We start from the raw sequence: 221,904 nt of genomic DNA, 5'->3' as shown, positions 1-221,904 counted from the left end.
ATCAACATCCGCGGGCTCGGCTCGAACGTAGCGCTGACCACCGACGGGCTCGAGAACGGGGTCGGCGTCTATATCGACAACGTCTATTACGGCCGGGTCGGGCAATCCCAGTTCGACCTCGTCGATCTCGACCGCGTCGAGGTGCTGCGCGGGCCGCAGGGCACGCTGTTCGGCAAGAACACGACCGCGGGCGCCATCAACATCTCGAGCAAGCTGCCCAAGTTCGACTGGGGCGCCGACGGTCAGGTGGATGTAGGCAGCTACGACTACCGCCAGGTCCGCGGATCGGTGACCGGTCCGCTGATCGACGACCTGGCCGCGATCCGCGTCAGTGGCGCATATACCGAGCGCAGCGGCTTCCTCTACGACACCACCACCGACCGCGACGTGCACGATTACCGCAACTTCACGCTGCGCGGCCAGCTGCTGCTCACCCCGGCGCCAGGCCTGACCGCGCGGATCATCGGCGATTGGGGACAACAGGACCAGAACTGCTGCATCAACGTGCTGGTCGGGGCCTTCAGCGCCTATGATAACGGCACCGCGATCGCGAACAACTTCCTCGCGCGCACCGCGCGGCTCGGCTACACGCCGACCTTCGATCCGTTCGCGCGGAGAACCGACGCGAACTCCCACTTCCAGGCGAACATGAACACCTGGGGCGTCTCGGGCCAGGTCGATTACGACCTCGGCAGTGCGGCGGTGACCTCGATCACCGCCTACCGTGCGTGGAACTGGTTCCCCGCCAACGACCAGGACTATACCTCGCTGTCGATCAACCTGCAGGGGTATCTGCAGAACAATCAGCGTCAGTTCAGCCAGGAGCTGCGTCTCGCCTCCACCGGCAAGAACACAGTCGACTGGCTGGTCGGCGCCTATTACTTCTGGCAGGTCGTCCGTGGCACCGGACAGTCGGAGTTCGGCCCCGACGCCGCGCTGGCGCTCTATCCGGCCGACCAGGGGATCGTCGCCGGGGGTCAGACCGTCGCGTCGATCGCCGCCAACGGCTTGCTGTCGACGCAGCGGTCGGACCCGCACACCAGAAGCTACGCCACCTTCGCCCAGGCAACCTGGCACATCACCCCCGCGCTCGATTTCACCGGGGGCGTACGCTACACGCATGAGCGCAAGTTCGGCAGCTACAGCAACACCCGCGTGTTCGCGCAGCCGATCCCCGCCGGCGCGACCGACGCTCAGGTCGCGCGGATCAACGCCATCCGCAGCGCGCTGTCGCCGACCCAGGCGTTTTCGGTCGACACCGATGACGACAGCGTCTCCGGGCTCGCGACGCTGGGCTGGAAGCCGGCGCAGGACGTCCTGATCTACGCCACCTATTCGCGCGGAGCGAAGTCGCAGGGGCTGAACCTCACCAACCTTCCGCAGGCCAATGGAGTCATTCTCGCCGATCCGGTCGTCGATCCGGAGTCCGTCAACAATTACGAGGTTGGGCTGAAGTCGCAGTTCTTCGACCGGCAGGTCACGCTCAACCTCGCCGCCTATCGCGCCGACGTCAGCAACTATCAGACGACGATCCTCCAGCAGGTCCCGGGCCAGGTCATCTACGTCAACTACATCGCCAATATCCCAAGCGTCCGCTCGCAAGGGTTCGAGGGGGATCTGGCGTGGCGCGCGGCGGACTGGCTGAGCTTCACGGGATCGGTCGCCTATACCGATGCCAAGTACCGGGACTATCCCAACGGCCCGACCCCGGTCGAAACGCTGAACCCGACCGCCGCCAATCCGGCGGGAACCCCCTCGAGCGACTTCAAGGGCAAGCCGCTCGCCGGGGTGCCGAAATGGGCCGCCTCGATCGGCGGCGACGTGTCGCGGCCGCTGAACGATGCCGGCGCGGAGGTGTATCTCCACGGCGACTGGTCGTACCGCTCGTCCTATTACACGGTGGCGAGCGACAGCCGCTACGGCCGGGTCCCCGGCTACGGCATCGTCAACGCGCGGCTGGGCCTGCGGCTCGGGCAGGAGGGCCGCTACGATCTCTCGGTCTTCGCGCGCAACCTGTTCGACAAGGATTATTACCAGACCCTGGGCGTCCAGGCCTACGGCCTGATCACCGCCACGCTGGGCGATCCGGGAACCTACGGCGCGACGTTCAAGGTGCGGTTCTGATGCGCCCGGTCGCGTTCGCGCCGCGGCGGCGGCAGTCCCGCCTCGGCCTCGTGCTGACCGTGGCCGCGGCCGGGGTGCTTCCCGCCGCCCTGCTGCCGGCGCAGCCGTCGCCGGCGAGAGCGCCCGCCCCGTTCCAGGCCGACGCCGAGGAGTTCTACCTCTACACGCTGCCGCTGATGGAGGTGATGCGTCGGCGCGACGCCTTCCTGCAGGCCCATCCCGCGAACAGCTTCGTCCACGCACGCACGCTCGCGGACGAGACGTCGCGCGAGGTGACGACGCCCAACAACGACACGATCTACTCCAACGCCTTCATCGACCTGCGAGGCGGGCCGGTGACGATCGCGGTGCCGGCGACAGGCGCGCGCTATTTTTCGCTCGCGCTGATGGATGCCTGGTCGAACAATTTCGCCTATTTCGGCACCCGCGCGACCGGCGGGGTGGCGTTGACGGTGACGTTGGTCGGCCCCGGCGCGCCGCCGCCGGCCGGGGCGGCGCACGTCGTCCGCTCGCCGACGCCGTGGGTCTGGGCGCTCGGGCGGACGCTGGTGAACGGACCCGACGACGTGCCGGCGGCGCGCAAGGTGCAAGACGCGCTGGTCATCTCCGGCGGAGCGGCGGGTCCGATCCCCGCCGCGGTCCCGCCGCGCACGGCGTCCGCGCCGGAGCTCCAGGCCGCGGCGCTCCGGCTCATGACGGAGAACCGGCCGTTGCCGGCCGATGCCGCGGAGATCGCGCGATTCACGCGAGCGGGTCTGGACAGGCCGATCGGCGCTGGGCCGCGCGCGGCGGCGCTGGAACAAGGGTTCGGCGCCGCCCGCCAGGCGACCCAGACGGCAAAGCGCGACGGCCGGATCGTGAACGGCTGGAGCTACCCCAAGCGCAACCTGGGCGAGTTCGGGACCGATTACCGCTACCGCGCGCAGGTCGCGGTCGGCGGACTGGCGGCGCTCGGCCGCGCCGAGGCGATGTACCTGCGTGCGGTCGCGCCGACCCCGCTCGGCCTCTACGACGGCACCAGGCAGTACCGTATCCACTTCGCCAAGGGCGGCGAGCCGCCGGTCGGCTCGTTCTGGTCGCTGACCATGTACGAGCGCAGCGCGGACGGGCGCTTCTACCTCGTCGCGAACCCGATCCGTCGCTTTTCGATCGGCGACCGGACGCAGGGGCTGACGCGCAACCCGGACGGCTCGCTCGACCTGTGGATCGGCCATGCCGATCCGGGGGCGGACAAGCGGGCGAACTGGCTGCCGGCACCCGCCGCGCCGTTCATGCTGAGCCTGCGGACCTACCTCCCGAAGCCCGAACTGGTCGAGGAGCGCTGGCGAGCGCCCGCAGTCGAGGAAGTCGCGCCGTGAAGCGGATCGGAGCCCTGGTCGCGCTCGCCGCGACGCCGGCGCTGGCACAGGTCGATCCGCCCAGCGCGGCGACGATCGCGCATAACAGGCAGGCGGCGGCCGACGCGCCCTTCTCCGACACCCGCGATCTCGCCTTTGCGCAGCGCGGCTTTCTGGGCACCCGCAAGGACCCGGTGATCCGCGTCGCCGACGGCCGGGTCGTGCTCGACCTGCGCGCGACCGACTATCTGCGCGGCCCCGCGCCGGCGACCGTCAACCCAAGCCTGTGGCGCGAGGCCGGGCTGATCGCGCGGCATGGCCTGTTCCGGGTCACCGATCGCATCTACCAGGTCCGCGGCTTCGACGTCGCCAACATCACCTTCGTCCGCGGCGATGCGGGCTGGATCATCGTCGACACCGGCACGACGGCAGAAGCGGCGCGCGCCGCCTACGACCTGGTCACCGAAAAGCTCGGACGTCGGCCGATCGAGGCGATCCTCTACACCCACTCGCATTCGGATCATTACGGCGGCTCCGAGGGGCTGCGCGATCTGCTGGTGCCGAACGCGCCGGTGATCGCGCCGGTCGGCTTCCTCAAGGCCGCGATCAGCGAGAACGTGATCGCCGGCCCGGCCATGTCCCGCCGTGCGGCCTATCAATTCGGATTACCGCTGGATCGCAGCGCGACCGGCACGGTGGGCTCGGCGATCGGTGGCGCCTTCCCCAACGGCACCCGCGGCATGATCGCGCCCACCCGCGAGATCGACCGGACCGCCACCGACCTGACGATCGACGGCGTGCGGATGCGCTTCCAGCTGACGCTCGGCACGGAAGCTCCCGCCGAGATGAACGTCGGCTTCCCCGACTGGCGCGTCGTCGACATGGCCGAGAACGCCAATGTCACGCTCCACAACATCCTCACGCCGCGCGGCGCGGTGATCCGGAGCGCCAAGGCCTGGGCGGACGGCCTGACCGAGGCGCTGGAGATGTTCGCGGGATCGGAGATCCTCATCACCAGCCACGGCTGGCCGCGGTTCGGTGCGGCCGAGGTCGCCGACTATCTGGGCAAGCACCGCGACCTGTACGCCTATCTGCACGACCAGACCGTGCGGATGATGAACCAGGGGCTGACCGGCGACGAGATCGGCGCACGGCTGACCCTCCCCACCGCGCTGCGCAAGGAGTGGTACGATCGCCCCTATTACGGCTCGCTGAGCTTCAATGCGCGCGCCGTCTATCAATATTACATGGGCTGGTACGACGCGAACCCGGTCCACCTCGCGCCGCTGCCGCCCGAGGAAGGGGGCCGGCGCTATGTCGCCGCGATGGGCGGCGCCGCCCACGTCCGCGAGATGGCGCAAATGGCCTATGACGGCGGCGACTATGCCTGGGGGGCGGAGCTCCTCAATCGCGCGGTGTTCGCCGACCCGGCGGACACCGCGGCGAAGGCGCTGCTCGCGCGCTGCTACGACCAGCTCGCCTGGCAGAGCGAGAATGCCGTGTGGCGCAACATCTATCGCACCGGCGCGACCGAGCTGCGGTCGGGCCCGGCCGCCGCGCCGCGCTCCGGCGACGCCGGGTTCCTCGCGGTGCTGCCGACGTCGGATATCTTCGATCTGTTCGCCACCCGGCTCGATCCCGCGAAGGTGGGCGACGCGCATGCCGTGATCGCCTTCGTCTTTCCCGACAGGGGCGAGCAGGTGACCGTCACCGTCGCCAACGGCGTGCTGACCCACCGTGCGGGCACGTCCGGTCGCGCCGATGCGAGGGTGACGCTGAAGCGGTCCGATCTACTCGCCGCGCTGACCGGAGGCGCGCCGCTCGCGTCCAAGATGGCGGCGGGCGAGGTGCGGGTCGACGGCGACGCCAGCGTCCTGTCCCGCTTCGCCGGCTGGTTCGATCGTCCCGACCCGAGCTTTGCGATCGTGACGCCGTGACGGCGCCCGCCTAATCCAGGAAGCGGATCGCTGCGTGCCCGTCGTCGCGGACGACGCGGACGCCGACGTCGTAGAGCGAGGACAGGGCCGCGTCGGTGAAGACCGCCGCGGCCGGCCCTCGCGCGGCGACCCGTCCATCCTTGAGCGCGACGACATCGTCGGCGATCCGCAGCGCGAGCGCGAGATCGTGGAGCGCGACGATCACGGTGCAACCCGCATCCGCCAGCGCGCGCAGTCGCGCGCCGGCGTCGATGGCGTGGCGCGGGTCGAGCCCGGCGGTGGGCTCGTCGACGATCAGCATCTCGGGCTGCCCCACCGTGGCGCGCGCCAGCATCACGCGGGCGAGTTCGCCGCCCGAAAGCTGGGTCGCCGGGCGGTCCTTCAGCGCGACGAGATCGTGGCGCACCAGCGCGGCGTCGATCCTGGCCCGCCAAGCGGCCGGGAGCCCGCCGAAGGCGGGAAGATGCGCGGTCAGCCCCAGCGCGACCACGCGCTCGACGCTGATCGCCCAGTCGACTGCGGGATTCTGCGGCAGATAGGCCCGGCGCATCGCCAGATCGCGCCGCCCGATCCCGGCGAGCGGCGCGCCGTCGAGCCGGACCGCTCCCGTCGTCGGGGTCAGCAAGCCGGCGGCGACCTCGAGCAGCGTCGACTTGCCGGCTCCGTTCGGGCCGATGATCGCGGTCAAGCGCCCGGCGACGAAGGTCACGTCGATCGCGCCCAGCACCGTCCGCCGCCCGCGCTCGACGCCGACGCCTTCAAGCACGAGCGCGCTCATGCCCCCGCCTTCCGGACGTGGAGCACGAGCCAGAGGAAGAAGGGCGCGCCGACGACCGCGATGAACACGCCCAGCTTGATGTCGGGCCCGATCCTGAGCAGCCGGGTGGCGATGTCCGCGGCGAGCACGATGATCGCTCCCGCCAGCGCCGCCGGCGCAAGCGTCGCGCTGGGCCGATGCCCGACCAGCGGCCGGACGAGATGGGGAGCGATCAGCCCGACGAAGCCGATCGCCCCCGTCACCGCCGTCGCCGCGCCGACTCCCAGCGCGACGCCGAGCAGCGCCAGCAGCCGGGTCCGCCGCAGGTCGATCCCCAGGCTCTCCGCCTGCCGTTCGCCCAGCGTTAGCGCATCGAGCGCCCGCCCCGTCGTCAGCAGCAGCCCCGCCCCCAGGACGATGAAGGGCGCGGCGAGCAGCACGTGATCCCAGCTGCGGTCGGCGAGCGAGCCCATCAGCCAGCTCATGATCTCATAGGCGGCGAACGGGCTGGGGGCGAGATTGAGCGCCAGGCTCACTCCGGCGCCCGCGATCGTCTGCACCGCGACGCCGGCGAGGATCAGCGACAGCGTTCCGCCGCGCCGCGACAGCGCCAGCGCGACGCCGATCGTCACCGTCGCGCCCGCCAGCGCGAACACCGGCGTCGCCAGCGCGGAAACGCTCGCAAAGCCGTAATAGAGCGCGATCACCGCGCCGAGCGAGGCTCCGCCGGAAACGCCGAGCAGCCCCGGCTCGGCGAGCGGATTGCGCAGCAATCCCTGCAGCACCGCCCCCGACAGGCCGAGGATACTGCCGACCAGCAGCGCCAGCACCAGCCGCGGCAGCCGCACCTCGGTGACGATCAGCCGGGCGAGGTCCGGACGCGGGTCGAACAGCGCCGTCGCCGCCTGCGCGGGGGTAAGCCACACTTCCCCCGCCAGCAGCGAGGCGGCGGCGAGCAGCGCGAGGGCGGCAAGCAGGGCGAGGACCAGCCAACGCCTCACGGCCGCGTCCTCGCCTGCGCCGCGCCGAGATCCCGGCGCAGCGCGACGGCCGCCGCGGCGATCATCGGGGTGCCGCACGCATAAGCGGCCTGGCGCACGGCGACGCTGCGGCCATTCCAGAGACGCCGCACGAGCGGGTGGCGGTCGATGTCGTCGCCCAGGCTCGGCCCGGAGTCATGCGATCCCCGGACCAGCACCGCCGGCCGCAGCCGAACCAAGGTCTCGACGCCCGGATGGCGGGCTCCCGCGACGAGCGGATCGCGCCCCAGGTTGCGCGCGCCTGCCGCCGCCAGGATCGCGTCGTAGAGCGACCCCCGGCTCGCCCCGAAGCCGGAGCGATCCCATGCGACGACGGAGATTGGCGGCGCCGGCGCGCGCGCCAGGTCGGCGAGCGTCCGATCCATCGCCGCGATCAGCGCCTCGCCGCGCCCGCGCGCGTCGACCGCGGCGGCGATCTGGCGAGTGACGCGGCGGATGTCGTCGATCGACGACGGCTCGTCGACCTCCAGCATCGGATAGCCCACCCGTCTCAGCGCGCCGCGCAGCGCCGGCGTGCTGAAGCTGCCGGCGATCACCAGATCGGGTCGCTGGGCGAGCACCTCCTCGGCGAAGCCGTGATTGACCGCGACGCGCCGGGCGGCGCGTGCCATCAGCGACCCGGCGGGGTCACGCGACAACCAGCTGACCGAGGCGATCCGATCGGGCGGAAGCAGCGCCAGGACGAGTTGGTCGGTGCATTGGTTGACGCTCATCACCTTGAGCGGATGCGCGGCCGGTGCCGGCCGCCCCGCGCCGCAGCCGCCGAGCGCGAATGCGAGGACGAGGACGACCGGCAGGCGCATCAGAACCTCGCCCGAACCCCCCCGTACCCCGCACGGCCCGACGTGGCGAAGCTGAACACCTCCTCATACCCCTCACCCCCCAAATTCTCGATACGCCCGAACACCGAGAGGCGGTCGGTGATCCGATATTCGGCGTTGAGGTTGACCAGCACATACTCCCGCAAGGACTCGGTCACCGGGACGAAGCTCGGATCGATATAGGCGAGATCGGTCTGGCGGCCGTTGTAGCGGACCGTCAGCGTTCCCGAGAAGCGCTGGTCGCGGCTGAAGATCGTCGTGTTGAGGCTGGCGACATGCGGCGGACGACGCACCTCCTGGACCCCGTTCTCCCGGGCATGGAGATAGGTATAGGCGAGATCGAACTTGATCTGCGGGATCGGCCGCGCGGAGACGAACACCTCCACCCCGTGCTGGCGCGACAGCGTGTCGCGATTGGCCGGCGTCGCGACGAAATCGGGAGCAGGATAGATCGTGGTGATCTCGTCTTCGAGGATGCTGTCGAAATAGGTTGCGCCGATCGTCGCGCGTCCGCCCGCCAGATCATAGTCCACGCCCGCTTCCCAACCCTTCGACTTTTCGGGCTTGAGGTCCGGATTGCCGATGTAGCGGCCGTCCTCGTAGCCGAACAGCTCGTAATAGCCCGGGTTCTTGACCCCCGTGCCGTAGGCGCCGCGCACCCGCAGGCCGAACGGCAGCCGGTAACCGGCCTGGGCGCGCCAGGTGGTCGCGTCGGCGAAGCGGTCGTTCGCGTCGTGGCGGATGCTCGCCCCGGCCGAGAAGGCGTCATCGACGGTCAGCTCGTACTGTGCGACGAACCCCCAATTCTCGGTCGAGCGCGTGCCGGTGAAGGCAAAGCCGCCCGGCGTCGTGTTCTCGAAACTCTCGTGCTCGAAGTCGACCGCGCCGGTCACGCGGTTGATGACGCGGTCACTGCCGAAGCGGTAGCTCGTCTCGAGCGAGCCCTTGTAGCGGCGACCGTGGTCGCCCGAAGTGACGCCGAACGCCGAATAGCCGGTGCGGTCAATATCGGCGATCTGCCCGCTGAGCGCGGTGTTCCACTTGCCGTCGGCGAGCGCGAGGTCGCCGCGGACGAGGCCGTAGATCGAGTCGGTGCGCGCATGCGAGCCGGGCGTGTCGACGATATAGCCGAACAGCGGACTGGCGGTGTCGAACTCGCTGTCGTTGGTCAGCGCGTCGGCATAGGTGTAGCGGCCGACGCCGGTCAGCTTGAAGATCGGCGAAGGTGTCCAGCTCACCTTGGCGGTCGCGTTGGCGGTGGTGAAGCCGACATCGCGCGTGCCGTTCCGCGCGGTCGGCGTGCCTTCGGTCCGATAAGCCGATCCGGAGACCGCATAATCGAGGCTGTCTGAATAGCCCGCGACCCGCACCCCGCCGGCGGCGGTGCCGAACGATCCGCCTTCCGCTCGGACCGAGATGCCGGGTGCTTCGCGCCCGGTCAGCGTGATGTACTGGATCACGCCGCCGATCGCGTCCGACCCGTAGAGCGACGATTGCTGCCCGCGCAGCACCTCGATCTTGGCCGCCTCGTCGGCGAGCAGCGAGGAGAAGTCGAACTGGCCCTGGAACGGATCCGACGCCTCGATGCCGTCGATCAGCACCAGCACGTGGTTGGCCTCCGAGCCGCGGATGCGGACGTCGGTCAGCCCGGCACCGGCGCGCGACACCGCAAGACCGGGCACATCGCGGAGCACGTCGGCGACGAGCCGGGTCTGGCGTTCGTTCAGGTCGGCGCCGCTCAACACCGTCACCGACGCGGGCAGGTCGCGGACCTCGACGCCCTCGCCGGAGCGGGAGGCGGTGACGACCACGTCGTGGCCGGCGAGGTCGGTGGTCGGGATGGTCGGGTCGCTCTGCGCGAGTGCCGGCGTAGCGGCGGCGAGCGCCAGAATCGAAGCGAACGTCTTGGTCATGGATCTTCCCCCGCGCCGGCTCGACAGGCGCGGCATGGGGCGATCCGGCGCGCTGGAACGCGACGGACGCGGACCAGGCGGACACCCGCAGCGGACGCAGATCCGCGAGGCCCGACCGAAACCGCTCGCGGCCCCGGCCGCACGGCGTGTCGCTCTCGACGGAAGGTCTTCCGTGCCCCGGCCATCCCCTGGACCAAAGCGTAGCGACTCGCGTCGGCAGGTCTCCTGGCTCGCGGGTCAAAGCTTGGAAGCGCGCCTTCCCAGGTCACCCCAGTGGCTGCGGTGTCTCCACCGCCTGCGCCTCTCGCTCGCCGCTCACAGTTGCAGGGACAGCCGCGGATTGGGAAGGCGAACCTTCCGCACCGCATTCCCGTTTTCAGCCTCTCGCGAGGCACCGGCGCGATCTTCGGCGCCGGGCAAGCCCGGATCCGAAGCCGCGCTCTAGCCGATCGGCGCGAGATCGCAACCCGCGATGTGGCGCGGCCGTATGGGGTGCGGGCGGCAGGACGATGATCAGCCCTTCTTGAGTTCCTCGGGCTTGTGGATCGCCTCCTTGCCCGATTTGTCGCTCTTCACCTTGTACTGCGGCTCGTCCTTGCTCGCCTTGGCGGTGTGGCCGCCCGCCTTGGCAGTGCCGGTCACCTTCTTCACGATCTTGCCGTGGGTCTCGCCCTGGGGCGTGTCCCACTTTACCGTATCGCCGGCCTTGAGGCTCTTGGTCATGCGTCGTCTCCTTGAGGAACGGGGGCGTCGGGGTGGAGTACGCCCGCTTGGCGCAGGTCTTCCCAGAAGTCGGGCGGAATCCTGGCGCGGAGGGCGGCGTGGTCGTGGAGGAGGTGATCGGGCTTGGCCGTGCCGACGATCAGCGCCGCCGCGACATCGGGCGCGAGGCTGAACTGGAGCGCGGCGGCGACCGGATCGACGCCGTGCCGCCCGGCGACCGCACGCAGTGTCGCCAGCCGCTCGCGCTTGTCGGCGGGGATCAGCGTGTTGTCCGCGCCGTAATTGTACCGACCCGCGCCGCCGACGAAACCCGCGTTCAGCGCCGAGCCGACGACGAACGACACGCCCGCCTGCCGCGCGGCGGGAAAGACCTGTTCCACGGCATTGGCATGGTCGATCAGCGAATATTGGCTCGCAAGCAGGTGGATGTCGCTGTCGGCGACCTCCAGGCACCTGAGGATCGGCTGCGGGCAGTTCACGCCCATCCCCCAGGCGTCGATCGTCCCCTCCTCGCGCAGCCGGGTCAGCGCGGGGAAGGCGCCCTTCTCCGCCACCGGCCACAGCGTCTCCCAATCCTCGGGCAGATACGCATTGTCGGGCGACAGATCGTGGACGAAGACGATGTCGAGCCGGTCGAGGCCCATCCGCTGGAGGCTGTCCTCAATCGAGCGCTGCACGCCGTCGGCGGTATAGTCGAAGCGAGGCGTGTTCGGCGACGGACTGAACGGGAAGTACTTGCGGCCATCGTGGCCGCGCGAGGCGCGGAGCAGCTTGCCGACCTTCGACGAGATCACGAACTCGTCGCGCGGCTTGCGCGCCAGGAACCGCCCGAACCGCCGCTCGGCGAGCCCGAGCCCGTACCAGGGCGACACGTCGAAATAGCGCACCCCCGCGTCCCACGCCGCCGAGAGAGTCGCCTCCGCCTGCTCGTCGGTCGCGAAGGCGAACTCGTTGCCGATCGCGACGCCGCCGAGACCGAAGCTGTGCGGGAGGTGGTAGCGGGGCATGGCGGCCTTCCAGTGGATTGCCCGGAAAAACCCCGAACACGCGCAAAGGATGCCACGCCCCTCGCGCCGCGGGGCAGAGCGAGCCGAGGCGAGGGCAGGTCCCACACGGCCGGGGCCGTGGACAGCGCACCGCGCGGGTTATACGTTCGCGGAGCGCCGTTTCCGGCGTAGGGGGGATCATCAATGGCAGCCAAATACGATGTGTCGACGCTTGCTCCGGCCGGGATACTGAGCGCGACCTTCAGCCCGGACGGAACACATCTCTTCGCGTCGACAAGCACGGGCAAGATTTACGAATACAACGTCGCTACCGGTGAGCGGATCGCTACGTGGAACGCCCATGCCACGGTCGGCGCGATTTCGATCAGCGACGACGGCCACTACCTGCTCGCCGCCGGCCACTCGGGTGACCGGGCGGTCGTCGTCCGAATCGACACCACCACCGGCGAGCGGCAGCGGTTTGCTGGAACCGACGGCAACTATCTGGACGTCCAAGTAACCAACGACCATCAGGCGATCCTGAGTGGGGGCGACGGAGACACGCTGGCCGCACTCGATTTCACAACCGGCGAGTTCTCGGCGGTCGATGGCGGCGTCTATTACTCGAGCTATTCGGATCTGACACGCACCGGCCGTTATTCACTGGTTGCCGAGAAAGGCATATCGAACGGCCCGCTTGCGATCTACGATGGCAAAACCGAAGTAATCGTGGCGACCGGAGACGACTACCAGCTCGGCAGCGGCTTCAATTATGGGATTCAGGCTATCAGCGTGAAGGCGGGGCTGGTCGCTCAATTCATCTACTACAATTCCATCTACCTCTACGACCTCGAGCTGCACGGGCTGCGGACCGTGACGGTGAGCGGTACGTTGGGCGGCATGGTCTTCGATAATTCAGGTCGAAATCTATACGTCTACGACATCAACGCCGGAGAAATCGAGAAGTACGACGTAAAGACTTGGAATGTTACTAAGAGCTACGCCGTCGACCCGACCGAATGGAACAACGCAGAAAGCTACGGTGACCAGCTCCACCTGAGTGCGGACGGGCGCTACCTGTCGCTGCTCGACACCAATTCGGGCAAGCTCCAGCTCATCGACCTGCAGCCGGGCAAGTCTGACGCGGCGCCGCTGGCCGATCACGCCTTCGGTCACGACACGGTCGCCCCGGTGTCGCACCTCGGTTCGAATGACCACTGGCCGACGCATCTAGCGCTCGCCTAAACGGGCACGAGGGCGGCGGGTGCGAACCCGTCGCCTTCGCGGTCAACCCAGGCGTCGAGGCGACGGATAGCGCCCTTAGGGCCAATTGCGCGGCCGGGAAGCCCCCCGCGGCTTCCCGAGTCCTCCTTCAGGGTCGCTTGCGCGACCGAGTGACGAGGCCGCGACAAGCCCCTGGCTTATCGCGAGTCTTCTTAGGGCACCTTGCGGTGCCGAGTGATCCGGCCGGGAAGGCGCCCCGCGCCTTCCCGAGTCCGGATCACTCCCACTCGATCGTCCCCGGCGGCTTGCTCGTATAATCGTACGTCACCCGGTTGACCCCGCGCACCTCGTTGATGATCCGGGTCGCGACGCGCTTGAGGAAGCCGCCGGGGAACTCGAACGCCTCGGCCGTCATGCCGTCGACCGAAGTGACCGCGCGCAGCGCCAGGACGCTGTCGTAGGTGCGGCCGTCGCCCATCACGCCGACGCTGCGCACCGGCAGCAACACCGCGAACGCCTGCCAGATCGCGTCATACAGCCCGGCGCTGCGAATCTCCTCCAGGTAGATCGCGTCGGCCTTGCGCAGGATGTCGCAACGCTCCTTGGTCACCTCGCCGGGGATACGGATCGCGAGGCCGGGCCCGGGGAACGGATGCCGGCCGACGAACGCTTGCGGAAGCCCCAGTTCGCGGCCGAGCGCCCTCACCTCGTCCTTGAACAGCTCGCGCAAGGGCTCGACGAGCTTCATGTCCATCCGCTCGGGGAGGCCGCCGACATTGTGGTGGCTCTTGATCGTCACCGACGGCCCGCCGGTGAACGACACGCTTTCGATCACGTCCGGATAGAGGGTGCCCTGCGCCAGGAACTCGGCCCCGCCGATCCGCCTCGCCTCCGCCTCGAACACGTCGATGAAGGTCTTGCCGATGAACTTGCGCTTGGCCTCGGGATCGGTGACGCCGGCGAGGCCCGACAAGAACAGCTCCTCGACGTTCACGTGGACGAGCGGGATGTTGTAGTGATTTCGGAACAGCGCGACGACCTGCTCCGCCTCGCCGCTGCGCATCAGCCCGTGATCGACGAAGACGCAAGTCAGCTGCTCGCCGATCGCCTCGTGGATCAGCACCGCCGCGACCGCCGAATCGACGCCGCCGGAAAGCCCGCAGATCACCCTCCCCCTGCCCACCTGCGCGCGGATCTCGGCGATCTTGGTCCCGCGGAACTCCGCCATCGTCCAGTCGCCGGCAAGCCCGCAGACGTGACGCGCGAAATTGGCGATCAGCTTTCCGCCGTCGGGGGTGTGGACCACCTCCGGGTGGAACTGGACGCCGTAGAAGCGCCGCGCTTCGTCCGCGACCATCGCATAGGGCGCGCCCTCGCTGACGGCGACGGGGACGAAGCCGGGCGGGATCGCGTCGACCTTGTCGCCGTGGCTCATCCAGACCTGGTGCCGCTCGCCCGTCTGCCACAGCCCGTCCGTCAGCGCACAAGGCTGCGTCACCTCGATGAGCGCATGGCCGAACTCGCCGCCGTCGCCCGACATCACCACCGTGCCGCCCAGTTGCGCGCTCATGAGCTGCTGGCCGTAGCAGATGCCGAGCACCGGCACGCCCGCCTCGAAGAAGGCCTGGGGCGCGCGGGGAGACGTCGCCTCGGTGACGCTCGCCGGCCCGCCGGAGAGGATGATCCCCTTGGGCCGCATCCGCGCGAACGCCGCCTCGGCCGACTGGAAGGGCGCGACTTCGCTATAGACGCCCGCCTCGCGAACGCGGCGGGCGATGAGCTGGGTGACCTGGCTGCCGAAATCGACGATGAGGATGCTGTCGGGGTGCTGCATGGCGAGCCTGTAGCGATGGGATCGCGTTCCGAGAAGCCCGGGAACGGAGCGCCCACACGGCTCGTTGCGTCGCTGCAACAAGGAGGATGGTGATGGGTCGCGGATGTCTGCTCTGGGCGGTGGGTGTGCCGCTGCCGGTCGTGCTGATCCTCTATTTTCTGTTCTTCCGGCACTGACGCACGAAAAGGGCCGCCCCGACGCCCGGAGCGGCCCTTCTCATGTTCGCGAGGCGGCTGGTTCAGGCGTCCTCATACTCTTCGTTCGCCACGGGCCCCGAATCCTGCCCCTTGGCGCTGACGTCTCGGTCGACGAACTCGATGATCGCCATCGGCGAAGCATCCGAGGCGCGAATGCCTGCCTTGATGACGCGGGTATAGCCGCCGTTGCGATCGGCGTAGCGGGGCGCGAGGACGTCGAACAGCTTCTGGAGCTGCGCGTCGTCGAGCAGCCGCGCATGGGCGAGACGGCGGTTCGAGAGGCCACCCTTCTTGCCGAGCGTGATCAGCTTTTCGATGTACGGACGGAGCTCCTTCGCCTTGGCGACGGTCGTCGTGATCTGCTCGTGCTTGATGAGGGCGGCGCTCATGTTGCGGAACAGGGCGAGGCGGTGGGCCGAGGTCCGCTGAAGCTTCCGGCCGCCGTAACCGTGACGCATGATATCATCCTTCGTTCGTCAGGGGGCCGTATGAGGTACCCCGCGCCTGGTGACGCTTGAGGCCGTCACCTTCACCTTTCCGCCCCAAGCTCGCTTGGGGAGGGGGACCGCCCGGCGTAGCCGGGTGGTGGAGGGGCGACGCGGCGAAGCCGCGACGTCGGTCCTCGCTCACGCGACGCCGGCCGGGCTGATCGCCAAGCCGGCGGATAGCTTCACTATCCGCCTGCGATCAGCCCATGATTTCCTGCTCGAGCTTCTTCGCCATCTCTTCGATGTTCTCCGGCGGCCAGCCCGGGATTTCCATTCCCAACCGAAGACCCATCGTGTTGAGCACTTCCTTGATCTCGTTCAACGACTTGCGACCGAAGTTCGGGGTGCGCAGCATCTCGGCCTCAGTCTTGCCGACCAGATCGCCGATGTAGATGATGTTGTCGTTCTTGAGGCAATTGGCCGAACGGACCGACAGTTCGAGCTCGTCGACCTTCTTGAGCAGGTAACGGTTGATCTGCTGGGTGTCGCCGATGACTTCGCCCGACGACGGCGCCGGTGCGGCCATGCCGATCGGGGCCGAGCGCGTGACGACCGAATCGTCGAAGTGGACGAACAGCGCCAGCTGGTCCTGGAGGATGCGGCCGGCGTAGCTAACCGCGTCCTCCGGTGTGACGGTGCCGTCGGTCTCGATCGTGAGCGTCAGCTTGTCGTAATCGAGGTCCTGCCCGACGCGGGTCGGATCGACCTTGTACGACACCTGACGCACCGGCGAGTAGAGCGCGTCGACCGGGATCAGCCCGATCGGCGCGTCGGCCGGGCGATTGGCGACCGCGGGGACATAGCCCTTCCCGATATCGGCGGTGAGCTCCATGTTGAGCGTCGCACCCTCGTCGAGGTGGCAGATCACCAGCTCGGGGTTCATCACCTCGATATCGCCCGAGACGGCGATGTCGCCGGCCTTCACTTCGGCGGGGCCGGTGGCTGAGAGCTGGAGCCGCTTCGGCCCCTCGCCCTGCATCCGGATCGCGATCTGCTTCACGTTGAGGACGATGTCGGTCACGTCCTCGCGAACGCCCGCCAACGAGCTGAATTCGTGGAGCACGTTCTCGATCTTGATCGAGGTCACCGCCGCGCCCTGGAGCGACGACAGCAGCACCCGGCGCAGCGCGTTGCCGAGCGTCAGGCCGAAGCCGCGCTCGAGCGGTTCGGCGGTGAAGGTCGCCTTGCGCTTGCCGTCACCGCTCTTCTTCTCGAGCGCGCTCGGCTTCTTGAGTTCCTGCCAGTTCTTTGCGTTGACGGACAAAGCTCACGTCCCCTGGTTGGGCCGGCCAAAACCCCAAGGGGGAGGGGCGCGCCGGCCGAGTCGAAAGCGCGACCGCTCGTCAGCGGTCGCGAAGAAAGATCAGACGCGGCGACGCTTCGACGGCCGCACGCCATTGTGCGGGATCGAGGTCACGTCGCGGATCGAGGTGATCTGGAACCCGACCGCCTGGAGCGCCCGGAGCGCCGATTCACGGCCCGAGCCGGGGCCCTTGACCTCGACCTCGAGCGTGCGGACGCCGTGCTCGGCGGCCTTCTTGCCCGCGTCCTCCGCCGCGACCTGCGCGGCATAGGGCGTCGACTTGCGCGAGCCCTTGAACCCCATCATCCCCGCGGACGACCAGCTGATGGCGTTGCCCTGCGCGTCGGTGATAGTGATCATGGTGTTGTTGAAGCTGGCGTTCACATGCGCCACGCCGGCGGTGATGTTCTTGCGCTCGCGACGGCGAATGCGCTGGGGTGCCTGAGCCATTGATGACGTCCTGAACCTGAAGTGCGGTGGCGATCGAGCCGGTAAAATCGCAAAAGTCACACCTCCTTCACACGTGCGCGCGAGGAGGCGGAGCCCTTACTTCTTCTTGCCCGCGATCGGCTTGGCCTTGCCCTTGCGGGTGCGCGCATTGGTGTGCGTGCGCTGGCCGCGGACCGGCAGGCCCTTGCGATGGCGCAGGCCGCGGTAGCAGGCGAGGTCCATCAACCGCTTGATGTTCATCGCGGTCTCGCGCCGCAGATCGCCCTCGACCTTGTGGTCGGCGTCGATCGCTTCGCGGATCTGGAGCACCTCCTGATCGGTCAGGTCCTGGACGCGGCGCTCGGCGGCGATCTCCAGCTTGTCAGTGATCTGCTTGGCCTTGGTCGGGCCGATGCCGTGGATATATTGGAGCGCGATGATCACGCGCTTGTTGGTCGGGATGTTGACACCCGCGATACGTGCCATGAAACTCAGTCTCCTCGTGCTCCACGGGGCGCGGCATGGTTTCGCACGCCCCATCTCAACGCAGTGATCGTCCGAAACGCAGGAAAGCCGGCAGGCGCTGGACAGCGCCACCGGGACCCGGTGCTGCGGAGTGATGGTCAGGTAAGCGCGCGCCAACGCCCTGTCAAGCGACGGGTTCCCTCAGCTGCCGAAGCTTCCACCATCGCCTGAGCGCGACCACGAACCAGATCAGCTCGACCGCGCCGAACGGCCATGCGCCCTGGAGGAAGCCATAAGCCGATCCCATCAGGCAGCCAAGCGCGAACAGTAACGTCCAGAACGGCGCGCGGTCCTCCAGCACGTAGCAGACGAGCATGAAGGTGACTGCGAACAGGCCGAAGGCGGTGAGCACGTCCCTGGGCGTTGGCCGAGTCGGGCCTCAGAGCGAGGCGTCGACGACGAGGTCGGGAATGGCGGCGGAGGCGACGGGAGAGCCGAACGCAAACTCATTCCGTTCCGCATATCCGCCTTGGACAGGATGGAACATGCGGATCACCCTGCGATCGTTCACGTCGATCACCCAATATTCCGGGACCGCAAAGCGCGCGTAAAGCTCCGCCTTCTTCACCAGGTCGTAGCGGAGCGTGCTCGAAGAGACCTCGAATGCGGTGCGGATTGACTCCCGAGCTAAGAGTCCGTCGCCGCCATCGTCTACGGCCACCGTAAGGTCAGACTCCGGCAGATTGTGATCGTCGAGTCGGGTCGAGACCGGGCTGAAAGCGATTAGTCCGACGTCCGCCTTCCGCACGGCGACGACCAACTCGTGCATCATCGCGGCGAGGGTGCGAGCGTGCGGTCGATACGTCGGGCTCACGCCGACTATTTCACCGTCGATCAACTCCATGTGTTTGCTGTCGAACACCCCCGCCTCGTCGAGGATCAGGAACTCCTCGACGGCCAGCTTGTGGCGGATCGGACCCTCGACGTCCGCATCGGCGATCGGCTGTTCGTGTCCCATCGCGCCAGTCTACCAGCCGGCCGCCGGCCTCACAACGGTATTAGGATGCGCGCGACCAGACCCGGCCGCGCGTCGTCGAGCTCGAACCGGCCGCCGTGGAGCCGCGCCACCGCGTCGACCAGCGCCATCCCCAGCCCCGCCCCCGGCGTCGAGCGCGCCGCATCCAGCCGGCCGAACCGGCGCAGCGCGACCGCGCGATCCCCGGGCGCGATGCCGGGGCCGCGATCGACGACCTCGATCGCGACCATCCCGAAGCTGTCGCGGAGCCGCAGGATCACCGTCCCGCCCGCCGCGCCGTGCTTCAATGCGTTGTCCACGAGGTTGGTCACCGCCTGGCTCAGCAGCTCGCGGTGGATCGGCAGCCGGACGGGCGCGGTGTCGTTCTCGACCGCGAAGGCGAAGCCGGCATCCTCCGCCAGAGGCTCGTAGAGGTCGGCGATCTCCTCGATCAGATCGGCGGGATCGGCACGGACGAAGCGGTCGGCGGAGACCTGCTCGGCGCGGCTGATCTCGATGAGCGTGGTCAGCATCCGCATGACCAGGTCGCATTCGGCGAGCAGCCCGCCCAGTGCCGCCTCACGCGACGCGCCTTCCGGCTGAAGCACCGCCTGCTCGGTCTTGGCGCGCAGCCGGGCGAGCGGCGACCGCAGGTCGTGGGCGAGACCGTCCGTCACCACCCGCAGCTCCCCCATCAGCGCCTCGACCTTGTCGAGCGTGCGGTTGAGCCGGTCCGACAGACGATCGAAGGCGTCGCCGCCGCGTGCTTCGAGCGGGACGCGCCGGGTCAGATCCCCCTCCCCCACCGCCTCGATCACCCCCGAGATCCGGAGCAGCCGCCGCGCGACATACCGCGAGACGATCCATCCGCCGAGCGCGCCGAACACGACCGCGACGATCATGCCGATCGCGAGCGCGCGTTCGAGCGCGCGCTGCTGATCGTCGAGCGTCGACAGCTGACGCGCCACCAGCAGGTAGGCTTCGCCGCCGACCGGCCGGACGACGTAGCCCGCGTCGGTGCGCCAGCCGTCCGCATCCCCGATCCGCCCGATCCGAAACCCGGTGGCATCCAGCGAGACGCGCGGCCGCTGCGGGCCGGTGCCGAGAATCCGCGCGCCGGTCGGGCCGAGCAGCGCGGTCGCCCCGGTCTGGTCGCCAGGATCGGCGGCGTCGCCCACCGCCTGCCGCACCGCGGCGGGGCCGCCGCGTGCCGAGGCGGCGAGCGCCTCGGCCTGCTCGACGGTTCCTCGCTTGAGCTGCTCGAACGCCGCCGCGCGGGCCTGGTGGCGGACGAAGACGAGGACGGCGAGGTTCGACGCCAGCGCCAGCGCGATCGTCAGCAGCGCGATCCGCGCGGTGACCGACAGCCGCATCAACCTTCCGGAGAAAGGCGGTAACCCGCACCGCGGACGGTGTGAAGGATCGGCGCGGCGAATCCGTCCTCCAGCTTGCGGCGGAGCCGGCCGATGTGGACGTCGACGACGTTCGAGCCCGGATCGAAGTGGTAGTTCCAGATCTTCTCGAGCATCATCGTCCGGGTCACGACCTGGCCGGCATTGCGCGCGAGATATTCAAGGAGTGTGAACTCGCGTGCGCCCAGCGGAATGGCGCGGCCGGCGCGGGTGACCTGGCGCGCGAGCAGGTCGATCTCGAGATCGCCGACCTCGATCCTGGTCTTCTGCGGCTCGGCCGAACCGCGCGCCGAGCGGCGGAGCAGCGATTCGACGCGCGCGGTCAGTTCGGCGAACGAATAGGGCTTGCACAGATAGTCGTCGGCGCCGGCCCTGAGCCCGTCGACCCGGTGGTCGACGCTGGCGAGCGCGGAGAGGATCAGGATCGGGGTCTCGATCCCGGCCGCACGGATCGCGGCGGTCATCGCCGCGCCGTCGAGCCCGGGCAGCATCCTGTCGGCGACGATCAGATCGAACACGCCCTCGCTCGCCAGAAACAATCCGTCGCGGCCGTTGCCGCACGATTCGACCGTGAACCCGGCCTCGGCCAACCCCTTGGCCAAATAGGACGCGGCGGCGGCGTCATCCTCGACGATCAGGATCTTGCGGCTCATGTCGCTTGCGACCTTACGAAAAAAGCCGGCGGGACGCGAGCGTCCCGCCGGCCTCGGCACCCCCGGGAGTTCGGGCACCGATCTCGTGACGTGACGTCACCCCTTGTGCTTGCCTCCGGCCTTGTGGCCGTGCGCGCGGGAGTGACCCGCCTTGGATTGCCCGCCTCCGTGCTTGCCGTGCGCCAGCGCGGGAGACGCAACGAGCGCGAGCGCAGCGGCAGAAACAAGGAAGCGGACCATCGTGATCTCCGTTGGGCCGGCGACGGGGAGACGCCGGCCACGGGACTGGAGATACCCGCCCGCACCCGTCGCCGCGGTGACGGGGGAATGAAAAGAGTGTCATGTCGACGTGCCCTCTCCCGGTCGCGGGAGAGGAAAAGGATCAGCGTCCGTCGAGGATCGCGGCGATCGCCTCGGTCACATGCGCGATGTCGGCCATGCCGTCGACACGGCGGACCAGCCCGCGCGCCTCGTACCCAGGAAGGATCGGCGCGGTCTTGGCCCGATATTCGGCCATGCGCGTGCGCACGGTCTGTTCGTTGTCGTCGGGACGGCGCTTAAACTCGCGATGCCCGCAGACGTCGCAGATGCCTTCGACCTGGGGCAGCTTGAACGAATCGTGATAGCCGGCGCCGCAATTGGCGCAGGTGAACCGGCCGACGATCCTCTCGACGAGCGCGTCTTCGTCGACCGCAAGCTCGATCACGTGATCGAGCGTCTGACCGCGCTCCTCGAGCAGAAAATCGAGTGCGTCGGCCTGGGGCTCGGTGCGCGGATAGCCGTCGAAGATCGCGCCCGTGCCGATGCCGCGGTCCATCCGCTCGCCGATCAGCGCGGAGACGATCGCGTCCGACACGAGCTCGCCCGCTTCCATCACCGCCTTGGCCCTGAGCCCGACCGGCGTGCCCGCCTTCACTGCCGCGCGCAGCATGTCGCCGGTCGACAGCTGGACCATGCCGCGATCGGCCTCGAGCCGATGCGCCTGGGTCCCCTTGCCCGCTCCGGGCGGCCCGAGAAGAATGATGTTCACGCGCGAACGGACTCCCATACGTTCGGAATTAACGCAAGCGGCTTAGCCGCCGCGGGCTCAGCGCAGCCGACCGCCCTTGAGCTTCGCCTTCTTGATCAGGTCGCCGTACTGATGTGCGAGCAGGTGCGACTGGATCTGCGTCACCGTGTCCATCGTCACGTTGACGACGATCAGCAGCGACGTGCCGCCAAGGTAGAAGGGGATCGACAGCGCCGAAACCAGGTATTCGGGCACGACGCAGATGAAGGTCAGATAGGCCGCGCCGATCACGGTGATGCGGGTCAGCACGTAGTCGAAATAGACCTCGGTGTTCTTGCCCGGCCGGATGCCGGGGACGAACCCGCCGTAGCGCTTCAGGTTCTCCGCCGTCTCCTCGGGGTTGAAGACCACCGCGGTGTAGAAGAACGAGAAGAAGATGATCCCGGCGGCGTACAGGATCATGTACGCCGGGGCGCCGTGCTGGAGGTACTGATTCAGCGAGATGATGATGTCGCCCCAGCGGCTCTCGCCCTGGACGGCCTTGCCCGCGAACTGCGAGATCGTCAGCGGCATGAGCAGCAGCGACGAGGCGAAGATCGGCGGGATCACGCCCGCGGTGTTGAGCTTGAGCGGCAGGTGGCTGCGATCGGCCTGGACCCCCCGCTGGGTCTGCCGCTTGGGATATTGGATCAGGATGCGGCGCTGAGCGCGCTCCATGAAGCAGATCAGCAGGATCAGCCCCGCGACCGCCAGGATGATCGCGATGAGCGTCACCGGGTTCATCGAGCCGGTCCGCCCGCCCTCCAGCAGGTTCTTCAGCGTCGTCGGCAGATGGGCGACGATCCCGGCCATGATGATCAGCGACACGCCGTTGCCGATGCCGCGACTGGTGATCTGCTCGCCCAGCCACATCAGGAACATGGTGCCGCCGATCAGCGAGATGACGGCGTTGATGCGGAACAGCAGTCCGGGCTCGACCACCGCCTGCACACCCTGGCTCGCGCCGAGCGCCTCGAGCCCGACGGCGATGAAATAGCCCTGGATCGCGGTCAGCGCGACGGTGCCGTAGCGGGTGTATTGGTTCAGCCGCTTGCGGCCGCTCTCGCCCTCCTTCTTGATCGCGGCGAGCTGCGGCGACAGCGAGGTCGCGAGCTGCACGACGATCGACGCGGTGATGTACGGCATCACCCCGAGCGCGATCAGCGACATGCGGCTGAGCGACCCGCCCGAGAAGGTGTTGAAGAAATCGAGCACGCCGCCCTTCGTCTGGTCGGCGAGGAGCCCCAACGCGGTCGGATCGATGCCCGGCAGCGGCACGTAGCTGAGCATCCGGAACACGATCAGCGCGCCGATGGTGAACCACAGCCGCTTCTTGAGGTCGGTCGCCTTGGCGAATTTCGCCAGGCTGATGCTTTGCGCCATCTGGTCGGCTGCGGATGCCATCGTGATCGAATGCCCTGAAACGGAAAGCGGCGGGATGCGTTGTGACCCGCCCCGCCGCCCATATAGGCGGCCGGGCCGCCTTGTCACCTGCTCCCCTCCCGCGCACGGGAAGGGAGAGGAGGTTACGCCTTGAACGAGGCTTTGTGCGCCTGGCGCTCCTTGTACTTCACGCCCTTCTTGGCGGCAGCCTTGTCGGCCGCGGAGACGACCTCGATCACGGTGACCGTGCCGCCCGCCTTCTCGATCGCCGCACGCGCGCCGGCGGAGACGCCCGCGACCGTAAGGGTCAGCGCCGTCGAGAGATCACCCTTGCCGAGCACGCGGACGCCGTCCTTGCCCCCGCGGGCGAGCCCCGCCGCCTGGAGGGCAGCATGGTCGAGCGAGGCGCCCGCCGCGATCTTGCCGGCGTCGACCGCCATCTGGATCGCACCGAGGTTCACCTCGGCGTAATCCTTGGCGAAGATGTTGTTGAAGCCGCGCTTCGGCAGCCGCATGTGGAGCGGCATCTGGCCGCCTTCGAAGCCGGCGATCGAGACACCTTCACGGCTCTTCTGACCCTTCTGGCCGCGCCCGCCGGTCTTGCCCTTGCCGGAGCCGATGCCGCGGCCGACCCGCATGCGACGGTGGCGCGCACCTTCGTTGTCGCGCAGTTCGTTCAGTTTCATGGATGCACTCGCTTTCGCTTGTCACGCGCAGACGGGAAGAGGCCCGCCACCCACCCCGTCTCCCGGCGGGCGCCGGGACGACGGGTCGAGGTCAGCCCTCCTGAACCTCGATCATGTGATGCACCTTGCGGATCATGCCCCTGACCTCGGGGGTGTCCTCGAGCTCCGAGACGCGGTGCATCTTGTTGAGGCCGAGGCCGATCAGCGTCGCGCGCTGCTCCTTGCCACGGCGGATCGGCGAACCGGTCTGCTTGATCTTGATGGTCGCCATGTCGATTACTCCACGAGCGCCGCGGCGTCCGCCTCGGCCACTTCGGCGGTCGCGCCGTGGCCGCGGCCGAGCAGGTCGGCGATCTTCTTGCCACGCCGCTGCGCCACCGACTTCGGCGAAGTCTGGTCGCCCAGCGCCTCGAAGGTGGCGCGGATCATGTTGTACGGGTTGGACGTGCCGACCGACTTGGTCACCACATCGGCGACGCCGAGCGATTCGAAGATCGCGCGCATCGGACCGCCCGCGATGATCCCGGTCCCCTGCGGGGCCGAGCGCAAGGTCACCCGACCCGCGCCGAAATGACCGTTGCCGTCGTGGTGGAGCGTGCGGCCCTCCTTCAGCGGGATGCGGACCATGCCCTTCTTGGCGGCCGCGGTCGCCTTCGAGATCGCCTCCGGCACTTCGCGCGCCTTGCCATGGCCGAACCCGACCCGGCCCTTGCCGTCGCCCACGACGACCAGCGCCGCGAAGCCGAAGCGCTTGCCGCCCTTCACCGTCTTAGAGACGCGGTTGATGTGGACCAGCTTCTCGATCAGCTCCTCGCCGCCGTCGTCGGAGCCGCGCGGGCCGCCGCGATTGTCGCGACCACGCCCACCGTCGCGCCCGCCGCGATTGCCGCCCGGGCCACCGCGGCCACGACCGCCGCCGCCGCCGGGACCACCCCGACCGCGACCGCCGCCGCCTTGACCCTGATAACCGCCACCGCCGCCCGTGTTGGAGCCGCCGGTGTTAGCGCCGGCGTCGCCGGCGGGAGCCTCAACCGCGGCGGGAGCGCCGGGCTGCGACTGGATATCGTTGGTATCGGCCATTCTCTAGAACTCCAGTCCGGCTTCGCGCGCCGCGTCGGCCAGCGCCTTGACGCGGCCGTGATAAAGGAAGCCGCCACGGTCGAAGACGACCTGGGTGACGCCTGCCGCCTTGGCCGCCTCGGCGAGGCGCTTGCCCACTTCGGTTGCCGCAGCGACGTTCGCGGTCGAACCCTCGTGACCGGCCAGCGTCGAAGCCGAGGCAACGGTGCGCCCCTCCGCGTCGTCGATGACCTGCGCGTAGATGTGCTTGCCCGAGCGATGCACGCTGAGCCGCGGGCGGGCGCCCGAGCGCGCGCGCAGCGCGGTACGGTTGCGGCGACGCCGCTTCTCGAAGAGCGAAAGACCCTTGCTCACTTCTTCTTCCCTTCCTTGCGGAAGATATATTCGCCGTCGTACTTGATGCCCTTGCCCTTGTACGGCTCGGGCTTGCGCCAACGGCGGATCTCCGCGGCCAACTGGCCGACCTTCTGCTTGTCGGCGCCGCTGATCTCGACGGTGGTCGCGTCCGGCGTCTTCACGTCGAGGCCTTCCGGCACCGCGATGTCGACGTCGTGGCTGTAGCCGAGCTTGAGGTTCAGCTTGCGGCCCTGCGCCGCGGCGCGGTAGCCGACGCCGTTGATCAGGAGCTTCTTGGTGAAGCCCTCGGTCACGCCGGTCACCAGGTTCTGGACCAGGGTGCGCTGCATACCCCAGAAGGCGCGCGCGCGCTTGGTCTCGTTCGCCGGCTTCACCGCGATGACGTCCGCCTGGATGTCATAGCTGATGTCGTCCGCGAGCGGGAGCGTCAGCGTCCCCTTCGGGCCCTTCACGCTCATCACCTTGCCGGCGATGCTCGCGGTGACGCCCGACGGGATCGGGACCGCCACTTTACCGATGCGGCTCATCAGAACACCTCCGCGAGGACTTCGCCGCCGACGTTCTGCTCGCGCGCCTCGGCATCCGAGAGCACGCCGCGCGGCGTCGACACGATGGTGATGCCCAGGCCGTTCATGACCCGCGGCAGATCCTGGCTGCCCGAATAGACGCGGCGGCCCGGCTTCGAGACGCGCGCGACATGCTTGATCGCGGGCTGACCCTCGAAATACTTAAGTTCGATCCGGACGCCCTTGGCGGGCCCCATCTCTTCCTCGGAATAGCCGCGGATATAACCCTCGCGCTGGAGCACGTCGAGCACGCGGACGCGCAGCTTGGACGCGGGCGAGAGGACGGAATCCTTGCGCGCACGCTGGCCGTTGCGGATGCGGGTGAGCAGGTCACCCAGGGGATCGGTCACTGCCATTGGATACGTCCCTTACCAGCTCGACTTGGTGAGGCCGGGGATCAGACCCTTATTGGCCAGATCGCGCAGCATCACGCGGGCGAGGCGGAACTTGCGATAATAAGCGCGCGGGCGCCCGGTCAGCTCGCACCGGTTCCGGATGCGGGTCGGGTTCGCGTTGCGCGGCAGCTCGGCCATCTTGAGGCGCGCGATCATCCGCTCGCCCTCGTCGAGGGTCTTGTCGTTCGCCTGCGCCCGCAGCTTCGCGTACTTCGGCGCATACTGCTTCACCAGCTTCTTGCGCCGCTCGTTCTTGTTGATCGAACTCAGTTTCGCCATGGACTTAAGCTCTCTTTATCTAACCAGGAGGACGGTCACGCCGCCTTCTTCTCTTCGCCCGACTCTTCGATCGGGAACGGGAAGCCGAACAGACGGAGCAGCTCGCGCGCCTCGTCGTCGGTCTTCGCCGTGGTGGTGACGATCACGTCCATGCCGCGCACCTTGTCGATGCGGTCATAGTTGATCTCGGGGAAGATGATCTGCTCGCGGATGCCGCACGCATAATTGCCGCGCCCGTCGAAGCTCTTCGGGTTCAGGCCGCGGAAATCGCGGACGCGGGGGAGCGCGATCGTGATGAAGCGATCGAGGAACTCGTACATCCGCTCGCGGCGCAAGGTGACCTTGACGCCGATCGGCATGCCCTCGCGCAGCTTGAACTGCGCGATCGACTTCTTCGCCTTGGTGACGACCGGCTTCTGCCCGGCGATCAGCTCCATCTCGGAGGCGGCCTGCTCGACCCGCTTCTTGTCCTGGGTCGCCTCGCCGACGCCCATGTTGAGCACGATCTTCTCGATGCGCGGGATCTCCAGCGCGTTCGAATAGCCGAACTTCTCCTGCATCGCCTGCACGATGCGATCGTCGTAGATGGCCCGCATCCGGGGCTTGTAGGCATCAGCCATCGATCTTGGCTCCCGTCTTCACGGCCACGCGGACCTTCTTGCCGTCCTGGATCTCGTACCGGACGCGCGTCGGCTTGCCGTCGGCGGTGACGTGCGCGACCTTGGACACGTGGAGCGGCGCCTCGAACCGGTCGAGCCCGCCCTGCGGGTTCGACTGATCGGGCTTGCGATGGCGCGTCGCGACATTGACGCCGCCGACGATCACCTTGGCATCCTTCGGCATCGCCTGCGTGACGGTGCCCGTCTTGCCCTTGTCCTTGCCGCTGAGGACAATCACCTGATCGCCCCGCTTGATCTTCATCTTGCCGCTGCCCGCGACCGAGACCTTCTTCGCAATGCTCATCACAGCACCTCCGGCGCGAGGCTGATCACCTTCATGTGACCACGCGCGCGCAGTTCGCGGACGACGGGGCCGAAGATGCGGGTGCCGATCGGCTCCTCGTTCTTGTTGACCAGCACCGCCGCGTTGGAATCGAAGCGGATGGTCGAGCCGTCCGGACGATGGATGTCCTTCGCGGTGCGGACGATGACGGCGCGGTGAACGTCGCCCTTCTTCACGCGGCCGCGCGGCTGCGCTTCCTTGATGCTGACGACGATGATGTCGCCAACGCCGGCGACCCGACGCTTCGACCCGCCGAGCACCTTGATGCACTGCACCCGCTTCGCGCCGCTGTTGTCGGCGACCTCGAGATTGGACTGCATCTGGATCATCGATCCGATTCCTTCTCAACTGGGGCCGATTGCTGACCGGCGCCCGCCTTGGTTAAACGTCAGGCTGCAGCAGCCGCCTCTTCGCCCGACAGCTCGACCCGCTCGGGCGTGAGATGGGTGTTCACCCGATCCAGCACCTTCCAGGTCTTCAGCTTCGACATCGGCGCGATCTCCTCGATCCGCACGGTCTCGCCGGCCTTGAACTCGTTCGCCTCGTCATGGGCGTGATACTTCTTCGAACGGCGGATGATCTTGCCGTAGAGCGGGTGCTTGACCTTGCGCTCGACGTTGACGACCACCGTCTTCTCGCCCTTGTCGGAGACGATCACCCCAGTCAGCACGCGCTTCGGCATGGACCCGTTCCTCTTACTTGGCCGACGCGGCGGCGGAGCGCTGCGTCTGCATGGTCTTGATCCGAGCGATGTCCTTGCGGACCTCGCGAACGCGGCTCGGCTTCTCGAGCTGGTTGGTCGCCGCCTGGAAGCGCAGGTTGAACTGCTCGCGCTTCAGGTTGCTCACCGCTTCGACCAGCTGGTCGTCGCTCTGCCCGGAATAATCGATCTTCTTCGCCATTACTCGCCTCCGAGGTGCGACGTGTCGCCGAGGCGGGCCACGACCTTGGTCTTGATGGGGAGCTTCATCGCCGCCCGCTCGAACGCCTCCGCGGCGATCTTGCCGTCGACACCGTCGAGCTCGAACAGAATACGGCCCGGCTTGACCCGCGCCGCCCAGAATTCCGGCGATCCCTTGCCCGAGCCCATGCGGACCTCGGCCGGCTTGCCGGAGACCGGCACGTCGGGGAACACGCGGATCCACAACCGGCCCTGCCGGCGGATGTGGCGGGTGATCGCGCGGCGGGCCGCCTCGATCTGGCGCGCGGTGATCCGCTCCGGCTCCATGGCCTTGAGGCCATAGGCGCCGAAGTTGAGCGAAGTCCCGCCCTTCGCATCGCCGTGGATGCGACCCTTGAACGCCTTGCGGAACTTGGTGCGCTTTGGTTGCAGCATGTCTGTGTTTCCTTAGCGGCGCCGGTTATCGACGATCGTCGCGCGCCGGGCGCACGCCGGAGGTCTGGGCCTCCATCATCAGCCGATCATAGGCCATCGGATCGTGACCCAGGATCTCGCCCTTGAAGATCCAGACCTTGACCCCGCAGACGCCGTAGGCGGTGTGCGCCTCGGCATCGGCATAATCCATGTTGGCGCGCAGCGTGTGCAACGGCACCCGACCCTCGCGGTAGCTCTCCGACCGCGCGATCTCGGCGCCGCCCAGGCGGCCACCGCAATAGACGCGGATGCCGTCTGCGCCGAGCCGCATCGCCGACTGGACCGCGCGCTTCATGGCGCGACGGAAGGCGATCCGGCGCTCGAGCTGATCGGCGATCCCCTGCGCGACGAGCTTGGCGTCGACCTCAGGCTTGCGGATCTCGACGATGTTGAGCGACACCTCCGACGAGGTCATCCCGCCCAGCGTCTTACGCAGACGCTCGATGTCGGTGCCCTTCTTGCCGATGATCACGCCGGGGCGCGCGGCGAACACCGAGATGCGGCACAGCTTGGCCGGACGCTCGATCACCACCTTGGAGATCGCCGCCTGCGGCAGCGTCTTCATGATGTACTGGCGGATCCGCAGATCCTCGAGCAGCAGCTTGCCGTACTCCGCGCCGTCGGCGTACCAGCGGCTGTCCCAGGTGCGGTTGATCTGAAGCCGCAGACCGATCGGGTTGCTCTTGTGACCCATGTCAGGCCTCCTCGACTTCGCGAACGACGATCCGCAGCCGTGAGAACGGCTTGAGGATGCGCGTGGACTTGCCGCGGCCGCGCGTGGCGAACCGCTTCATGGTGATCGACTTGCCCACGCTCGCCTCCGACACGACCAGCGCGTCGACGTCGAGATTGTGGTTGTTCTCCGCATTGGCGATCGCCGAGGCGAGCACCTTGCGCGCATCGACCGCCATTCCCTTGGTGGAGAATTGCAGGATGTTGAGCGCGTCGCCGGCCTTCTGACCGCGGATCAGCGCGGCGACTAGGCCCAGCTTCTGCGCCGAACCTCGGATCTGCGTACCGACCGACAAGGCTTCCTTGTCGCCGACGCGACGGGGGGATTTCGGCTTCGACATTACCGCTTGCCCTTCTTGTCGGCGGCGTGGCCGGGGAAATAGCGAGTGGGCGCGAACTCGCCGAGCTTCATGCCCACCATGTCCTCGTTGACCGACACCGGCACGAACTTGCGGCCGTTATAGACGGTGAACGTCAGGCCCACAAACTGCGGCAGGATCGTCGACCGGCGCGACCAGGTCTTGATCGGCGCGCGGCCACCCGCGTCCTGTGCGGCTTCGGCCTTCTTCAGGAGCGACAGCTCCACGAACGGGCCCTTCCAGACTGAACGAGCCATTTAGCCCTTCCTCTTGGTCGAGTGACGCGACCGAATGATCATCTTGTCGGTCGCCTTGTTGTGGCGGGTGCGCGCGCCCTTGGTCGGCTTGCCCCACGGCGTGACCGGGTGACGGCCGCCCGAGGTCCGGCCTTCGCCGCCGCCATGCGGATGGTCGACCGGGTTCTTGGCGACGCCGCGGGTCAGCGGGCGCTTGCCCATCCAGCGCGACCGCCCGGCCTTGCCGAGGTTCTGGTTCTGGTTGTCGGGGTTCGAGACCGCGCCCACCGTCGCCATGCACTCGGCATGGATGTAACGCTGCTCGCCCGAGCCCAGCCGCACGATCACCATGCCGCGATCCCGGCCGACAACCTGGACGTAGGTGCCAGCCGAGCGCGCGATCTGACCGCCCTTCATCGGCTTCATCTCCACGTTGTGGACAATGGTGCCGACGGGCATCTGGCCGAGCTCCATGGCATTGCCCGGCTTCACGTCGGTCTTGCGACCAGCGATCACCTTGTCGCCGACGGCGAGACGCTGCGGCGCCAGGATATAGGCCTGACGATCCTTGCCGTCCTCGCCCGCGCCATAGTTGACGAGCGCGATGAAGGCGGTGCGGTTCGGATCGTACTCGAGCCGCTCGACGCTGCCCTCGACGTCCCACAGCCGACGCTTGAAGTCGATGATGCGGTACCGCTGCTTGTGACCGCCCGCGATGCCGCGGCTGGTGACATGGCCCTTGTTGTTCCGGCCGCCGGACTTGCGCTTGCCCTCGGTCAGCGACTTGACCGGCTTGCCCTTGTGGAGCGCCGACTTGTCGACCAGGATCAGGCCACGGACGCCGGGGCTCGTCGGATTGTAATTCTTGAGCGCCATCTCAGCGGGCTCCCTCGGTGACGTCGATCGACTGACCGTCGGCGAGCGTGACGATCGCCTTCTTCATGTCGGAGCGCTGATACGGCGCGCCCTTCCACTTCTTGGTCTTGCCCTTCTGAACGATCGTGTTCACGCCGGTGACGCTGACGCCGAAGATCGCCTCGACCGCCGCCTTGATCTCGGGCTTGGACGCGGTCCGCGCGACCTTGAACACGACAGCGTTGTGATCGCTCAGAAGCGTCGACTTCTCGGTGATGTGCGGCGCGACGATCACGTCGTAATGACGCGCGTCGATCACCTCTTTCTGCTTAGCCATGGAAGCGGGCCTCCAGCTTCTCGACGGCCGCGCGGGTGAGCACCAGCGTGTCGGCCTTGATGATGTCGTACACGTTCGCGCCGACCGCGGGCAGCAGGTCCACGCCGGGCAGGTTGCGGCCCGCGCGGAATGCGTCCGAGGCCTCGCCGTCGATGACCAGCGTCCGCTTGCCGACGTTCAGCGTCTCGAAATGGCCCTTCAGTTCCTTGGTCTTGGCGACCTCGAAGCCGTCGAGGACGATCAGCGAACCCGCCTTGGCATGGCTGCTGAGCGCCATCTTCAGCCCGAGCGCGCGAACCTTCTTGTTGAGCGACGGGTTGAAGTCGCGGACGCGGGCGCCGTGCGCCTTGCCGCCGCCGATGAAGATGGGCGCGGCGCGGTCGCCGTGACGGGCGACACCGCCGCCCTTCTGGTTGCCCAGGCGCTTGCCGGTGCGGGCGACGTCGGAGCGCTCGCGGGTGCCGCGCGCGGTGGCGCGGCGCTTCTCGAGCTGCCACGTGACGACGCGGTGCAGGATGTCGGCGCGCGGATCGAGGCCGAAGACCTCGTCGTTGAGCTCGACCTCCGCGGCGTTCGCCCCGGCGTCGAAGGAGGAAACCTTGACCTTCACGTTCAGCCCTCCTGGCCTTCGGTTGCTTCCGGCGCTTCCGAAGTCTCGGCAGGCGTATCCGCAGCGGTGTTGCTATTGGCGGCCTGCTTCAGGCCGGCGGGGAACGGAGCCTCGGCATGGCGCGGTTCTTTGACCGCGTCCTTGACGAACAGCCAGCCGCCCTTCGATCCGGGCACCGAGCCCTTGACGAAGATCAGCCCGCGCTCGGCGTCGGTGCCGACCACCTCCAGGTTCTGCTGGGTGCGGTTCTTGTCGCCCATGTGGCCGGCCATCTTCTTGTTCTTGAAGACCTTGCCGGGATCCTGGCGCTGACCGGTCGAACCGAGCGAGCGGTGCGAGACCGAGACGCCGTGGGTCGCCCGCAGACCGCCGAAATTCCAGCGCTTCATGCCGCCGGCGAACCCCTTGCCCTGCGTCCGGCCCTGGATATCGACCAGCTGACCGGCAACGAAATGCTCGGCCGAGATCTCCGCACCGACATCGAGGAGATTATCCTCGGTCACGCGGAACTCGTGCACGATCGCCTTGGGCTCGACCTCGGCCTTGCCGAACGCGCCACGCTGCGGCTTCGCGACATTCTTCGCCTTGGCGCTGCCGGCGCCGAGCGCGACGGCGGTGTAGCCGTCCTTGTCCTTCTCGCGGCGAGAGATGACCTGAAGCGCCTCGAGTTGCAGGACGGTGACCGGCACATGGCGGCCGTCGTCCTGGAACAGGCGGGTCATCCCCATCTTCTTCGCGATCACGCCGGTGCGCATGACCTTGCTCCTGACAGAGGCACGATCGGGACCATCCCGAAGGTGCGTGTGACCGCCGCGGATGCGACGATCGGTCAGCCCGGAAATGCGAAGCGTGCCCCCGTCCCGGGCTGGTCGCTTCCCGAAGGAAGCAGACGGGAGACGCTGTCCCGGAGCAAGCTCCGGCGGTATCTCATGTCAGCGTGCGCTAACGCCGCAGGACTCGAGGTCTACCGCGGGAAGCGGCGCATTACGCCAGCTTGATCTCGACGTCAACTCCGGCCGCAAGGTCGAGCTTCATCAGCGCGTCGACGGTCTGCGGGGTCGGCTGGACGATGTCGAGCATCCGCTTGTAGGTGCGGACCTCGAACTGTTCTCGGCTCTTCTTGTCGATGTGCGGACCGCGATTGACCGTGAACTTCTCGATGCGCGTCGGCAGCGGGATCGGCCCGCGGATCAGCGCGCCGGTGCGACGCGCGGTGTCGGCGATGTCGCCGGTCGCCTGGTCGAGGACGCGGTGATCGAACGCCTTGAGGCGGATGCGGATATTGGTGTCCATGGTTCCTACCGTGCGTTGCGCGCGACCCCGGCCGTCTTCCCACCGGCGGGTGTGCCGGTGAGCTCGTACCGCTGGCGCCGCCGGCGGGATGAGATCCAGGCTGCCGATGGAGGAAGCCGGGAAGACGGAGAAAGAGCCGTGACTCGTGAATGCGAAGGGGCGCGCTGTAACGGCGCCCTCATTAAAAGGCAACCGCCCGCCGCACCTTGCGGTGCGACGGGCGACTGATTTTTCGGTCCCGGCCGGATCGGCCCGGACCGATGCTTACTTCGAGATCTCGGCGACGACGCCCGCGCCGACGGTCCGGCCGCCCTCGCGGATCGTGAAGCGCTGGCCGATGTCCATCGCGATCGGCGCGATCAGCTTGATGCCGAGCGCGACGTTGTCGCCGGGCATCACCATCTCGGTACCCTCGGGCAGCTCGACGGTGCCGGTCACGTCGGTCGTCCGGAAGTAGAACTGCGGGCGATAGTTGGCGAAGAACGGCGTGTGACGGCCACCCTCGTCCTTCGACAGCACGTAGACCTCCGACTTGAAGTCGGTGTGCGGCTTGATCGAACCCGGCTTGGCGAGCACCTGGCCACGCTCGACCTCTTCACGGCCGACGCCGCGGATCAGCGCGCCGATGTTGTCGCCGGCCTGGCCCTGGTCGAGCAGCTTGCGGAACATCTCGACGCCGGTGACGACGGTCTTGCGCGTGTCGGTCTTGATGCCGACGATCTCGACCTCCTCGCCGACCTTGACGATGCCGGTCTCGACGCGGCCGGTGACGACGGTGCCGCGGCCCGAGATCGAGAACACGTCCTCGATCGGCATCATGAACGGCTTGTCGAGCGGACGCTCCGGCTGCGGGATCGACTCGTCGACCGCCGCCATCAGCGCCAGCACGGCTTCCTTGCCGAGCTTGTCGTCCGAACCCGAGAGCGCGGCCGTCGCCGAGCCGCGGATGATCGGGATATTGTCGCCGTCGAAGTCGCGCTTCGAAAGCTCCTCGCGGATCTCCATCTCGACCAGCTCGAGGATCTCCTCGTCGTCGACCAGGTCGACCTTGTTGAGGAACACGACCATCGTCGGCACGCCGACCTGACGCGCGAGCAGGATGTGCTCCTTGGTCTGCGGCATCGGGCCGTCGGTCGCCGCGACCACCAGGATCGCGCCGTCCATCTGCGCCGCGCCGGTGATCATGTTCTTCACGTAATCGGCGTGCCCCGGGCAGTCGACGTGCGCATAGTGGCGCGCGTTCGTCTCATACTCGACGTGCGCGGTCGAAATCGTGATGCCGCGCTCGCGCTCTTCGGGGGCCTTGTCGATGTTGGCGAAATCAACCGCGGTGCCGCCGGTCGTTTCCGCCAGCACCTTCGTGATCGCCGCCGTCAGCGACGTCTTGCCGTGATCGACGTGACCGATGGTGCCGATGTTGAGGTGCGGCTTGCTCCGATCGAATTTTGCCTTCGCCATGTTTTCCTACCTTCTGGATTTCCACTGAGCCGCGCCTGGGACTCGCCGTGAAGGCGGCCCTGTAGCGGGAGTCATTTCATCGCGCCAGCCCCATTGGTGGGCGACGTTTCGCCGGATCGGGACCGGGCTCGGCCTGGCCCCGCCCGCATCAGGCCAGCTTGGCCTTCACCTCGTCGGCGACGTTCTGCGGCACTTCGTCATAGTGCGAGAACTGCATCGAGTAGCTCGCGCGCCCCTGGGTGAACGAACGCAGCGCGTTGACGTAGCCGAACATATTGGCCAGCGGCACCATCGCCTCGACCGTCTGCGCGTTACCGCGCGTGTCGGTCCCCTGGATCTGGCCACGCCGGCTGTTCATGTCGCCGATGACGTCACCCAGATAATCCTCCGGCGTCACCACCTCGACCTTCATCACCGGCTCGAGCAGCGTGATCCCCGACTTCTGCGCCGCCTCGCGCATCGCGCCGCGGGCACAGATCTCGAACGCCAGCGCCGACGAATCGACGTCGTGGTACGCGCCGTCGTACAGGTTGATCTCGAAGTCGATGATCGGGAAGCCGACCAGCGAGCCGGTCGCGGCGGTCTCGCGGAAGCCCTTCTCGATCGCCGGGATATACTCCTTCGGGATGTTGCCGCCCTTGATCTCGTCCTTGAAGACGATCCCGGACCCGCGCTCGCCCGGCGTCAGCTTCACCTTGACGCGGCCGAACTGGCCGGTGCCGCCCGACTGCTTCTTGTGCGTATAGTCGATGTCGACGGGCTTCTTGAGATACTCGCGATACGCGACCTGCGGCGCGCCGACGTTGGCCTCGACCTTGAACTCGCGCTTCATGCGGTCGACCAGGATCTCGAGGTGGAGCTCGCCCATCCCCTTGATGATGGTCTGGCCGCTCTCCGCGTCCGAGGAGACGCGGAACGACGGGTCCTCGCGCGACAGACGGTTGAGCGCGACGCCCATCTTCTCCTGGTCGGCCTTGGTCTTGGGCTCGACCGAGAGCTCGATGACGGGCTCGGGAAACTCCATCCGCTCCAGGATGATCGGCGCGTTGATCGCGCACAGCGTGTCGCCGGTGGTCGTGTCCTTCAGACCGGCCAGCGCGACGATGTCGCCCGCATAAGCGACCTGGATGTCCTCGCGGTCGTTCGCATGCATCAGCAGCATGCGGCCGACCTTCTCCTTCTTGTCCTTGACCGAGTTGGTGACCTGCGACGCCGTCTCGAGCTTGCCCGAATAGATGCGCGCGAAGGTGAGCGTCCCGACATAGGGATCGTTCATGATCTTGAACGCCAGCGCCGAGAACGGGGCGTCGTCCGACGAGGGCCGCTCGTCCGGCGTCTCGCCGTCAAGCTTCACGCCCTTGATCGCCGGCACGTCCAGCGGGCTCGGGAGGTAGTCGACGACCGCGTCGAGCAGCGGCTGGACGCCCTTGTTCTTGAACGCCGAGCCGCACAGCACCGGCACGAACGCCATCGCGAGCGTCCCCTTGCGGATCAGCGCCTTAAGATCGGCGACGCTCGGCTCATTGCCCTCGAGATACGCCTCCATCAAGGCGTCGTCCTGCTCGACGGCCATCTCGATCAGGTCGCTGCGATACTTGGCGGCCTTCTCCTTCAGGTCGTCGGGGATATCCTGGAACTCGAACTTCGCGCCCAGGCTCTCCTCGAGCCAGATGATCGCCCGGTTCTCGACCAGGTCGACCAGCCCCTTGAAGCCGCCCTCGATCCCGATCGGCAGATACAGCACGGCCGGTCGCGCGCCCAGGCGCTCGATGATCGAGTTGACGCAGAAGTAGAAGTCGGCGCCGGTACGGTCCAGCTTGTTGACGAAGCACATCCGCGGCACGCCGTACTTGTCGGCCTGACGCCACACCGTCTCCGACTGCGGCTCGACGCCCGCGACGCCGTCGAAGCACGCGACCGCGCCGTCGAGGACGCGCAGCGACCGCTCGACCTCGATCGTGAAGTCGACGTGGCCGGGGGTGTCGATGATGTTGATGCGGTGGTCGTTCCAGAAGCAGGTCGTCGCGGCCGACGTGATCGTGATCCCGCGCTCCTGCTCCTGCTCCATCCAGTCCATCGTCGCGGTGCCCTCATGGACCTCGCCGATCTTGTAGGACTTGCCGGTGTAGTAGAGGATCCGCTCGGTCGTCGTCGTCTTGCCGGCGTCGATATGCGCCATGATGCCGATGTTGCGGTACATGCTGAGCGGATGGCTGCGGGCCATGATCGGGCTTCCTTAGCGATGTGGGGAGCAGGCGGGCGGCCGGCTCCCCACGATATAGGTCAGGCGGGTGACGCTTCCAAGACGAAGCGCCCGGTCTACCAGCGGTAGTGGCTGAAGGCGCGGTTGGCTTCGGCCATGCGGTGCGTGTCCTCACGCTTCTTCACCGCGTTGCCGCGATTGTTCGCCGCGTCCATCAGCTCGCCCGACAGGCGCGCGTCCATGGTGTTCTCGGACCGGCCGCGCGCCGCCGAGATCAGCCAGCGGATCGCCAGCGCCTGCGCGCGCTCGGGCCGCACCTCGACCGGCACCTGGTAGGTCGCGCCACCGACGCGACGGCTGCGGACCTCGATGCCCGGCTTGATGTTGTTGAGCGCGTCGTGGAACACGCCGATCGGCTCGCGCTTGGCGCGGGTCTCGACCGTCTGCATCGCCGAATAGACGATGCCTTCGGCGACGGACTTCTTTCCGTCGTACATGACGGAGTTCATGAACTTGGACAGGACCTCATCACCATAGACGGGGTCCGGGAGGATTTCCCGCTTCTCGGGACGACGACGACGCGCCATGTGGAATACCTTTCGATCGGATCAGCTGAACGGGCGGGCCGGGCTCACTTGGGCCGCTTGGCGCCGTACTTGGAGCGCGACTGCTTGCGGTTCTTGACGCCCTGGGTGTCGAGCACGCCGCGCAGCACGTGGTAGCGGACGCCGGGAAGGTCGCGCACGCGGCCGCCGCGGATCAGCACCACCGAGTGCTCCTGAAGGTTGTGCCCCTCGCCCGGAATGTAGCTGATGACCTCGCGGCTGTTGGTCAGGCGGACCTTGGCCACCTTGCGCAGCGCCGAGTTCGGCTTCTTCGGAGTCGTCGTATAGACGCGGGTGCAGACGCCGCGCTTCTGCGGGTTCTGCTCCATCGCAGGGACCTTCGACTTGGCCTTCTGCGGTTCGCGGCCCTTGCGGACCAGCTGGTTGATCGTCGGCATTGAAGCCTTCACCTTTCCGGTTACTTTGCTGGAGCCCTGACAGCACTTGGAATACGAAAAGGACCGGCGGACGCTTGCCTCCGGTCCCATTGCATCCAGCAATGTTCAAGCATGCCCGGCCGGAGCGGACCCCGGACGAACGGGCGCGCCTATAACCCTGCCGTCGCCGCAGGTCAACGGGCGGTGCGGAAACCCGCCCTTAACCACGCCCGCCTACGCGCCGGGCGATGACCTCCGCCTCCTTCCGGTCCGCTGCGGCAGAGCATCGCGGGTTCGGGGTGCTGCCCGTGCTCGCCGCCGCGGCGATCGTCTACGCCGCCTTCTGGCCGTTGATGGGACGCGACGTCTGGCTCTGCTACGCACCCTGGCTGGAGCATATCGCCCGTGTCGGGCCACTCGCCGCGCTGGGCGCCCCGTTCGGCGACTATACCCCGCCATATTACTACATGCTGACGCTCGCGACGCCGCTCGTCGGGCTGCTGCCGTCGGAACACATCGTCAAGATCGTGTCGCTCGCGGGAACGCTGCTGCTCGCGGGCGCAGTGCTCCACCTCGCCCGGACGCTGAAGATCGCGCGCGCCGAGCTGGTGGCCGCGGCGACGCTGCTGCTTCCCGGCGTCGCGCTCAACACCGCCTTGATGGGCCAGTGCGATGCGATGTCCACCGCGCCGCTCGTCATGGCCGTCGCCGCGGTGATCGAGCGCCGGACCGGCCGGATGTTCCTGTGGTGCGGCGTCGCGGCCGCCGTGAAGGCGCAGGCGATATTCTGCGCGCCCTTCTTCCTGGCGATGGCGATCAGGCGACGCGCACCGGTAAGGGAATGGCTGCTCGCCCCGGCGGCGACGCTGGCGGTGTTCGCGCCGTCGCTCCTGCTGGGCTGGCCGCTTTCGGACCTGGCGACGATCTACGTCCGGCAGGCCGGCTTCTACGACACGCTGTCGATGAACGCGCCGAACGTGTGGGTGATCGTCCAGGCGCTGCCCCTCTCGCTCCCGCTCACAGGTCTCGCCAACGCCGCCGCGCTCGGCGCCTCCGCCGCCTATGTCGCGCAGTTCGGGACGCGGCCGCTGACCGACCGCGCGACCCTCGCCGCCGCGGCGCTCGCTCCGCTCGTCGTCGTCGGGCTGCTCCCACGGATGCACGAGCGCTACTTCTACGCCGCCGAGGTGCTGGTGTTCGTCTGGGCGGCGGCGACCAACCGGCCGGCCGCCTGGCTCACCGCCGGGCTGGTTCAGCTCGCGACGCTCCTCGCGATCCTCGGCTACGGCGCCGGCCTGCCCGCGTTGCCGATCGTCGGGGCGGTCGCGATGCTGGTGGCGACCTGGCGACTGGCGAAACCGCTTGTCGCCAGCCCGGCCAACGACACCTTTCCGCTCAGCGCGCGCCCGGCCTGAGCGCGGCAAGCAGCGCCGCCTCGAACCGCGCCGGATCTTCGACCTGCGGCGCGTGGCCCAGCCCTTCGAGCCGGACAAGCGTTGCGTTCCGCATCTGGCGCGCCGCAGCCGGCGCGATCACCGGGATCGCCAACAGGAACTTCTGGAGCGACGCGGGCGCCTGCTGCCGCCCGAAGGCGGTCTTGTCGAGTGTCCCGACGATCAGCGTGGTCGGCGGGGTGATTCGGTAAAGCTCGTGCGCGACCGGCTGGGTTTGGATCATCTCGCTGGTCCGGGCCTGGGCCAGCGCCACCGCGTCGCGCCCCGCGCCACGGTACATGCCGGCGAGCATCCATACCCAGCGATCGTAAGCCGACTTCCACGTGCCGTGATAGTAGTTCGCCTGCTGATAGGCCTTGATCGAGGCGTAGCTGGTCTTCTTCTCGCCCGCCCACAGCGTCTCGACATCGGTATAGGGCAGCCCCTCCTCCGAACGATCGACCAGTCCGAGCGGGTTGACCAGCACCAGCCGGTCGACCTCGGCCGGGTACATGATCGCATAGCGCATCGCGAGCATCCCGCCGAACGAATGGCCGACCAGGCTCGCCCGCGTCACCCCGCGCGATTGCAGCAGGCGATGCGTCAGGTTGGCCATCATGCCGAAACTGTACTGCGCCGCGGCAGGCTTCGACGATTTGCAGAAGCCGAGCTGGTCGGGGATGACGACCCGGTAACCGACGGCGAGCAGCGCCCGCGCGCTACTCTCCCAGGTTGCGCCGCAGAAGTTCTTCCCGTGCAGCAGGACGACGGTGCGGCCGTTGGGCTTGATCGGGGCGACGTCCATGAAGGCCATTTCGGCGGATTGGCCCGCGACCGTCGCCTTCAGCGTCTCGACCGGCCATGCGTAGGTGAACCGCTCCAGCCGCGCGCCGAAATCCGGAGCATCGTCGTTGGTCGCTGCCGTCAAGAAGAGCGTCAGCGCCGTCGCCCGTAGAACCGTCCTGCACACCGTCATCCGCCCCCTCTCCGCGCTGCGTCGCGGCGAGATTAACCATCTCGAGGCGATCCGTCACCCGTGCCCCGCGCATAGCCCCGTCAGTCGGGCGCGACCGGCATGCCGCCCTTGAGCACCGCGGCGGGATGCTCGAGCAGGCGCACGTCCTGCGACGGGTCACCCTCGACCGCCACGATGTCCGCGAAATGCCCCGGGGTCAGCGCGCCCACGTCGTCGCTCTTCCCGAGCGCCTCGGCCGCGCTGGTCGTCGCGGCACGGATCGCCTGCTGCGGGGTCATCCCCCATTCGACCATCTTGGCGAACTGTTTCGCGTTGTCGCCGTGCGGATAGACGCCCGCGTCGGTGCCGAACAGCATCGGCACGCCGGCGCGCACCGCCCGCTGGAAGGTCTGGCGCTGCTTGAGGCCGATCGCCTTTTCCTTGTCGAGGCTCTCCTGCTCCGTCCCGTTCTTGGTGCCGGTCGCGAGGATATAGTCGTCGTTGTAGATATCCATGTCGAACCAGGTGCGGTGCTGGACCGCGAGCTTGATCGCCTCGTCCGACGCCAGGCTGCAATGTTCGATCGTGTCGATGCCGGCGAGGATCGCGGCCCTGATCCCCTCGTCGCCGTGCGCGTGCGCGGCGACCTTGAGGTGAAGCATGTGCGCCTCGTCGGCGATCGCCTTCATCTCCTCTTGCGTCAGCTGCTGGACGCCGACCTCGTCGCCGAGCGAGAACACGCCTCCGGTCGCGCAGATCTTGATCACCTCGGCCCCGTATTTGTGCAGCCAGCGCACCTTGGCGCGCGCCTCCTCGGGCGAGTTGACGACGCTCGGCTGCTGCTTGTCGTAGGAGGGCGGCAGCGCATTGTCGTCGCAATGGCCGCCGGTCGCGCCGATCGCATAGCCGGCGGTCACGATCCGGGGTCCTTCGGCCCAGCCGCCGTCGATCGCCTCGCGCAGCCCGACGTCCTGGAAATCGGCCGAGCCGACGTTGCGGACGGTGGTGAAGCCAGCGCGGAGCGTCTTCCCGGCGTTCGCGACGCCGACGGCGCTCCAGAACGAATCGGTGTATTTCAGCCCCTGGTACCCGCCGATCTCGGCCAGGCTGGTCAGATGGACGTGCATGTCGATCAGCCCGGGCAGGATCGTCACGTCGCCCAGCGCGACCCGCTTCGCATCGGCTGGGATCTGCGGCCGCGCCGTCGCCCCGGTGACGAGCGACGCGATCCGGCCATCCTTGACGACGATCACCGGAGCCTCGAGCGTCCGGCCGGTCGCCGGATCGTAGAGGTGCGCCGCCGTCACCACCACCGTCTCCGCCGCCGCCGGCGCGGCCGCCAGCAGCGCCGCCGCCGCGATCAGCGCCCTCATGCGCCGATCCCGCGGGTCAGCTGGCTGTAGGCGTGGGCGGAGACGACCATGTCGACGAAGAACCCGAGCCACATCGCGAACAGCACGATCACCGAGGCGAGATATGCCATGAAGCGGACCGGCACCTTCTTGCGGGCGATGTGGATGTAGCTGTGCGCCGCGCGGAAGATCACGAACAGCCACGCGAGCGCCACCTGCGCCGGGCTGGCCATCCCCCCGATCACGAGCAGCGGCACCAGCGCGAAATACAGCACCGGCATCTCGAACAAATTCGCCAGATTGTTCGCCGGCATCGCGACCGGCTCGAAATAGGCCTGCGCCGCCGAGGGACTCGCCATCGTCCCGGACTCGGGCGGGGTGCGCTTCATGTGCGCCGCACGCTGCACGAAGAGCGAGAACCAGACGATCATCACCAGCGCGACCAGCGCGAAGGTGGGCCACAGGATATTGAGCAGGATCACGTCGCTTCCCCTTGTTCAGACGGGAAGCATGGCCGGATTTCCGCGCCGCGGCTAGCCGTTCGCCGCGATCCACTCCTCGACGACCGGCGCGACCCGGGTCCGCCATTTCGAACCGTTGAAGATGCCGTAATGGCCGACGTCCTCGGCCATGTAATAGCGCTTCAAGGCCTCGGGCAGTGCGGTCGCGAGCGTCAGCGCAGCCCGCGTCTGGCCCAGTCCCGAAATGTCGTCCTTCTCGCCTTCGATCGCCAGCAGTGCGGTGTCGGTGATCGCGGCGGGATCGACCTTGCGGCCGCGGTGCGTCATCAGCCCGCGGGGCAATTTGTGCTCCTGGAATACGACGTCGATCGTCTGGAGGTAGAACTCCGCCGTCATGTCACAGACGCTGCGATATTCGTCGTAGAAGGCCTTGGTCGCGTCGGCATGCTCGCCGTCGCCGGTGACGAGGTGTTTGAACAGCTCCCAGTGACTCATCATGTGGTTGCCCAGGTTCATCGTCATGAACCCGGTCAACTGGAGGAACCCGGGATAGACCTTGCGTCCCGCGCCCGGGTAGGTCGCGGGCACGGTGGCGATGACGTTCTGCTGGAACCACGAGAAGGGCCGCTCGGTCGCGAGCGTGTTGACCGCGGTCGGCGCCTCGCGGGTGTCGACCGGGCCGCCCATCATCGTCAGCGTCTTCGGCCGGCACGGGTCGCCGTCGGCGTTCATCAGCGCGACCGCGGCGTAACAGGGCACCGACGGCTGGCAGACCGCCAGCATGTGCGCGCCCGGCCCGATATGCTGGAGGAAGGCGATGAGGTAATCGACATAATCGTCGAGGTCGAACGTGCCGTCGGACAGCGGGACGCTGCGCGCGTCCCGCCAGTCGGTGACGTACACGTCCGCGGACTGGAGCATCCGCTCCACCGTTCCGCGCAGCAGCGTCGCATAATGGCCCGACATCGGCGCCACGATCAGCAGCTTGGGCGCGCCTTCGACGCCCTCGCGCACGAAATGCTTGAGCTGTCCAAAGGGCTTGCGCAGCACGATCTCCTCACGGACCGCGACCGGCGTGCCCGCGACCTCCACCGAGGTGATCCCGAATGCGGGCTTGCCGCGGGGCGCGGCGGCATGGGCGAAGACCTCGAGCGCGCTCGCGACTACCTGGCCGCCGCCGAAATAGGAGAATGGGTTCGCCGGGTTGTGGAGCATCCCGGCCCCGAAACTGGCCATCGCGCTGGCGCCCGAGAGCATGGAGCGCTGCAATTCGTAGGCGTCGTAGAGCATCCGGTATCCTTGCCCCGGCGGGGGTTACGGCTCCGTAACGCAAGTTATCGCGCCGCACAAAGCCTTCCCCCGCGTTGAGGCGCGCCGCCGCGGCTGCTAGGCCGGTCGGCATGGCCGATCCCGAACCCCGTCCCAAGCGCCGGCTTGGCGACCTCGCCCTCGTGTGGACCGCGGCCAAGGCCTATCCCGCGCAGATCGCCGGGGCGTGGGCGGCGCTCACGGTCACTTCCGCGGCGACCATCGCCATCCCATATAGCTTCAAGAAGATCATCGACCGCGGCTTCGCGAGCGGGGGCGATCCGACCGCGGTCGGACGGTCGTTCCACTATATGCTGATGATCGTCGCGGTGCTCGCCGTCGCGACCGCGATCCGCTTCTACTTCGTCTCGTGGCTGGGCGAGCGCGTCGTCGCCGACATCCGCCTGCGCGTCCAGGCGCATCTACTGACGCTGGCGCCGCGCTTCTTTGAGGAGAACCGTCCCTCCGAGATCGCCTCGCGGATGACCAGCGACACCGCGCAGATCGAGACCGTCGTCGGCTCCACCGTCTCCATCGCGCTGCGGAACGCCTTCACCGGCGTCGGCGGGACGATCTACCTCTTCGCGATCTCGGCGAAGCTCGCCGGGCTGCTGATGATCGCGATCCCGCTGATCATCCTGCCGATCGCGCTGCTCGGCAAGCGCATCCGCACGATGTCGCGCACCTCGCAGGATCGGCTGGCGGACGTCGGCGCGATCGTGACGGAGGCGTTCGGGGCGATGAAGATCGTCCAGGCGTTCGGGCAGGAGGGCCGCGAGGCCGCGCGGTTCGCGAGCGCGGTGGAGGCGACGATGGCGGCGGCCAGGCGACGCATCCTGGTCCGCGCCGCGATGACCGCGATCGTCATCGGGCTGGTGTTCGGAGCGATCACGATGGTCTTGTGGGAAGGCGCGATCGACGTGGCCGCCGGGCGGATCAGCGGCGGCTCGATCGCCGCCTTCGTCCTGACCGGCGGGATCGTCGCCGGGGCGCTGGGCGCGCTGACCGAGGTGTACGGCGACCTGCTGCGCGGCGCGGGTGCCGCGGGGCGGCTGGCCGAGTTGCTCGCCGAACGACCCGAGATCGCGGCGCCCCCCCATCCCGTCGCCCTCCCCTCCCCGGCGCTCGGCGCGCTGGCGTTCGAGCACGTCGAGTTCCGCTATCCGACCAGGCGCGACGTGGCCGCGCTGCATGACGTCTCGCTCCGCATCGAACCGGGCGAGACGGTGGCGGTCGTCGGCCCCTCGGGCGCCGGCAAGTCGACGCTCTTCCAGCTACTCCAGCGCTTCTACGATCCCGACGCGGGACGGGTGACGCTCGACGGTGTGCCGCTGCGCGATGCCGATCCGGCCGCGATCCGCGCGCGACTGGCGATGGTCCCGCAGGAGACCGTCATCTTCGGCACCTCGGCCCGCGACAATCTGCGCTACGGCCGCCCGGAGGCGGACGACGCCGCGATCTGGCGCGCCGCGGAGGCGGCGAACGCGGCGACCTTCCTGCGCGCGCTCCCCGACGGGCTCGACACCTTTCTTGGCGAAGGCGGCGCGCGGCTGTCGGGCGGGCAGCGTCAGCGGGTCGCGATCGCACGGGCGTTGCTGAGGGACGCGCCGATCCTGCTGCTCGACGAAGCGACCAGCGCGCTCGACGCCGAAAGCGAGCTTCTGGTCCAGCAGGCGCTCGAGCGGTTGATGACCCAGCGCACCACGCTCGTCATCGCCCACCGCCTGGCGACCGTCCGCGCGGCGGGCCGGATTGTCGTGATGGACGGCGGCCGCATCGTCGAGGAGGGCACCCATGCAGCGCTGACCGCACGCGGCGGCCTCTACGCGCGGCTCGCGCGGTTGCAGTTCGACGACGCGGCCTGACGCTCGTTCCGGCTCAGGCGCGCACGGCCCTCCGATAGGTCGTGCCGGCAGCGTGGGAGCCGGGCACCCCGAGCCAGTCCTCGGCCACCGCCACCTCTTCGAAGAACGCGACTCCGGGACGGCTCGTCAGTCGCCGCGCCTGCATCCGCGCCAGCGATCGCGCGACCACGAAGGCGAGCTTGCGTGAGCGGATCGTCGGCGCGCCCACGACCTGCATGAACGCCTCGACCGCGGCCTGGCTCTGGATCGCCATCTCCCGGATGTCGGCGAGCGTCAGGTGCATATTCGACTCGCAGCCCAGCGTCGCCACGGCTCGCTCGACCTCGCCGGCAAGCGCGAGCGCCTCGGCGGGCTCGTAGAAGCCGCTCATCGTGAGGCGAACGAGAGCATTCGCCGGGTCGACTTCGATCTCATGATGTCCAGCCATTCCATGCTCTTACCCCGCCGAAGGTTACCGATCGGCAAAGGCGGGCGGCTCACCCGACCTGGACGCCCTTCCAGAACGCGATCCGCCCGCGGATCTCCGCCGCCGCTGCCTTGGGCTTTGGATAATACCAGGCGGCGTCGCGGTTCTCCGCGCCGTCGACGGCCAGCGTATGGTAATGCGCGGTGCCCTTCCATGGACAGACCGTCGTCGTTTCGCTGGGCCGCAACACCGCCGGATCGACCGCGTCCGCCGGAAAATAATGGTTGCCCTCGACGACGACCGTCTCGTCGCTGCGGGCGATCACCGCGCCGTTCCACCGTGCTTCGACCATGACGTTCCTCCTGTTCGACCAGGCAGGTTGGGAGCGAAGGCGCGCCCGTCAAGCGAACGGGTCGGCGACACGGCTCGGCTCCCGAGACGCAGTACCGCCCGGGCCGGCACGACGCGCTCGACTCGCTCGCCGCCCTCGCCCAGGCTAGAACACGGCGAACGTGAGCAGGAGAGAACGCATGGCCCGCGAGTTCGATGTGATCGTCTATGGCGCCACGGGGTTCACCGGGCGGCTGGTCGCCGAATATCTGGCGCAGACCTATCCCGAGGGATTGAGCTGGGCGATGGCCGGCCGCTCGCTTGCCAAGCTCCAGGAGGTCCGCGCCGAGATGGGCGTACCGGACACGGTGCCGTTGCTGACCGCCAACTCCGACGATCCCGCCTCGCTCCGCGCGATGTGCGAGCGGGGGACGGTGGTGATCTCCACCGTCGGGCCCTACCAGCTCTACGGCAGCGACCTCGTGGCCGCCTGCGCCGCGACCGGGACGGCCTATGTCGACCTGTGCGGCGAACCGGGCTGGATGCGCGAGATGATCGACGCGCACCAGGCGGAGGCGAAGGCGACGGGCGCGCGGATCGTCTTCTCGTGCGGGTTCGATTCGATCCCCTTCGATCTCGGCGTGCTGACCTTGCAGGAGGCCGCTCAGAGGCGGTTCGGAAAGCCCGCGCCGCGGGTAAAGGCTCGCGTCCGTGCGATGAAGGGCGGCTTCTCCGGCGGAACGGCCGCCAGCCTGAAGGCGACGCTCGCCGCCGTCGCCCGCAAACCGTCGCTCGGGATGCTGCTCGCCAGCCCGTTCGCGCTGACGCCCGGCCATGCCGGCCCGCATCAGCCGACCGGGCTGCTTCCCGAGTTCGACTCGACGATCAACTGCTGGGTCGCGCCGTTCATCATGGCACCGATCAACACCAAGAACGTCCACCGCACCAACTTCCTGCTGGGCCAGCCGTGGGGCGATCTGGTCTATGACGAGATGATGGTCGCCGGCCTCGGCGATATGGGGAAGGCCGCGGCAGAGGCGATCGCCAAGCTCAATCCCCTTGCAAGCGACAAGGGTCCCAAGCCCGGCGAGGGTCCGTCGAAGGCGGAGCGCGATGCCGGTCACTATGACCTTCTGTTCGTCGGCTTGATGCCCGACGGCGCGCGCATCGACGCCGTCGTCACCGGCGACCGCGATCCCGGCTATGGCTCGACCTCGAAGATGCTGGCGGAGAGCGCGCTTTGCCTCGTGCGCGACGTTCAGGGAGACGGCGGGATCTGGACCCCGGGCGCGCTGATGGGAGGAAAGCTGCGCGATCGGCTGGTGAAGAATGCGGGAATGACCTTCACCGCGGGCTGACTAACGTCGTCCCTGGTGCCGGATGTTGGCGGGCCGTCCGCGTCGTTTGATGTCGCGCTTGGGGGTCTCGCCCCGGCGTGGCGGCAAGGCGCCCTTCCCCTCGGGCAGCTCGAAGCGGAGCGCGCCCGAGACCGGGTTCGCCTCCGCCAGTCGCAGCGTGAGCGTCTGACCGAGCGCGTACACCTCCCCGGTCGCATCGCCGACCAACCGCCGGCCGACCTCGTCGAAGCGGTAGTAATCGCCGCCGAGGTCGCGCACGGGCATCAGCCCGTCGCCGCCGATCCCCGCCACCGTCGCGAAGAAGCCGAAGTTGGTGACGCCGGTGATCCGCGCCTCGACCAGTTCGCCCACCCGCTCCGACAGGAATGCGGCGACGTAGCGGTCGATCGTGTCGCGTTCCGCCTCCATGGCGCGCCGCTCCAGCGCGGAGATCGCCTGGCCGATCACGTCCATCCTCGCGGCATCGCTCGCGGGCAGCCCACCCTCCCCCAGCCCGTATGCTGCAACAAGCGAACGGTGGACGAGGAGGTCGGCATAGCGTCGGATCGGCGAGGTGAAATGCGCATAGCTGCCGAGCGACAGGCCGAAATGGCCATGGTTCTCCGGCCCGTAATAGGCCTGGGTCTGCGTCCGAAGCACCTGCTCCATCACCTGCGGGCGGAAATCGGCGTCGCCGACCCGGTCGAGGATGTGATTGAAGGTGCGTGGCTGGACGACCTGGCCGAGCGCGAACCCGACTCCGAAGGTCGCGAGATAATCCTTGAGCGCCACCAGCTTCTCGCGCGCCGGCGGCTCGTGGACGCGGTACATCACGCTCGCCTTCTTCGCCTCCAGCGCCTTCGCGGCGGCGACGTTGGCGGCGATCATGTAATCCTCGATCAGCCGGTGCGCGTCGAGCCGCTCGCGCGGCGCGACCGAGAGGATGCGGCCCTTCTCGTCGAGCACGACCCGCCGCTCGGGCAGATCGAGATCGAGCGGGGCGCGCGCCTCGCGCGCCTTGAACAGCGCGCCCCAGCAGTCCCACAACGGCCGCAGTGCCTCGATCATCGGCCCCGCGCCCGCGTCGATCGTCGCCTGCGCATCCTCGTAAGCGAGGTTCGCGGCGATCCGCACCGTCGCTCGGGTGAACCGCCACGAGGTCAGCGCACCCGCTTTCGACACTTGGAGGTGGCAGACCAGCGCCGCGCGGTCCTCGCCTTCCTTCAACGAGCAGACGTCCGCCGACAATATCTCCGGCAGCATCGGCACGACCCGGTCGGGGAAATAGACGCTGTTGCCGCGCCTGCGCGCTTCGCGGTCGATCTCGGAGCCGGGACGCACGTAGAAGCTGACGTCGGCGATGGCGACGAGCGCGCGCCACCCGCCCGCATTCGCGGGATCGTCGTCGGGCGCGGCCCAGACCGCATCGTCGTGGTCGCGCGCGTCGGCGGGGTCGATCGCGACGATCGGCAGGTGACGCAGATTCTCGCGAGCGGAGCCCAGATCGAGCCTGGCGACCCGCTCGGCCTCCGTCAGCGCCTCGGGCGAGAAGCGGTCCGGAATGCCGTGCTTGTGGATCGCGATCAGCGAGAAGCTGCGCGGGGCGAACGGGTCGCCCAGCCGCTGGACGACGCGCGCGGTGATCCGGGGCGGCCGTCCCGCCAGTTCGGCGAGCACCAGGTCGCCCACCTCGGCCCCGCCCGCGTCCGACACCGCGAACTCGCGCCGCTCCTTCTTCTCGATCCCCTGGAGCCACAGGCGATCGCCTTCGGCGCGCAGCACGCCGATCGTCTGCTCCGACGCGGGCGCGAGTACCTTCATCGGATGCGCGATCCAGCCGCTTCCGGCCTCCTCGGTTCGCGCAAGCACCCGCTCGCCGACACCGAGCGCGCCGCGCTTGCGCTCGCGGACCCGCAGCCGCGGCGCAGGCGTCTCCGCCTCCCAGCGCTCGGGTGAGGCCCAGACGTTGCCGCCGTCGTCGACGTCGACGATGCGGAGCACGGTGACCTTCGGCACCCCGCCCATCTTGTGGAAGGCCCGGCCCGGGGCGGAGTCGATCAGCCCTTCGTCGGCCATGTCCTTCAGGAGCGCCTTGAGCGCGATCTTCTCCTGCGCTGAGAGCGCGAACGCCTTGGCGATCTCGCGCTTGCCCGCGGGAGCGTCGGACGTCGCGATGAAGTCGAGAATCTGCTGGCGGGTCGGCAACCCGGGCCGGGGTTTTGGCATACCCTCAAATAGGGACGCGACGGCTGTCCGTCACCCCGACACGGAAGCGCCGTTCCCGCTGAGGCGGAGACGGCGCGACCTTCATCCGGAGCCGGCTCAGGCGCCTGCGGGAGCCGGGGTCCCGAACGGCCCGCTCGGCCGCCGCGTCTTGGGGATCGAGGTGCCGGCGGGCGCGCGCGGCGTCTTCGGACCATTGTCGGTCCGCCCGATCTCCTCACCCGCGATCAGCTTCTTGATCTCGTCGCCCGAGAGCGTCTCATATTCGAGCAGCGCGCCCGCGAGCAGGTGGAGCTGGTCGATATGCTCGCTCAGCAGATCCTTCGCGCGGGTCAGTCCGCCCTCGACGATCGCCTTGATCTCGCCGTCGATCAGCTGGGCGGTCTGGTTCGACATGTGGACCGGCTGCGACGACGAATAGCCGAGGAAGCTCTCGCCTTCCGGCTGGGCGTAATCGACCGGGCCGACCTTGTCGCTCATGCCCCATTTGGTGACCATGTCGCGCGCCAGGCCGGTGGCGTACTGGATATCGCTCGACGCGCCGGACGAGACCTTGTCATAGCCGAAGATGATCTCCTCGGCGACGCGCCCGCCCATCGACACCGACAGGTTGGCGTACATCTTGTCGCGGTGATAGCTATAGCTGTCGCGCTCGGGCAGCCGCATCACCATGCCCAGCGCGCGACCGCGCGGGATGATCGTCGCCTTGTGGATCGGGTCCGACGCGGGCTCGTGGAGCGAGACGATCGCATGCCCCGCCTCGTGATAGGCGGTCATCCGCTTCTCGTCCTCGGTCATCACCATCGAACGCCGCTCGGCGCCCATCATGACCTTGTCCTTGGCCTCCTCGAACTCGCTCATCGCGACCAGCCGCTTGCCCTTGCGCGCCGCGGTCAGCGCCGCCTCGTTGACGAGATTGGCCAGGTCCGCGCCGGAGAAGCCCGGGGTGCCGCGCGCGATCGTACGCGCGTCCACGTCGGGCGCCAGCGGCACCTTCTTCATGTGGACCTGAAGGATCTTGACCCGCCCGTCGATGTCGGGGCGCGGCACCACGACCTGGCGGTCGAACCGGCCCGGCCGCAGCAGCGCAGGGTCGAGCACGTCGGGGCGGTTGGTGGCGGCGACGATGATGATGCCCTCGTTCGCCTCGAACCCGTCCATTTCGACCAGCAGCTGGTTGAGCGTCTGCTCGCGCTCGTCGTTGCCATTGCCGAGCCCCGCCCCGCGGTGGCGCCCGACCGCGTCGATCTCGTCGATGAAGACGATGCACGGCGCCGACTTCTTGGCCTGCTCGAACATGTCGCGAACCCGGCTCGCGCCGACACCGACGAACATCTCGACGAAGTCCGAGCCCGAGATGGTGAAGAACGGCACACCCGCCTCGCCCGCGATCGCCCGGGCGAGCAAAGTCTTGCCGGTGCCGGGCGAGCCGACCAGCAGCGCGCCCTTGGGGATCTTCCCGCCGAGGCGCGCGAACTTGGTGGGGTCCTTCAGGAACTCGACGATCTCGACCAGTTCCTCACGAGCCTCGTCGATGCCGGCGACGTCGTCGAAGGTGACCTTGCCTTCCTTCTGCGTCAGGATCTTCGCCCGGCTCTTGCCGAAGCCCATCGCCCCGCCCGCGCCGCCGCCCTTCTGCATCTGACGCAGCACCAGGAAGGCGATGCCGATGAATAGCAGAAACGGCAACGACTGGACCAGCAGATACTGCCAGATCGACGGACCCTCGTCGGCCTTCGCCGCAATTTCAACACCGCGCTCGCGCAGCTTGGGGATCAGCGTCGCATCGGGGATCGGCAGCGGGATGACCCGGAACTTGTCGCCCGACGAAAGCGTGCCGGTGATGACGTCGCGACTGATCGCCACGTCCTTGACCGTCCCCTCGTCGACCTTGCCGAGGAAGGTCGAATAGGGGAGCGTGTTGCCCTGCGCCGCGGTCGAGCGACCGTCGAACAGCGTGACGACGACCGCCAGCGACAGAAGGATGCCGACCCAGATCAGCAGGCTCTTCATCCAGGGGCTGGGCCCGCCGCCGTTGCCGTCGGAACCGGGCTTCTTGTCGTCGTTCATGAGCTACCTCTCGCGAACCCACAATGTAGGCGGACGCAGGTTAATGGCAATGGAGCGCGCAAAGGGGTTCGGGCCGAATCGCGCGCTCACGACGTCCGCCGCGCCGGGGCGGGGCGAAAGCGCCAGACGTCGCCGTTCGCGCTCGCCTTGACGCCGGCGCGGGTGGCGGTGGAACCTTGGTCGAGCGCAGCCAGCAGCGGCTCCACCCCAGCCGCGTCGGACCAAGGCGGATCGGCGATCGCGTTCGCATCCCGGACCGCCGTCACCGCTCGCCGGACAAGGCGCCGCCGCAGTTCCGCGGGCAGACCGCGAACGTCGAGCGCGACCGCCCCTTCCCCGGCGGTCGCGCGCTCCGCCCAAAGCCAGGCGGCGGTCGCTCGCACGTCGGCGTCCACGTCGGCGAGCTGCGCGGCGGCGGCGGCGAGCTGGGGCACGCCCAGCCACTCATGCTGTTCGAGCAGCTGACGGAATCGCGTGCGGTCGTGCCGGGGATCGAGGTTCGCGGGGTCCTCGACGAACGGCGCGCCCGCCCGCCGCACGATCGCGCGCAGCTCGGCCCGGCGCCAGTCGAGCAGCGGCCGGACCACCCGCGTCCCGTCGATCTCGACCCGCGCGCGAATACCCGCGAGCCCCGACAGCCCGGAGCCGCGCGCGGCGCGCATCAGGAAGGTCTCGGCCTGGTCGTCGGCGTGGTGCGCGGTGGCGATCGCGTCGGCGTGCTCGCCGCGCGCCCAGTCCGCGAGCAGCGCGTAGCGAACCTCACGCGCCTGCGCCTGGAGGCTGGCGCCGGCGATCGGCCCGGCCGGGACGAGCGTCGCATGCGGGATGCCGAGCGCGGCGCACTCGCGCGCGACCATCGCCGCTTCGTCCGCGCTCTCGGCGCGGAGCCGGTGGTCGACCGTCGCGACCGTCACCCGGCCGGGCCGCGCCACCGCGGCGAGGATCAGCAGCGCCATGCTGTCGGGCCCGCCCGAGACCGCGAGCGCGAGTGTTCCCGTCTCCCCGGCGACACGCGCGAGATCGGCGGCGAACCGTTCCGCCTCCGCGTCGCCCGCCGCCGCGCCGGCCCGCGATCGCCGTCCCGCCATCAGCCGGTCGCCGCCATCATTTGCACTTGGCGGCGGCGCGCCCCTTCTCGACGTTCGCCTTCATCGTCGCGTCGATCTTCGCGCCATAGACGTCAGTCAACTCGCCATAGACCTTGCAGGCGTCCGCCGGCTTCTTCAGCCGGACCAGCGCCTGCGCGAGGAAATAGAGGCTGTCCGGCGCGCGCTCCCCTTCGGGGCGCTTCTTGTAATTGTCGTAGAACGCGATGGAGGCGAGGCTCGGCTTGCCCTCGTCCAGATACGCGCGGCCGAGCAGGTTCTGGGCGTAGCTGGCGCGACGATGCTCGGGATAGGTGGCGACGACCTTCTTGAGCTGCGCCTCCGCCTCCGGATATCTCTTCGCCGCCCACAGCCGGTAGCCGTACATGTAAGCGTCCTCGGGCGCGTCGCCGGTATCAGGCTTGTCGACCGCCGCGGCGTCGGTCGATGCCGGCTTGGTGGACGTCGGCTTGGCGGCTGGCGGCGGCGTGTCCGCGGTGGGTTCAGGCGCAGGAGCGGCGACCCCGGCGGCGAGCTTCGCGTCGGTCGCCTTGCGATACGCGGCGAAGGCGTCCTCCAGCTGGCGCAGGCGATACTGGTTCTGCTCGATCTGCCCGGTCAGCGTCGCGATCTGCCCCTCGAGCGAGGCGACACGGCTGTTGAGATCGTCGATCGCGCCGCTCGCGGGCGCGCCGCGCGGGGTCGGCGGCGCCTCGTCGCCGGGCGTGATCTGCGGCTCGAGATAGGTGCCCGCGCCGCCGGGGAAGACCTTGCGCTGGACCGCGCGCATCTCGCTCTCGAGCTTGCCGACCCGGGCCTCGACCGCGGATTGGGCGAACGCCGGGATCGGCGCGGCGGCGGCGAGGAGCAGGGCGACGGCGGAGAGATGGCGCATGGAAATCCTCGGCACGGGACGATTGCAGCGGTGTTAATCGCACGCGCCGCCTGTCGCCAGCCTTTACGCAGCCGGCGTCGCGAAGCCGCTGGGCAGCAGATTCACGGGGCCGGTCCGTGACGGAGCCGCATTCGGCCGCTCCCGCCCGGGCGTCCGCGCGGCAGGCCGCCGACGCCGCTCGGAGCCCGCGCCTTGCGCACGCGCGCCCGGTGCGGTGAAGGCGGCGGGGGTCGGCGCGGACGGCGTCGGCGATGCGGCCGCGGCCGGCTGCCCAGCCGCACGCGCGGCGAGCGCCGCGGCCCCGATCGGCACGTCCTTGATCGCGCGCTCGCCGGTGCCGAGCGGGGCGACCGCGGAGCCGTTGAGCGTGATCGTCAATTTATCGGGGCGACCCACGTTGATCATCGGGGTGTTCGCGGTCGGAGGCACGTCGTAGCTTTCGCCCGGCTTCATCGTCCCGAGCTTGAGCGTCGTGTCGGCGGCGTCGTAGATGCGGACCCACACCTCGTCGTTCGCCGTCAGCCGGACCTGGCCGGCGGACGCCGGCGTTGGCGTGGCGGTGGGCGCAGCGGCCGGCACCGTCGCGACGACGGGGGGTGCGGAGGCCCTCTGCGCGCCCCCGCGGAACACGGTGGTGGCGAAGAACAGCGCCGCCAGCACCAGCACCGCGATGCCGACACCGGTGGCGACGATCACCGTCGCGCGCGAGGGAACCCGCTTAGGGTCCGCGATCTCATAGGGCTGATAGGCGGGTGCGGCGCGGGTCGTGTTCGCCACCTCGATGCGGGTGTCGTGCGCCAGCTTGACCTCGTCGGCATCGACTGCGCGGGCATAGCTGCGGACGAAGCCGACCGCATAGGTCGCCGACGGCAGGCCGGCGAAGTTGGAGGCCTCGATGGCCTCGAGATGCCTGAGCGGCACCCGTGTCCGCGCCGCCACCTCGGGCAGCGACAGTCCCTTCTGCTCACGCGCGGCGCGCAGCCGCTCGCCCACGGTTCTGGGGAAAAGCGTCGCGTCGTCGCCGCGACCCTGCTCGGTCATGCCTGTCTCCGATCGGCGGCGACCCGCCGAAGACGCCGTTCGCCGCCGCGTGTCCCACTGCGGTTCAACGGTGTCAATTCCACCGACTCTCGCCTCACCCCAGCTCGACTCCGTTCGTCGCGGCCCAGCCGGCGAGCGCGCCGCGAAGATCGCGCGGGGGCGCCTGCAACAAGCGGCCGAGTTCGGCGGCGAGCGCGGCGCGGTCGAGCGTACGCACCATCGCCTTGATCGGCCCGACCGCGGCGGGAGTGATCGACAGCCGGTCGATCCCAAGCCCGATCAGCGCCATCGCCTCGAGCGCGCGCCCGCCCATCTCGCCGCACACCGCCAGATCGACGCCGGCGGCGCGCGCGGGGTCGACGACCGAACCGATGAAGCGGAGGATCGACGCCGACAGCCAATCGTAGCGCTCGGCGAGCTTGGGGTTGGCGCGGTCGGCGGCGAACAGGAATTGAGTGAGGTCGTTGGTCCCGATCGACAGGAACTGGAGATTGGGCAGGATCAGATCGAGCTGATAGGCGAGGCTCGGGACCTCCAACATCGCGCCGTAGCGGACCTCGGTCGGCAGCCGCTTGCCCCGCGTCGCCAGCCACGCCCGCTGCGCCTCGAACAACGCGCGCGCCTCGTCGAACTCCCAAGCCTCGCTCACCATCGGGAACATGACGTTGAGCGTGCGCCCCGCCGCTGCTTCCAGCAGCGCGCGCGCCTGCGCCTTCATCAGCCCGTCGCGCTCGAGCGAGAGGCGGAGCGCGCGCCAGCCCATCGCCGGATTCTCCTCGTCCTCGCTCCCCTCGTGCGTCAGGTACGGCAGCGCCTTGTCGCCGCCGATGTCGAGCGTGCGGAAGATCACCGGGCGATCGCCCGCAGCGTCGAGCACCTCGCGGTACAGCCGCTGCTGGCGCTCGCGCTGGGGGAGCGTCGCCGAGACCAGGAACTGGAACTCGGTGCGGAACAGCCCGATGCCGTCCGCGCCCGTCAGGTCGAGCGCGGCGGCGTCATCGCGCAGGCCGGCGTTGACCATCAGCGTGATCCGGTCGCCGTCCTTGGTGACCGGCGGCACCTCGCGCAGTGAGGCGTACACCGCCTTGCGCTTCTGGCGCAGCAGCAGCTTGGCGTCGAACGCCTCCTCCATCGCGGTCGACGGGCGGACCTGGACGGTGCCCTCGGTCACGTCGAGCAGGAGCAGGTCGCCCTCGGCGATCGTCCGCCGCACGTCGCGGACCCGGCCGAGCACCGGCACCCCCATCGCACGCGCGACGATGGTGACGTGGGCGGTCAACGACCCTTCCTCCAGGATCACGCCTTTGAGCCGCCGCCGGTCGTACTCGAGCAACTCGGCCGGGCCGAGGTTGCGCGCGATCAGGATCGTGTCCTGCCGCAGCCCCAGCTGCGCCGCGGTCCCCATCTGCCCGGAAACGATGCGGAGCAGGCGGTTCGCCAGATCCTCCAGATCGTGCATCCGGTCGGCGAGGAGCGGATCGTCGATCTGGCGCATCCGCTGGCGGGTGCGCTGCTGGACCCGCTCGATCGCGGCCTCGGCAGTGAGGCCGCTGTCGATCGCCTCGTTGATCCGGCGCGACCAGCCCTCGTCGTAGGCGAACATCTTGTAGGTGGCGATCACCTCGTCATGCTCGCCGCCGACACCGAACTCTGCCTCGCGGGTGATACGGTCGATCTGCTCGCGCATCTTGTCGAACGCGGCATAGACGCGGTGGCGCTCGGCCTCGGTATCCTCGGCGACGGTATGCTCGATGACGATGCGCGGCTGGTGGAACACCGCACAGCCCGCGGCCATGCCGTCGACGAGGCGCTGTCCGGAGAGCCGGATCGCGGCGGTCGATTGGGGCCGGTCCTTGGGGCCGCCCTGGTCGATCAGCCCGGCGTTGGCGATCAGCTCGCTGAGCACCATCGCCACCGTCTGGAGCGCCTCGATCTCGACGTCCGCATAGCGGCGGGCGGCCGAATGCTGGACCGCGAGCACGCCTACCGACCGCTCTCGCCGGACGATCGGGACCCCGGCGAAGCTGTGGAACCGCTCCTCGCCGGTCTCCGGGCGGAACACGAAGTCGGGGTGGCTCGCGGCTTCGTCGAGATTGAGGATCTCGCCGTCCTTCGCGATCGTCCCGACCAGCCCCTCGCCCATCGCCAGCTTGGTGACGTGAACCGCCTCCTCGGCGAGGCCACGGGTCGCGAACAGCTCCAGCACGCCCTCGCGCAGCAGGTAGATCGAGCAGACCTCGCTCTCCAGCGCCTCGCCGATGATCCCGACCACTGCGTTGAGCTTGGCCTGCGCCGGGGCGCGCGACGCCATCACGTCGTGGAGGTTGACCAGGATCTCGCGGGCGGAGGCGGCGGCGGAGAGCGTCATGCCGCCGGTGTAGAGGGGAACGCTCCGAAGCTGAACCGCTCGTTTCCGCTTCCGCTCAAACCGGAGCTATTCCGCCGCCTCCGCCGCCGGCTCACGATCCTTCCACACCAGCACCGGCTTCCGCGCCGCCAGCGTCTCGTCGAGCCGCGCGCGCGGGGCGAAGTGGGGCGCGGACTTGAGCGAGGCGTCGCCGGCCTTGGCCCGCTCCGCCACCGACGTCAGCGCGGCGACGAACTGGTCGATCCCTGCCTTCGATTCGGTCTCGGTCGGCTCGACCAGCATCGCCCCGTGGACGACGAGCGGGAAATAGACCGTCATCGGGTGGAAGCCCTCGTCGATCAGTCCCTTGGCGATATCGAGCGTCGAGAAGCCCTCGGGCAGCCCATCGTCGGAGAACAGCGCCTCGTGCATGCACGGACCCGATGCGGCGAACGGCGCGTCCAGCGTGCCCTCGAGGCGGCGCAGGATGTAGTTGGCGTTGAGCACGGCATCCTCGGCGACCTGCATCAGCCCATCCGCGCCATGACTGAGGATGTACGTCAGCGCGCGGCTGAACATCCCCATCTGCCCATGAAAGGCCGTCATCCGCCCGAAGGTGTCGGGATGGTCCTCGCCCGCCGTCGCCTCCTCGATCAGCCGAATTTGCCCGTCCGGTCCTCGCGCGATGAACGGCAGCGGCGCGAACGGCGCCAGCGCCTCGGACAGCACGGTCGGCCCGGACCCGGGTCCGCCGCCGCCGTGCGGGGTCGAGAAGGTCTTGTGGAGATTGATGTGCATCGCGTCGACGCCGAGGTCGCCGGGGCGCACCTTGCCGACGATCGCATTGAAGTTCGCGCCGTCGCAGTAGACGTAGCCGCCCGCAGCATGGACCGCATCCGAGATCGCCTTCAGGTCGCGCTCGAACAGCCCGCACGTGTTGGGATTGGTGATCATCACCGCCGCCACGTCGGGCCCCAGCCGCGCCGTCAGCGCGTCGGTATCGACGCGGCCCTCGGCGGTCGCCGGGATGTTCTCGACGGTGAAGCCCGCGAAGGCGGCGGTGGCGGGGTTGGTGCCGTGCGCCGATTCGGGCACCAGCACGACACGGCGGTTCCCTTCGCCGCGCTTCTCCAGCGCCGCCTTGATGCACAGGATGCCGCACAGCTCGCCGTGTGCGCCCGCCTTCGGGCTCATCGCGACGCCGTGCATCCCGGTGAGCGTGACCAGCCAGTGCGCGAGCTGATCGATGACGCCCAGCGCGCCCTGCACGGTCTCGACCGGCTGGAGCGGATGGACGTCGGCGAAGCCGGGCAGCCGGGCCATCCGCTCGTTGAGGCGCGGATTGTGCTTCATCGTGCAGCTGCCGAGCGGGAACAGCCCCAGGTCGATCGCGTAATTCTGCCGGCTGAGCCGGGTATAATGCCGGACGGTCTCGGGCTCGGAGAGCCCCGGCAGCCCGATCGGGGCCTTGCGGGTCAGTCCGCCGAGCCGGTCGTGCGCGACGTCACCCTCGGGAAAGTCGACGCCGGTGGTGCGCTCGTCGCCGATCTCGAAGATCAGCGGCTCTTCGAGCATCAGCGCGCGGTTGCCGGTCGAGGTGTTCGGGGCTTCGCCCTGGGCGCTCATCTCGGGGCGCCAGCCGGATCGATTCAGGGTCATTCGGTCACCATCCGAAAGCCGTTCGTGTCGAGCGAAGTCGAGACACTCCGCGGCGGGTTCAGCGTTTGTCCCTCGACTGCGCTCGGGACGAACGGACAGGTGGGCAAGGTCATGCCAGCACCTTCTCGAGCGCCGTCGCCAGCGCCTCGACATCGTCTTCGGTCGTCGTCTCGGTCACGGCGACCACCAGCCCGTGCTCGCGCCCGTCGCCGTCGGGATAGAGTCTGCCGAGCGACACGCCCGCCAGGATGTTCCGGTGCGCGAGATCGCGGACAATCGGCCGCGTCTCGCGGCCGAGATCGAGCGTGAACTCGTTGAAGAACGTGTCGTTGACGACGCGCACCCCCGGCACCTTCGCCAGCCGCTCCGCCGCCTTGACCGCCCCCGCATGGTTGATCCCCGCCAGCCGCCGCAGGCCCGCCTCGCCCAACAGCGTCATGTGAACCGAGAAGGCGAGCGCGCAGAGCCCGGAGTTGGTGCAGATGTTCGAGGTCGCCTTCTCGCGGCGGATGTGCTGCTCGCGGGTCGAGAGCGTCAGCACGAAGCCGCGCTTGCCGTTGGCGTCGACCGTCTCGCCGCACAGCCGGCCGGGCATCTGGCGGACGTATTTCTCCTTGCACCCGAACAGGCCGACGTACGGCCCGCCGAACTGGAGACCGACGCCGATCGACTGACCCTCGCCGACGACGATGTCCGCGTCCATCTCGCCCGGCGAGACCAGCGCGCCCAGCGCCACCGGCTCCGTCACCACCGCGATCAGCAGCGCCTTGGCGGCGTGGCAGGCGTCGGCGAGCGGGCGGAGATCGGCGATGCGGCCGAGGATGTCGGGATACTGGACGACGACGCACGAGGTGTCGGTGTCGATCCTGGCGATCAGCGCACCGAGATCGGTCTCGGCGGTCAGCGCCGGCAGACTCGACTCGAGCTGATCGCCGGTGAACTTCGCCATCGTCTTGGCGACTTCGACGTAATGCGGATGGAGCCCCGACGACAGGATCGCCTTGCCCCGCCGCGTGATCCGCCGCGCCATGCCGATCGCCTCCCAGCAGGCGGTCGAGCCGTCGTACATGCTGGCGTTCGCCACATCGGTCCCGAGCAAACGCGCGACCTGGGTCTGGAACTCGAACAGCATCTGCAGCGTGCCCTGCGCGATCTCGGGCTGATACGGCGTATAGGCGGTTAGGAACTCGCCGCGCTGAATCAGATGGTCGACGCTGGCGGGGACGTGATGCCGATAGGCACCGCAGCCGAGAAAGAACGGGACCTCGCCCGCGACAATGTTCTGCCGCGCGAGCTTCGTCATGTGGCGCTCGACCGCGAGCTCCGGCGTGTGGAGCGGTAGGCCGTGGATCGGGCCGGTGAGGCGCGCGTCATCGGGGACGTCGACGAACAGGTCGTCGATATGGTGCGCGCCGACGGTGGCGAGCATCGCCTCGCGATCGTGGCCGGTCAGGGGAAGGTAGCGCATGGGGTCTCCGGCCGGTGGCCAATCATCCTCCGTCACCTCGGACTTGATTCGGGGTCCAACGATCGGCACGCGACGGACTGGAAACTCCAGCTTTTCCGTTGCGGCACGTTGGACCCCGGCACAAGGCCGGGGTGACGGCGTGAGTTAAAGCGAGGCGACGAACGCCTTGTACGCCGCTTCGTCCATCAGGCTCGACAGCTCGCCCGGATCGGAGAGCGTCACCCTGTAGAACCACCCTGCCCCTTCGGGATCGGTGTTCACCAGGTCGGGCTGATCGGTGAGCGCGGCATTGCCCTCGGTCACTTCGCCCGATGCCGGCGCATAGACGTCCGACGCCGCCTTGACGCTCTCGACCACCGCGGCGTCGTCGCCCTTGGCGAGGATCTTGCCTGCGTCGGGCACGTCGACGAACACGATGTCGCCGAGCTGACCCTGCGCGTAATCGGTGATGCCGACGGTGCCGGCATCACCCTCGACGTCGATCCACTCGTGCTGGTCGGTGAAATATCGCGGCATGATCTATCCTCGATGATAGCGATGGGGGACGAACGGCATCGCGGCGACGGTCGCCTGGTGGACCTTGCCGCGCTGGGCGAGGCGGACCTGCGTGCCCGGCGCGGCCATCGCGGCGGGGACATAGGCCATCGCGATCGGCGCGCCGACGCTGGGGGCGAACCCCCCGGAGGTCACGCGGCCGACCTCGCTGCCGTCCTCGTCGAGCACGCTCGCGCCCTCGCGCACCGGCTGGCGGCCCTCGACCAAGAGGCCGACGCGCTTGGCGACCGGCCCGGATTCGCGCTCGGCAAGGATCCGCGCCGCGCCCGGAAAGTTCGCCTGCGCGCGACGCCGCTTGCTCGCCACCGCAAACCCGAGCGCCGCCATGATCGGTGTCGTGTCGGGATCGAGGTCGTGGCCGTAGAGCGGCAGATCAGCCTCCAGCCGGAGCGAATCGCGCGCGCCCAGCCCGATCGGCTTCACCTCGAGCTCGGCGGCGAGCAGGTCGGCGACGCGCTCGGCGGCGGCGGCAGGGATCGAGATCTCGAACCCGTCCTCACCGGTGTAGCCCGAGCGGCTGACATAAGCCTCGACCCCGGCGATCTCGAACCGCCCGCCGCGCATGAACACCAGCGCGTCGAGCGGCCATTCGCCGGTCGCATGCCGCGCCAGCACCGAAGATGCCTTCGGTCCCTGCAGCGCCAGCAGCGCCCGGTCGTCGAGATGATTGAGCGTGATCTCGTCGGGCAGATGTTCGCGCAGATGGGCGATATCGTCCCACTTGGTCGCGCCGTTGACGACCATGTAGAGGCCGCCCGGCCAGCGGCTCAGCATCAGATCGTCGAGGATGCCGCCGTTTTCCGCGAGCAGCAGCGAGTATTTCTGCTGGCCGACGACGATCCCCGTCACGTCCGCCGGGATCAACTTCTCGAGCTCGTCGTCGACGCCTTCGCCGGACAGCAGCAGCTGCCCCATATGGCTGACGTCGAACAGCCCGGCCTTCTCGCGCACCCACAGATGCTCGGCCATGATGCCTTCGTACTGGACCGGCATCCAGTAGCCCGCAAACTCGACCATGCGGCCGCCGCGTGCGCGGTGCCAGGCATCGAGCGGCAGCGTTTCGGTCGGCGGCGGCGCGTCGGCGTCGGGGTCCGGATCGTGCGAATACGGCTGACCGCGCGCCTGACGGCTGTCGGTTGGTCCATCGTGGACGGCGTGGCTCACATCGGGTCTCCGTCACAGGCTCGAAACGACCAGCGGCCGGAGCCGCGGTTCGTTCCCCCTCTGTCACGGGACCTGAGAGCTTTCCCGCGGACGACCGCGGTTACCCCTTCGGTGGCGGACCCGCAGGCCCGCGCTTTCCAGAGTGTCTCGGCTGCGCGGTCCCTTGTGCCTGAGAGATTCCGGGGACGGTTGCTCCTTCGGCGGCGGGTTCGCCTGAAAGGCCCCGCACTCTCCCGCGCCGCCGCTGCCGCGAGCGGCAATGACTGAGCCCGTGTGGCGGGAGTGGGGAAGCGAGTCAACGAACAATCCTCCCGGGGGACGGGGAGGTGGCGAGCGCAGCGAGACGGAGGGGGGCCCGCCTCCCTACTGACCTCGGTAGGGTGGCGGGCCCCCTCCACCGCTTCGCGGTCCCCCTCCCCGTGCCGAGGAGGATTTCAAACCAACCGGCTCTGCCGCAGCGCCGCCTCGATGAAGCTGGCGAACAGGGGATGAGGGTCGAACGGCTTGGACTTCAGCTCCGGATGGAACTGCACGCCCACGAACCACGGATGATCGGGACGCTCGACGATCTCGGGCAGCATCCCGTCGGGCGACATGCCGCTGAACACCAGCCCGCCCACCTCCAGCCGCTCGCGGTACGCGGTATTGACCTCGTAACGATGCCGGTGCCGCTCGCTGATCTCGGGCGCGCCGTAGATCGACGCCGCGACCGAATTGCCGTCGAGCTTTGCCGGATAGGCGCCCAGCCGCATCGTCCCGCCCAGATCGCCCTCGGCGGCACGGCGTTCGATCCCGGTCTCGCTCATCCACTCGGTGATGAGGCCGACGACCGGCTCCGGAGTCGGCCCGAACTCGGTCGACGAGGCCTCGGCGATCCCGGCGAGATCGCGCGCGCCCTCGACGCAGGCCATCTGCATTCCGAAGCAAATGCCGAAATACGGCACTTGCCGCTCACGCGCGAAGCGGACGCTCGCGATCTTGCCTTCCGCGCCGCGCTCGCCGAACGCGCCGGGGACGAGGATCGCGTGGCACGGCTCCAGCTGGGCGGCGACCTCGGCCTGGTCGCCCTCGAACAACTCGGCGTCGATCCAGCGGATGTTGACCTTGACCCGGTTGGCGATCCCGCCGTGGACCAGGGCCTCGTTCAGCGACTTGTAGGCGTCCTGCAGACCGACGTACTTGCCGACGACGCCGACGGTCACCTCGCCTTCGGGATGCGACAGGCGGTGGACGATCTCGTGCCAGCGCGACAGGTCGGGCGCGGACGACGGCGTGATCCCGAACGCGCGCAGCACCTCCGAATCGAGCCCCTCGCCGTGATATTGCAGCGGCACGGCGTAGATCGACGATGCGTCGAGCGCCGGGATGACCGCGCTCTCGGGGACGTTGCAGAACAGCGCGATCTTCGCCCGCTCGCTCGCGGGTAGCGGCTTCTCGCAGCGGCAGACGAGGACATCGGGCTGAACGCCGAGTGCGGCGAGCTCGCGGACCGAATGCTGGGTCGGCTTGGTCTTCAGCTCGCCCGCCGCGGCGATGTAGGGGACCAACGTGACGTGGACGCTGATCGCATTGCCGCGGCCCACCTCGTTCTTGAGCTGGCGGATCGCCTCGATGAACGGCAGCGACTCGATGTCTCCCACGGTGCCGCCGATCTCGCACAGCACGAAGTCGAGATCGTCGGTCTCCGCCTTGGCGAAGTCCTTGATCGCGTCGGTGACGTGCGGGATGACCTGCACAGTCGCGCCGAGATAATCGCCGCGCCGCTCGCGGGTGATGATCTGCTGGTAGATGCGTCCGCTCGTGACGTTGTCGCTCTGCCGCGCCGCGACCCCAGTGAAGCGCTCGTAATGGCCGAGGTCGAGATCGGTCTCCGCGCCGTCGTCGGTGACGTAGACCTCGCCGTGCTGGTACGGGCTCATCGTCCCCGGATCGACGTTCAGATACGGATCGAACTTGCGGATGCGGACGCGGTAGCCGCGCGCCTGGAGCAGCGCGGCGAGGGAGGCGGCCATAAGGCCCTTGCCGAGCGACGACACCACGCCGCCGGTTATGAAGATGAACCGCGCCATGGGAGGAAACGCCTAGCCTTTAAACACGCATGGAAACAAGCGCGCGGGTGCGACCCGCGCGACGAATGGTGCCGGTGATCCGAAGATCAGCGCGCGAGCGGTACGCCGTTGTCGGGCGCGGGCGGAGCGGCGGCGGCGTTGTCCGGCTGGACGGCGCGAGCGGCGCCCGACAGCGCCGCGCCATCCGCGGGGGCGGGAGCGGTCTGGACCGGCGGGGCCCCGGGGAGCGCGCGCGCGGCGGAGACGTCCACCGTCTGGCTCTGCCGCGTCGCCGCGATCACCGCCAGCGCGATCGACAAGAACACGAAGGCACCCGCCAGCACCGCGGTGGTCCGCGTCAGGAAATCCGCCGCGCCGCGTGCCGACATGAGGCTCGACGGACTGCCGCCCGAGGTCAATCCGCCGCCTTCCGACCGCTGCATCAGGATCACCGTGACCAGCGCGGCCGCGATGATGGCGTGGAGGACGAGCAGGAAGGTGAACATCAAGCGCTTTCGAACACGGCGGGAAATCGCGCGGGCACATAAGCCGCGGGCGGGACTCGATCAACCGCTCGATCCCTTTTCGAAACAAAGGGGGGAAACCACGGCCCCGTGCGGGCGTTCATGCAGCGAAGCGGAACTCGCCGACGTGTCTGGAAAACAATTGGCTACCCTCGCCCAACCCGTGCTGTCCTCCTGGATGACCACTCTGGTGGATTACGTCCGCTCGGGTGAGCCGGATCTGACCAACCGCCAGATGGCGCTGCTGCTGGTGGTGTACCTCATGCCCGGGCCGCACACCGTGCGCGGTCTGGCGGGAATGCTCAACGTCTCGAAGCCGGTGGTGACGCGCGCCTTGAACAGGCTGGGGGCGCTCGGCTATCTGCGCCGCCAGCGCGACGACACCGACAAGCGCAACATCTTCGTCGCGCGCACGTCCGAGGGGGCAGATTTTCTTGAGGAGTTCGGGCATTTCATCGGCGACGGGGACGAACACGAGCGCGAACCCCAGCGACGTCCCGAACACCGGCAGGCCGCCGCGTAAGGTCTTCGCGCTGACCGGCCGGTCCTGCGCGCTCGATCCCCGGACCCACGCCGTGCGCCCCGACATCGCCGATATCCGCCTCGCCGATCAGGTCTTCGCGCCGCATTATGCGCGCGCGATGCGGCGGACGCTGGCGATCTCCGCGCCGTTGCGCTCCGCCCGAGGCGAGGATGCAGAGACGCTGGCGACGCTTGCGCCCGGCGACCCGTTCGATCTGCTCGACGTGACCGGCGCCGCCGCCTGGGGGATCGCGCCCGAAAGCGGACTGGTCGGATACCTCGACGCCAGCGCGCTCGGCGCGTGACCGGCGTTTTCATCGACGGCGCGGCCGGGACCACCGGCCTCGAGATCCGCGAGCGGCTCGCGGGCCGCGCCGAATTCACCCTGGTCGAGGTCGATGAGGCGCGCCGCAAGGATCCCGTCGCCCGGCGCGAGGCCATGAACGACGCCGACGTCGCGATCCTCTGCCTGCCCGACGACGCGGCGCGCGAGGCGGTGGCGCTGGTCGCGGGCGGGCGGACCCGCATCATCGACGCCTCGACCGCGCACCGCGTCGCCGACGGCTGGACCTACGGGTTTCCGGAACTGGACCCCGGCCACGCCGAGCGGATCGCTGTGGCGCGCTTCGTCGCCAATCCTGGCTGCTATCCGACGGGGTTCCTCGCGCTCGTCCGTCCGCTGATCCGGGTCGGGCTGCTGCCGGCGGAGGCGCTGCTGAGCGTCAATGCGACCTCCGGCTATTCGGGTGGCGGCAAGGCGATGATCGCCGAGTTCGAGGGCGGCGGGGCCGGGACGGCATTCCGCCCCTACGCGCTCTCGCTGGCGCACAAGCACGTGCCGGAGATGACCCGCCATGCCGGGCTCGCGATCGCGCCGGTCTTCCAGCCCGCGGTCGCCGACGTCTTCCGCGGGATGATCGTCGAGGTCCCGTTGCATGCCGCGCAACTGACGAGCGGCCTCGACGCACTCGCCGGGACGCTGGCGGAGGCCTATGCGGCAAGCGCGGTCGTTCGAATCGCCGCGGCCGACACCGCGACCGTCGCGATCGAGGACGACGCCGGGACCGACCGCATGACCCTGCGCGCCTTCATCAACGCCGCCGCCGGCCAGGCGCGGCTGATCGCGACCCTGGACAATCTCGGCAAGGGTGCCGCCGGCGCGGCGGTCCAGAACCTCAACCTCATGGCCGGGCTCGATCCCACCGCCGGCCTCACGCTCTGATCGGAGCCACCCTCATGACCCGCACTCCCGTCTCCAAGCTGCTTCTGTTCGGCGCGACCGGCGATCTCGCCAAGCGGATGCTGCTGCCGTCGCTATTCAATCTCCACGCCGACGGGCTGCTGCCCGCCGATCTCCAGATCATCGGATCGGCGCGTGGCGACCTCGACGACAAGGGCTACCGGGACCTCGCCGCCAAGGCGCTCGACGAGTTCCTGTCGGACGACCGCAAGGACGAGGCGGCGATCAAGAGCTTCGCCGATCGGCTCGGCTTCCAGCCCGCCGACTTGAGCGATCCGAACAGCTTCCAGCCGCTTGCCGAGAAAGTCGGCGACATCTCCGGCGGGCTCGCGATCTATCTCTCGACCGCGCCGTCGCTGTTCGAATCGGCGGTCGAGGGGCTCCAGAAGGTCAATCTGACCGGCGACACCGTGCGCATCGCGCTGGAGAAGCCGCTCGGCTACGATCTCGCCTCGTCGAAGGAGATCAACGACACCGTCGGACGCGCCTTTCCCGAAGAGCGGATCTTCCGGATCGACCATTATCTGGGCAAGGAGACGGTCCAGAACATCCTCGCGCTCAGATTCGGCAATTCGTTCTTCGAGCCCGTTTGGAACACGCACGGCGTCGACAACGTCCAGATCACGATCAGCGAGACCGTGGGGTTAGAGGATCGCGCCGGCTATTACGACGGCGCCGGGGCGCTCAGGGACATGGTCGCCAACCACATCCTCCAGCTCGTCGCGCTGATCGCGATGGAGCCGCCTGCGCGTTACGACATGACCGCGGTGCGCGACGAGAAGGCGAAGGTGTTCCGCTCGCTGCGCCTCATCAAGCCCGAGGATGCGGCCAAGGACACCGTGATCGGCCAGTACACCGGCGGCGCGGTCAAGGGCGAGATCGTCAAGGGCTACGACGAGGAGCTGGGCAAGGATTCGAACACCGAGACCTTCGTCGCGATCAAGGCGCACATCGACAATTGGCGCTGGCAGGGCGTCCCCTTCTATCTGCGGACCGGCAAAAGGATGCCGACCCGCCGCAGCGAGATCGCGATCCAGTTCAAGCCGGTACCGCATTCGATGTTTTCGGGCCGCGGCGGGCTGCTCCAGCCCAACGTGCTGGTGATCCGGCTCCAGCCCGAGGAATATATCCAGCTGCTGGTGATGGCGAAGGAGCCCGGGCTCGACCGCGACGGCGTCCGGCTGCGCGAGGTGCCGCTGAACCTCAGCCTCGACAACGAGTTCGCCGGGACCAGGCGGCGGATCGCCTATGAGCGGCTGCTGCTCGACCTCGTCGAGGGCGACCAGACGCTGTTCGTCCGCCGCGATGAGGTGGAGGCGCAGTGGACCTGGATCGACGCGATCCGCGAAGGCTGGGCGGCGAACGGGATGAAGCCGAAACATTATTCGGCCGGCAACTGGGGCCCCGCCGCCTCGATCGCGCTGACCGAGCGCGACGGCGTGACCTGGCAGGACGATTGATTCTCGCCCGGTGGGGCGCACGGAGTGAAGTGATGACCGAAGACGAAGTCGAATGGTGGGACTATGACGACGCCGCCGAAATGGCGGCGGCCGTCGCGGGCGACATCCAGTTCGTGATCGAGAGCGCGCTCGACGCGCGCGGCGCGGCCGTGATCGCGCTCAGCGGCGGCAAGACTCCGATCCCGATCTACGACACGCTGGCGAAGGCGAAGCTCGACTGGAAGAAGGTAACGATCGTTCCGGTCGACGAGCGTGTCGTTCCGCTGGGCGATCCGCTGTCGAACGTGACCATGATCGGCAAGGCGTTCATCCCGAAGGGCGCGCGCGTGATCCCGATCGTGCCGACCGCCACCGCCGACTACAAGGCGGCGGGTCGCAGCGCCGACGCGCTGATGCAGGATCTGCACTGGCCGCTCGACCTGGTGCTGCTCGGCATGGGCGGCGACGGGCACACCGCGTCGATCTTCCCCGGTCCGGACTATGACGAGGCGCTCAGCGGCCCGCGCGAGCGTCGCGCCCTCGGCGTCATGCCCGATCCGCTCCCCCCGGAGGCGCCGGTCGCGCGCGTGACGCTCAGCCGCGCCGCGATCGTCTCGGCCAAGGCGCTGACCATCGCGATCACCGGCCAGGACAAGCGCCGCGTGCTGGAGGACGCGATCAAGCAGGGCGAAAGCTCACGCTATCCGATCGGCCGCGTGCTGGCGGGCGTCGAGGTGCCCATCGACATTCACTGGGCGGCGTAGCGCCGCACCGCGAACGTCTTCGGATCGTCGCGCCGGACTTGTTCCGGTGGCGGTGGTGCCGCAAAGGGTGACCCGCAGGCTTCGAACGGGGGACGATCGATGCACCCGACGGTCTCCGCCGTCACCGACCGGATCATCGAGCGTAGCCGCGCGTCGCGCGCGCGCTACCTCGACCTGCTCGACCGTGCGCGCGATCAGTGGATCGGGCGACCGAGCCTCGGCTGCGCCAACCTCGCCCACGCTTATGCCGGGACCGAGGAGGACCGCGAGCGGCTGAAGGCCGACCGCGGCATGAACATCGGGCTGGTCACCGCCTATAACGACATGCTCTCCGCCCATGCGGTCTATTACCGTTACCCGGAGCGGATGAAGGTCTGGGCGCGCGAGGTCGGGGCGACCGTCCAGGTCGCGGGCGGCGTGCCCGCGATGTGCGACGGCGTGACCCAGGGCTATGCGGGAATGGAGCTGAGCCTGTTCAGCCGCGACACGATCGCGCTCTCGACCGCGGTCGCGCTGAGCCACGGCACCTTCGAGGGCGCGGCGCTGCTCGGCATCTGCGACAAGATTGTCCCCGGCCTCCTCATGGGCGCGCTTCGCTTCGGCCATCTGCCGATCGTGCTGATCCCCGGCGGACCCATGCCGACCGGCACCCCGAACAAGGCCAAGGCGGCGGTCCGCGAGCGCTACGCGACCGGCGAGGCGACCCGCGACGAGCTGCTCGAGAGCGAGATCGGCGCGTACCATACGCAAGGGACCTGCACCTTCTACGGCACCGCCAACACCAACCAGATGATGATGGAGGTCATGGGGCTCCATGTGCCCGGCGCCGCCTTCGTAAATCCGGGCACCCCGCTCCGCCAGGCGCTGACCCGCGCCGCGGTCCACCGGCTCGCCGCGATAGGCTGGCGCGGCGACGACTATCGTCCCCTGGGGCGCTGCGTCGACGAGCGCGCGATCGTCAACGCCGCGGTCGGCCTGCTCGCGACCGGCGGCTCGACCAACCACCTGCTCCACCTCCCCGCGATCGCGCGCGCCGCCGGCGTGGTGATCGACTGGGAGGATTTCGACCGGCTCTCCGCCGCCGTCCCGACGATCGCGCGGGTCTATCCCAACGGCGCGGCCGACGTGAACGCCTTCGAGGCGGCGGGCGGGATGCCGTTCGTGATCCGCGAGCTGATCGCGAGCGGGCACCTTCATGCCGACATCATGACGATCGCCGAAGGTGGGCTCGCCAATTATGGCGAGAAGCCGCGTCTGGAGGGCGAGACGCTCGCCTGGCGCGACCCCGGCGCGAGCGGCGACGACACCATCCTGCGCCCCGCCGCCGAACCCTTCGCCCCCGACGGCGGCATGCGCATCCTCCAGGGCAATATCGGCCGCGCCTGTATCAAGGTCTCGGCGGTCGAGCGCGACCGGTGGATCGTGGAAGCGCCCGCGCGGGTGTTCGACGACCAGCTCGACGTCCTCGCCGCCTTCGAGCGCGGCGAGCTGGCGCAGGACGTGGTGGTGGTGGTCCGCTTCCAGGGTCCGCGCGCGAACGGGATGCCGGAGCTCCACAAGCTCACCCCGCCGCTCGGCGTCCTCCAGAACCGCGGGTTCAGGGTCGCGCTGGTCACCGACGGGCGCATGTCGGGGGCGAGCGGCAAGGTGCCGTGCGCGATCCACGTCTCGCCGGAGGCGCTGGGGAACGGAGCGATCGGGCTGATCCGCGACGGCGACATCATCCGGGTCGATGCGGTCGCGGGGACGCTCGACGCGCTGGTCGATGCAGGCGTATGGGCCGCCCGCGTGCAGCCGGCGCCCCCATCGCCAGCGGACGGCTTCGGCCGCGAGCTGTTCGGGCTGTTCCGCGGCCTCGCCGACGAGGCGGAAAAGGGCGCGAGCGCGGTGCTCGCGGGGGCAGGACTCTAGATCATGGACATCGTCGCTGTCGACATCGGAGGCACCCACGCCCGCTTCGCGATCGCCGGGGTCGAAGACGGCCGGGTCGTGTCACTCGGCGAGCCGGTCACGCTCAAGACCGCCGAACACGCGAGCCTCCAGACCGCGTGGCAGGCGTTCGAGGCGAAGCACGGCGCGCCCTTGCCCAAGGCGGCGGCGATCTCGGTCGCCTCGCCGATCACCGGCGACGTGATCCGCCTGACCAACAATCCCTGGGTGATCCGCCCCTCGCTGATCCCGGAACGGCTCGGCGCGGACATCTATACGATCATCAACGATTTCGGCGCGGTCGGCCACGCGGTCGCGCAGCTGCCGCACGACGACTTCGAGCATCTGTGCGGTCCCGACGAGCCGCTGCCGGCGCAGGGGGTCACCACCGTCTGCGGCCCCGGGACCGGGCTGGGCGTCGCGCAGGTGTTCAAGACCGACGGCCGGTATTTCGTGCTGTCGACGGAGGGCGGCCACGTCGACTACGCCCCGCTCGACCCGATCGAGGACGCCATCCTCAAGCGGCTCCGCAAGACCTTCACCCGCGTCTCGACCGAGCGCGTCGTCGCCGGCCCGGCGATCGTCGCGATCTACGAGACGCTCGCCGCGCTCCAGAACGACGCGGTGCCGAGCCGCGACGACAAGACCATCTGGGCCGAGGCGCTCGATGGGACCGATCCGCTCGCGCTCGCCGCGCTCGACCGCTTCTGCCTGGCGCTGGGGGCAGTGGCCGGCGACCTCGCGCTCGCACACGGCGCCAAGGGGGTCGTTATCGCGGGTGGGCTGGGCCTCAGGATCAAGGACAAGCTGATCCGATCGGGCTTCGGCCAGCGCTTCGTCGCGAAAGGGCGCTTCCAGACGATGATGGGGTCGATCCCGGTCAAGCTCATCACCCACCCCCAACCCGGCCTGTTCGGCGCTGCGGCCGCCTTCGCGCAGGAGCATCGTTCGTGACCATCGAAGAGATCATGCGGACCAGCGCGGTCATTCCCGTCTTGGTGATCGACGACGCGACCACGGCCCGCCCGCTGGCCGAGGCGCTGGTCGCCGGCGGTTTGCGCGTGCTGGAGGTGACGCTGCGCACCCCCGCGGCCCTGGAGGCGATCGCCGAAATGAAGCGTGTCGAGGGCGCGATCGTCGGAGCGGGGACGGTGGTCGACCCGGACGGCTTCGCGCAGGCGATGGATGCGGGTGCGGAGTTCATCGTATCGCCCGGCCTGACCGAGCGCGTCGCGCGCCCGATCATCGACAGCGGCGTGCCGTTCCTGCCCGGCGTCGCCAACGCCGCCGACCTGATGCGGGGGCTCGACCTTGGTCTGCGCCACTTCAAGTTCTTCCCCGCCGAAGCGAGCGGCGGGTTGCCGACGCTGAAGGCGCTTGCCGCCCCCTTCTATCAATGCCGCTTCTGCCCGACCGGCGGCATCACCGCTACGACCGCGCCCACATGGCTCGCGTTCGGTCCGGTGCTCTGCGTCGGCGGCAGCTGGGTGATCGGCGCGACGGCGGCTGAGACGACGGCACGAGCGAAGGCGGCGGCGGCGCTGCGCTGACCGCCGTTCCCGCGCAGGCCGGGCCCAGCGCAACGAGGGAGTGGCCCGCGGCGCCGGCGCCCGCAAACGCGGGAGCAGGGGCTACAGCGCCACCCCCTCGCGCCCTGCCAGCTCGACCACATAGTGCCATGCGACCCGCCCCGAGCGGCTTCCGCGCCGTGTCGCCCACCGCACCGCATCATTCGGATCGAACGGCAATCCGTATGCCTCGGCATAGCCGCGTACGATCGCCAGATAGCCGTCCTGGTCGACGACGTGGAAGCCGAGGCTGAGCCCGAAGCGGTCCGCCAGCGCCAGCTCGTCGTCCGCCGCATCGCGCGGATTGATCCCGCCCGCGCCCTGGGGATGCTCGCGCGCGACCAGATGCCGCCGGTTCGAGGTGACGAGCAGCCGCACGTTCGCCGGCCGCGCCTCGGCCCCGCCTTCCAGCAGCGAGCGCAGCGCGCGCGCATCGGCGGCGGCGTCGAAGCCGAGATCGTCGAGAAAGATCGCGAACGGCCGCGCCACGCTCGCCAGCGTCCCGAACAGCGCGGGGAGCGTCTCGATCCGCCCGCCCGCGACCTCGACCAGCGCCAGCCCCGCGCCCTCGCCCTGAAGCGCGCCGACCACCGCCTTGACCAGCGCCGACTTCCCCGTCCCGCGCGCGCCCCACAGCAGCACGTCCTGCGCCGCATGGCCTTTCGCCAGCCGACGCAGATTGGCGAGCAGCGCGTCCTTCTGCGCGTCGATCCCGTGGAGCGCGGCGAGCGGCAGCGGCGCGAGCGCGCGCGCTGCGGCGAGGTGATCGCCGCGCCAGACATAGGCCGCGTCTGCAAGCGGATTTGCGGGCGCGGGCGCGGGCGGCGCCAGCCGCTCCAGCGCGGCGGCGATGCGGAGAAGCGGGTCCATGGCCGGGCTATCGGGACTCCCGCCGGCACTGACAAGCACGGGCTCCCGCGCAGGCGCAAGCCCAAAGCTCCCCGCCCACGCGGGGACATTGGGGCTAGAGCGTCTTCGCCAGCGCCGCTGCCGCGTCCCGGTCCGCAAAGGCGGGATTGGCGAGCAGCCGCGCGATCTCGACCTTCGCGGCCTCCCGACGCCCCGCTTCGGCGAGCAGCTGCGCGTAGTGCCAGCGGACGAGCGGGTCGGCGGGCGCCAGCGTGACCGCTTTCACCGACAGCGCCAGCGCGCGCGGCACGTCATCGGCGGCGTAGAGCGACCAGGCGTAAGCGTCCGCCGTCATCGCGCTTGCAGGCTGGAGGGCATAAGCGGCGCGCGCGTACCGCAGCCCCGCCTCCGGATCCTCCGCCCCGACAGAGGCCTGCGCCAATTGCGCGAGCAATACCCAGTCGCGCGAACCGGATTCGGCGCGCACCGCTTCCAGCGAGTCGGTCGCGCCGTCCCAGTCGCGTGCGGCGAGCTGGAGATTGGCGAGCAGCCGCCGCGGGGCGATCGCCTGCGGATTCTGCCCGAGATAGAGGGCGAGCGCATCCGCACCGGCCTTCGGCTGCCCCGCGCTCGCCGCCGCCTCGACCAGCCGCAGCAGCACCGGCGCGCCGAAATCCAGGTTCGCCGCGCTGCGGTAGAGCGCCAGCGCGTCGATGGGGCGACGCTGACGGGAGAGGATGTCGCCGAGCACCAGCCGCGGCGCCGGCGCGCCCGGCGCACCCCGCATCAACGCCGCCGCGCGCGACGCCGCCTCGTCCCAGTGGCCCGCCTCGATCAGCCCGCGGACATATTCGACGGTCGCGTCCGTCGCGCCGTTCTGCGCCGCCACCGCGAGCACCGGCAGCGACGTGTCCTGCCCGAACGGCGCCGAGCCGCCCGCGGCGGGGGCGGCGGCGCGGTCGAGGAAGCGCGCCGCCCAACCGCGCTGGCCGGTCCGCTCGAACGCGCGCGCCACCAGCGTCAGCGTATAGCTGTCGGCGTCGTCCCTGAGCGCCAGGGGCCGCAGCGTCGCCAGCGCTCCCTTCGCATCGCTGGCCCGAAGCTGCGCCGCGCCGAGCAGCCGCCGCGCGACCACGTTCATCGGCTGGATCGCGACCAGCTCGGTCCACGGTCCGATCGCCTGCTGCGGCTTGCCGTCGGCGTAATCGAGTGCGCCGCGGAGCAGCAGCGCGCCCGGCATGTCGTCGACCTGCCCTCCCGTCTTCGCGAGCATCGCGCGCGCGAGATCGCGCCGGCCCGCCCGCGCGGCGAGCACCGCCTGGAGGTAGAGCGCCTGCGCGCTTCCCGGCCGGGCGCGCAGCGCGCGCCGCGTCGCGTCGAGCATCTCGGGGTAGCGCCCGAGGTCGCCCAACGTCGCGGCGGCGTCGATCAGCGCGGGATGGTAGAAGGCGTCGCGCCTGAGCGCCGCCTCGAACCAAGGCAGCGCCGCGATCAGCCCGTAGCGATCACGCACGATCTCGCCGGCGAGCACCAGTGCCTCGAGATGCGTGGGAGCCAGCCGCACCGCCCGCGCCGCCGCCTCAGTCGCGCCGGTGATATCGCCCGCCTGGTAGCGGATGCGCCCGAGCGTCGACCACGCCCTGCCATCCTTCGGATCGGCCGCGAGCAGCCCCACCAACAGCCCCTGCCCCGCGGCGACATCGCCCTGCTGCGCCGTCGCCTGCGCTTTCACCCGCACGGCGAGCGGCTCGCGGCCAGCGCGGCTCGCCTCCAGCATCGCGGTCGCCAGGTCACCCTGGAGCAACGCCGCCTGCGCCTGCATCGCGTGCAGCCGAGCAAGCGGGACCCCGGCGGCCGCCGCGCGCTGGAGCGCGCCGTCGGCATGCGCGCCGTCGCCGAGCGCCAATGACGCGGTCGCGAGCGCGACGGTCCCCTCGCCGGAGTCCGGCGCGACCGTGAGCGCCGCGAGCGCATGATCACGCGCGGCGCTGAAATCGCCTCGTGCCAGCGCCGCCTTGCTCGCGGCAAGCTCGCGCAACGGGTCGGGGCGCGCCGCGCGGGTCGCCAGAAACACCACCGTCGCCGCGACGCCCAGCGCCAGGACGATCAGCCCGATGCGCGCCGCCACCCGGACCGTCGCCCACGACAACAGCCACCGGCGAACCCTGCGCCGGCGCCGTTCGCGTGGTCGCGTGCCGCGCAGCAGCGGATACCGCGACGGCTCGTCAAGCATGCAGGTCGTAGGACCTGAGCAGGTCGTAGAGCGTCGGCCGACTGACGCCGAGCAGCCGCGCGGTGTTCGAGATGTTGCCGTCGGCACGCGCGAGGGCATGGCGGATCACCCGCCGGTCGGTCTCCTCGCGGGCGGCGCGCAGCGATACCGGCAACTCGTCGGGCTCGGACAGATCGAGGTCGGCGGCGGTGACGAGCTTGCCGTCGGCCATGATCACCGCGCGCTTGATCCGGTTCTCCAGCTCGCGGACGTTCCCCGGCCAGCGCCATGCGTCGACCGCGGCGCGCGCGTCCGGGCTGAGCCCGGTGACCGGCCGCTTCATCGCGCGCGCATGATGCCCGACGAAATGCCGGGCGAGCAGGCCCGCGTCTCCGGCGCGCTCCGCAAGGGAGGGGATGCGGACGACGATCTCGGCGAGCCGATAGTAGAGATCCTCGCGGAAGGTCTCGGCGCGCACCATCGCGTCGATGTCGCGGTGGGTGGCGCAAACGACGCGCGTGTCGACCGGGATCGCCTTGCGCCCGCCGATCCGCTCGATCGTGCGTTCCTGGAGGAAGCGGAGCAGCTTGACCTGAAGGGCCAGCGGCACGTCGCCGATCTCGTCGAGGAACAATGTGCCGCCGTGCGCCTGTTCGATCTTGCCCTCGGTGGTCTTGATCGCGCCGGTGAACGCGCCCTTCTCGTGCCCGAACAGCTCGCTCTCGAGCAGCGGCTCCGGGATCGCGGCGCAGTTGATCGCGACGAACTGCCCCCGTCGCCGCGAGGCGTCGTGGAGCCCGCGTGCGAGCAGCTCCTTGCCCGTTCCGCTGGCGCCCAGCAGCATGACCGAGACGTCGGCGGCGGCGACGCGCTCGATCGTGCGGGTGACCTTGAGCATCTCGGGCGCGGCGGTGATGATCCCGCCCAGACCGGCTTCTGCCGAGCCGCCGCGTGCGGCGAGCCGGCGGTTCTCCGCTTCCAGCGCGTGGACGTGGAACGCGCGCGCGACGATCAGCCCCAATGCGTCGATGTCGATCGGCTTGGCGTAGAAGTCCCACGCGCCGTCCGCGATAGCCTTGAGCGCGCTCTCGCGGGCGCCATGCCCGGAGGCGACGATCACCTTGGTTTCCGGCCGGAGCGCCAGGATCTCGGCGAGCGCGGCAAAGCCTTCGGCGGTTCCGTCGGGATCGGGCGGCAGCCCGAGATCGAGCGTCACCACCTGCGGCGCGTGCGCGCGCACCGCCTCGATGGCCTCGACGCGGTCGGCGGCGACGATCACCTGATAGCCCTCGTATGCCCAGCGGAGCTGGCGCTGGAGGCCCAGGTCGTCCTCGACGATCAGCAGGGTGCGCTCGGTCATGCGGCGTGGTCCATCAGCTGGGGTGCGGCGGCCGGCAGCATCACCCGGAACCGCGTGCCCTCGCCCTCGCGGCTGTCGACGGCGACCGCGCCGCCCATCGCCTCGGCGAGCTGGCGCGCCTCGAACGCGCCGATCCCGAACCCGCCCGCCTTTGACGAATCGAATGGCTTGAACAGCCGGTCGCGGACGAAAGCTGGGGACATGCCCTGCCCCCGATCGGCGATTTCGACCGCCACTGCGTCGCCGACGCCTTCGGCGCGCAGCACCACCGCCACACCGGGTCGGCTGGCCTCGACCGCGTTCTGGAGAAGATGGCCGATCAGCGTCTCGAGCGCGGCGGGCTCGGCGCGGACGATCAGCGCCGCGTCGGCGCTCACCTCCACCGGATGCTGCGCACGCCGCGCCTGCGCGATCCGGGCGAGGAGCGGCGCGACCGCGACGTCCACGGCAGCCGCCGGCTGACGCGGCCCGTGCTGCGACAGCCGCGCGAGCAGCGCGTTCATCCGGTCGGAGGAATCGCGCAGCGTCGCCACCATGTCGGCTCGGAACTCCGGATTGTCGGCGTGGCGCTCGGCGTTGCGCGCGGTGAGCGTCAGCTGGCTGACGAGATTCTTCAGATCGTGCAGAATGAACGCGAAGCGTCGGTTGAACTCGTCGAACCGCTCGGCGTCCGCCAGCGCGGCGCGCGCGCGATCCTCGCTCAGGTAGCTTGCGACCTGCTGCCCCGCGACGCCCAGCAGGTCGAAATCCTCCCAATCCAGCGCGCGGTCGATCGGCGGGCGCGACAGCACGATCGCCCCGGCGAGCGCCCCGCCGTGGATCAGCGGCACGATCGCCCAGGCGTCGCCCATGCCGACCAGCGCGGGCGGCGCCGCCTCGATCTCCGTCGGATCGGCGCGACGAGTGCGGACGGCATCCAGCTCGACGATCCGGCGGGTCGCCGCGAGATGCCGCACCAGCGCGGCATCGCCCCGCACGTCGGCCGGGCCGCTCCAGCGCCACGTCGCGGCGGTGCCCAGCCCGTCGCCATCGGGAACCAGGAGCACCCCGCCCGGCGAATCGGTCAAGTCCGCCACCGCCTTGACCACGCGCTCGCCGAGCGACGCGCCGCCGGGCGTGCCCAGCGTCTCGGTGAACCGCAGCCATTCGGCGCGGTAGTCGTAGCGATGCGCGAACAGATGCTTGGCGACCATCACCTTGGCCCAGGCGCGCAGCCACGGCGTCGAGCCGATCGTCACCAGCGCGGCGGCGGAGCCGAACACCAGCGCCGTCTGCGCGATCCTCGCCGCATCCCCCCCGATCTCGCCGAGCAACGCCGTCGCGAACCCCGTCACGGCGACGTAGAGCCCGATCGCCACGACGGTCAGCGACTGGAAGGCGACCGTACGCGATACCTGGAGCTCGCCCGCGCTCCGCCGCGCCGCGAGCGAGAAGGCGGGGACCAACGCGACCAGCGCCACGCCGCGCGCCGCGATCAAGGCGACGGGCCAGCGCCCGGCGAACCAGCTCGACGCGAACAGGACGAGGTCGACGCTCCACATCGCGGCGAGCGCCAGCACCGCCACCCGGCCGCCGATCCGCGCGCGCGCGCCGCCCACCTCGCGCAGCAGCAACAGCGCGCCGAGCGCGGCCATCATGCGCAGCCCCAGCCGCGCTTGGCCGATGTCGGTCAGCGCCTGCGGGTCGCGCACCACGTCGTCGATCAGGGCCAGCGCCATGCCGAGCACCGTGACGCCGCCGACCGCGAGGTAGAGCGCCTGGACGCCGCGCGACGGCCGCCGTCCCGCCGCCCGCGCCAGCGCCGCGGTGAACACCAACCAGCCGAGCACCCGTGCGCCGTCCGCCAGCCGCGTCGCCGCGTCGCCGAACCCGATCCCCGCGACCGCGAGCAGCCACAAGGCGGTGAGCGCCAAGGCGGCGACGAACGGCACCGCGGGCACCCCACCGCCCGGCTTCCTTGCCTGCGCCAATGCCACGACCGCATAGAGCAGCGCCGCGAGCGCGTGGATCCAGAGGATCAGCGGCTGCATCTCAGCGCGCGCCCTCGGGCCACAGCACCACCCGCAGCGTCTGGAGCAGGATCAGCAGATCGAGGAACGGCGAATAGTTCTTGGCGTAATAGAGGTCGTATTCCAGCTTGTGCCGCGCATCCTCGACGCTTGCGCCATAGGGATAATTGATCTGCGCCCAGCCGGTGATCCCCGGCTTCACCATGTGGCGCTCGGCGTAATAAGGCAGCTCGCGCTCCAGGCTGTCGACGAATTGCGGGCGCTCGGGCCGAGGGCCGACGAAGCTCATCTCGCCCTTCAGCACGCTCCAGCACTGCGGCAGCTCGTCGATCCGGACCTTGCGGATGAAGCGGCCGATGCGGGTGATCCGCGGATCGTCCTTCTCCGCCCACACGGCGACCCCGATCGTCTCGGCGTCCTGACGCATCGAGCGCAGCTTCAGGATGTCGAACGGCTCGTTGAACAAGCCGACACGGCGCTGCCGGTAGAAGGCGGGACCGCGCGATTCGAATTTGATCGCGATGGCGAACACGACCACGATCGGGACCGTCAGGACCAGCAGCACCAGGCTGGCGACCACGTCGAACACGCGCTTGACCACGCTCGACAGCATCCGTCCCGACGAGAAGCCGTCGGAGAAGATCAGCCACGAAGGATTGACGCTCTGGAGATCGATCCGCCCGGTCTCGCGCTCAAGGAAGCTCGAGAAGTCGTTGACGTTGACACCCGTCGTCTTGACGCGGAGCAGGTCCTTGAGCGGCAGCGCGTTCCTGCGCTCCTCGATCGCCAGCACCACCTCGGTCGCGCGCAGGTCGACGACATGGGCGGCAAGGTTCTCGATCGCCTCGCGCGGAACGGCCGAGGCGATCGTCTGCGCGACCCCCATCGCGACGAAGCCGGCGATCGTGAAGCTGGACTCGGGCTTTTCCGCCAGCGCCGCGAGCCGCTCGGCGCGGGGGCCCGCTCCCAGCACGACCACGCGGCGCTTCAGCATCTCGCCGCCGATCACGCGGCCGAAGAACAGCCGCACGAGCACCAGCAGGATCGCCGACAGGATCATCGACAGGAACAGGTTCGATCGCCAGAAGGTCAGCGCGGGGACGAGAAAGAAGATGATCGATTGGAAGATCACGCCCAGCGACACCGCCACCAGCACCCGTGCCACCGCGAACCGCATCGACTGGAGCGACAGCGCGCCGTAAGCGCCGACCGCGACCATCGCGGTCTCCAGCGTGACCGCGAAGGTGACGAGCTGGGGCAGACGGGTGTGGATCGGTTCGACGAGCATCCCGATCTGGTGCGCGCGGATCAGCCAGCCCGCCTCGGCGGCGGCGAGCAGCAGCACGACGTCGAGCACGCCGAGCAGAAGCACCGCATTGGGGACGTAATGCCTGAAGACCCTGATCATCGCGCCGTCCGGGACCTTCGAGTGTAAGGATATCCGACGCCGGGATGTCGCAGGAAAGGGCAAACAAAGTCTGAACGTTGCCGCTCCGGATCGTTTTCCGGCGTAAGGCGTTCGGGGCGCGGGGGAGTGTCCGATCGTCGCCGGGGCCCCATCGTTGCGTGCGTCGCAGCGGATCGCAGGCGGCTGGAGCACCGAATGACCGATACGACGATCGTTCCCGTGATTCTCTCGGGCGGATCGGGGACGCGGCTGTGGCCGATGTCCACGCCCGAACGCCCCAAGCAGTTCCTGCCGCTCACCGCCGAGGAGACGATGCTCCAGCTGACGGCGCAGCGGACCACCGGCGGACGGTTCGGACGCCCCATGATCGTCGCGGGCGCGCGGCATGCGGACGAGATCGACGCCCAGCTAGGCGGAATCGGCGTCGACGCGCTGCTCGTGCTGGAGCCGCTGGCGCGCAACACCGGCCCCGCGATCGCACTCGCCGCGCTCGCGGTCGACGTCGCCGAGACGCCGATGCTCGTCATGCCGTCGGATCACGTCATCGGCGACCTCGCCGCCTTCCAACGTGCGATCCACGCCGCCATGCCGCTGGTCGAGCAGGGCTGGCTGATCACCTTCGGCATCACCCCCGACGCGCCCGAGACCGGCTACGGCTACATCCGCATCGGCGAGGCGCTGGCCGAAGGAGTCCACCGGGTCGACCGCTTCGTCGAAAAGCCGCAGCGCGCGGTCGCCGAGCAGATGCTGGCGTCGGGCGACTATGCCTGGAACGGAGGCATCTTCCTGTTCCGCGCCGACGCTTTCCTCCACGCTTTGGCGACCCATGCGCCGGCGATGCTCGACGCGGCGAAGCGCGCGATGGGCGCGAGCGAACGCCATGGTCACCGCATCCTCCCCGACGCCCAGGCCTTCGCCGCCAGCCCGTCGGAGTCGATCGACTATGCGGTGATGGAGAAGGCCGACCGCGTGGCGGTGGTCCCGGTCGCGATGGGCTGGTCCGACGTCGGCAGCTGGGACGCGCTCCACGCCGTCTCCTCGCTCGATGAATCCGGTAATGCGATGCGCGGGACGGTGACCGTGCTCGACAGCAGGAACTGCCTCGTCCACACCGACCGCGCGCATATCGCGATGGTCGGGGTCGACGACCTGATCGTGGTCGCGAGCGGCGACGACATCCTGATCCTGCCGCGCGGCCGCAGCCAGGAGGTCAAGCAGCTGCTGGAGGCGATGAACACCCGCGACTGACGTGCAAGGTCAGTCCCGCACGAAGATTTCGGAAGACGGGATGGAGTCGTCGAGCGACGACAGTAGAGGTCCTCGCCAGACTGTAGCCGTTCGTCGATCCAGCCGGTGTCGCCGGTCCGCCTGACCAGACGGACGCACTCCGATTCGGCGTCGACGAAGACGACCTCGTAAACGCCGGCAAGATCGCGATATTCGTCCAGCTTTACCTTCTGGTCGTGACGCGAGGTCGACGGAGACCGGGACGCGGCGATACGCCGGATCAAGCGCGACCGTGGCCATACGATCCGCATACCCCATTTTCGCAAACGAAAGGAGGGCCGGACGCAGGTGCGTCCAGCCCTCCTCCATGGTTTGGCTCGGCAGCGGCGAAGCCGGCCGCTGACGTCGAGCGGGTCCGACTGCGCGGACCCGCCGGCGGTTCCGACCTCGTGTCGGGAGCAGCTTTCGCTGCTCCCGTCCGAAATCAGAAGTCCATCCCGCCCATGCCGCCGCCCATGCCGCCGCCGGGCATGGCCGGCGCCTTGTCCTCGGGCATCTCCGAGACCGCGGCCTCGGTGGTGATCAGCAGCCCGGCGACCGACGCCGCGTTCTGCAGCGCGGTGCGGACGACCTTGGTCGGGTCGATCACGCCGGCCTGGACCAGGTTCTCGTAGGTCTCGGTCTGGGCGTTGAAGCCGAACGAGGTGTCGGTCTGGTCGAGCAGCTTGCCCGAGACGACCGCGCCGTCCATGCCGGCGTTCATCGCGATCTGGCGAACCAGCGAGGTCAGCGACTTGCGGACGATGTCGATGCCGCGGGTCTGGTCGTCGTTCTCGCCCTTCATGCCGTCGAGCGCCTTGGTGGCGTAGAGCAGCGCGGTGCCGCCGCCCGGGACGATGCCCTCTTCCACCGCCGCGCGGGTCGCGTGGAGCGCGTCGTCGACGCGGTCCTTGCGCTCCTTGACCTCGACCTCGGTGGCGCCGCCGACCTTGATGACGGCCACGCCGCCCGCGAGCTTCGCCAGACGCTCCTGGAGCTTCTCACGGTCGTAGTCGGAGGTGGTCACCTCGATCTGTTGACGGATCGCCTCGACCCGGCCCTTGATCGAGCCTTCGTCACCGGCGCCGTCGACGATCGTGGTGTTGTCCTTGTCGATCGACACGCGCTTGGCGGTGCCGAGCATGCCCACGGTCACGTTCTCGAGCTTGATGCCGAGATCCTCGGAGATCACCTCGCCCTTGGTGAGGACGGCGATGTCCTCGAGCATCGCCTTGCGGCGATCGCCGAAGCCCGGCGCCTTGACGGCCGCGACCTTCAGGCCGCCGCGCAGCTTGTTCACGACGAGCGTGGCCAGCGCCTCGCCCTCGATGTCCTCGGCGATGATCAGCAGCGGACGGCCCGACTGCACCACCGCCTCGAGGATCGGCAGCATCGCCTGGAGCGACGACAGCTTCTTCTCGTGGATCAGAATGTACGGATCGGTCAGCTCGACCGACATCTTCTCCGGGTTGGTGATGAAGTACGGCGACAGATAGCCGCGATCGAACTGCATGCCCTCGACGACGTCCAGCTCGAACTCGAGGCCCTTGGCCTCCTCGACCGTGATGACGCCTTCCTTGCCGACCTTCTCCATCGCTTCCGCGATCTTCTCGCCGACTTCCTTGTCGCCGTTCGCGGAGATGATGCCGACCTGGGCGATCTCGCTGGTGCCCGAGACGGGCTTCGAGCGCGACTTGACGTCCTCGACGACCTTGAGGGTCGCGAGGTCGATGCCGCGCTTGAGGTCCATCGGGTTCATGCCGGCCGCGACCGACTTCATGCCCTCGCGGACGATCGCCTGAGCGAGGACGGTCGCGGTGGTGGTGCCGTCGCCGGCGATGTCGTTGGTCTTCGAGGCCACCTCGCGCACCATCTGCGCGCCCATGTTCTCGAACTTGTCCTTGAGCTCGATCTCCTTGGCGACGGTGACGCCGTCCTTGGTGATACGCGGCGCGCCGAAGCTCTTGTCGATCACGACGTTGCGGCCCTTCGGCCCCAGCGTGACCTTGACCGCGTCGGCCAGGATGTCGACGCCCTTCATGATGCGCTCGCGCGCGTCACGGCTGAATTTCACGTCCTTGGCTGCCATGTGGCTACCCTTTCAGATGTGTGAGATGAAAAATGGAGGAGAAGAAGCGATCAGCCCTCGACGATGCCGAGGATGTCCGATTCCTTCATGATCAGCAGGTCCTCGCCGTTGACCTTGACCTCGGTGCCGGACCATTTGCCGAACAGGATGCGGTTGCCGGCCTGGACGTCGAGCGGGGTGACGCTGCCGTCCTTCTCGCTCTTGGTGCCGGTGCCGACGGCGACGACCTCGCCCTCCTGCGGCTTCTCCTTGGCGGTGTCGGGGATGATGATCCCACCGGCCGTCTTCTCCTCCGCCTCGACGCGGCGGACGAGAACACGGTCGTGCAACGGACGAAAGTTCATTGCTGTACCTCACTTGGCTATGACTGGGTTTGGCACTCCCCAAGGGTGAGTGCCAGCAGCCCGCATATGTGAGGCCGTTCACATGCCGTCAATGGGGGCGACCGGGCCGCGCGGAACCTTTTTTCAGGCGGGACGTGGCGCCAGCAGGCCCAGCCGTCCGCGCGCGCTCCAGCGCCACAGCAGCAGCCCCGCGACGACCAGCAGCCCGACCGCCAGGCCGATCCAGATGCCGACGCCCGCGAGGGGGGTCCGGAAGCCCAGCAGCACCGCCACGCCGAAGCCGACCACCCAGTAACCGAACAGCGCGACCAGCATCGGCACGCGCGTGTCCTGCAACCCGCGAAGCACCCCTGCCGCCACCGCCTGCGCGCCGTCGACCAGCTGGAACACCGCCGCCACCGCGAGATAGCGGACCGCCAGCGCCACCACGACGGCGTTCGCCGGCGCGTCGACGTCGACGTAGGCCGCGACGAATAGCCGCGGCGCGACCCACATTGCGGCCGCGCTCACCCCCATGAAGCCGATCCCGACCGCCAGCGCCACCCGACCCGCGCGCCCGACCCATCCCGCATCCCCCGCGCCGTACGCCATCCCGACCCGGATCGTCGCCGCCTGCGCCACGCCGAACGGCACCTGAAACGCGACCGCGGCGATATTGAGCGCAACCGCATGCGCGGCGACCTCGTCGACCCCGATCAGCCCCATGAGCAGCGCCGCGCCGCCGAACAGCGCGCCCTCGAACATCCAGGTCAGCATGATCGGCACGCCCAGCCGCACGATCTCACGGAAGCGCACCCATTCGGTTTGCCACCAGCGCCCCCACAGCCGAAAGCGCCGCAACTTCGGGTCGAAACGCAGGATCAGTCCATAGACCAGCGCCATCGCCCACATCGACAGCACGCTGGAGATCGCCGACCCCTCCAGCCCGAGCGCGGGCGCGCCGAGGTGGCCGAACACGAACGCCCAATTGCCCAGGATGCCGAGCGCGAGCGCGACCCCGGTGACCAGGAACGCCCAGCCCGGCCGCCCGAGCGCCGCCGCGGCGGTCCGCATCACCCCCGCCGCGACGCCGGGGATCGTCGCCAGCAGCAGGATGTCGAGGAACCGGCCCGCGCGGCGCGCCACCTCGGCGTCCTGTCCCGCAAGGCGCAGCAACGTCTCGCCATGCGCCAGGATGAGGATCACGATCCCGCACGCGACCGCGCCGACCCACATCGCCATCCGGAAGCTGCGCCGCACCTCGCGCACCGCATGACGGCGGGCGCCCAACTCGGCGGCGATCAGCGGCGCGGCGGCGCTGGTCAGCCCGATGCAGGCGTACATCAGCAGGTTGAACAGGAACACGCCGAGCGTCGCCGCGGCGAGCTCGACCGTCCCCAGCCGCGCGACGAAGATCACGTCCACCGCGCTGACCGCCATCTGGAGCAGGTTCGCCCCTACCAGCGGCCCCGCCAACCGCACGAGCGCGCGCAGTTCCGCCCGTGCGTTCGCGGGCGCCGGGCCGGCGAGCGGCGCGAGAGCGGGGTTGTCCATGACGGCGCGGCGTTAGGCGGTTCCGGGCCTGCTGCAAACCATCCGGACGGCCGCGCGCCTCGCCGGTGGTCTCAAGAGCGTCCGCGTCCTCGTTCCCGCCGAAAGTTCCGGCTCACCCAAACGGGTCGTTGGCAGGCGCGACGCGCCCGCGTAACACCGCGCCAAGGTCGACGATCGGCCCGAGGCGCTCCGGACGCTTCGCGCAAGAGGGCTGCGGGGAGAGCGGATGGCAGAAGCGACCGACGCGACGTTGACCGACGCGCTGCTGCGAACCGGCAAGGGGGACCGACGGGCGTTCCGTCTGGTCTATCGGCTGACGGCTGCGAAGCTATTCGGCATTTGCCTGCGTATCTGCGGTGAACGCAAAGCGGCGGAAGATGTGTTGCAGGACGTGTTCGTCACCATCTGGCTTCGCGCGGACAGGTTCGATCCTGGGCGGGGAAGCGCGATGGCCTGGCTGGGAACGATGACGCGGAACCGCTCGCTCGACTGGCGTCGATCCGACCGGCCCGGAATGGTGTCGACCGACGCCCTCGCCGCGATCGCGGACGCCTCGCCTTCGGCTGTCGACCGGTTGATGCTCGACGAACGGGAGCGACGCCTTCACCTGTGCCTAGAGGACCTGGACGGGCCGCAACGCGACGCGATCCGCACCGCATTCTTCGAAGGGGCCACCTATGGGGAGCTCGCGGCACGGGCGTCGGTCCCGCTCGGCACGATGAAGAGCCGGGTGCGGCGCGGCCTCATGCGCTTGCGGGAGTGCCTCGATGGCGCTCACGCCTGACGATCAGGTCGACGCCGCCGAGCTGGCGCTCGGTCTTGTCGACGGCCAGGAGCGCGCGACGCGGTTGCGCCGCGTCCTGGCGGAGCCGGAGTTCGCGGCGGCGGTCGACGAGTGGCGGAGCGCCTTCGTCGGCCTGATCGCGGCGTGTCCGGAGGTGGAACCACCGGCGGCGATCGAGCGGTCACTCGCCCGGCTCGGCGCGACGGCGAACCCTTGGCGTTGGGGAACCGCCGCGGCCTCGCTCGTCGCCGCATCGCTCGCGCTCGCGCTCGTCCTCCGTCCGGCGGCGGGCCCCTCGCCCGCGCCCCCCGCCTCCCCGACCTATGCGGCGGCGATGAGCTTCGCCGCCGACACGAAGGGCAAGGCGTTCGCGGCACTGTACCAGCCGGACCGCGGCCAATTGCGCCTGCCGCTGGCGATCGACGTGCCACGCGGCCGTTCCGCCGAGCTCTGGCGGATCGGCGCGGACGGCGTACCCCATTCGCTCGGTGTGCTGACCGGCGCCCGCACCACCGTCATCGCGCTGCGCGACACCGACCGCGCCGCGCTCGCGCAGGGGGCCACGCTCGCGGTCACCATCGAGCAGCCGGGAGGTTCGCCGACCGGGCTGCCGGCCGGACCCGTGGTCGCGAGCGGCGAACTCAGACCGATCTGACGCGCCGAGTGCGGACGCCGGTCACGCCACTTCCCGTTCCGCCAGCAGCGGCGTGCCGCCCTTCGCCGCCCCGGCCCTGAGCGCCACCACCAGCACCCCCGCCAGCGCCAGCGTCGCGCCGGCGATCATCCGCGTGTCGAGCCGATCGCCGGTGAGCCACACCCCGAACCCGATCGTCGCCAGCGGCGTCATCAGCGTCAGCGGCGCCAGCAGATTCGCCTCGTAGCGCCCGATCAGCCCGTAATAGGCCGTGTGCGCCAGCACCGACACGACCAGCGCCGCGAACAGCACCGCAGCGACGAACGGCCAGCCCGCCGCCGCCGCGCTCGCCCATTGCCCACGCTCGAACAGCGCGGAGGCGAGCGCGAGCGGCGCGAACGACACCAGCCCCACCCACGCCTGAAACCGCAACGGCGCGACATCCTCGACCTGCTTCATCAAGACCGCGCCGACCGATCCTGCCGCCGCCGCGCCGACGACGAACCACAGTCCGGCCGACAGGTGCAGGCCTTGCGGGTTCCACACCACCAGCACCACGCCCGCGAGCGTCAGCGTGATGCCGAGCGCGCGCCGCCAGTGGATGCGCTCGCCCAGTACCACTACCGACAGCATCGTCGTGAACGGCACGCCGATCTGCACGACGATCCCCGCCGCCGACGGGCTCGCGGTCTGGAGCCCCAGGAACAGCAGCGCGAAATTGCCCGCCCCCATGCACAGCCCGATGGCGACGATCCGCCAGCGCGGCCGCGGCATCGGCCACAGCCACCGCGCCGTCGCCGCGATCACCACCGCGAACCGCAGCGCGGCGAAGAACAGCGGCGGGACGCCCCAGGTCCCGACGACGGTCTTGCTCAGGACGTTCGAATAGCCCCAGACGAGACACACGAAGACGAGGATCAGGAAGTCGCGCGGCCGCATCGCGCGTCTCGTCGCAGAACGGAACGCCGCCCGCCAGTCGCTTCGAAGCGTATTGCTGAAGCATGACACGCCGGGCTACAGGCGAGGCTCACCCGGAGCCTATCCATGAAACTCGTTCGCGGCGCGTGGAAATTGCTGGTCGGCATCAAGGACGCGCTGGTGCTCGTCGCGATGCTGCTGTTCTTCGGCGCGCTGTTCGCCGCGCTCAACGCCCGCCCCGCGCCGACCGCGATCAAGGACGGCGCGCTCGTCCTCGACCTCGCCGGATCGATCGTGGAGCAACCCGAGGAGATCCAGCCCTTCGCCGCGCTTTCGGGCCAGCGCGTCGGCAAGCAGTTCCGTCTGCGCGACGTCGTCCGCGCGATCGACGCGGCCAAGGACGACGCGCGCGTCAAGGCGGTGGTGCTCGACCTCGACGGGTTCGGCGGCGGCTATCCGGCGAGCGTCGGCGAGGTCGCCGACGCGCTGCTGAGAGTCCGGCAGAGCGGCAAGCCCGTCCTGGCCTACGCCACCGCTTACACCGACGCCGGGTACCGGATGGCGGCGGCGGCGAGCGAGATCTGGACCGATCCGATGGGCGGTGCGCTGTTCACCGGGCCGGGTGGCTCGCAGCTCTATTACAAGGGGCTGATCGACAAGCTCGGCATCACCACCCACGTCTACCGCGTCGGCAAGTACAAGTCGTTCGTCGAGCCCTATACCCGCGCCGATCAGTCGCCGGAGGCGCGCGAAGCGTCGCAGGCGCTCTATGCGACCTTCCTGTCGTCGTGGCGCGAGAGCATCGCGCGGCTGCGGCCCAAGGCGCAGGTCGCGGCCTTCCAGACCGATCCCGCGAAATCGGTGCTGGCGGCGAACGGCGACATCGCGCGGGCGAACCTCGCCGCGGGGATCGTCGACAAGCTCGGCGACCGGATGGCGTTCGACAAGCGCGTGGCCGAGATCGCGGGCGCCGACGCCGCCAAGGGTCCGGGCGCATTCCGCACGATCTCGTACGACGACTACGTCGGCGCGAAGCCGCTGGCGAAGTCCGGCGCGATCGGCGTGGTGACGGTGGCGGGCGACATCGTCGACGGCAAGGCCGATCCCGGCACGGCGGGTGGCGACACGATCGCCAAGTTCGTCCGCGACGGGCTGGCCAAGGACAATCTGAAGGCGCTCGTCGTCCGCGTCGACTCGCCGGGCGGGTCGGCGCTCGCGTCCGAGACGATCCGCCAGGCGGTGCTGGAGGCGAAGCGACGCGGGCTGCCCGTCGTCGTCTCGATGGGCGGGGTCGCGGCATCGGGCGGCTATTGGGTGTCGACCGCGGGCGACGCGATCTTTGCCGAGCCGACCACGATCACCGGCTCGATCGGAATCTTCGGGATCATCCCGACCTTCGAGAAGACCCTGGCCAAGATCGGCGTTACCGCCGATGGGGTGAAGACGACGCCGCTTTCCGGCCAGCCCGACGTGTTCGCAGGCACCAACCCGCAGGTCGACGCGGTGCTCCAGGCGGCGATCGACAACGGCTATCGCCAGTTCATCGCCCGTGTCGCCACCGCGCGCCACATGACCCCGGAGCGGGTCAACGAGATCGCGCAGGGCCGTGTCTGGGACGGCGGGACCGCGCGGCAGATCGGGCTGGTCGACCGGTTCGGGACGCTGGGCGACGCGATTGCCGAGGCGGCGCGGCGGGCGAAGCTCGACCCCAAGACCGTCCAGGTCCAATATCTGGAGAAGCAGCCGGGCTGGTTCGCCCAGCTGGCGGGGCAGATGACCCGCGATACGGACGACGCGGGCGCCCCCGCCGACGCCTTCGCGGCTGTCGCCGCCGGCCAGCGCCAACTGCTCGCGCAGGCGCTGGGCGACGTCCGTCGGCTGGCGCTCGCATCCGCCGCGGTGCAGGCGCGCTGCCTCGAATGCGGCGGGATGGGACCCGCGCAGGCGTCGACCGACGACCGGACGCTCTTCGCAGCGTTGCTGGCGAGGTTCGGCCTGTGATCGCGATCCGTGCCGCCACGCCCGAGGACGGGGCGGCGATCGCTGCGATCTACGCGCCCCATGCGATCGTCGGCGAGGCGACCTTCGAGACCGAGGCCCCCGACGCACGCGAAATGCGGCGACGGATGGCGAAGTTCGAAGGCCTCTACCCCTGGCTCGTCGCGACCGAGGGCGTGGGAGAGGCGGCGGGAGTGATCGGCTACGCCTATGCCACCCGCTTCCGCGAGCGCGCCGCCTATCGCTGGGTGGTCGAGACAACCGTCTATGTCGCGGATGTCGCCCAGCGCCAGGGCGTCGGCCAGCTGCTATACGCGGCGCTGGTCGACACGCTTCGCGCGCAGGGCTTCACCCAGGCGATCGGCGTGATCGCGCTGCCGAACGACCGATCGATCGCGCTGCACGAATCGGTCGGCTTCCGGCGCGCGGGGGTGACGCGCGAAGTCGGCTACAAGAACGGCCGCTGGATCGACGTCGGCTGGTGGCAGTGCGAACTCGCCGAACCCGCGACACCGCCCGTCGAGCCCAGGCCCTTCGCCGAAGTGGGTGTGCAGCGGGCGTGACCCGGCCTGCAAGCCGCGGAAACGGCGAACCGTACCCGCCGCGCGGTCAGAGCGAAAAGTCGTGCGCGGTCAAGGGAACGTACCCCTGAAAATGGATCACCATGTCGGGCTTGGCGTCGCCGTCGACGAAGGCGCGGACGATGGTGAGGTCCAATTGGGCATCGTACCTGATGGTGAGATCGCCAGTGTGGCCCGGCGTCGCGCCCAGGTGAAACGCCTGGTCACCGGCCTGCGTGATGTCCGCGTCGATCGCGGCGAGTGCGATCCGATGTCCGTCGGGATCGCTGACGTAGTCGAGGATCAGGTCGGGGCGAGCGCGCGTGCTGTCGCTCAGCTCCGAATAGATGAAGAACGCATACTGGCCGGACATCGTGTCCGATCCTGCGCCGCCATACATCGACACGCCATAACCCGGGATCGAACTGATCACGTCGTCGCCGTCGCCGCCGATCACGCGCGTATTCATCCCGATCAGGACATCGTCGCCCGCCCCGCCCGTAACCTCGATGAAATAGTCGGACTTCGTGGCGTCGACATGGAGGTTCTCGCCTGCGCCGAGCGCGCTGCCGTCGATCCGGCTGGTCACGGCCCCCTTGATGGTGAAGGCATAAGAATGGCCGCCCGCCAGCCCGATGAGATCGGCCGAATGGACGACCGAGGCGCTGAGCGCGAGTCCGGCGGAATAGTCGCCGTCGAGGATCAGCGTGTCAAAGCCCGAGCCGGCCTCGACATGGTCCGCCTCGGTCAGCGCCGCGCCATAGTAGATCGTATCGTCGCCCCGGCGAGCGTCGATCACGTCATCTCCGCCCTGGCTCATGTCGAAGTGATCCGCCTTCACCGTTCCGCGAAGGGTGTCGTCGCGCGACGTGCCTTCGAAATCACGAACTCCGAACCAGACCAGTGATTCCGCGGTCGGGACATCGCGAGATCCGGATGCGTCCTTCCACTTGCTCATCTTCGCACTCCCGACGTTTGCTACGCAGGCGTGAAGCACGATATCAAAGTCGACCGAGCGACGGACCCCGATCACCGTAGATGGGACTGCCCAGCGGCGATAGGCGTGACAATGGCACAGCGCTGACTCGATGGAGCTTTCAGCGCCAGGCGTAAGAGAAAGAACGCCGGTCCAGGGTTGATGATGCACTGGAGCGTTCAAGTCGTCCCATAAAGAGAGCGGCGACCGGACGCCTCCTCGGTGCAAAGGATCGCGTCCGTCGCACGAGCAGGCGCGCCGGACTATCGGGATCGCTCCGTCCCGCGGATCGGTCGAGTTCACGGTTTCGCTTGCGTCCGCCGCCACCGCGCTCTTCAATCCGTTTGATGCCCGCCCACACCGTCGCTCCCGATCCGGGCCTCGCCTCGCGCCTGTTCCGGCTGTCGATCGGCACCTACTTCATGGGCGGCTTCGTCGTCTCGCTGGTCAGCCTGCTGGTGCCGCGCCTCAAGCTGCTGATGGGGCTGGACTATACCCAGGCGTCGCTGGTCCAGCTCGCCTTCCACTCGAGCTACCTCCTGTTCGCGCTGCCGATCACCGCCGCGCTGGTGCGGATCGGCTATATGCGCGGGATCGCCTGGGGCACGGCGGTGATGGCGCTCGGTTGTGCCGGGTTCATCGCCGCAGCGCGCGGGCAGAGCTATCCCGGCGTGCTGATCGCGTTGCTGACGCTCGCGGGGGGCATCACCTTCCTTCAGATCGCAGGCAACATCGTCATTGCCGTGATCGAGACCGAGGCGCGTGCCGTGCCGCGGATGACCCTTCTGCAGGGCTTCAACTCGATCGGCACCGTGCTGGCCCCGCTGATCGGCGCGTCGTTCCTGCTGACCGAGCGCAGCGCCGAAGGCGACGACCGCGCCTGGGCCACCCTCTCCCTTCCGTTCGTCGGCGCGATCGTCGTGCTCGTCGCCATCGCCTGGAGCTTCTGGGCTGCGCGCGATCTCCTGCAAGGGCTGAGCGAGCCGCGCCGCATCCCCGTCGCCGCGCTCGGGCGCGTGCTCGCCGACCGCCGGCTGCTGACCGGGAGCGTGGCGATGTTCGGCTACGTCGGCGCGGAGGTGACGATCGGGACGCTGCTGACCAACTATCTCGTCCAGCCGGACATCCTGGGCGTCACGCCGGTCGCGGCAGGCCGGCTGGTCAGCCTGTACTGGGCGGGCGCGATGATCGGCCGGTTCGCGGGCGCCGCGCTCCTGACCCGCTGGCCGCCGCCGCGTCTGCTCGCGGCCATGGCCCTCGGCGCGACCGGGTTGACGCTCGCGGCGACCGGCGCGAGCGGGATGACGGGCGCAATCGCACTGATCGCGGTGGGGCTGTGCAACTCGATCATGTACCCGACCCTCTTCGCCCTCGCGCTTCCCGACGACCCGTCAGTCGCCCCCTACGCCTCGATGGTGCTGTGCATGGCGGTCGTCGGCGGCGCGGTGATCCCGGTGCTGACGGGGATGCTGGCGGACGCGACCACGCTTGCGGCCTCGCTGGCGCTGCCCGCGCTCTGCTATGTCGTGATCGCCGCCTTCGCGCTGTTCAGGGGCAGGAGCTACACCGCATGACGGTCACCATCCGCGACGTCGCCGCGCAGGCCGGCGTCTCCCCGAAGACGGTCTCGCGCGTCATCAACGGCGAGGCGCACGTCCGGCCCGAGGTGCGCGAGGCGGTGATGCGCGTCGTCACCGCGCTCGATTACCGGCCCAACGCCTTCGCCCGCGGGCTCTCCAGCGCGCGGACCTTCCTCATCGGGCTGTTCTTCGACGAGCCTTCGACCGCGTACGCCGCCGATGTCCAGCGCGGGGCGATCGCGCGCTGCCGTGAGCTGAGCCACCATCTCGTCGTCGAGCAGGTCGATCGCACCCAGCCGGACTGGCTGGCCCGCCTGGACGCCACGCTCCACGAGCTGCGGCTCGCCGGCGCGGTCCTGGCGCCTCCCGTATGCGACTGGATGGAGCTGCTCGACATGCTCGAGGCGCACAAGGTACCCGTGGTCCGCATCGCCCCGGCGCAGGCGCCCGAGCGTACGCCGCAGGTTCGGATGGACGACCGCGCCGCCGCGCGCGAGCTGACCGAACACCTCCTCGCGCTCGGCCACACCGACATCGGCTTCATCCGCGGCAATCCCGCGCACAGCGCCGCCGGCGAGCGCTGGCTAGGCTTCGCCGACGCGATGCGCGCCGCCGGACTGACCCCCCCGACCAAGCGCGTGATGCAGGGCGACTTCAGCTTCCGGGCCGGCATGGCCGCCGCGGAGGCTTTGCTCGCGGGGGAGGATCGCCCGACGGCGGTGTTCGCGAGCAACGACGAGATGGCGTTGGCCACGCTGATGGTCTGCGTCCGCTACGGCATCCAGGTGCCGCAGCAGCTGTCCGTCGTCGGCTTCGACGACGCCCAGTTCGCCCGCATCGCCTGGCCCCAGCTGACGACGATCCGTCAGCCGAATCTGGAGATGGCCGCGGCGGCGGTCGATCAGCTGGTCGGTCCGGGGGGCGCGAACGGGGGGACGGTGGAGCTGCCGTACTCGCTGGTCGAGCGGGGCAGTTCGGGTCGAGTGGGTCGATAGCGGGGGGAACGAAGCGCCAGAGGGCCTGTAAGCCGGGTTCTGTCCACCGTCCTCGCGAACGGATGGGCGACCATTCCTCTAGGCCTGCCGTCGCCGACAGGCTCAAGCGACCAACCCGGGCGGCAGGCGGGAACACGCCCCTGAGCCCGAAAGCCCCTCGCCACCCCTATTCGGTCTTGCTCCCGGTGGGGTTTGCCGTGCCGCGGCCGTTACCGGCGCGCGCGGTGCGCTCTTGCCGCACCCTTTCACCGTGGCGGGGCCGAAGCCTTCGCCGTCTGCTCTCTGTGGCACTGTCCCTAACCCCGGAGGCGAACCCCCGAAGCCGGCGGGCGTTACCCGCCACCGTCGTTCCGCGGAGCCCGGACTTTCCTCGGCGTGCTCGCACACGACGCGGCCGCCCGGCCCTCTGGCGTCACCCCACCTAGCGGATTCGGCGGCAGCTCGAAAGAGCTTCATTTCGGTGCGATCGGCCCTTGCGCGCCGTCCCGTCAGACGTACGTTGCCTCGACATGCGAATCCTGGACAGGAGGACGCCGAATGGAAGAGTCCACCCAAGTTCCAGTCCGGAACCGTCGGTCGTTGCGCGAATGGCTCCTTCCGAACGTCCCCGCACCGACCGAGCGCTCCATCGAGCTTTCAATACCGGGCGAGTGGACCATCTTTCAAGAGCGCCAGTTCATGGAGGATCTGGTCTATAAGCGGTTGACACTCTTTCTCGCGGTTACTGCCGTGCTGGCCACGGCCGCTTACAACTTGCGGGAGCATCTCGGCTATTCGATTGCGCTTCTGCTTGGCGGCACGCTGTTGTCCTGGGCATTGCAACAGTCCGTTCACCGCGCCCAGCTCAAGCTCGATCTTATCCTGACCTTGCTCTTCAAATACAAGAGCGATGAGAACAATCCGGTCAGATACATCAACGACGTCGTCGGCGATGCCGGGCGGGTCAAGCTGATCGGGTATCTCGTGCCGTCGACGATCTGCTTGATCCTGACGGCGGTCACGATGGTCGAGATGGCCGTCGGCGCGCTGCACCCCGATCTTCTCCTTGCCACCCAGGCGGCGCGCTAGTCGTCCCCGGTCGGCTTGGGAAGCAGCAGGGCGAGCAGGATCATCCGGCATTCGGCGTCGATCTCGCCGTCGATCAGCTCGGGGCGGAACCGCCGCTGGAACGCCATGATCGCCGCCATCGGATCGGCCACGTCATAACCGAACCGCTCGAGCGCGAGGAGGAAGCCGCCTTGGGTCCACTGCGGGTCCATCAGGTTCTTCGTCGGCCGCGGCAGCGCCAGCCGCAGCCGGGCGAGCCGGTTCCAGGGAAAGAACTCGCCCGGATCGCGCTTGCGCGCCGGGGCGACGTCCGAATGCCCCACCACATTGCCGCGGGTGATCTGGTGACGCTCCTTGATCTCGGCGACGAGCCGGATTACCGCGTCGATCTGCTCGTCGGGGAAAGGACGATAGCCGAACTCGTGCCCCGGATTGACGATCTCGATCCCGACCGAGACGTCGTTGACCCCGTCCCACCCGCGCCAGTGCGATCGCCCCGCGTGCCAGGCGCGCTTCGCCTCGTCGACCAGCCGCAGCACCGTGCCGTCCTCCGCCACCAGATAGTGGCTCGACACCTTCGCTTCGGGATCGCGCAGCCGCCGGAGCGCCGCCTCGGCGTCCTGCATCCCGGTGTAGTGGAGCACGATCATGCCGATCGGCGCGGTCCGCTCGTCGAAATTGGGGGACGGCGCGTCGATGAAGGTCATGGTCACTCCGGCGTGGACTCCTTCGCCTACCCCAGGGCGCTCCGTACCGCCAAGGGGGCGGCGGGCGGCGCCAGTTCGTAAAGCCCGCGAAACCGTCGGCTCGGTCGGAACTGGTCGCTGAGCCCGATCACCGTCTCGCCCGCGCCCAGCACCAGCAATCCGTCGGGGCGCAGCGCCGACGCCAGCCGGTCGAACACCGCGCTGCGCAGCGCCGGCGTTAGGTAGAAGAGCACGTTGCGGCAGAAGATCGCGTCGAACCGCCCGACCGGCGGCGCGTCGACCACCAGATTGTGCCGCCGGAACGACACCATCCGCATCAGCTCGGGCTTGGCCACCCAGTCGCCGCCGACCGCGTCGAACCAGCGGACCATCCGGCGCACCGGCAGCCCGCGCTGGATCTCGAATTGCGAGAAGCGCCCCGCGCGGGCACGGGTCAGCGCGCCTTCGGAGACATCGGTGGCGACGATGTCGGGCGCCGCGCCGCCGACTTCCGCGAAGTGCATCGCCAGCGACAGCGGCTCCTGCCCCGTCGCGCAGCCGGCCGACCAGATCCGCAATCGGCGTCCCTGGGGATCGTCGGCGCCGACCTCGGTGATCGCGGCGGCGGCCGCCTCGATCACTCCCGCGTCGCGGAAGAACGAGGTCTCCTGGTTGAGCAGCGCGTCGACGATCCGATCGGCAAGGCCCGGATCGCCCTGGCCGACGAGCCGGGCGACCAGTGCGGCGGCGTCGGACGCGCCGGTCGCGGCGAGCAGCGGCCCCAGCGCGGTCTCGATCCGCCACGCGCGCGCCGCGGCGAGCTGCTGCCCGGTCCGCGCCTCCAGCAGCGCCGACAGCGCCGCGGTCGCGCCTTCGGATTGCGACGGGATCATCGCGCCGCGCCTGCGGCGGCGATCACGCGGCCGATCTCGTGCGGGGGCAGCACCAGGTCCGCCGCGCCCTTCGATGCGATCGCGCCGGGCATCCCCCATACGACCGAGGTCGCCTCGTCCTGGACGATCACCCCACCGCCCGCCGCGCGGACCCGCCCGGCGCCGGCCTCGCCGTCCCGCCCCATTCCGCTCAGCACGACGGCGAGCGTACGCGCGCCGAACGCGCCGGCGAGCGAGGCGAACATCGGGTCGACGGAGGGCAGACAGCCGCTCGACACGGGCTCGCGCGACAACCGTACCGCAGCGCCGCCCTCTGGTAGGCGAGCGACGATCAGATGCGCGTCGCCGGGCGCGATGACGATGCGGCCGGCACGCAGACGAAGCCCGTCCTCGCCGATGTCGCACGGCCGCCCGCCGAGCACGGCCACCTGCGCCGCGAAATAGGGCGTGAAGGACGCCGGCAGATGCTGGGTGATCAGGATCGGCTTACGGAACGTCGGCGGCAGTACGCGGAGCAGCTGCCCCAGCGCGTGGATGCCTCCGGTCGACGCGCCGATCGCGACCAGATCGAACCCCCGCGGCAGCGCGGCCGGCAGCGGCAGCGGCAGCGGCGACGGCTCGTCATCGCGCGCCAGCCGCCGGAGCTTGTCGGTGAAGATCCGCGCGAACGACCCGGCGAGCCCGCCCGCGGCCGGCTTCACCAGCGTGTCCGCCGCCCCCAGCGCCAGCGCCTGGATCGTCGCCGCCGCTCCGTCGGCCGCGGCGGACGAGACGATCAGCACGCGGGCGCCCGCGCTGGCGGCGAGCAGGTCCGGCAGCGCGGCGAAGCCCGTGACGCCGGGCATCTCGAGATCGAGCACCACCAGGTCGACGGCGCGCTGCGCCATCACCCGCAGCGCCGACGACGCATCCGGGACCGCGGCGACCAGCTCGAAATCGTGCTGCTCGGCAACGAGCCGGGAGAGGACCGCGCGCGCGACCGCCGAATCGTCGACGATCAGGACGCGGGCGGGTGCGGGCGCGGCGTCGGTGAGGAGGGGTGCTGTCGCCACCGGGGCCAAGATCTCAGGCGAGACCGACGATCTGGAGCTTGCTTTGCAGCGTCTCGCGATCGAACGGCTTCATGACATATTCGTCCGCGCCGGCGTCGATCGCGGCGCGGATATACGCCATGCCGTTCTCGGTCGTGCAGAACACCACCTTGGGGCGCTTCGCCAACGCCTCCGTGCCCAGCGCGCGCAGGAAGTCGATCCCGTTCATGACCGGCATGTTCCAGTCGAGCAGCACCACGTCCGGCGCTTCCGCACGACACGCCTCCAGCGCCTGAACGCCGTCGCCCGCCTCGACCACGCGGTAATCGATCGACTCGAGGATATGGCGCGCGACCTTGCGGATCACCTTGGAGTCGTCGACGACGAGGCAGGTCTTCATCCGGTGTTCCTCAAGGACTGACAGCGAAGCGTCGCTTGTCGCAGCGACAGGTAAGCTCTTGGTTAAGCTCGCTCAGGCGGCCGCGACGAGCGCATCGAGGCGGACGACCAGCATGGGCTCGCCCCCGACCTCGGCGATCCCGCGCGCGGCGCGGGCCCACAGGCCCTGCAACGCGAGTTCGGGCGGCACCGGCTGGCTTTCGAGCGTGGCGACGTCCTCCACGCTGTCGAACAGGACGGCGTAATCGTGGCCGTCGACGCGCGTGATCACCCCGCGGGGCGGGCGTTTGGGCGGGTCGAGGCCGAGCAGCCGCCAGGTGTCGAGCACGGTCACCACCCGGCTGCGGAGCGCCGCCACACCCAGGACGGCGTCGCCGGCGCAGGGAACCGGCACGATGGCGCCCAGCTCGATCACCGAGTCGACCTCGGCGCTGTCGACCGCGACACCGCGGCCCGCGAGGTGGGCGAGGAGGTAGAGGGTCACGCGCGCGCTCCCAGTCGGTCCGCGAGCGCGGACACCAGCGCCGCGCGGTCATAGCAATAGACGCCGCGCTCGGGCTCGCGGCTCAGGGTCAGCACCGCGCCGTCCGTTCCCGACGGAGGCTCGTCGCCCTCCATGACCAGGGTGACGTCCGCCTCCGCGGCCCCGTCGTGGAGGATGCGGTAGCCTGCCGCCTCCAGCGCGGGAGCCAAGAAGCTCGTCATCCACGCGGCGCCTTCGCCCCCCAGCCGGCAGCTCGGGCGGTCGGCGATCGCCGCAGCCTCGTGCGCCTGGGCGAGCAGCCAGAGCGGATCGACCATCTCGATCGCCTCGCCCGCCAGCACAGAGACCCCCAGGATCGCGCCGGGCCGCGCGGCCGGCGCAAGCGGCGCGTCGAGCGTGACGATGTCGATCGCCTCGCGGATCGCGTACCCGACCTCGCGCCGGCCATCGCGGAGCCGCAGGACGGGAACGTCGTCTCGGGCCGGTAGCGTTCCCGAGGTCACCAGCGGCACCGTCCGGTCTCCGTCGACCAGGTGCAACCGGCCACCAAGCTGGGCGATCGCGGCCGCCGCGACTCGCTCGACCCGGTCGATCGCGGCGAGCGGGATCGTGCGTCGACGTCCGTCGAGATCCTCGAACAGGAACACCGCGAGGCCCGGCACCGGCGCATCGGCGCTCGACTCCTCGCTCGCCTGGTGACGCTCGAACGTCAGGCCGGCGGTGGCGGCCATCGCGGCGCAGTCCAGCAGCAGCAGCGGCAGCCCGCTGTCGGGCAGCGTCTGACCCGCATAGATCCCCGCCGCCATCACCGCCGGGGCCGCCGGCTTGACCACCAGCTCCTCGGTGTCGAGCACCGCATCGATCCCAAGCGCATAGGCGCCGCCCGGCACGTCGACGATCGCCAGCATCGGCGGGTCGCGGCGCGTCACGGCCAACCCCAGCAGCTCGCCGAGATCGACCATCGCCAGCCGTCGCCCGCGGATCGTCGCCATGCGCGCGCCACCCAGGCGATCGAGCCGGATCGCGTCGCTTTTCGTCGCCACGATCTCCTCGATCGCAACCCGCGGCACCGCGAAGCGCTGCTGCTCCACCTTCACGACCACCGCCGCCAGGATCGCCAGCGTCAGCGGCACCTCGACCGACAGGACGAGACCCTGCCCCGGACGGTTGGTGAGGCCGATTCGGCCGCCGATCTGCTCGACGTTGGCGCGGACGACATCCATCCCGACACCGCGACCGGAGATCGGCGTGACCTCGGCCCGGCTGGACACTCCCGGCTCGAAGATCAGGTCGAGCTTGGCGACGGGGGACATGGCGCGCACCGCCGGCTCGCGCGCGGGATCGCGCGCGATGACGCTCGCGACCAGCCCGTCGACATCGATGCCGCGCCCGTCGTCGGCGATCTCGATAATGATCCGGTTGCCCGATTGGCGCGCCGAGACGGCCAGGCGCCCGACCTCGCGCTTGCCGGCGGCGCGGCGCTCGGCCGGACTCTCGATGCCGTGGTCGATCGCGTTACGCACCATGTGCACGAGCGGATCGCGCATCATCTCGATCATCTCGCGGTCGAGCTCGACGTCGGCGCCGTCGACGGTCAGCGCGACCTGCTTGCCGAGGGTCGCCGCCGTGTCGCGGACCATGCGCGACAGCGGCGAGAACAGCGCGTCGACGGTCTGCATCCGCGTCCGCGACACGGTCTCGCGCATGTCGGCGACCGTCGCGGAGAGACGATCGAGCGCCGCCTCGAGCGCGGGCTCGGCGCCCTCGTCGCGGACCCGGCGCGCCAGCTCGTTGCGCGCGAGCACCATGTCCGACATGCCGGTCATCATCCGGTCGAGCAGGTCGACCGAGAGGCGGACGCTGCGGGTCGGCGCGCGCGGCGCGCTCGCCGCGGCGACCGCGGCCGGGGCCGGCGCGGAGACCGCAATCCCGCTCTCAACCGAGAGCGCGGCGATCAGAAGGTCCTCGCCGGTGTCGTCGAGGCTCGCTCCTGCGTCGATCGCCTCGACGATCTCGCCGATGCGGTCGACCACCGCGAGAACCGCATCGACCAGCCGGGCATCGGGCTTGCGCTCGCCCGTCCGCGCCGCCGCGAGGACGTCCTCGGCGGCATGGCTCAGCCGCTCGAGCCGGGGCAGGTCGAGGAAGCCGCAGCTTCCCTTGACGGTGTGGACGAAGCGGAAGATCGCATCGAGCCGCGCGCGGTCGGCGGGGTCAGCCTCCCACGCGACGATCTCGCCGGCGAGCGCTTCCAGCGTCTCGCGAGTCTCGGCGATGAACTCTTGAAGGATGTCGTCCACTGGGTCCCCGGCGAGGCGTCGCCAGCCGGGATGCACCAGCGGTGGTTACCAGCGCCTTTACTCGGCGCGCATCGCCGCGCCGAACAGGACGCCGTCCTCCAGATCGGTGATCATCACCTTGCCGTGCGCCTGGGAGACGAGCGCGTGGACGAGGAAGGCGGGCGCCGCGCGGGGGCCGAGCGCGTCGCCCGCCTCTCCGTGCAGGAGGACCGACCGCAGCTCCTCGTCCAGCGCGAGCCGCGGGCCGGTCGCGCGGATCACGATCTCGACCGCACCGCCCTCGGCCTCCGCGCCGATATCGAGCCGCCCGCCGCGGACCAGCGCGTCGCCCGCGATCATGCTGAGGATGCACAGCACCTTGACCGCTCCCTTCGATAGCCGCTCGTCCTCGACCAGCCACTCGACCGCGAGCCGCCCCTTGTCGCCGAACAAGCCTTCGATCGCGCTCTTCGCCTCGCGCGAATCGACAGCCTCGCCGAACCCGCCCGCGGCGCCGAAGGCGAGCCGGAAGAACTTGAGCTTGGCGGCAGAGGTCCGAGCGCTTTCGCCCAGCAGCTCCATGCACCGCTCGCGCATCGCCGGATCGGTCTCGTCGGCGAGCAGTTCGAGCCCGTTGTTGAGCGCACCGACGGGCGACAGGAGGTCATGGCACAGCCGCGAACAGAGCAGGCTGGCGAGGTCGACGGCGGAGATGGTCAAATTTCGCCCTTTGCTTCGAGCTCGAAGCGAACGCGACGCTCCAGTTCCATGCCCCGCCATACAATCCCTGGGCACTCCGTTTCAACTCGCGAGCCTGTGCGCAACGTGAAGATCACCCGATCAAAGCGTCCGTGCATCGCACCGTCCGCGACGGCCCTCCACACAAGCACCCCGTCCCGCCCCGCGATAACCCAGAGTTTGCCATCGGGTGCGGCGCACTCCGCATCTCGAACGGATGGCGTCGCCGGGCCATCGGGATGGGTATGGAAGAAGCCCAGCACGGCAAGCCCGCGCGGACGGCGTTCGCCACGGTAGGCGGCGATGAGTGCGGCGGGGTCGATCTCGAATTCACGGGCCGGGTTTGCCGAGACGTTGTCCGTCAGATCGGCGCGGGTCACGACCTCGCGACCATCGGTTCGCTTCCCTCGCAAAATACCGCACCATTCGTGCCACGGATACGGATCGCCCGGAGCGCGTGGGCGCAGGTGCGAATCCGGCGCGGCGATCATCACCATCCGCATGATCCGCAACAGGATCGCGCTTGAAATTTCGACCGTGTCACCCATCTAAGACACATCTTGGACCGGGGGGCCTCAATTCTGCAAGCGACGATCGCACCGGCCGCCGACGGCTGGCGGCTCGACCGTGCGCTCGCCGATGCGGTCCCGACCCTGTCGCGCGAACGGCTCAAGGTCCTCATCAACGCCGGGTCCGTCACCCGCGAGGGCCAGGCGGTCCGCGACCCCGCCAAACGCGCAGCAGCGGGCGAGACCTTCGCGGTCTCGATTCCCCTGCCCGCGCCCGCGCACAACGAGGCGCAGGATATTCCGCTCGTCGTCGCCTTCGAAGACGAGCATCTGATCGTGATCGACAAGACGGCGGGGCTGGTGGTCCACCCGGCCGCCGGCAATCTCGACGGGACGTTGGTCAACGCCCTTCTCCACCATTGCGGCGGGTCGCTGAGCGGGATCGGCGGGGTCGCGCGGCCGGGGATCGTCCACCGGATCGATAAGGACACCTCGGGGCTGATGGTCGCCGCCAAGACCGACCGCGCGCACGAGGGACTGGCGAAGCAATTCGCGGTCCATTCGATCGACCGACGCTACAAGGCGATCGTCGCCGGTCACCCGTCCCCGCCGGCGGCGACGATCGACAAGCCGCTCGCGCGCAGCCCCGCCGATCGGAAGAAGGTCGCGGTGGTCGCGGGCGGCAAGCGCGCGGTCACGCATTACCGCACGGAGCAGCGGCTCCGCCACGCAGCGCTGGTCGAGTGCCGGCTGGAGACGGGGCGCACCCACCAGGTCCGCGTCCACATGGCGGCGATCGGGCATCCCCTGCTGGGCGATCCGGCCTACGGTCGCGACCGGAAGGAGACGAAGCGGGTCGTCGAAACGCTGGGTTTCCGCCGGCAGGCGTTGCACGCCGCGCACCTGGGGTTCATCCACCCCATCACAAGCGCCGCTATGGCGTTCGATAGCGCGATGCCTGCTGACATGCAGGAACTGTTCAGTCAGCTTATCGTATAGAAATCGGCGTCGTGTCGCTGCAACGCAGCAGGCCCGGCCGCCAGGAAAGGGAGTTCAGATCATGGCAGCGCGCAGCAACGTCCCGGCGACGATTCCTGCTCTCGGCGGGGAGCAGAGCCTCAACCGCTATCTGTCCGAGATCAAGAAGTTTCCGATCCTGGCGCCCGAGCAGGAATATATGCTCGCCAAACGGTTCCAGGAGCATGGGGACCCCGACGCGGCGGCGCAGCTCGTCACCAGCCACCTGCGGCTCGTGGCCAAGATCGCGATGGGTTACCGCGGCTACGGCCTGCCCACCTCCGAGCTGATCTCGGAGGGCAACATCGGCCTGATGCAGGGCGTCAAGAAGTTCGAGCCCGATCGCGGCTTCCGACTCGCGACCTATGCGATGTGGTGGATCCGCGCCTCGATCCAGGAGTATATCCTGCGTTCGTGGAGCCTCGTGAAGATGGGCACGACCGCGGCGCAGAAGAAGCTGTTCTTCAACCTGCGTCGGATGAAGTCGAAGCTCGATGCGTTCGAGGATGGTGATCTCAAGCCGGAGGACGTGACCAAGATCGCGACCGACCTGGGCGTGACCGAGAACGACGTCGTCAGCATGAACCGCCGCATGGCGATGGGGGGCGACACGTCGCTCAACGTCTCGATGCGCGAGGACGGCGAGGGCCAATGGCAGGACTGGCTCCAGGACGACGCCCCGCTCCAGGACAAGGTGGTCGCCGACCAGCAGGAGGCGGACGTCCGCCATACCATGCTGGTCGACGCGATGAGCGACCTGAACGACCGCGAGAAGCACATCCTGACCGAGCGCCGGCTGACCGATGACCCGAAGACGCTTGAGGAGCTCAGCCAGGTGTACGGCGTGTCGCGCGAGCGAGTGCGGCAGATCGAGGTTCGCGCGTTCGAGAAGCTGCAAAAGGCGATGATGCGGCTGGCGGGAGAGAAGCGGCTGCTCGCAGCCGCGTAAACGGTGGCGAAGGCACTCGCCAGCCCGGCCGGCGGCTCGGCGGCCATGCCGTCGAGGCGGTCCGACCACGCGAGCGTCGTCCGCGGCGGGTACCTTGCATGCTGACCCTCGTCGTCGGCGCCGGCGCGGCCGGCATCGCCGCTGCCCGTCGCCTCCACGACGCCGGCGAAGACGTTCTCCTGATCGAAGCCAAGCACCGCCTCGGCGGTCGCGCCCATTCGATCCCGCTCGCCGGTGGCGCGATCGACCTCGGCTGCGGCTGGCTCCACTCGGCCAAGCGCAATCCGTGGAGCGACATCGCTTGCGCCCGCGGCTTCACGATCGATCCCGATACCGCGCATTGGGGCGAGCAGTGGCGCGACCTCGGCTTCCCGCGAGCCGAGCAACAGGCCTTCTCCGCCGCTTGGGGCCGCTGGCAGGCTGCGGCCCATGCCGCTCTCTCCGGCCCCGATCGCCCACTCTCCGACTTCGTTCAGGACGAGCAATGGCTGCCGATGCTGGACGCGATCTCGGGTTACGCCAACGGCGCGAGCCTGGCGCGAGTCTCGCTCCACGACTGGGTCGCGTATGAGGACGCCTCGACCCGCGACAATTGGGCGGTGCGCGAGGGATATGGCACGCTCATCGCCGACCACGCCGCCGGCATCCCCGTCCGCCTCGGCCTCCCCGCCGCCCGGATCGACCGCTCGAGCGCGCGCCTCCGCATCGAGACGCCGCAGGGGACGATCGAGGCGGACCGGGTGATCGTCGCCGTCCCGACCACGGCGCTCGCCCGCGGCGACCTCGTCTTCGATCCCCCGCTCGACGACCACGTGCAGGCCGCCTCCGACCTGCCGCTCGGCATTGCCGACAAGGTGTTCGTCGGCGTCTCGGGCGCGGTCGAGTGGCCCGCAAACGCGCATGTCACCGGCGACCCGCACAGCGCCTGCACCGCCAGCTACCGCCTGTCCCCGCTCGGGCTGCCGCTGATCGAGGCGTTCTTCGGCGGGGACACAGCCGACGCGCTGGAGGAACGTGACGCCTTCGCCTTCGTCGCCGACGAACTCGCCCGCCTGCTCGGCAACGGTATCCGGTCGCGACTCGTGCCGCTGATCGCGACGCGCTGGCGGCACGAGCCGCATATCCACGGCGGCTACAGCCACGCCAGGATCGGCCACGCGACGCAGCGACGGGTCCTCGCGACCCCTGTCGAGGACCGCATCTTCTTCGCCGGCGAGGCCTGCTCCACGGCCGACTTCTCGACCGCGCACGGCGCCTACGCGACCGGCCTGCACGCGGCCGAGGCGGTGCTCAGATCGTCCAGATCGCGACGTTGACCGCCAGCACCGCGGCCATCACGAGCAGCAGCACGCCCTTGCGCCGATCGCGTCCGCTCGCGAGCAGATAGCCGCCGCCGATCAGGCAGGCGAAGCTACCGAGCATCCCGATCGCCGGGGCGGCGGACTCGATCCCGGTCACGAGGCTGCCAGCACCCGCCCATAGGCCTGTCGATCGACGTTCCCGCCCGAGAGGATCACGAGCAGCCCCGGCTCCACCGCGACCGTGCCCGCCAGCACCGCCGCGAGCGCGACCGCGCCGCCGGGCTCGATCACCAGCCGCAGCTCCTGCGCGGCCCAACGCTGTGCCGCCGCGGTCTCCGCCTCGCTGACCGCCACCCCTGTCGCGTCGCGGCGAGAAAGCACGTCGAAGGTCAATGGTGAGACCTGCTTGGTCTGGAGCGAGTCGCACGCCGTCGGCGGGGGCGAATCGCCGACCGGCAAGATCCAGCTCGCCTCGAGCGAGCGGCGCATGTCGTCCCAGCCTTCCGGCTCGACCACGGTGATGCGGGCGTCCTTCAGCCCCAACGCGATCCCCGCCGCCAGCCCGCCGCCGCCGCACGGCATCACGACATGCACGGGCGAGCCGAGCCCCAGCGCCTCCATCTGCGCCGCCGCCTCGAGTCCCACGCTTCCCTGCCCCTCGATGATCCACGGATCGTCGAAGCTCGGCACCAGCGTCGCACCGCGGGCTTCGGCGAGACGAGCGGCGATCTGCTCGCGCGACTCGGTGGCGCGGTCGTAGCTGACCACTTCGGCGCCGAGCGCCAGCGTCCCCTCCACCTTCGCGCGCGGCGCATCGGCGGGCATGACGATCGTCGCCGCGATCCCCAAGCGCTTGGCGGCCCAGGCGACGCCCTGCGCGTGGTTGCCGCTGGAGAACGCCACGACCCCTTTTCGCCTCGCTTCGTCGTCCAAGGCGGTCAGCCGATGCCATGCGCCGCGGATCTTGAACGCCCCGATCGGCTGAAGCGATTCCGCCTTGAAGAGGACCTGCACCCCGTTGATTTCGCGTGAGAAGGCTGGGGTCGGCGGGAGGACGGCCGCGACCTTGGCGGCCGCGTCTCTGACCCCGGCACGGGTCGGTTGTCGCAAAATTGTCATGGATGAACTTTCGGGGTCCGCGGCCACTTTACATGCGGGCCAAGCGACCCTAATTCGCACCTCCGCTGCCCCATGGGACTTCCAACCGCAAGGCAGCTTCTTTGTCGTCGCCGAAAGGCACTTGGAGGTCCCTTGATTTGCACCAGCATCATCGCGCGCTGGGGCTAGCTGCCCCGTCGACTGCCGTCACCTCCGCCCCGGTGGGCGTGGAGGACGCCTTCGAGATCGCCCAGCGTCGACCGGTCCAGCCGGTCACGCTCGTCCGTCCGCATGCTGCGGCGCGGGCCGCCCGGTTCTTCTCCCAGAAGTTCCCGGGCCGCTCGATGTATGCGGTCAAGGCGAACCCGAGTCCCGAGCTGATCCGGATCCTGTGGGACAACGGCATCACCCATTATGACGTCGCCTCGATCGCCGAGGTGCGCATGGTGCGCCGTACGCTCCCGGGTGCGACCCTGTGTTTCATGCACCCGGTCAAGAACGAGGATGCGATCACCGAGGCGTATCACGTCCACGGCGTGCGCACCTTCAGCCTGGACAGCCTGGAAGAGCTGGACAAGATCATGCGCGCGACCGCGGGCCGGGACGGTGTGGAAGCCACCGACCTGACGCTCTGCGTCCGGCTGCGCGTATCGTCGGAGCATTCCAAGCTGAGCCTCGCGTCGAAGTTCGGCGTGGCGCCGCAGGACGCCAAGCCGCTGCTGTTCGCGGCGCGCCAGGCGGCCGATGCGCTCGGCATCTGCTTCCACGTCGGGTCGCAGGCGATGACGCCTGAGGCCTATTCGAACGCGATGGAGCGCGTCCGGGCGGCGATCGTCGAGGCGGCGGTGACCGTCGACGTGATCGACGTCGGCGGCGGGTTCCCGTCGTCCTATCCGGGGATGGAGCCGCCGGACCTCGAGCGCTACTTCGACACTATCCACCGCGCGTTCGAATCGCTGCCGATCAGCTATTCGGCCGAACTGTGGGCGGAGCCGGGCCGTGCGCTCTGCGCCGAATACAGCTCGCTGGTCGTGCGCGTGGAGAAACGCCGAGGGTCGGAGCTGTATATCAACGACGGGGCTTACGGCGCGCTCTTCGACGCCGCGCACATCGGCTGGCGCTTCCCCGTCAAGCTGCTGCGCGAGCCGCCGTCGGACGTCCGCCCGCACGGATTCAGCTTCTACGGTCCGACCTGCGACGACATCGACCATATGGCCGGCCCGTTCGAGCTGCCGGCGGACATCGGCACCGGCGACTATATCGAGATCGGGATGCTTGGCGCCTATGGCTCGGCGATGCGGACCGCCTTCAACGGTTTCGGATCGGACGAGACGGTGATCGCCACGGACGAACCGATGGCGTCCCTGTACCACGTCGAGGAACGGCGCGCGACGTCGAACGTCGTCAAGCTGTAAGACCAGCGTCATACCGACATCGGGTGGCGGCGGCCTTCGGGCCGCCGTCCCCACACGGGTTTCCGCGTCCCCACGAACGACTGCGGGCATCTGCACGGGATCACCCATGACCGACAGCCTGATCAAGACCGCCGCCGCCCAGCCGGCGGACACCTCCAACCGCAAGGCCGAACTGCTTTCCAAGCAGGTCAAGCATATCGACATCAAGAGCTTCGACGCGCGCCCGATCGTCGATGCGATGAAGGACATGAGCTTCACCAGCCGCGACCTCGGCCGCGCGACCGGCATCTACAACGACATGCTGGCCGACCGCGACTGCACCATCTTCCTCGTCATCGCGGGCTCGACCTCCGCCGGCGGCTGCATGGACCTCTATGCCGAGCTGGTCCGCAACAACATGGTCGACGGCATCGTCGCCACCGGCGCGACCATCGTCGACATGGATTTCTTCGAGGGGCTCGGCCACAAGCATTACCAGGCGCTGGAGATCCCGGACGACGACACGTTGCGGTCGCTCTACATCGACCGCATCTACGACACCTATATCGACGAAGAAGCGCTCCAGCAGGTCGATCATACGATCTTCGAGATCGCCGAGTCGCTACCCGCCGGGCCGTACAGCAGCCGGGCGTTCATCCGCGAGATGGGCAAGTATCTTGTCGAGCACGGCAAGAAGGAGAACAGCCTCGTAAAGCTCGCCTACGAGCACGACGTGCCGATCTTCTGCCCGGCGTTCGTCGATTCCTCCGCAGGCTTTGGGCTGGTCAAGCACCAGGTCGACGCCGCCAAAGCCGGCCGGCCCTATGTCATGATCGACGCGGTGGCCGACTTCCGCGAACTCACCCAGATCAAGATCGAGGCGGGCGTCACCGGCCTGCTGATGATCGGCGGCGGCGTGCCGAAGAACTTCATCCAGGATACGGTCGTCTGCGCCGAGATCCTGGGCCATGACGACGTCCAGGTTCATAAATACGCGGTCCAGATCACCGTCGCCGACGTTCGTGACGGCGCCTGCTCCTCCTCCACCCTCCAGGAGGCGGCGTCGTGGGGCAAGGTCAACACCGGCATCGAGCAGATGGTGTTCGCGGAAGCCGGCTCGGTCATGCCGCTGTTGGCGTCCGACGCCTATCACCGCGGCCATTGGAAGGATCGTCCCGTCCACGGCTGGGCGAAGCTCTTCACGTGAGCGTCGCCTTCCGCCGCGAGAGCGACGAGGAGCATCTCGAGCCCAAGTTCGAGCTGCCGATCGCCGCCGGCCCGAACCTCGTGACCGCGCGCGGGCTCACGCAGATCGAGGCGCGGGCCGACGCGCTGGCGGCGGAGATCGCGCGCGAGGCGGATGAGGAGCGTCGCAAGGTCCTGCAACGCGACTTGCGCTACTGGCGGACGCGCCGCGCCACCGCCGAGGTGGTCGCGGCGCGCATCGACGGCGGGGTCGGCGTCGGCAGCCGGGTGACGTACCGGGTGGGGGCGGACACGCGGACGGTCTCGATCGTCGGTGGCGACGAGGCCGATCCGGCCGCCGGGCTGATCGCCTTCCAGGCTCCGCTCGCCCGCGCGCTGATGCGCGCAGCGGACGGCGACGACGTCGCGTTCGGCGGCGGCACGGTCGAGGTCTTGGAGGTCGACGATGAGCAAGGGTGAGGTGTTCGAGCGTCACCGCCAGCCCTGGACCGCCGACGAGATCCAGAAGCTGCACCAGTTCGCCAAGAAGGGCATGGCGCTCAAGGCCATCGCCAAGGCCCTCAAGCGCAGCGAGGAATCGACGAAGGACCGTGCCAAGGCGGATGGCTTGTCGATCGCCAAGCTGCGCTGAACGCAGGCTTCCGATCGGCGCTCGGCTGGCGTAACCGATCGAGAAGCGGTGCGGAGAAGACGGATGCCCGATCGTAGGACTGTGCTCGCGGGGTCGCTCGGTCTTGCCTCGTTGACCCTCGCCAAGCGTGCGGCGGCGCAGACGACCACGACCCAATGGCCTCCGGCCGAGCACGTTCGGCTCTGGCCGGGACGCCCGCCCAACTCGCCCAAGGTCCTGCCCCGTTACGCGCCGTCGATGAACGGCGAGCCGCCGCGGCGCGAGCTGTGGCTGCGCGGGGTCGCCGAGCCGGTGGTCGGCGTCTATCGGCCCGCCAATCCGGATGGGCGGGCGCTGCTCGCGCTGCCGGGCGGCGGCTACGAGTTCATCTCGGTCGAGAACGAGGGGATCAACGTCGCCCGGACCTTCGCGCCCAAGGGCGTGACGGTGTTCGTGCTCGCCTACCGCCTCCCCGGTGAGGGCTGGCTCGAGCCTGAGGACGTGCCGCTCCAGGACGCGCAGCGCGCGATGCGGCTGATCCGCCGCGACGCCGCCAGATACGGGATCGACTCCGCGAAGCTTGGCTGCATCGGCTTCTCCGCGGGCGGGCTGCTGTCCGCCAGTCTCGCGGTGGCGAGCGGGGATCCTGTCTACGCGAGGATCGACGCGGCCGACGATCTCCCGGCCCGACCGGCCTTCGCCGGTTTGGTCTACCCCGTCGTCTCGGGCTCGCTCATGCGGGTCGGCAAGCTTCCCTCGGCACGGTTCGACGCGCCGCAGCGCGTCAGCCACGACACGCCGCCGGTCTTCATCACTCACGCCCTCGACGATCCGGTGGTCCCCGCACGTGAGCCGATCGCGATGATGGAGGCGTGCCGCGCCGCCGGCGTACCGATCGAAGCTCACTTCTTCGAGGAGGGCGGACACGGCTTCGGCCCCGCATATCTCTCCGCGGACAGGCCGGGGTCCCGCTGGCCCGACCTGTTCGATCTTTGGATGACCCGCACCTTGGCGGCGCCGAAGCCCGCGTGACGCTCGACCGACGCGCGCTGCTCGGCCTCGGTGCGGGGGCGGCGCTTGCGCCCGCGACCGCGCAGGCGGCGAGCCGCTGGCCGGCGTCGGAGCGGATCGCGCTCTGGCCGCGGATGCCGCCGGGTGGGCTCGCCCGACCGGCGGTCTTTCAGGGCGCGGCGACGCCCGAACTCGGCGTCTATCGTCCCGCTCGCCCAGACGGGCGCGGGGTATTGGTGATTCCCGGCGGCGGCTACGGCTTCGTCTCGATCGAGAACGAAGGCGCGGATGTCGGCGAGGTGCTGACGCGGTTCGGTATCACCGCCTTCGTCCTCGCCTACCGCCTGCCCATCGACGGCTGGCGCGACCGCGCCGACGTGCCGCTCCAGGACGCGCAGCGCGCGCTGCGGCTGATCCGCGAGGGCGCCACCCGCTACCGCGTCCATCCGGCGCGAGTCTCCGTGCTCGGCTTCTCCGCGGGCGGCCATCTGGCGGGCGCGCTGGCGACGCTGGCCGAGTACCGCGCCTATTCGCCCACCGACGCCGTCGACCGGCTGTCCGCGCGCCCGGCGGCGGCCGGGCTGATCTACGCCGTGTCGAACATGAGCGCGGGCCGCAGCCGTGGCGGCAGCCGGGCGAACCTGCTGGGGCCGTCGCCCGATCAGGCGTCGGTCCGGCGCTACGCGGTCGATGCCCACCTGGCGGGCGCGCCGCCGCTCTTCCTGGCGGCGGCGGAGGACGACGAGACGGTGCCGATCGTCAACACGCTCGACCTTGCCGCCGCCGCCCGGCGCGTGCGGGTGCCGCGCGAAGTCCATCTGTTCGCTCGCGGGGGCCACGGGTTCGGGGTGCGTGCACCCTTAGGCTCGCCCGCAGCGCTCTGGCCCGAGCTCTACAACCGCTGGCTGATCGAGGCGCTCAGCCGAACAGCCGCGTGAGGCTGCGTTCGAGCATCACGAACTGCCAGAGCGTCCGGCCATGCTCCTCGCGACCGGAGCGGTGCGCCTCCGCAAGCCGGGCCAGTTCGGCCATGTCGAACCACCCGGTTTGCGACAGCACCCGCGATCGGCCCAGCGCCCCCGCTTCGCCGGCCAGCACTCCGCGGAACCAGGCGCTGACCGGCGTCACGAACCCCATCTTCGGACGGTAGAGGATGGCGGGCGGCAGATAGCGCTCCATCGCCTTCTTCATCAGATACTTCCCCTCCCCTCTTCGGAGACGAAGCGAGGTCGGCAGGGTCGCGCAGAACTCGACGAGGCGGTGATCAAGCAGCGGCTCGCGCGCCTCCAGGCTCACCGCCATGCTGGTCCGGTCGGTCTTGGTCAGGATATCACCCGGGAGCCAGATCGTCATGTCGGCATATTGCGCGCGGTCGAGCGGATCGCGTGCGGGCGCGTCGCGCATCGCGGCGACATAGCGGTCCTCCGCACGGTGCCCGGCGAGCGCGCGCCGCGCGGCGTCGGTGAACAGGCGGTGGCGGAGCGCCGGCGTCGTGACCCCGACCGCCCGAGCATAGGCCTCGGCCCCATCGTCGGCGAGCGAGAGCAGCGTCGTCTTTGCCCGCAGTGCTCGTGGCGCCCAGTCCGCCTTGGGGTAGACGCGGCCGAGCACGCCGAAGACGCGCGCGCGCATATCGGCCGGGAGCAACCCGCGCACTCGCTCCTCCGCCGCCTGGAAGCGGTGACGGCGATACCCCGCCAGCGCCTCGTCCGCGCCGTCACCGGCGAGCGCCACCGTCACGGTCTCGCGCGCGAGCTTGCAGACCTGATAGGTCGCCAGCGCCGAGGCGTCGGCGAACGGCTCGTCGAAGGCGGCGACGAGCGTGTCGATCAGCGCGAAATCGTCGGGATCGACCACCCGTTCGCGGTGATCGGTCGCGAACCGCTCCGCGACGGTGCGGGCGTAGGATCGCTCGTCATATCCCGTCTCGTCGAACCCGATGGTGCAGGTCGAAACGGCGCGCGGGCTCGCCTCGGCCATCAGCGCGACGACGGCAGAGCTGTCGACGCCTCCGGACAGGAATGCGCCGAGCGGCACGTCGGACACCATGCGCGACCGCACGCCCTCGCGCATCCGGTCGAGCAGTTCCTCCTCGAGTGCGGAAGCAGACCCGCTCGCACGATCGGCGAAGCTCAGGCTCCACCAGCGGCGCGGCGCGGGGACCGGCTTGCCGCGCTCGACCAGCAGGAAGGTCCCAGCCGGCAGCTTGCGGACGCCCGCGACCAGGCAGGCGTCGTCGGGGACGTAGCCGTAGGCGAGATAATCCTCGACCGCCTGGAGGCTCGGCTCACGCCGGAGCAGAGGATGCGCTAGCAGGCCCTTGAGGTCACTTGAGAACACCAGCGCTCCGTCGGCCAGCTCGGCGTAATGGAGCGGCTTCACCCCCAGCCGGTCGCGCGCCATGAACAGACAGTTGGCCCGCGCGTCGTGGATCGCGAAGGCGAACATCCCGACCAGCCGGTCGAGCATCGACGGCCCCCAGGCCGCCCAGCCGGCGAGCAGCACCTCGGTATCGCCCTGCGTCCGGAACCGCGCGCCCCGCGCTTCCAGCTCGGTGCGGAGCGCGACGTAATTGTAGATCTCGCCGTTGAAGACGATCGCCAGCGCCTCGTCCTCGCTCAGCATCGGCTGGGGCGAGCCCTCGACGTCGATCACCGACAGGCGGCGGTGACCGAAGGCGACGCCCGGCGCGGTCCAGACGCCCGAGCCGTCCGGGCCGCGGACCGCCATCGCATCGGTCATCGCGCGGATGCGCTGCGGATCGACGGGCTTGGGGGTGCCCGGATAGTAAAGGCCCGCGATGCCGCACATCCGCCCGGCCCTAGCGCCCGAGCAGCCGTTCGCACACCCCGTCGATCGGCCCTAGCGCCGCCATGAAGCGCGCGATCGCCGCGCGCGGGTCGCGACCGGGCCGAACGATGGCGGAGGTGTGAATGGCAATCGCGGTCTGGTTGCCGCCGAGCAGCCGCGCCTCGGTGGTGGCCAGCTTGACTCTCAGCGGCTCGGCGGTCGTCACGCCCCCGACGCGATACCAGGTCGCGATCACCCGCTCGACCGAGCGGCCGTCATCCGCCGCCGCGACGACCCGCATCGCCGATCCGCCCGCGATCGCGGCTTGGTCCTCGACGCGGATCCAGCGATCCGCCTCGCGCAGCGCGCCGGTGCCGAACGCGATCAGCTCCGCCCCTTCGCGCTGCTTGGCGAACACGGCGATCGAGAGCTCGACCGCATCGCCCGAAGCGTCGACGTAGCGACCGATCAGATAATGGTCGGCCGAGGGGTAATAGGGGCTCCACGGCGCATCGGCGTCGAGCGGAGCACGCTGCCAGCCGGCGACCTCGGGCAGCGCGACCCTCGCCGGCAGCGGCGCAGTCTGCGCTCCCGCCGCGGCGCTCCAGGCCGGGAAGATGAGCGCGGTCGCCATCACCAGCAGCGCCGCCGGAGCGAGCGCGAGCGTATGGCGCGGCGTCGCCTGCAACTGCGCGGGATCGAACGCCGGATCGTCCGGCGCGCGATCGAACCAGCGCCACCCTGCCGCCATCACCAGCGCCATGACGACGCCGAAGAACACCCAGCCGTAGACGATATGGTCGAACCCGGTCGCCTTCTCGACCCCGACGAGATCGGCAGCCCAGATCGTCCCGAATGCGCGCACCGCATTGGCCAGCACCGGGATCGCCAGCGCCGCGACCATGAAGACCGCACGCTTGGTCCAGGACGCAAAGCAGACGTTGGCGACAAGCGCGCCGTAAGCGAGCATCGCGATCACGAACTTCGCGCCGGAACACGCCTCCGCCACCTCGAACCAATAGCGGCCCGCATGGATCAGCACCCCGTCGACGCTCGCCGGAATGCCGACCGCATGGAGCATCGGCAGCATCATCGAAACGGTGAGCGACTGAAGCGGCGGCTCGAGTTCCTCGCCGAACGGAACAGCGAAGTAGAGGTAGGCGAGCGGAAACAGGAGCGCCCGGGCGACGTTCGGCCCCAAGATCGTCAGCGTCGCGCCCTGGATCATCATCACCAGCCCAAGTTGGCGCGCCAAGGCGAGACTTGCGGCATCGCCGAGCAGCCAGCCGAACCCGCCCGCGGCGACGAGCGCGAGGCCGGGCCACCACGACATGGGCGTCAGCTCGGCGAGCCCGGCGCGGCGCGTCCAGATCAGCCAGCCGACCACCGGCAGGATGAACAGGCAATGCCCGAAGGTGGTCGAGGTCCACCAGATATGGACGAGATCGCCGACGTCCGGCGCGAAGGCGGCGAGCAAGGCGACGATCGCCAGCGCCAACGCGACGAGATGGATGCGCCAACCCGAGGTGCGCGGCGGGGCGATCGCGAGGGAGGTCACCCCGCCCTCCTTGGTAAAGGCCCGGCGAGCAGCCCGTGCAAGCCCGCCAGGCGCGCGTCCCAGCCGTAGCGCGCGATCACGCGCGCGCGGGCCGCCTCACCGAGCACCGCCGCCCGCGCGGGATCGGCGAGCAGCCCGCACACTGCCGCGGCCGGCTCGTCCGCGACCACAATCGTCCCCACGTGGTCGATCCCTTCGGCAGCGGCGGAAGAGGCGACTACCGGACGCGCCATCGCCATCGCCTCGAGCACCTTGTTCTGCACCCCCCGGGCAAGCTGAAGCGGCGCCACCACGACCGCTGCCGCGGCGAGCCAAGGGCGAACGTCGGGGACTTCGCCGGTGACGACGACGCCTCCGCTCGCCAGGCCCTTCACCGCCGCCGTCGGCGCGCGACCGACGATCGCGATGCGTACGTTTGGATGACAGGATCGGATCGCCGGGAGCGACTCGCGTGTGAAGGCGAGCACCGCGTCGATGTTCGGACGATAGTCCATCTGGCCGGTGAAGACGATCAGCGGGCCGGGCGCGGCCACCGGCGCGACGATCGCGGGATCGAACGTCGCCGTGTCGATCCCGTTCTCCAGCGCTTGCGCCCCCGGCAGTAGCGCCGCTTCGGCCGCGCTGACGAACAGACTCGCGTCTACCTGCGCGGCGGTCGCACGCTCGAACCGGCCGAGGAGCCGGGCCTCGCGCCGCATCATCCAACGCATCGGCCCGCGCGCGTCGTCGGCATAGGCCGCGAACTTGGCGCTATCGAGGTCGACGAAGTCCATCACCGTCCGGGGCGCGGCGGTGGGCAGATATTGCGCCATCTGCCCCGAGAAGACGTAAATCGCGTCGATTGGACGCCGCGCGAGCACGTCGCGCACCGCGCCGCCAACCCGCGCGTCGGCGAAGGCGGTCAGCGACAGCGGCTTGCCCGTCGCCAGCGCTTCCGCCGCCGCCCTGGCCCGCGACTTGGCGCGCGGCACGATCACGCATTCGCCCAGCAAATCGCGGAACTCCGCCGGCGGCTCCATGTCGCGCGGGTCGTCGGCGAAGGCGATCAGGTGGACGCGCGCGAACGACGCGATGTGCTTCACGACGTGGTAGCTGCGGATCTTGTCGCCGCGATCGGGCGGGAAGGGCGCGCGGTGGGCGAGGAAGAGGACCTCCATCTCAGCCCAGCCCGCGGCTGATCCAAGGTCCGACGAGGTTCGCGACCGGGAGCGGCAGCTTCTGCCACGTCCGCACCATCAGCGCATATTTGGGGCTGAGCGGGTTGATCTCGCGCGCCTCGCCCTTCGACCATTTGGCGTAGGCGAGCGCGCGACCTTCGAACCCCCAATTCTTCTTGAACGCCGCCGCGCCCGTTCCGGCCTTCGATCGACCGAAGTCGAACCGCGTGCAACCCCGCGCGCGGGCATGCGCCATCAGCGCGAAATACATCCGGTCGTTCGCGCGCAGCCCCCGCGCCGCCTCGATCCCGCCGCCCCAGTAGGGATAGACCGTGCCGCGGTGATAGAGGCTGAGTACGCTCGCGACCGCGCGGCCATCGTGGCGGACCGTCAGGATGTCGGAGTCCATGGTCCGAAGCACCTCCCGGAACAGCGCGCGCGGGAACACCGGCGTACCGAGATTGCGGACCGATTCGGCATAGACGCGGTAGTGTTCGTCGGCGAGTTCGATGCCGCCGGTGACGACCTCCAGCGCGTTCGCCAGCGCCTTTCGGACCTCGGCGCGCTGCTTGCGAGGGATAGCGAGGAGCTCGGCGGCGTCGTCCGCCGCCAGATCGCGCGCATACCCCAGGTAGGTCACGTCGTCGCGCGTCCAGCTCGCCGGCAACGGGCCGCCCCGCAGCTCGACCGTACGAATGCCCAGTCGATCGGCGAGTGCGGCCGCGGCGGGGGCGAAGTCGCCATGTCCCAGCATGCCGCCATCGACCGCGAAGCTCGCCGAGACGAGCGCCGAGCCGAACAACGGCGACCGGACCTCGGTGAGCGGCAGCACGCCGACGACCACACCCTCGCGCTCGGCGACGAGCGTGCGGTCGCGCTGCCCACATGCGCGCTCGACCGCGTGCGACCAGGCGGGAAGATGGAACGGCGTCGCTTCGGGATGCGCAGCGACGAAGGCCGTGATCGCCGCCCTGTCCTCGGCCGTTGCGCCGCGAATGCGCGCTTCGGCGGCGGGGACCGCGAAGTCGGCGGCGCGCGGAACCGCGTTCACGTCCGCCGCGCCTCGCCGGCGACCACGGCGTCGACCCGGCCCCACTCATGTCGGCGCACCAGCGCTGCGAGCTTGCCCGCCATCGCGCGCTGCCGGCTATAGTGGCGGACGCGCGACTTGAGCGGCGCGCCAGACACCCGGGGCTGGTCGGGATCGACCTCCCACGGATGAAAATAGAAGATCGCGGGCCGTCCCTCTCCCGCCACCTGCCGCACCGCAAAATCGGTCAGCGCCGCCGGGAAGAGCCGGAAGAACCCACCCCCGGTCGCCATCCGGCGCCCGGCGAACTCGGCGACGGTCACCGGCAGCTCGATCAACGCCGCATCCGCAAGCGGGCGCCAGGCGTAGCGCGGCGAGTCGCGCCAGCCATAGTGGTCGTGGCGAACCGGAGCGACGCTGGAGGAATAGGTGTAGCCCTCCTCCGCCAGGACCGGATGCGCCCATGGGGTGCGCGCGTCGATCGAAAAGCTGGGCGCGCGGTAGCCGGTGACCTTTGCCCCGCCCGCATCCTCCAGCGCCGCGCGGGCGCGGGCGAGGTCGGCCCGGAACTCAGCGGGCGTGAAGGTGAAGACGCGCTGGTGGTCCCAGCCGTGGCTGGCGATCTCGTGCCCCTCGTCGACGATGCGGCGGATCAGCGCGGGGCTGCGCTCCGCCACCCAGCCGAGGGTGAAGAAGGTCGCCTTGACCCCGGCGTCCGCGAAGAGGTCGAGGACCCGCCCGGTGTTGTGCGCGACCCGCGATTCGAGCGCCGGCCAGTGGGCGCGGTCGATCGTGCGCTCGAACGCGCCGACCTGGAACCATTCCTCGACATCGACCGACAGACCGTTGAGCATCGCACCACCTCTGAACGGCGCCGTCCTAACGGGCAAATGGTTGACGCGCCGTGCGCTCAGGCGACCTCGCGCAGCGCATCGGCGCGGCCCTCGGCCCAGGCGCCCTCGCCCTCCACCCAGTCGACCAGCAGCGTCAGGACCCGGCGCAGGGCGACGTCCTGCTCCTCGAGCCGCAACTCGAGCGAGGCGACGCGGGCATGGAGGTCGGCGTCGTGCGCCGGCGGCGTCGCAGACGCGGTCGGCGTGTCCGCTTTCTGGACCGCCTCGGCCGCGACCGGCGCCGGCCGGCGGACGTCGCGCGCCGCGTCGTCGATCACCGACTGGACCAGCGCGGCGTCGACCAGCTCGACCTGCGCCAGCGCGGCGTGGAGCAGCACCCGGCCCATCAGCTGATTGAGCCGCCGGGGGACGCCATCGGTCGCCTTGAACACCAGCGGGAAGACATCGTCGGCGAAGTCCGGGCGCCCCGTCCAGCCAGCGACCTGAAGGCGCCGGGCGATATAGGTCTCGACCTCCGCCTCTCCCATGGGGTCCAGATGATGAAGCGCGATCACGCGCTGGCGGAGCTGTTCGAGCCGGTTCGAGCCGTTGAGCCGGTCGCGGAACTCCGGTTGCCCGAGCAGGAAGATCTGGAGCATCGCGCGGCCGCCAGCCTGGAAGTTGCTGAGCATCCTCAGCTCCTCCAGCGCCGAGACGGGAAGCGCCTGCGCCTCGTCGACGATCAGCAGCGTCCGGCGGCCGGTCCGGGCGACGGCGTGGAGGCCACGCTCGATCAGGGTCAGCAGTTCCGCCTTGCTCTTGCCCTCCCCTTCAATCGCCAGCCCGGTCGCGACGGCGCGCAGCAGATCGTCCGCCTCGATCGCGGTCGAGACGATCTTGATCGGGTTGAGCCGCGCCGGGTCGATCCGGCTCATCAGATGGCCGACCAGCGTCGTCTTGCCCGCGCCGATGTCGCCGGTGATGACGATGAAGCCCTCTCCCTGCGCCAGCCCGTAGCCCAGATAGGACATCGCCTTGCGGTGCGTCGCCGTATCGACCCAGAAGCGGGGGTCCGGGGTCAGCGCGAAGGGCCGGTCCGTCAGCCCGAAATGATCCTCGTACATCGTCGTGTCCTCAGAACGTGTACCTGGCGCCGAGCAGCGCCTGCGCCGACCATTGCTCGTCGAGATCGGACTGGTCGTAGGTGTAGACGCCGAGCGACGCGACGGTACCGAGCCGCCCGAAGTTCAGGCTGTAGCTGCCGGTCGCCCCCGCGCCCCAGACATCGTCCGCGCTGCCGAGTCCGTTCGCCAGACCGCTGGAATACCAGTTTGCGAAGACGTTGGCGTCCAGCGTCGAGCGACGGGTCAGGGCGCGGCTCCAGAACGCCTGGGCGTAGGCGCTCTGATCCTCAAGACCGTAGATCGTGATTCCGGGCGTCGTGTCGGGGGTGTAGAGCTTGCGGTTGGCGTAGCCTGCGCCGAAGCCCAGGCTGGTGCGGCCGCGCGCGATCGAGATCACGCCGTCGACCCCGCGCGCGCGGTAGCTCGCCGAAGATGCGGACTGGAGCGCGGCGCTGAGGCAGCCGCCGGCACCCAGCCCGCCCTCACCGGGCTTGGAGCCGAACACACAACCGCTGAACTGCTGCCCGAAGCCGTCGGGCTGCGTCTGGAAGTTGGTCGGCAGCGCGCGCAGCCCGTCGCGGAGCTGGCGACCGAAGGTCTCGATCCCGTCGTAGACGACGACCTGGAGGCCGGTGTCGCGGGTCATCTGCCACTGGAGCGAGCCGGTGTAGCTGTCGCTTCCATAGCGATAGCCGGCGTTCGCCTGGAGCTCGAGCCGGGGGCTCGGCCGCCAGATCACGCCGCCATCGTAGATCAGCCCGTCGGTGTTGTAGGCGATCCGGACCGGCGAAGTGGGATCGGTGACGTAGCGCCCGCCCTGGGTGGTCACGGGATTGCCGTTGGCGTCGAGCAGCGCGTCCTTCTGCCTGCTCGTGATCTTCTCGTAGCCGACGCCGCCGCGCACCGCGAAGGTCGAGGTGACCGGCAGCACGACGTCGCCGCGACCGAAATAGCCTTCGTAGCTCTGGTCGAGCTGGTGCGCGTCCTCGCGCTCGTAGGCGCCGCTCAGGGTGACGCCGACCGGAAGCACGCGCCCGGGGGCGACGCCGACCGAGGCGGTGGCGAGGTGGCTGACCGAATCGTCGAAATAGTCGACGCTGGGCTGGCCGGGCGCGACCCCCGTCTGGCCGGGGGACTCCACCTTGGTGTACGCGGCGTGGTAGGCGGCGGTGAGCTGCGCCGGGCCGACGCTCGTCGCCAGGTTCGGCCCGCCATAGACCGAATAGACCTGGCTGATGTTGTCAACATTGCCGGCGAGCACGCCCGGCGCCGCGCCGCGGATGTCGGTGCGGGTGCGGGTCGCAAGCGCGCCGCCGTCGAGGGTGAGCGCCGGCGTTGCCTTGAACGAGGCCCGGGCGAGACCGGAATGGACGTCGTCGTCGGCAATCCTGTCGTCCCACTGGATCCGCCGCTCGTAGCGATAGCTGATCTGCGCGTCGGCGCGCGGCCCGCTGACGCCCGCGTCGATCCCGGCCGAGACCTGAGTATAGGTCAGCACGTCGTCACCGTTGGTGAGATCGGCGGTCGCGACCTGCGTCAGCTCGATATAGGGCTGGACGTATTTGCTGCGGGTTTGCGTCTGCGCCTGCGCCGGCTGGACGAGGACGACCCCCACCCCGCCGAGCAGCGCCATATGAAGGGCCCGGGTCACTTCGACTTCTCCTGACCATAATAGCTGCCGAAGCGTCCGCCGCCCGGCTGGTATGAGACTGCGTTGAGAACGAGGCTGATCCGTTCGCACCCGTCGAGCAGTGCCACCGCCTCACGGACATCCGCCTCGGTCGTACGATCGGCGCGGACGACGAGCATGACCTGACCGATCAGCAGCGCGAGGACGCTCGCGGGCGAGGCGGCAAGCGCCGGCGGCGTGTCGAACACGATCATCCGCTTCGGGTTCGCCGCGAGCAGCGCGTCGATCACCTCCTCGGTCCGCTTGCTGGCGAGCAATTCGGTGTCCGACGTGGTGCGCTGGCCCGAGGGCAGCAGCGAGAGCTGCGGCACGTCGGTGCGCACGACGCAGCTTTCCGGATCGAGGCTGGGATCGGCGAGGATGTCCATCAAGCCGACCGAATCCTCCAGGCCCAGCGTCTTCATGACGTCGGGTTTGGCGAAATCGCCGTCGACGAGCAGGATCTCGACATCACGCTCGGCGGCGAGGCTGATCGCCAGGTTGACCGCGCAATAGGTCTTGCCGTCACCGGGCTTGCCCGATCCGACCAGGATCGTGCGTGCCCGCTGGCCCATCGGGCCGTCGGCGACTTCGCGGGCGTTGAGCAGCAGTTGCCGTTTGACGAGGCGGAACTCCTCGGCGAGCGCGCCGACGGGGGCACCCGGCACGAGCATTCCCTTTTGCGCGAGCATCACCCGATCGATCGCGGCGATGCCGGCCGGGGCCGCCCATTCGGGCAGCGGCTCGGCGGGGATCGGCCGGGAGAGTTCGAGCGGCTCGGGCTGCGGGTCCGTGTGGAGAAACGCCGGCGCGGGATCGGAGAGAGCGGCGCGGAGCGGATGCGACACCCGCTCGCGACCCACGGCCGTCGGCGTCGGCGTCGGTGCTGGCGTCTCGACCGCGACCGGCGTCGCGGAGGGAGGCGCAGGCGGCGCTCCGACCGGCTCGCGGCGCGCGGGGGCTGGCGCCGGTGCGGCCTCGCCCTCGGGCCGCAACCCGTCGAAACCCCACAACTCTCCCGCGCGCTCGATCAGCGACAGCTCGCGTTCGGCGACGGGGCGACGGTCGATCTTCATGCCGTCATCCCCCGCTGCAGCATCTCGACGCCGAGCAGCAGCACGTAGCCGCCGCCGAGCGCCGCCACGCCCCCGGCGAACCACTTGAGCCGCTGCCTGCGCCGCTCCGCCTGGAGCTGCGTCAGCATCTCGCCGATCGAGCCGATCACGGGCATGCCCGCCGCCTTTTCGAGCCGCTGCTGGGTCGGGAAGGTGCTCTGCACCTGCGCGAGGGCGAAGGCGCCGCCGATCCCGCACACCAGCCCGGCGAGCAGCACGCCGGTCAGGAGCAGCGGCCGATTGGGCGCCGAGGGCGTCCGCGGCGTCGTCGGCGGGTCGATGACGCTGAAGCGGACCTGGTCGGTCTGCGTCTGCGCCTGACCGCGGATCGAGACCTGTTCGCGCTGGGCGAGGAGCTGGTCGTACTGATCCTTCAAGACCTGATAGTCGCGGTCGATCTGACCCTGCTGGGCCGCGACCTCGGGATCGCCCGCGATCTTGGCGTTGAGCGCGTCGAGATCACCCTGGAGCTGCTGCTTGCGGATCCTGAGCGACGCAACCGTCGAGGCCTTGTCCGCCTGCATCGACTGGAGCGACAGGTAGAGCGGATTGGGCGTGCCCCCGCCGCCCGCGGGCATCGGCTCGCCCTTTGCCGCGGCCTGCGCCTGCGCCAGCTGCGCCTTCAGCGCGACCACGTCGGGATGATTCTCGGTATAGCCGCGTCCCCGCGCGTCGGCGAGCTGACCCTGAAGCAGCGCGAGCCGTGCACGCGCGGGCCCGAGCCCGGACGCGATCCCCGCACCCGCGACCGTCCGCGGCGTCCCGGCCATCTGGCCCTGGAGCGCGGCGAGGCTCGACTGCGCCGCGGCGAGATCGCCGTCGACCTGCGACATCTGCGACCGCGTCGCTCCGATCCGGTCGGCGATCGAGCCGGTGCCCGGCAGCGAGCCGAGATAGCGGTTCTGGAAGTCCGCGCGCTTCGCCTCTGCGTCCTGGAGCTGCTTCTGCCGCTGCTGGAGCTGCTGGTCGAGGAAGGCGAGCGACTGGGTGTTCTGGCTGCGGTCGTCGGACAGGTTCTGCTCGACGAAGATGTCGATCAGCTTCTGCGTGATCGTGCGCGCCAGCTTCGGGCTCGACGAGGTCGTCAGGATCTCGAACAGGTTGTTCTGCTGCGCGGTCACCTTGATCGCGCTCTGGAGCCCGGCGACACGGTCGGCGACATCGCGGTCGGTCTTGACGCTCGCCGCCAGGTCGGTCCCGCGGACCACCTTCTCAAGGTTGACCGCGCTGGTCAGCGTCTGCCGCACGGTGTCGATGTCGTCCTGCGGCGCGCTGCCGGCGTCGCTGCCGGGGAGCACGGCGTGCATCTGGACGTAGACGCGCGCCTTCGACTCGTACCGGCTCGGAATCTGGCTCACCATGAACCAGCCGATCAGGCACACGCCCCAGGCGATCGCGAGCGCGATCCACCGGCGCGTCCAGATCGCGTGCGCGGCGATCCGCAGTTCTTCGTAGAGCCCGTTCACGTCAGAACATGCTCTCGGGAATGATGATCACGTCGCCCGGCTCCAGCCGGACGTTGGCGCTGGTGTCGCCGTTCTTGAGCAGGCTGTTGATCTTGAGCTGGAACTCGCGCTGCTTGCCGGTTGCGCGGTCGTAGCGGATCAGCCGCGCGCGGTTGCCCGAGGCGTATTCGCCGAGGCCGCCGACCGCGATCATCGCATCGAGCAGCGTCATGTTGGCGCGGAACGGGATCGAGGCGGGCTTCGCCGTCGCGCCGACGACGCGGACCTGCTGGCTGAACGTGCCCGAGAAGTTCTCCACGATCACCGAGACGATCGGGTCCTTGATGTACTCGCCCAGCGCCAGCTTCATGTCGGCGGCGAGCATCGACGGCGTCTTGCCGACTGCCGGCATGTCGCTGATCAGCGGCGTGGTGATGCGGCCGTCGGGACGGACCTGGACCTTGGTCGACAACTCCGGGTTGCGCCACACGAAGATGGTGAGCGAATCGAGCGGGCCGATGATATATTCTTCGCCGGGCGATTCCTTGCTCGCCACGAATGCCGCCGGCGGCAGCTGCGGCCGGCTGCCGCCGCCGCTCGCACAGCCCGACAGCGCCGTGGCGCCGAGCGCCGTGCCGAGGACCGCTTTCGAGAACCGGGACCGCATCACTGAACCTCCTGCGCGTTTGGGGGGACCGATCCCACGGAGATCACCCGCGAAATCGGCGTTGCGCTCAGGCTCGGCTATGCTTTGGAGAGGTGAAGATAGCGTTTAGCGATTAACCGAGAACCTCGGCGGGCGCGGGATGCCCGAGGAACGCCGTGGGGCTGGCCGAGAGGCCATAAGCGCCGGCCAGGAAGATCGCGATCACGTCGCCGGGTTCCGCTCGCGGCAGCAGCACGCGGTCGGCGAGCCGGTCGAGCGGCGTGCACAGCACACCGACGACCGACACGGGATCGTCCGCCGGCGCGCCCATCCGGCCCGCGACCGCCACCGGATAGTTGCGGCGCACGACCGTCCCGAAATTGCCCGAGGCGGCGAGCTGGTGGTGGAGCCCGCCGTCGATCACCAGGAAGGTCTCGCCCCGGCTCTCCTTCCGGTCGAGCACGGTGGTGAGATACACACCCGCCTCGGCAACGAGCCAGCGGCCGAGCTCGATCGCGAACCGAGCGTCCGCGAGGATCGCCGGCCGACGCGCGAGCGCCTCGTGCAGGCCGCCACCGATCGCCCCGATATCCAGCGCCACATCGCCCGCGAAATAGGGGATGCCGAAACCGCCGCCGAGGTTGACGAGCGGCGGCGCCTCGCCAACCGCGTCGGACAGCCGCGCCGCGAGCGCGAGCGTGGCCGCCTGCGTCTCGATCAGCGCCGCCGCGTCCAGCGCCTGCGAGCCGGCGAAGATATGCCACCCGCGCCACGTCGCGCCGGCGTCGATCACCCCACGGGCGAGCGCCGCCGCGCGCTCGGCGTCCACCCCGAACGGCGAGGCGCGTCCACCCATCTTCATCCCCGATCCGCGAAGCTCGATATCCGGGTTCACGCGAACGGCGAGGCGCGGGGTGACGCCGATCCGGGCGCCGATGGCGAGGGCGCGGGTCGCTTCGCCTTCGGATTCGAGGTTGATCGTCGCACCCGCGCGGATCGCCGCCTCGAGCTCGGCGTCGCGCTTGCCCGGCCCGGCGAAACTGATCGCGGTGGCGGGCTTTTCGGCGAGCGCCTTCGTCAGCTCGCCTGCGGACGCGACGTCGAAGCCGTCGACCAGCGGCGCGACCGCGGCGAGTAGCGGCGGGAAGGGATTCGCCTTGACGGCGTAGTGGAGGTCGACATCGCCGAATGCCGCACGAAAGCGGGCGATGCGGGCGGCCACGATCGCGGGGTCGTAGACGAACAGCGGGGAGCCGTGCTCCGCGACCCAGTCCGCGGCAGGGCGACAGGAGACAACGAGGTCGCCGGTCTGCACGCCGAATTCGGGTGGGAGGGGGCCGAAAGGCTTCATCTGTCTTCGCCTCCCCTGGGACGAGAGGTGGCGCGAAGCGCCGGAGGCGTGTCGCCGGCGGCGGCACGCTCCCGCACGACCGGGGACACCCCTCCGTCGGCGGTCCGCGCTGCCACTTCCCCTGCCAGGGGAGGCATAGCTTTGACCCGCGCCGCGATCGCGCTGCGGTCCAGCTTGCCGTTGGGATTGCGCGGCAGTTCGGCGTGCCAATCGATCCGTGCTGGTTGCATGAAATTGGGCAACTCGCGCTTCAACCGGGCGCGCAGCCGATCCTCGGCACCGGAGTCGCCGGCGGCGACCACCACGATCACTTGCCCAAGCCGCGCGTCGGCGACCCCGACCGCCACCGCCTCGCGCGCCTCGTCGCCGGCGAGCACCGCCTCCTCGATCTCGGCCGGGCTGATGCGATTGCCGGCCGACTTGATCATCTCGTCGTCGCGCCCGACGAAGCGGATCAGCCCGCCCGCGTCCGCGACCGCGGTGTCGCCGGACCAGACCGCCGTCCCGCCTTCGCGCGAGAAGGCCGGCGCGGGCCGGAACCGCGCCACGGTCCGCTCCGGGTCGCGCCAATATCCCTGGGCGACGAGCGGCCCGGCGTGGACCAGCTCGCCCGGTTCGTCGGCTGCGGCTCGCGTCCCGTCCGGGCGGACGATCATCACCTCGGCGAACGGGATGGCGCGGCCGATCGACTCGGGGTGGGCGTCGACCAGCGCGGGATCGAGGTAGGTCGAGCGGAACGCCTCGGTCAGCCCGTACATCGGATAGAGATCCGCCGCGGAAAACCGCCGCCGCAGCGCACGAACCAGCTGCGGGGTCAGCGCGCCGCCGGAATTGGTCAACCGCTTGAGCCGCGCCGCCGTTTCCGCCGGCCATTCCGTGTCCAGCAAGTGAGTCCACAACGGCGGCACGCCGGCGAGCGTGGTCGCGCCGACGCGGTCGACCGCCTTCACCACGTCGCGCGGCGTGAGATAATCGAGCGGTGCGACGCACGCTCCCGCCGCCCAGGTCGAGAACAGCTGGTTCTGCCCATAGTCGAAGCTGAGCGGCAGGACGCCGAGCACGCGATCGTCCGGCTCCAGCGCCAGATAGTGCGCCACCGACACCGCACCGAGCCACAGATTGGCGTGGCTGAGCATCACGCCCTTCGGCCGGCCGGTCGAACCGGAGGTGTAGAGGATGGCGGCGAGCGCGTCGGGCGCGGCGCGCGAGGGCGTCAGCGGCTCGCCGTCCCCCGCCTCGGTCGCGAGCGCCGCACCGCTCGGGACGTCGTTCCCCTGCAACGTCGCCGCCCGCGCCGGCTGGGTCAGCAGCAGCCGTGCGCCGGAGTCCGCGAGAATGTGCGCGACCTGCGCGCGCTTGAGCAGCGGGTTGATCGGGACATGCACCAGCCCCGCCCGCGGGGCGGCGAGCGGCATCAGGCAGGCGATGCGCGACTTCGGCAACCAGGTGGCGACGCGGTCGCCCGTGGCGAGTCCCTGTCCGCGCAGCCAACCCGCCAGCCGCGCCACCGCAGTCTCCGCCTCCGCGAACGACACCACGCCGTCCCGGTCGACCAGAGCGGGCGCGTCGGCGCGGCCGCGCAGCACGTGGTCGATCGGTTTGGGCACGGGGTCGAGCGCGATCACCTCGCCCCTGTAGCGCGGAGACGTTGCGCAAATCATCCCCGGCTTCTACCGCACCTGCGAACAGAACGACGGAGGGCGGGGATGATCCCGGAAGGGACGAACGTGATCGACGGCACGATCCGCGCGGTGCTGCGCGACGTGCTGGGACTGTCCGAAGATCGCGCCGCCGCGATGGACGATGTCACGCCGCTGTTCGGCGCACTGCCCGAGCTCGATTCGATGGCGGTGGCGGGCGTGCTGACCGAGCTGGAGGACCGGCTGGGCATCGTGATCGAGGACGACGAGGTCGACGGCGAGATGCTGGAGACGTTCGGCAGCCTCAAGAGTTTCGCGATCGGCAAGGCGCTGGTCTGAAGCTGGTGAAGGCGCCTTAACCCCCCGCCGCTAAGCGCTGGGGAATGACCGCGCCGCGCTTCGATCACTACGACTGGGCGGGCGGACGCGAGGCGGTGCTGCGGTTCGGCCCGGATCACGGGCCGACGGTGCTGGCCGCGTTGCCGCTGTTCGAGGAGGCGAACCGGACCCGGGCGTCCCTGGTCGCGGTGCTGCGGCGGCTTGCGGAGCGGGGGATCGGCTCGGCGCTTCCCGATCTGCCCGGCACGAACGACAGTCTCGTCGCCACCGAGGACGCGACGCTTGCCGTCTGGCGCCAGGCGTTCGCCGCCGCGGCTCGGGGGTGTTCCGGGCCGGTGCACGTCGTCGCGTGGCGCGGCGGGGCGCTCGTCGATACGGACGCGGAGGTCGCCTCGCGTTGGCACCTGTCGCCGGTGAGCGGGGCGGACACGATGCGAGAACTGCGTCGGGTCCAGGCGGCGTCGGGCGGCTGGCTCTATGCGGGGAACCGGGTGTCCGAGATGATGATCGGAGACCTCGAACGGGCGGATCGAAGCTTCGTCGGTCCGATGCGTACGGTCCGGCTGGCCGCCGATCCGCGCGAAGCCGATGCGAGGGCCTCCGGCCGCCCGCTCTGGCGCGCCGCGGAGCCGGACACCGACCCGGCGCTCGAAGCCTCGCTCGCCGCCGATATCGCGTCATGGATCGCCCGATGCGCCGGCTGATCGCCTTCGCCTGCGAGGGCGAGACGCTGGTCGGGTCGCTCGACCTGGCGGAGGGCGCGACCGGCGTGCTGATCGTCTCCGGCGGGAACGAGGTTCGCGTCGGCGCTCACCGGGGGATGGCGATGCTCGCCCAGCGGCTCGCGGCGGCTCGCGTGCCGACGTTCCGCTTCGATCGCCGAGGCGTGGGCGATTCCTCCGGCGAGAACCGCGGCTTCCGATCGAGCGGCCCCGACATCGCTGCCGCGGCGGCCGCGTTCCGCGCGGAGACCAACATCGCCCGCGTGATCGGCTTCGGCAATTGTGACGCCGCGAGCGCGCTTGCGTCGTTCGGGCGCGCGGCGGGGATCGACGCGGTGATCCTGGCCAATCCGTGGGTGGTCGAGCCCGTCGACGACCTGCCGCCCACCGCCGCGATCCGTGCGCGCTATGCGCAGCGGTTGCGCGACCCCGCGGCGCTCCGCGCGCTCGTCCGCGGCCAGGTGTCGCTGCCACAGCTCGTCCGCGGGCTGCGGCGCATCGTCGCACGCGAGACACCCCCCTCGCCGGTCGTGTCCGCCATCGCGGGCTGGGGCGCCGACGCGACGGTCGTGCTCGCCTCCGGGGACGCGACGGCGATCGCCTATGCCGCCGCCGCGCCCTCGCCTGCCCCCGCGACGATCCGACTCGACACCGCCTCGCACAGCTTCGCCGACACGCCCGAAATACTCGCTGAGACGGTCATCGGCATCGTTCGCGCGATGGTCTGACGCCGCCGCTCAGGCGACGGCGGCGAGATGGCTCCCGGGCAGCGTCACCGGCGGCAGCGTCCGGAACCCCGGTCGGGCGAGCAGATATCCCTGGATGTAGCGGACGCCCAAAGCGCGGAGCGCGTCATATTCGGCGACCGTCTCGATCCCCTCGGCGATCACGGCAATCCCTAGCGACGTCGCGATCCGCAGCACGCCTTCGACGATCATCCGCCGGGGCATGCTGGTATCGAGGTCGCGGATCAGCGCCATGTCGAGCTTGATGAAGTCGGTCTGAAACTTCGCGAGCAGATTGAGGCCGGCGTGGCCCGCGCCGAAATCGTCAATCGCGGTCGAGAAACCCATCTTCCGGTACGTCTCGACGATCGTCCGGACGTGATCGGTGTCGACCATCTCCTCGCCCTCGGTGAATTCGAAGATCAGCCGGTCGGTGGGAAAGCCGGTCGCCCGTGCGGTCTTCAGCGTCAGCTGGATGCAGGCGGCGGGCGAATAGACCGCGTTCGGCAGGAAGTTGATCGAGAGCCGCGCGTCGGTCTGAAGGATGCCGGCGGCCACGGCTCCCTCGATCGCGGCGACCCGGCATTGCTGGTCGAACGAATAGCGGCTTTCCGACGTCACGCCCGCCAGCACCGAATCCGCGCCGTCGCCGTTCGGACCGCGGACCAGCGCCTCATAGGCGAAAGGACGGCCGGTCTCGACATCGACGATCGGCTGGAACGCCATCGCGATGTCGATCTGGTGGTCTGGCGACCTGCAACCCTGGCAACCCACTGTCATGTCAGGCCCTCGCAAGCCGTCGAGCTAACGAGAAGAAGGCTAACGGGTTGTGAAGACGCGGCGACGAACTGACTGATCTACATTCTACTCCGCCGCCTCGCGCAGCTCCTCGAACTCCGCCGCCGCCAGGAAGCGTTCGGCGTCGAGCGCGGCCATGCAACCCGTGCCCGCGGCGGTGACCGCCTGACGGTAATGCTTGTCCATCACGTCGCCGCACGCGAATACGCCGGGGACGTTGGTCTTGGTGGTGCCGGTCTCGACCAGCACATAGCCGTCGGCGTCGAGGTCGAGGTGACCACGGAACAGCTCGGTCGCGGGATGGTGGCCGATCGCGACGAACGCGCCGTCGACCGCGAGCCGCGACACCTCGCCGGAGACCGTGTCCTCCAGCTTCAACCCGACCAGCCCCGCGGTGCCGCCGCCGTCGATGAACTCGCGGACTTCCTTGTTCCACAGCACCGTGACGTTCGGATGGGCGAACAGCCGCTGCTGGAGGATGCGCTCGGCGCGGAGCGAATCGCGGCGGTGGATCAGCGTCACGTCCTGCGAATGGTTGGTGAGGTACAGCGCCTCCTCGACCGCGGTGTTGCCGCCGCCGATCACCGCCACCGTCTTGCCGCGATAGAAGAAACCGTCGCAGGTCGCGCAGGCCGACGCGCCCTTGCCCTTGAGCGCCTGCTCGCTGTCGAGCCCGAGCCACTTCGCCTGCGCGCCGGTCGCGATCACCAGCACGTCGCCCTCGTACACGTCGCCGCCGTCCCCAGTGAGCCGGAAGGGGCGCTGCGACACGTCGACGCCGACGATCGTGTCCCACATCATCCGCGTGCCGACGTGCTCGGCCTGCTTCTGCATCTGTTCCATCAGCCACGGGCCCTGGATCACGTCGGCGAAGCCCGGGTAGTTCTCGACATCGGTCGTGGTCATCAGCTGGCCGCCGGGCTGGATGCCCTGGACCACGATCGGCTGCATCCCCGCTCGCGCGCCGTAGATCGCGGCGGAAAGACCCGCCGGGCCGGAGCCGAGGATAAGCATTCGGGTGGAGTGGGTCGCCATCATTTGTCGCTTCGTTCGAGTTCCCACCGATGTAGGAGGAGGGACGCCGCAAGGGAACACGAGATGACCGACTTCGCCGCCACCCTTCAAGCCGACCGGGGGCAGCCCGCCCGCGCGATCCACGTCGTCCATCCCGATGGGTTCGGCGGCTGGCTGGCGGGTCAGCCGGCCCGGGTGCGGGCGGCGGTGGCCGCGAACAGGGTGACGGACAAGGCGGGACATCGGGCGATCCTGCCGGGAGACGGCGAGGATTGGGCGGCACTGCTGGTCTGCGACGAGGACGCCGCTTCGCCGTGGACGATCGCTTCGCTCGGCGACACGCTTCCGGCGGGGACGTACCGGCTGGCGAGCGGCGAGCCGGGCGCGGCGATGCTGGGCTGGGCGCTCGCCCAATACCGGTTCGAGCGGTACCGGAAGGGCGACGGGACGGGGACCCGGGTGCTGCTGACCGGCGAGCCGGCGCGGATCGGCGAGACGGTGCGGCTGGCGGACGCGACCGCCAAGGTCCGCGATCTGGTCAACACCGCCGCGGGCGACCTGGGGCCGGCGGAGCTCGAGGCGGAGGCCGAGGCGCTCGCCAAGGCGATCGGGGGCACCTGCACGGTGACACGGGGCGACGCGCTCGCCCAAGGCTATCCGATGATCCATGCCGTCGGTCAGGCGGCTACGCGAGAGCGTAGCCCCCGCCTGATCGAGGTGGAATGGGGCGACCCCGCGCATCCCCGCATCGCGATCGTCGGCAAGGGCGTGTGTTTCGACACCGGCGGGCTCGACATCAAGCCGTCTGCGGGAATGCGGCTGATGAAGAAGGACATGGGCGGCGCGGCGCATGCGCTGGCGCTGGCGCGGCTGGTCGCGGAGGCGCGGCTCAAGGTGCGGCTCCACCTGCTGATCCCCGCGGTGGAGAATGCGATCTCGGCGAGCGCCTTCCGCCCCGGCGACGTGCTCCGGACCCGCGCCGGGCTGACCGTGGAGAACACCAACACGGACGCCGAGGGACGGCTGATCCTGGGCGATGCGCTGACCAAGGCGGCGGAAGCCAAACCGCAGCTGATCCTCGATTTCGCGACGTTGACCGGGGCGGCGCGGGTGGCGCTGGGGCCGGACCTGCCGGCGACCTTCGTGAGCGACGAGGCGCTGGCAGACGAGCTGCTGTCGGCGGGGCGCGAGGTGGGCGATCCGCTGTGGCGGCTGCCGCTCTGGGATGGTTACGACGAGATGCTCAAGAGCGACGTGGCCGATCTGGTCAACGCCCCCGACGGCGGCTTCGCCGGGTCGATCACCGCGGCGCTGTTCCTCCGCCGTTTCGTCCCGGCGGAGATCGCATGGGCGCATCTCGACACCTTCGCCTGGCGACCCGCCGCGAAGCCGGGGCGACCCAAGGGCGGCGACGCGATGGGACTGCGCGCGGCCTACCGGGTGCTGAGGGCGCGGTTCGCGTGAACGATTGCCGTCGCGCTTACCCGCGTTCTTCGGCGACGGTCGCCAGGCGTGGAGGACGGCCGCCGATGGAAAGAGCGATGCGGGTGGATAGGATGAGGCGAAGGGTGTAGGGCAGCCGCCGAACACCAAGGCGCGGGGCCTCGTCGATCCTCGATCCGACCGCTCCGCTGCGCGCGGCGGACGGATCGGCGACACGATCCGCGCTCGCCCGTCGACGCACGATACAACGCGCAACAAGGACCTTAGAGACGAATGCCGGCATTCAAGGACCCGACCTTCCAGGACCGCGGCGTCGCCGCGCGCGCCGCCCGCGCCAAGGCTCTGGAGCAACTCAAGACCAAGCCGCCCCGCGACGAGGCCGAGGTCGCCGCGGCGGCCGCCCGGCGCGCGGCGAAGGACGCGGCGCTGGCCGAGAAGCGCGCGGCGGCGCAGGCGGCGAAGGCCGAGGCCGAAGCCGCCAAGCAGGCCGCCAAAGCGGAGGCCGCGGCGGCGGCTGCGGCGGCCGCCGCCGCGGCCGCGGTGCCGGAGCCGACCGAGGCCGAGCGCAAGGCCGCGCGCGATGCGCGCTATGCGGCGCGAAAGAAGAACAAGGCGTCGCGGTGACGCCGTAGGAGCGACGATGGCGAAGAGTCAGAAGAAGTCGAACAAGGAAGTCCGCAAACCCAAGGCGACGAAGGAACCGAAGGCGAACGCCTCCAATCCGACGACCAAGGGCAAGCCGGTGGAGATGACGACGCTGAAGGGGTGAGCGCGGCTGTCGGAGCGATCCGCAGCTTCAGCGGGCGAGGCCGGCCCGCCGCGCCCGCGCATGCGCTTCCGCCCGCGCGAGCAGCAGGTCCAGATCGTCGCGGGCGATGTCGAAGCTTTCGTGCATGTCGGCGAGCGCGCGGTCGATGTCCTCGGGCGCGAAGTCCGGCGCATACTGCTCGCGTTGCGCCTGGAGCGCCGGCCCGGGCCGATGCGGATAGGCGTGGCCGGAGATGCGGTGGAACACGAGCGCGAACGCGACGAGCAGCGCCGAGTTGAGCGCCACAGGGATCAGCGCAAAGGAGAGCCCGGCCGCATGGACCGCCGGGCCGCCGATCACCGCGGTCAGCGCCGCGGCGCCGCCGGGCGGGTGGAGGCAGCGCGCCAGCGACATGACCAGGACCGCGCCGGCGACGGCGACGCCCGCGGCGAGCGGGGCGGCGGGCACGAGGCAATAGATCGCGACCCCGACCAGCGCCGAGATGGTGTTGCCGCCGATCACCGGCCAGGGCTGCGCGAGCGGGCTCGCCGGGACGGCGAAGACCAGCACCGCCGAGGCGCCGAGCGGGGCGACGATCGCGGGGAGCCCTGCCGGAGCCGGAAACACCCCGCAGGCGATGGCGGTGAGCGCGAGGCAGACGAGCGCGCCGGCGCAAGCGATCACGCGATCGCGGAGCGAAGCGCCGGGCAGGATCGGGCGGAAGAGGCGGGTCATGGCCGGAGCACCTACCGGCTCGCCGCCGCGAGCCCAAATCGTTCGTCAGCCCGGACGATCGATTCGCTTCGGCCATGTCGCATGGATCGCAGCCCGGCCCGGAATTGACACCGATGTCGGTCAAAGAGCGATAGCTTTACAACGGCTTGCATCTTCTCCTTGCCCCCGGAACATGGCTCGTTAGGCGCTCGCGACACGGCCGTCCTTGGTCGTATGGGGAAAGACGAGACGATGATCAGGAAATCCGACGAGAGTCCGGCGCTGAACTCGGGTCGCTACGCAAGCGCAATCGCCGGCGCCGCAAACCGCTTCACGCTCAGCTTCGATGATCTTGGCGCCAGCGGCGTCGTCGCCGACGGCTATGGAGCAAGCGGCCTCCTCTGGCAGAACTTCTCCTACCTGAACAAGGATTATGCGGCGTTCCTGTATGGGAGCGAGCAAGGCGCGGGCGGCTATTACACGGGTGCGACGAGCGGAGAGGACACGATCCACAGCACCAGCGATACCGTGCCAGCGACGCTTACAACGGGGGGCGGCAACTTCAATCTCTTCAACTTCGAACTGACCAGCGCCTTTTACGACGGTCTGGACGTGGAGATCAAAGGTTACGACGACGGCGTGCTGAAGTACGACCTCGTTCAATCCGTCGACGTCGCGGGACCGACGCTCGTCCAGCTGAACTGGAAGGGCATCGACACCGTCACCTTCGCGGCCAAGGGGGGGACGCTCGCGGACGGCGTCGCGGGAACGACGCACGACTTCGTGATCGACGACGTCAAGCTTGGCGGAAGGACGGGTGCCGTGACCGGGACCGTGTACGACGACGCGAACGGCAACGGCGTCCAGGATGCGGGCGAAACCGGGCTGAAGGGCGTGACCGTGTTCGTCGACCTGAACCGCAACGGCGCGCTCGACGCGGGTGAGCAGAGTGCGGTCACCGGCCGCAACGGCCTCTACAAGTTGACCGACGTGCCCTTCGGCGCGCACGACATCGTCCAGCTGACGCCCGACGGCTACGTCCAGACCTCGCCGACGGACGGCGCTCCGTCCTATGCAGTCAACGACGCGGCGAAGTATGATTGGCTCGAGATTTCGCAGACGGGCAAGCAGCTGATCTTCCAGAACGGCGACGACGGCGCGGCGATCGTCGACTTCGGCAAGGGCATCACGCTGTTCGGGGAAACATTCACCTCGGGCTTCGTCACCACCAACGGCATCATCACCTTCGATCGGGATAATCCCGCGTCGAACCAGCCTCAGCACCTGCCCGACCCGAGCACGCCCAACGCGGTGATCGCGCCGTTCTGGGCGGATCTAAACCCCTCGGCGTCGGACGGCCACGCCTATGTGCTCAACGATACGGCACACCACCGCGTCGTGATCGAGTTCCAGAACTTCGCACTCTACAGCGACGTCTCGAAGATCCAGACCTTCGAGGTGATCATCGACAAGAAGGGCGCGATCACCTTCCAGTATCAGCACATGGACGATCTGGGCCAGAGCGCGAGTATCGGGCTGGAGAATGCGGACGGCACGACCGGGCTGCAATATTCGTATTTTGCGGACAGCCTCCACGACGGCATGGCGCTGAGCTATACTCCGGGCGTCACGCTGACCCCTGGGGCGGCGCACGTGAGCGTCGACTCGGGAAAGACGCTGACCGGCGTAAGCTTCGGCGATCAGCACGCCGGCGGCGAGCTGAGCCCGGCGGTGTTCGGGCCCGCCGACACGGCGGGCTCGACGCCGTTCCACGGTGCGAACCCTCACGCCGCGGATCTGCACCTCGCAACGCTGCACTTCGCACTCGCCTGAGCGTGGATCGTCCGGCCGGCGGCCCTCGGGCCCGCCGGCCGGGCCTTAATAATCCTTCGACACCCTCACGTTGCCGCTGGTGCGGCCGAGCGTCGAGATGCTCGACAGGACCGAGAGCCAGCGGGTGACGAGATATTCCACGCGCGTCGCCGAATAGCCCTGACCGTCGGTCACGATCTCCGCATAGAGCCGCCGCGTCACGTACTTGCCCGCGGCGACCGAGGTGCCCGCCCCCGTCTGCGGATCGGGCGGCAGGATGCGGAGACGGTCGAGCCCGGCGGCGCGGCGGACGGCGTTGATCGGGTTCAACCCGTTGCCGCCGTTCTGGAGCGCCGCCACCGCCGCCGCGAGCTGAAGCGCCTCGGGCGCGGAGAGGTTGGTGATCGAGGTGCCGAACAGGAGACGCGACAGGAGCTCGTCCTGCGGCAGCGCGGGGACGCTGGTGAAGGTGATCTCGGGCTTCTGCGCGACCCCCGTCACGCGGATGGTGGCGTTCAGACCGGTGGTGTCGGCGTTCGCCTCGATGTCGAGCGCGGGGTTCGCCGGGAGTTCGCCGGCGAAGCGGATCACGCCGCGTTCGAGCTGGAACTCGCGCCCCGCAAACTCGTAGTCGCCGCGGATCAGCCGGGCGACGCCGGTGATCGCCGGATTGGTCGGCTCGCCGCCGATGGCGAGGTCGGCGGACCATTCGCTGGTGAGACCGAGCCCGGATACCGACAGTTGGCCAGGCGCGCGGGCGTGGACGGCGAGTGTCCAGGGTTCGGGCGGGGCGTCGTCCTCGTCGCCGCCGCCGGGCAGGTTGATCTCGCGGATGTTGAGCCGGGGGAGCGCGGCGGCACTCGATGCCTGGCCGAGCCGGTAGCGGCTCTTGTCGAGGACGACGTCGCCCGAGATCACCCCGCCGCGCCCGCTCGAGCGGAAGCGCAGGGAGCCGGTCGCGGTCGCGGCGATGTCGTCGCGCTCGATCATCGCGGCGTGATCGGCCTGGATCTTGAGGTCGAGGCCGACGCCGTTGGCGGCGGCGAACTCGAACCCGCCCGAGCAGGTGACCTTGCCCTTGCCGGCGTCGGCGGTGAAGCTGTCGATCCGCAGGCGCGAGCCGGCGAACTGGCCGGCGGCGCGGACGTTGGTGAGGACGGTGCCGGTGGTCGCGCTCTCGATCCGCGCGCCGTTGGCGCGGACGACGCCGCGCAGCGTCGGGTTTGCGACCCGCCCGGCCACGTCGGCGCCGATCGCGACCGGTCCGGAGAGATCGAACAGCTCGATCCCCGTCAGCCGCCACAAGGTATCGGCGGGGCCGTCGAAGCGGAGCTGGGCGAAGAGCTGCGCATCGCCGGGGCGGTGCTGGAGGTCGCCGGTGAGGAGCGCCTGCGCGCGGCCGATCGTCTTGCCGCCGCTCGCCGCGACGGCGCGCATCGCCGCGCGACCGGGCGAGAGCGCGCCGGCGAAACCGACATCGATCGGCTGCGAGGTGCGGACGAGGCCCGAGCGGGTGAGGCCGCGGACGGTGAGGTTGGCGCGACCGCTGGGGCCGGCGGGGCCGCTCGCATAGCTCACCGTCCCCGACGCCGCGCCGCTGAGCGCGAGGCCGGGATAGCCGATGTCGAGGACGGCGAGCGGCATCGCCGAGAGCTTGGCGTCGAGCGCGGTGGCGTCGCCGAAGCGCCCGGAGACCTCGGCCGCGCCGCCGGCGAAGGTGACCTTGGTCGGGGCGAGCCTGTAGCCGTCGCCGTCCTTCGTCAGCACGGCGGGGGTGGCGAGCGCGATCGGGCGCCCGTCGACGCTGCCCTGCGCCATCACGCGGGTGCTGTCGGCGGCGATGCGGGTGACGCTCTGGATCGCGAAGGCGCGGCCGCGGGTGCCGGCGATCGAGGCGCGCACCTCCCCTTCCCCGCCGCGCAGCTTCGCATTGGCGGCGAGGCGGGCGAGGCGGAGCGTGCCGCGGCGCAGGCCGTTCGCGGTGACGGTCGCGTCGATGTCGGTGCCGGCGGGGTCGAGGCGGAGCGCGAGGTCGAGATGGCCGCGGCGGATGCGCGTGCCGGCGACGCTGGCGCCGTTCGCGTCGATACTCGCGTCGATCCGCTGGATCGTTCCTTCGGGGCGGAAGGTCAGCGCGCCGGCGAGGCCGGGGCCGGCGAGCGCGACCTTGCCGGCGAAGCCGCCGGTGACGATCGCGAGCGTGCCGCCCGCGCGGACGCCGGGGAGGTCGAGCCGGTCGATCCGGATGGCGGACTGGCCGCCGGGCGGGAGCAGGATCGCGCCTTCTCCCGTGAAGCCGCCGAGCCGCGAGCCGCCGGCGGCGGTGAAGGCGAAGCCCTGCGGCGTCGGCGCGAGGTGGGCGCGGACACCCGTCAGGCCGAGCGTGGCGTTGGGACGCTGGAAGACGAGGTCGATCGTCGGCTTCTCGATCCGGCCGTCGAGCTTGAGGGTCAGCGGTCCGTAGGTCTTGTGGACGCCGCTCCCCTCGAAATGGAAGGTGCCGTCTGTGCGGCGGAAGCCGTTCCCGCGCAGCGTCAGCAGCGGCGAGGTGAGAATCAGATTGGTGAAGTGGAGGATCTTGTCGGGGGTGCGCTCGAGCCCGGTCACGAGCTTCGGCAACCCTCCGGTCAGACTGCGGAAGAAGGCGTTGTCGAGACGGATCACCTCGGCATGGCCGCTGCCGACGACGCGGGTGCCGTGGCCGTTCGGGCCGGGGATCACGCGCAGGGTCGAGGCGACGTCGACGACGCCGAGGCCGGGGATGAGGTAGCGGCCGAGCCCGCCGTTGACGCCGACGTCGAACTTGCCGGTGACGAGATCGACGACCAGCGTCAGCCGGCCGGTGAGCTTGTCCGAGCGGACGCGGAGGTCGTCGCCGGTCAGCAGCTTGCTCGTGACGTGGAGGACGCCCTCGACGCTCAAGTTGCGCAGGATGCCGCCGGCGACGTCGCCGATGCCGGTGACGCGCGCGGCGACGAGGCGAATCGGGACCGCGACCGGCGCTTTCGAGAGGCGGCCCTTGCCGGCGGCATAGGCGTCCTCGAACCCGGTGTTGTCGAAGGCGAAGCGCGGGGCGGCGAGGCGGTAGTCGAAGCCCGCCGTCGAGAATGCGCCGTCGAGCGCCGCCTTCAGCCGGATGTCGCGCCCGCTCATGTTCGGGAACAGCGCCGCGGGTTTGAACAGGCGCGCGTCGATCCGCAGGTTGCGATAGGCGGAGGTGGCGAGATCGATCCCACCGGTCGCCTCGACCGCGAGCGCGACGGAGCGGAGCGAGAGGCTGCCGGCGAGGCGGCGATCGATGAAGGTCCCCGCGCCGTTGACGAGGATGCGCGGCGCGGTGAGGCGCTGGAGCTTGCCCTTGGTGATCGTCGCCGGCGCGAGCGTGCCGGTGAGCGTGTAGCGGCCGGCGTCTACCCCGAGGCGGAGGTCGGCGATCCGCGCGCCGGCGACATCGCCCTGCGCGGTTCCGCGCCAGCGCGCCCAGCGGCCGTCGCCGGCGATGTCGAGCGACAGCGGGCGCTTCAGACCCGAGAGGCGGGCGAGGACGCCGGTCGCGCTGCCGCGGGCGCGGACGGCGAGGTCGAAGCGGTCGCCGTCGGGCTCGGCGTCGAGGCGAAGGCGGAGGAGGTCGCTGCCTTGCACCACCGCGGCGAGATCGACCAGCGCACGCCCGGCGTGGGTGTCGGCGCGGCCGAGCAGTCGACCCTCGCGCACTACGCCCGTCACGGCTCGGCCGACGATCAGCCGATCGACCGCCAGGCGGCCGATGCGGATATCGAAATCGGGGAGGATCGGGGACTTGCGACCCGTCGACCGCAGATGCGGGACCTTTGCGAAGGTCGCTTCCGCCATGTGGAGGTCCGAGATGTCGAGGCGGTTGGCGAACCAGCGCCAGGGCGACCAGTCGAGCTCGGCGGCGGGAGTCCGGAAGACGAGGCCTTCGGGATCGTAGACGCGCACGTCGCGCAGGCGAGCGCGAGTGTAGAGCGACCCGTCGATCCGGCCGACCGAGAAGCGCAGGCCGGTGGGCGTGCGGATCTTGCCGATCCGTTCGGCGACGACGCCGTGGCCCCAGGGCGTGTCGACGATGACGAGCGTCAGCAGCGAGATCAGCAGCACCGCCGCGATCCCGCCCGCGACCCAGCGCCAGGCGCGCCTCAAAACGCCTGCCCCAGCGAGACGTAGACCGCGACCCGCGCGTCGCCCGGCTGCGGGTTGATCGGGGTGCCGACATCGAGCCGGATCGGGCCGAAGTTCGAGTAATAGCGGACGCCGACGCCCGTGCCGAAGCGCAGGCCGCTGAACTCGGGCAGCGGGCCGGTGTAGATGTTGCCCGCGTCGAGGAACGGCACGACGCCGAAGCTGCCGAGCACGCGCACCCGCGCCTCGACCGCGAGTTCGGTGAGGCTGCGGCCGCCGATCGGATCGTTGTTCGGATCGCGCGGGCCGATCGACTGATAGCCGTAGCCGCGCACCGACGCGCCGCCGCCCGCGTAGAAGCGCCGCGACGGAGCGATCGCGTCGCGAGGCGCGCCGACGATCGTGCCGAGGCGAACGCGCCCGGCGAGGACCACGCGCTCGCTCACCGGCTGGTAGGCGCTGGCGTCGAGTTGGACGCGGGCGTAGCCGAACGCCTGACCGAGCAGCGACAGCTCGGGGCTGAGCCGCCCGCCGAGGCGGAAGCCCCTGGTCGGATTGAGCAGATCGTCCGAGCCGTCGTAGGTCAGCGAGGTCGGCAGCGCGCCGATGTAATAGGTCCGCCGTCGCGGCTCGCCGGTCGTGGCGATCACGTCCTGCTCGTCAGAGGTGACGAACTCGGCGCCGAGCGACCAGGTCCAGGTCTTCTGGAAAAAGATGTTGGTCTGGCGTTCGAGGCTGGCGGCGATCGTCGCGGTGTCGGCGATATAGGCGTCGAACTCGGAATGGTCGGCGGTCGCCTGGAGCGTCAGCACGCGGTCGCGACCGTGAAAGTTGTTGCGGCGGAAGATGATCGAGGCCAGCTGCTCCTGCGTGCCGAGCACGCCGCGCAGGGTCAGCCCGCCCTCGGGCGGGAACAGGTTGCGGTGGGTCCAGTCGACCTCGGCGCGCGCGCCCTGCCCGGTGTCATAGCCCAGCTCGCCCGCGATCGTGCGCGGTGGTGCGCGTTCGAGCCGGACAGCGACATCGACCACGCCCGGGCCGCCGTCGATGGGCTTGACGTCGGCGACCGAGACCAGCCCGGTCTGGATCAGCGCCCGGCGGAGGTCGTCGAGCGCGGCGGCGGTGTAGGGGTCTCCGGGCGAGAAGCGTGCGATCTCGGCGACATGATCGGCGCCGAACACGCGGTTGTTCGGGTTGGCGGTGATCTTGCCGAAGGTGCGCGCACCGCCGGGAGCGACGTTCGCCGCGAGCGTCGCGGTCTTGGCGGCGCGATCGACGACGAGTTCGGGATCGGAGACCTTGGCGAAGGGGAAGCCCTCCGCCCCCAGCCTGGTGGCGAGCGCCGCCTGCCCCTCGGCGACCTTGTCGGCATCGACCGGATCGCCGGGCTTGACCGCGAACGCGCCTTCGAGCGCGGGGGCCTTGGCGCCGGCCTGATCGACGCCGGCGAGCGTGACGCCTGTGAAGGTGTAGCGCTGCCCCGGCTGCGCGGCGAGGACCACGGTCGCGCGCTCCCCCGGCTCGACGCGCGGCGTGACGACCGCGTCATAATAGCCGAGTCCCCGCAGCAGCGTCGTCAGCAGCTCGGCGTCCTCGCGCGCGCGGCGATCGAGCTGGGCGGCGTTGGCGGGCTGCTTCTCGTTCTCCTTCAGCGTCGAGAGCGCGCGGAAGCGTTGGTCGAGGAGCGGGGTCTCGACCGTCTCGATGCCGTCGATCCGGTAGTCGTAGCGAACGGTCGCGCTGGCCGAGGCCGTCGCGCTCGCCTCCTGCGCGCTCGGTGGCGGCAGATCGGGCCAGTCGACGCCGAGATCGGGCATCGGCGCGAGCGGCGAAGTGGGGTCGAGCGCTGGTTCTGAAGTGCCGAGCGCAGGCGATGGCGGCGGTGCGGTCTGGGCGAGCACGGACGACGCCGCGAGCCCGCACGCGATCGCCCAAACCCTTGTACGCCAAACCATCGCGACGCTTGGTAGCGGGCACGCGGCAGCCGCGCCATGCCTGTGTCGCTAATGGACCGGCCCCGCCACCGTCGCGCCGTCGAGCAAGCGGATCCAGCGCTCGATCTGGCGCCAGCGGCAGAAATGGATGTGGTTCCCGAGATCGCGGCTGCGCCCGGCCCGCCTGGCGGCCTCGCTCGGGGCCTGCGCGCCGTGGCGGGCGATCAGCTCCTCGGCGTCGGCGACCGAGCGGCGGTCGGTGAGATAAGGCAGGTGCATATCCGCCTGATATCCGGCGAATCTCTCCGGAGCGCGAGCAGGCAGGGTAAACGCGGCGCTTGCTGTGATCGCCGCCGCCGTGGCAGGCGACCGACGATGAGCAACGACACTCCGAGCCCCGCCGCGGGCGGCTTCCCGATCGCGGCCGGAGCGATCGGCGGCGCGGGCATCGGATCGGCGCTGGGGCAGGCGACGATCGGCTTCTTCGTCGGCGTCGCGGCAGGAATCGCGATCGCGGTGGTGATCTGGCTGCGAGGGCGGTGAGCTTCCCGTTCGTGCCGAACGAAGTCGAGGCACAGGCTTAGCCCAGGTCCCTCGACTTCGCTCGGGACGAATGTAGGGCAAGTCGCTCTTCGAGCTGACCATGATCAAGTCGGGCGCCGTAGCAGCAGCTTGACGCGGCCGATCAGCGTCACCTCGGCGCGCGGGACGACGAGCGTCGGATAGGCGGCGTTGTCGCTCGCGAGCAGCAATCCGTCCGCGACCCGCGACACGCGCTTGACCGCGAGCAGATCGTCGCGGCGGAAGACGAAGATGCCCTCCGCGCCGATGCGCGCTTCGCCGCGGTCGACCAGCAGCCGGTCGCCGTCGAGGATGGTGGGCGCCATCGATTCGCCCTGCGCCGCCACGAGCGAAGCGTGGGCGGCCGCGACGCCCAGTTCGCGAAGGAGCGACGGCGCGAACGGCTCGGCGCGGATCAGCGACTCGTCGGCGGCGATCCCCTGCCCCGCAGCCGCACGCACCGCGAGGTAGGGGACGGGCACCATGGCCGGAGCCGCGGGTGGGCCGCCCAGTTCGGCCTCGTCCACGCCGAAGTGAGCGGCGAGCAGCCGACGGTCGTCTTCTGCCAGCCGCCGCGGCGTGCCCCGGTGGACGAACTGCTGGAGATAGGCGGGATTGCGGCGGAGCATCCGCGACAGCTCGGCAAGGCTCTCGCCGTTCGCGGCACCGAGGCGGATCAGGGCTGCGCGAGGATCGTCCACGATCGCTGTCATAGTCGTAGGAAAAATCCTAGACAAGTTGGAAATAGAACGGAACGTGAACACTCATCATCGTCGTGGAGTCGCCGAGATGGGCCTGCTGCCGAGAATCGACCGTTACCTTCGTCACACCAACACCTCGGCGACCCGGTTCGGGCGCAACGCCGTCAACGACCCGCGGCTGGTCGGCGATCTGCGGAACGGGCGCGAGCCGGGCCCGCGGGTCGCCGCGCGGATCGTCCGCTATCTGGAGGCGGGTGGGTGGTGAGCGGAGCCAGGCTGGTTCGCGCGCTCGAGCGATCGGCGGCGGCGCATGGCTGTGAGGCGGAGGTGGCGCTCCTCGCCGAGCGCGGCTGGGCGAGCGCGACGTTCGTGGGATCGCGCTTCGAACTGGCGGTCAAGCTGGAACCGAGCGCGGCAGCGGAGGCTTGGCGCGAGGCGCTGCCCGAGGCGGACCTGCCGATGCCGCGCCAGTTCGCGCGGAGCGTGCGGGTGATCGCACGGCAGGACCACGCCGAGCGAGCCGTGCTGACGATCGAGGCGGTGGTGCTGGAGGATTAGGTAGCGCGGCGCCCTCCGCACCGCGCCTGCCGAAATGACGGAAGTTCAGTGGGTCGCCAACCCGCGCAGCATCCCCAACGTTTCGGCGAGCGGCGGGGCTGGGCGCGCGGCGCGGCGGGCTGAGCCCTGTTCCAGCCGGTCGAGCAGCGCCGAGAGCGAGGCGGCCCCGCTGACCGGCGGCGACAGCGGCTCGGCGGGGTTCGCAGGATCCGCAGGCGGCGGCGCGGCAACGCGGCGGATCGGGGTCAGCGCGAAGATCTCGACCGGCGCTTCCGGCACGGGGCGAGCGAGCGGAGCGACCGCACGGACCGGCTCGCGCGGGACATCCGGGATCGCCGCCGGATCGACTGCGGCAAGCGGGGTGTCCAGATCGACGGGAACCGGCCGCGGGCCAATCCGCTCGTCGGCACCTTGAACCTTGCCGGCCGGCGGGTCGGGGGTGATCGGCAGCGGCCGGCCCCAGGCATCGGCCAGGTCTTCGCTCGCGCGCAGCGGGCGGCGTGCGGGGGCGTCGGGATGCGCGTCGGCGCGGCGGAGGATGGGCGTGTCGGGGGCCAGGGTCGCTTCGTCGCGGTGTTCGAAGCGGCGCGCGACGGCGACGAGCGCGCCCCACACCGCCAGCGCGATCCCGCCCCCACCCGCCAGCGCGAGCGCCGCGCGTGCGGTCGCACCGAGCGGCGGGCGCGCGGCGGCGAGATGATCGGCGAGGCCGGTAATGGTGACGAAGGCTTCGAGCCGCCACGCGGGGATCACCGCCGCGAGCAAGGCGACCGCCGCGCCCGCGAGCGCGGCGACGATCGGCGCCATGCGCCTCAGGCTTTTGAGATCGAGGTTCCGGTCCATACTTCACCCGTACGCGCGGCCATTGCCAGCCGCTGATAGACGGGGAAGTATCGGGAAATATTTGAAGACCAGTTACGGTCCGCCTCGACGAAGGCGCGGGCGCGGGCGCGACGCGCCGGCCAGGCGGCGCGGTCGGCGAAGAGCGCCGCGAGCGACTCGGCCAGCGCCTGCGGGTCGTCGGCACGGAACAGGGTGCCGGTCTCGCCATCCCGAATCAGCTCACGGTGACCGCCGACGTCGGACGCCGCGACCAGCCGCCCCTGCGCCATCGCCTCGAGCGGCTTCAAGGGCGTCACCAGCTCGGTCAGTCGCATCGCCTTCCTCGGATAGGCGAGCACGTCGACGACGCTGTAGAAGCGCTCGACCTCGGTATGCGGCACACGGCCGGCGAAGACGATGCGGTCGGCGACGGGCGACGCCGCCGCCTGGGCGCGCAAGCTCGCCTCCATCGGCCCGCCGCCAACGAGGAGCAGCTTCGCTTGCGGACGGGCGGTGACGATGTCGGGCATCGCCGCGATCAGATCGTCGAGCCCCTCGTAATCGTAGAAGCTGCCGATGAACCCGATCGTGTCCGCGCCGAGACCGAGGCTCGCCGCCAGCACCCCGTCGCGGGGCAAGGGGGTGCCGAACAGCGCCATGTCGACGCCGTTGGGGGAGACGAGGATGCGTTCGGGCGCGATCCCGCGCGCCACCAGGTCGCGGCGCAGACCGTCGCAGATCACCGCCACCGCATCGGCGCGGCGGACCGCCCAGGTCTCGAGCGCGGCGGTCGCGCGGTATTTGGGCGAGCCCTCGCGCCCGGTGCCGTTGCCGACGGCCGCATCCTCCCAGAAGGCGCGGATTTCGTAAAGGAGAGGCAAACGGCGTGCGCGGGCGACCTTCAAAGCGGCGAGCGCGTCGAGGACGGGCGAATGCGCGTGGAGGATGTCCGGCCGGAAGTCCGCGACCGCACGGTCGATCCGGCGCGCGAAGGCGAGGACCTCCGCCAACTCGGACGCGACCGGAGGAAGTTTGGCGATCGGCGCGGTGCGGTGGAAGGTGATGCCGTCGACTATCTCCACATCGGCCGCGCCCGCATGGTAGCGCGGGCCGGTGACGGCGGCGACGGCATGGCCGCGCGCCTCGCTCGCCTTGAGGATCGCGCGGGTGCGGAAGGTGTAGCCGCTCTGGAGCGGCAGCCCGTGATCGAGGACGTGGAGGATGCGCATCGCGGTGACGAGCGGTGCCACGCGAGCGCTTAACGCCGCGTCAACTGGCCTCGGTTACCGCTGCCTCACTGGCGCGAGGACCCGAAGCTCGATGATCGACAATTTCGCGCTCGGGCTCAGCCACGGCTTGATGCTGCTCGCGGGGTGGATCCTGTTCCGTCGGCCCGACCTCGATCACGAACCCGGACCCAAGGACCAGCCGAGCGGCACGGCGAAGGTGAGGCAGCGTGCGTGATCTCGCCTTCCTCGCGTTCCTGGCGGCGCTGTTCGGGATGGGGCTCAGGCGACCGTTCCTGCTGGTCTGCGCCTATGTCTATATCGACGTCGTCTCGCCGCAGCGGCTGACCTATTATCTGCTGAACTCCGTGCCGATCTCGGCGATCGCGATCGGGCTGGCGGTGCTCGCCTGGGTCGTCGCCGACGACAAGCGCGACATGCGCTTCGCGCCGCGACAGGGGCTGATCGTGCTGCTGCTGCTCTATTGCGGCGTCACCACGACCACCGCCGACTTCCCGGTCGAGGCGGCGGAAAAGTGGGACTTCGTCTGGAAGACGCTCGCCTTTGCCGCCTTCCTGCCGCTGACGCTGCGCACCAGGCTCCGCATCGAGGCGCTGCTGCTGTTCATGATCCTGTCGGCGAGTTCGATCATCATCGTCGGCGGGATCAAGACGCTGGCGTCCGGCGGGGGCTACGGCGAGCTGAACCTGATGGTGACCAACAACGCCGGGCTGTACGAAGGGAGCATCATCTCGGCGGTATCGATCTGCATCATCCCGCTGATCCTGTGGTTCTCGAACCACGGCACGATCTTCAAGCCGGATTGGCGGGTGAAGCTGTTCTGCTACGCGCTCGTCTTCGCGTGCCTGCTGATCCCGGTCGGCACCTCGGCGCGGACGGGGCTGGTGTGCATCGGGCTGCTCGCGCTGCTGATGCTGCGCGAGGTCAAGCGCAAGATCCTCTACGTCTCGGCACTGGCGCTGGTCGGGGCGGCGGCGATCCCGCTGCTGCCCTCCGCCTTCAGCGAACGGATGGGGACGATCCAGACCTATCAGGCGGACACCTCCGCCTCGACCCGGATCGAGGTCTGGAAATGGACCTGGGCCTATGTCCAGGACCATCCGTTCGGCGGCGGCTTCGAGATGTATCGCCAGAACTCGATCCGCTACGAGACGGTGAAGGCGGTGCCGACCGCGACCGGGACTTCGATCGAGCGCGCGGTGGTGGTCGACAAGGCCCGAGCCTTCCACTCAAGCTATTTCGAGGTGCTGGGCGAGGAGGGCTGGCCGGGGTTCATCCTGTGGCTGGCGATCAACCTGATCGGCATCGTTCGGATGGAGGTTCTCCGCCGCCGGTACAGGAAGGTGGGCGAGGACATGGCGTGGGTGCCTCCCCTCGCCGCCGCGCTTTGCTATGCGCAGCTGATCTACCTGCTCGGCGGCGCGTTCGTGGGGATCGCGTTCCAGTCGTTCATCTACATGCTGCTCGGCGCGCAGATCGGGCTCGACACGTATCTGGCGCGCAGGGCGAACGAGGTGGGATGGCAGCCGATGGGCGCGAAGCGGGGGCGGCTGGCGGCGGCGTAGTTCCCCTCCCGCTTGCGAGTGACGGGTGAACAGCTCTCCGCGCTGTTCAGGTCATGCCGGGGGCATGACCGGACCCGTCGCTCGCAAGCGGGAGGGGAGAAGAAGATCACGCCGCCGCCATTTCCTCCGTGAGAGACTTGAGCAGCGCTTCGTTGAACGCGGGGATGTCGTCCGGCTTGCGGCTGGTGATGAGGTTGCCGTCGACCACGACCGCCTCGTCGACGACATCGCCGCCGGCATTCTCCAGATCGGTGCGGATCGAGACGTAGCCGGTGACGCGCCGGCCATCGACCACGTCGGCCTCGATCAGCAGCCAGGGCGCGTGGCAGATCGCGGCGACGGGCTTCTCGTCCTCCATGAATTCGGCGACGATCTCGACCGCGCGGTCCTGCTGGCGCATCTTGTCGGGATTGAGGACGCCGCCGGGGAGCAGCAGCGCATCGAACTCCTCGGTATCGACCTCGTCGAGGGTGAGGTCGACGTCGATCGTCCGCGTCGGCTCGCTGTCGTTCTTCACGCCCTGGATCGGGTCTTTCGTGATCGAGGCGACGAGGACCCTTACGCCTGCGTCGAGCAGCGCCTGGCGCGGCTCGAACAGCTCGGCGTCCTCGAAATGATCGGCGGCGAGGATCAGCACTTTGGTGTCGGAAAGATCGGCCATGTCGGAGGACTCCTTGAGGGGTTCGGGCACGGTAACCACTCGCCGCCCTCACCCGTTCCGGAACCCTGCGACCATCCGGGCATTCGTCCCGCCATCCCGAGGAGCCCAGATGGCGACCACCCGCATCGTTTATTCCGACGACAAGAAGCCCGGCATCAGCCGCAGGAAGATCCGCGGCCATTGGGCCTATTTCGCGCCGGACGGCGAACGGATCACCGACCGCGACGAGATCGACCGGCTGAACGCGGTCGGCCTGCCGCCCGCGTACCGCGACGCCTGGTTCTGCCCCAAGCCCAATGGCCACATCCAGGCGATCGGCTGGGATGAGAAGGGGCGCAAGCAATACCGGTATCATGTCGGCTTCCGCGAGCAGCAGGAAGCGGCGAAGTACGAGAAAACCGCCGAGTTCGGCCGCGCGTTGCCCAAATTGCGCAAGAAGGTCGCGGCCGACCTGCGCAAGCGCGGGCTCAGCAAGGACCGCGCCGTCGCCGCCGTGGTGCGGCTGCTCGACCAGTCGCACATCCGCGTCGGCAACGAGGATTACGTCAAGCAGAACGAAAGCTACGGCGCGACGACGCTCCGGACGCAGCACGGCCGCGTCAAGGGCGACACGCTGAAGCTTCGGTTCAAGGCCAAGTCGGGCAAGACCTGCGACATGGCGGTGACCGACCGGTCGCTCGCCCGCTTCGTGAAGGCGTGCGAGGACCTCGACGACCAGCATCTGTTCGCCTGGCTCGACGAGGCGGGGGAGGCGCACCCGGTCACCTCCTCCGACGTCAACGACTATATCAAGCGCGCGACCGGCGGCGACTTCACCGCCAAGAACTTCCGCACCTGGGGGGCCAGCCTGCTGGCGTTCGAGGCGCTGGTCCGCGCCGATTCGTCGCTGACGCTCAAGCAGCTGCTGGAGCCCGTGACCGCGCGGCTCGGCAACACGCCCGCGATCGCGCGCAAGAGCTACGTCCACCCCGACGTGATCGATCTGGTCAAGCACGACCAGTCGGTGTTCCGCCGCGCGCTGAAGCTGCCGCGCAAGACCTCGGCGTTGTCGCGCGAGGAACGCGGACTGATCGCGTTTCTGGAACGCAACGTCGTGCCCGAGGCCAAGGTTCAGGCGCGCGAAGCCGTCAAGGCCGCTTGAGGCGATTCCATGAGCGCCAAGACCAAGACCCCCGCCCCCGCCCTGCCCGACGTGTCGTTCAGCGACGTCCGGCAACAGACCTTCGACCTCGCCCGCTCAAGCATGGTCTGGCTCCAGCACCACTGGCTCCAGATCCTGATCGCCCTCGCGGTCGGGACGGGGATCGCGCTCGCGTTGTTCGCGGCGCGACGCCTGGGCGAGCGGCTCGCGTGGCGGAGCAAGTCGGGCAAGGGCTGGCCGGCGATCATCGGCAACTCGATCCGCAAGACCAACGGCTTCTTCATCGTGACGCTCTCCGCTCGGCTGGTCTCCGGCTATGCCGGGCCGCCCGCGGAAGTCGCGCAGACCATCACCTTCCTGTTCACGATCGCCAGCGTGTTCCAGATGGCGGTCTGGGCGCGCGAGATCATCCTGGGCGCGATCGAGCATCGCACCCGCGCGGAGCATTACACCGGCGAGGCGCTGGTGACCGCGATGGGGCTGATCCGCGTCCTCGTCACCTTCGCGGTGTTCGCGATCGCGTTCATCGTCGTGCTCGACAATCTCGGGGTCAACGTCACCGGGCTGGTGGCCGGGCTGGGCGTCGGCGGCATCGCGATCGGCCTGGCCGCACAGGGCATCTTCGCCGACCTGTTCGCCGCGCTCGCCATCATCTTCGACCGGCCGTTCCGGCGCGGCGACCAGATCAGCTACGACAACACGCAGGGCGCCGTCGAGGCGATCGGGCTGAAGTCCACCCGCATCCGCGGGATCATGGGCGAGGAGCGGATCATCTCGAACAAGAACCTTCTCGACAAGGAAATCCAGAACAACACGAAGCGCGAGCGGCGGCGGACCAAGTTCACGCTCGGCCTGGCGTACGAGACCCCGGTCGAGGTGCTCGAACGCTTCCCCGACACGGTGAAGGCGATCGTCGAGGCGCACGGCTTCACCTACATCCGGTGCGGCTTCTTCCAGTTCGGCGGATCGACGCTCGATTTCGACATCGAGTTCGACAGTCTGTCCGCCGATTTCGCCGCGGCGTTCGAGGGTCGCCACAAGGTCGGGCTGGCGATCCTCAGGAAATGCAACGAGGAGGGGATCGTCATCCCCTATCCGACCCAGACGACCTACACCGCCGCCCCCGACGGTCGGTTGATCATGCCCTATCCCGAACCGCAGCACGTCGAGGTCCGGAGCGACGAACCGCCCTCGTCCGGCGATTGATCAGGCATCCTTTTCGGATAAGGTCGGTTACAGGGGCGAAACCGCCGGACACGCTGGACAGGGAGCGGCGCAATGAAGGCTTGGGGAATTGCGATCGCCGCCGCGGCGGCGCTTGCTCCGGTTGCGGCCTTTGCGGACGACGATCCGCAGGAGTGGACGACGCTCGCCGCGACGGTGAAGCTCGACGATCACTGGCGCGCGCAGGAGGAGCTGGTCTTCCGCTTCAGCGACAAGCGCCAGGGGCTGTACGAGATCGAGAGCAACACGCTGATCGGCTATGCGCTCGACAAGCATATCACGGTTTGGGCAGGCTACACCCACGATCCCCAATATACCGCCGACGACTTCACGGTGATGGAGCGCCGCGCGCGCGAGCAGGTGACGTTCGACAACATCGCCAAGGCGTTGGGCGGTTCGATCTCGGCGCGGATGCGGCTGGAGACGCGCTGGCGCGAGGGGATCGACGGCACGGCCTGGCGGCTGCGCCCTTACGTCAAGTTCACCCGTCCCTTTCACGAGGGCGGCAAGACCTCGCTGGTGCTAAGCCACGAGAGCTTCATCGACCTCAACTCCACCACCTTCCAGCGCAAGGAAGGCGAAGAGCGGATGCGCAACCTGATCGCGATCTCGACCAAGCTCGACAGGCATACGACCGCTGAGTTCGGCTACCTCAACCAGCAGAACTTCGTCGACACGGGCGAGGCCGAGGACGACCATGTGCTGAGCATCAGTCTGTCGGTCGCATACTGAGGGCGCTGCCGCCCTTCAACGAGAACGACGAGGAACGCCTTCCGGGTGTTCACCCGCACGCGGTCTGGTGACCAGGATCAGCAGCACGATCGCGCCTGCAAGCGCCGCCGTCGCGAGCGACCTGCTCAGCTCGAGCCCGCCCTTCGCCACCGGCTTGTCAAGGACGTCGCCGACCGTGGCGCCGAGCGGGCGGGTGAGGATGAAGGTCGACCAGAACAGCAGGACGCGCGACACGCCGGTCGAGACATAAAGCGCTGCCAGGACGGCCAATGCGCCGCCGAACAGCAGCGCCGCGCCGCCGTACCCGAGGGGGCCGTCCGCGACCCAATCGCCCAGCGCGGTGCCGAGCGTCTGCGAGATCGTGATGGTGCCCCAGTAGAAGGCCTCCGCCCGCGCGCTCTCGATCCGACGAACGTCGATCGTGCCGAGCGCGCGCCACCAGCTGAACAGCGAGAGCAGCACCAGCCCGAACAGCAGGAGCGAGCCGCCGGGATAGCCGAGGCCGATGGAGCGGGTGACGAAATCGGCGAGCGTTGTGCCCGCCGTGGTCGAAGCGATGATCGTCGCCCAGTAGAGCCAAGGATTGAACCGGCGCGCCCTGATCTGCAACGCGACGAAGATCGCGAGCAGAACGCCGAACAGCGCAGTGCCGACGAGATAGCCGTTTACTCCTGCAGCGCCGGCGTCGGGCGTCGTCTCGCCGAGCCAGCTCATGCTCACCGCATCGCCGCCGGTTTCGCCCAGCGTGGTCGCGAGGATCTTGATGATCCAGAAGGTCAGCGTCACCGCCGGGACCTTGCTCGTTCGCGAATGATCCCGATCGTTCATCATCAATATCCTCGCGCCCAGAGCCCGGTTCCCGCCGTGTCTTCAAATCCCGCCTTCGTCGAGGCTGAGCAGCGTCGCATTCCCGCCCGCGCTGGTCGTGTCGACCGAGACCGCGCGCTCGGCGCAGAAGCGGTAGAGGTAGCGGGGGCCGCCCGCCTTGGGGCCGGTGCCAGACAGGCCCTCGCCGCCGAACGGCTGGCTGCCCACGACCGCGCCGATCATCGAGCGGTTGACGTAGAGGTTGCCGACCGCGGCCTCCGCCTCGACCACCTCGGCGGCGCGGGCGATGCGGCTGTGGAGGCCCATCGTCAGGCCGTAACCCTTGGCGTTGACGCGGGCGACGGTCGCCTCCAGCTCGCCCGCCTTCCAGGTGGCGACGTGGAGGATCGGGCCGAACCATTCGCGGTCAAGCTCCTCGACGCGGTCGAGCCGGATCAGCGTCGGCGGGACGAACAGGCCGTCGGCGGGGGCATCGACCGTTTTGACCCAGCGGGCGCGGGCAGTGTCGCGGTAGGCCATCAGCTTGTCGTAGGCGGGCTGGTCGATCACCGGACCGACGTCGGTGGCGGGATCGGCGGGGTCGCCGAGCGTCAACAGGTCCATCGCGCCGCTGAGCATCTCGATCAGCCCGTCGGCGATGTCCTCCTGCACGAGCAGCAGGCGGAGCGCCGAGCAGCGCTGGCCGGCGGAGCGGAAGGCGGAGGTGACGACATCCGCGACGACCTGCTCCGGCAGCGCGGTCGAATCGACGATCATCGCGTTGATGCCGCCGGTCTCGGCGATCAGCGGGACGATCGGGCGGTCGTCGTCCGCGAGCAGGCTGCGCGCGATCGTCTTTGCGGTCCCGGTCGAGCCGGTGAAGGCGACGCCCTGGATGCGCACGTCGGCGGTCAGCGCCGCGCCGACCTCCGGCCCGCCGGGGACGAGGATCAGCGCGTCCTCGGGCACACCCGCCTCATGCGCCAGCGCGACCGCGCGCGCGGCGATGCGCGGAGTCTGCGGCGCGGGCTTGGCGACGACGGTGTTGCCGGCGACGAGCGCCGCGACGGTCTGGCCGAGGAAGATCGCCAGCGGGAAGTTCCACGGCGCGATCGTCGCCCACACCCCGCGCCCCTCGATGTGGAGCGTGTTGCGCTCGCCGGTCGGGCCAGGCAGCTCGATCGGGTGAAGGTTGGCGCGGGCCTGCATCGCGTAATAGCGGCAGAAGTCGGCGGCCTCGCGGACCTCGCCGATGGCATCGGGGATGGTCTTGAACGCCTCCTGGACGCAGATCGCCATCAGCTCGTCGCGGTGTTGTTCGAGCAGGTCGGCGAGGCGGTCGAGCGCGGCGGCGCGCTGGTCGACGGGGGTGGACTGCCAGGCGGGGAAGGCGGCGTGGGCGCGGGTGATGGCGGCATGAACCCCGCTCGTGCCGAGCGCAGTCGAGGCACCGCCTGCGGCTTTTTCCTCGACTTCGCTCGGGACGAACGGTTTGGCGACTTTCGCGGCGATCGTCCGCAACACCGCCCGGTCGCTCAGGTCCAAGCCCATCGAGTTGCGATGCCCGTCGGCGGCGCGGAACAGGTCGACCGGCAGCGGAATAGCCGGATGCCGCGCGCCGCCGACCGCGGCGATCTTGGCGACCGGATCGGCGAGAATCTCCTCCTCGCTCAGCCGCTCGTCGGCGAGCTGGTGGACGAAGCTGGAGTTCGCGCCATTCTCCAGCAGCCGCCGGACGAGATACGCCAGCAGGTCGCGGTGCCCGCCGACCGGGGCGTAGATGCGGCAATGATAGCCGTTTTCGCGGACGAGCCGCTCATACAGGCCGTCGCCCATGCCGTGGAGCCGCTGGAACTCGAAGTCGCGGGCATTACCTGCCCATTCGACGATCGTGGCGACGGTCAGCGCATTGTGGCTGGCGAAGGCCGGGCGGATGTTCTCGGCGTCGAGCATGTCGCGCGCGACCGCTAGGTAGGACACGTCGGTCGCCGCCTTGCGGGTGAACAGGGGGTAATCCTCCAGCCCCTCGACCTGGGTGCGCTTGATCTCGCTGTCCCAGTACGCGCCCTTGACCAGCCGGACGTTCATGATGCGCCCGAGGTCGTTGGCCCATGCCACCACTGGCCGCGCGCGCTTGCCATAGGCCTGCACCGCCATGCCGAAGCCGTCCCAGCCCTTGAGGGCCGGCAGCGCGGCGACGGCGCCGATGATGTCGAGGCTCATCTCCAGCCGCTCGCTCTCCTCGGCGTCGACGGTGAGCGCGATCCCCTTCCCCGCCGCCTGCACCGCGAGCGCCTCGAGCATCTCGGTCAGCGCGGGGACGCACTCGTCCCATTTCGTCACCTCGTAACGCGGGTGGAGCGCGGACAGCTTGACCGAGATCGAATGACCCGCGGCGGGATCGGAGCCGACCGCGTCGATTGCGCCGACATAGGCCTGGAAGTAGCGTTCGGCGTCGCGGGTGGTGCGCGCCGCCTCGCCCAGCATGTCGAAGCTGGCGGTGAAGCCCGTGTTCTCGGGGCGGCGCATCCGGCGCATCGCCTCGTCGATGGTGCGGCCCATGACGAAGATCTCGCCCATCCGCTTCATCGCCGCGCCCACCGCCTGGCGGACGAAGGGCTCGCCCGCGCGGCTGATCAGGCGGCGGAGCGCCCCCCCGCCCTCGCCCACCAAAGCTCGGCCGATCACCAGCCCCCAGGTCGCGCTGTTGACCAGCGCCGAGTTCGACTGGCCGGCGTGCGCGCGCCAGTCGGCGTCGGTCAGCTTGTCGGCGATGAGGAGATCGGCGGTCTCCGGATCGGGCACGCGCAGGAACGCTTCGGCGAGGCTGAGCAGCGCGATCCCCTCCGACGAGTTGAGCCGATACTCCTGAAGGAACTGGTTGACCCAGCCGCGCGACTGCGCCGCGCGCAGATCGGCGAGCAGCCCGAGTGCGGTGTCCATCACCCGGCCGCGCGAGTCGGGGGTCAGCGCGGCGCGCTCGAGCAGCGGCTTTAGAACATCGGGTTCGCCGGCGCGGTAGAGGCGGCGCATGGATTCGCGAGGGTTGGAGTGGGGAGCGTCGGCCATGTTCATGCTTCCGGTTTCGTCGGGCTTGCGGGCGGGACGGACCCGCGCCTAGAGGGATGCCGAACGCCCTAGCGCGTCCCATGAGCCAAGGGGAATCCTGTGACCGCAGACGAGATGAAGGCGACGATCGGCAAGGAAAGCGTCTCCGACTGGGTCGAGGTGACCCAGGAGATGATCGACAAGTTCGCCGATGCGACCGGCGATCATCAGTTCATCCACATCGATCCCGAGCGCGCGAAGCAGACCCCGTTCGGCACCACGATCGCCCACGGTTTCCTCACGCTGTCGCTGCTGCCTTTACTGTCGGCGAAGAACCCGGACATGCCGCGGCTCGACGGGGTGAAGATGGGCGTCAACTACGGCGGCAACAAAGTCCGCTTCCTCGCGCCCGTCCCCTCGGGATCGAAGGTTCGGGGCCGATCGAAGCTGACTGAATTCGACGAGAAGCGTCCCGGCCAATATCAGTTCACCACCGAGACCACGGTCGAGATCGAGGGCTCGGAAAAGCCCGCGATGATCGCCGAATGGATCACCCAGGTCTTCACCTGAATCCCATTTCCGCCACCTTCCAGCTTGCGTCAGAGGACCCGTCATGCGCTCCGCCGTCATCGTCTCCACCGCCCGCACCCCGATCGGCCGCGCCTATCGCGGTGCGTTCAACAACCTGCCCACCCCGACGCTCGCCAGCCACGCGATCAAGGCCGCGGTCGAACGCGCGAAGATCGAGGGCGCGGAGGTCGACGACGTGCTGATGGGCTGCGCGCTCCAGCAGGGCGCCTCGGCGACCAACGTCGCGCGCACTTCGCTGCTGCGCGCCGGGCTGCCTGTCACCGTCTCGGGCATGTCGCTCGACCGGCAATGCTCGTCGGGGCTGATGGCGATCGCGACCGCGGCCAAGGAGATCATCGTCGACCAGATGGACGTGACGATCGGCGCGGGCGTCGACTCGATCAGCCTGGTCCAGGGTCCGAAGATGTTCGTCCAGCCCGATCCGGAGCTGCTGGCGCTCCACAAGGACATCTACATGCCGATGCTCCAGACCGCCGAGACGGTCGCCAAGCGTTACGGCATCAGCCGCGAGCGCCAAGACGAATACGGCTATCAGAGCCAGATGCGCACCGCCGCCGCGCAGGCCGCGGGCAAGTTCGACGACGAGATCGTCCCGGTCACCGCGACCAAGGCGAACGTCAACAAGGAGACCAAGGAGGTCACCTACGAGGAGGTGACGCTCGCCAAGGACGAGGGCAACCGCGCCGACACCACCTTGGAGGGGCTGCGCGCGCTCAAGCCGGTGCTGGGACCGGACCTCAACATCACCGCGGGCAATGCCTCGCAACTATCCGACGGCGCATCGGCGAGCGTGCTGATGGAGGAGAAGGTCGTGGCGGCGAAGGGGCTGACGCCGCTCGGCCGCTACGTCGGCATGGCGGTGGCGGGCACCGAGCCCGATGAAATGGGCATCGGCCCGGTCTTCGCGATCCCCAAGCTGCTCGAGCGCAACGGCCTCAAGATGGACGACATCGGGCTGTGGGAGCTGAACGAGGCGTTCGCGGTGCAGGTGCTCTACTGCCGCGACAAGCTGGGCATTCCGGACGAGCTGCTCAACGTCAATGGCGGCGCGATCTCGATCGGGCATCCCTACGGCATGTCGGGCGCGCGCATGACCGGCCATGCGCTGATCGAGGGCAAGCGCCGCGGCGCGAAATATGTCGTCGTGACGATGTGCATCGGCGGCGGCATGGGCGCGGCCGGGCTGTTCGAGGTGCTGTGAGGTTGAAGGTCGAGCGCCGATACGCTATGTGATGGTCGGCGATGTCATAGGCGCCTCTTGTGAGCCCCGGTTGTGTCAGCAGCCGGGGCTCAATTGCGTTTGGGGCCCGGGTGTCAGCCCGGACCCCGCCCGGCACCTACTTCCGGCTGACCTCGATGATCTTCACGACTAGGGTCGCGAAGGCACAAAGGCTGCCCAGAAACAGGCACAAGTCGGTGAATGTCATAGTTCACCTCTTGTTTGACGGCTGGATCGCCGCCGCGCGCGAACATGGCGGGAACGGTTCGCTTACGCAACCAACCCCCGCCCCCCTCGTTCTCCCGCCGAACCGCTCAAAGGAGAATGCCCGATGGCCGACAAGGACACCCCCCAAGAAGTCGCCGCGACCTTCCTGGCCAAGCTGAAGGACAGCCCGTTCGTGATGATCGGATTGAACGACGGCGAGCATTCGGAGCCGATGAACGTCAAGACCGACGACGATCAGCCGAACGCGCTGTTCATCTTCTCCGGTCACGACAATCGCATCGCGAAGGGTGGCCAAGCGATGGCGCAGTTTGTCGGCAAGGGGCACGATTTCTTCGCCTGCCTCGCCGGCACCGTTCGCCAGGAGACCAACCAGGCGACCTTCGACAAACTCTGGGACAAGCGCGTCGAGGCTTGGTTCCCGAACGGGAAGGCCGACGCGCGGCTCAACCGGTTCGATATTACCTCGGCGGAACTGTGGGAGACCGACGTGTCGGTCAGCGGACGGCTGAAGATGCTGTTCGGCGGGACGATCGATCCGTCGGAATCATCGAGTCACGCGGTCGTCGGCAGCGTCGCCTGACCTGATCGAGTAACGAGCCCCGCGGGAGCGATCCCGCGGGGCTTCGCATGTCAGATGTGCAGCGCGCGCCCGTAGGCGCCGAGCACGCTCTCGTGCATCATCTCGCTCAGCGTCGGGTGCGGGAAGACCGTCTCCATCAGCTCCGCCTCGGTCAGCTCGCCCGTCTTGCCGATCATATAGCCCTGGATCAGCTCGGTCACCTCGGCGCCGATCATGTGCGCGCCGAGCAGTTCGCCGGTCCTGGCGTCGAACACCGTCTTCACGAACCCTTCCGCCTCGCCAAGCGCGATCGCCTTGCCGTTGCCGATGAAGGGGAAGGTGCCGACCTTGACCTCGTAGCCTGCCTCCTTGGCCTTCGCCTCGGTCAACCCGACGCTGGCGATCTGCGGGTGGCAATAGGTGCAGCCGGGGATGTTCTTCGGGTCCATCGCATGCGGATGGCCGCCCGCGATCGCCTCGGCGGCCATGACGCCTTCATGGCTGGCCTTGTGCGCGAGCCAGGGCGGAGCGGTGATGTCGCCGATCGCCCAGACGCCGGCGACGTTGGTCCGACACATCGCATCGGTCTTGAGGAAGCCGCGCTCGTCCATGTCGACGCCGAGTTCCTTGAGCCCGATCTCGGCGGTGTTGGGGACGATGCCGATGGCGGTGATGACGTGGCTGAACTCGGACGTCGTCTCCTTGCCGTCCTTGTCCTTCACCGTCGCGGTGACGCCGGAGGCCCCGACCTTGAACCCGCCGACGCTCGCGCCGGTCAGGATCGTCATGCCCTGTTTCCTGAGGGCCTTCTCAAGGAAGGCGGAGACGTCGGCGTCCTCGACGGGGACGATCCGGTCGAGCATCTCGACCACGGTCACTTCGGCGCCCATGTCGTTGTAGAAGCTGGCGAACTCGATCCCGATCGCGCCCGAGCCAACGATCAAGAGCTTGGTCGGCATCTCCGTCGGGGTCATCGCATGGCGATAGGTCCACACCCGCTTGCCGTCCGCGGGAAGGTTCGGCAGGTCGCGCGCGCGCGCTCCGGTCGCGACGATGATGTTCTTGGCGGCCAGCTCGGTTGTCTTGCCGTCCGCAGCGGTGACGGTGAGCTGGCCTTTGCCGGTCAGTTTGCCGGTGCCCATGTGGACCGCGATCTTGTTTTTCTTCATCAGGTGCGTGACGCCCTGATTGAGCTGCTTGGCGACGCCGCGCGAGCGCTTCACCACCGCGTCGAGATCGGCGGAGATGCCGTCGGCCTTCAGCCCGTAATCCTTGGCGTGCTGCATGTAGTGGAAGATCTCGGCCGAGCGCAGCAGCGCCTTGGTCGGGATGCAGCCCCAGTTGAGGCAGATGCCGCCGAGCAGCTCGCGTTCGACGATCGCGGTCTTCAAGCCCAGCTGCGCCGCCCGGATCGCGGCGACATAGCCGCCGGGGCCGGAGCCGAGCACGATGAGGTCGTAGGTGTCAGGCATGTACGTCCGAAGTCCTTGAGACGAAGATCAGGATATAGGGCGCGGCCGCCGGGCTTCATCGATCGCGACGAAGACGAACTTGGCCTGGGTCACGCGGCAGCTCGCCTCCTCGTGCCGGCCGCGGCGCCACGCCTCGACGTCGATCGTCATCGAGGTGCGGCCGACCGCGACCAGATCGGCGTAGACCGAGACCTCGTCGCCGACCGCGACGGGGGCGTGGAACTTCATCCCCTCGACCGCGATCGTCACCGCGCGGCCGTGCGCGTGGCGGGCCGCGACCAGACCCGCGCCCGAGTCCATCAGGCTCATCAGCCAGCCGCCGAAGATGTCGCCGTATGCGTTCGCGTCGGCGGGCATGGCGGTGACGCGGATCGCCGGTTGGCGATCGGGCGGCAGTTCAGCCACGCCGCCGGTCCCGATCCGAGCGCCAGGCCTCGATCAGCTGCGGCAGCGTCATCAGGATCGAGGCGACGACGGTCACCGCGCCGACCCAGCCGATCGTCGCCCGGCCGGGCGGATAGGCGCCCGCCGCCTCGTGGAACGCGGCCGCGATCGCGACCGCCGCGGTCGCGGTGTAGAGCAGCTCCAGTCCGGTGCGGCGGTACGCCATGTCACGCGAGCATCCCGAGCGGGCTTTCGACCAGCGCCTTGAACGCGGCCATCAGCTCCGCCCCGTCGGCGCCGTCGATCGCGCGGTGATCGAAGCTGCCGGTCGCCGACATCACGGTGGCGATCCCGAGCGTGTCGTCGATCACCCAAGGCCGCTTCTCGCCCGCGCCGATCGCCATGATCATGCCCTGCGGCGGGTTGATCACCGCCTCGAACTGCTTGATGCCGAACATGCCCATGTTGCTGAGCGAGGCGGTGCCGCCGGCATATTCCTCCGGCTTCAGCTTGCGGTCGCGGGCGCGCGCGGCGAGGTCCTTCATCCGGGTCGAGATCGACGACAGCGTCGCGGTGTCGGCTTCGGTGATGACGGGAGTGATCAGCCCCTCGGGCGTCGACACCGCGACCGAGATATCGGCGCGGTGGAAGGTGATCAGCTGGTCGGGGGTGAACATGACGTTGCACTTGGGCACCTGAACCAAGGCGACCCCGAGCGCCTTGATCAGCAGGTCGTTGACCGACAGCTTGACCCCGCGCGGCTCGAGCGAGGCGTTGAGCTCACCGCGGAGCGCGAGCAGTTTGTCGAGCCGGATGTCGACGGTCAGGTAGATGTGCGGCACCTGCTGCTTGGACTCGGTCAGCCGCCGCGCGATGACCTTGCGCATGTTGCTGAGCTTGGTCGCCTCGTGCGGGATGCCGGGAATTTGGGCGGGCTTGGCGGGGGCCGGAGCGGCGGTCGGCGGAGCGGGAGTCTCGGCCCGCGCCGGAGCGGCCGCGCCGGGCTGGACGCCCTCGACGTCGGCCTTGACGATGCGGCCGTTCGGGCCGGAGCCGGTCACCGCCGCGAGGTCGACCCCCTTGTCGGCGGCGATCCGGCGGGCGAGCGGGCTGGCGTTGACGCGCTCGCCCGTCGGCTCGGCCGACGCCCCGGTCGGTGCGGCGGCGCGCTTTGCGTCCTGCTTCGCCTCGGGCGCGGGCCATTCCGACTTGATCGCGGCTTCCTCGTCCTGCTTCGGCGCGCTTTGGGGCGGCGCGCTCTCCGCCTTGGCGGGAGCGGCCTCGGCCATAGCCGGAGCGGCGGGCTTCGTATCCGTGCTCTTCGGCGAGGGAGCGGAGTCCTCGCCGTCGCCGTTCAGGACCATGATCACCGCGCCGACCTTCACCCCGTCGGTGCCTTCGGGCACCAGGATCTTGCCGACCGTCCCCTCGTCGACCGCCTCGAACTCCATCGTCGCCTTGTCGGTCTCGATCTCGGCCATGATGTCGCCGGACTTGACCGCGTCGCCTTCCTTGACGAGCCATTTGGCGAGCGTGCCCTCCTCCATCGTCGGCGACAGCGCGGGCATCTTGATCTCGATCGGCATGGGGGCTCCGGGGGCTCCTGGGGAGAGGCTCGCCCCTCTTGCCCCCGCGTCCACGCGGGTCAAGTCTGGGTCACGTCCGGCGGGGATTGCGCGTCCGCCCGCGCGCCGCCATGATTCCGGGTCATGCGCATCTATCTGACGGTCATCGACGAAAGTCCGGAGGCGAGCGTGGCGGTGCGCTTCGCCGCGCGGCGGGCGGTGAAGACGGGGGGCGCAGTCGAGATCCTCGCGCTCATCCCCCCGGCCGAGTTCATGGCGTTCGGCGGGGTGCAGGCGACGATCGAGGAGGAGGCGCGGCTCCATGCCGAAGGGCTGCTGGCGCGCGCGGCGGGGACCTTGATCGAGGAATCGGGGCTGCGCCCGGCGATCACCGTCCATCAGGGCGACGGCCCCAAGATCATCCGCGAGATGATCGCCGCCAATCCGCAGATCGCCGCGCTGGTGCTGGGCGCGGCGGCGAGCGGCGCGCCGGGGCCGCTGGTCAGCCACTTCGCCGGAGCCGACGCGGGCGCGCTGCCGGTGCCCGTGATGATCATTCCCGGCAGTCTCGACCGCGCCGCCATCGACCGGTTGAGCTAGGCCCCGCGCGGAGTTCCTTACTCCCTCTTAACCACCGCCGCCTACGCTTCCGGACGCAAACCTGCCGACGGAGCGACGCGCTTGATCACCGACCTTCCCGCCCCCGGATCGATCGCAGGCCAGATCGACATCCGATCGCGCCTGAAGGCCTTCGACTTCGACGGCTCGCTCGCCGCCGCCAGCCGCGAGATCTGGGACGTGATCGAGCCCGAGGTCACGTCGATCTCGGAGGCTTATTGGCAGCAGTGGCTCACCTGCTTCGCCGACCAGCGCAGCTGGGCCCCGGCGGAGACCGTGCGGATGGTCGAGGTCGGCACCGTGTTCCTGCGCCACCGTTTCCTCGACACCGCGGGCCGGACCTGGATCGAATCGATCGAGCGTTCGGTGGCCGCCGCCTATGCCGGCGACGTCAGCAAGACCGCGCTGCTGTCGATGATCAGCGCCAGCGACCGCGCAGCGCTGACCGTGCTGCTCGCGCGGCTTGGCTGTGAAGACCCGCGGCTGCCGACGATGATCGACACGCTGATGCGGCTGTCGGCGCTGGAGGGCGAGATCACGGTCGCGATCTACGCCGCCTATGTCGAGCATACCGCTCGCCAGGCGCGCGATCGGCTGATCCGCGACTTCCACGAAGGCATTTCGGCGACCGTCGAGGAAGCGACCCAGGACGGCGGTGCGCTGCGCGTCCAGGCGACCGGCGCGTCGGCGTCGGCGCGGGGGATGATCGGCAAGACCAGCGAGGTTGCCGCCGCCGCCGAACAGTCGGCCGTCGCGATGCGCGAGGCCGCGACCACCGCCGCCGGGCTGATCCGCGCGATCGAGGACGCGCGCTCCGAGGTGGAGGTGGCGGGCGAGATCGCCCGGCGCGCCAGCGGCCAGGCGGGCGCCGCCTCGTCGATGTCGGAGGCGCTCAGCGATCACGCCAAGTCGATCGAATCAATCCTGGGTCTGATCCGCGACATCGCGGGGCAGACCAACCTGCTGGCGCTGAACGCGACGATCGAGGCGGCGCGCGCGGGCGACGCGGGCCGCGGCTTCGCGGTGGTCGCCCAAGAAGTGAAGAGCCTCGCCAACCAGACCGCGCGCGCGACCGACGACATCGCCGCCAAGATCGCGGCGATCCAGTCGGCGACGCGCGGGACGGTCGACGCCAACGCCTCGATCACCGCGACCGTGGCCGAGGTCCAGGCCTCCGCCGAACGCATCCGCCACGCGATGGAGGCGCAGGCGCAGACCGTCACCGCGATCACCGCCGCAGTCGACGAGACCGCGCTCGCCGCCGATTCGATGTCGAACACGATCGCGATGATCCGCGAGGATACCGAGGCGGTCGCGAGCGAGATCGACCGCGTGGGCGCGGGCTTCGGCTCGCTCGACGGCCGGCTTTGCGGGCTGAAGGAGCGCGCGAGCGCGTTCGTGGCGCGGGCCGCGGCGTGACGCGATGACCGCCGCGCAGGACCCCATGCCCGGCGCCTGGGGCGGCGCGGCCGCCGACGCGGCGGTGCTGGTGCGCGAATATGATTGGGACGGGGCGCTCGGCCCCGCGCTCGCCGACATCTGCGGCCTCGTCGACGATGGGGACTGGCGCGCGATCGCGGTCGCCTTCTGGCGGCACTATCTGGCGCATCCCGCGATGGCGGCGGCGCGACCGGCGCTCGTCGGCGAGCGACTGGAGCAGCGGATCGCCCGGTCGACCGAATACGTCCGGCGGATTTACTCCGATCCGTTCGGCGACGCTTGGCGGCGGATGGCGGTTCAACACGCGGAGGAGGCGCACGCCGGCAGCATCGCGCTGCCGATCCTGCTGAGCGCGCTCGCCTTCGCGCACAGCTTCGCGATCCTCCGCCTGGAGCCGCGGATCGCGGGGGAGAGCGCGCGGGTGGCGCGCTTCGCCGATTCGATTCAGCGGATGGCCCTCGCCGAGGCGCAGGTGATGAGCAGCCATCTCGCGCGGATGGACGCGACGATCGCCGCGACCGAGCGGAGCGCACGGGGACAGGCGTTCCGCGAGCGGATCGTCGGGGCGATCGACGGCGCCGCGGCACTCGGCGAAGAGATCCGCGCCCAGGCCTCGGACGGCAACGTCGCGGCGCGGAGCGTGCTGTCGCAGGCGAGCGAGGTCGCGACCGCGTCCGCACAATCCGCGGCGGCGATGCGCGACGCGGCGACCACAGCGGGCGGGCTGATCCGCGCGATCGACGCGGTTCGCCGCGACGTCGACGAGGCGGCCCGCGTCGCCGCCGACGCCGCGCAACAGTCCGAAACCGCGCTCGGCGTGTCGGAGGCGCTCAGCGATCACGCCAAGTCGATCGAATCGATCCTGGGCCTGATCCGCGACATCGCGGGTCAGACCAACCTGCTGGCGCTGAACGCGACGATCGAGGCGGCGCGCGCGGGCGACGCGGGCCGCGGCTTCGCGGTGGTGGCGCAGGAGGTGAAGAGCCTCGCCAACCAGACCGCGCGCGCGACCGACGACATCGCCGCCAAGATCGCCGCCATCCAGGCCGCGACCGGGCGATCGCTCGCCGCCAACACGGCGATCCGCGCGATCGTCGGCGAGGTCGAGATCGCCGCCGGGCGCATCCGCAGCGCGACCGGCGCCCAGGCGACCACCGTCACCGCGATCACCGCCGCGATCGACGAGACGGCGATGACCGCGCATTCGATGTCGTCGACGATCGCCGGGGTCCTGCACCAGGCGAGCGAAGTCGCGGGCAATTTCACGCGGCTCGACCGCGGCTTCGCGGCGGTCGACGATGAGCTGACGGCGCTGAAGGCGGCGGCCGAGGAGTATGCGCGCGGCGTGGCGTAGGTGTCGCGAGGCCGCTAAGGCTCGCTCATGAACATCCTTCTCACGGGTTCGTCGCGGGGCATCGGCGCGGCGTCGCTTGAGGCGCTCGAAGCGGCGGGCGGGCATGTCGCAGGGCACGGCACCGCCAGCGGCATCCCCGCCGACTTCGCGGACCCCGGCGCGCCCGCCGCGCTCTGGACCGCCGCGCTCGAGCGGCTCGGCGAGATCGACGTGCTAGTCAACAACGCCGGCGTGTTCGAAGCCAATCCGATCGACGCTGACGACCACGAGTGGCTCGCCGCCTGGGAGCGGACGATGCGGGTCAATCTCACCGCCTCGGCGCAGCTGTGCCGGCTGGCGGTGAAGCATTGGCAAGAGCGCGGGGCTGGTGGGCGGATCGTCAACGTCGCCAGCCGCGCCGCCTATCGCGGCGACAGCCCGGCGCATTGGCACTACGCCGCGTCCAAGGCCGGGATGGTGGCGATGACCAAGACGATCGCACGGGGCTATGCGCGCGAGGGCATCCTGGCGTTCGCGATCTGCCCCGGCTTCACGATGACCGGGATGGCCGAGGACTATCTGGCGAGCCGTGGGGGCGACAGGCTCCTCGCGGACATCCCGCTGGGCCGCGTCGCCTCGCCGGAGGAGATCGCCGAGATGGTCCGCTGGTGCGCGCTCGACGCGCCGCCCTCGATGACCGGGGCGGTGCTCGACGCCAACGGGGCGAGCTATGTCCGCTAGCCTGCTGCTGCTCGCCGCCGCGCCCTCGCTCTTTGGCGACCTGGCGAACGCCTGCAAGGGACGCGACGGCTGGGCGGATCCGGCCCCGCCCGCGCGGATCGCGGAAGGGGTGTACGACGTCGGCACCTGCGGGATCACCGTCGTGCTGGTGACGACGGCCGCGGGCCTTGTGCTGATCGACGCGGGGCCGGTGGAGGCCGCGCCGCTGGCCGCCGCCAACGTCGCGCGCCTCGGCTACGAACTCGCCGACGTGCGCTATATCCTCAGCGGCCACGAGCATCTCGACCATGCGGGCGGGTTCGCGGAACTGGAACGACGGACCGGTGCGACCCTGATCGTCCGCGACGCCGCCCGCGCGTCGATCGAGAGCGGGACCGTCGATCCGAGCGATCCGCAATGGTCCTCGCTCACGTCCTTCGCGCCGGCGAGGGTCGGCTGGACCGTCCCCGACGGCGGCCGGGTGAAGCTCGGCGGCGTGACCTTCACCGCGATCGCCACTCCCGGCCATTCGCCCGGTGCGACGAGCTGGACGTGGAGGTCGTGCGACGCGGCGGCGGCATGCCGGACGATCGTCTATGCCGACAGCCTGAGCGCGGTCTCGGCTTCCGGCTACCGCTTCCGCGACCATCCCGACGAGGTGGCGACGCTGCGCCGGTCGATCGCCCGCGTCCGCGCGCTCAAGTGCGACCTGTTGATCACCCCGCATCCCGGCGCGAGCGACCTTTTCGCCCGGCTCTCGGGCGCCGCGCCGCTCGCCGACGCCGCCGGTTGCCGACGCTACGCCGACGCCGCTGATGCCGCGCTCGACGCGCGCCTCGCCAAGGAAGCGCGGCGGTGAGCTGGAAGACCAGCCTTGCCTGCACCCGCGCCGAGGCGGAGGCGATCGACGCCGCGAGCGATCTCGCGATCGACGCCGTGCTGATGACGACCGAGGAGGTCGACGGCGACGCGGCGCGCTGGCGGCTCGACGCCTATACGGACACGGCGCCCGGCCCGGACACGCTGGCCGCCATCCGCGCGCTTGCCCCTAGCGCGGCGGGAACCGCGCCAAAGGTGGTCGAGCTGGCCGACGCCGACTGGATCGCCATGAGCCAGGATGGGCTGGAGCCGATCTGCGAAGGGCGGTTCGTGGTCCACACCTCGGCGCATCCGGTCGAGGCGCCGCCCGGCGGGCGCGCGTTCCTGATCGAGGCGGGCCGCGCCTTCGGGACCGGACACCATGCGACCACCAGCGGGTGCCTGGCGATGCTCGACGCGATGGCGCAAGAGCGGTTCGCGAACGTCATCGACTTCGGCACCGGCACCGGGCTGCTCGCCCTCGCCGCACGGGTGCTGTGGCCCGAGGCGCGCGTGATTGGAACCGACATCGATCCGATCGCGGTCGAGGTCGCCGAGGAGAATGCGGCGGCGAACGGGATCGCGGGGGTCGCCTGGCTCGTCGCCGATGGCGCGCGGTCGGCGCAGATCGAAGCGGGTGCGCCCTACGACCTGCTGATCGCCAATATCCTGGCCGGCCCGCTGTCGGCCATGGCGCCGGAGATCGCCGCGCTCGCCGCGCCGGGGGCGACGATCGTGCTCTCGGGCCTGCTGGCGACGCAGGCCGACGCGGTGATCGCCGCCTGGGCGGAGTGCGGGTGCCGATTCGCCGCGCGGGACGATCGGGGCGACTGGAGCATCCTGCGCCTCACCGCGGGCGCGGAGCGATTCGTGCCGAGTGCCCCGCCCGACCCTGCCGGACGCGACGGTTGGGCGCTGGACCTCTAGCCCGCCTTCGCCCTCGCATAGTCCTGCGTGCCTTCGGTCAGCACTTCGTCTTCGGACAGCAGCGTCGGGACGGGCAGGTCGGGAAGTGCGTGCAGTTCCTCGTAGAGCGGCGCGAAGTCGGTCTCGATCGTCAGGCGGAGCAGTTCGTCGAAGCTGGGGATGACGAAGTAATTCTGCTGGAAATCGTCGATCCGGTATTCGGTCCGCATCACCCGCTTGAGATCGAACGCGATCCGGTGCGGCGAGGGGTCGTCGAGCGCGAACTTGCTCTCGGCGAAGCTCGACACGATGCCCGAGCCGTAGATGCGCAAGCCTTCCGGCTCGGCGATCAGCCCGAACTCGACCGTGTACCAGTAGAGCCGACCCAGATATCTGAGCGCGTCATGCTCCATCGCGCGCAGCCCGCCCCGGCCATAGGCTTCGAGATAATCGGCGAACACCGGATCGGCGAGCATCGGCACGTGGCCGAAGACGTCGTGAAAGACGTCGGGCTCCTGCAGGTAGTCGAGCTGGTCGGGGCGACGGATGAAATTGCCCGCGACGAAGCGGCGGTTGGCCATGTGATCGAAGAACACGTCGTCGGGCACCAGCCCCGGCACCGCCACGACCTGCCAGCCGGTCAGCTTCATCAGCCGTTCCGAAAGTTCCTCGAAATCGGGGATGCCGGGCTTGGAGAGCTTGAGCACGTCGAGCCCGCGCAGATAGGCGTTCGACGCGCGGCCGGGGAGCAGCTTCGCCTGACGCGCGAACAGCGTGTCCCAGGTGGCATGCTCCTGCGGACCATAATGCGACCAATCCTGGGGCACGGTCCAGTCGGGACGGACGCCGTCCGGCATCGGGGCGGGCGGAGTCGGGGAGTGCGCTGGATCGACCATGGCGGTAGCATAACGGCGATGACGGGACTTGGTAACACGTGAAATCAGTTCGGCGCGCCGGGCGCATGATCGGCCGGGCGTCGGCCGCGATCCTCGCACCCTTGCTGCTGTATCTTCTCGCCGGGACGATCGCGGGGGCGATCGCGACCAACCGCGCATGGACCCCGCCCGCGGACGGCGTGACCGTGTGGGTCGAGACCAATGGCGTCCATACTGGGATCGTCGTCCCCAAGCTCGCCGCCGAAGTCGACTGGCGGCCGCTGCTCCGCGCCGAGGATCTGCGCGATCCCCGCTACGCCCGTTACGGCTATGCCGCGATCGGCTGGGGCGAGCGCAGCTTCTACCTCGAGACCCCGACCTGGGCGGACGTGCGGCCGATGGTCGTACTCGGCGCGGCGCTCGGGAGCCGCCGGACGCTAATGCACGTCGAGCATGTACCGCGACCGCGCGAGGACGCCGACGTGCGTCGCCTCGTGCTGCGGCGCGACGAATACCGGCGGCTCGCGGCCTTCCTGCGCGCCGGCTTCGCCTCCCGCGCGGCGCACCTGCCGGGCTATGCCGGGTACGACGTCTTCTACGAGGCGCGCGGCCGCTATTCCGCGATACGGACGTGCAACGCCTGGACGGGAGAGGCGCTGCGGTCCGCAGGCGTGCGAGTGGGGTGGTGGACGCCGTTCCCGTGGAGCGTGATGCGCTGGTTCTAGCGGCACGACTCGCCTGGCCGCGATTTCGATTCGCCTGGCCGCACCGCTCGGAACAGGCGATTCGTCGCCGCTTTGCAGCAGCTTATGCGAGCCAAGCGTCTTCAGAGTTCGATGATCGAGCGGATCGTGTTCGACGACGATGCGGAAACGCTCGCGGTCTCGTTCCGCAACTCGCGGCGGTATCTGTACCACGGCGTCCCGCGCGCGATCTATGAGGCGTTTGGCAAGGCGCAATCGGCAGGACTCTTCTTCAACGAATGCGTGAAGGGGCATTTCCGCTGCGAGCCGATCGGGCGGCGATATCGGCCCGGGTAGCTCACAGCGCTTGCCCTGCCGCCCAGCCGCTCGCCCAGGCCCATTGGAAGTTGTAGCCGCCGAGCCAGCCGGTGACGTCGACCGCCTCGCCGATCGCGTGGAGGCCGGGAACGCGCCTTGCTTCCATCGTCTTCTGCGCCAGCTCGGCGGTCGAGATGCCGCCCGCGGTCACCTCCGCCTTGGCGAACCCCTCGCTGCCATTGGGCGCGAACGCCCAGTCGGCGAGCGCCCGCTCGGCCGCCTCGAGCGCGCGGTCGGGCTGATCGGCGAGGTTGCCGGAGAGCGCCAGCCGCGCGGCGAGCGTCTCCGCCAGGCGATCGGGCAGCACGCCACCGAGCGCGCGGCGTAAGGTCGTTTTGGGCGTCGCGCGCTTCGCCTCGCGCAGCCAGCCGGCGCCATGATCGGGGAGGAAGTCGATCCGCACCTCGCCGCCGCCCCGCCAGTAGGACGAGGCCTGGAGAATCGCCGGACCCGAGAGCCCGCGGTGGGTGAACAACGCCGCCTCGCGGAACGCAGGGCCATCTCCGGCGCGCGCCGCGACCGGCGCGGCGACGCCGGAAAGCTCGCGGAACAGCACCGCCTCACCGCCGAGCGTCAGCGGCACCAGCGCCGGGCGCGGCTCGACCACCTTGAGGCCGAACCGCCGCGCGAGATCGTAGGCGAAGCCGGTCGCGCCGAGCTTGGGGATCGAGGGCCCGCCGGTCGCGATCACCAGCGCGGACGCGGTCACCTCACGCGCGCCGATGCGGATGCGGAACATGCCGTCGGCATGGTCGATCTCACCGACGGGCGCGCCGAACGCCGCCTCCACCCCGCCCTTCACGCATTCCGCCATCAGCATCGCGACAATCTGCCGCGCCGAGCCGTCGCAGAAGAGTTGCCCCAGCGTCTTCTCGTGCCACGCGATCCCATACGCCTCGATCAGCGCGAGGAAGCCGGCGGGCGTGTACCCTGCGAGCGCCGAGCGGGCGAAGTGCGGGTTGGCGGAGACGAAGCGATCGGGCGCGGTCTCCGTGTTGGTGAAGTTGCACCGCCCTCCGCCCGAGATCACGATCTTCGCGCCGGGCTCGCGGTTATGGTCGACGAGCAGCACCCGCCGCCCGCGCTGCCCGGCGACGGCGGCGCACATCAGCCCGGCGGCTCCTGCGCCGAGGATGATCGCGTCGTGAGTCACTCCGCTCGTCCCGCGCGCAGTCGAGGGACCGGGCGTGCGGGACCCGTCACGGTGTCTCGACGTCGCTCGACACGAACGGGGAGGGTTCGATCCTCGAGCGCGGGGGCGACAGGTTGAGGCAGTTGAGGTATGAACGCAGGTCTCGGGCCGAATGCGACGGGTTCGCGCCCGTTCGGCGACCGGGACGCGACACCGAAGCGACACCGGCGCAACAGGGACGCGACACCGGCGCGACGCTCGCGCGATGGCGATCGAAGGCTCGTGTGCGCGCGGGAGTTCATGCAGGTCGCTCGTCGTAGCTTGGGGCGCATGCCGAGGACGGAACCACGGAATCCCCAACATTGCCAGCCATGGACGACGGGGATCGCGGAGGGACGACCGTGGGGTGTGTATGACTGAGTCTGGGGGAGAGCGGACATTGCGCCGGGCGCGTTCACCGATAGGCTGCCGCGATGGATCAAGACGAACTTCGCCGCTGCATGGAGCGCATCCTGACGGTTGAGGAGCAAAAGCCTACCAACTGGTCGGAGGTGGATCGTCTTACAAGCGAACTTATGCCGCGCCTTCATCTCGACGCCACTCCCGAGATCGTGAGCCACTACCTTGATGACGCTGATGTTCGCGCGCGCGATGAGGCGTATGCGGAGCATCAACGTCGGGAGCTTCGCCGCTTCATTGAAACAGGCGCATTCGACGACGGGAAGCCGATCTCCCGCTGGGGATGTCCGCTCGTGCTTCTCACACTCGCAGGCATCGCCTTGTGGATGGTGCTGTAGGCAGCCGGTCCGCTATTGGGCGTTTCCAGTCCGTCGGATTTTCGCCCGGCCAGTCACCTTCGGCCGCATGTGGGCCTCCGCCTTACCCCCTATCGATCACGGCCGCGGTCATCCGCGACAGGCAGATCAGCTTGCCTGCATCGTCCTCGACCCGGATCGTCCAGACCTGGGTGGTGCGGCCGAGCGTCTCCGCCCTGGCGGTCGCGTGGACGTGGCCCGACAGCGCGGGGCGGACGTGATTGGCGTTGATCTCCAGCCCCACCGTTACCTTGTCCGCAGGCACCGCCATGCTCCCCGCGACCGAGGCGACGGTCTCGGCGAGCGCGACCGACGCGCCGCCGTGGAGCCGCCCGAACGGCTGATGCGTCCGGGCGTCGACCGGCATCGACGCGCGCAGCCAGTCGTCGCCGACTTCGGTGAAGACGATCCCGAGCAACCCCGGCAAGACGCCGTCGCCGAGCTTCGTCAGCGCCTCGAGGGTGAAGTCCTGTTTCCAGATCGACATCAGTAGGACCGTCCGATCAACACGCGCTCGACCGCAGGGGCGCCGGTGAAGATGCAGGGGCCGCCGGGGTGCCCGGTCTGGCCCTGCGGAGCGTTGCGGATGGTGAGTTTGAGCGCCTTCAAGCGCTCGACCACCGCGTCGAGTTCGGTGCCGGTGGGCTTGGCCCAGGGGACGTCGACCCAGCCGGGGTTGGCGATTCCTTCGGCGAAGGCCGCCTGGACGCCCGCCCAATCCTCGACCGGCGCGATGTTGGCGCGCAGCCGCGCGTGGGCCTCGTCGAACAGCGCCTGCTGGATCGCGGCGAGCGTCGCCGCGACCTTGCCGACGAAGGAGTCCTTGGCGACAACCGCGCTGTCGAGCTTGCCGTCCTCGCGATACAGCCGGTCGCGGCGGATCACCGAAACGTTGCCGCCGGCGACGTCGCGCCCGCCGACCTCGATCACCATCGGCGCGCCCTTCTTGACCCAGCCCCAGCGCTTGGTCGTGGCCTTGGCGGGCTTCAAGTCGAGCAGCGCGCGGACCGGCTCGCCGAGCGCAACCTGTGCGGTGAGTTCGGCCTGGAGCGCCTTGCAATAGTCGACGATCGCGGCGTCCTCGGGCGCGTCGCGGAGCATCGGCACGATCACCACCTGCCACGGCGCGACGCGGGGCGGCACACGCAAACCGTCGTCGTCGCCGTGGACCATGATCAGCCCGCCGATCATCCGGGTCGAGACGCCCCAGCTGGTCGTGTTCGCCAGCTCCAGCTCGCCGCCCGCGTTCTGAAAGCGGATGTTCTGCGCGGAGGCGAAGTTGGTGCCGAGGAAGTGCGAGGTGCCAGCCTGGAGCGCCTTGCCGTCCTGCATCATCGCCTCGATCGACCAGGTCTCGACCGCGCCGGGGAAACGCTCGTTCTCGGGCTTCTCGCCCGCGACGACGGGGAGCGCGACGCAATCCTCGGCAAACTCGCGGTAGACGCCGAGCATCTTCAGCGTCTCCTCGCGCGCCTCGGCGGCGCTGGCGTGGGCGGTGTGGCCTTCCTGCCAGAGGAACTCGGCGGTGCGCAGGAACATGCGGGTGCGCATCTCCCAGCGGACGACGTTGGCCCATTGGTTGATGAGGACGGGCAGGTCGCGCCACGACTGGACCCAGCGCGCGAAGGCGGCGCCGATCACCGTCTCGGAGGTCGGGCGGACGACGAGCGGCTCCTCCAGCTTCGCCTCGGGATCGGGGACGAGGCCGCCCTTGCCGTCGGCGATCAGCCGGTGGTGGGTGACGACCGCCATCTCCTTGGCGAAGCCCTCGACGTGCTCGGCCTCCTTCTCGAAATAGGAGAGCGGGATGAAGAGCGGGAAATAGCAATTCTCGTGGCCGGTCGCCTTGATCCGGTCGTCGAGGAGGCGCTGCATCCGTTCCCAGATGCCGTAGCCCCAGGGGCGGATCACCATGCAGCCGCGGACGCCGGATTCCTCGGCGAGATCCGCCTCGGCGATGACGACCTGATACCATTCGGCGAAATTCTGTTCGCGGGTGACGGAGAGCGCGTGCTTGATGGCCATGGCGGGCGGATAGCGCGTGCCGCCCGCGCCCGCTAGGCGTCCGCGCGATGCCCTCCGTCCTTCCCGCCATCGGCCTGCGCCTGACCTCCGTGGCGCTGTTCGCGGGGATGAACGTGCTTATCAAGCTGGCCGAGGCGCGGGGCGCGGCGCTGGCCGAGATCCTGTTCTTCCGCCAGTTCGGCGCGGCGCTGCTCGTCGGCGCGGTGGTGGCGGGCGGGCCGGGGATCGCGAGCCTGCGCACCGCGCGGATCGGCGCGCATGTGCTGCGCACCACGATCGGGCTGGTGGCGATGACACTGACCTTCACCACGCTGCTGCTGCTCCCGCTCGCCGAGGCGACGACGGTCGGCTTCTCGATGCCGATCTTCGCGACGATCCTGGGCGCGCTGATCCTCCATGAACCGACGGGGTGGAAGCGCTGGGCGGCGGTGCTGGCGGGGTTCGCGGGGATCGTGATCGTGACGCAGCCTGGGTCCGGGCACATCCCGGTGCTGGGCGTGCTGACGGGGTTGGGGGCGGCGTTCTGTACCGCCAGCGTCTCGATCCTGCTGCGGACGATCGGGAGGACCGAAGCGGCGCTGACGACGGTGTTCTGGTTCTCCGCGCTCTCGCTGCTGCCGCTCGGGATCGCCTATGCGACCGCCGCGCAGGGGCACGATCCGATCACCTGGGCGGTGCTGCTCGGAGTCGGGCTGGTGGGCGGGGTCGGGCAGATGGCGATGACCGCGTCGCTCGCGCGCGGGGCGGTGAGCCTCGTCGTGCCGATGGACTATACCGCGCTGCTGTGGGCGACCCTGCTCGGCTGGCTGGTGTTCGACCGGCTGCCGACCTCCTCGACCTGGGCGGGCGCGCCGTTGATCGTCGCCTCCGGCCTCTACATCGTCTGGCGCGAGCATCGGCGACAGGTGCAGGACACCGAGGGGGCGATCCCGCAGGAGTGACGCTGGACGGCGCGGGGACGTTGGGCCACCGTTGCGCCATGCGTTATTTGCTCCTCGTGCCGGCGCTGATCGCCGCTGCCCCCGCCCCCACCGCCGACGCGGCGTTCGACCGGATCTGGCAAGCGGAATGGGCGTGGCGCGCGACGGAGAAGATCGCCGACCAGGCTCCCGACGAGACCGCCGAGCACCTGCCCGACGTCTCCGCGGCGGCGCAGGTGCGGCGGACGGTCTATTGGCGGGGTGTCCTCAAGCAGCTCGACGGGATCGACCAGACGAAGCTCTCGCCCGACAAGCGCGTCGACTATCAGGTCTATCGCCAGCAGATCGCGTCGACGCTGGAGGATCAGGATTTCAAGGAGTGGCAGAAGCCGGTCAACGGCGACAGCGCCTTCTGGTCCGACATGCAGTACGCCGCGCAGGGCGATTTCGTCCACGGCGAGGCGGACTATCGCAAGTATTTGACCTGGCTTTCGGAGCTGCCGCGGTTCCTCGAACAGGAGACCGACAATCTGAAGCTCGGCCTCGCCCGCGGGTTCACCCCGCCGGCGGTGGTGATGACGGGGCGCGACAAGGCGGTGGCGACGATCGCCGAGGCGACCGATCCGACCAAGACGGCCTATTACGAGCCGTTCACCAAGCTGCCGAACACGATCGCCCCCGCCACGCGGGCGGCGCTACAGGAGCAGGCGCGGAAGGTCATCGCCGAGGGCGTGATCCCCGCGCACCAGCGGCTGCTGACCTTCCTGCGCCAGAGCTACTTTCCCGGCCTCACGAAATCGCTGGCCGCCACCGATTACCCCGATGGCGCGGCCTATTACCGCTCGCGCATCCGCACCTACACGACGCTCGACATGACCCCCGACGCGATCCACGCGCTCGGGCTGGCCGAGGTCGCCAAGATCCGCGCCGAGATGCAGGGGGTGATGAAGGACGCCAAGTTCGCCGGCGACCTCCCCGCCTTCCTCCATTTCCTGCGCACCGACCCGCAGTTCCAGCCCAAGACCGCCGACGAGCTGCTCAAGGAAGCGGCGTGGGAGGCCAAGCGGTTCGACGGAATGGCATCGAAGTGGTTCGGCCGCCTGCCCCGCCAGCGTTTCGCGATCGTGCCCGTTCCGCCGGAGATCGCGCCATACTACACAGCCGGCCGCGGCGGGCCGGGGACGTATCTGGTCAACACCTACGATCTGAAGTCGCGCTCGCTGCCGCAGCTCCCCGCGCTGACGCTGCACGAGAGCGCGCCGGGCCACGCCTTCCAGATCCCGCTCGCCGCCGAGAACACCGCGCTGCCGCCGTTCCGGCGCAACGCCTATATTTCGGCCTATGGCGAAGGCTGGGCGCTCTATTGCGAGCGGCTGGGGGACGAAATGGGCTTCTACCGGACGCCCTACGAGCGGTTCGGGATGCTCTCCTACCAGATGTGGCGCGCGGCGCGGCTGGTGGTCGACACCGGCATCCATGCGAAAGGCTGGACGCGCGAGCAGGCGCAGCGCTTCCTCCACGACAATACCGCCCTGTCGGATCACGAGATCGAGACCGAGGTGGATCGCTACATTGGCTGGCCGGGGCAGGCCTTGTCCTATTACCTCGGCGAGATGACGATCCAGCGCGCGCGGGCGAAGGCGGAGGCCGCGCTCGGTTCGAAGTTCGACATCCGGGCGTTCCACGACACGGTCCTGTCGCTGGGGAGCGTGCCGATGCCGGTGCTGGAGGCGCGGATCGATCGGTTCATCGCCGAGGGTGGCGTGGGGCCGTATGCGGCGGAGCCGTAAGGAATGCCGCTCACCTCACTCCGTTCGTCCTGAGTCGCCGCTGAGCGAATGCGAAGTGGCGTATCGAAGGACCGTGGCGCAGGCTGTCCTTCGATACGAGCCTTCGCTCCGCTCAGTCGCTACTCAGGACGAACGGAGGTTGGGGACACCGTTATGGCACCTACCCTCCCAACGCCTCGACCAGCCGCTGCACCTTCGCCTGTCGCCACTGCGGCAACGGGGCGACGAGCCAGTAGCCGCGACGCGACGGGCGCGGTTCGCCGAGCGCCACCAAACGCCCCGCCGCGAGATCGCGCTCGGCCAGCAGGTGCGGAACGGTCGCCCGGCCCAGCCCCTGCGCGGCCGCGTCGATCGCCAGCCCGGCATCGCCGACCCGCACGCCGGGGCGTTCGTGGTCAGGGCAACCGGGCCAGGCGATCGCCAGCTCCGAGCCGCCGCCGGGCGCCGCGACCGTGACCATGCCCGCGGACTCGATCGACTCGCCCTCGTGCCCATCGGTCCCCTCGCCCCAGCGGATCGCGAGGTCGAGATTGGCTTCGGTGAAATCGGGCGGCTCGTCGGCGGCGACGAGGGCGAAGCGCAACTCGGGCTCGCGGCGCGCGATCTCGGCGAGGCGCGGCATCAGCCATTTTTCGGTCAGGTCGCGCGGCGCGGCGATGGTCAGCGATTTGGACGATTGCCCGGCCTGCATCGCCCGCACCGCCTCCTCGAACTGAAGGAAGCCGTCTCGCAAGGGTGCGAGCCCCGCCTCGCCCTCCGGTGTCAGCTCCAGCCCGCGGGTGGTGCGGCGGAACAGGACGACGCCCAGCGTATCCTCGAGCGCGCGGACCTGCTGACCGACCGCGGCGGGGGTGACGGCGAGTTCGTCGGCGGCACGGGTGAACGACAGATGCCGGGCCGCGGCGTCGAGGACGCGCAGGCCGTTGAGGGGCAGGTGCGTGCGCTTCAAGCGCCCACCGCCGGCGCAAACAGCTGGAAGCGGGGGATGGCGACGTCGAAGGTCCGCCCGTCGTCGCCGATCATCCGGTAGCTGCCCTGCATCGCCCCGGTGGGCGTCGCGAGCGGGCAGCCGGAGACGTAGTCGTAGCTCGCGCCCGGCGCGATCATCGGCTTCTCGCCGACGACGCCTTCGCCCTCCACCGAATGCCGCGCGCCGCGGCCGTCGGTGATGACCCAGTGGCGGGTGAGCAGCTGGACGCCGCGATTCGATTCGTTCTCGATCCGGATATGATACGCCCAGAACCATCGGCCGCGCTGCGGCTCCGATTGTTCGGGCAGGTAGGACACCGAGACGCGGACGACGATACCGTCGGTGGTGACAGCATGAGGGAAGAGTTGCTTCATTCAATCCTCCCCGTTCACGGGGAGGTGGCAGCCGAAGGCTGACGGAGGGGGTCCTCCACCAGCGGGTCGCGTGCGGAGAGCCCCCTCCGGCGCTGCGCGCCACCTCCCCTGAAGCGGGGAGGATTGCCCGACTGCCCTCACAACCCGGCCTTCGTGAGCGCCTGGTCGAGATCGGCGATGAGGTCCACGGGGTCCTCCAGCCCGACGTTCAGCCGCAGCAACCCCTCGGTCACGCCCATTTCCAGACGTTTGTCCTCGGCGACCGAGGCGTGCGTCGTGGACGCAGGATGGGTCATCAGCGAGCGGGCGTCGCCGATGTTGTTCGAGATGTCGATCATCTCGAGCGCGTCGAGCAGGGCGTGGGCCTGGGCGCGCCCCTCGACCTCGAAGGCGAAGATCGGGCCGGTCGCCTCCATCTGCCGCATCGCCAGCTCGTGCTGAGGATGGCTCGGCAAGCCGGGGTGGAGGATGCGCGGCACGCGGCCCTCGACGAAGCGGCCGACGTCGACCGCATTCTCGGACTGGCGGCGGATGCGCAGGTCCAGCGTCTCCAGCCCCTTCAAGACCACCCAGGCGTTGAACGCCGAGAGTGTCGGCCCGGTGTTGCGGGTGAAGGGCAGCAAGGTGTTCTCGACGAACTCCTTCGTCCCGCACACCGCGCCCGCGAGGACGCGGCCCTGCCCGTCCATCATTTTGGTCGCCGAATAGGCGGTGACGTCCGCGCCATACTCCATCGGGCGTTGCAGGACGGGAGTGGCGAAGGCGTTGTCGACGACGCTCGTGATGCCGTGCTCGCGCGCGATCCCGCACACCGAGGCGAGATCGACCACGTCCATCGTCGGATTGGCCGGCGTCTCGAAGAAGAAGACCTTGGTCTCGGGCCGGATCGCGTCGACGAACGCCTGCGGATCGCGCGCGTCGACCGTGGTGGTGGCGATCCCGAACTTCGGCAGCAGGGTGTCGACCAGCCAGCGGCACGAGCCGAACGCCGCGCGGCCGGCGACCACATGGTCGCCGGTCTGGAGCTGGCACAGCAGCACCGCGGTCATCGCCGCCATGCCGGTCGCCATCGTCCGGCACGCCTCCGCCCCCTCCATCAGCGCGATGCGGTGTTCGAGCATCTCGACCGTCGGGTTCTGGAGCCGCGAATAGGTCATCCCCGCCTGCTCGCCCGCGAACCGCGCCGCGGCGTCGCCCGCGCAGTCGTAGGAATAGCCCGAGGTGAGGAACAGCGCCTCCGAGGTCTCGCCCCATTCGGAGCGCGCGGTGCCGCCGCGGATCGCCTTGGTCGCGGGGCGCCAGGTGTCGGTGATGCTGCGGTCTTGTCCGGTACGGCGCTTCATGCCGCGCGCTTTGCAGCGGACGGAAGGGCGGAGCAAGGCTTTGCCTGTGCCCGTCATGCCGGACTTGATCCGCCCTCCAACGTGACCCAAGGTCGGACGTTCGAGGCTTGGGCTGATTGGACCCCGGCTCAACAAGTCCTGAGCGCCTGAGGTGCAGGCAGTCGAAGGGGCCGGGGTGACAATAGTGGGTTTATCTGACTGGAAGCGCCCTCTCCCCGTCGCGTTCCTGATCGGTCTCGCCGCGGAGGCGCTGTTCCTCATCCGGCTCTCCGTCCCGCACAAGCCGGTGTTCGACGAGACCCACTATCTCCCCGCCGCGCGCACCCTGCTCGCGCTCGCGCATCCGGCGAACGTCGAACATCCCCTGCTCAGCAAGGCGCTGATCGCCGCGGGTATCGCGCTGTTCGGCGACAATCCCTTCGGCTGGCGGGTGATGTCGACGCTCGCCGGGACGGCGGTGGTGGTGGGGATCTTCGCGATCCTGCAACTGCTGTACGGGCGGGTCCGGACGAGCGCCTTGGGGGCCGTGCTGACGCTGCTGAGCTTCACCGTGTACGTCCAGGCGCGGATCGCGATGCTCGACGGCTTCATGGCCGCGTTCGTCGTCGGCGGCGGTGCCTTGTGGCTGTGGGCGATGCGCCGCGGCGGCTGGAGGCGATGGCTGGGCGCGGCGGTATGTCTCGGCCTTGCGGTCGGGTGCAAGTGGACCGCGCTTCCCTATGCCGGGCTCGCAGGGCTGGTGTTCCTCATCCTCAAGCGCGAGCGAGGCGCGCATTTTCCCGGCATCCCGACCGTCGCCGGTGCCGCCGCGTTCGGGGCGGTGGCGGCGATCTCCTATTTCGCGACCTTCACCCCTGCGTTCCTCTACGCCGACGATCCGCTCACACCGGCCACGCTGCTGCCGTTCCAGGTGGAGATGTTCCGCCGTCAGACGCAGGTGTTGCCCCCGCATACCTACCAGTCCGCCTGGTTCACCTGGCCCTTCGACATCCGGCCGATCTGGTACCTCTACGAGCGGGCCGACGGGGCGCAGCGCGGCATCCTGCTGCTCGGCAATCCGGCGGTGATGTGGGGCGGGCTGGTCGCGGTCGTCGCCTGCGGCTGGGCGTGGGTCGAGGACGGCGACCGGCGACCGCTGGGGCTGGCGCTGCTCTGGGTGTTCTCGCTCGCGATCTGGGCGGCGATCCCCAAGTCGCTCGGCTTCTTCTATTATTACTACCTGTCGAGCATCTGGCTGTGCCTGGCGATTCCCGCCGCCTTTCACCACTGGCGCGCTCGGGCGCGTTACGGCGATCTGGTCTTCGTCGCGGTCGCGGTCGCGCTGTTCCTCCACTTCTTCCCGATCCTGTCCGCACAGGCCCTTCCCTCGCCCGACGCCTTCCACCGGTGGACCTGGTTCGACAGCTGGGTGTAACGGCCAAGCCCAAGCTGCCGTTCGCCCCGAGCGAAGTCGAGGGACGCGCAACAAGCGAAGCCTCGACTGCGCTCGGCACGAACGGGAAGGATTAGGAGAGAGCGATGCCCCATTTCGGCGACCTGCAGAATGCGATCTACGGCGCGGGGCTCCAGGGCGTCGTCCCGAAATGGCCGGTCGATTTCGCCACGCTGGAAGCCCGCGCCAGCGCCGCGATGCCGCCGCACGTCCTCACCTACGTCCAGGGCGGCTGCGGGGACGAGTTCACCCAGCGCCAGAATGCCGACGCCTTTCGGCATTGGGGCATGGTGCCGCGGATGATGGTGGGGACCACCAAGCGCGACCTGTCGACGACGCTGTTCGGCAAGCCCCTCGCCTCACCGCTGTTCATGGCCCCGATCGGCGTGACGGGGATCGTGACGCAGGACGAGCACGGCGACCTTGCCGCCGCCCGCGCCTCGGCGATGACGGGGGTGCCGCTCACCGCCTCGACGCTGTCGAACGATCCGCTCGAGGATGTGAAGGCGGCGTGCGGCGACACCCCCGCCTTCTTCCAGCTCTACACCCCGCGCGACACCGAGCTGGCCGAGAGCCTGGTCCGCCGAGCCGAGGCCGCGGGCTATGACGCGCTGGTCGTGACGCTCGACACCTGGGTCACCGGCTGGAGGCCGCGCGACCTCAACCCGTCGAACTTCCCGCAGCTGCGCGGCCACGTCCTCCGGAATTACTTCGTCGACCCCCGCTTCCGGGCGATGCTCGACAAGCCGCCCGAGGAGGATCTGCGCGCCGCGATCACCACCTGGAGCGCGAACTTCGCGCGGGCGATGACCTGGGACGACCTCGCCTGGCTGAAGCGCGTCACCAAGATGCCGATCGCGCTCAAAGGCATCTGCCATCCCGATGACGCCCGCCGCGCGATGGACGAGGGAGCGGACGCGATCTACGTCTCGAACCACGGCGGGCGGCAGGCGAACTGCGGGATCGCGGCGATCGACATGCTGCCGGCGGTCGCCGAGGCGGTCGCGGGCCGCACGCCGGTGCTGTTCGACTCCGGCATCCGCTCCGGCACCGACGTCATCAAGGCGGTCGCGCTCGGCGCGGATGCGGTCGGCGTCGGCCGCCCGTATGCCTATGGCCTCGCGCTCGGCGGCCACGAGGGGTGTGCGCACGTGCTGAGATGCATCCAGGCGGAGGCGGACCTGTTGATGGCGGTGAACGGCTGGCCGACGCTCGCCGCAGTGCGCGAGGCGGGAGCAATGCGGACGGATCGGTAAGGCACCGCAAATCGCACCAATTGATGCTATATGAGGTGTAAGGAGATGAACCATGCGGACGACCATCACACTTGACGACGACTTGATCGAGAAGGCCACGGTCGCCACCGGCATCACCGAGCGCACCGCATTGTTGCGTGAGGGATTGAAGGCGTTGATCGAACGCGAGGCGATCGAGCAGCTCATCGCCCTCGGCGGCACCATGCCCGATGCGGTCGCCGCGCCACGCCGCCACGTTCCGTGAACGAGCCGGTTCTTGCGGACAGCTCGATCTGGATCGCGAGCTTCCGCGCTCCCCTGCCACTGCTCGGCGCGATCGCAAGGAGCGGACGGCTACGGATGCACCCCTTCATCCGCGCCGAGCTGGCGCTGGGCAGCCTGCCTAAACGTCAGGTGACACTTGCCAACTTGGACGGTCTGCGAACCGTCAGGCTGGCTTCGCACGAATCCGTCCTCGCGATGATCGAAGACCGACAGCTTCACGGGCGCGGGATCGGCTACGTCGATGCGCATCTCGTCGCTGCATGCTTGATCACGCCCGGCGCGAAGTTGTGGACCACCGACAAGGCGTTGTGGGCGGTGGCCCACGACATTGGCATCGCCGCGCAGCTCACGAATTGACTTCCCCGCGCCACCCGCTATGAGCCTGCGCGCGTTCGCATAGGCTTCGGTCGAGGCGGACTCTCGTCCGAGACAGCGGGTGGTCGGGTTTCCGGCCTTAATCTCCCGCCGAGGCGGGGACAGGATTTCACGCCGGCTGCGGTTCGTCCGTTGTCGGCTCGCCGTTCGTTGGCACCCTTCCCCATCGCTGGACTTTGCCGTTGCGGGTCACCGTGGCGGTTCGTAACCGAGGACGGCGTTCGCGCCGTGCTCAGATGGAGAATGGCATGGATCGAGCTCAAAAGGCCGCGGCCGTCGCCGAGCTCAAGCAGACCTTTTCCGAGGTCGGCGTCGTCGTCGTCACCCGCAATCTCGGGATGACGGTGGCGCAGTCGACGCAGCTTCGGAACCGGATGCGTGAGGCGGGGGCGACCTACAAGGTCTCCAAGAACAAGCTTGCCAGGATCGCGCTCGACGGCACCGACTATCTTTCGCTGGGCGACATGCTCACCGGGCCGGTCGGTCTCGCCAGCTCGACCGACCCCGTCGCCGCGGCGAAGGTGGCGGTCGAGTTCGCCAAGACGAACGACAAGTTCGAGATCGTCGGCGGCGCGATGGGCGCGACCGCGCTCGACGAGGCAGGCGTGCAGGCGCTGGCGACGATGCCGTCGCTGGACGAGCTGCGCGCCAAGATCGTCGGCCTCATCGTGGCGCCCGCCACGAAGCTCGCCACGATCGCGCAGGCCCCTGCGGCGCAGCTCGCGCGCGTGCTGTCGGCCTTTGCCGAGAAGGACAAGGAAGCCGCCTGAGGCGCTTCCTGCTTGAAGACTCACAACCGAACGAACGAAGGAACATCACATGGCAGACCTGAACGCGCTGGTTGACCAGCTGTCCGAGCTCACCGTCCTCCAGGCGGCCGAGCTCTCGAAGATGCTCGAGGAGAAGTGGGGCGTCTCGGCTGCCGCCGCGGTTGCGGCGCCTGCCGCCGGCGGTGGTGCGGCTCCGGCCGCCGCGGTCGAGGAGCAGACCGAGTTCGACGTCATCCTCACCGGCGACGGCGGCAAGAAGATCAACGTCATCAAGGAGGTCCGCGCGATCACCGCGCTCGGCCTGACCGAGGCGAAGTCGCTGGTCGAGTCGGCTCCCAAGGCCGTCAAGGAAGGCGTGTCGAAGGACGAGGCCGCCAAGATCAAGGCGCAGCTCGAGGCCGCCGGCGCGACCGTCGAGGTCAAGTAAGCCAGCCGCAGTTCACGAGACGAGCCACGCTGGCTCGCCCGTGAGCAAGGCCGGCCGGCGGCGCTCCGCGCCGTCCGACGTCATGGGATTCACTCCCATGACGGCCGCTTGAAAGAAGGGGCGGGTCCGCGAGGGCCCGTCCCCTTTTTCTTTGGTGAACGGTGAGGGAACCGCCTCCCCTTACGCCAGCACCATTCCATGCCCGAGTGCCATCAGCGCTCCATGATCCGCATCGAAGAATGCCGGCATCTTCGCATCGAACACGAACGCCGCCGCGTCGACCGCATCGGCGGTGACGCCCGCCAGGAACACCTGCGCGCCGCCCTTCCACGTCAGCGAGCTGCCGCCCTCGCCATCGGCAATGGTAATGTCGGCGAACGAGCGCACGCCGCGCACGTCGATCTCGATCAGGTCGCCCGCGGTGAAGTCGAGGATCGTGTCGCCGCCGCTGCCCTTGGCGAAGAAGAAGGTGTCGCCTGCGCCGCCGCCGGTCAGCGTGTCGCCGCCCAGCCCGCCGGTCAGCAGATCGGCCAGCTTGCCGCCCACCAGCACGTCGTCGAAGCTCGAGCCGGTCAGCCCCTCGATCGCGGTGAACACGTCGCCCGCCGCGTCGCCGGTCCCGACGTTGGCGTTGTCGGCGAGGCTTGCGTGGACCCCCGCCGCGGCGTCGCGATAGGAAGCGACGTCGGTGCCGTCGCCGCCGACCAGCTTGTCCGCCCCCGCGCCGCCGTCGAGCGTGTCGTCGCCGGTCCCGCCGGTCAGCGTATCGGCGCCGCCCTGGCCGTAGAGCCAGTCGTTCCCCGCCCCGGTCGTCAGCGCGTTGGCCGCACCGCCGCCGATCAGCAGGATGTCGCCGGCATGCGGCGTCGCATTGTAGCTGCCGTTGGTCGTCACCGCGCCCGCGATCTTCTCACCTTCCGTATAGGCGAAGTCCTGGTGCAGGATCTGCCCGGAATTGTCGTAGGCGATGTACGACAGCTGCTTCTCATAGCCGAGCTGGACGTAGATCTTGTTCACGAAGCGGACGTTGTCGCCCATGTAATCGGTCGAGGAGTAATTGTCGGTGTAACCGGCGATCGCGTGGCCCAGTTCGTGGACGATCGCGGTCGTCGGGGTGTCGGGTACGGCGTTGCCGCGCGGATCGATGTAGAGTGCCTGGTCGAGGAAGTTGAGATCGATGTAGAGCTGCCCGTTGCGCAGCCCCGCGCCGAAATCGCCGGGCGAATAGTTGACGGTGATCTTCTTGCCCGCATCGACCCAGCCGTCATATTCGTCGCGCGCGATCGCGGAGCCGTTGTAGCTTTCGACGATCACGCCCCGGATGATGTCGGCGTCGGCCGCCGAAAAGGCGCTGTCGATCACCAGCGCCTTGAGAACGGACTTCAGGCTCATGCGATTCCCCCTTCGCGATCAAGTTCCCCGCGAGGAGGATCGCAGGCTCGCGCGGGGGAGTCCAGCGCCGGGTTGCCCCGTCCCTCTCCGAACGCTACCCGTCGCCGATGACGCATGTCGGCATCATCATGGGCTCGACCTCCGACTGGGAGACGATGCGCCATGCCGCGGAGACGCTGGCGGCGCTCGACGTCCCGCACGAGACCCGCGTCGTTTCCGCGCACCGTACTCCGCGACGGCTGTACGACTATGCGTCCGCGGCGGCCGATCGGGGGCTCAAGGTCCTGATCGCGGGCGCCGGCGGCGCGGCGCATCTGCCGGGCATGGCGGCGGCGATGACCCATCTGCCGGTGCTCGGCGTGCCCGTCGAGAGCCATGCCCTGAAGGGCATGGATAGCCTGCTCTCGATCGTCCAGATGCCGGGCGGGATCCCGGTCGGCACGCTGGCGATCGGCAAGGCGGGCGCGATCAACGCCGGGCTGCTGGCCGCGGCGATCCTGGCGCTGTCGGACGCGGCGTTGGGCGAGCGGCTGAAGGCGTGGCGAGAGGCGCAAACGGAGGCGGTGGCGGAGACGCCGGAGTGATTTCCTTGCCTCCCTGCAAAAGGAGGCAAGAGTAACACGGGCCGGCGGGCTCCATACGGACAGGTCTTAGGATGAGCAGCTTTCCCCTCCCACCCGGCTCGACCATCGGCATCCTCGGCGGCGGGCAGCTCGGGCGGATGATCGCGGTCGCCGCGGCGCAGCTCGGCTATCGCACCCACGTCCTCGCCCCCGACCGCGAGAGCGTCGCCGCGCATACCGCGAGCGCGCTGACCCGCGCCGATTACGGCAACCGCATCGTCCTCGCCGATTTCGCGCGCAGCTGCGACGTCGTCACCTACGAGTTCGAGAACATCGCCGCCGGCCCGGTCGCATGGCTGGCCGAGCGCGTGCCCGTCCATCCTTCGCCCGCGAGCCTCGCCGCGTCGCAGGACCGCATCGCCGAGAAGCGCTTCGTCGAGCAGGTCGGCGGCACCCCGGCGCGCTGGGCGGCGGTGAACAGCCGCGAGGAGCTGGACGCGGCGCTCGCAAGGGTCGGCACCCCAGCGGTGCTGAAGACCACCCGCATGGGGTACGATGGCAAGGGCCAGATGCGGATCTGCGCGCCCGACGAGGCCGATGCGGCGTGGGAGGCGATCGGCGGACCGTCCGTGCTCGAGGCGTTCGTCGCCTTCACGCACGAATTCTCGATCATCCTCGTCCGCGGACATGACGGGCAGATGGTCAGCTACCCGCCGCCGTGGAACGAGCACCACGACGCGATCCTCGCGCGTTCGACCCTCCCCGCGCCCGCCGAGGTCGCGGTCCATTGGGGTCCCGCCGCGGCGCTGACCGGGCGGATCGCCGAGGCGCTGGACCATGTCGGCATCCTGACCTGCGAGTTCTTCGCCACTCCCGACGGGCCGATCCTCAACGAGATGGCGCCGCGGGTCCATAATTCCGGCCATTGGACGATCGAGGGCGCGATCACCTCGCAGTTCGAGAATCACGTCCGCGCGATCTGCGGCCTCCCGCTCGGCGACACCGCATTGACGGCGCGCCACGTCGAGATGGAGAACCTCATCGGCGACGCCTGGGAGCGCTGGCCCGAGTTGCTCGCGGAGCCCGACGCGCACCTTCATCTCTACGGCAAGCGCGAGGCCAGGCCCGGGCGCAAGATGGGGCATGTAACGCGGCTGAGGCGATGAAGCGCCTTTGGTTCGTCAGCAACGTCCGATCGGGCACCGCCACGCAGGAAAAGTGCGAAGCGATCGAGGCCGTGGTCGCCGAGCGCGGCCTGACGCTCGCCGGGCGGACGCGCTTTCCGGATGATCCGTTGCCCGATGCTGCCGCGCTCGACGCGGCGGGGGCCGATACGGTGATGCTGTTCGCCGGCGACGGGACGATCAACGCGGCGCTGTGCATGCTCGCCAGCTGGGGCGGCGCGATCCTGATCCTGCCCGGCGGAACGATGAACCTGCTGGCGAAGCGGCTCCACCCCTCGCTTGATCCCCGCGAGATCGTCGCCGCGGCGCATGCCGACGATCGGCGCGTGGCGCTCCCCTATGTCGAGGCAGGCGAGCACCGCGCGTTCGTGGCGATGATCGTCGGCCCCGCCACCGCCTGGGTCCATGCCCGCGAGGCGGCGCGCGAGCGGCGGCTCTCGCGCGCGGTCCGAGCGACCGCGCTCGCCTGGCGGCGCAGTTTCGGCCGCGGCGTGCGGCTCGACGGCGCACCGCGGCTCCGCGGTCGCTACCAGGCGGTCATCGTCAGCCCCGACGCAAGCGGGCTCGCGGTCGCGGGGATCGACGCGCGGGACTGGCGCGCGCTCGCCGATCTCGGCTGGAGCTGGATCACCGGCGAGTGGATGGCGGCGCGCGCCGTCGACACCATGCACGTCCGCGAGTTGCGGGTGCCGGCGACCGCGCCGGTCCGGTGCCTGTGCGACGGCGAGCCGGTGACGCTGGCGGCGGGCACGCGGATCGCCGCCGGATCGACGCGCTGCGCGTTCCTGACGACGAACGCCGCCTGATCCCCCGCGCGCTTGGCACTCCCCGCCCCCTCCGCTACAGCGCCGCGACCAGCCGCAAGCGGACCGACTACCTTCAGATGAAAGCGATCGACCGCTACATGGCCCGGCTGATCGCGGTGCCGCTGATCTCGACGCTGGTGATCGCGGCGATGCTGCTGGTGCTCGACCGGATGCTGCGGCTGTTCGACTTCGTCGCGACCGAAGGCGGGCCGATCAGCGTCGTCTGGCGGATGCTCGCCAATCTGCTGCCCGAATATCTCGGGCTCGGCATCCCGATCGGGCTGCTGCTCGGCATCCTCCTCGCCTTCCGCCGGATCGCGACGAGCAGCGAGCTCGACGTGATGCGCGCGGTCGGGATGAGCTACGCGCGGCTGCTGCGCGTGCCCTATCTGTATGCCGCGGGGCTGGCGCTGCTGAACCTGGCGATCGTCGGCTATGTCCAGCCGTGGTCGCGCTACAAGTACGAGCAGCTCCGGTTCGAGCTGCGCACCGGCGCGCTCGGCGCGTCGATCAAGGTCGGCGAGTTCACCCACTTCCCCAATGGCGCCACCGTCCGGATCGAGCAGAGCCGGCAGAACGGCCGCAAGCTGAACGGCATCTTCGTCCAGACGCGCACCCCGAAGGCCGACTGGTTCGGGGTCACCGCGCAGAGCGGGCAGTTCCTGGCGACCGACGATCCCAACACCATCATCTTCCGGCTGACCAACGGCACGCTGATCCACAATCGCCCCGATTTCATCGCTCCGCGCGTCCTGACCTTCTCCAGTCACGACCTGCCGATCCCGCTTCCCAAGTTCGGGACGTTCCGGACGCGCGGCGGGCGCAATCTCGAATATACGCTGCCCGAGCTGGCACGGATCGGCCATAGCGGCGAGACCGCGCAGGCGCGCGACGCGAGCCGGGCGGAGTTCCACTTCCGCCTGGCCGAGGTGGCGACCATGTTCTTCCTGCCGCTGCTCGCGGTGGCGCTGGGGGTGCCGCCCAAGCGATCGACCTCGGCGCTGGGGGTGTTCCTCGCGATCGTGATGGTCGTCACCTATTACAAGGTGAACCAATATGCCGCGTCCATCGGCGAACTCGGCAAGCTCGATCCGTTCATCGCCTTGTGGACGCCGTTCACGGTGTTCGCGGCGCTGATCTCCTACCTGTTCTACCAGATCGCCTATGTCCCGGGCGGGCAACCGATCGGCGGGCTGGAGCGCGCCGCGGGCAAGGCGTGGAAGGCGATCACCAGGCGGATGCCGGGCCGACGGCGCGAGCTCCGCGCCGCATGAGGATGGGGCGATGGGCATGACGAGCTTCTTCCCGTCGCGGACGGTCGCGCTCTACATGGGCCGGATGTTCCTGATCCGCACCTTCGCGATCCTGTTCGGGGTCGCGCTGGTGCTGCTGGCGCTCAATCTGCTGAGCGAATCGGGCAAGATCCTGGCGGTGCCGGGCAACGGTCAGGCCGAGGTGTGGCGCTACGCCTCGCTGCGCGGACCAGAGATCATCGCCTTTCTCCTGCCCTTCTCGGTGCTGCTGGGGACGATCCTGACGCTGATCACGATGAACCAGAACAGCGAGGTGGTCGCGCTCAAGGCGTCCGGGCTTTCGGCGCACCAGGTGCTGGCGCCGCTGCTGGTGGCGAGTCTCTGCGTCGCCGCGATGGCGTTCGTGTTCAACGATCGCGTCGTCAGCCGCGCGACCGCCACGCTCGATCAGTGGGACAAGGTGAATTACGGCCCGCTCCCGATCGATCGTGGCGAGCGCGCCAACGTCTGGGTCCGCGACGGCGACGACCTGATCGAGGTCGATCAGGTGCGCGGCCGCGGCGCGACGACCCGGCTCGGCGGGGTCACGATCTACGATCGCGAGGGCGGCAATCTCCGCGCGATCGTCACGGCGCCCACCGGGGCGCGGGTGGCCGGCGGCTGGCGGATCTGGCCCGCCAAACGGTTCGACGTCGCGAGCGGACGGGTGACCCGGCTCGGCGCGACGGTGGTCGCGCGGGCCGTTCGCGCCGACCAGCTGACGCTGGCGAGCATCGATGCCGACGGCCTTTCGTTCACCGCGCTGCGCGAGGCGATCTTCGACCTGCGCGACGCGGGGCGCCCGACGAAGTCGCTGGAGGGCGCGCTCTGGCACAAGCTGTCGAGCCCGCTGTCGGCGGTGCTGATGCCGCTGCTGGGAGCGGTTGCGGCGTTCGGGATCGCGCGATCGGGCAAGCTGTTCGTCCGCGCGGTGATCGGGATGATGCTCGGCTTCGCCTATTTCGTCGCCGACAATTTCGCGCTGGCGATGGGCAATCTCGGCGCGTACCCGCCGTTCCTCGCGGCCTGGGCGCCGTTCCTGCTGTTCCTGCTGATCGGCGAGGCGGTGCTGATCCGGACCGAGGAATAGATCAGCGGCGGAACGTGCCGTGCGCGATCTTCCAGGCGAGACCGGGAAGGCCGCTGTAGCTGGCCTTGTGATAGGGCGACTCTTCCCCCAGCGCCTTCGACAGCCGCCGATGCGCCTCCCCGAGCGCATGATAGGGAAGCCCGGGCAGCAGATGATGCAGCGCGTGGTAGCGGAGCCCGACGGGCGCCCACAGGAAGGGCAGCAGGGTTGGCGGGGGGACGTTGACCGAATCGAGATATTGCGCGGTGACGCTCATCACCTCACCGTCGTTCTCCCACAGATGCGCAACCAAGGTGCGGACCTGATTGAGGACCGCGACCCCGGCGACGATCGCGAGACCGGTCAGGAAGACGTGAAGCGAGATCACGCCGGTCGCCACACCCGCGATCACCGTCACCGCCCACACGCTCGCGGCGAGATCGATGCGGTTGAACAGCTTGAGCGCCTCCCCCTCCGGAATGCGGCGGCGGAACGCCGGGTTGATCGCGAGCGCGGAAAAGCGCTCGATCACCACGCGGCGCAGTCCCGGCACGACCAGGGAGAGCGGGGACAGGACGCCGAAGCGGATCAGGAAGCCGATCGGCGCCAGCGCGGAGACGAGGATGAAGGTCGGCAGCGTCCAAGGCTTCATCAGCGCGAGCGGCAGATATTCCGGATCGTCGGCGGTGCCGTAGCGGGTCTTGGCGTGGTGGAGATTGTGGACGCCCTCGTACATGAACGACGGGGTCAGCAGCGGCACGCCGACGACCGCATTCCAGCCGAGCCGGAAATGCGGGAGCGCGGCGTGCTTGACGTGACTCACCTCGTGGATGAACAGCAGCGCCCGGTACAGCGCCAGCACCGCCACGATCGCCGCGGCGATCACGAGCGGCGTGGAGGAGGCGGTCGCCGCGACCGCGACGGCGGCATAGCCCAGCGCCGCCGAGCCGAGCATGTCGGCCCAGTAGATCGCGGGACGGGGCTGGACGAGGTCGCGGGTCAACTCCGCGGCCGCGCGCAGCATCGCCTTGTCGTCGGCGATGCGCAGCCGCGGCGCGGGAGCGCGTGCGGCGGCGCGCACGTCGATGAAGGGCGATGAGGCCATGGTCCGGTCCATTCCAGCAAGATAGTGGCGTCAGCGTGACGATACGAGCCTTGGCGGATGACGCTTGTGTCACTCGCCATGATCGAGCGCGGCGGTTACAGCGCCTCGCCATGCCAGCCTTCACCATCCGCCCGGTCACGACCAAGCGCGACCGCAAGACCTTCGTCGATGTCCCGTTCCGGCTCTACCGGGATGACCCGAACTGGGTGCCGCCGCTCAAAGGCGAAGCGTTGGGGCTGATCACCCCGGCGAAGAACGGCTGGTACAGCCACGCCAAGGCGCAGCTGTTCCTCGCCGAAGAGGGCGGGCGCGTGGTCGGACGCATCTCGGCGCATATCGACACCCTGGCGCTCGAAATGCCCGCGGACCGCGGCTTCGGCCCCGGCACGGGGTTCTGGGGACTGATGGAGGCGGAACGCGAGGACGTCTTCGTCGCGCTCCTGAACACGGCCGAGGGCTGGCTCCGCGACGAGGGCACGACCCGCGCGATCGGGCCGATCTCGCAGTCGATCTGGGAGGAACCCGGGCTGCTGACCCACGGCTTCGATCATCCGCCGACGGTGATGATGGGCCACGCCCGGCCCGAATATCAGGCGTGGATCGAGCGGGCCGGTTACGGGGCGGTGAAGCAGCTGTTCACCTACGATCTCGACATCACCAAGGAGTTTCCCCCGTTGGTCCGGCGGATCATCCAGTCGGGGGAGAAGAACCCGCGGATCGTGGTGCGCGAGGTCGACAAGTCCCGGTTCGAGGAGGAGGCGGCGATCATCCTCGGGATCCTCAACGACGCCTGGTCCGACAATTGGGGCTTCATCCCGCTGACTCCGCCCGAGATCAGGGACGTCGGCGTCAAGCTCAAGCCGATCGTGTTCAACGATCTGATCCGCATCGCCGAGGTCGACGGGCGGCCGGTCGCGTTCATGATCACCCTCCCCGACCTCAACGAAGCGATCAAGCCGTTGAACGGCAGCCTGCTCCCGCTCGGCTGGGCCAAGCTGTTGTTGTGGCTGCGCCGGCCGAAGGTACGGACGGTGCGGGTGCCGCTGATGGGCGTGGTGAAGGAGTTGCAGGCGTCGCGGCTTGCCAGCCAGCTCGCCTTCATGATGATCGAGTATATCCGCCGCGCCTCGGTGGCGCATTATGGCGCCAGCCGAGGCGAGATCGGCTGGATCCTCGACGACAATCAGGGGATGCGGTCGATCGCCGACGCCATCCAGTGCGACATCAACAAGATCTACACGGTGTACGCCCGCGATCTGTGAGGCTCCGACGGCTCGGGCCGCCGGAGCCGGGTGGGATTACTTCCGGACGCGCGGATCGAAGCCGTCGGCGAGCCACGCCTCGAGCGACTTGCAGGTGCGCTGCGCGATATGGGTGCCGGTCGGGGTCTCGACCACGCAATAGCGCACGCTATGCGGGGTGGAGGCCGTAGTCGTGGCGGTCGTGCTTGCGTCGGGCTTGGGCTCGGCCGAAGCGATCGTCGGGACGGCGAGCGCGGCGGCGGCGGCGATCAGGGCGATACGGGTCATGGCAGTCCTCCTCTTGGTTCGGCGAAGCGCCGACACGAGGACAGGTGCATTAGTTGTGCCATACACCTACTCTAAGTGAAATCAGATACTTACGTCTGACTACATATGTCATCAGTTGGCGGACAGGCCCGTTCCACGGGAGTTTCCGCCACAATTCGGCGGTCGACGATGACAGGACCACATCTTGATTGTTTACCGTTTCGTGACAAACTTCTTGCAGTTCGATGACGGATCGCAGGAGGATATCATGAACCAGCGCACCACACGCAGCCGGCCCGACGAGCCGATCGAAACGTCCATGGGCGGCAGCTCGGTTGCGACGCATCGCAAAGCCGAGCGGATGCGCACCTATGTCCAGCCGCATCGCCCTGAAGCGAGAATGTAACGAACGGCCCGGCCGACCGCGCCGCAACTGAGGCGCGGCTCGTCAGCCGTTCAGAACAGGATGGCCCCGCCGAAGCCGAGCTCCAGGTCGGGCGTGTCGCGGTTGAGCCCTGCGCCGACCAGGATGTCGAGCTGGGTCCGCTTCGTCGGTTGCCATGCGAACGACAGCGCCGCAGTGCTCTGCGTCGTATGCCCGGACGGATCGCGGTCCGCCACGATCTGGACTTCGGCCACCGCGGTCACGCTGTCGCCGAGGTCGTAGCCGATCCCCCAATCCCCACTATACGAGAGGTGCCGGCCCGAGCGGTCCTGATCGACCGCAGCATCGGCCGAGCCGGTGAACTGCAAGGACAAATCGTTCGACAGGTCGACATTCGCCGGGACGACGAGGCCATAGCCCCAGTCTCCCGCGCCGATCGCCTGTCCGCCGACCGGCGCGGTGACATAAGGCTCCAGCGCGAACGACAGCCCCTTGCCGTCGGGATGAAGAACGTTGCGCCGGAGGGCGACGCGGACGTCACCGATGCTCTGAACCGATGCGACTCCCGAGCGATCGCGAAGGCGGTCGTGCCCGTAGGCGGTCCAGCCGAGCTGGACATCGGCGTGATCGGCGATCCCGAGCCGCGCCTGGACGTCGCCGATCCGCACGACATCCTCGCGGCTGCCCGCCTGCTGGTCGAGGGTCCAGTCGACCGCCCCGACCTCGACCAGGACGCGACCGGGTTCGACGGTGCACGGCGTGTCGACCAGGCTCGGCCGACTTGGGCAGAAGCGCGGATCGTCGTCCGCCCATGCCGGAGCCGCGGCGACCAGCGCCAGCGCAGCGAGCGCGCGCCTCATCGCAGCTGGACCCAGGTCGGCGCGTGATCGCTCGCCTTCTCGCGGCCGCGATAGGCCTTGTCGACGCCGGCATCGACCAGCCGGTCGGCGACCGCGGGGCTGAGCAGCAGATGGTCGATCCGGAAGCCGTGATCGCGAGGCCAGGCGCCCGCCTGATAGTCCCAGAAGGTCCAGACCCCGCCCTTGGGATGACGGGTCCGCAGCGCGTCGGTCCACCCCTGCGCGACGAGCGCCCGGTAGCCGGCGCGGCTTTCCGGCTGCATCAGCGCGTCCTCCGCCATCGCGCGCACCGAGAAGGTGTCGTCGTCATGGGGGATCACGTTGTAATCGCCCGCGAGCACCGCCGGCGCCTCCTCGGCCAGGAGCGCCCGCGCCCGCTCGGCCAGGCGGTCGATCCAGCGCAGCTTGTAGTCGAACTTGGGGCCGGGCCGTGGATTGCCGTTCGGCAGATAGATCGACGCGACGACGAGGCCGTCCACGTCGCACTCCAGGTAGCGGCTATGCTCGTCCTCAGGCTCGCCGAGGAGGCCGCGCCGGCGTTCCACGGGGTCAAGCCCGCGGGCGAGGACGGCGACGCCGTTCCAGCTCTTCTGCCCGTGCCAGACCGCGCCGTACCCCGCGTCGCGGATGTCCTGTTCGGGAAAGGTGTCGTCCGAAGCCTTGAGCTCCTGGAGACAGACCACGTCCGGCTGCGCTTCGGTGAGATACTCGACCAGGCGGGGCAGCCGCGCCTTGATGCCGTTGACGTTGTAGGTGACGATCTTCACGCCGCCGTGGTTACACGGCGAAGCTGCTCCCGCAACCACAACCCGATGCGGCGTTGGGGTTCTCGACCTTGAACGCGGCGCCGCCGAGACTTTCGACGTAGTCGACCGAACAGCCGCGGACGAGGTCGAGGCTGATGCTGTCCACCACGAGCCGCACGCCGTCGGTCTCGGCGATCACGTCGTCGACCTCGGGCGCATCGGCGAACCCGAAGCGATACTGGAACCCCGAACAACCGCCGCCATCGACCGCGAGCCGCAGGATGGCCGGCTTGCCCTGCTTTTCCGCGATCGCCGCGACCCGCGCGGCGGCGGAAGGAGTCAGCGCGATGTCGGAAGCGAGCGTGGCCATGCAGCGGAGATAGGGCCGATGACCTCGCCGGACAATCCTCAGTCCTGCGGAGCCGGCCCGGTCGACACGGGGACGACCCCGACCGAGGTGTCCTTGGCCGCGAGCAGGTAATCGGCGGTCGTCAGGAACGGCAGCGGATTGACCGCGTGGCCGTCGATCCGAACCTCGTAATGGAGATGCGGACCGGTCGAGCGCCCGGTCGAGCCCATCAGGCCGATCAGCTGCCCGCGGACGACGCGGGTGTTGTCCGCGACCATGATGCGCGAGAGGTGGCCGTAGCGGGTGGCGATGCCCTTGCCGTGATTGACCTCGATCATGTTGCCGTAGCCGCCCTGGCGACCGGCGTGGCTGATGATGCCGTCGGCGGTCGCGTAGATGGGGGTGCCGACCGGACCGGGGATGTCGACCCCGGCGTGCATCCGCGCGGAGCCGTTGAACGGATCGGAGCGGATGCCGAAATTGCTGGTGAAATGCATCGTCGTCACCGGCTGGACCGACGGGATCGCGATCACGCCTTGCTCGAGATTGTCGAGCTTCTTCCAGGTCATGAACAGCGAACGGAACTGCTGGTCGTTGCTGGTCTCGTTGGCGCTCGCCGGGAGCAGCGGCCCGCCGACGCCGGGCCGTGCAATCCGGCCGTCGGTCGCCGCAGCGGCGGCGGTCATCGCCGCGCCCGGCTCTGCCGCCTGCGCGGTCGCGGCGACGCCGAACGCCATCACGGCCGCAAGCGCCGCCCGGCGGAGCGAGACGGAACAGGAGCCGGTGCGGAGCGGCGCCGAAATCGTCTCGCGAACAGAAATCATCATCAAGCTCGTGCGGTCCCGGGTGCGGCCGGCGGCCCGAAGACCGCCGCCGTTTTGAACATCAATCTGGTTCGCAGCCCCACCGCTCACCGGATCGACACCACCTGACGCGCCGCATCGTTAATGGGCAAGCCTTAGTCGCACCAACTCGCGTCGGGTCGGGAGAACCGTGCGGCGAGTCGTTGAAATCGGAGAAAACGTGTCCGGATCAGATCGCGCGCGCCGCGTCGAGCACCGCTTGCGCATGCCCGGGGACTCGCACCTTGCGCCACGCTTGGACCAGTCGCCCGTCGCGATCGAACAGGAAGGTCGATCGGTCGATCCCCATATAGGTCCGGCCGTACATGCTCTTTTCCACCCAAACCCCGAACGCCTCGGTGACCGAGCCGTCCAGGTCGCTCGCCAGCGGGGGCGTCAGCGCGTATTTGGCGGCGAACTTGGCGTGGCTCTTCACGTCGTCGCGCGAGATGCCGAGGAGCGAGACGCCGGCGGCGGCGAAGTCGGCGGCGAGGGCGGAGAAGTCCTGCGCTTCGCGGGTGCAGCCGGTCGTATCGTCCTTCGGATAGAACCAGACCACGGCGGGACATGCGAGCCCGCGCAGCGGCAGCGGCGCCCCGTTCGCGTCGGTGGCGACGACCTCCGGAATGCGATCGCCTGCGTCCATCAGTCCATCTCCCGCTCGATGCCGAGGACATCCTGCCGCGCCGCCTCGAAGGCGGCAAGCGCGTGCGGCCAATCGCGCTCGCCGAGCGCGCGGGCGATCAGCGCGCAGGTCGATGCGCTGGGAACCGCGAGGTCCGGCGCGACGAGGCGCGCGGTGACGAGCAGGCGGGTGAGCAGATCGTGCGCGGCGCGTGCCGGCGGCGGCAGCAGCCCGCGCTCGGTCAGCGCGTCGATCGCGCGGCCGAGGTCGGAATCGAACCCGACGCCGGAGACGAGCTGGCGGACATGGACCGCGAACTCGAGATCCACCAGCCCGCCGGGAAGCAGCTTGGCGTCGAGCGGGCCCTGCGGCGGCTTGTGCGCGGCCATCTCCGCCCGCATCTCGCGCGCGTCCGCGGCGATGTCGCGGCCCCGGTCGGCGCGAAGCGCATCGGCGACGATCGCCTCGACCTGGCGGCGCGCTTGCGGGGAACCGAACACGGTCCGCGCGCGGGTGAGCGCCATCCGCTCCCAGGTCCACGCCTCCTCGCGCTGGTAACGCGCGAACGACTCCAGGCTGACCACCAGCGGCCCCTGGGTCCCCGAAGGCCGCAGCCGGGTGTCGACGGGGTAGAGCGGTCCCGCGGCGGTCGCGACCGACAGCGCCGCGGTCACCCGGCTGGCGAGCCGCGTGTAATAGAGCGTCGCCCCCAGCGGCTTGGCGCCGTCCGACTCGGCCCGGAAATCGCCGGTGAAGAGGTAGATGAGATCGAGGTCCGAGGCATGGGTCATCGCCCCGCCGCCGAAGCGGCCCAGCGCCAGGATGAGCAATTCGCTGTCGGCGACCCGGCCGTGCGCGCGCGCGAACTCCTCGGTCGCCGCCGCCGCGAGCACCTCGACCGCGGCTTCGGCGAGCTGGGCATAGCCTTCGGCGACCGCGAGCGGATCGCGCGCGCCCGCCACGATCTGCGCGCCGAGCGCGAACCTCTTCTCGCCGACGATGCGACGGACATGTTCGAGCCGCTCCTGATAGTCGCCGGCGTCGCCCGCGCGAAGATCCGCGGCCAGGCGCGCAGCCGGCGGCGTCGCGGCGAAGGCGCTCGCGTCGATCAGCCCGTCCAGCAGGGCGGGCCGGAGCGCGAGTTCCTCCGCCAGGGTGGGCGCCTGAGCGAGGATCGCCGCGAGCAGCCCGGCGAGCGCGGGCCGCGCCTCAAGCAGACGGAAGGCGTTGATCGCCGTCGGCAGCCGCTCGACGACCCGGTCGAACCCGGCGAGCGCGCGTGACGGATCGGGCGCGTCGGCGAAGGCCCGCAACAGTTGCGGCAGAACCGCCTCCAGCGCCGCGAGCGCCGCCGGGCTGCGCAGCGCCGGGTAACGACCCGACCGCCAGTGTTCGACCATCCGCACCGCGCCGTCCGGGTCAAGGAAGCCCAGGGCGGCGAGCTGCGACGCGAGCCGCTCTCGGTCCGCGGAAAGCGCGTCCGCGACGGGGGGAGCGAGCCGGTCGTAGAGCGCGGCGGTCACCTCGACATGCGGACGAAGGCTGGCGAGGAGCGCGGCGCCATCGGCCAATCCGTCCAGTCGCGCGACGGCGTCGAGCGCCGCGCCCGCGGGGAGCCTGTGGGTCTGGCGATCGTCGATCATCTGAACCCGGTGTTCGACCGTGCGCAGCCGCTCGTACGCGCGAATCAGGACGTGCGCCTCCTCCGCAGCGACATGGCCCGCCGCGGCGAGCGCCGCCAGCGCGTCGCGCGTCGCCGGGGCGCGGAGCGCGGGATCGCGGCCGCCGTGGATCAGCTGGAGTCCTTGCGCGAAGAACTCGATTTCGCGGATGCCGCCGCGCCCGCGCTTGAGGTCGTAGCCGGGACCGAACGCCTGCCCCTGGGCGTGGTGATCGCGGATCCGCTGGGTCAGCGAGGTGATCTCGCCGATCGCCCCGAAGTCCAGGCTGCGCCGCCACACGAAGGGGCGGATCGCTTCGAGGAAGCGCTCGCCCAGCGCGACGTCGCCGGCGCAGGAGCGCGCGCGGATGAAGGCGGCACGCTCCCAAGGCAGCGCCTGCGATTCGTAATAGGCGATCGCCGCTTCGATCGGCAGCGCCAATGGGGTGATCTCGCTCGACGGTCGCAACCGCAGGTCGACCCGAAGGACATAGCCGTCGCCGTCCCGGCGCTGAAGCAGCTCGACCACGCGCTTGGCGATGCGGACCGCGGCGTCCTCGGGCTCCTCGCGCGGGCGACGCGGCAGCGTCGCCGGGTCGAAGAGAAGGATGGGGTCGATATCCGACGAGTAGTTGAGCTCGCGGCTCCCCTGCTTGCCGAGCGCGAGCGCGACGAACCCGGTGGGTCGGGCGTCGGGTGTGCGTTCCACGATCGCGGTGCGGATGGCGCGATCGAGCGCGAGGTCGGCGAATCGCGTGAGCGCGCCGGTGACCGCGGTCAGATCGTAGAGCTCGGCGAGATCGTAGAGCGCGACCGACAAGGCGAGGCGTCGGCGCGCGATCCGCAGCTCGCGCGCGGTCTCGGACGGTGAACCGGCCTCCTCCAGGATCGTCACCGGCCGTCCGGCGACGAGCGCGTCGACCAGCGGCGGGTCGCGCTGGGCGAGCGTCGCCAGGAACGGCGCCTCCGCAACCGCCACCGCAAGCGCCGAGGCGACGGCGGCGGGCGCGCGGTGCCCGGGCAGGATCATTTCCGATCCGTCGGACTGAACCGAACCGCGCGTCGGTCGTTCAGTCGGTATGTCCCCCACGCCCACCTCGATCGACCCGAGCGATGCCGAAGGTGCCTTCGTCGTCCGCAAGCCGCGGGCCAGCGACGCGATCGGCGGCTCGCTGCGGGGCACCTACGCCGTCGATCCGTCCGTCCCGACCGAGCTGAGCGCACTGCTGCGCCAGATCGATCGGCAGGTCCATTAGGCGCTACGCTCGCCGCTGAGGTCGTCGACCTCGCCCATGATCGTGTCGAGCGCCGTCTGACCTTCGGGATTGCTGTGCTCGCGCCGGGACGACAGCGCGCCGTCGGTCATCAACGCCTCCAGCGCGACCCTGCCGCGCGCGACGCGGCTCTTGATCGTGCCCACCGCGACCTTGCAGATCTCTGCCGCCTCCTCATAGGCGAAGCCGCCCGCGCCGACCAGGATCAGCGCCTCGCGCTGGGGCTGCGGCAGGTGCAGCAGCGCGCGCTGCATGTCGGCCAGCTCGACGTGCTTGTCCTGGCTGGCGGGCGCCGCCAGGATCCGATCCGCGACCAGATCGTCCCACTCGCCCTTGAACCGCGCCCGACGCATCTGCGACAGGTACAGGTTGCGCAGGATGATGAAGGTCCAGGCCCGCATGTTGGTGCCCGCCTGGAACCGCTGACGCGCGGCCCAGGCCTTGAGCAGCGTCTCCTGGACCAGATCGTCGGCGAGGTCGCGATTGCCCGACAGCGAGCGACCGAACGCGCGCAGATGCGGGATCACCTGGCCAAGCTGCTGCTTGAACTCTGGATCGCTGAGCGCGACGTGCTCGGCGGGCGCAGGATCGTCCCCGCCGTGATCGCGCACTTGAATTTCGGTCATGACGCTCCGTTGGCCGTGCGCACCGTCAGGTCCGCCGTCGCGCGAGAGATAGGACGAGCGGGCGGGGATTGCCACCCGCCCGCTCCGATGGGGTAGGATCAGAGACGACCCCAGAGCAGAACCACCGCGAAGATCACGATGACGAGCCCCAGCGACGCGCCTAGGATGTACCGTGTCATCCCCGGGGTCGCGCCGGCGCGAGCCTCCTCGGTCGTCACGTGAGTATGTTCGTTATCGTTCGCCATACGGCATCAACCCCCCGCGATCGTTTTGGGTCCGAGACGACTTTTCAACTGGCCGGGACCGTCCGCTCGTCGAAGAACAGCGCCTGGCTGATCGCCGTCTTCACGGTCGACCGCTGGAAGGGCTTGGTGATCAGGAAGGTCGGCTCGGGCCGCTCGCCGGTCAGCAGGCGCTCGGGGAAGGCGGTGATGAAGATCACCGGCACCTGGAACTCGGACAGGATGTCCTTCACCGCGTCGATCCCGGAGCTGTCGTCCGCGAGCTGGATATCGGCGAGGACCAGGCCGGGCCGATCCTCCATCGCCAGCGCCACCGCCTCGTCGCGGGTGACCGCGACCCCGGTGACGTCGTGGCCGAGGTCGCGCACGATCGTCTCGATGTCCATCGCGATGATCGGCTCGTCCTCGATGATCAGGACGCGGGCGCGGGTCTGCTTCTCGATCTCGGACAGCGCGCTCGACACGAGCTCCTCGACCTCGTCGGCTTCGACCCCGATCAGATAGGCGGTGTCCTCGGGCGTGAAACCTTCCATCGCGGTCAGCAAAAGCGCCTGGCGCGACAGCGGCGTCATCCGCGCGAGCCGCGCACGGGCGATCGCCTCGCCGTCGTCGGCGACCTCGTCATCCTCGATCATCTCGTCGACGTTGGCGGACGACCAGATCGCCTGGAACGTGCGATAGAGCCCCAGCCGGGGATCGACGTCGCGAGGGAACTCCTCGGGCGCCGCCACGATCGCCTCGAGCGTCGCGCGAACGTAACGGTCGCCGTGGCTCTGGCTGCCGGTGAGCGCGCGCCCGTAGCGGCGGAGGAACGGCAGGTGCGGTGCAAGCTGTTGTCCAAGCGACATGTGCCGGAAAGTCTCCCAAATCGTCGATCAAGGCGGGTGCTGTCCGCGGCACCGCCCCCCAAGAAGCCGTCGAGAACGTCCGACACGCCAAATCGGGCGCGACGTACCGCGCCCGATCCACTCCCGCACGTGGGAAATCCTCGATTTTTGGGGAACAAACGAAACCGTATTTGGTTTCCAAAGCCGTTGCCGACCAGACGTCGGCGGGCGCCGGCGTCTCTGCCGGCATTTTTAGACCGGTCGAACACGACCGGCCACGTGGGGGAAGACGTTGCCTTCGGTCACCGAACCGCCTGAAGAGCCCGTGAACACGCCCGACGCGGCGAACGTTCCGCCGGAGCGCAAATCCCCACAGGCGATCGATCGTGACATGGGATCGGCGTTGCGATCGGTCTATCAGCGGACAGTGGACGAGACCGTCCCCGACGATCTGCTGTCGTTACTCGGAAAGCTCGACTAGGCGCGGCCGCAATGGCCAGCGCCGCCAATCCGCCGCCGCCGACCGCGGCTCCGCTGCCGACGATCGATCTCTGGCCGACCGGCGCCAAGGTCTTCCTGATCCTGTCGATCGCGCTGCTTCCGATCGCGGTGATCGCGATCTTCGCGACGCTCCAGACCACCCGGCTGGCCGACACCGAGGCGCGCGCGCGCCTTCGCGTCGCCGCGGCCGAAAGCTCGCGCGCGCTGGCCATCGAACTGACGGGCGACATGACCGCCCTGCGCACCGCCGCCGAGGCGCTGGGACGCGATCCCGCCGATGCGCCGAGCTGCGCCCGCGCCCAAGGCGTCTTCGCGCAGCAGTTCGCGGCCGGCACGCGCTTCGTCGTGGTCGACCGCGCCGGGCGCGCCGTGTGCGGCGAGGCGTTTCCGGGCGCGGCGGCGACCGCGGCGCTGGCGGCGCGCGGCGGCATCGCGGCCCGGCTCGATCCGCCGGCCGGACTTCAGCTGGCGGTCTCCGGCGCGAGCGGCGCGCGCGCGGCGGCGATCTTCCCCGCCGACTTCCTCCAGCGACTGAGCCGCCCGAGCGGGTTCGCCCCATCCTATGGGGCGACGTTGGTCGAAGGCGATCGGGCGTTGGCGCTCAAGCCGCTCGACACCGAGGCGGCGCTCGAGCGGCGCGAGACGATCCGGACCGGGCTCGGGATCGGCGGGCTACAACTGCAATTGCAGGTGCGCAGCGCCCCGATCAGTTCCCCCATGGTGATCGCGATGCTGCTGCCGCTGATCATGTGGGCCGCGGCCGCGAGCATCGCCTGGTTCGTGGTCGACCGTCTGCTGATCCGGCCGCTGCGAGATCTGCGATCCGAGGTCGCGAACTTCACGCCGGGCGCCGAGATCGACCCGGTGACGACCCGTGGAGTCCCGGCGCAGGAGATCCGCGAGCTCGGCGAGACCTTCCGCGCCATCAGCCGCACGGTCGCGCTCCACGAGGCCGGCCTGGCGGAAGGGCTGGTCCGCCAGACCAAGCTGACGCGGGAGGTGCATCACCGCGTCAAGAACAATCTTCAGGTGATCGCGAGCCTGATCAACCTCCATTCCCGCGCCGCCCGCACCAACGAGGCGACCGAAGCCTATGCCTCGATCCAGCGGCGGGTGGATGCGCTCGCGGTGGTCCACCGCAATCACTACGCCGAGCTGGAGGAGAACCGAGGGCTGTCGCTCCGGCGGATGCTCGGCGAACTCGCCTCCAATCTTCGCGCGACCTCGCCCGAGGATACCCAGTTGGGCATCACCGTCGACATCGAGCCGATGTGCGTCAACCAGGACGTGGCGGTGGCGGTGGCCTTCCTCGTCACCGAGGCGATCGAGCTGGCGATTGGGTGCGATCGTGCGGCCAAGGCCCGGCTGTCGGTCAAGCCAGCGGACGAGGACGGTCGGGCGGTGCTGCGAATCAGCTCGCCGGCGCTGATCGAGAGCGAGTGTTTCCACACCTTGTTCGCGAAGCGCTATGGTCGGGTGCTCGAGGGATTGTCGCGACAGCTCCGCGCCAGACTGCATCACGATCCCCTGGTGGGCGCGTTCGAGATCACGATCGCGGTGCTGGGTCGCGAGTAAAAAAAAGCGGTGGCCGCGGAACCCAGCCGAACGCGACTGGTTCTAGACTTCGGATCGCGACCTTGTGCCCCCCCGCTCTCGCGATCCACGACACAGGCCCGGAAGCGTCAACCCTCCCCCCCCGGTGACGCTTCCGGGCCTTACCCTTTTCCCTTCATCTCCTGCGCTTATCATGCTGCCCCGCGGAACGTTCGTTTCGCCCGCGCATTGGTGAGCCGCAATCCAGTGGAGGACAGAAGATGCGCAAGATCATGGGAATGCTGGTGGTCGCCGGCGCGCTGCTCACGGCCGCGTGCAACACCGTCGCCGGCGCGGGCAAGGACGTCTCGTCCGCGGGTGACGCCGTTTCGAACACCGCGAACGACGTCGCGCACTAAACGAGGCGATCGCGACCGCGGGTTCTCCCGCTGAACGAATGGGCGGCGAACCGACGGGTTCGCCGCCCTTCTCTATTCAGCGACCACCGCTTCGCGGCTGCGCTTGCGCTCGGTGAACCAGATGCCGATGATGGCCGCTTCGTAGAGGATGATCAGCGGAACGGCGAGCAGCACCTGGCTCATCAGATCGGGCGGGGTCAGCACCGCGGCGATCGCGGTCGCGCCGACGATGGCGTAGCGCCGGGCGCCGATCAGCTGCTTGCGGGTCACGATCCCCGCCCGCTCGAGCAGCATCAGCAGGACCGGCAGCAGGAAGGCCAGCCCGAACCCGAACAGGAACTGCATGATGAACGACAGGTAGTTGCCGATCGCCGGCAGCGCCTGCTGGTTGACGCCGCCGACATTCCCCTGAAAGCCGAGCAGGAAGTGCAGCGCGAGCGGGAGCGCGACATAATAGGCCATCGCCGCGCCGCCGACGAACAGGATCGGCGTCGCGAACAGGAACGGCAGCAGCGCACGCTTCTCCTTGCGGTACAGGCCGGGCGCGACGAACTGCCACAGCTGGTTCGCGATCACCGGAAAGGCGAGCATCATCGCCGCGAAGAACGCGACCTTCACCTTGACGAAGAAGGCCTCGAACAGCTGGGTGTAGATCAGGGTCTTCTGGCCTGCGCGAAGCAGCGGCTGGACCAGGAAGGCGAAGATGTCTTCCGCAAAGTAGTAACTCACCGCGAAGGCGATCGCGATGGCGGCGATGCAATAGAGCAGACGGCGGCGCAGCTCGACAAGATGGTCGAGCAGGGGGGCGCGGCTCGCCTCGATCTGGTCGTCGCTCACGAGTTCGCCTTGTCGACGGTGTCCGCGTCGGGCGCGACCGGCGGCGACGCGGGCACGACCGTCGGCTGCTCGACCATCACCGGCGTGACCTCATCCCCCTGCGGCATTGCCGCCCAATCGGGTTCGGGACGGCCGGTGGGCGGATGCTCGCGCATGATGCGCGCATTCTCCGCCGCCCACTTCTTCTCCATTTCCTCGAGCTCGGCCTCGCGCACCATCGCATCGAAGCCCGAGCGGAACTGGCGCGCGACGCCGCGGGCGCGGCCGACCCAGTAACCGACGACCCGCATTGCCTTGGGCAGATCCTTGGGGCCGATCACCACCAGCGCCACCAAGGCGACGAGCAGGAGCTCGGACGAGTCGATACCGAACATAAGCGTGAGTCAGCGCGCGGTCAGCGGTCCTCGCGCAGCGGCTCGCGGACCTTGTTGCCGTCGCGGTCGAACGCGGGCTCGGCGGCCGTCTGCGCCTCGATCCGCGGCGAGGGCTTGATCTCGTCGTCCTCGGACATGCCCTTCTTGAAGTTCTTCACACCCTTGGCGACATCCCCCATCAGACTGGAGAAGCGCCCGCCGCCGAGCAGCAGGATCGCGACCACCGCGAGGACGAGCAGGTGAATGGGGCTGAAGCCGCCCATGACAGGTCTCCCAAGAACTTCGGCGATATCTAGGCGTCTGCATCGCTTATTACCACCGCGACTTGCGTGCGTGCGGTCTCGGCCGGATCGAGCAGCCCGGCGGCGCGCAGGTCGTCCAGCCCGGGCAGGTCGCGGCGGCTCGCGAGGCCGAAATGGCGGAGGAACTCGGGCGTGGTCGCGTAGGTGAGCGGACGGCCGGGCGCCTCGCGCCGCCCCGCGGGGCGGATCCAGCCCGCCTCCATCAGCACGTCGAGCGTGCCGGCCGAGACGGCCACGCCGCGGATCGCCTCGATCTCGGCGCGGGTGACCGGCTCATGATAGGCGACGATCGCCAGCGTCTCGACCCCGGCGCGGCTGAGGCGGCGCACCTCCTCGCGGTCGCGGCGCAGCACGTGGGCGCAGTCGGCCGCGGTCTGGAAATGCCAACGCCCGGCGCGCTCGACCAGCTCGATCCCGCGTCCGGCATAATCGGCCTGGAGGCTGCGAAGGGCGGCGACGACATCCCCCTCCCCGACATGGGCACGGATGCCGTCGGGAGTCAGCGGCTCGGTCGCCGCGAACACCACCGCCTCGACCGCGCGGGCGAGATCGTCCGGCGGGCTCATGTCGCGCGCAGATAGAGCGGGGCGAAGGCGTCGTGCTGGCGCAGTTCGGCCCGGCCCTGCTTGGCGAGCTCAAGCGCGGCGAGGAACGAGGAGGCGAGCGCCGAGCGGCGGAGCCGATCCGACCCGGGCGGCAGGAACGACTCGAGCACCGCCCAGTCGAGCCGCGCGCCGAGCAGCGCCGAGACACGGTCCAGCGCGGTCTCGAGCGTCATCACTTCGCGGTCCGGGACGACGTGCATGACCGGGCGGGTGCGCGCGCTGACCTGGCCGTAGGCGGCGATCATGTCGTAAAGCGTCGCCTGCCACTTCGGCGTGCGGACCGCGCGCAGCCCCTCCGGCGCGGCGCGGAGGAAGACGTCGCGGCCGATGCGGTCGCGTGCCATCAGCCGTGCGCCCGCCTCGCGCATTGCGCCGAGCCGTTCGAGCCGAATCTGGAGGCGGAGCGCCAGGTCCTCGGGATCGGGGTCTGCCTCGGGCTCGCGGGGCAGCAGGAGCGCGGATTTGAGATAGGCGAGCCAGGCCGCCATCACGAGATAGTCGGCGGCGAGTTCGAGCCGGAGCGCCGCCACCTCTTCGATGAAGGCGAGATACTGGCGGGCGAGCGCGAGCACCGAGATCTCGCGCAGATCGACCTTCTGCTGGCGGGCAAGCCCGAGAAGGAGATCGAGCGGCCCCTCCCAGGCGCCGAGATCGAGGGTGAGGGTCTCATCCACGTCCAGCAGGGTAGCGGGGTCGGCGGGCGAGACAAGTTGCGCGGACTGACGCCGGTCACTCGGCATATTGGGAGACAGCGACCGATGCGGGTCCGGCGTCCGACAGGTCCTCGATTGCCGTCCTCAGGTCAGCGCGAGCAGCACGTCGCGCTTGGCGACCAGCGCGGCGAAGTCGCCCTGCCCTGCCGCCCGCGCGGCCATCGCTCGGTCGAGGCGCGCGCGGGCGGCGTCGGTGATCTCGGGAACGCGCCCGGCGATCTCGATCATCTCGGGCATCCGCGCCCAGCAATCGAGCGCGAGGTCGCAGCCCGCGGCGATCGCCCCCGCCGCCTTCTCGCCGGCGGTGCCGGTCAGCGCCTTCATGTCGATGTCGTCGGTCATCAGCAGGCCATCGAAGCCGATGCGGCCGCGGATGATGTCCGCGATCACGGTGGGGGACAGCGTCGCGGGGTGCTCCGGATCCCAGGCGTCGAAGACGATATGACTGGTCATCCCCATCATCGCCCGCCCCGCCAGCGCGCGAAAGGGCGCGAGGTCGTCCTCCAGCTCGGCGTCGGGGGCGGTGACGGTGGGGAGGTGGTGGTGGGTGTCGACGATCGCGCGACCGTGGCCAGGCATGTGCTTCATCACGCCGATCACTCCGCCATCGGCGAGCCCTTCGAGCACGGCGCGACCCAGCGCGGCGACCCGTAGCGGCTCGCGGCCGTAGGCGCGGGTGGTGATGGCGTCGGTCGTGTCGTCGCGCGCGACGTCGAGGAGCGGAAGGCAGTTCACCGTCACGCCGACCTCCGACAGCATCAGCCCGAGCGCGTGGGCATTCGCGCGCGCGGCCTCGATCGCGGAGATCGGCGCAAGGTCGTAGAGGCGGTCGAAAGCGGGGCCGGCGGGAAAGGGCGGCCATTCGGGCGGCTGCATCCGCGCGACCCGCCCGCCCTCCTGGTCGATCAGGATCGCGACGTCGTCGCGGCCTTCGAGATCACGGAGCGAGTCGGTGAGGGCGAGCAGCTGTGCGCGGTCGACCACGTTGCGGCGGAACAGGATGTAACCGGCCGGTCGAGCGTCGAGGAAGAAGGCGCGCTCGTCGGGGGTGAGCGCGGGGCCGGCAAGGCCGAAGATCGCGGGAAGCATGGGGGCGTCTAACACTGCCTCTCCATGCGGAGGAGGGCAATTAGTCGATCAGCTCGTGACGAAACACCCCTCACCCGCGACCTTGAGCCGCCCGCAGACATCCGCCGCCGCACCCGCGCCGCCCGCGTCGACGCGGAGGCGATAGACCGTGCGGCCGCCGACCGTGGCCGGGACGACCTGCTTGCCGAGCGTCGCGACATAGCCGAAGCGCTTGGCGACCGCGCTCCAGGCGGCGTTCGCCGCGCTTTCGGTCGGGTAGGCGCCGAGCTGGACCAGCCGTCCGCCCGAGCCGGCGCCGGGCACGTTCGCGCGGGGCGGCGCCATCGGCGGCGCGGCGGCAAGCCGGCCGCCAGAGGCAGGGACGGTCGCCGACGCCTTGGTCGCGCCCGCATTCGCGGGAGCGTTCTGAGCGGGGGCGCGCCGGCCGGTGATCGGCGTTTCGGGCACCGCCTTCAGGTCGATCGCCGAATCGCCCGCCTTGCCCGCGCTGGTCGCGATGGCGGCGTCGCCCTCGCCGTTGACCTTGAGCCCGCCCGGATCGTCGGGCCTGACCTTATAGTCGCCCTCCTGCGCGGCGATCAGATCGCCGCGGCCGTCGGTCGCGGGCGCGGGCCCCTTGAGGCGGAACCAGGCGAAGGCGGCGGCGGCGACCAGCGCCAGCCCGATCAGCACGGCAACGACGACGCGCCAGGCGCCGGGGCCCTCCTCCTCGTCGGGCTCGACCGTCTCGAGCCACGGAAGCCGGTCCTCGTCACGCAGGTCGATCTCGTCGGCCGCCATCTCTTACATCTCCGCAACCGCCACCACGCCCATGATGGCGAGTCCGTTGCGGATAATCTGCGCGACCGCGTCCGCCAAGAACAGACGTGCAGCGGTCACGGGGAGGTCGTCGGGGAGCAGGAAGCGCCGGTCGGGCCGGTCGTTGCCGACGTTCCACAACGCATGAAACTCTGCTGCCAAGTCGTTGAGGAAGAAAGCGATCCGGTGCGGCTCACGCGCCGTCGCCGCGCCCTCCACCACCCGCGGAAACTGCGCTGCGAGCTTCACCAACGCGAGATCCTCCGTATCAAGCCGGGACAGATCGGGCGCGCCGAGCGAAAGATTCCCGTCGGCGACGCGGCGGTGGAGCGACCGGATGCGCGCATGCGCATATTGGACGTAGAAGACGGGGTTGTCACGCGACGCCTCGACCACCTTGGCGAAGTCGAAGTCCATCTGCGCGTCGGCGCGCCGGGTGAGCATCGTGAACCGGACGACGTCCTTGCCGACCTCGCGCACCACATCGGCAAGCGTGACGAAATTGCCGGCCCGCTTGGACATTTTGACCGGCTCGCCGGCGCGGAGCAGGCGGACCATCTGGATCAGCTTGACGTCGAAACGGGTCTTGCCGTCGGTCAGCGCCGCGACCGCGGCCTGAATGCGCTTGACGGTGCCGGCGTGGTCGGCGCCCCAGATGTCGATCAGCTCGTCGGCCGACTGCGCCTTCTGGTAATGGTAGGCGAGGTCGGCGCCGAAGTACGTCCACTGGCCGTTCGACTTCCTGATCGGCCGGTCCTGATCGTCGCCGAACCGGCTGGAACGGAACAGCGGCAGCTCGACCGGCTCCCAATCGTCGGCGATCTCGCCCTTGGGGGCTTCGAGCACGCCGTCGTAGACGAGGCCGCGGGCCCGCAGCTCGGCCTCCGCCGCCTCGGGCTTGCCCGCCGCCTGAAGCTCGGCCTCGGACGCGAACAGGTCGTGGTGGATGCCCAGCAGCGCGAGGTCCTCCTTGATGAGGACGAGCATCGCCGCGACCGCCTTGGTGCGAAACAGCGCGAGCCACGTGCTCTCGGGCGCTGCGGCGTAACGGTCGCCGAACTCGGCGGCGAGCGCCTGGCCGACGGGGACGAGATAGTCGCCGGGGTAAAGCCCCTCGGGAACCGCGCCGACCTCCTCGCCAAGCGCCTCGCGGTAGCGCAGGTGCGCGGAGCGGGCGAGGACGTCGACCTGGCCGCCGGCATCGTTGACATAATATTCGCGGATGACCCTGTGGCCGGTGAACTCGAGCAGCGACGACAGCGCGTCGCCGACCACCGCGCCGCGACAATGGCCCATGTGCATCGGGCCGGTCGGGTTGGCGGAGACATATTCGACGTTGACCGTGCGCCCTCGCCCGGTCTGCGAACGGCCGTAGTCGCCCGCGGCGGCGTGGATCGCGGTCAACTCGCCGCGCCAGCTGTCGTCGGTCAGCGTGAGGTTGATGAAGCCCGGGGCGGCGACCGAGGCGGCGATCACCTCGCCCAGCGCCGACAGCTCGGCGACGAGCTTTTCGGCGAGCGCGCGCGGGTTGGTCTTCGCCGGCTTGGCGAGGACCATCGCGGCGTTGGTCGCGAGATCGCCGTGGCTTGCGTCGCGCGGCGGCTCGAGCGTGACGTTGCGACGGTCGAGGTCGGCGGGAAGGTCGCCGGCGGCGACGAGCCGGTCGAGCGCGGCGTCGACGTGCGCGGCGAAACGGGAGAGAAGGGTCATGGGCGGGCGGATAGCGGAGGCCGCCGCATCCGTCACCCCAGCCGTCAGAACCCTTCGGGCAGGTCGATCGGGCCGACGACCTCGCGGTAGCGGGCGATCGCGTAGAGATCGGTCATGCCCGCGATGAAATCGGCGATGTGCCGCGCGCGCCACGGCTGCTCCCCCGGGAGCCGGTCGCGCCAGCCGTCGGGCAGCCGAACCGGGTCGGCGGCATAAGCGTCGAACAGGCCGGCGACCACGACCCGCGCCGCCTCCGCGGCGGCGATCTGACGGGGGTGGTGGTAGAGGTTGGCGTACATGAAGCGCTTGAGATCGCGCTCGGCAGTGCGCATCGCGGGCGAGAAACGGACGAGCGGTGCGCCCGCGCCGCGGACGTCGTCGGCGCTCCCGACCCCGCTCGCGGCGATCGCGGCGCGGGTCTCGGCGAGGAGATCGTTCACCATCGCCCCGATCTGGGTGCGGGTCAGCTCGCCGATCAGCCGCTCGGGCGCATGATCGGGCAGGCGCGCCCGCACCTTGTCCCACTGCTCCGCGACCAGAGGCACCGTCAGGACCTGATCGAGCGTCAGCAGCCCGGCGCGCAGGCCGTCGTCGATGTCGTGATTGTCATAGGCGATGTCGTCGGCGAGCGCGGCGACCTGCGCCTCGAGGCTCGCGTGCGTCGCCAGATCGAGCGGGAACTGCGTATCCGCTTCGGCGAGCGCCCAGCCGGGCGACGCTTGCGGGCCGTTGTGCTTGGCCAAGCCCTCGAGCGTCTCCCAGGTGAGATTGAGCCCCTCCCAGCCCGGATAGGGCCGCTCGATCGCCGTGAGGGTGCGGAGCGTGTGGCCGTTATGGTCGAACCCCCCTGCCCCGCTCAGCGCAGCCCGGAGCGCGCCTTCGCCCGCATGACCGAAGGGCGGGTGGCCCAGATCGTGGGCGAGGCACAATGCCTCGGTCAGGTCCTCGTTGAGGCCCAACGCGCGCGCGATCGTGCGGCCGATCTGCGCGACTTCCAGGCTGTGGGTCAGACGGACGCGGAAATGGTCGCCGTCGGGCGCGACGAAGACCTGGGTCTTGCCGCGCAGCCGGCGGAAGCTGATCGAGTGGATCACCCGATCGCGGTCGCGCTGAAAGGCGTCGCGGGGGCCGCGGACGGCCTCGTTCTGTTCTTTGTGAAGGCGTCCTCTGCTGCGCGCCGGGTCACTTGCCCAGGGCGCGCGCACGCTCACTTGGGCGGCAGCTTCGTCAGCTTCTGACCCTTGTCGCTGGTGAAGGGAAAAGCGCTGACGCCCTGCTTGGCGAGTTGGTTGACGAAGGCGCGCGCCTCCGCATCGGTCTTGAACGGACCGGTGACGACCCGGTTGGTGGCACGCAGCGGCGTGCTGTACGCCGCCTTGCCCTTGAGCGCGGGAGTGCGCGACTGGACCGCGGACCACGCCTTGGGCAGGTCGCTCTCGTTCGCGCCGCCGGCGACCTGGACCCAGATGCGCGGCGGCTCGGCGGCGGACTTCTTGTCCTTCTCGGCAGGCGCGCGGGTGGCGGCGGTGCGCGACTTGCCCTTGCCGCTCGGAACGTCGTCGTCCTTTGCGGCGAGCGCACGACGGTCGCCTCGCCTGCCTCGGGTGACGGCGGGGGCGTCGGCGGCGGCGTCATCCTTGGCGGCGAGCGCGCGACGGTCGCCTCGCTTGCCGCGGGTGAGGGCCGGGGCATCGTCGGCGTCGTCCTTGGCGGCGACGCGGAGGTCGGCGCGTCGGCCGGAGCGGGTCCGCGTCGGCAGCGTCTCTGGCTCATCCGCGACGGCGGTCCGGGCGGTCGCGCCGCGCCGGCTGGAGCGGGTGGCGACGGGCGCCTCGTCCGGGATCGCAGCCGCGCCGCGAGCCCGCGAGCCGCGCCGGGCGGGGGCGGCGTCCGCCACCTCCACCGGCGCCGCCTTCGCGCGCAGCGGGATCGCCTCCGACGCGGCGGTCCGCCGGACCGCGACGCGCGCCGGCGCGGGCGAAGGGCGCGCGGCGACCGCCGCGGGCGCCGGCGGATCGGCCGTCGGCGGAGTCGCCGCGGGCGCGGTCGCCGCGCTGGCGACGACGGCGGCGGGCGGCGGCGCGATGCCGAGTTCGACCCCGGGGATCGTCAGCCCCTGGACGATCCGCGCGAGGATCGAGTCCTCGTTCGCGGCGAGCGGGGTCGGAGTCGACGACGCGACCGGTTGCGCCGCGACCTGAGTGGTCGAGGCAAGCAGCGGACTGGCCGAGGGCGCGATCGTCGTCGCGGCCACCTGTCCGGCAGGCGGCGTCGCCTGGATCGTCGTCGCCGGACCGACACCTGACACTGCCGTCGGCGGAGCGGTCGTGCTGGCCGCAAGGACCACGGGCGCGGGCGCCGGCCGGACCGCAGCGGGCGTCGGCGCCGGAGCCGCCGCGAGGACCGGCGCGGGCGTCGGCGCGACTCCGCCCGATGCGACCGGGACTGCGGTACGGGGAGTCGAAGCGGCGGCGCGCGGAGTCGCGCGGGCGCTTTGGCGCGTACGCTCCTGATCGAACCGTCCGGCGCGCTCGTAATCGGCCAGTGTCGCCTTCTGGATCGGATCGACGCCGGTGCGGGCGAATTGGATCGGTGCGGGCGACGACTTCAGCGCTTGCCCGTTGGGAACCGGCGTCGGCAGCGCGGTGGCGGTCCGTACGGGATCGGTCGGCGACTGGCCGGCGGCGCCGAAGCCGGGCGTCGCCGCGACAACCGCCGTCCCGGTTGGCGCGCGCGGCGCCTCAGCGGCTACCTCGACTCGCCCTCGGTCGGCCCGGCCGCGACCGCGCTTCGCGCGCGGGTTCTGCGGCAGCGAGGCGGGGACCACGATCCGGGTCGGCCGTGCGTCCGGATCGGGACCGAGCGCGGCGAGCACCGGGGTCAGCCGCGAGTCGGCGAGCCGCTGCGGCGTGGGACCGACCTCGCCGAAATGGACTGCGAACGCCTTGTCGACCGCGGAGAGGGTCGGCAACCGGGTGAAGAAGGGCGCGAGCCCCTGCGCGACGCCGCCCGGCATCATGCCCTGCGCGATCCGGTTCGCACCCGCGACGTCGCCGGTCATCGCCAGCACGAAGGCGCGCGCGCGCCATGCCGGACGATCGTTCCGCCGGGTGAGCGGCTCCAGCTGCTCGAACGCGCCGAGCTGGTTGCCGGAGATCGCGAGCGACAAGGCATAGCGACGGCGGACCTCGTCGTTGTCGCCGCTCTTCAGCGCGAGGCGGTAGTCGCGCTGCGCCCGCTCTTGTTCGCCGATCAGATCGTAGGCGAGGCCGCGGTCACCGGCGAAGGTGCGCGGATCGAGGCCGTAGCCGACCGCCTGATCGAAATAGCGCAGCGCCTCGCCCGGGCGCTCCTGCGTGACGAGGATGCGCGCCATGCCGGCCTTGACCCGGCCGTTCATCGGATCGACCTGCTCGGCGCGCTTGAACAGCGCCGCCGCGCCGCTGGCGTCCCCGACCTTGAGCGACAGCTCGCCCGCGGTGATCAGCGCGGCGAGATCCCGCGGATTGCCCGCGAGTTGGCGCATGGCATCGGCGAGCGCATCGGCGTCGGGAGTCGGCGCGGGCGCCATCTGCGGCGAATACGGCGGTGACGGGACTTGCGCGGTGGCCGGATGAGCGATGGCGAGCGCGCTCGTCACCGCCAAGGCGGACGCGAGGAATCGGGTACGGAACATCGGAAGCGCGACTAAGCCCAGACTGCGCGAAAGGGGCAAGAGGCGCTGCCCCCGCCCCGCGACGGACCGATCCGCCGCGGCGACGAGCGGGCAGGCGCCCGCCCGGATCTCACTGGTTGTTCTGGCGGTGAAGAAAGCGCGGGATGTCGAGCGGTTCCTTGTCCGCCGACTCGTCGTCGCGCGGCGCGCCACGGCTGGCGTTCTGCATCCGCTCGAACAGCGTGCCGCCCAGCTTGACGCGGGGCTGCGGCGGGGTCGGCTCGGCGGCGACCGCCTCGTCGCTGCCGCTCGCGAGCCAGCGGCGGCGGCCGGTGCCCTCCGTCGACCCGACCGACGGCGCGGGGCCGGTGTCGTCGAACACGCGCGTCTCCGCGACGGGCGCGGCCGGCGCGGGAATCATCGCCTCCGCGCCGAGGACGAGTTCGTCGCCCCCGTCAGCGTCTGCGGTCGCGACGGGGGCCACAGGCGCCGGTGCGGGCTGCTCGGGTTCGACCGGCTGTGCTGAGACAGCAGGTGCGGCGGCCGCCGTCGGCGCGGCGGCCGGGGACGCGGGCGCGGGATCGGCGCGGCGCGGCGCGGCGAAGGTGAAGCTGCGCGCGGTGTCGGCGGAGGCCGCCGGTTCGGCGCGGGTCTGCGCCTCGATCCCGGTCGCGACCACCGAGACGCGGATGCGGCCTTCCAGATCGGGGTTGAACGCCGAGCCCCAGATGATGTTGGCATCGGGATCGACCAGGTCGCGGATGTGGTTCGCCGCCTCGTCGACCTCGAGCAGGCGCATGTCCTCGCCGCCGGTGATCGAGATGATGACGCCCTTCGCGCCCTGCATCGACACGCCGTCGAGCAAGGGATTGGCGATCGCCTTCTGCGCGGCGACGAGCGCGCGGTCGTCGCCCTCGGCCTCGCCGGTACCCATCATCGCCTTGCCCATCTCCTGCATCACGGAGCGGACGTCGGCGAAGTCGAGGTTGATGAGGCCGGGCATGACCATCAGGTCGGTGATCCCGCGGACGCCCTGCTGGAGGACCTCGTCCGCCATCTCGAACGCCTGCTTGAACGTGGTGTTGGCGTTGGCGATCAGAAACAGGTTCTGGTTGGGGATGACGATGAGCGTGTCGACGTACTTCTGGAGCTCCTCGATCCCCTGATCGGCGCTCTTGGCGCGACGGTTGCCCTCGAAGCTGAACGGCTTCGTAACGACGCCGACGGTCAGGATGCCCATGTCGCGCGCCGCCTTGGCGATGACGGGCGCGGCGCCGGTGCCGGTGCCGCCGCCCATCCCGGCGGCGATGAAGCACATGTGCGCCCCCTCGAGCCGCTTGGACAGATCCTCGATCGTCTCCTCGGCGGCGGCGCGGCCGATCTCCGGACGGCTGCCCGCGCCGAGCCCCTGCGTGATCTTCGCGCCGAGTTGCACCTTCTGCGGCGCGTTCGACTGTTTGAGCGCCTGCGCGTCGGTGTTGGCGACGAGGAAGTCGACGCCCTGGACGTCGGCCCGCATCATGTTGGCGATCGCGTTGCCGCCAGCGCCGCCGACCCCGATGACGGCGATCCGGGGGGTCAGCTCATCCGCCTCGGGCGCCAGGAACTCGATGCTCATCGCTCTCAAATCTCCGCAAAGAGGCGCTTCCACTTACTCCGGCGCGACCCTTGTTTCACCGTTGTGCAACATCCCCCGGGTGCTTGCCAGTCCTCAATGGGACCGAAAAGCGCCCGATCGGTCAATAATTCGCCCGCGCCGCCTGGATCAGCCGGCGGATCGCCTTGAATCCCTTGGCCTTGTGGACGGTGGTGGTCTGGGGGACGAGCCCGCGCAGGTCGATCGGATCGGCGGCGGCGAAGAAGGCGAGCCCCGCGAGCGTCGCGAAGCCCGGTCCCGAATGCGCCTCGGGCAGCCCGGTCAGCCCGCGCGGACGGCCGATCCGAACCGAGCGGCCGAGCGCCTGCTGCGCGTAATCGGCGACGCCCTTCAGCTCGGCGCCGCCTCCGGTCAGCACGACCTGACGACCGACAGGGCCGTCGAACTTCAGCTCGGTCAGCGCAGCCCCGACCTCCTTCATGAGGACTTCGAGCCGCTGACGGATGACGCCGATCAGCGCCGCCTTGGTGATCTGGGTCGCGTCGGCGTCGTCGTCGGCGGTGCGGATCGTCACCATCTCGTGGTTGTCGCGGGGGGAAGCGTTGGCCGAGCCGTGAAAGCATTTCACCCGCTCGGCCTGGCCGCGGGTAGTACCGAAAGCGCTGGCGATATCGTCGGTGATGTCCGCCGCGCCGAACGGGATCGACTTGAGCCCGACGAGCATCCCGCCGGCGAACAGCGAGACGTTGGTGTTGCCCGCGCCGATCTCGACCAGCGCGACGCCGAGGTCACGCTCCTCGTCGGAGAGGCACGCATAGCCGGTCGCGATCGGGGCGGCGATGATCGCCTTGGTCTCCAGATGCGCCGAGCGGACGCACAGGTCGAGGTTGCGCACCGGCGAGCCGTCGGCGGCGATAACGTGGATGTGGACCCCCAGCCGGTCGGCATGGAGTCCGAGCGGCTTCTTCACGCCCGTAAGCCCGTCGAGCGTGTAGAGCGCGGGCTGGGCGTGGAGCACCATCCGACCCTGCGGATCGATCGACTGGCGGCCCTCCGCCAGGAGCGCGTCGATGTCGGCCTGTTCGATCCGGTGGCCGCCGAGCTCGACTTCGATGAACGCTTCGTCGCTGACGAGCCCGCCGGCGGAGAAGCCCGCCCAGACGTTCTCGATGTTCAGCCCCGCGATCCGCTCCGCCTGCTCGACCGCCTCGCGCACCGCGACCTCGGTCGCCGCCATGTCCGCGATATATCCGCGCTTGACGCCCTTCGATTCGCGCTGGCCGGTGCCGAGCACGATCAACTCGCCGCCGTCGCCCTTTTGCGCGATCATCGCCGAGATCTTCGACGAGCCGATGTCGAGGGCGGTGATCAGTCCTTCCGGTGCCGCTTTCGCCATTGTCCTTGCCCCTGTTACGCGCCGTTCACGCCGCATCCGTCGCTGCCGTCTCGATCTTCGCCGGCGCGGTCTCCGCGCCGCCCACGTCCGGGATGGCGTGGAGGTCGCCGCCGTTCGGTTTCCTCGCCACCAGCTTGGTCGGATCGCGCAGGTCGAAGCGGAGCCAACCCTTGCCGAGCAGCGGCGAGGTGCGGTCCATCTCGGCGAACTTCATCAGCGCCGCGGGCGCGCCGTCCTGCGGCAGTGCCAGCGTCTCGCCGCTCTGGAAGGTGATGTCCCAGCGGCGATTCCCGACCCAGGCCGCCGCCTTGACCTTGCCCCGAAGCGACGGCGCGGCGGCCATCAGCTTCTGGTAGGCGGGCTCCTGCCTGTCGGCGCCCGGGCCGATCACGAACGGCAGGTCGGGCATCCGGTTGGCGTCGACCGGCTCGAGCAGCACGCCATCCTTGTCGATCAGCGTCAGTTGGCCCTGGTCCTGCCACACCGCGGCGGGTTCGCGCTCGACGATATCGACCAGGAGCGTGTCGGGCAGGCGGCGCGAGACGCGCGCATCGGCGATCCAGCCGTATTTGAGGAGCTTCTCCCGCACGCCGGCGAGGTCGACCAGCGGCATCGCGCGGCTCTGCTGATCGAGCGCGACGGCGTAGACGCTCATCCGGTCCATCCGCTTGAGACCGGTGATCTGGATCTGCTCGACGCGCAGCCCCGCCTCGCCCGCGCCTTCGGCGAGCGCCTGTCCGGCCGCGCCCGGAATGCCGAGCACGACCGCCGCCGTGATCGCACCCGCGCCGACGACGCCGAGGATCGCCCAGGTCGCGGCCTTGCGCAGCGTGTCGTGGCTGACCGGGAGATGCGTCAGGATGCGGTCGCCGAGCGACGGCTTCTTCACGGGCCGCTTCTTGACGACGCGCCGGGGCGGTGGTCCACGCTTGATGGTGGCGCTCATGGCTTGGGATCCTTGAGGGCTTGAACGACGATCGCCTGGACGAGGTCCGGGTAGCTCATCCCGTTGTGGCGGGCCTGTTCTGGGACGAGGCTGAGCGGCGTCATCCCGGGCTGGGTGTTGACCTCGAGCAGGAACAGGCCGTCGACCCCGCGCTCGTCGTCCCAGCGGAAGTCCGAGCGCGAGCAGCCGCGGCAGCCGAGCGCCCGGTGCGCCTGGAGCGCGATCGTGTTGCACGCCGCGGCGATCTCGTCGGGGATCGGCGCGGGGTAGAGGTGCTCGGTCATGCCGTCGGTGTATTTGGCGTCGAAGTCGTAGAAACCGCTCTTCGGGCGGAGCTCGGTGACGCCGAGGGCGCGGTCGCCGAGGACGGCGGTGGTCAGCTCGCGACCGCGGACATAGGGCTCGGCGAGCAGCTCGTCGAACTCCTGCCAGGGGCCGGCGACATCCCGCCCGATCGGCGTACCGTAATTGCCGTCCGCGGTGACGATGGCGATGCCGACCGACGAGCCTTCGTTGACGGGCTTCAGCACATAGGGCCGCGCGAGCGGATCGCCCTCGAACAGGTCGGCCGACTTGACGATGCGGCCGCCGGGCATGGGGATGCCGTGCGGGACCAGCGCCTGCTTGGTCAGCACCTTGTCGATCGCGATCACCGAAGTGGCGAGGCCCGAGTGGGTGTAGGTGAGGCCGAGGATATCCATGAGGCCCTGGATCGAGCCGTCCTCGCCGGGGGTGCCGTGGAGCGCGTTGAAGACGACGTCGGGCTTCGCCTCGACGAGCCGCTGGGCGACGTCGCGGTCCATGTCGATCCGGGTGACCCGGTGGCCAAGCGACTCGAGCGCATCGGCGACCCCCGCCCCGGAGGTGAGCGAGACCGAGCGCTCGGCGGACCAGCCACCCATGAGAACGACGATGTGGAGTGGGGTGGTCACAAAATCCTCCCCGGGACGGGGAGGTGGCGAGCGCAGCGAGACGGAGGGGGCCCGCCACGGGCGACTCGCTTACGGCGAGCCCCCTCCACCACTCGCTGAATGCTCGTGGTCCCCCTCCCCGTCCCGGGGAGGATTTGAACAGCCGCGCTCACGTCGCCACCCCCACGCGCTGGATTTCCCATTCGAGATCGACGCCACTCCGCGCCTTCACGCGCTTCCGTACCTCTTCGCCCAGAGCCTCGATGTCGGCGCTGGTGGCATCGCCGGTGTTGAGCAGGAAGTTGGTGTGCTTCTCGCTGACCTGCGCGCCCCCCCGCGTCAGCCCGCGGCAGCCGGCTTGGTCGACGAGTTGCCACGCCTTGTGGCCTTCCGGGTTCTTGAAGGTCGAGCCGCCGGTCTTGCTGCGCAACGGCTGCGAGGCTTCGCGGCTGGCGGCGATGCGGTCCATCTCGGCCTGTATCGCCTCGGGCTGACCGGGGCGGCCGCGGAAAATGGCGCTCACCACGATCGCACCGTCGGGCAGATCGGAATGGCGGTAGGTGTAGCCGAGCGCCTCGCGCGTCAGCGTCCGCCGCGCGCCGTCGCGCAGGATCACCTCGCACTCGACCAGTACGTCGGCGGTCTCGCGGCCGTAGGCGCCGCCGTTCATCCGGACGAAGCCGCCGACGGTGCCCGGGATCGAGCGCAGGAACTCCAGACCCGCGATCCCGGCGTCGCGTGCGGTGGAGGAGACGAGGATGCCGCTCGCGCCGCCGCCGCACTTGAGTCGCGTGTCGTCGACCGCCTCGACTCGCGCGAACGGCTTGCCGAGCCGAATGACGACGCCGGGGACGCCGCCGTCGCGCACGATCAGGTTGCTGCCGAGCCCCAGCGCCATCACCGGCACCGCTGAGTCGAGCCCGGCGAGGAAGGCGGCGAGGTCGTCGGCGTCCTTGGGCTCGAACAGCCATTCGGCCGCGCCGCCCGATTTGAACCAGACGAGCGGTGCGAGCGGCGCGTCGGGGGTCAGCCGGCCGGCGACCGCGGGCATGACCGACACTTCGTCCTCCTCGACCAGCTGCTGGATGGCGGCGATCACATCCATCCCCACATGTTGGCCCATGCGACCCAGGCCCGGGCGTTCGCCTCGGCGACCTTGGCAGCGGCCCGCTGCGCCTCGACCGCCTGCGCGCCGACGTCGAGGACCGCCTGCGTGGCGTCGAGCTGGGCCTGTTGCGCGCGGATGATCTCCTTCTGGACCTCGACCGCGACGGAAAAGAAGTCGCTCATGCCTGCGTCTCCCGAATGGCGTCGGCAAGGCCGGCAGCCCATTTGGTGATGTCGCCCGCGCCGAGGCAGATCACCTGATCGCCCTCGCGCAGGCTCCCCGCGAGGGCCGCGGCGAGCGCGTCGGCGTCGGCGACCGTCGCGGCCGAGCGATGGCCCCGGCGCTTGAGGCCCTCGACCAGCGCGTCGGCGTCGACCCCCTCGATCGGCGCCTCGCCGGCGGCATAGACGGGCGCGACATAGACCTGATCGGCGTCGTTGAAGGCGGTCTGGAACTCCTCCATCAGATCGCCCAGTCGCGAGTAGCGGTGGGGCTGGACGACCGCGATCACCCTCCCCTTCGCCCCCTCGCGCGCCGCCGACAGCACCGCGCGGATCTCGACCGGGTGGTGGCCGTAGTCGTCGACGATCGTGGCTCCGGCGACCTCGCCGACGCGGGTGAACCGGCGCTTGACCCCGCCGAACGCCGCGAAACCGCGCTGGATCGTCGCATCGGGGATGCCCATCTCCAGCGCCACGCCGATCGCGGCGAGCGCGTTCTGGACGTTGTGGCGCCCGGGCATCGGCAAATGGATGTCCTCGATCGAGCGGGTCGAGCCGTCGCGGTGGCGGACGATCGCCTCGAACCGGTTGCCGCCGTCGGCGGGGACGACGTTGACCCCGCGCACGTCGGCCTGCGCCGAGAAGCCGTAAGTGACGATGCGGCGGTCACGGACGCGCGGCAGGATGTTCTGGACCTCGGCATGGTCGAGACACAGCAAGGCCGCGCCGTAGAAGGGCACGTTCTCGACGAACTCGACGAAGGCGTCCTTCACCCGGTCGAAGGAGCCATAGTGATCGAGGTGTTCGGGGTCGATGTTGGTGACCACCGCGATCGTGCCGTCGAGGCGGAGGAAGCTGCCGTCCGACTCGTCGGCCTCGACCACCATCCAGTCGCTCGCGCCGAGCCGCGCGTTCGAACCGTAGCTGTTGATGATGCCGCCGTTGATGACGGTCGGGTCGATCCCGCCGGCGTCGAGCAAAGCCGCGATCATCGAGGTCGTCGTCGTCTTGCCGTGGGTGCCGGCGACCGCGACGGTGGATTTCAGCCGCATCAGCTCGGCGAGCATCTCGGCGCGGCGGACGACCGGGATGCGGCGTTCGAGTGCGGCCTCCACCTCGGGATTGCCGCGCTTGATCGCGGTGGAGGTGACGACGACCGCGGCGGCGTCGAGATTGTCGGCGGAATGGCCGATAGCGACAGGGATGCCCTTCGCGCGCAGGCCCTCGACGACATAGCCTTCGGCGACGTCGCTGCCCTGCACGCTATAGCCGAGGTTCTTCATCACCTCGGCGATCCCGGACATGCCGATCCCGCCGATCCCGACGAAGTGGATCGTGCCGATGTTGGTCGGGACGCCGGTCATCGGAAATCCTCCCCGTTCACGGGGAGGTGGCAGCCCGCAGGGCTGACGGAGGGGGCGGGCCACAGGCGACGTCCGGGAGGAGAGCCCCCTCCGGCGCTGCGCGCCACCTCCCGGCGAGCGGGGAGGATTGAATTGGCTTCCCTCACGCGAACGCCTCCCGCCTCTGCGGCGCGCCGACGGGGAGCGCCGCCCTCGGCGCGTCGAGGCTCTCGACCAGATCGGCGAGATCGCGGGCGGCATCCGGCTTGCCGCAGGCCCGAGCGCGGCCGGCCGCGTTTTGCAGCGCCGCGGGATCGAGGCCAAGCTTCTGCATCTGCTTGGCCAGCTCGGCCGGTGTGAACTGCGGCTGCGGGATGACGCGCGCCCCGCCCGCCTTGACCAGCTCGCGCGCGTTCGCGGTCTGGTGGTCGTCGGTCGCGCCGGGCAGCGGCACGAGGATCGCGGGACGGCCGGCGGCGGTCAGTTCGCTGATCGTCGAGGCCCCGGCGCGGGCGATCACCAGATGCGCCCAGGCGAGCTGCTCGGGCAGGTCGGGGAGATAGGTGGCGAGATCGGCGGCGATGTCGAGCTCGGCATATTTGGCGCGGGCGGCGTCGATGTCCTCGATCCGCGCCTGATGCGTCACCTGGAGGCGGCGACGGAAGGTCGGGGGCAGCAAGGCGAGGCCGTCCGGCACCACTTGCGACAGCACGCTCGCCCCCTGCGAACCGCCGGTGACGAGGACACGGAAGATGCCGTCCTCGTCAAGCAGCGGAAAGGGCTTCGCGCGCAAGGCGAGGATGGCGTCGCGGACCGGGTTGCCGACATAGGCGACCTTGTCGGCGTAGCGCGGCGACAAGCGCTCGGTCTCGGCATAGCTGGTCGCGATCGCATCGACGCGGCGGGCGACGAGGCGGTTGACGCGGCCCAGCACGGCGTTCTGCTCGTGGACCGCGGTCGGGATCTTGTCCGCGAACGCCGCCGAAAGCGCCGGGAACGCGGGATAGCCGCCGAAGCCGATCACCGCCGCGGGCTTGAACGTGGCATAGAGTTCGCGCGCCATCGCCCGCCCGCGCCACATCTCGCGCGCAGCCTTAGCCCAGCCGACGGGTCCGCCGGCGAAGCGCCCGGCAGGGAGGACGTGGGTCTGCACCCCCTCGAACAGGCCGGGAAAGCGGACGCCGCGCGCATCGCTGACCAGCGCGACGCGGTGGCCGCGGCGGCCGAGTTCCTCGGCCAGCGCGGCGGCGGGGACCATGTGGCCGCCGGTGCCCCCGGCGGCGAGGACGAAGTGGCGGGGGCGGCTCACCGGGCCGCGCCCCAGCGGGTGACATACGGGCTGCGCATCAGGAACGGATTGCGCCGGGTGAAGGTCAGCAGCAACCCCATCCCGATCGACAGCGCGATCATCGACGAGCCGCCGTAGCTGATGAACGGCAGCGTCATTCCCTTGGACGGCGCGAGCCCGGTGTTGACCGCCATCGACACCGTCGCCTGCGCGCCGAACTGGGTGGCGAGCCCCGCGGCTGCGAGGAGCTTGAAGCTGTCCTGCTCGTCGAGGAGCTTGACGAAGACCCGGACGACGATCGCGAGGAAGAGGAGCGCAACGACCGCGCAGGCGATCAGCCCGAACTCCTCGCCGATCACCGAGAAGATGTAATCGGTATGCGCCTCGGGCAGCCCGAACTTGACGCGGCCGCCGCCGGGACCGGTGCCGGTCCAGCCGCCCGCGGTCAGCGTCGCGCGCGCGGCGTTGGTCTGGAAGTGGTCGGCGGCGCCCTCGCCCTCCAGACCGGGAAACAGGAAGGCGTCGATCCGCGCGCGGGCGGTGCCGTAGAAGATGTAAGCGGCGATCAGCCCGGCCGGCGCGAGGCTGACAAAGCCCGCGATCACCTTCACCGGCGTTCCCGAGATCATCAGCAGCGCCATCCACACCACGCAGAAGATGATGGTCTGGCCGAAATCGGGCTGGAGCATCAGCAGGCAGGCGATGAAGCCGGTGAGCCCGGCGGTGATCGTCACCACCGGCAGCTCGCTGTCCTTGGCGCGGAGCGATAGCAGCCAGGCGACAGTGACGATGAAGAGGGGCTTGAGGAACTCGGACGGCTGGAACTCGGCGATGCCGACCCCGATCCAGCGCCTCGCGCCATTGTGGCTCGCACCGATCAACGGAGCGACCGCAAGGCAGGCGAGGAACACGCCCGCGCCGAGCAGCGACAGCCGGCGCGCGAGCGTGACCGGCAGCATCGAGGTGATGAACAGGACGGGCAGCGACACCGCGACCCAGCCGACCTGCCGCCAGAAGTAGTAGAGCGGGGCGAACTTGTGGTGCTCGCCCGAATAGCGGACGGCGGTCGCGGGCGAGGCGGCGGCGACCGCGACGAGGCCGATCGCGAACAGCGCGAGCGTGAGCGAGAGCAACACGCGATCGGTGTCCCAGAACCAAGTGCCGAGCGGCGAGCGATCGACGCGACCGCCCCTCCCCTTGAGCCGGGCCTTGAGGCCCTTGGTGTCGGTGAACTCCGCGCTCACGGCCCCCTCGCTCACGCCAAGTCCTCCACTAGCTGACGGAACACCTGCCCCCGGTGCTCGTAATCGCGGAACTGATCGAAGCTCGCCGCCGCGGGCGAGAGCAGGACGACCTCGCCGCGCTGGGCGGCATGCGCAGCGCTCTTCACGGCGACGTCGAGCGTGACGGAGTGTTCGACCGTCTGCACCTTGTCGACGAGAATGTTTGCGAAAGCTGGGCCGGCTTCGCCAATCGCGTAGGCCGCCACGACATGGCCGAGGTGCGGCAGGCAGGCGTCGAGATCGTCGCCCTTGGCGCGCCCGCCGAGGATCCAGTGAACCCGCGGAAAGGCAGCCAGCGCGGGGGCGGTGGATTCGGGGTTGGTCGCCTTGGAATC

General features: G+C 69.7%; 224 protein-coding genes, 1 other RNA gene and 3 riboswitches (2 of these 228 only partly in view). Of the genes, 78 read left to right on the top strand and 147 right to left on the bottom strand.

What is annotated here, in order from left to right:
- The 3 genes in view from AC4GYY_RS15080 to AC4GYY_RS15070 are tightly spaced (each overlapping or abutting the next) and all read left to right on the top strand, a layout consistent with a single transcriptional unit that may run on beyond the window.
- Positions 1-2,124 carry the 3' portion of a TonB-dependent receptor gene (locus tag AC4GYY_RS15080; protein ID WP_491121696.1) on the top strand. It extends 330 nt beyond the left edge of the window, so the window shows 2,124 of its 2,454 coding nt (coding positions 331-2,454); the start codon falls outside the window, past its left edge; its stop codon occupies positions 2,122-2,124.
- On the top strand, positions 2,124-3,482 hold the full coding sequence (locus AC4GYY_RS15075; protein ID WP_491121695.1) for a DUF1254 domain-containing protein: 1,359 nt from the start codon (positions 2,124-2,126) through the stop codon (positions 3,480-3,482). Before AC4GYY_RS15080 ends, AC4GYY_RS15075 begins: the two co-directional genes overlap by 1 nt.
- Positions 3,479-5,398, top strand: a complete 1,920-nt coding sequence (locus AC4GYY_RS15070; protein ID WP_491121694.1) for an alkyl/aryl-sulfatase — start codon at positions 3,479-3,481, stop codon at positions 5,396-5,398. The genes AC4GYY_RS15075 and AC4GYY_RS15070 overlap by 4 nt, the downstream gene beginning before the upstream one ends.
- 10 nt (positions 5,399-5,408) lie before the next feature.
- Here AC4GYY_RS15070 and AC4GYY_RS15065 read toward each other — a convergent pair whose 3' ends face one another.
- From AC4GYY_RS15065 to AC4GYY_RS15040, 6 genes are all read right to left on the bottom strand, one after another.
- Positions 5,409-6,176, bottom strand: a complete 768-nt coding sequence (locus AC4GYY_RS15065) for an ABC transporter ATP-binding protein (protein WP_491121693.1) — start codon at positions 6,174-6,176, stop codon at positions 5,409-5,411.
- Positions 6,173-7,156 (bottom strand): FecCD family ABC transporter permease, encoded by a 984-nt coding sequence (locus AC4GYY_RS15060; RefSeq protein ID WP_491121692.1) that lies wholly within the window; start codon positions 7,154-7,156, stop codon positions 6,173-6,175. The genes AC4GYY_RS15065 and AC4GYY_RS15060 overlap by 4 nt, the downstream gene beginning before the upstream one ends.
- Entirely contained in the window at positions 7,153-7,998 is an 846-nt protein-coding gene (locus AC4GYY_RS15055; protein WP_491121690.1) for an ABC transporter substrate-binding protein, read from the bottom strand. Before AC4GYY_RS15055 ends, AC4GYY_RS15060 begins: the two co-directional genes overlap by 4 nt.
- Positions 7,998-9,929, bottom strand: a complete 1,932-nt coding sequence (locus AC4GYY_RS15050) for a TonB-dependent receptor plug domain-containing protein (RefSeq protein ID WP_491121689.1) — start codon at positions 9,927-9,929, stop codon at positions 7,998-8,000. Before AC4GYY_RS15050 ends, AC4GYY_RS15055 begins: the two co-directional genes overlap by 1 nt.
- A gap of 198 nt (positions 9,930-10,127) precedes the next feature.
- Positions 10,128-10,343: riboswitch (cobalamin riboswitch) on the bottom strand.
- Between the two features lie 99 nt (positions 10,344-10,442).
- Entirely contained in the window at positions 10,443-10,652 is a 210-nt protein-coding gene (locus AC4GYY_RS15045) for a hypervirulence associated TUDOR domain-containing protein (protein WP_491121687.1), read from the bottom strand.
- The gene (locus AC4GYY_RS15040) at positions 10,649-11,659 is read right to left on the bottom strand and encodes an aldo/keto reductase (protein WP_491121686.1); all 1,011 of its coding nucleotides are present in this window, start codon (positions 11,657-11,659) and stop codon (positions 10,649-10,651) included. The genes AC4GYY_RS15045 and AC4GYY_RS15040 overlap by 4 nt, the downstream gene beginning before the upstream one ends.
- A gap of 183 nt (positions 11,660-11,842) precedes the next feature.
- On the opposite strand from AC4GYY_RS15040, the gene AC4GYY_RS15035 reads away from it, so the two are divergent.
- Positions 11,843-12,883 (top strand): hypothetical protein, encoded by a 1,041-nt coding sequence (locus AC4GYY_RS15035; RefSeq protein WP_491121685.1) that lies wholly within the window; start codon positions 11,843-11,845, stop codon positions 12,881-12,883.
- 256 nt (positions 12,884-13,139) lie between these two features.
- Here AC4GYY_RS15035 and guaA read toward each other — a convergent pair whose 3' ends face one another.
- The 36 genes from guaA to rpsL form a co-directional block, all read right to left on the bottom strand.
- Positions 13,140-14,696 (bottom strand): glutamine-hydrolyzing GMP synthase, encoded by a 1,557-nt coding sequence (gene guaA, locus AC4GYY_RS15030; RefSeq protein ID WP_491121684.1) that lies wholly within the window; start codon positions 14,694-14,696, stop codon positions 13,140-13,142.
- Positions 14,697-14,934: 238 nt separating this feature from the next.
- Positions 14,935-15,351, bottom strand: coding sequence for a 50S ribosomal protein L17 (rplQ, locus tag AC4GYY_RS15025; RefSeq protein ID WP_491121683.1), 417 nt, complete (start codon positions 15,349-15,351; stop codon positions 14,935-14,937).
- Between the two features lie 229 nt (positions 15,352-15,580).
- Positions 15,581-16,645 carry a DNA-directed RNA polymerase subunit alpha gene (locus tag AC4GYY_RS15020; RefSeq protein ID WP_491121682.1) on the bottom strand — a complete coding sequence of 355 codons (1,065 nt, stop codon included), beginning with the start codon at positions 16,643-16,645 and terminating at the stop codon, positions 15,581-15,583.
- A gap of 99 nt (positions 16,646-16,744) precedes the next feature.
- On the bottom strand, positions 16,745-17,134 hold the full coding sequence (gene rpsK, locus AC4GYY_RS15015; RefSeq protein ID WP_019516037.1) for a 30S ribosomal protein S11: 390 nt from the start codon (positions 17,132-17,134) through the stop codon (positions 16,745-16,747).
- A gap of 96 nt (positions 17,135-17,230) precedes the next feature.
- The gene (gene rpsM / locus AC4GYY_RS15010; protein ID WP_491121681.1) at positions 17,231-17,599 is read right to left on the bottom strand and encodes a 30S ribosomal protein S13; all 369 of its coding nucleotides are present in this window, start codon (positions 17,597-17,599) and stop codon (positions 17,231-17,233) included.
- Between the two features lie 163 nt (positions 17,600-17,762).
- A complete protein-coding gene (locus AC4GYY_RS15005) occupies positions 17,763-17,990 on the bottom strand; it encodes a hypothetical protein (RefSeq protein ID WP_491121680.1) in 228 nt (75 codons plus the stop codon).
- Positions 17,991-18,017: 27 nt separating this feature from the next.
- Positions 18,018-18,596, bottom strand: a complete 579-nt coding sequence (locus AC4GYY_RS15000; RefSeq protein WP_491121679.1) for a Uma2 family endonuclease — start codon at positions 18,594-18,596, stop codon at positions 18,018-18,020.
- 29 nt (positions 18,597-18,625) lie between these two features.
- Complete coding sequence (locus AC4GYY_RS14995; protein WP_491121678.1) at positions 18,626-19,966, bottom strand: sensor histidine kinase; 1,341 nt, start codon at positions 19,964-19,966, stop codon at positions 18,626-18,628.
- Positions 19,966-20,658 (bottom strand): response regulator transcription factor, encoded by a 693-nt coding sequence (locus AC4GYY_RS14990; RefSeq protein WP_491121677.1) that lies wholly within the window; start codon positions 20,656-20,658, stop codon positions 19,966-19,968. Before AC4GYY_RS14990 ends, AC4GYY_RS14995 begins: the two co-directional genes overlap by 1 nt.
- Positions 20,659-21,040: 382 nt before the next feature.
- Positions 21,041-21,688: an adenylate kinase gene (locus AC4GYY_RS14985; RefSeq protein WP_491121676.1), complete on the bottom strand. Its 648-nt coding sequence runs from the start codon at positions 21,686-21,688 to the stop codon at positions 21,041-21,043.
- Positions 21,689-21,745: 57 nt separating this feature from the next.
- Positions 21,746-23,110: a preprotein translocase subunit SecY gene (gene secY / locus AC4GYY_RS14980; RefSeq protein ID WP_491121675.1), complete on the bottom strand. Its 1,365-nt coding sequence runs from the start codon at positions 23,108-23,110 to the stop codon at positions 21,746-21,748.
- 122 nt (positions 23,111-23,232) lie between these two features.
- Entirely contained in the window at positions 23,233-23,775 is a 543-nt protein-coding gene (gene rplO, locus AC4GYY_RS14975) for a 50S ribosomal protein L15 (protein WP_491121674.1), read from the bottom strand.
- A 91-nt stretch (positions 23,776-23,866) separates the two neighbouring features.
- Complete coding sequence (gene rpmD / locus AC4GYY_RS14970) at positions 23,867-24,046, bottom strand: 50S ribosomal protein L30 (RefSeq protein ID WP_491121673.1); 180 nt, start codon at positions 24,044-24,046, stop codon at positions 23,867-23,869.
- A gap of 5 nt (positions 24,047-24,051) precedes the next feature.
- Positions 24,052-24,855, bottom strand: coding sequence for a 30S ribosomal protein S5 (gene rpsE / locus AC4GYY_RS14965; RefSeq protein ID WP_491121672.1), 804 nt, complete (start codon positions 24,853-24,855; stop codon positions 24,052-24,054).
- A 3-nt stretch (positions 24,856-24,858) separates the two neighbouring features.
- Positions 24,859-25,209, bottom strand: coding sequence for a 50S ribosomal protein L18 (gene rplR / locus AC4GYY_RS14960; protein ID WP_491121671.1), 351 nt, complete (start codon positions 25,207-25,209; stop codon positions 24,859-24,861).
- The gene (rplF, locus tag AC4GYY_RS14955; protein WP_491121670.1) at positions 25,206-25,739 is read right to left on the bottom strand and encodes a 50S ribosomal protein L6; all 534 of its coding nucleotides are present in this window, start codon (positions 25,737-25,739) and stop codon (positions 25,206-25,208) included. The genes rplR and rplF overlap by 4 nt, the downstream gene beginning before the upstream one ends.
- Positions 25,739-26,134, bottom strand: a complete 396-nt coding sequence (gene rpsH, locus AC4GYY_RS14950) for a 30S ribosomal protein S8 (RefSeq protein WP_491121669.1) — start codon at positions 26,132-26,134, stop codon at positions 25,739-25,741. Before rpsH ends, rplF begins: the two co-directional genes overlap by 1 nt.
- Positions 26,135-26,146: 12 nt before the next feature.
- On the bottom strand, positions 26,147-26,452 hold the full coding sequence (rpsN, locus tag AC4GYY_RS14945; RefSeq protein WP_491121668.1) for a 30S ribosomal protein S14: 306 nt from the start codon (positions 26,450-26,452) through the stop codon (positions 26,147-26,149).
- A gap of 35 nt (positions 26,453-26,487) precedes the next feature.
- The gene (gene rplE / locus AC4GYY_RS14940) at positions 26,488-27,072 is read right to left on the bottom strand and encodes a 50S ribosomal protein L5 (protein WP_491121667.1); all 585 of its coding nucleotides are present in this window, start codon (positions 27,070-27,072) and stop codon (positions 26,488-26,490) included.
- On the bottom strand, positions 27,065-27,373 hold the full coding sequence (gene rplX, locus AC4GYY_RS14935) for a 50S ribosomal protein L24 (RefSeq protein ID WP_491122020.1): 309 nt from the start codon (positions 27,371-27,373) through the stop codon (positions 27,065-27,067). The genes rplE and rplX overlap by 8 nt, the downstream gene beginning before the upstream one ends.
- Before the next feature lie 41 nt (positions 27,374-27,414).
- On the bottom strand, positions 27,415-27,783 hold the full coding sequence (gene rplN / locus AC4GYY_RS14930) for a 50S ribosomal protein L14 (protein WP_491121666.1): 369 nt from the start codon (positions 27,781-27,783) through the stop codon (positions 27,415-27,417).
- Between the two features lie 59 nt (positions 27,784-27,842).
- Complete coding sequence (gene rpsQ / locus AC4GYY_RS14925; protein WP_491121665.1) at positions 27,843-28,136, bottom strand: 30S ribosomal protein S17; 294 nt, start codon at positions 28,134-28,136, stop codon at positions 27,843-27,845.
- Between the two features lie 13 nt (positions 28,137-28,149).
- Complete coding sequence (rpmC, locus tag AC4GYY_RS14920; protein WP_491121663.1) at positions 28,150-28,356, bottom strand: 50S ribosomal protein L29; 207 nt, start codon at positions 28,354-28,356, stop codon at positions 28,150-28,152.
- A complete protein-coding gene (gene rplP, locus AC4GYY_RS14915) occupies positions 28,356-28,790 on the bottom strand; it encodes a 50S ribosomal protein L16 (RefSeq protein WP_491121662.1) in 435 nt (144 codons plus the stop codon). Before rplP ends, rpmC begins: the two co-directional genes overlap by 1 nt.
- 25 nt (positions 28,791-28,815) lie before the next feature.
- Entirely contained in the window at positions 28,816-29,523 is a 708-nt protein-coding gene (rpsC, locus tag AC4GYY_RS14910) for a 30S ribosomal protein S3 (protein WP_491121661.1), read from the bottom strand.
- Between the two features lies 1 nt (position 29,524).
- Positions 29,525-29,902: a 50S ribosomal protein L22 gene (gene rplV / locus AC4GYY_RS14905; protein WP_491121659.1), complete on the bottom strand. Its 378-nt coding sequence runs from the start codon at positions 29,900-29,902 to the stop codon at positions 29,525-29,527.
- Positions 29,902-30,177 (bottom strand): 30S ribosomal protein S19, encoded by a 276-nt coding sequence (rpsS, locus tag AC4GYY_RS14900; protein ID WP_168132911.1) that lies wholly within the window; start codon positions 30,175-30,177, stop codon positions 29,902-29,904. The genes rplV and rpsS overlap by 1 nt, the downstream gene beginning before the upstream one ends.
- Positions 30,178-31,032: a 50S ribosomal protein L2 gene (gene rplB / locus AC4GYY_RS14895; RefSeq protein WP_491121657.1), complete on the bottom strand. Its 855-nt coding sequence runs from the start codon at positions 31,030-31,032 to the stop codon at positions 30,178-30,180.
- 1 nt (position 31,033) lies between these two features.
- Complete coding sequence (locus AC4GYY_RS14890) at positions 31,034-31,348, bottom strand: 50S ribosomal protein L23 (RefSeq protein ID WP_491121655.1); 315 nt, start codon at positions 31,346-31,348, stop codon at positions 31,034-31,036.
- Positions 31,341-31,958 carry a 50S ribosomal protein L4 gene (rplD, locus tag AC4GYY_RS14885; protein ID WP_491121654.1) on the bottom strand — a complete coding sequence of 206 codons (618 nt, stop codon included), beginning with the start codon at positions 31,956-31,958 and terminating at the stop codon, positions 31,341-31,343. The genes AC4GYY_RS14890 and rplD overlap by 8 nt, the downstream gene beginning before the upstream one ends.
- Before the next feature lie 2 nt (positions 31,959-31,960).
- Positions 31,961-32,713: a 50S ribosomal protein L3 gene (rplC, locus tag AC4GYY_RS14880; RefSeq protein ID WP_491121652.1), complete on the bottom strand. Its 753-nt coding sequence runs from the start codon at positions 32,711-32,713 to the stop codon at positions 31,961-31,963.
- 229 nt (positions 32,714-32,942) lie between these two features.
- Entirely contained in the window at positions 32,943-33,251 is a 309-nt protein-coding gene (gene rpsJ / locus AC4GYY_RS14875) for a 30S ribosomal protein S10 (protein WP_055983317.1), read from the bottom strand.
- Positions 33,252-33,515: 264 nt separating this feature from the next.
- Positions 33,516-34,709: an elongation factor Tu gene (gene tuf / locus AC4GYY_RS14870; RefSeq protein ID WP_491121651.1), complete on the bottom strand. Its 1,194-nt coding sequence runs from the start codon at positions 34,707-34,709 to the stop codon at positions 33,516-33,518.
- A gap of 148 nt (positions 34,710-34,857) precedes the next feature.
- Positions 34,858-36,933: an elongation factor G gene (gene fusA, locus AC4GYY_RS14865; protein ID WP_491121650.1), complete on the bottom strand. Its 2,076-nt coding sequence runs from the start codon at positions 36,931-36,933 to the stop codon at positions 34,858-34,860.
- Between the two features lie 95 nt (positions 36,934-37,028).
- Entirely contained in the window at positions 37,029-37,499 is a 471-nt protein-coding gene (rpsG, locus tag AC4GYY_RS14860; protein WP_491121649.1) for a 30S ribosomal protein S7, read from the bottom strand.
- Between the two features lie 44 nt (positions 37,500-37,543).
- Positions 37,544-37,915 carry a 30S ribosomal protein S12 gene (rpsL, locus tag AC4GYY_RS14855; RefSeq protein WP_184059238.1) on the bottom strand — a complete coding sequence of 124 codons (372 nt, stop codon included), beginning with the start codon at positions 37,913-37,915 and terminating at the stop codon, positions 37,544-37,546.
- Between the two features lie 227 nt (positions 37,916-38,142).
- Here rpsL and AC4GYY_RS14850 point away from each other — a divergent pair, with 227 nt between their 5' ends.
- Positions 38,143-39,309: a hypothetical protein gene (locus tag AC4GYY_RS14850; protein ID WP_491121648.1), complete on the top strand. Its 1,167-nt coding sequence runs from the start codon at positions 38,143-38,145 to the stop codon at positions 39,307-39,309.
- Here the strand turns inward: AC4GYY_RS14850 and AC4GYY_RS14845 are convergent.
- The 4 genes from AC4GYY_RS14845 to AC4GYY_RS14830 form a co-directional block, all read right to left on the bottom strand.
- Positions 39,290-40,255, bottom strand: a complete 966-nt coding sequence (locus tag AC4GYY_RS14845) for an alpha/beta fold hydrolase (protein ID WP_491121647.1) — start codon at positions 40,253-40,255, stop codon at positions 39,290-39,292. The two genes, AC4GYY_RS14850 and AC4GYY_RS14845, sit on opposite strands and share 20 nt — an antisense overlap.
- A gap of 128 nt (positions 40,256-40,383) precedes the next feature.
- A complete protein-coding gene (locus AC4GYY_RS14840; protein ID WP_491121646.1) occupies positions 40,384-41,655 on the bottom strand; it encodes a Xaa-Pro dipeptidase in 1,272 nt (423 codons plus the stop codon).
- Entirely contained in the window at positions 41,652-42,116 is a 465-nt protein-coding gene (locus AC4GYY_RS14835) for an MAPEG family protein (protein ID WP_491121645.1), read from the bottom strand. The genes AC4GYY_RS14840 and AC4GYY_RS14835 overlap by 4 nt, the downstream gene beginning before the upstream one ends.
- Before the next feature lie 51 nt (positions 42,117-42,167).
- Positions 42,168-43,385, bottom strand: coding sequence for a polyhydroxyalkanoate depolymerase (locus AC4GYY_RS14830; protein WP_491121644.1), 1,218 nt, complete (start codon positions 43,383-43,385; stop codon positions 42,168-42,170).
- Between the two features lie 110 nt (positions 43,386-43,495).
- Here AC4GYY_RS14830 and AC4GYY_RS14825 point away from each other — a divergent pair, with 110 nt between their 5' ends.
- A complete protein-coding gene (locus AC4GYY_RS14825; protein WP_491121643.1) occupies positions 43,496-45,268 on the top strand; it encodes an ABC transporter transmembrane domain-containing protein in 1,773 nt (590 codons plus the stop codon).
- Between the two features lie 13 nt (positions 45,269-45,281).
- Here the strand turns inward: AC4GYY_RS14825 and AC4GYY_RS14820 are convergent, their stop codons facing one another.
- Together AC4GYY_RS14820 and AC4GYY_RS14815 are read right to left on the bottom strand one after the other, a co-directional pair.
- Positions 45,282-45,695, bottom strand: a complete 414-nt coding sequence (locus AC4GYY_RS14820) for a hypothetical protein (RefSeq protein ID WP_491121642.1) — start codon at positions 45,693-45,695, stop codon at positions 45,282-45,284.
- Positions 45,696-45,744: 49 nt separating this feature from the next.
- Positions 45,745-46,026, bottom strand: coding sequence for a DUF427 domain-containing protein (locus AC4GYY_RS14815; RefSeq protein ID WP_491121641.1), 282 nt, complete (start codon positions 46,024-46,026; stop codon positions 45,745-45,747).
- 178 nt (positions 46,027-46,204) lie between these two features.
- Here AC4GYY_RS14815 and AC4GYY_RS14810 point away from each other — a divergent pair, with 178 nt between their 5' ends.
- On the top strand, positions 46,205-47,362 hold the full coding sequence (locus tag AC4GYY_RS14810) for a saccharopine dehydrogenase family protein (RefSeq protein ID WP_491121639.1): 1,158 nt from the start codon (positions 46,205-46,207) through the stop codon (positions 47,360-47,362).
- Here the strand turns inward: AC4GYY_RS14810 and AC4GYY_RS14805 are convergent, their stop codons facing one another.
- The 12 genes from AC4GYY_RS14805 to secG all read right to left on the bottom strand — a co-directional run bounded on the left by AC4GYY_RS14805 (position 47,363) and on the right by secG (position 64,402).
- Positions 47,363-49,567, bottom strand: coding sequence for a ribonuclease R family protein (locus AC4GYY_RS14805; protein WP_491121638.1), 2,205 nt, complete (start codon positions 49,565-49,567; stop codon positions 47,363-47,365).
- 96 nt (positions 49,568-49,663) lie between these two features.
- Positions 49,664-51,634 (bottom strand): ATP-dependent zinc metalloprotease FtsH, encoded by a 1,971-nt coding sequence (ftsH, locus tag AC4GYY_RS14800; RefSeq protein WP_491121637.1) that lies wholly within the window; start codon positions 51,632-51,634, stop codon positions 49,664-49,666.
- Positions 51,635-51,720: 86 nt separating this feature from the next.
- Entirely contained in the window at positions 51,721-52,722 is a 1,002-nt protein-coding gene (gene tilS, locus AC4GYY_RS14795; protein ID WP_491121636.1) for a tRNA lysidine(34) synthetase TilS, read from the bottom strand.
- Positions 52,723-52,738: 16 nt separating this feature from the next.
- Positions 52,739-53,614, bottom strand: coding sequence for a hypothetical protein (locus AC4GYY_RS14790; RefSeq protein ID WP_491121634.1), 876 nt, complete (start codon positions 53,612-53,614; stop codon positions 52,739-52,741).
- Between the two features lie 63 nt (positions 53,615-53,677).
- Positions 53,678-54,655, bottom strand: a complete 978-nt coding sequence (locus AC4GYY_RS14785; RefSeq protein ID WP_491121633.1) for a helix-turn-helix domain-containing protein — start codon at positions 54,653-54,655, stop codon at positions 53,678-53,680.
- A 94-nt stretch (positions 54,656-54,749) separates the two neighbouring features.
- Complete coding sequence (gene ptsP, locus AC4GYY_RS14780; RefSeq protein WP_491121631.1) at positions 54,750-57,023, bottom strand: phosphoenolpyruvate--protein phosphotransferase; 2,274 nt, start codon at positions 57,021-57,023, stop codon at positions 54,750-54,752.
- Positions 57,024-57,089: 66 nt separating this feature from the next.
- A complete protein-coding gene (gcvPB, locus tag AC4GYY_RS14775; protein ID WP_491121629.1) occupies positions 57,090-58,661 on the bottom strand; it encodes an aminomethyl-transferring glycine dehydrogenase subunit GcvPB in 1,572 nt (523 codons plus the stop codon).
- A gap of 109 nt (positions 58,662-58,770) precedes the next feature.
- Positions 58,771-60,129 carry an aminomethyl-transferring glycine dehydrogenase subunit GcvPA gene (gcvPA, locus tag AC4GYY_RS14770; RefSeq protein ID WP_491121627.1) on the bottom strand — a complete coding sequence of 453 codons (1,359 nt, stop codon included), beginning with the start codon at positions 60,127-60,129 and terminating at the stop codon, positions 58,771-58,773.
- A gap of 144 nt (positions 60,130-60,273) precedes the next feature.
- On the bottom strand, positions 60,274-60,645 hold the full coding sequence (gene gcvH, locus AC4GYY_RS14765) for a glycine cleavage system protein GcvH (RefSeq protein ID WP_491121626.1): 372 nt from the start codon (positions 60,643-60,645) through the stop codon (positions 60,274-60,276).
- A 3-nt stretch (positions 60,646-60,648) separates the two neighbouring features.
- Positions 60,649-61,740 (bottom strand): glycine cleavage system aminomethyltransferase GcvT, encoded by a 1,092-nt coding sequence (gene gcvT / locus AC4GYY_RS14760; RefSeq protein WP_491122018.1) that lies wholly within the window; start codon positions 61,738-61,740, stop codon positions 60,649-60,651.
- Between the two features lie 158 nt (positions 61,741-61,898).
- A riboswitch (glycine riboswitch) is annotated at positions 61,899-61,994 on the bottom strand.
- Positions 61,995-62,094, bottom strand: a riboswitch (glycine riboswitch).
- Positions 62,095-62,282: 188 nt separating this feature from the next.
- On the bottom strand, positions 62,283-63,917 hold the full coding sequence (gene pyrG, locus AC4GYY_RS14755; RefSeq protein WP_491121625.1) for a CTP synthase: 1,635 nt from the start codon (positions 63,915-63,917) through the stop codon (positions 62,283-62,285).
- A gap of 86 nt (positions 63,918-64,003) precedes the next feature.
- Positions 64,004-64,402 carry a preprotein translocase subunit SecG gene (gene secG / locus AC4GYY_RS14750; protein ID WP_491121624.1) on the bottom strand — a complete coding sequence of 133 codons (399 nt, stop codon included), beginning with the start codon at positions 64,400-64,402 and terminating at the stop codon, positions 64,004-64,006.
- A gap of 196 nt (positions 64,403-64,598) precedes the next feature.
- On the opposite strand from secG, the gene AC4GYY_RS14745 reads away from it, so the two are divergent.
- From AC4GYY_RS14745 to eda, 8 genes are all read left to right on the top strand, one after another.
- Positions 64,599-64,943, top strand: coding sequence for a MarR family transcriptional regulator (locus AC4GYY_RS14745; RefSeq protein ID WP_491122016.1), 345 nt, complete (start codon positions 64,599-64,601; stop codon positions 64,941-64,943).
- A 52-nt stretch (positions 64,944-64,995) separates the two neighbouring features.
- Complete coding sequence (locus AC4GYY_RS14740) at positions 64,996-65,247, top strand: SH3 domain-containing protein (RefSeq protein WP_491121622.1); 252 nt, start codon at positions 64,996-64,998, stop codon at positions 65,245-65,247.
- Complete coding sequence (gene argC / locus AC4GYY_RS14735; protein ID WP_491121621.1) at positions 65,244-66,164, top strand: N-acetyl-gamma-glutamyl-phosphate reductase; 921 nt, start codon at positions 65,244-65,246, stop codon at positions 66,162-66,164. The genes AC4GYY_RS14740 and argC overlap by 4 nt, the downstream gene beginning before the upstream one ends.
- A gap of 14 nt (positions 66,165-66,178) precedes the next feature.
- Entirely contained in the window at positions 66,179-67,642 is a 1,464-nt protein-coding gene (gene zwf, locus AC4GYY_RS14730) for a glucose-6-phosphate dehydrogenase (RefSeq protein WP_491121620.1), read from the top strand.
- 32 nt (positions 67,643-67,674) lie between these two features.
- On the top strand, positions 67,675-68,385 hold the full coding sequence (gene pgl / locus AC4GYY_RS14725) for a 6-phosphogluconolactonase (protein ID WP_491121619.1): 711 nt from the start codon (positions 67,675-67,677) through the stop codon (positions 68,383-68,385).
- Between the two features lie 99 nt (positions 68,386-68,484).
- Positions 68,485-70,296 (top strand): phosphogluconate dehydratase, encoded by a 1,812-nt coding sequence (edd, locus tag AC4GYY_RS14720; RefSeq protein WP_491121618.1) that lies wholly within the window; start codon positions 68,485-68,487, stop codon positions 70,294-70,296.
- A gap of 3 nt (positions 70,297-70,299) precedes the next feature.
- Positions 70,300-71,268: a glucokinase gene (glk, locus tag AC4GYY_RS14715; RefSeq protein WP_491121617.1), complete on the top strand. Its 969-nt coding sequence runs from the start codon at positions 70,300-70,302 to the stop codon at positions 71,266-71,268.
- A gap of 14 nt (positions 71,269-71,282) precedes the next feature.
- Complete coding sequence (gene eda / locus AC4GYY_RS14710; protein WP_491122014.1) at positions 71,283-71,864, top strand: bifunctional 4-hydroxy-2-oxoglutarate aldolase/2-dehydro-3-deoxy-phosphogluconate aldolase; 582 nt, start codon at positions 71,283-71,285, stop codon at positions 71,862-71,864.
- An 81-nt stretch (positions 71,865-71,945) separates the two neighbouring features.
- Here the strand turns inward: eda and AC4GYY_RS14705 are convergent, their stop codons facing one another.
- The 5 genes from AC4GYY_RS14705 to AC4GYY_RS14685 form a co-directional block, all read right to left on the bottom strand.
- Entirely contained in the window at positions 71,946-72,752 is an 807-nt protein-coding gene (locus AC4GYY_RS14705) for a DUF815 domain-containing protein (RefSeq protein ID WP_491121616.1), read from the bottom strand.
- A 94-nt stretch (positions 72,753-72,846) separates the two neighbouring features.
- Complete coding sequence (locus AC4GYY_RS14700) at positions 72,847-74,859, bottom strand: tetratricopeptide repeat protein (RefSeq protein WP_491121615.1); 2,013 nt, start codon at positions 74,857-74,859, stop codon at positions 72,847-72,849.
- Positions 74,860-74,956: 97 nt separating this feature from the next.
- Positions 74,957-76,303, bottom strand: coding sequence for a PEP-CTERM-box response regulator transcription factor (gene prsR, locus AC4GYY_RS14695; RefSeq protein ID WP_491121614.1), 1,347 nt, complete (start codon positions 76,301-76,303; stop codon positions 74,957-74,959).
- A complete protein-coding gene (prsK, locus tag AC4GYY_RS14690; RefSeq protein ID WP_491121613.1) occupies positions 76,300-78,333 on the bottom strand; it encodes an XrtA/PEP-CTERM system histidine kinase PrsK in 2,034 nt (677 codons plus the stop codon). The genes prsR and prsK overlap by 4 nt, the downstream gene beginning before the upstream one ends.
- Position 78,334: 1 nt before the next feature.
- The gene (locus tag AC4GYY_RS14685; RefSeq protein ID WP_491121612.1) at positions 78,335-79,720 is read right to left on the bottom strand and encodes a TIGR03013 family XrtA/PEP-CTERM system glycosyltransferase; all 1,386 of its coding nucleotides are present in this window, start codon (positions 79,718-79,720) and stop codon (positions 78,335-78,337) included.
- Positions 79,721-79,915: 195 nt separating this feature from the next.
- Between AC4GYY_RS14685 and AC4GYY_RS14680 the strand changes: the two genes are divergently transcribed.
- Positions 79,916-80,968: a mannose-1-phosphate guanylyltransferase/mannose-6-phosphate isomerase gene (locus tag AC4GYY_RS14680; protein WP_491121611.1), complete on the top strand. Its 1,053-nt coding sequence runs from the start codon at positions 79,916-79,918 to the stop codon at positions 80,966-80,968.
- 463 nt (positions 80,969-81,431) lie between these two features.
- Here AC4GYY_RS14680 and groL read toward each other — a convergent pair whose 3' ends face one another.
- From groL to AC4GYY_RS14665, 3 genes are all read right to left on the bottom strand, one after another.
- On the bottom strand, positions 81,432-83,075 hold the full coding sequence (gene groL / locus AC4GYY_RS14675) for a chaperonin GroEL (protein ID WP_491121610.1): 1,644 nt from the start codon (positions 83,073-83,075) through the stop codon (positions 81,432-81,434).
- Positions 83,076-83,125: 50 nt separating this feature from the next.
- On the bottom strand, positions 83,126-83,419 hold the full coding sequence (gene groES, locus AC4GYY_RS14670) for a co-chaperone GroES (RefSeq protein WP_491121608.1): 294 nt from the start codon (positions 83,417-83,419) through the stop codon (positions 83,126-83,128).
- Positions 83,420-83,542: 123 nt separating this feature from the next.
- Complete coding sequence (locus AC4GYY_RS14665; RefSeq protein WP_491121607.1) at positions 83,543-84,952, bottom strand: MATE family efflux transporter; 1,410 nt, start codon at positions 84,950-84,952, stop codon at positions 83,543-83,545.
- 226 nt (positions 84,953-85,178) lie between these two features.
- Here AC4GYY_RS14665 and AC4GYY_RS14660 point away from each other — a divergent pair, with 226 nt between their 5' ends.
- Both AC4GYY_RS14660 and AC4GYY_RS14655 read left to right on the top strand, forming a co-directional pair.
- Positions 85,179-85,736, top strand: a complete 558-nt coding sequence (locus AC4GYY_RS14660) for a sigma-70 family RNA polymerase sigma factor (RefSeq protein WP_491121606.1) — start codon at positions 85,179-85,181, stop codon at positions 85,734-85,736.
- Positions 85,720-86,391: an anti-sigma factor gene (locus AC4GYY_RS14655; RefSeq protein WP_491121605.1), complete on the top strand. Its 672-nt coding sequence runs from the start codon at positions 85,720-85,722 to the stop codon at positions 86,389-86,391. Before AC4GYY_RS14660 ends, AC4GYY_RS14655 begins: the two co-directional genes overlap by 17 nt.
- A 21-nt stretch (positions 86,392-86,412) precedes the next feature.
- On the opposite strand, the gene AC4GYY_RS14650 is transcribed toward AC4GYY_RS14655, so the two are convergent.
- The gene (locus AC4GYY_RS14650) at positions 86,413-87,309 is read right to left on the bottom strand and encodes a DMT family transporter (protein WP_491121604.1); all 897 of its coding nucleotides are present in this window, start codon (positions 87,307-87,309) and stop codon (positions 86,413-86,415) included.
- 105 nt (positions 87,310-87,414) lie between these two features.
- On the opposite strand from AC4GYY_RS14650, the gene sppA reads away from it, so the two are divergent.
- Positions 87,415-89,289 (top strand): signal peptide peptidase SppA, encoded by a 1,875-nt coding sequence (gene sppA, locus AC4GYY_RS14645; protein WP_491121603.1) that lies wholly within the window; start codon positions 87,415-87,417, stop codon positions 89,287-89,289.
- The gene (locus AC4GYY_RS14640; protein WP_491121602.1) at positions 89,286-89,849 is read left to right on the top strand and encodes a GNAT family N-acetyltransferase; all 564 of its coding nucleotides are present in this window, start codon (positions 89,286-89,288) and stop codon (positions 89,847-89,849) included. The genes sppA and AC4GYY_RS14640 overlap by 4 nt, the downstream gene beginning before the upstream one ends.
- A 46-nt stretch (positions 89,850-89,895) precedes the next feature.
- Here the strand turns inward: AC4GYY_RS14640 and AC4GYY_RS14635 are convergent, their stop codons facing one another.
- Positions 89,896-90,804, bottom strand: a complete 909-nt coding sequence (locus AC4GYY_RS14635; protein WP_491121601.1) for a M10 family metallopeptidase C-terminal domain-containing protein — start codon at positions 90,802-90,804, stop codon at positions 89,896-89,898.
- 365 nt (positions 90,805-91,169) lie between these two features.
- On the opposite strand from AC4GYY_RS14635, the gene AC4GYY_RS14630 reads away from it, so the two are divergent.
- A complete protein-coding gene (locus tag AC4GYY_RS14630; RefSeq protein WP_491121600.1) occupies positions 91,170-92,396 on the top strand; it encodes an MFS transporter in 1,227 nt (408 codons plus the stop codon).
- On the top strand, positions 92,393-93,397 hold the full coding sequence (locus AC4GYY_RS14625) for a LacI family DNA-binding transcriptional regulator (RefSeq protein WP_491121599.1): 1,005 nt from the start codon (positions 92,393-92,395) through the stop codon (positions 93,395-93,397). The genes AC4GYY_RS14630 and AC4GYY_RS14625 overlap by 4 nt, the downstream gene beginning before the upstream one ends.
- A 12-nt stretch (positions 93,398-93,409) precedes the next feature.
- On the opposite strand, the gene rnpB is transcribed toward AC4GYY_RS14625, so the two are convergent.
- Positions 93,410-93,807, bottom strand: an RNA gene (gene rnpB, locus AC4GYY_RS14620) — RNase P RNA component class A.
- Between the two features lie 127 nt (positions 93,808-93,934).
- Here rnpB and AC4GYY_RS14615 point away from each other — a divergent pair.
- Positions 93,935-94,465 carry a hypothetical protein gene (locus tag AC4GYY_RS14615; RefSeq protein WP_491121597.1) on the top strand — a complete coding sequence of 177 codons (531 nt, stop codon included), beginning with the start codon at positions 93,935-93,937 and terminating at the stop codon, positions 94,463-94,465.
- Here AC4GYY_RS14615 and AC4GYY_RS14610 read toward each other — a convergent pair.
- The 8 genes from AC4GYY_RS14610 to AC4GYY_RS14575 all read right to left on the bottom strand — a co-directional run bounded on the left by AC4GYY_RS14610 (position 94,462) and on the right by AC4GYY_RS14575 (position 101,502).
- Entirely contained in the window at positions 94,462-95,151 is a 690-nt protein-coding gene (locus tag AC4GYY_RS14610; RefSeq protein WP_491122012.1) for an N-acetylmuramoyl-L-alanine amidase, read from the bottom strand. The genes AC4GYY_RS14615 and AC4GYY_RS14610 overlap by 4 nt on opposite strands.
- A 26-nt stretch (positions 95,152-95,177) precedes the next feature.
- A complete protein-coding gene (locus AC4GYY_RS14605) occupies positions 95,178-96,023 on the bottom strand; it encodes a CheR family methyltransferase (protein WP_491121596.1) in 846 nt (281 codons plus the stop codon).
- Entirely contained in the window at positions 96,020-97,075 is a 1,056-nt protein-coding gene (locus AC4GYY_RS14600; protein ID WP_491121595.1) for a chemotaxis protein CheB, read from the bottom strand. The genes AC4GYY_RS14605 and AC4GYY_RS14600 overlap by 4 nt, the downstream gene beginning before the upstream one ends.
- 13 nt (positions 97,076-97,088) lie before the next feature.
- The gene (locus tag AC4GYY_RS14595) at positions 97,089-97,454 is read right to left on the bottom strand and encodes a response regulator (protein ID WP_491121593.1); all 366 of its coding nucleotides are present in this window, start codon (positions 97,452-97,454) and stop codon (positions 97,089-97,091) included.
- 72 nt (positions 97,455-97,526) lie between these two features.
- The gene (locus AC4GYY_RS14590; RefSeq protein WP_491121592.1) at positions 97,527-97,937 is read right to left on the bottom strand and encodes a chemotaxis protein CheW; all 411 of its coding nucleotides are present in this window, start codon (positions 97,935-97,937) and stop codon (positions 97,527-97,529) included.
- Positions 97,934-100,237, bottom strand: a complete 2,304-nt coding sequence (locus AC4GYY_RS14585; protein ID WP_491121591.1) for a chemotaxis protein CheA — start codon at positions 100,235-100,237, stop codon at positions 97,934-97,936. Before AC4GYY_RS14585 ends, AC4GYY_RS14590 begins: the two co-directional genes overlap by 4 nt.
- Before the next feature lie 57 nt (positions 100,238-100,294).
- A complete protein-coding gene (locus AC4GYY_RS14580; RefSeq protein WP_491121590.1) occupies positions 100,295-100,936 on the bottom strand; it encodes a histidine phosphotransferase family protein in 642 nt (213 codons plus the stop codon).
- Positions 100,933-101,502 (bottom strand): M67 family metallopeptidase, encoded by a 570-nt coding sequence (locus tag AC4GYY_RS14575; protein WP_491121589.1) that lies wholly within the window; start codon positions 101,500-101,502, stop codon positions 100,933-100,935. The genes AC4GYY_RS14580 and AC4GYY_RS14575 overlap by 4 nt, the downstream gene beginning before the upstream one ends.
- Before the next feature lie 12 nt (positions 101,503-101,514).
- Between AC4GYY_RS14575 and AC4GYY_RS14570 the strand changes: the two genes are divergently transcribed.
- The 3 genes from AC4GYY_RS14570 (at position 101,515) to AC4GYY_RS14560 (ending at position 104,745) form a co-directional block, all read left to right on the top strand.
- Positions 101,515-102,462, top strand: coding sequence for an RluA family pseudouridine synthase (locus tag AC4GYY_RS14570; protein ID WP_491121588.1), 948 nt, complete (start codon positions 101,515-101,517; stop codon positions 102,460-102,462).
- Between the two features lie 61 nt (positions 102,463-102,523).
- A complete protein-coding gene (gene rpoH, locus AC4GYY_RS14565) occupies positions 102,524-103,429 on the top strand; it encodes an RNA polymerase sigma factor RpoH (RefSeq protein WP_491121587.1) in 906 nt (301 codons plus the stop codon).
- A gap of 98 nt (positions 103,430-103,527) precedes the next feature.
- Positions 103,528-104,745 carry a flavin monoamine oxidase family protein gene (locus AC4GYY_RS14560; RefSeq protein ID WP_491121586.1) on the top strand — a complete coding sequence of 406 codons (1,218 nt, stop codon included), beginning with the start codon at positions 103,528-103,530 and terminating at the stop codon, positions 104,743-104,745.
- On the opposite strand, the gene AC4GYY_RS14555 is transcribed toward AC4GYY_RS14560, so the two are convergent.
- The gene (locus AC4GYY_RS14555; protein ID WP_491121585.1) at positions 104,720-104,887 is read right to left on the bottom strand and encodes a hypothetical protein; all 168 of its coding nucleotides are present in this window, start codon (positions 104,885-104,887) and stop codon (positions 104,720-104,722) included. The genes AC4GYY_RS14560 and AC4GYY_RS14555 overlap by 26 nt on opposite strands.
- On the bottom strand, positions 104,884-105,849 hold the full coding sequence (locus AC4GYY_RS14550; protein ID WP_491121584.1) for a threonine ammonia-lyase: 966 nt from the start codon (positions 105,847-105,849) through the stop codon (positions 104,884-104,886). The genes AC4GYY_RS14555 and AC4GYY_RS14550 overlap by 4 nt, the downstream gene beginning before the upstream one ends.
- Before the next feature lie 137 nt (positions 105,850-105,986).
- Here AC4GYY_RS14550 and AC4GYY_RS14545 point away from each other — a divergent pair, with 137 nt between their 5' ends.
- The 6 genes from AC4GYY_RS14545 (at position 105,987) to AC4GYY_RS14520 (ending at position 110,987) form a co-directional block, all read left to right on the top strand.
- On the top strand, positions 105,987-107,243 hold the full coding sequence (locus AC4GYY_RS14545) for a type III PLP-dependent enzyme (protein ID WP_491121583.1): 1,257 nt from the start codon (positions 105,987-105,989) through the stop codon (positions 107,241-107,243).
- 106 nt (positions 107,244-107,349) lie between these two features.
- Positions 107,350-108,429 carry a 1,9-bis(guanidino)-5-aza-nonane synthase gene (locus AC4GYY_RS14540; protein ID WP_491121581.1) on the top strand — a complete coding sequence of 360 codons (1,080 nt, stop codon included), beginning with the start codon at positions 107,350-107,352 and terminating at the stop codon, positions 108,427-108,429.
- On the top strand, positions 108,426-108,887 hold the full coding sequence (locus AC4GYY_RS14535) for a GreA/GreB family elongation factor (RefSeq protein WP_491121580.1): 462 nt from the start codon (positions 108,426-108,428) through the stop codon (positions 108,885-108,887). Before AC4GYY_RS14540 ends, AC4GYY_RS14535 begins: the two co-directional genes overlap by 4 nt.
- The gene (locus AC4GYY_RS14530) at positions 108,874-109,059 is read left to right on the top strand and encodes a hypothetical protein (RefSeq protein ID WP_491121579.1); all 186 of its coding nucleotides are present in this window, start codon (positions 108,874-108,876) and stop codon (positions 109,057-109,059) included. Before AC4GYY_RS14535 ends, AC4GYY_RS14530 begins: the two co-directional genes overlap by 14 nt.
- A 63-nt stretch (positions 109,060-109,122) precedes the next feature.
- Entirely contained in the window at positions 109,123-110,070 is a 948-nt protein-coding gene (locus AC4GYY_RS14525; RefSeq protein WP_491121578.1) for an alpha/beta hydrolase, read from the top strand.
- A complete protein-coding gene (locus tag AC4GYY_RS14520) occupies positions 110,067-110,987 on the top strand; it encodes an alpha/beta hydrolase (RefSeq protein ID WP_491121577.1) in 921 nt (306 codons plus the stop codon). The genes AC4GYY_RS14525 and AC4GYY_RS14520 overlap by 4 nt, the downstream gene beginning before the upstream one ends.
- Here the strand turns inward: AC4GYY_RS14520 and AC4GYY_RS14515 are convergent.
- The 12 genes from AC4GYY_RS14515 to AC4GYY_RS14460 form a co-directional block, all read right to left on the bottom strand.
- Positions 110,968-112,860, bottom strand: a complete 1,893-nt coding sequence (locus AC4GYY_RS14515; protein WP_491121575.1) for an XrtA/PEP-CTERM system amidotransferase — start codon at positions 112,858-112,860, stop codon at positions 110,968-110,970. The two genes, AC4GYY_RS14520 and AC4GYY_RS14515, sit on opposite strands and share 20 nt — an antisense overlap.
- Before the next feature lie 10 nt (positions 112,861-112,870).
- Positions 112,871-114,397 carry an exosortase A gene (gene xrtA / locus AC4GYY_RS14510; protein WP_491121574.1) on the bottom strand — a complete coding sequence of 509 codons (1,527 nt, stop codon included), beginning with the start codon at positions 114,395-114,397 and terminating at the stop codon, positions 112,871-112,873.
- Complete coding sequence (locus tag AC4GYY_RS14505; RefSeq protein WP_491121573.1) at positions 114,394-115,554, bottom strand: TIGR03087 family PEP-CTERM/XrtA system glycosyltransferase; 1,161 nt, start codon at positions 115,552-115,554, stop codon at positions 114,394-114,396. Before AC4GYY_RS14505 ends, xrtA begins: the two co-directional genes overlap by 4 nt.
- A 1-nt stretch (position 115,555) precedes the next feature.
- Positions 115,556-116,605 carry a FemAB family XrtA/PEP-CTERM system-associated protein gene (locus tag AC4GYY_RS14500; RefSeq protein ID WP_491121572.1) on the bottom strand — a complete coding sequence of 350 codons (1,050 nt, stop codon included), beginning with the start codon at positions 116,603-116,605 and terminating at the stop codon, positions 115,556-115,558.
- Positions 116,602-117,438, bottom strand: a complete 837-nt coding sequence (locus tag AC4GYY_RS14495) for an XrtA system polysaccharide deacetylase (protein WP_491121571.1) — start codon at positions 117,436-117,438, stop codon at positions 116,602-116,604. The genes AC4GYY_RS14500 and AC4GYY_RS14495 overlap by 4 nt, the downstream gene beginning before the upstream one ends.
- Positions 117,439-117,494: 56 nt before the next feature.
- A complete protein-coding gene (locus AC4GYY_RS14490) occupies positions 117,495-118,541 on the bottom strand; it encodes an ExeA family protein (RefSeq protein ID WP_491121570.1) in 1,047 nt (348 codons plus the stop codon).
- A 10-nt stretch (positions 118,542-118,551) separates the two neighbouring features.
- Positions 118,552-120,192 carry a hypothetical protein gene (locus tag AC4GYY_RS14485; protein ID WP_491121569.1) on the bottom strand — a complete coding sequence of 547 codons (1,641 nt, stop codon included), beginning with the start codon at positions 120,190-120,192 and terminating at the stop codon, positions 118,552-118,554.
- Positions 120,189-121,286: a tyrosine-protein kinase family protein gene (locus AC4GYY_RS14480; protein WP_491121568.1), complete on the bottom strand. Its 1,098-nt coding sequence runs from the start codon at positions 121,284-121,286 to the stop codon at positions 120,189-120,191. The genes AC4GYY_RS14485 and AC4GYY_RS14480 overlap by 4 nt, the downstream gene beginning before the upstream one ends.
- The gene (locus tag AC4GYY_RS14475; RefSeq protein ID WP_491121567.1) at positions 121,283-122,791 is read right to left on the bottom strand and encodes an XrtA system polysaccharide chain length determinant; all 1,509 of its coding nucleotides are present in this window, start codon (positions 122,789-122,791) and stop codon (positions 121,283-121,285) included. Before AC4GYY_RS14475 ends, AC4GYY_RS14480 begins: the two co-directional genes overlap by 4 nt.
- Before the next feature lies 1 nt (position 122,792).
- Positions 122,793-123,437, bottom strand: coding sequence for an XrtA/PEP-CTERM system exopolysaccharide export protein (locus AC4GYY_RS14470; protein ID WP_491121566.1), 645 nt, complete (start codon positions 123,435-123,437; stop codon positions 122,793-122,795).
- Positions 123,438-123,549: 112 nt separating this feature from the next.
- Entirely contained in the window at positions 123,550-124,767 is a 1,218-nt protein-coding gene (locus AC4GYY_RS14465) for a pyridoxal-dependent decarboxylase, exosortase A system-associated (protein WP_491121565.1), read from the bottom strand.
- Complete coding sequence (locus tag AC4GYY_RS14460) at positions 124,764-126,428, bottom strand: AMP-binding protein (RefSeq protein WP_491121564.1); 1,665 nt, start codon at positions 126,426-126,428, stop codon at positions 124,764-124,766. Before AC4GYY_RS14460 ends, AC4GYY_RS14465 begins: the two co-directional genes overlap by 4 nt.
- A 45-nt stretch (positions 126,429-126,473) precedes the next feature.
- On the opposite strand from AC4GYY_RS14460, the gene AC4GYY_RS14455 reads away from it, so the two are divergent.
- Genes AC4GYY_RS14455 through AC4GYY_RS14445 form a run of 3 tightly spaced genes read left to right on the top strand, consistent with a single transcriptional unit; the run spans position 126,474 to position 128,196 of the window.
- Positions 126,474-126,746 carry an acyl carrier protein gene (locus AC4GYY_RS14455; protein ID WP_491121563.1) on the top strand — a complete coding sequence of 91 codons (273 nt, stop codon included), beginning with the start codon at positions 126,474-126,476 and terminating at the stop codon, positions 126,744-126,746.
- Between the two features lie 44 nt (positions 126,747-126,790).
- Positions 126,791-127,450: an alpha/beta hydrolase family protein gene (locus AC4GYY_RS14450; protein WP_491121562.1), complete on the top strand. Its 660-nt coding sequence runs from the start codon at positions 126,791-126,793 to the stop codon at positions 127,448-127,450.
- The gene (locus AC4GYY_RS14445; protein ID WP_491121561.1) at positions 127,438-128,196 is read left to right on the top strand and encodes a hydrolase 1, exosortase A system-associated; all 759 of its coding nucleotides are present in this window, start codon (positions 127,438-127,440) and stop codon (positions 128,194-128,196) included. Before AC4GYY_RS14450 ends, AC4GYY_RS14445 begins: the two co-directional genes overlap by 13 nt.
- Before the next feature lie 9 nt (positions 128,197-128,205).
- Here AC4GYY_RS14445 and AC4GYY_RS14440 read toward each other — a convergent pair whose 3' ends face one another.
- Positions 128,206-128,919: an EAL domain-containing protein gene (locus tag AC4GYY_RS14440; RefSeq protein ID WP_491121560.1), complete on the bottom strand. Its 714-nt coding sequence runs from the start codon at positions 128,917-128,919 to the stop codon at positions 128,206-128,208.
- Between the two features lie 138 nt (positions 128,920-129,057).
- The gene (gene trxB, locus AC4GYY_RS14435; RefSeq protein WP_491121559.1) at positions 129,058-130,005 is read right to left on the bottom strand and encodes a thioredoxin-disulfide reductase; all 948 of its coding nucleotides are present in this window, start codon (positions 130,003-130,005) and stop codon (positions 129,058-129,060) included.
- 84 nt (positions 130,006-130,089) lie between these two features.
- Between trxB and AC4GYY_RS14430 the strand changes: the two genes are divergently transcribed.
- The 3 genes from AC4GYY_RS14430 to AC4GYY_RS14420 all read left to right on the top strand — a co-directional run bounded on the left by AC4GYY_RS14430 (position 130,090) and on the right by AC4GYY_RS14420 (position 132,217).
- Complete coding sequence (locus AC4GYY_RS14430) at positions 130,090-131,469, top strand: leucyl aminopeptidase family protein (protein ID WP_491121557.1); 1,380 nt, start codon at positions 130,090-130,092, stop codon at positions 131,467-131,469.
- Between the two features lie 252 nt (positions 131,470-131,721).
- Positions 131,722-132,072: a DUF6481 family protein gene (locus tag AC4GYY_RS14425; protein WP_491121556.1), complete on the top strand. Its 351-nt coding sequence runs from the start codon at positions 131,722-131,724 to the stop codon at positions 132,070-132,072.
- Between the two features lie 16 nt (positions 132,073-132,088).
- On the top strand, positions 132,089-132,217 hold the full coding sequence (locus tag AC4GYY_RS14420; RefSeq protein WP_491121555.1) for a hypothetical protein: 129 nt from the start codon (positions 132,089-132,091) through the stop codon (positions 132,215-132,217).
- Positions 132,218-132,244: 27 nt separating this feature from the next.
- On the opposite strand, the gene AC4GYY_RS14415 is transcribed toward AC4GYY_RS14420, so the two are convergent.
- Entirely contained in the window at positions 132,245-132,931 is a 687-nt protein-coding gene (locus tag AC4GYY_RS14415) for an HPP family protein (RefSeq protein ID WP_491121553.1), read from the bottom strand.
- Between the two features lie 231 nt (positions 132,932-133,162).
- Here AC4GYY_RS14415 and AC4GYY_RS14410 point away from each other — a divergent pair, with 231 nt between their 5' ends.
- Positions 133,163-134,743 carry an SdrD B-like domain-containing protein gene (locus tag AC4GYY_RS14410; protein ID WP_491121551.1) on the top strand — a complete coding sequence of 527 codons (1,581 nt, stop codon included), beginning with the start codon at positions 133,163-133,165 and terminating at the stop codon, positions 134,741-134,743.
- Positions 134,744-134,788: 45 nt separating this feature from the next.
- Here AC4GYY_RS14410 and AC4GYY_RS14405 read toward each other — a convergent pair whose 3' ends face one another.
- The 3 genes from AC4GYY_RS14405 to AC4GYY_RS14395 are packed head-to-tail and all read right to left on the bottom strand — an operon-like array spanning position 134,789 to position 141,075.
- A complete protein-coding gene (locus tag AC4GYY_RS14405; protein ID WP_491121550.1) occupies positions 134,789-138,883 on the bottom strand; it encodes a translocation/assembly module TamB domain-containing protein in 4,095 nt (1,364 codons plus the stop codon).
- On the bottom strand, positions 138,880-140,817 hold the full coding sequence (locus AC4GYY_RS14400) for an autotransporter assembly complex protein TamA (protein WP_491121549.1): 1,938 nt from the start codon (positions 140,815-140,817) through the stop codon (positions 138,880-138,882). The genes AC4GYY_RS14405 and AC4GYY_RS14400 overlap by 4 nt, the downstream gene beginning before the upstream one ends.
- 48 nt (positions 140,818-140,865) lie before the next feature.
- On the bottom strand, positions 140,866-141,075 hold the full coding sequence (locus AC4GYY_RS14395; protein ID WP_491121547.1) for a hypothetical protein: 210 nt from the start codon (positions 141,073-141,075) through the stop codon (positions 140,866-140,868).
- 96 nt (positions 141,076-141,171) lie between these two features.
- On the opposite strand from AC4GYY_RS14395, the gene AC4GYY_RS14390 reads away from it, so the two are divergent.
- On the top strand, positions 141,172-141,339 hold the full coding sequence (locus AC4GYY_RS14390; RefSeq protein WP_491121546.1) for a hypothetical protein: 168 nt from the start codon (positions 141,172-141,174) through the stop codon (positions 141,337-141,339).
- A 104-nt stretch (positions 141,340-141,443) separates the two neighbouring features.
- On the opposite strand, the gene AC4GYY_RS14385 is transcribed toward AC4GYY_RS14390, so the two are convergent.
- Complete coding sequence (locus AC4GYY_RS14385) at positions 141,444-142,058, bottom strand: S24 family peptidase (RefSeq protein WP_491121545.1); 615 nt, start codon at positions 142,056-142,058, stop codon at positions 141,444-141,446.
- 55 nt (positions 142,059-142,113) lie between these two features.
- Between AC4GYY_RS14385 and AC4GYY_RS14380 the strand changes: the two genes are divergently transcribed.
- Positions 142,114-142,323, top strand: a complete 210-nt coding sequence (locus tag AC4GYY_RS14380; RefSeq protein ID WP_491121544.1) for a hypothetical protein — start codon at positions 142,114-142,116, stop codon at positions 142,321-142,323.
- The gene (locus tag AC4GYY_RS14375) at positions 142,320-142,616 is read left to right on the top strand and encodes a hypothetical protein (RefSeq protein WP_491121542.1); all 297 of its coding nucleotides are present in this window, start codon (positions 142,320-142,322) and stop codon (positions 142,614-142,616) included. Before AC4GYY_RS14380 ends, AC4GYY_RS14375 begins: the two co-directional genes overlap by 4 nt.
- Before the next feature lie 45 nt (positions 142,617-142,661).
- On the opposite strand, the gene AC4GYY_RS14370 is transcribed toward AC4GYY_RS14375, so the two are convergent.
- Both AC4GYY_RS14370 and AC4GYY_RS14365 read right to left on the bottom strand, forming a co-directional pair.
- Entirely contained in the window at positions 142,662-143,423 is a 762-nt protein-coding gene (locus AC4GYY_RS14370; RefSeq protein WP_491121541.1) for a hypothetical protein, read from the bottom strand.
- Positions 143,424-143,428: 5 nt separating this feature from the next.
- Positions 143,429-144,667 (bottom strand): TIGR04063 family PEP-CTERM/XrtA system glycosyltransferase, encoded by a 1,239-nt coding sequence (locus AC4GYY_RS14365; protein ID WP_491122011.1) that lies wholly within the window; start codon positions 144,665-144,667, stop codon positions 143,429-143,431.
- A 91-nt stretch (positions 144,668-144,758) separates the two neighbouring features.
- On the opposite strand from AC4GYY_RS14365, the gene AC4GYY_RS14360 reads away from it, so the two are divergent.
- Both AC4GYY_RS14360 and AC4GYY_RS14355 read left to right on the top strand, forming a co-directional pair.
- Positions 144,759-144,902 carry a hypothetical protein gene (locus tag AC4GYY_RS14360; RefSeq protein ID WP_491121540.1) on the top strand — a complete coding sequence of 48 codons (144 nt, stop codon included), beginning with the start codon at positions 144,759-144,761 and terminating at the stop codon, positions 144,900-144,902.
- Positions 144,895-146,250, top strand: coding sequence for a putative O-glycosylation ligase, exosortase A system-associated (locus tag AC4GYY_RS14355; RefSeq protein ID WP_491121539.1), 1,356 nt, complete (start codon positions 144,895-144,897; stop codon positions 146,248-146,250). The genes AC4GYY_RS14360 and AC4GYY_RS14355 overlap by 8 nt, the downstream gene beginning before the upstream one ends.
- 106 nt (positions 146,251-146,356) lie before the next feature.
- Here AC4GYY_RS14355 and AC4GYY_RS14350 read toward each other — a convergent pair whose 3' ends face one another.
- Positions 146,357-146,911: a type 1 glutamine amidotransferase domain-containing protein gene (locus AC4GYY_RS14350; protein WP_491121538.1), complete on the bottom strand. Its 555-nt coding sequence runs from the start codon at positions 146,909-146,911 to the stop codon at positions 146,357-146,359.
- Positions 146,912-147,020: 109 nt separating this feature from the next.
- On the opposite strand from AC4GYY_RS14350, the gene AC4GYY_RS14345 reads away from it, so the two are divergent.
- From AC4GYY_RS14345 to AC4GYY_RS14335, 3 genes are all read left to right on the top strand, one after another.
- Positions 147,021-148,052, top strand: coding sequence for a DNA topoisomerase IB (locus tag AC4GYY_RS14345; protein ID WP_491121536.1), 1,032 nt, complete (start codon positions 147,021-147,023; stop codon positions 148,050-148,052).
- Between the two features lie 9 nt (positions 148,053-148,061).
- Positions 148,062-149,258: a mechanosensitive ion channel family protein gene (locus AC4GYY_RS14340; protein ID WP_491121534.1), complete on the top strand. Its 1,197-nt coding sequence runs from the start codon at positions 148,062-148,064 to the stop codon at positions 149,256-149,258.
- A gap of 72 nt (positions 149,259-149,330) precedes the next feature.
- A complete protein-coding gene (locus tag AC4GYY_RS14335; protein ID WP_491121533.1) occupies positions 149,331-150,008 on the top strand; it encodes a DUF2490 domain-containing protein in 678 nt (225 codons plus the stop codon).
- 15 nt (positions 150,009-150,023) lie between these two features.
- On the opposite strand, the gene AC4GYY_RS14330 is transcribed toward AC4GYY_RS14335, so the two are convergent.
- Together AC4GYY_RS14330 and putA are read right to left on the bottom strand one after the other, a co-directional pair.
- Positions 150,024-150,836 carry a COG4705 family protein gene (locus AC4GYY_RS14330; RefSeq protein ID WP_491121532.1) on the bottom strand — a complete coding sequence of 271 codons (813 nt, stop codon included), beginning with the start codon at positions 150,834-150,836 and terminating at the stop codon, positions 150,024-150,026.
- A gap of 42 nt (positions 150,837-150,878) precedes the next feature.
- Positions 150,879-153,848 (bottom strand): bifunctional proline dehydrogenase/L-glutamate gamma-semialdehyde dehydrogenase PutA, encoded by a 2,970-nt coding sequence (gene putA / locus AC4GYY_RS14325; RefSeq protein ID WP_491122009.1) that lies wholly within the window; start codon positions 153,846-153,848, stop codon positions 150,879-150,881.
- A gap of 150 nt (positions 153,849-153,998) precedes the next feature.
- On the opposite strand from putA, the gene AC4GYY_RS14320 reads away from it, so the two are divergent.
- The 3 genes from AC4GYY_RS14320 (at position 153,999) to AC4GYY_RS14310 (ending at position 156,481) form a co-directional block, all read left to right on the top strand.
- Positions 153,999-154,433, top strand: coding sequence for a MaoC family dehydratase (locus tag AC4GYY_RS14320; protein ID WP_491122008.1), 435 nt, complete (start codon positions 153,999-154,001; stop codon positions 154,431-154,433).
- A 43-nt stretch (positions 154,434-154,476) separates the two neighbouring features.
- Entirely contained in the window at positions 154,477-155,655 is a 1,179-nt protein-coding gene (locus AC4GYY_RS14315; RefSeq protein WP_491121531.1) for an acetyl-CoA C-acyltransferase, read from the top strand.
- 349 nt (positions 155,656-156,004) lie between these two features.
- Complete coding sequence (locus AC4GYY_RS14310) at positions 156,005-156,481, top strand: pyridoxamine 5'-phosphate oxidase family protein (protein ID WP_491121529.1); 477 nt, start codon at positions 156,005-156,007, stop codon at positions 156,479-156,481.
- Positions 156,482-156,531: 50 nt separating this feature from the next.
- Here AC4GYY_RS14310 and lpdA read toward each other — a convergent pair whose 3' ends face one another.
- The 4 genes from lpdA to AC4GYY_RS14290 are packed head-to-tail and all read right to left on the bottom strand — an operon-like array spanning position 156,532 to position 159,902.
- Positions 156,532-157,932 (bottom strand): dihydrolipoyl dehydrogenase, encoded by a 1,401-nt coding sequence (gene lpdA, locus AC4GYY_RS14305; RefSeq protein WP_491121528.1) that lies wholly within the window; start codon positions 157,930-157,932, stop codon positions 156,532-156,534.
- 27 nt (positions 157,933-157,959) lie between these two features.
- Entirely contained in the window at positions 157,960-158,289 is a 330-nt protein-coding gene (locus AC4GYY_RS14300; RefSeq protein ID WP_491122007.1) for an acyl-CoA thioesterase, read from the bottom strand.
- Positions 158,290-158,329: 40 nt separating this feature from the next.
- A complete protein-coding gene (locus tag AC4GYY_RS14295; RefSeq protein ID WP_491121527.1) occupies positions 158,330-158,542 on the bottom strand; it encodes a hypothetical protein in 213 nt (70 codons plus the stop codon).
- Between the two features lies 1 nt (position 158,543).
- A complete protein-coding gene (locus AC4GYY_RS14290) occupies positions 158,544-159,902 on the bottom strand; it encodes a pyruvate dehydrogenase complex dihydrolipoamide acetyltransferase (protein WP_491121526.1) in 1,359 nt (452 codons plus the stop codon).
- 123 nt (positions 159,903-160,025) lie between these two features.
- On the opposite strand from AC4GYY_RS14290, the gene AC4GYY_RS14285 reads away from it, so the two are divergent.
- The 6 genes from AC4GYY_RS14285 to AC4GYY_RS14260 all read left to right on the top strand — a co-directional run bounded on the left by AC4GYY_RS14285 (position 160,026) and on the right by AC4GYY_RS14260 (position 165,777).
- Entirely contained in the window at positions 160,026-160,481 is a 456-nt protein-coding gene (locus AC4GYY_RS14285; RefSeq protein WP_491121524.1) for a universal stress protein, read from the top strand.
- Positions 160,482-160,562: 81 nt separating this feature from the next.
- On the top strand, positions 160,563-161,918 hold the full coding sequence (locus tag AC4GYY_RS14280) for a methyl-accepting chemotaxis protein (protein ID WP_491121523.1): 1,356 nt from the start codon (positions 160,563-160,565) through the stop codon (positions 161,916-161,918).
- Positions 161,919-161,922: 4 nt separating this feature from the next.
- The gene (locus AC4GYY_RS14275) at positions 161,923-163,293 is read left to right on the top strand and encodes a methyl-accepting chemotaxis protein (protein WP_491121522.1); all 1,371 of its coding nucleotides are present in this window, start codon (positions 161,923-161,925) and stop codon (positions 163,291-163,293) included.
- A 27-nt stretch (positions 163,294-163,320) separates the two neighbouring features.
- Positions 163,321-164,013, top strand: coding sequence for an SDR family NAD(P)-dependent oxidoreductase (locus tag AC4GYY_RS14270; RefSeq protein ID WP_491121521.1), 693 nt, complete (start codon positions 163,321-163,323; stop codon positions 164,011-164,013).
- Complete coding sequence (gene bla / locus AC4GYY_RS14265; RefSeq protein WP_491121520.1) at positions 164,003-164,851, top strand: subclass B3 metallo-beta-lactamase; 849 nt, start codon at positions 164,003-164,005, stop codon at positions 164,849-164,851. Before AC4GYY_RS14270 ends, bla begins: the two co-directional genes overlap by 11 nt.
- On the top strand, positions 164,848-165,777 hold the full coding sequence (locus AC4GYY_RS14260) for a 50S ribosomal protein L11 methyltransferase (RefSeq protein WP_491121519.1): 930 nt from the start codon (positions 164,848-164,850) through the stop codon (positions 165,775-165,777). The genes bla and AC4GYY_RS14260 overlap by 4 nt, the downstream gene beginning before the upstream one ends.
- Here AC4GYY_RS14260 and phhA read toward each other — a convergent pair.
- On the bottom strand, positions 165,774-166,652 hold the full coding sequence (gene phhA / locus AC4GYY_RS14255; RefSeq protein ID WP_491121518.1) for a phenylalanine 4-monooxygenase: 879 nt from the start codon (positions 166,650-166,652) through the stop codon (positions 165,774-165,776). The genes AC4GYY_RS14260 and phhA overlap by 4 nt on opposite strands.
- Before the next feature lie 101 nt (positions 166,653-166,753).
- On the opposite strand from phhA, the gene AC4GYY_RS14250 reads away from it, so the two are divergent.
- Positions 166,754-167,356, top strand: a complete 603-nt coding sequence (locus tag AC4GYY_RS14250; RefSeq protein ID WP_491121517.1) for a TIGR02117 family protein — start codon at positions 166,754-166,756, stop codon at positions 167,354-167,356.
- Between the two features lie 84 nt (positions 167,357-167,440).
- Positions 167,441-167,671 (top strand): KTSC domain-containing protein, encoded by a 231-nt coding sequence (locus tag AC4GYY_RS14245; protein WP_491121516.1) that lies wholly within the window; start codon positions 167,441-167,443, stop codon positions 167,669-167,671.
- Position 167,672: 1 nt separating this feature from the next.
- Here the strand turns inward: AC4GYY_RS14245 and AC4GYY_RS14240 are convergent, their stop codons facing one another.
- Positions 167,673-168,845 carry a BaiN/RdsA family NAD(P)/FAD-dependent oxidoreductase gene (locus AC4GYY_RS14240; protein WP_491121515.1) on the bottom strand — a complete coding sequence of 391 codons (1,173 nt, stop codon included), beginning with the start codon at positions 168,843-168,845 and terminating at the stop codon, positions 167,673-167,675.
- Positions 168,846-169,297: 452 nt separating this feature from the next.
- Here AC4GYY_RS14240 and AC4GYY_RS14235 point away from each other — a divergent pair, with 452 nt between their 5' ends.
- Entirely contained in the window at positions 169,298-169,621 is a 324-nt protein-coding gene (locus tag AC4GYY_RS14235; protein ID WP_491121514.1) for a hypothetical protein, read from the top strand.
- Between the two features lie 82 nt (positions 169,622-169,703).
- Here the strand turns inward: AC4GYY_RS14235 and AC4GYY_RS14230 are convergent, their stop codons facing one another.
- Entirely contained in the window at positions 169,704-170,126 is a 423-nt protein-coding gene (locus AC4GYY_RS14230; protein WP_491121513.1) for a hotdog fold thioesterase, read from the bottom strand.
- The gene (gene proS / locus AC4GYY_RS14225) at positions 170,126-171,664 is read right to left on the bottom strand and encodes a proline--tRNA ligase (protein WP_491121512.1); all 1,539 of its coding nucleotides are present in this window, start codon (positions 171,662-171,664) and stop codon (positions 170,126-170,128) included. Before proS ends, AC4GYY_RS14230 begins: the two co-directional genes overlap by 1 nt.
- Positions 171,665-171,711: 47 nt before the next feature.
- On the opposite strand from proS, the gene AC4GYY_RS14220 reads away from it, so the two are divergent.
- Together AC4GYY_RS14220 and AC4GYY_RS14215 are read left to right on the top strand one after the other, a co-directional pair.
- Positions 171,712-172,605 (top strand): DMT family transporter, encoded by an 894-nt coding sequence (locus tag AC4GYY_RS14220; RefSeq protein ID WP_491121511.1) that lies wholly within the window; start codon positions 171,712-171,714, stop codon positions 172,603-172,605.
- Positions 172,606-172,643: 38 nt separating this feature from the next.
- Positions 172,644-174,374 carry a DUF885 domain-containing protein gene (locus AC4GYY_RS14215; protein WP_491121510.1) on the top strand — a complete coding sequence of 577 codons (1,731 nt, stop codon included), beginning with the start codon at positions 172,644-172,646 and terminating at the stop codon, positions 174,372-174,374.
- A gap of 160 nt (positions 174,375-174,534) precedes the next feature.
- Here the strand turns inward: AC4GYY_RS14215 and AC4GYY_RS14210 are convergent, their stop codons facing one another.
- From AC4GYY_RS14210 to AC4GYY_RS14200, 3 genes are all read right to left on the bottom strand, one after another.
- Positions 174,535-175,323, bottom strand: coding sequence for a LysR family transcriptional regulator (locus AC4GYY_RS14210; protein WP_491121509.1), 789 nt, complete (start codon positions 175,321-175,323; stop codon positions 174,535-174,537).
- Positions 175,320-175,718 (bottom strand): Co2+/Mg2+ efflux protein ApaG, encoded by a 399-nt coding sequence (apaG, locus tag AC4GYY_RS14205; protein ID WP_491121508.1) that lies wholly within the window; start codon positions 175,716-175,718, stop codon positions 175,320-175,322. The genes AC4GYY_RS14210 and apaG overlap by 4 nt, the downstream gene beginning before the upstream one ends.
- A gap of 137 nt (positions 175,719-175,855) precedes the next feature.
- Positions 175,856-177,061 carry a trans-sulfuration enzyme family protein gene (locus AC4GYY_RS14200; protein ID WP_491121506.1) on the bottom strand — a complete coding sequence of 402 codons (1,206 nt, stop codon included), beginning with the start codon at positions 177,059-177,061 and terminating at the stop codon, positions 175,856-175,858.
- A gap of 175 nt (positions 177,062-177,236) precedes the next feature.
- On the opposite strand from AC4GYY_RS14200, the gene AC4GYY_RS14195 reads away from it, so the two are divergent.
- The 6 genes from AC4GYY_RS14195 to rplL all read left to right on the top strand — a co-directional run bounded on the left by AC4GYY_RS14195 (position 177,237) and on the right by rplL (position 181,585).
- Positions 177,237-178,475, top strand: coding sequence for a glycosyltransferase family 39 protein (locus AC4GYY_RS14195; RefSeq protein ID WP_491121505.1), 1,239 nt, complete (start codon positions 177,237-177,239; stop codon positions 178,473-178,475).
- A gap of 104 nt (positions 178,476-178,579) precedes the next feature.
- Complete coding sequence (locus tag AC4GYY_RS14190) at positions 178,580-179,749, top strand: alpha-hydroxy-acid oxidizing protein (RefSeq protein ID WP_491121503.1); 1,170 nt, start codon at positions 178,580-178,582, stop codon at positions 179,747-179,749.
- A gap of 52 nt (positions 179,750-179,801) precedes the next feature.
- Complete coding sequence (locus AC4GYY_RS14185; protein ID WP_491121501.1) at positions 179,802-179,993, top strand: type II toxin-antitoxin system VapB family antitoxin; 192 nt, start codon at positions 179,802-179,804, stop codon at positions 179,991-179,993.
- Positions 179,990-180,370: a type II toxin-antitoxin system VapC family toxin gene (locus tag AC4GYY_RS14180; RefSeq protein ID WP_491121500.1), complete on the top strand. Its 381-nt coding sequence runs from the start codon at positions 179,990-179,992 to the stop codon at positions 180,368-180,370. Before AC4GYY_RS14185 ends, AC4GYY_RS14180 begins: the two co-directional genes overlap by 4 nt.
- A gap of 266 nt (positions 180,371-180,636) precedes the next feature.
- Positions 180,637-181,158 (top strand): 50S ribosomal protein L10, encoded by a 522-nt coding sequence (rplJ, locus tag AC4GYY_RS14175; protein WP_491121499.1) that lies wholly within the window; start codon positions 180,637-180,639, stop codon positions 181,156-181,158.
- A gap of 49 nt (positions 181,159-181,207) precedes the next feature.
- Positions 181,208-181,585, top strand: coding sequence for a 50S ribosomal protein L7/L12 (gene rplL / locus AC4GYY_RS14170; RefSeq protein ID WP_491121497.1), 378 nt, complete (start codon positions 181,208-181,210; stop codon positions 181,583-181,585).
- 180 nt (positions 181,586-181,765) lie between these two features.
- Here rplL and AC4GYY_RS14165 read toward each other — a convergent pair whose 3' ends face one another.
- The gene (locus AC4GYY_RS14165; RefSeq protein WP_491121495.1) at positions 181,766-182,977 is read right to left on the bottom strand and encodes a calcium-binding protein; all 1,212 of its coding nucleotides are present in this window, start codon (positions 182,975-182,977) and stop codon (positions 181,766-181,768) included.
- Between the two features lie 107 nt (positions 182,978-183,084).
- Here AC4GYY_RS14165 and purE point away from each other — a divergent pair, with 107 nt between their 5' ends.
- The 5 genes from purE to lptG all read left to right on the top strand — a co-directional run bounded on the left by purE (position 183,085) and on the right by lptG (position 187,912).
- Entirely contained in the window at positions 183,085-183,561 is a 477-nt protein-coding gene (purE, locus tag AC4GYY_RS14160; RefSeq protein WP_491121493.1) for a 5-(carboxyamino)imidazole ribonucleotide mutase, read from the top strand.
- Positions 183,562-183,632: 71 nt separating this feature from the next.
- On the top strand, positions 183,633-184,706 hold the full coding sequence (locus AC4GYY_RS14155; RefSeq protein ID WP_491121491.1) for a 5-(carboxyamino)imidazole ribonucleotide synthase: 1,074 nt from the start codon (positions 183,633-183,635) through the stop codon (positions 184,704-184,706).
- Entirely contained in the window at positions 184,703-185,530 is an 828-nt protein-coding gene (locus AC4GYY_RS14150) for a diacylglycerol/lipid kinase family protein (protein ID WP_491121489.1), read from the top strand. The genes AC4GYY_RS14155 and AC4GYY_RS14150 overlap by 4 nt, the downstream gene beginning before the upstream one ends.
- Positions 185,531-185,607: 77 nt before the next feature.
- Positions 185,608-186,804 carry an LPS export ABC transporter permease LptF gene (gene lptF, locus AC4GYY_RS14145; protein WP_491121487.1) on the top strand — a complete coding sequence of 399 codons (1,197 nt, stop codon included), beginning with the start codon at positions 185,608-185,610 and terminating at the stop codon, positions 186,802-186,804.
- A 16-nt stretch (positions 186,805-186,820) separates the two neighbouring features.
- Complete coding sequence (lptG, locus tag AC4GYY_RS14140) at positions 186,821-187,912, top strand: LPS export ABC transporter permease LptG (RefSeq protein ID WP_491121486.1); 1,092 nt, start codon at positions 186,821-186,823, stop codon at positions 187,910-187,912.
- Position 187,913: 1 nt separating this feature from the next.
- Here the strand turns inward: lptG and AC4GYY_RS14135 are convergent, their stop codons facing one another.
- Positions 187,914-188,996: a fatty acid desaturase family protein gene (locus AC4GYY_RS14135; protein ID WP_491121484.1), complete on the bottom strand. Its 1,083-nt coding sequence runs from the start codon at positions 188,994-188,996 to the stop codon at positions 187,914-187,916.
- A 110-nt stretch (positions 188,997-189,106) separates the two neighbouring features.
- On the opposite strand from AC4GYY_RS14135, the gene AC4GYY_RS14130 reads away from it, so the two are divergent.
- Complete coding sequence (locus AC4GYY_RS14130) at positions 189,107-190,258, top strand: N-acetyltransferase (RefSeq protein ID WP_491121482.1); 1,152 nt, start codon at positions 189,107-189,109, stop codon at positions 190,256-190,258.
- A gap of 36 nt (positions 190,259-190,294) precedes the next feature.
- On the opposite strand, the gene AC4GYY_RS14125 is transcribed toward AC4GYY_RS14130, so the two are convergent.
- Positions 190,295-190,525 carry a hypothetical protein gene (locus AC4GYY_RS14125; protein ID WP_491121481.1) on the bottom strand — a complete coding sequence of 77 codons (231 nt, stop codon included), beginning with the start codon at positions 190,523-190,525 and terminating at the stop codon, positions 190,295-190,297.
- Between the two features lie 247 nt (positions 190,526-190,772).
- Between AC4GYY_RS14125 and AC4GYY_RS14120 the strand changes: the two genes are divergently transcribed.
- Positions 190,773-190,910: a hypothetical protein gene (locus tag AC4GYY_RS14120; protein ID WP_491121480.1), complete on the top strand. Its 138-nt coding sequence runs from the start codon at positions 190,773-190,775 to the stop codon at positions 190,908-190,910.
- Between the two features lie 50 nt (positions 190,911-190,960).
- On the opposite strand, the gene AC4GYY_RS14115 is transcribed toward AC4GYY_RS14120, so the two are convergent.
- From AC4GYY_RS14115 to AC4GYY_RS14090, 6 genes are all read right to left on the bottom strand, one after another.
- Entirely contained in the window at positions 190,961-191,749 is a 789-nt protein-coding gene (locus AC4GYY_RS14115; RefSeq protein ID WP_491121479.1) for a transporter, read from the bottom strand.
- Positions 191,746-192,516, bottom strand: coding sequence for an exodeoxyribonuclease III (xth, locus tag AC4GYY_RS14110; protein ID WP_491121478.1), 771 nt, complete (start codon positions 192,514-192,516; stop codon positions 191,746-191,748). Before xth ends, AC4GYY_RS14115 begins: the two co-directional genes overlap by 4 nt.
- Before the next feature lie 10 nt (positions 192,517-192,526).
- Positions 192,527-192,865 carry an iron-sulfur cluster insertion protein ErpA gene (gene erpA, locus AC4GYY_RS14105; RefSeq protein WP_491121477.1) on the bottom strand — a complete coding sequence of 113 codons (339 nt, stop codon included), beginning with the start codon at positions 192,863-192,865 and terminating at the stop codon, positions 192,527-192,529.
- A gap of 38 nt (positions 192,866-192,903) precedes the next feature.
- Positions 192,904-193,671, bottom strand: coding sequence for a M23 family metallopeptidase (locus tag AC4GYY_RS14100; RefSeq protein WP_491121476.1), 768 nt, complete (start codon positions 193,669-193,671; stop codon positions 192,904-192,906).
- 205 nt (positions 193,672-193,876) lie between these two features.
- On the bottom strand, positions 193,877-194,332 hold the full coding sequence (locus AC4GYY_RS14095) for a peroxiredoxin (protein ID WP_491121475.1): 456 nt from the start codon (positions 194,330-194,332) through the stop codon (positions 193,877-193,879).
- Positions 194,332-197,001, bottom strand: coding sequence for a bifunctional [glutamine synthetase] adenylyltransferase/[glutamine synthetase]-adenylyl-L-tyrosine phosphorylase (locus AC4GYY_RS14090; protein ID WP_491121474.1), 2,670 nt, complete (start codon positions 196,999-197,001; stop codon positions 194,332-194,334). Before AC4GYY_RS14090 ends, AC4GYY_RS14095 begins: the two co-directional genes overlap by 1 nt.
- A 49-nt stretch (positions 197,002-197,050) precedes the next feature.
- Here AC4GYY_RS14090 and AC4GYY_RS14085 point away from each other — a divergent pair, with 49 nt between their 5' ends.
- Positions 197,051-197,227, top strand: a complete 177-nt coding sequence (locus tag AC4GYY_RS14085; protein WP_491121472.1) for a hypothetical protein — start codon at positions 197,051-197,053, stop codon at positions 197,225-197,227.
- Here AC4GYY_RS14085 and AC4GYY_RS14080 read toward each other — a convergent pair.
- Positions 197,224-197,871, bottom strand: coding sequence for a sigma-70 family RNA polymerase sigma factor (locus AC4GYY_RS14080; RefSeq protein WP_491121470.1), 648 nt, complete (start codon positions 197,869-197,871; stop codon positions 197,224-197,226). The genes AC4GYY_RS14085 and AC4GYY_RS14080 overlap by 4 nt on opposite strands.
- Positions 197,872-198,160: 289 nt before the next feature.
- On the bottom strand, positions 198,161-198,961 hold the full coding sequence (locus tag AC4GYY_RS14075; RefSeq protein WP_491121468.1) for a response regulator: 801 nt from the start codon (positions 198,959-198,961) through the stop codon (positions 198,161-198,163).
- Positions 198,962-199,265: 304 nt separating this feature from the next.
- On the opposite strand from AC4GYY_RS14075, the gene AC4GYY_RS14070 reads away from it, so the two are divergent.
- The 3 genes from AC4GYY_RS14070 to AC4GYY_RS14060 all read left to right on the top strand — a co-directional run bounded on the left by AC4GYY_RS14070 (position 199,266) and on the right by AC4GYY_RS14060 (position 201,393).
- On the top strand, positions 199,266-199,421 hold the full coding sequence (locus tag AC4GYY_RS14070) for a NepR family anti-sigma factor (RefSeq protein ID WP_491121466.1): 156 nt from the start codon (positions 199,266-199,268) through the stop codon (positions 199,419-199,421).
- 11 nt (positions 199,422-199,432) lie between these two features.
- Positions 199,433-201,016: a sensor histidine kinase gene (locus AC4GYY_RS14065; protein ID WP_491121464.1), complete on the top strand. Its 1,584-nt coding sequence runs from the start codon at positions 199,433-199,435 to the stop codon at positions 201,014-201,016.
- A gap of 239 nt (positions 201,017-201,255) precedes the next feature.
- Positions 201,256-201,393 carry an entericidin A/B family lipoprotein gene (locus tag AC4GYY_RS14060; RefSeq protein ID WP_491121462.1) on the top strand — a complete coding sequence of 46 codons (138 nt, stop codon included), beginning with the start codon at positions 201,256-201,258 and terminating at the stop codon, positions 201,391-201,393.
- 72 nt (positions 201,394-201,465) lie between these two features.
- Here the strand turns inward: AC4GYY_RS14060 and tatC are convergent, their stop codons facing one another.
- The 20 genes from tatC to murD all read right to left on the bottom strand — a co-directional run.
- The gene (gene tatC / locus AC4GYY_RS14055; RefSeq protein WP_491121460.1) at positions 201,466-202,230 is read right to left on the bottom strand and encodes a twin-arginine translocase subunit TatC; all 765 of its coding nucleotides are present in this window, start codon (positions 202,228-202,230) and stop codon (positions 201,466-201,468) included.
- Positions 202,227-202,604, bottom strand: coding sequence for a Sec-independent protein translocase protein TatB (gene tatB / locus AC4GYY_RS14050; RefSeq protein WP_491121458.1), 378 nt, complete (start codon positions 202,602-202,604; stop codon positions 202,227-202,229). The genes tatC and tatB overlap by 4 nt, the downstream gene beginning before the upstream one ends.
- Positions 202,605-202,624: 20 nt before the next feature.
- Positions 202,625-202,867 (bottom strand): twin-arginine translocase TatA/TatE family subunit, encoded by a 243-nt coding sequence (locus AC4GYY_RS14045; RefSeq protein ID WP_491121456.1) that lies wholly within the window; start codon positions 202,865-202,867, stop codon positions 202,625-202,627.
- Positions 202,868-202,896: 29 nt separating this feature from the next.
- Complete coding sequence (scpB, locus tag AC4GYY_RS14040; protein WP_491121455.1) at positions 202,897-203,472, bottom strand: SMC-Scp complex subunit ScpB; 576 nt, start codon at positions 203,470-203,472, stop codon at positions 202,897-202,899.
- The gene (locus AC4GYY_RS14035; protein WP_491121453.1) at positions 203,469-204,185 is read right to left on the bottom strand and encodes a segregation and condensation protein A; all 717 of its coding nucleotides are present in this window, start codon (positions 204,183-204,185) and stop codon (positions 203,469-203,471) included. The genes scpB and AC4GYY_RS14035 overlap by 4 nt, the downstream gene beginning before the upstream one ends.
- Positions 204,186-204,308: 123 nt before the next feature.
- Entirely contained in the window at positions 204,309-205,313 is a 1,005-nt protein-coding gene (locus AC4GYY_RS14030; RefSeq protein WP_491122006.1) for a glycoside hydrolase family 3 N-terminal domain-containing protein, read from the bottom strand.
- Positions 205,314-205,361: 48 nt separating this feature from the next.
- A complete protein-coding gene (locus tag AC4GYY_RS14025) occupies positions 205,362-206,093 on the bottom strand; it encodes an SPOR domain-containing protein (protein ID WP_491121451.1) in 732 nt (243 codons plus the stop codon).
- 3 nt (positions 206,094-206,096) lie between these two features.
- Positions 206,097-207,821: an arginine--tRNA ligase gene (gene argS, locus AC4GYY_RS14020; protein WP_491121449.1), complete on the bottom strand. Its 1,725-nt coding sequence runs from the start codon at positions 207,819-207,821 to the stop codon at positions 206,097-206,099.
- A gap of 44 nt (positions 207,822-207,865) precedes the next feature.
- The gene (locus AC4GYY_RS14015; RefSeq protein ID WP_491121447.1) at positions 207,866-209,032 is read right to left on the bottom strand and encodes a deoxyguanosinetriphosphate triphosphohydrolase; all 1,167 of its coding nucleotides are present in this window, start codon (positions 209,030-209,032) and stop codon (positions 207,866-207,868) included.
- On the bottom strand, positions 209,029-211,497 hold the full coding sequence (locus tag AC4GYY_RS14010; protein WP_491121445.1) for an SPOR domain-containing protein: 2,469 nt from the start codon (positions 211,495-211,497) through the stop codon (positions 209,029-209,031). The genes AC4GYY_RS14015 and AC4GYY_RS14010 overlap by 4 nt, the downstream gene beginning before the upstream one ends.
- Before the next feature lie 109 nt (positions 211,498-211,606).
- Positions 211,607-213,094 (bottom strand): cell division protein FtsZ, encoded by a 1,488-nt coding sequence (gene ftsZ / locus AC4GYY_RS14005; protein WP_491121443.1) that lies wholly within the window; start codon positions 213,092-213,094, stop codon positions 211,607-211,609.
- Positions 213,095-213,215: 121 nt separating this feature from the next.
- Positions 213,216-214,469 carry a cell division protein FtsA gene (gene ftsA / locus AC4GYY_RS14000; protein WP_491121441.1) on the bottom strand — a complete coding sequence of 418 codons (1,254 nt, stop codon included), beginning with the start codon at positions 214,467-214,469 and terminating at the stop codon, positions 213,216-213,218.
- 25 nt (positions 214,470-214,494) lie between these two features.
- Complete coding sequence (locus tag AC4GYY_RS13995) at positions 214,495-215,415, bottom strand: cell division protein FtsQ/DivIB (protein WP_491121439.1); 921 nt, start codon at positions 215,413-215,415, stop codon at positions 214,495-214,497.
- Positions 215,412-216,347 (bottom strand): D-alanine--D-alanine ligase, encoded by a 936-nt coding sequence (locus AC4GYY_RS13990; RefSeq protein ID WP_491121437.1) that lies wholly within the window; start codon positions 216,345-216,347, stop codon positions 215,412-215,414. The genes AC4GYY_RS13995 and AC4GYY_RS13990 overlap by 4 nt, the downstream gene beginning before the upstream one ends.
- 148 nt (positions 216,348-216,495) lie before the next feature.
- The gene (gene murB, locus AC4GYY_RS13985) at positions 216,496-217,431 is read right to left on the bottom strand and encodes a UDP-N-acetylmuramate dehydrogenase (protein ID WP_491121436.1); all 936 of its coding nucleotides are present in this window, start codon (positions 217,429-217,431) and stop codon (positions 216,496-216,498) included.
- The gene (locus AC4GYY_RS13980) at positions 217,422-217,616 is read right to left on the bottom strand and encodes a hypothetical protein (RefSeq protein WP_491121434.1); all 195 of its coding nucleotides are present in this window, start codon (positions 217,614-217,616) and stop codon (positions 217,422-217,424) included. The genes murB and AC4GYY_RS13980 overlap by 10 nt, the downstream gene beginning before the upstream one ends.
- Complete coding sequence (murC, locus tag AC4GYY_RS13975; protein WP_491121432.1) at positions 217,613-219,019, bottom strand: UDP-N-acetylmuramate--L-alanine ligase; 1,407 nt, start codon at positions 219,017-219,019, stop codon at positions 217,613-217,615. The genes AC4GYY_RS13980 and murC overlap by 4 nt, the downstream gene beginning before the upstream one ends.
- 142 nt (positions 219,020-219,161) lie before the next feature.
- Complete coding sequence (murG, locus tag AC4GYY_RS13970) at positions 219,162-220,307, bottom strand: undecaprenyldiphospho-muramoylpentapeptide beta-N-acetylglucosaminyltransferase (RefSeq protein ID WP_491121430.1); 1,146 nt, start codon at positions 220,305-220,307, stop codon at positions 219,162-219,164.
- On the bottom strand, positions 220,304-221,545 hold the full coding sequence (locus tag AC4GYY_RS13965; protein WP_491121428.1) for an FtsW/RodA/SpoVE family cell cycle protein: 1,242 nt from the start codon (positions 221,543-221,545) through the stop codon (positions 220,304-220,306). Before AC4GYY_RS13965 ends, murG begins: the two co-directional genes overlap by 4 nt.
- Positions 221,542-221,904, bottom strand: partial view of a UDP-N-acetylmuramoyl-L-alanine--D-glutamate ligase gene (murD, locus tag AC4GYY_RS13960; RefSeq protein WP_491121426.1) — the end only. 1,053 nt of this gene lie beyond the right edge of the window; the window shows 363 of its 1,416 coding nt (coding positions 1,054-1,416); its start codon lies off the right edge, out of view; it ends in the stop codon at positions 221,542-221,544. Before murD ends, AC4GYY_RS13965 begins: the two co-directional genes overlap by 4 nt.

This window comes from Sphingomonas sp. SP6 (assembly GCF_058313435.1).
The sequence above is the reverse complement of the archived record's forward strand: the minus strand, read 5'-3'. Positions and strand labels throughout refer to the sequence as shown.

Excerpts from the sequence above, each read along its gene's own strand:
- AC4GYY_RS14420 (WP_491121555.1), top strand. The coding sequence starts at position 132,089 with ATGGCGAAGAGTCAGAAGAAGTCGAACAAGGAAGTCCGCAAACCCAAG.
- AC4GYY_RS14655 (WP_491121605.1), top strand. The coding sequence starts at position 85,720 with ATGGCGCTCACGCCTGACGATCAGGTCGACGCCGCCGAGCTGGCGCTC.
- murB (WP_491121436.1), bottom strand. The coding sequence starts at position 217,431 with ATGGATGTGATCGCCGCCATCCAGCAGCTGGTCGAGGAGGACGAAGTG.
- AC4GYY_RS14850 (WP_491121648.1), top strand. The coding sequence starts at position 38,143 with ATGACCTCCGCCTCCTTCCGGTCCGCTGCGGCAGAGCATCGCGGGTTC.
- rpsS (WP_168132911.1), bottom strand. The coding sequence starts at position 30,177 with ATGGCTCGTTCAGTCTGGAAGGGCCCGTTCGTGGAGCTGTCGCTCCTG.
- rplL (WP_491121497.1), top strand. The coding sequence starts at position 181,208 with ATGGCAGACCTGAACGCGCTGGTTGACCAGCTGTCCGAGCTCACCGTC.
- AC4GYY_RS14820 (WP_491121642.1), bottom strand. The coding sequence starts at position 45,695 with ATGGCTGGACATCATGAGATCGAAGTCGACCCGGCGAATGCTCTCGTT.
- AC4GYY_RS14150 (WP_491121489.1), top strand. The coding sequence starts at position 184,703 with ATGAAGCGCCTTTGGTTCGTCAGCAACGTCCGATCGGGCACCGCCACG.
- sppA (WP_491121603.1), top strand. The coding sequence starts at position 87,415 with ATGAAACTCGTTCGCGGCGCGTGGAAATTGCTGGTCGGCATCAAGGAC.
- rplO (WP_491121674.1), bottom strand. The coding sequence starts at position 23,775 with ATGAAACTGAACGAACTGCGCGACAACGAAGGTGCGCGCCACCGTCGC.
- AC4GYY_RS14625 (WP_491121599.1), top strand. The coding sequence starts at position 92,393 with ATGACGGTCACCATCCGCGACGTCGCCGCGCAGGCCGGCGTCTCCCCG.
- erpA (WP_491121477.1), bottom strand. The coding sequence starts at position 192,865 with ATGGCCACGCTCGCTTCCGACATCGCGCTGACTCCTTCCGCCGCCGCG.
- AC4GYY_RS15035 (WP_491121685.1), top strand. The coding sequence starts at position 11,843 with ATGGCAGCCAAATACGATGTGTCGACGCTTGCTCCGGCCGGGATACTG.
- AC4GYY_RS14290 (WP_491121526.1), bottom strand. The coding sequence starts at position 159,902 with ATGCCGATCGAGATCAAGATGCCCGCGCTGTCGCCGACGATGGAGGAG.
- secG (WP_491121624.1), bottom strand. The coding sequence starts at position 64,402 with ATGTTCACCTTCCTGCTCGTCCTCCACGCCATCATCGCGGCCGCGCTG.
- rpsJ (WP_055983317.1), bottom strand. The coding sequence starts at position 33,251 with ATGGACACCAATATCCGCATCCGCCTCAAGGCGTTCGATCACCGCGTC.
- purE (WP_491121493.1), top strand. The coding sequence starts at position 183,085 with ATGACGCATGTCGGCATCATCATGGGCTCGACCTCCGACTGGGAGACG.
- AC4GYY_RS14335 (WP_491121533.1), top strand. The coding sequence starts at position 149,331 with ATGAAGGCTTGGGGAATTGCGATCGCCGCCGCGGCGGCGCTTGCTCCG.
- rplF (WP_491121670.1), bottom strand. The coding sequence starts at position 25,739 with ATGAGCCGCATCGGTAAAGTGGCGGTCCCGATCCCGTCGGGCGTCACC.
- groL (WP_491121610.1), bottom strand. The coding sequence starts at position 83,075 with ATGGCAGCCAAGGACGTGAAATTCAGCCGTGACGCGCGCGAGCGCATC.
- rpmD (WP_491121673.1), bottom strand. The coding sequence starts at position 24,046 with ATGGCGACCATCAAGATCAAGCAGACCGGTTCGCCGATCCGCCGTGGC.
- AC4GYY_RS14450 (WP_491121562.1), top strand. The coding sequence starts at position 126,791 with ATGACCGCGCCGCGCTTCGATCACTACGACTGGGCGGGCGGACGCGAG.
- AC4GYY_RS14285 (WP_491121524.1), top strand. The coding sequence starts at position 160,026 with ATGCGCATCTATCTGACGGTCATCGACGAAAGTCCGGAGGCGAGCGTG.
- tatB (WP_491121458.1), bottom strand. The coding sequence starts at position 202,604 with ATGTTCGGTATCGACTCGTCCGAGCTCCTGCTCGTCGCCTTGGTGGCG.
- AC4GYY_RS14550 (WP_491121584.1), bottom strand. The coding sequence starts at position 105,849 with ATGACAATTTTGCGACAACCGACCCGTGCCGGGGTCAGAGACGCGGCC.
- rpsN (WP_491121668.1), bottom strand. The coding sequence starts at position 26,452 with ATGGCGAAACTGAGTTCGATCAACAAGAACGAGCGGCGCAAGAAGCTG.
- AC4GYY_RS14300 (WP_491122007.1), bottom strand. The coding sequence starts at position 158,289 with ATGCCCGCCGACGCGAACGCATACGGCGACATCTTCGGCGGCTGGCTG.
- AC4GYY_RS14615 (WP_491121597.1), top strand. The coding sequence starts at position 93,935 with ATGGAAGAGTCCACCCAAGTTCCAGTCCGGAACCGTCGGTCGTTGCGC.
- AC4GYY_RS14135 (WP_491121484.1), bottom strand. The coding sequence starts at position 188,996 with ATGGCCTCATCGCCCTTCATCGACGTGCGCGCCGCCGCACGCGCTCCC.
- AC4GYY_RS14995 (WP_491121678.1), bottom strand. The coding sequence starts at position 19,966 with ATGCGGCTGTCGGTCACCGCGCGGATCGCGCTGCTGACGATCGCGCTG.
- AC4GYY_RS14890 (WP_491121655.1), bottom strand. The coding sequence starts at position 31,348 with ATGGCTAAGCAGAAAGAGGTGATCGACGCGCGTCATTACGACGTGATC.
- scpB (WP_491121455.1), bottom strand. The coding sequence starts at position 203,472 with ATGAGCCCGCCGGACGATCTCGCCCGCGCGGTCGAGGCGGTGGTGTTC.
- AC4GYY_RS14430 (WP_491121557.1), top strand. The coding sequence starts at position 130,090 with ATGACCGACTTCGCCGCCACCCTTCAAGCCGACCGGGGGCAGCCCGCC.
- AC4GYY_RS14490 (WP_491121570.1), bottom strand. The coding sequence starts at position 118,541 with ATGTACGAGGATCATTTCGGGCTGACGGACCGGCCCTTCGCGCTGACC.
- AC4GYY_RS14400 (WP_491121549.1), bottom strand. The coding sequence starts at position 140,817 with ATGGTTTGGCGTACAAGGGTTTGGGCGATCGCGTGCGGGCTCGCGGCG.
- AC4GYY_RS14200 (WP_491121506.1), bottom strand. The coding sequence starts at position 177,061 with ATGAAGCGCCGTACCGGACAAGACCGCAGCATCACCGACACCTGGCGC.
- rplQ (WP_491121683.1), bottom strand. The coding sequence starts at position 15,351 with ATGCGTCACGGTTACGGCGGCCGGAAGCTTCAGCGGACCTCGGCCCAC.
- AC4GYY_RS14125 (WP_491121481.1), bottom strand. The coding sequence starts at position 190,525 with ATGACCCGTATCGCCCTGATCGCCGCCGCCGCCGCGCTCGCCGTCCCG.
- prsK (WP_491121613.1), bottom strand. The coding sequence starts at position 78,333 with ATGCAGCCGCTGATCCTCTGGATCCACGCGCTCGCGGCGCTGCTCTAT.
- AC4GYY_RS14665 (WP_491121607.1), bottom strand. The coding sequence starts at position 84,952 with ATGGACAACCCCGCTCTCGCGCCGCTCGCCGGCCCGGCGCCCGCGAAC.
- AC4GYY_RS14185 (WP_491121501.1), top strand. The coding sequence starts at position 179,802 with ATGCGGACGACCATCACACTTGACGACGACTTGATCGAGAAGGCCACG.
- AC4GYY_RS14155 (WP_491121491.1), top strand. The coding sequence starts at position 183,633 with ATGAGCAGCTTTCCCCTCCCACCCGGCTCGACCATCGGCATCCTCGGC.
- AC4GYY_RS14595 (WP_491121593.1), bottom strand. The coding sequence starts at position 97,454 with ATGAAGACCTGCCTCGTCGTCGACGACTCCAAGGTGATCCGCAAGGTC.
- AC4GYY_RS14575 (WP_491121589.1), bottom strand. The coding sequence starts at position 101,502 with ATGGGTGACACGGTCGAAATTTCAAGCGCGATCCTGTTGCGGATCATG.
- AC4GYY_RS14830 (WP_491121644.1), bottom strand. The coding sequence starts at position 43,385 with ATGCTCTACGACGCCTACGAATTGCAGCGCTCCATGCTCTCGGGCGCC.
- AC4GYY_RS14410 (WP_491121551.1), top strand. The coding sequence starts at position 133,163 with ATGATCAGGAAATCCGACGAGAGTCCGGCGCTGAACTCGGGTCGCTAC.
- AC4GYY_RS15065 (WP_491121693.1), bottom strand. The coding sequence starts at position 6,176 with ATGAGCGCGCTCGTGCTTGAAGGCGTCGGCGTCGAGCGCGGGCGGCGG.
- AC4GYY_RS14065 (WP_491121464.1), top strand. The coding sequence starts at position 199,433 with ATGGCCAGCGCCGCCAATCCGCCGCCGCCGACCGCGGCTCCGCTGCCG.
- rplV (WP_491121659.1), bottom strand. The coding sequence starts at position 29,902 with ATGTCGAAGCCGAAATCCCCCCGTCGCGTCGGCGACAAGGAAGCCTTG.
- AC4GYY_RS14320 (WP_491122008.1), top strand. The coding sequence starts at position 153,999 with ATGAAGGCGACGATCGGCAAGGAAAGCGTCTCCGACTGGGTCGAGGTG.
- ftsZ (WP_491121443.1), bottom strand. The coding sequence starts at position 213,094 with ATGAGCATCGAGTTCCTGGCGCCCGAGGCGGATGAGCTGACCCCCCGG.
- AC4GYY_RS14095 (WP_491121475.1), bottom strand. The coding sequence starts at position 194,332 with ATGGACGCAGGCGATCGCATTCCGGAGGTCGTCGCCACCGACGCGAAC.
- rplX (WP_491122020.1), bottom strand. The coding sequence starts at position 27,373 with ATGAAGATCAAGCGGGGCGATCAGGTGATTGTCCTCAGCGGCAAGGAC.
- AC4GYY_RS14790 (WP_491121634.1), bottom strand. The coding sequence starts at position 53,614 with ATGCGCCATCTCTCCGCCGTCGCCCTGCTCCTCGCCGCCGCCGCGCCG.
- AC4GYY_RS14215 (WP_491121510.1), top strand. The coding sequence starts at position 172,644 with ATGCGTTATTTGCTCCTCGTGCCGGCGCTGATCGCCGCTGCCCCCGCC.
- rplP (WP_491121662.1), bottom strand. The coding sequence starts at position 28,790 with ATGCTGCAACCAAAGCGCACCAAGTTCCGCAAGGCGTTCAAGGGTCGC.
- AC4GYY_RS14630 (WP_491121600.1), top strand. The coding sequence starts at position 91,170 with ATGCCCGCCCACACCGTCGCTCCCGATCCGGGCCTCGCCTCGCGCCTG.
- AC4GYY_RS14165 (WP_491121495.1), bottom strand. The coding sequence starts at position 182,977 with ATGAGCCTGAAGTCCGTTCTCAAGGCGCTGGTGATCGACAGCGCCTTT.
- tilS (WP_491121636.1), bottom strand. The coding sequence starts at position 52,722 with ATGGCGGGACGGCGATCGCGGGCCGGCGCGGCGGCGGGCGACGCGGAG.
- rpoH (WP_491121587.1), top strand. The coding sequence starts at position 102,524 with ATGGCAGCGCGCAGCAACGTCCCGGCGACGATTCCTGCTCTCGGCGGG.
- AC4GYY_RS14425 (WP_491121556.1), top strand. The coding sequence starts at position 131,722 with ATGCCGGCATTCAAGGACCCGACCTTCCAGGACCGCGGCGTCGCCGCG.
- tuf (WP_491121651.1), bottom strand. The coding sequence starts at position 34,709 with ATGGCGAAGGCAAAATTCGATCGGAGCAAGCCGCACCTCAACATCGGC.
- AC4GYY_RS14460 (WP_491121564.1), bottom strand. The coding sequence starts at position 126,428 with ATGATTTGCGCAACGTCTCCGCGCTACAGGGGCGAGGTGATCGCGCTC.
- AC4GYY_RS14330 (WP_491121532.1), bottom strand. The coding sequence starts at position 150,836 with ATGAACGATCGGGATCATTCGCGAACGAGCAAGGTCCCGGCGGTGACG.
- AC4GYY_RS14295 (WP_491121527.1), bottom strand. The coding sequence starts at position 158,542 with ATGGCGTACCGCCGCACCGGACTGGAGCTGCTCTACACCGCGACCGCG.
- AC4GYY_RS14030 (WP_491122006.1), bottom strand. The coding sequence starts at position 205,313 with ATGCTTCCCGCGATCTTCGGCCTTGCCGGCCCCGCGCTCACCCCCGAC.
- prsR (WP_491121614.1), bottom strand. The coding sequence starts at position 76,303 with ATGACCGAGCGCACCCTGCTGATCGTCGAGGACGACCTGGGCCTCCAG.
- AC4GYY_RS14785 (WP_491121633.1), bottom strand. The coding sequence starts at position 54,655 with ATGACCGAGCAGGGTCGCGGCGACGACGCGACGCTTTTCCCCAGAACC.
- AC4GYY_RS14540 (WP_491121581.1), top strand. The coding sequence starts at position 107,350 with ATGACCGACAGCCTGATCAAGACCGCCGCCGCCCAGCCGGCGGACACC.
- AC4GYY_RS14415 (WP_491121553.1), bottom strand. The coding sequence starts at position 132,931 with ATGACCCGCCTCTTCCGCCCGATCCTGCCCGGCGCTTCGCTCCGCGAT.
- AC4GYY_RS14340 (WP_491121534.1), top strand. The coding sequence starts at position 148,062 with ATGAGCGCCAAGACCAAGACCCCCGCCCCCGCCCTGCCCGACGTGTCG.
- AC4GYY_RS14990 (WP_491121677.1), bottom strand. The coding sequence starts at position 20,658 with ATGAGCCGCAAGATCCTGATCGTCGAGGATGACGCCGCCGCCGCGTCC.
- AC4GYY_RS14090 (WP_491121474.1), bottom strand. The coding sequence starts at position 197,001 with ATGATCCTGCCCGGGCACCGCGCGCCCGCCGCCGTCGCCTCGGCGCTT.
- AC4GYY_RS13980 (WP_491121434.1), bottom strand. The coding sequence starts at position 217,616 with ATGAGCGACTTCTTTTCCGTCGCGGTCGAGGTCCAGAAGGAGATCATC.
- putA (WP_491122009.1), bottom strand. The coding sequence starts at position 153,848 with ATGCGCCGCCTCTACCGCGCCGGCGAACCCGATGTTCTAAAGCCGCTG.
- AC4GYY_RS14515 (WP_491121575.1), bottom strand. The coding sequence starts at position 112,860 with ATGTGCGGCATCGCGGGCCTTTACTATCCGGGCACCCCCAAGCCCGTC.
- guaA (WP_491121684.1), bottom strand. The coding sequence starts at position 14,696 with ATGCAGCACCCCGACAGCATCCTCATCGTCGATTTCGGCAGCCAGGTC.
- rpsC (WP_491121661.1), bottom strand. The coding sequence starts at position 29,523 with ATGGGTCACAAGAGCAACCCGATCGGTCTGCGGCTTCAGATCAACCGC.
- AC4GYY_RS14080 (WP_491121470.1), bottom strand. The coding sequence starts at position 197,871 with ATGACCGAAATTCAAGTGCGCGATCACGGCGGGGACGATCCTGCGCCC.
- pgl (WP_491121619.1), top strand. The coding sequence starts at position 67,675 with ATGACCGAAGACGAAGTCGAATGGTGGGACTATGACGACGCCGCCGAA.
- AC4GYY_RS14440 (WP_491121560.1), bottom strand. The coding sequence starts at position 128,919 with ATGGCGTTCCAGCCGATCGTCGATGTCGAGACCGGCCGTCCTTTCGCC.
- AC4GYY_RS14190 (WP_491121503.1), top strand. The coding sequence starts at position 178,580 with ATGCCCCATTTCGGCGACCTGCAGAATGCGATCTACGGCGCGGGGCTC.
- AC4GYY_RS14480 (WP_491121568.1), bottom strand. The coding sequence starts at position 121,286 with ATGAAGATCGACCGTCGCCCCGTCGCCGAACGCGAGCTGTCGCTGATC.
- rpsQ (WP_491121665.1), bottom strand. The coding sequence starts at position 28,136 with ATGCCGAAGCGCGTGCTGACTGGGGTGATCGTCTCCGACAAGGGCGAG.
- AC4GYY_RS14660 (WP_491121606.1), top strand. The coding sequence starts at position 85,179 with ATGGCAGAAGCGACCGACGCGACGTTGACCGACGCGCTGCTGCGAACC.
- AC4GYY_RS14455 (WP_491121563.1), top strand. The coding sequence starts at position 126,474 with ATGATCCCGGAAGGGACGAACGTGATCGACGGCACGATCCGCGCGGTG.
- AC4GYY_RS14345 (WP_491121536.1), top strand. The coding sequence starts at position 147,021 with ATGGCGACCACCCGCATCGTTTATTCCGACGACAAGAAGCCCGGCATC.
- murC (WP_491121432.1), bottom strand. The coding sequence starts at position 219,019 with ATGACCGGCGTCCCGACCAACATCGGCACGATCCACTTCGTCGGGATC.
- AC4GYY_RS14120 (WP_491121480.1), top strand. The coding sequence starts at position 190,773 with ATGAACCAGCGCACCACACGCAGCCGGCCCGACGAGCCGATCGAAACG.
- AC4GYY_RS15000 (WP_491121679.1), bottom strand. The coding sequence starts at position 18,596 with ATGGGACACGAACAGCCGATCGCCGATGCGGACGTCGAGGGTCCGATC.
- rplN (WP_491121666.1), bottom strand. The coding sequence starts at position 27,783 with ATGATCCAGATGCAGTCCAATCTCGAGGTCGCCGACAACAGCGGCGCG.
- AC4GYY_RS14100 (WP_491121476.1), bottom strand. The coding sequence starts at position 193,671 with ATGATGATTTCTGTTCGCGAGACGATTTCGGCGCCGCTCCGCACCGGC.
- rplB (WP_491121657.1), bottom strand. The coding sequence starts at position 31,032 with ATGGCGCTCAAGAATTACAATCCGACGAGCCCCGGCGTCCGTGGCCTG.
- lptG (WP_491121486.1), top strand. The coding sequence starts at position 186,821 with ATGACGAGCTTCTTCCCGTCGCGGACGGTCGCGCTCTACATGGGCCGG.
- AC4GYY_RS14315 (WP_491121531.1), top strand. The coding sequence starts at position 154,477 with ATGCGCTCCGCCGTCATCGTCTCCACCGCCCGCACCCCGATCGGCCGC.
- apaG (WP_491121508.1), bottom strand. The coding sequence starts at position 175,718 with ATGAAGCAACTCTTCCCTCATGCTGTCACCACCGACGGTATCGTCGTC.
- AC4GYY_RS14745 (WP_491122016.1), top strand. The coding sequence starts at position 64,599 with ATGACCACTCTGGTGGATTACGTCCGCTCGGGTGAGCCGGATCTGACC.
- rpsE (WP_491121672.1), bottom strand. The coding sequence starts at position 24,855 with ATGGCCGATACCAACGATATCCAGTCGCAGCCCGGCGCTCCCGCCGCG.
- rpsL (WP_184059238.1), bottom strand. The coding sequence starts at position 37,915 with ATGCCGACGATCAACCAGCTGGTCCGCAAGGGCCGCGAACCGCAGAAG.
- AC4GYY_RS15075 (WP_491121695.1), top strand. The coding sequence starts at position 2,124 with ATGCGCCCGGTCGCGTTCGCGCCGCGGCGGCGGCAGTCCCGCCTCGGC.
- AC4GYY_RS14275 (WP_491121522.1), top strand. The coding sequence starts at position 161,923 with ATGACCGCCGCGCAGGACCCCATGCCCGGCGCCTGGGGCGGCGCGGCC.
- AC4GYY_RS14010 (WP_491121445.1), bottom strand. The coding sequence starts at position 211,497 with ATGTTCCGTACCCGATTCCTCGCGTCCGCCTTGGCGGTGACGAGCGCG.
- AC4GYY_RS14395 (WP_491121547.1), bottom strand. The coding sequence starts at position 141,075 with ATGCACCTGCCTTATCTCACCGACCGCCGCTCGGTCGCCGACGCCGAG.
- AC4GYY_RS14560 (WP_491121586.1), top strand. The coding sequence starts at position 103,528 with ATGCTGACCCTCGTCGTCGGCGCCGGCGCGGCCGGCATCGCCGCTGCC.
- gcvPB (WP_491121629.1), bottom strand. The coding sequence starts at position 58,661 with ATGACCCTGAATCGATCCGGCTGGCGCCCCGAGATGAGCGCCCAGGGC.
- rplE (WP_491121667.1), bottom strand. The coding sequence starts at position 27,072 with ATGGCTGATGCCTACAAGCCCCGGATGCGGGCCATCTACGACGATCGC.
- AC4GYY_RS14680 (WP_491121611.1), top strand. The coding sequence starts at position 79,916 with ATGACCGATACGACGATCGTTCCCGTGATTCTCTCGGGCGGATCGGGG.
- AC4GYY_RS14245 (WP_491121516.1), top strand. The coding sequence starts at position 167,441 with ATGCGAGCCAAGCGTCTTCAGAGTTCGATGATCGAGCGGATCGTGTTC.
- AC4GYY_RS14465 (WP_491121565.1), bottom strand. The coding sequence starts at position 124,767 with ATGAAGCCTTTCGGCCCCCTCCCACCCGAATTCGGCGTGCAGACCGGC.
- AC4GYY_RS14270 (WP_491121521.1), top strand. The coding sequence starts at position 163,321 with ATGAACATCCTTCTCACGGGTTCGTCGCGGGGCATCGGCGCGGCGTCG.
- AC4GYY_RS14605 (WP_491121596.1), bottom strand. The coding sequence starts at position 96,023 with ATGATCCCGTCGCAATCCGAAGGCGCGACCGCGGCGCTGTCGGCGCTG.
- AC4GYY_RS14445 (WP_491121561.1), top strand. The coding sequence starts at position 127,438 with ATGCGCCGGCTGATCGCCTTCGCCTGCGAGGGCGAGACGCTGGTCGGG.
- AC4GYY_RS15045 (WP_491121687.1), bottom strand. The coding sequence starts at position 10,652 with ATGACCAAGAGCCTCAAGGCCGGCGATACGGTAAAGTGGGACACGCCC.
- AC4GYY_RS14525 (WP_491121578.1), top strand. The coding sequence starts at position 109,123 with ATGCCCGATCGTAGGACTGTGCTCGCGGGGTCGCTCGGTCTTGCCTCG.
- AC4GYY_RS14075 (WP_491121468.1), bottom strand. The coding sequence starts at position 198,961 with ATGTCGCTTGGACAACAGCTTGCACCGCACCTGCCGTTCCTCCGCCGC.
- AC4GYY_RS14805 (WP_491121638.1), bottom strand. The coding sequence starts at position 49,567 with ATGCCAAAACCCCGGCCCGGGTTGCCGACCCGCCAGCAGATTCTCGAC.
- AC4GYY_RS14230 (WP_491121513.1), bottom strand. The coding sequence starts at position 170,126 with ATGTCGATCTGGAAACAGGACTTCACCCTCGAGGCGCTGACGAAGCTC.
- AC4GYY_RS14815 (WP_491121641.1), bottom strand. The coding sequence starts at position 46,026 with ATGGTCGAAGCACGGTGGAACGGCGCGGTGATCGCCCGCAGCGACGAG.
- AC4GYY_RS14530 (WP_491121579.1), top strand. The coding sequence starts at position 108,874 with ATGAGCAAGGGTGAGGTGTTCGAGCGTCACCGCCAGCCCTGGACCGCC.
- AC4GYY_RS14220 (WP_491121511.1), top strand. The coding sequence starts at position 171,712 with ATGCCCTCCGTCCTTCCCGCCATCGGCCTGCGCCTGACCTCCGTGGCG.
- AC4GYY_RS14825 (WP_491121643.1), top strand. The coding sequence starts at position 43,496 with ATGGCCGATCCCGAACCCCGTCCCAAGCGCCGGCTTGGCGACCTCGCC.
- AC4GYY_RS14130 (WP_491121482.1), top strand. The coding sequence starts at position 189,107 with ATGCCAGCCTTCACCATCCGCCCGGTCACGACCAAGCGCGACCGCAAG.
- rpsG (WP_491121649.1), bottom strand. The coding sequence starts at position 37,499 with ATGGCGCGTCGTCGTCGTCCCGAGAAGCGGGAAATCCTCCCGGACCCC.
- AC4GYY_RS14505 (WP_491121573.1), bottom strand. The coding sequence starts at position 115,554 with ATGGAGGTCCTCTTCCTCGCCCACCGCGCGCCCTTCCCGCCCGATCGC.
- AC4GYY_RS14705 (WP_491121616.1), bottom strand. The coding sequence starts at position 72,752 with ATGGACCCGCTTCTCCGCATCGCCGCCGCGCTGGAGCGGCTGGCGCCG.
- proS (WP_491121512.1), bottom strand. The coding sequence starts at position 171,664 with ATGGCCATCAAGCACGCGCTCTCCGTCACCCGCGAACAGAATTTCGCC.
- rplJ (WP_491121499.1), top strand. The coding sequence starts at position 180,637 with ATGGATCGAGCTCAAAAGGCCGCGGCCGTCGCCGAGCTCAAGCAGACC.
- rpsK (WP_019516037.1), bottom strand. The coding sequence starts at position 17,134 with ATGGCTCAGGCACCCCAGCGCATTCGCCGTCGCGAGCGCAAGAACATC.
- AC4GYY_RS14365 (WP_491122011.1), bottom strand. The coding sequence starts at position 144,667 with ATGCGCATCCTCCACGTCCTCGATCACGGGCTGCCGCTCCAGAGCGGC.
- eda (WP_491122014.1), top strand. The coding sequence starts at position 71,283 with ATGCGGACCAGCGCGGTCATTCCCGTCTTGGTGATCGACGACGCGACC.
- gcvPA (WP_491121627.1), bottom strand. The coding sequence starts at position 60,129 with ATGCGCTACCTTCCCCTGACCGGCCACGATCGCGAGGCGATGCTCGCC.
- zwf (WP_491121620.1), top strand. The coding sequence starts at position 66,179 with ATGACCCGCACTCCCGTCTCCAAGCTGCTTCTGTTCGGCGCGACCGGC.
- AC4GYY_RS14115 (WP_491121479.1), bottom strand. The coding sequence starts at position 191,749 with ATGAGGCGCGCGCTCGCTGCGCTGGCGCTGGTCGCCGCGGCTCCGGCA.
- AC4GYY_RS15050 (WP_491121689.1), bottom strand. The coding sequence starts at position 9,929 with ATGACCAAGACGTTCGCTTCGATTCTGGCGCTCGCCGCCGCTACGCCG.
- rplC (WP_491121652.1), bottom strand. The coding sequence starts at position 32,713 with ATGCGCACCGGCGTGATCGCGAAGAAGATGGGGATGACCCGCCTGTTC.
- rpmC (WP_491121663.1), bottom strand. The coding sequence starts at position 28,356 with ATGGCGAAGAAGATCGATTATTCCGGGCAGAGCGACGACCAGCTGGTC.
- groES (WP_491121608.1), bottom strand. The coding sequence starts at position 83,419 with ATGAACTTTCGTCCGTTGCACGACCGTGTTCTCGTCCGCCGCGTCGAG.
- AC4GYY_RS14495 (WP_491121571.1), bottom strand. The coding sequence starts at position 117,438 with ATGCTCAACGGTCTGTCGGTCGATGTCGAGGAATGGTTCCAGGTCGGC.
- AC4GYY_RS14685 (WP_491121612.1), bottom strand. The coding sequence starts at position 79,720 with ATGATCAGGGTCTTCAGGCATTACGTCCCCAATGCGGTGCTTCTGCTC.
- phhA (WP_491121518.1), bottom strand. The coding sequence starts at position 166,652 with ATGGTCGATCCAGCGCACTCCCCGACTCCGCCCGCCCCGATGCCGGAC.
- AC4GYY_RS14025 (WP_491121451.1), bottom strand. The coding sequence starts at position 206,093 with ATGGCGGCCGACGAGATCGACCTGCGTGACGAGGACCGGCTTCCGTGG.
- rpsM (WP_491121681.1), bottom strand. The coding sequence starts at position 17,599 with ATGGCACGTATCGCGGGTGTCAACATCCCGACCAACAAGCGCGTGATC.
- AC4GYY_RS14610 (WP_491122012.1), bottom strand. The coding sequence starts at position 95,151 with ATGACCTTCATCGACGCGCCGTCCCCCAATTTCGACGAGCGGACCGCG.
- fusA (WP_491121650.1), bottom strand. The coding sequence starts at position 36,933 with ATGGCCCGCAGCCATCCGCTCAGCATGTACCGCAACATCGGCATCATG.
- AC4GYY_RS15055 (WP_491121690.1), bottom strand. The coding sequence starts at position 7,998 with ATGCGCCTGCCGGTCGTCCTCGTCCTCGCATTCGCGCTCGGCGGCTGC.
- glk (WP_491121617.1), top strand. The coding sequence starts at position 70,300 with ATGGACATCGTCGCTGTCGACATCGGAGGCACCCACGCCCGCTTCGCG.
- AC4GYY_RS14390 (WP_491121546.1), top strand. The coding sequence starts at position 141,172 with ATGAGCAACGACACTCCGAGCCCCGCCGCGGGCGGCTTCCCGATCGCG.
- bla (WP_491121520.1), top strand. The coding sequence starts at position 164,003 with ATGTCCGCTAGCCTGCTGCTGCTCGCCGCCGCGCCCTCGCTCTTTGGC.
- pyrG (WP_491121625.1), bottom strand. The coding sequence starts at position 63,917 with ATGGCGCGGTTCATCTTCATAACCGGCGGCGTGGTGTCGTCGCTCGGC.
- AC4GYY_RS14635 (WP_491121601.1), bottom strand. The coding sequence starts at position 90,804 with ATGAGCAAGTGGAAGGACGCATCCGGATCTCGCGATGTCCCGACCGCG.
- rpsH (WP_491121669.1), bottom strand. The coding sequence starts at position 26,134 with ATGGCAGTGACCGATCCCCTGGGTGACCTGCTCACCCGCATCCGCAAC.
- lpdA (WP_491121528.1), bottom strand. The coding sequence starts at position 157,932 with ATGCCTGACACCTACGACCTCATCGTGCTCGGCTCCGGCCCCGGCGGC.
- secY (WP_491121675.1), bottom strand. The coding sequence starts at position 23,110 with ATGGCATCCGCAGCCGACCAGATGGCGCAAAGCATCAGCCTGGCGAAA.
- AC4GYY_RS13995 (WP_491121439.1), bottom strand. The coding sequence starts at position 215,415 with ATGAGCGCCACCATCAAGCGTGGACCACCGCCCCGGCGCGTCGTCAAG.
- AC4GYY_RS14650 (WP_491121604.1), bottom strand. The coding sequence starts at position 87,309 with ATGCGGCCGCGCGACTTCCTGATCCTCGTCTTCGTGTGTCTCGTCTGG.
- ftsH (WP_491121637.1), bottom strand. The coding sequence starts at position 51,634 with ATGAACGACGACAAGAAGCCCGGTTCCGACGGCAACGGCGGCGGGCCC.
- AC4GYY_RS14350 (WP_491121538.1), bottom strand. The coding sequence starts at position 146,911 with ATGGCCGATCTTTCCGACACCAAAGTGCTGATCCTCGCCGCCGATCAT.
- ftsA (WP_491121441.1), bottom strand. The coding sequence starts at position 214,469 with ATGGCGAAAGCGGCACCGGAAGGACTGATCACCGCCCTCGACATCGGC.
- AC4GYY_RS14235 (WP_491121514.1), top strand. The coding sequence starts at position 169,298 with ATGGATCAAGACGAACTTCGCCGCTGCATGGAGCGCATCCTGACGGTT.
- AC4GYY_RS15040 (WP_491121686.1), bottom strand. The coding sequence starts at position 11,659 with ATGCCCCGCTACCACCTCCCGCACAGCTTCGGTCTCGGCGGCGTCGCG.
- AC4GYY_RS14370 (WP_491121541.1), bottom strand. The coding sequence starts at position 143,423 with ATGGCGCCGATCGTCGCCGCGCTCGCGGGCGCGGCGGTCGCCTTGCTC.
- AC4GYY_RS14810 (WP_491121639.1), top strand. The coding sequence starts at position 46,205 with ATGGCCCGCGAGTTCGATGTGATCGTCTATGGCGCCACGGGGTTCACC.
- argS (WP_491121449.1), bottom strand. The coding sequence starts at position 207,821 with ATGACCCTTCTCTCCCGTTTCGCCGCGCACGTCGACGCCGCGCTCGAC.
- AC4GYY_RS14085 (WP_491121472.1), top strand. The coding sequence starts at position 197,051 with ATGTCCCCCACGCCCACCTCGATCGACCCGAGCGATGCCGAAGGTGCC.
- AC4GYY_RS14045 (WP_491121456.1), bottom strand. The coding sequence starts at position 202,867 with ATGGGCGGCTTCAGCCCCATTCACCTGCTCGTCCTCGCGGTGGTCGCG.
- lptF (WP_491121487.1), top strand. The coding sequence starts at position 185,608 with ATGAAAGCGATCGACCGCTACATGGCCCGGCTGATCGCGGTGCCGCTG.
- AC4GYY_RS14360 (WP_491121540.1), top strand. The coding sequence starts at position 144,759 with ATGATCGACAATTTCGCGCTCGGGCTCAGCCACGGCTTGATGCTGCTC.
- trxB (WP_491121559.1), bottom strand. The coding sequence starts at position 130,005 with ATGCTTATCCTCGGCTCCGGCCCGGCGGGTCTTTCCGCCGCGATCTAC.
- gcvH (WP_491121626.1), bottom strand. The coding sequence starts at position 60,645 with ATGCCGCGATATTTCACCGACCAGCACGAGTGGATCGACGTCGAGGGT.
- AC4GYY_RS14470 (WP_491121566.1), bottom strand. The coding sequence starts at position 123,437 with ATGCGGTCCCGGTTCTCGAAAGCGGTCCTCGGCACGGCGCTCGGCGCC.
- AC4GYY_RS14060 (WP_491121462.1), top strand. The coding sequence starts at position 201,256 with ATGCGCAAGATCATGGGAATGCTGGTGGTCGCCGGCGCGCTGCTCACG.
- AC4GYY_RS14310 (WP_491121529.1), top strand. The coding sequence starts at position 156,005 with ATGGCCGACAAGGACACCCCCCAAGAAGTCGCCGCGACCTTCCTGGCC.
- edd (WP_491121618.1), top strand. The coding sequence starts at position 68,485 with ATGCACCCGACGGTCTCCGCCGTCACCGACCGGATCATCGAGCGTAGC.
- AC4GYY_RS14840 (WP_491121646.1), bottom strand. The coding sequence starts at position 41,655 with ATGAGGGCGCTGATCGCGGCGGCGGCGCTGCTGGCGGCCGCGCCGGCG.
- ptsP (WP_491121631.1), bottom strand. The coding sequence starts at position 57,023 with ATGACGCTCTCCGCCGCCGCCTCCGCCCGCGAGATCCTGGTCAACCTC.